This is a genomic window from Microlunatus kandeliicorticis (assembly GCF_014137855.1).
Taxonomy (GTDB): Bacteria; Actinomycetota; Actinomycetes; order Propionibacteriales; family Propionibacteriaceae; genus Microlunatus; species Microlunatus kandeliicorticis.
Map to the genome: position 1 here is coordinate 168290 of NZ_JACGWT010000001.1, position 230686 is coordinate 398975.

Genomic DNA, 230686 nt, shown 5'->3' on the forward strand with positions numbered 1-230686 from the left:
CGGCTCGACCCGGCGGCGGTCAAGGACGCGGTCCGTGCCGCGCAGCAGCAGGCCCGCGACGGTGCGATCGCCCCCGAGGCGGTCGCCGATCACGCGGTCGCCGCGCTGCCCCGGCCGTCGAGCACCCGCGCGGTGATCAACGCGACCGGCGTGGTGCTGCACACCAACCTGGGCCGAGCCCCGCTGTCGCCGGCGGCGGTCGAGGCGATGATCACCGCGTCCGGGTCGACCGACGTGGAGTTCGACCTGACCACCGGGCAACGCGCCCGTCGCGGTCGGGGAGCGCTCGCGGCCCTGGCCGCAGCGGTCCCGGCCGCCGAGGAGGTCGCGGTGGTCAACAACGGCGCTGCCGCGCTGCTGCTGGCCACCACCACGCTGGCCGCCGGACGCGAGGTGATCATCAGCCGGGGCGAGCTGGTGGAGATCGGTGACGGTTTCCGGCTCCCCGACCTGATCACCTCGGCCGGCGCGCGTTTGCGCGAGGTCGGCACCACCAACCGCACCACGTTCGCCGACTACGCCGACGCCATCGGTCCGGAGACCGCCGCGATGCTCAAGATCCACCCGAGCAACTTCGTGATCACCGGGTTCACCGCCGGGGTCGGGGTGGCCGACCTGGCCCGGCTCGGCCCGCCGGTGATCACCGACATCGGCAGCGGGCTGCTCGCTCCGGATCCGCTGCTGCCGGACGAACCCGACGCCGACACCGCGCTGCGGGCCGGGGCCGCGGTGATCACCGCGAGCGGGGACAAGCTGCTCGGTGGCCCGCAGGCCGGGCTGCTGCTCGGCCGGGCCGAGGTGGTCGACCGGCTGCGCCGGCACCCGATGGCCCGCGCGCTCCGGGTCGACAAGCTCACGCTGGCCGCGCTCGAGGCGACCCTGCGCGGCCCGCTCACCCCCACCTGGGCCGCGCTGCGGGCCGACGCCGCGCTGCTGCGCACCCGCGCCGAGGCGGTGGTGGCGGCGGTCGGGGCCGACGCCGTCGTGGTGCCCTCGGACGGCGTGGTCGGCGGCGGTGGCGCTCCGGGGCTCACGCTGCCCGGCTGGGCGGTCGCGCTGCCCGAGGACCACGCGGTCGCGCTGCGCACCGGTGAGCCGCCGGTGGTCGGCCGGGTCGAACGCGGTCGTTGCCTGCTCGACCTGCGCTGCGTGCCGCCGGAGCGGGACGCCGAGCTGATCGCCGCCGTCCGGGCGGCCGGCGTGGCCACCGGCACCGACCGGGACTGACCGTGCACGTCGTCGCCACCGCCGGCCACGTCGACCACGGCAAGTCGACGCTGGTCCGCGCCCTGACCGGGATGGAGCCCGACCGGTTCGCCGAGGAGCGCCGCCGCGGGATGACCATCGACCTCGGCTACGCCTGGACCCGGCTCCCGGACGGCGCCGCCGAGGACCCGGTGCTCGCCTTCGTCGACGTCCCCGGGCACGAGCGGTTCATCGGGACGATGCTCGCCGGGCTCGGGCCGGCCCCCGCGGTGCTGTTCGTGGTCGCCGCGGACGAGGGCTGGCGGCGGCAGTCGGCCGAGCACCTCGCCGCCGTCGACGCGCTCGGCCTCCGGCACGGGCTGCTGGTGGTCACCCGCGCCGACCTCGCCGACCCCGCGGCGGCGACCGGGCAGGCGCTGGCCGAGCTGGCCCGGTCGACTCTGGGGGCCGTGCCGACGGTCGCCGTCTCCGCGGCCACCGGCGACGGGCTCGACGCGCTCCGGCGCGCGCTGGGCGGACTGGTGGCCACGCTGCCCGCGGCGGACCCGACGGCGCCGGTCCGGCTGTGGGTCGACCGGTCGTTCAGCATCCGCGGCGCCGGCACGGTGGTCACCGGGACGCTGGGGGCGGGGACGCTGACCGTCGGCGACGAGCTCCGGCTCGGCGACCGGACCGTCCGGGTCCGCGGCCTGCAGACCCTCGGCTCCGACACCGACCGGGTCGCCGCGGTCGCCCGGGTCGCGGTCAACCTCCGCGGGGTCGAGGTGGCCGAGGTCGGACGCGGCGACGCGCTCCTCACCCCGGACGCCTGGTGGAACAGCGACGTCGTCGACGCGGTGCTCGGCACCGCTCCCGACGAGCTGCCGGCCGAGCTGACCGCCCATCTCGGGACGGCGTCGGTCCCGGTGCGGCTGCGGCCGCTCGGCGGCAGGGTCGTCCGGCTGGCGTTCGGACAGGACGACCGCCGCCCGCGGCTCCCGGTCCGGGCCGGCGACCGGCTGGTGCTGCGTGATCCGGGACGTCGGACGGTGGCCACCGGGGCCACGGTGCTCGACCCCGACCCGCCCGCGCTGACCCGCCGGGGGAGTGCGCGGGCCCGGGCGGCGGCGCTGGGGGTCGCTGACCAGACAGCGCAGGTCCTCGACCAGATCCGCCGTCGCGGCGCGGTGACCGGGGCGGCGCTGACCGTCCGCGGGTACACCGTCCCGGACCGGCTCGACGGCGTCCGCCGGGTGGGCGACTGGCTGGTCAGCGGCGAATGCTGGCAGGCCTGGGTGGAGGGTCTGCGGTCGGCGGTGGCCGAGGCCGCGGCGGCCGACCCGCTCGACCCGCGTGTCCCGGTCGAGGCGGCCCGTCGGCGGCTCGACGTCCCCGATGCCGGTCTGCTCGACGCGGTGATCACCGGCGCCGGGTTGACCGCCGTCGACGGCCGGGTCACCGATCCGTCGCGGACGACCGGTCTCGGCGCGGCCGAGCCCGGGCTCCGCGCGCTCGAGGCCGCGCTCGCGGAGGCCCCGTTCGTCGCGCCGGAGCACGATCAGCTGGCCGGCTGGGGGTTGGGTCCGCGGGAGCTCGCCGCCGCCGAGCGGCTCGGTCGGGTGGTCCGGCTGACCCCCGAGCTGGTGCTGCTGCCCACCGGCCCGGCGCTGGCCATGCGGACCCTGGCGACCCTGCCGCAGCCGTTCACCGCCAGTGAGGCGCGGCGCGCGCTCGACACCACCCGGCGGACGGTGATCCCCCTGCTCGAGCACCTCGACCGGCGCGGGTGGACCGTCCGGGTCGACGACCAGCGCCGCCGGGTGCGTGGCCGGTGAGACCGTCAGGCGTGAGGTCGGCGCTTCGACAGGCTCAGCGTGCTGGGTAGGGGTGGGCTCGGCGCTTCGACAGGCTCAGCGCGCTGGTGAGGGGTGGGCTCCGCGTGCGGGGTCCTCAGCGGGAGCGGTAACCGGCGGCGAGCTGCCGGACGGCCTGCTCGAGGATCGGGCGCGGGGTGGCGAAGATCATCCGGACGAATCCCGGGGAGCCGCAGGCGGCACCGTCGGTGAGCGCGACTCCGGCGCGCTCGCGGAAGAAGGTCGCGGGGTCGTCGAGGCCGAGCGCGCGGCAGTCGAGCCACCCAATGTAGGTGCCCTCGGGCGGGGTGTAGCCGACCTCGGGCAGGTGCTCGGCCAGCAGCGCGGCGAGGGCCGTCCGGTTCCCGTCCAGGTAGCTCAGCACCTCCTCCAGCCAGCCGCGGCCCTCGCGGTAGGCCACGGTGTTGGCGATCACGCCGAGGTTGGCCGCACCGTGCTCGGCCAGGAAGCCGACCTGCTCCCAGACCGCGGCGTCGGCGTCGTTGCTCAGCACCAGCTGCGCGCACTTGAGACCGGGCAGGTTCCAGGCTTTGGACGCCGAGGTCGCGGTGATCGTGTGCGCGGCGGTCACGTCGCTGAGCGAGGCGTACGGCACGTGCCGGTGCCCGGGGTGGACCAGCGGCGCGTGGATCTCGTCGGCGAACACCCGGCCGCCGTGCCGCTCGACCACCGCGGCGACGGCCTCGAGCTCGTCGGTCCGGAACACCCGGCCGGCCGGGTTGTACGGGTTGCACAGCACCAGCAGGTGACCGCCCTCGGTGAACGCGGCGTCGATCGCGTCGAGGTCGAACCGGTACTCGCCGTCCACCCGGGCCAGCGGCACCTCGAGGATCTCGCGGCCGAGCGATCCCGGTACCTGCAGGAACGGCATGTACGCGGGCACCGGCACGATCACCTTCGACCCGGGCCGCGAGTAGTGCTCGATCGCCACCTCGAGGCCCTTGATCACGTCGGGCAGCGGCCGGATCCGCTCCGCCGGCACCGACCAGCCGTAGGAGGTCGCGATCCAGTCGGCGCAGGCCGTCCCGAGCTCGTCGGCCAGCGCCGCCGGCAGGTAGCCGAACGCCCCGGCGTCGACCGCGGCGTGCAGCGCCTCGGTGATCACCGGCGCGGTGCCGAAGTCCATCTCGGCGATGAACGCCCCGATCGCGTCCGGATAGAGGCTCCACTTCACGCTGCCGTGGCCGCGGAGCTGGTCGAGGTCGATCGCGTCGAAGAGAACGGACACGCCAGGAGCCTAGACAGAACCGGCGCGACAGCACCCCGTCGGGGTTGAGAGTGTGTCCGGGTGGAGCCCAAGACACCCGCTGCCCCCGCGTCGACGCCGGGGCCGGTGCCTGCGCCCGTGCCGGGTCGTGGCCGGCGGGCACCCGGCCGGCTCGCCGTGCTGGTGGTCTCGCAGCTGCTGGCCGGGGTCGGCGTGGCCAGCGGGATCGCGGTCGGCGGAGTGCTGGCCGAGCGGCTGACCGGGACCACCGCGCTCGCCGGGTTCGCCCAGACCTGCTCGGTGCTCGGCGCGGGCCTCTGGGCCATCCCGCTGGCCCGGCTGGCCCAGCGCCGCGGCCGCCGCTGGGGGCTCGGCGCGGGCTACCTGCTCGCCTTCCTCGGCACCCTGCTGGTGCTGACCGCGGTGGCCGCCGACCTGGTCCCGCTGCTGTTCCTCGGGTTCGGCTGCTTCGGGGCCGCCACCGCCGCCGGGCTGCAGGCCCGGTTCGCCGCCACCGAGCTGGTCGACCCCGGCTACCGGGCACGGGCGATGTCGATCGTGCTCTGGGCGACCACCCTCGGCTCGGTCGCCGGGCCGAACCTCTCCGAGGTGGGCGCCGCGCTCGGGCGCCGGCTGGGCATCGAACCGCTCTCGGGGCCCTACCTGTTCAGCCTGGTCGCCTTCGCCGCGGCCGCCGTGGTGATCGGCATCGCCCTCCAGCCGGCGCCGGTGCGGGCCGGGACGCGGCCCGAGGCGGCCCGTCCGTCGCTGCTCGACAGCCTGCGGACCACCCGTCGCAACCGGGCCGCGGTGCTCGCCGTGGTGGCGATCACCTGCAGCCACACCGTGATGGTCGGGGTGATGGTGATGACCCCGGTGCACATGGTCAACGACGGTTTCGGGCTCGGGCTGGTCGGTCTGGTGATCAGCATCCACATCCTCGGGATGTACGGCGCCAGCCCGTTGTTCGGCGTGCTCACCGACCGGATCGGCGCCCGCGGGGTGCTACTGATCGCGGTGCTCGTCTTCGCCGCCGCGCTGCTGGTCGCCGGGCTTTCCGGGCACGCCCACTTCCCGACGATGTCGCTGGCCCTCGGGCTGCTCGGGCTCGGCTGGTCGGCGGGCATGATCGGCGGCTCGACGCTGCTGACCACCACGGTGGCCGACCGGGACCGCACCTCGGTGCAGGGCGCCACCGACGCGATCATGAACGTCGCCGCGGCCGCGTCGTCGGCCCTCTCCGGGCTGGTGATGGGGTGGGCCGGCTACCCCGCGCTGGCGCTGGTCGCCGCGGTGGTGGTGGTGCCGATGGCGGTGCTGGTGCTCCGGGCCCGGCCGCGGACGTTGGCCGCCTGAGCCGCCCTTCGACAGGCTCAGGGCACGGGCCCTTCGACTGGCTCAGGGCACAAGAGGCGGGCTCAGGGCGCGGAGGGTGGGCTCAGGGCACGGGCCCTTCGACGGGCTCGGGGCACGGGCCCTTCGACAGGCTCAGGGCGCGGGAGGGCGGGCGCAGGGCACGGGCCCTTCGCCAGGCTCAGGGTGCGTCGCGGGGTGGGGTGCTCTCCCGGACCATCACCGCACCCTCGATCGGCAGCCGGGCCGGGTCGGCGCCGTCCTCGTCGTCGCGAAGGGCCAGCTCGACGGCCGCGCGGCCGATCTGGGCCAGCGGCAGGGCCACCGTGGTCAGCGAGGGGGTGACGTCGCGCAGGCTGTCGATGTCGTCGAACCCGGCCACCGCGACGTCGCGCGGCACCGCGACCCCGACGTCGCGCAGATAGACCATCGCGCCGACCGCCATCACGTCGTTGACCGCGAAGACCAGGTCGACGTCGGACAGCCCGCGGCGCCGCAGCTGCTCGGCGGCCAGGAAGCCGCCGTTGCGGGTGAACTCGCCGGGGATGATCCGGTCCTCGGGCACCGGGTGACCGTGCGCGGCGAAGGTGTCGACGAACCCGGCAGTGCGTTCCCGGGCGGTGGCCAGCCCGGCCGGTCCGGAGAGCACCGCGGGGGAGCGGTAGCCGAGCTGGATCATCCGCTCGGCCAGCGCCGCCGCCCCGGCCCCGTTCTGGATGTCGACGGTGCGGAAGGGCAGCGACGGCTGCGAGATCAGCGCCACCCGGCCGCCGTTGCGGCCGAACGCGGCCAGCTCGGCGGCGAGCTCGTCGTCCTGCGCGGAGCCGGTTCGCGACCCGGCCACGATGATCACCTTGGGCCGCTGGCCGCGGAGCACCCGGACCAGCACGCTCTCGCGCTCGGGCTGCCGCTCGGTGATGGCCAGCGTGGTGATCAGCCCGAGCTCCTCGGCGGCGTGCAGCACGCCCGAGGTGATCGAGGAGAAGTACGGGTCGGTGATGTCGGCGACCACCAGCGCGACGGTCAGGCTGCCGCCCTTGGCCACCGCCTGGGCGGCCAGGTTGGGGGAGTAGTCGAGCCGGCGGGCGGCGGCCAGCACCCGTTCGCGGTACTCGGGCCGGACGTTGCGGGTGCTGCCGTTGAGCGCCCGGGACGCGGTGGCCAGCGACACCCCGGCCTCGCGCGCGACCTGCTCGAGGGTCGGTGAGCCTGCGGGACCGGAGGGCGGCGGGACGGACGCCTCGCCGTCGGCGGTCGCTCCGGCGTGGGTGGGATCGGCCGGTTCTCGTCGGCTCACCACGCGACCCCCTGGGACGTCGTCGGCGGCGCGACGCACCGCCCGGGGCTCGCATCCTGCCAGAGCCGGACGCACTGTGGCCGCACTCGAGACCGTCGTCCGATCATTGACCCGCCCGCTCCGGCGGGGCTACGCTGGGAAAGCCCTTTCCGATCACCGACCAGCGCCGGTCCGCCGGCGACGAACAGGGGAACCGTGACCGACGACCGTCGTCCGCAGGCGCGGACCGCACCGCGGGTGCTCAAGATCGCCATGAACGGCGTCACGGGACGGATGGGGCTGCGCCAGCACCTGCTGCGGTCGATCCTGCCGATCCGCGACGAGGGTGGGCTGCAGCTCGCCGACGGCAGTCGGGTGCAGCTCGAACCGGTGCTGGTCGGGCGCAACGAGGCCAAGCTGGCCGAGCTGGCCGAGCGGCACAAGATCTCCGCCTGGACCACCGACGTCGACGAGGTGCTCGCCGACCCCAGCGTCGACGTGTTCTTCGACGCGGCGCTGACCACGCTGCGGTACGACCTGCTGCGGCGGGCGATCGGCGCCGGCAAGCACGTGTTCACCGAGAAGCCGACCGCCGACACCCTCGACCAGGCGGTCGATCTGGCCCGGCTGGCCCGGGGGGCCGGGATCACCGCAGGGGTCGTGCACGACAAGGTCTACCTGCCCGGGCTGATCAAGCTCCGCCGACTGGTCGAGGAGGGCTTCTTCGGCCGGATGCTCTCGCTGCGCGGCGAGTTCGGCTACTGGGTCTTCGACGGCACCACCCAGCCGGCCCAGCGCCCGTCCTGGAACTACCGCGCCGAGGACGGCGGCGGCATCGTCACCGACATGTTCTGCCACTGGAACTACGTGCTGGAGAACGTCATCGGTCCGGTCCGGTCGGTTACCGCCAAGGCCGTCACCCACCTGCCCGAGCGCCGCGACGAGCAGGGCCGGCCCTACGCCGCCACCGCCGACGACGCGGCATACGCGATCTTCGAGTGCGAGACCCCCGACGGGGACCGGGTGATCGCGCAGATCAACTCCTCCTGGACCGTCCGGGTGCACCGCGACGAGCTGGTCGAGTTCCAGGTCGACGGCACCGCGGGCTCGGCGGTCGCCGGGCTGCACCGCTGCGTCGCGCAGCAGCGGTCGCAGACCCCGATGCCGGTCTGGAACCCCGACCTCGCGCCGGACGGCAGCAAGGACCAGGACTTCCGCGCCCAGTGGCTCGAGGTGCCGGCGAACGCCCGGCTCGACAACGGCTTCCGGGTGCAGTGGGAGGAGTTCCTCCGCGACCTGCTGGCCGGGCGGCCGCACCGCTACGACCTGCTCTCGGCCGCCCGCGGCGTCCAGCTGGCCCAGCTCGGACTGGCCTCCTCGGCGCAGCGGCGCACCCTCGACGTCCCGGAGCTCGCGCTGTGAGCACCACCCTGCGGCTGCCGGGCCCGGACGGCCGGCCCGAGACCCACAGCCTCGGCGCCCCGGGCGACTGGACCCGGCCGACCGCCCCGATCAGCTCCCGGGTGGTGTTCGCCGCCGCGCACGTGGTGCCGCAGCCGCTGGCCGCCAACGTCCCCGGTGCGCCGGCGGAGATCGACTGGGACACCACCCTCGGGCTCCGGCACGAGCTGTGGGGCTGGGGTCTCGGGGTGGCCGACGCGATGGACACCGCGCAGCGCGGGATGGGCCTCGACTGGGCCGCGACCACCGAGCTGATCAAGCGCTCGGCGGCCGAGGCCGCCTCGGTCGGCGGCCGGGTGGCCTGCGGCGCGGGCACCGACCACCTCGACCTCACCGGGCTCGCTCCCGGCCCGCGCGGCCTGCAGACGGTGATCGACGCCTACCGCGACCAGCTCGACGTGGTCGCCGGGTCCGGCGCGCAGGTGATCATGATGGCCTCGCGCGCGCTGGCCGCGGTGGCCACCGGTCCGGACGACTACGCGCACGTCTACGGCACCCTGCTCGACGAGGTCGACGCGCCGGTGATCCTGCACTGGCTCGGCCCGATGTTCGACCCGGCGCTGGCCGGCTACTGGGGCAGCGACGACCTCGCGACGGCCACCGACACGGTGCTGTCGATCATCGCCGACCACGCCGACAAGGTCGACGGGATCAAGATCAGCCTGCTCGACGCCGACCACGAGCGCGACGTCCGGGCCCGGCTGGCGGCCGTCCCCGGCGCCCCGCGGCTCTACACCGGCGACGACTTCAACTATCCCGAGCTGCTCGACGACGACGCCGACGGCCGGCACTCCGACGCCCTGCTCGGGGTGTTCGCGGCGATCTTCCCGGCCGCCTCGACCGCCCTGCAGGCCTGGGACGCCGGTGACGGCGCCCGCGCCCGGTCGATCATGGACGACACCCGCGAGCTCGGCCGGACCCTGTTCGAGGCGCCGACCTTCTACTACAAGACCGGGATCGCCTTCCTGTCCTGGCTCAACGGGCGCCAGCCGGGCTTCGCCATGGTCGGCGGGCTGCACGCCGGACGCTCGGTGCCGCACCTGGCCCGGGTGTTCCGGCTGGCCGACGCCGCCGGGCTGCTGCTCGACCCCGAGCTCGCGGCGGACCGGATGCGGCAGTACCTGCGCGTCCAGGGCGTTCCCGCGTGACCGGTCCCGACCGGCTGTCGCTCAACACCGCGACGATCAAGCACGCCGACCTGCCCACCGCGGTCGAGCTGGCCGCGGGCGCGGGGCTCGGCTGGGTCGGCCTGTGGCGCGACCGGGTGGCCGAGGTCGGGCTGGAGGTGGCGGCGAAGACGGTCGCCGAGGCCGGGCTGCGGGTCAGCTCGCTGTGCCGCGGCGGGTTCCTGACCGCGGCCGACGAGGACGGGCGACGGTCGGCGCTGGAGGACAACCGGCGGGCGATCGAGGAGGCCGCGGCCCTCGGCACCGGTGAGCTGATCATGGTCGTCGGCGGGTTGCCGACCGGCAGCCGCGACCTGGTCGGCGCCCGGCAGCGGGTGGCCGACCGGCTCGCCGAGCTCGCGCCGTACGCCGCCGAGCACCGGGTCCGGCTGGTGCTCGAGGCGCTGCACCCGATGTACGCCGCCGACCGGGCGGTGATCTCGACCCTCGGTCAGGCGCTCGACCTGGCCGCGCCGTTCGACCCGGCTGTGGTGGGCGTGGTGGTCGACACCTTCCACGTCTGGTGGGATCCCGAGCTGCCGCAGCAGGTCGCCCGGGCCGGTCGCGAGGGACGGGTCGCCTCCTACCAGGTCTGCGACTTCAACCTGCCGATCGCCGCCGACGCGTTGCTCTCGCGCGGGATGATGGGCGACGGCGTGATCGACTTCGCCGCGGTCAGCCGGATGGTCGCGGCCACCGGCTACGCCGGACCGGTCGAGGTCGAGATCTTCAATGCCGACGTCTGGGCGGCGCCTCCCGGCGAGGTCGTCCGGACGATGTGCGACCGTTGGGTCGACCTGGTGGCGCCCTGGATCTGAGGCGCTCCCGCCGCGTCGCCCGGGTGCCCCGGGCGAGAGGAGTCCCGTGTCCGACACCCCCGACCCGACCACCGGTGCGCGTCCGGCCCGTCGTGTGCTCGTCACCGGCGCGTCCGGTCGGATCGGCACCGGGGTGGTCCGGTCGCTGACCGATGCCGGTGACACCGTGGTCGCGCTCGACCGCGCCGGCACGCCCGATCCGTCCGGGCCGTCCGGCGGCGAGCGCCTCGACGGCGTCGAGCGCATCGAGGGCGACGCCACCGACCGCGCCGTGGTCGTCCGGGCCCTCGACGGGGTGGACGCGGTGGTGCACCTGGCGGCCATCCCGCACCCGTCGCTCGACACCCCGTTCGCGGTCTACGCCCAGAACGTCGTCGGCACCTGGGCGGTGCTGACCGCCGCCGTCGAGGCCGGGATCCGCCGGGTGGTCGCGGCCTCGAGCATCAACGCGCTGGGCATCCCGTTCAACCCGCACCGGCCGCTGCCGCCCTACTTCCCCCTCGACGAGGACGTCCCGCCCGATCTGGCCGACGCCTACTCGCTGTCCAAGCGGTCCGGCGAGCTCGCCGCCGAGACGGCCGCCCGCGCCTGGGGGCTGTCGGTGGTGTCGTTCCGGTTCCCGCTGACCGCCGACGCCGACGCGCTCCGGCACGCCTCGGCCCGCACCACCGAGGCCCCGGAGACCGCGGTCCGCGAGGGCTGGTCCTACCTCGACGTCCGCGACGCCGGGGCGGCCTGCCGGGCCGCGCTGGAGTCCACCCACCCCGACCTCGACGGCCGGGCGGTGGCGCTGCACCTCGGAGCCGAGGACACCCTGATCGACGCGCCCACCGCAGCGCTGCTCGACCGCTGGGCCCCGGACGTGCCGCGCCGCCGGCCGCTGCCCGGGCGCGCGGCGCTGGTCGACACCGGGCGGGCGCGGCGACTGATCGGCTTCCGCCCGGTGCACTCCGTGCACTCCGAGCACACCGCCGATTTGTGAGCCGACCCACCCGCTGAGTTGCCCACCGAAATCCTGGCCACTTCCGAGGAGGACACCGATGTCCCTGCCCGCTGACGAATCGGTCGGCGCCCCCGCCGACGCGCCCACGGCCGAGGCCCCGAGCCGGCCCGCGACCTTCGACGACCCCTGGGCGGTCGCCGCGGACGTCCGGATCACCGGTGTCCGGGCGATCGCCACCGCTCCCGAGGGGATCGCCCTGGTGGTGGTCCGGGTCGACACCGACGTCGACGGGCTCTACGGGCTCGGCTGCGCGACCTACACCCAGCGCTGGCGGGCGGTGATCCCGTTCGTCGAGGAGCACCTGGCCCGGCTGGTGGTCGGGCGCTACCCCGGCGACATCGAGGACCTGACCCGGCTGGTGCGCTTCTCCGGCTACTGGCGCGAGGGGCCGGTGGAGAACAACGCGCTGTCCGGGCTGGACATGGCGCTGTGGGACATCGCGGGGAAGCGCGCTGGGCTGCCGGTCCACGAGCTGCTCGGCGGCCGGGTCCGGGCCGCCGCCGACACCTACCTGCACGCCGGCGGCGCCACCGTCGAGGAGACTCTCGACCAGGCTGAGGCGCTGGTCGCCCGCGGCCAGCGGCACGTCCGGATCCAGACCGGGCAACCGGGCATCGGCGCCTACGGCGCGCCCGGGCTCGACGAGCCGCCGGACCGGCGGGTGCCCTATCCGGCCGGCTGGGACGTCGAGCGGTACCTCGGCGACGTCCCGCGGCTGTTCGCCGCCGCCCGGGAGCGGTTCGGCGAGCGGATCGAGCTGCTGCACGACGTCCACAACCGGCTGACGCCCAAGCAGGCGGTCTGGCTGGCCCGCGCGGTCGAGCCGTACCGGCCGTTCTTCCTCGAGGACGTGCTCGCGCCCGAGCACTGGGACCGGCTGCCCGAGGTGCGCGCCGCCTCGCCGGTGCCGATCGCGGTCGGCGAGCTGGCCACCAGCCAGACCGACGCGGCCCGGCTGATCCTGGGCGGCGGGGTCGACCTGATCCGCTGCCACATCTCGGCGATCGGCGGGCTGACCCCGGCCAAGAAGCTCAGCGTGCTGGCCGAGTACACCGGCGTCCGGACCGCCTGGCACGCCCCGGGCGACACCTCACCGATCGCGGCCGCGGCCAACGTGGCGGTCGACGTCACCACCGCCGCCTTCGGGATCCAGGAGGGCCACGTCTACCCCGAGGCCGTGCACGAGGTCTTCCCCGGCACCCTCGACATCGTCGACGGCTGGCTGACCCCGAACGAGGCGCCCGGCTGGGGCATCGACCTCGACGAGGCGGCGGCCGCGCGCTACCCGGCCGAGCTGTCCGGGCACGACGCCTGGGCGGCCGGGGTCCGCGGTCACGACGGCGGTCTGATCGCTCCCTGACCGACCAGCCCGGCCGGGCCGTCGATGTCCTCGACCCGGTAGAGCAGGCTCGAGGTCTCGCTGACCGCCCGGCAGGTCAGCCGGGCCTCCGGGGCGGCCGAGGCGCTCATCTGCACCTCGATCCCGTCGTCACCGACCGCGAAGCTCACCTGCCAGCCGTTGAACCGGTCGCCGACGGTGCCGAGGTAGCGCAGCGTGTGGGCGTCGCGGCCGAGCCGGTCCAGCAGCACGGTCATCGCCGCCTGGGCGGGCGGCGGGTAGCCGGCGTACCCGCGCAGGTGGTCGGTCCGGACCCGGCCGGCCAGGTGGTCGGCCACCACGCCGGGTGCGGTCTCCGGGTCGAGCCGTCCGTAGTAGACGCCGTCGGGCAGCAGCACCACGTTGGGGGCGAACCGGTCGCCGCCGACGTGGCTCACCTCCCAGGTCTCCTCGGGCCAGTGCCGGGCCAGCTCGGCAGCCACCGGACGCCCGCGCAGCGCGCAGCAGACGTCCCGCGCGCCCTGGGTGCAGACCAGGATCAGCGGGCTCCCGGTGGCGCGCTCCGACGTCGGCTGCTCGAGCTCGCGGACCGCCGCCTCGAGGTCGGCCGGTTCGCGCCAGTGGCCCTGGACGGTGGCGGCCCCGCGGCGGGCGACCATCCAGCGCTTCTCGGCGGGCACCAGCGAACCGCGCCGACCGGGTCGCCGGATGGTCAGCAGCCGGGCTTCGGCGTGGTTCGCCGCGGCCCGCAGGTGGCGCTGGGTGGCCTCGTCGAGGTCGGAGCCGGCCAGCTCGTCGAGGCCCCAGGCACCCGGGTGCTCGACCAGCAGCCAGCGGGTGGCCGGCGGGGCGGTGCCGCTCAGCTGGTCGCCGCGCTCGCGGGCCGCGTCGGAGCAGCGCGCCGTGGTGCCGCGGGCCAGCCGCTCGAGCTCCGGCGTCGACGGGCTCTCCGGACCACCCGCGGCGCGGGAGGGGTCGACACCGGTCGTCGGGGGCACCGCGCCGTCAGCCCGTCAGCCGCGGACCGCGACCGCGGCGCGCAACAGCGTGCGGGCGAGCTCGACCCCGAGCTCGGCGACCGGCGTGGGCTCACCGGCCAGCAGGGGTTTGACCGCCGCCACCTGGGCGGGCTCGAGGGTGAGCCGTCCGGCCCGGCTGACCAGCACGGTGCCGTCGGGCTCGTCGACCAGCTCGGCCCGCAGGTGCGGACGCAGCACCAGCCGGTCCTCGGGCTCGAGGCCCGCCGCCGCCCGGAGCTGGGCCAGCGGACCGACCGGCGCGGCGCGCTGGGCGTCGCGGGCCTGCCGGCCGAGCGCCCGGGCCACCACGTGGTCGGGCACCGCCCGGACCGCGGCGACGAGCTTCTCGCGGATCAGGTCTATCGCGGGCCCGAGGTCGTCGGTGGCCCCGGCGTCGACACCGAACGGAAGCGAGCCGCGCGCCTCGACGTCGGTGGTCAGCGCCTCGAGCGCCGCGGCGCCGAGCTGCTCGGCGAGGTGGTAGCGGGTCCAGGCGTGGACGCCGATGGTCAGGTGGGTGCTGACCCCGCCGAGCGCCTTGGCCGCGTGCAGGTAGCCCCGCGGCAGGTACAGGCAGTCGCCAGGCCGGAGCACGGTGTGGATCAGCGGCTCGCGGGCCGCCTCGGCGCGGACGTCGGACCGCCGGTCGGTCCACGGCTGGGTGCGCAGCGGTGCGTCGAGGACGGGAGCGTGGATGGTCCACTCCTTCTCGCCGTCGATCTGCAGCACGAACACGTCGTGCACGTCGTAGTGGTCGTCGAACCCCTGGTTCTGCGGCGGGGTGACGTAGGCGTTGGCCTGGACGGGGTGGCCGAGCTCGGCGGCCAGCTGCTGGCAGAAGTCGAGGATCGGCGGCCAGACCCGGTGCAGCCCCTGCAGCACCATCGTGGCGCCGGAGGCGAAGAGCTCGGTCAGCTTGTCGTCGCTGACCTGGTCACCCACGGTGGCGCCGATCCCGCCGCCGGCGGTGAACGAGGCCACCGGGAGGGTCGAGCCGTCCTTGGCCACCCGGAGGAACGGGCTGCGCAGCCCACGGTCGGAGACCAGCTCGTCGACCGCGGCGGCGTCGAGCAGGTCGGTGAAGTCGCCGCCCAGCTCGGCGGCGGTGGAGAGCAGCGGCGCCCGGCCCCAGTGGGCGCCGGCGAACGCCTCGGCGCCCAGGGTGATCAGCCGGTCGAGAGCGGGCGTCGCGCCGGCCGGGTGCCCGGCGACCGTGGGGTCGCCGGGCACACCTGCGTCGTTCGTCATGCGGTGGGTTCGGTCCGCGGCTCAGGCGCCGCCGTCGGCGCCGCCGTCAGCGCCGCCGTCCTGCTGACCGGGAACGCCGTCAGCGCCGCCGTCGGCCGGGCCCTCGGCCCCGCCGTCCGCACCGCCGTCAGCACCACCGTCAGCACCACCGTCGTGCTGGCCGGGGGTACCCGACGCACCACCGTCCGCGGGGCCCTCGGTGTGGGCGCCGCCGTCGGCACCGCCGTCCGCGCCGCCGTCGTGCTGTCCGGGAACGCCCTCGGCGCCGCCGTCGGCCGGACCCTCGGTCTCTTCGCTCATCGCACACCTCCGTGTCTCCCGCGGGTCGGGCCCGCGAGCTCGGAACGGAGCCGGACGGCACCGTCACCCCGAGGTATATCAACCCCGGGCAAGCACTCCGGTGCCGCCCTCGGCCCCCGACGACGGCCGCATCCGCGGCCGACCAGAGGCGCGAAGGAACGCGTTTGAGGCGGTGCCCGACGGGGTACACACACCCTCTGGCCGACGGCGCGGGCCACCGCCGGTCAGCTGCGGACGACCTCGGCGGCCAGCGCCTCCGCACGCGCGGCCAGCCGGTCCATCCCCAGCCGCTCCGCCTCCCGGCGGACCGCGGCGACCTCGTCCGGATCGGGGCCACCAGCTTCGCCCGGCCGGTCGTCGAGAGCGAGCTCGAGATCGAGCAGCCGGGCCCGGAGCAGATGTCGGGACGCGCGCTGCGCACGACACAGCTCGCGGGCTGCGGCGACCCGGGTCCGCGCCGTCGTCGGGTCGCCGACCAGCCGGCTGAGCCGGGCCAGCGCGAGGTCGACCGGGCCGACGTTGCCCACGTGGCCGATCGCCGCGACCTGCCCCGACCAGCGCGACAACCGCGTCCGCAGCGGCTCGGCCAGCTCGGCCAGCCCCAGGTCGGCGACGGTGTGGGCGAGCAGGGTCAGCCGTCCGTGGGTGGTCCAGATGACCGGCTCGGGGCGGGCGATCTCCGCGGTCAGCGCCTCCACCGACCCGGGACGCCGCTGCAGTGCGGCGACGATCACCCGCAGCCAGAACAGCGCCGGGCCGGCCAGCGGGATCTCCAACCCGTCGAGCCGGTCGCGGTCCCAGGCCACCGAGATCTTCGACAGCTCGAAGACGCCGTCGTTGTAGAGCTCGGTCTCCGCGTGCACCTGCCAGGCGCGCTCGAACTGCTCGGCCGCCCGGTCGAGGTCCTCGCCGTGCCACTGGGTGAGCTCGGCCTCGATCCAGCGCAGCTGCGCCCGGCTGACCGGGAGCCGTAGCTCGTCGGCGGCGGCGATCCCGTCGCGGACGTGGGCGGCGGCCTCGTCGACCCGGCCGAGCAGCAGCGAGGTCAGCGCCCCGAGGTTGTGGCAGAACACGGCGTCGAGCCGGGACTGGTCGTGCGGCAGCCCGGCCAGCCGGGTCAGCACCGCGTCCACCTCGGCGGCCCGGTCCGCGACGCCGGAGTAGGTGATGGCCCGGGCCAGCAGCGCGTCGGCCAGCGCGTCGGGGTCGTCGAGCCGCTCGGCCACCGCGATCGCCTCGCGCCCGAGCCGGTCGGGGACGTCCGGGTCCGGGTGGTAGCAGGAGCCGACCGCGAGGGTGGCCAGCACCCGCACCCGGTCGGCCGGGCTGTCCTCGAGCAGCCCGGTCAGCTGCTCGAGCCGCCGGATCAGCACGCTGTCCGGGGTGGTGCCGTAGACCGCCCACGGCCAGGCGCCGCTCGACCTCAGCAGCGAGACGGCGATCCGCCCGCAGGCCTCGAGCCGACCGGTGTCGATGGCCCGGGCCAGCTCCTCGTCGACGGTCTCGACCGCGGTGGTGCCGCGTCCGGACCGGGCGTAGGCGGTCACCTGCGCAGCGACCAGGTCGCCACGGTCCTGCTGGGCCGACGGCGGGAGCAGGTCGAGCGCCTGCAGCGCGCCGCCCCACCAGTAGGCGGCGTCGGCGGACTGCCAGCGCGCGGCCGCCTGTTCGGCGGCGGCCCGGCAGGCCGCGACGGTCTCGGCCGGGTCGCCGAGCGGGAGCGCGGCCAGCAGGTGCGCGGCCCGTTGGTGGACGGCCTCGGGACGTCCGCGGTCGGCCACCTCGTCCGCGATCCGCAGGTGCAGCCGCTGCCGACGGAGTCCGGTCAGCCCGTCGGCCACCTGTTCGCGCATCAGCGCGTGCACGAACGCGTACCCGCCGGGGGTGCCGTCGCCGCCGGCCACGATCAGGTGCTCGTCGGCGGCGTCATCGAGCAGGTCGGCGAGCTCGTCGCGGTCGAGCCGGAGGATCCGCTCGAGCAGGTCGACGTCGAGGGTCTGGCCGACCAGCGCGGCCACCCGGAGCACCCGCAGCACCTCGGCGTCGACGGTGGCGAGCCGTCGGTCGAGCACCGAGCGGACCGCGCCGGGGATCTCGCCCGCGCCCCGGCCCGACTCGGGCAGCCGGGCGTACTCGGCGACGAAGAACGGGTTGCCGCCGGTCCGCTCGGCCAGGGCGTCGGCCTCGGCCGGGGTGAGCGGGGTGGCGCTGACCCGGTCGGCGAGCCGGGCCACCTCGTCGGGCGACAGCGGCGGCACCACCACGTGCCGGGACCGGCTGGCCCGGACGACCGCGGCCAGCAGCCGGGCCTGCGGCAGGTCCCCGCCCGCCGGCACCGGACGGGTGGTCAGCAGCACGGCCAGCCCCGGCACCGGGGGTGACTGGGCGAGCACGGTCAGGAAGCCCAGCGTGGTGGGGTCGGCCCAGTGCACGTCGTCGAGATGGAGCAGCAGGCCGCCCGCCCCGGCGGCGTGCCGGGCCAGCACCGCGCGGACCCGTTCGATGGTGGCGAACCGGGCCGCGTCGACCTCCACCCCGGCGGGCGGGAGCAGCACGGCGTCCGGGTCCTCCCCGAGGTCGCGGAGCACCTGCCGGAGCGGCCACCAGGCCGGCTGGCCGGGCTCGTCCGGGCAGCGGCCGACGACGAGCGAGCCGCCGGCGTCGGCCCAGCGGGCCAGGCAGGCCTGGGCCAGCCGGCTCTTGCCGATCCCGGCGACGCCCTCGAGCACCGCCCAGCCGGTGCGCCCGGGCTCCAGCACCGCGGCCAGCGCGGCCAGCTCGGTGCTGCGGCCGATCAGGGTGTCGCTCTCCTCGCCGGCGCTGCTCGGGTCGCTCGGGTCTCCCGGGCCTCCCGGGGCGCGGTCTGCCGACGGGTCGCCCGGGTCCGCGGCCGGTCGGGTCGTCCTCGGGTGCGCCGCGTGGACCGGGGCCGGCTCGACCACCGGAGGGACCGACGAGACCGCGGCGGCGGGCGGGCGACCAGCCGTGAGACCCACGGTCGCGAGCGGGACGGCCGGCCCGGGCCAGCCGGCGAGCGCGGCGTCCTGGCGCAGGATGGCGCCCTGCAGGTCGCGGAGCGCGGGCCCGGGTTCGAGGCCGAGCTCTTCGTCGAGGCGGGTGGCGTGGGCGCGGTAGGTGTCCAGGGCCTCGGCGGTGCGACCGGCCCGGTGCAGCGCGACCAGGTGCAGCCAGCAGGCGCGCTCGTCGAGCGGGTGGTCGGCGTGCAGGGCGGCCGAGGTGTGCACGGCCTCGGTGACCCGGTCGAGCCCGAGCAGCCCGGCGACCAGCGTCTGTCGACAGGCGGTGCGCCGCTCCTCGGCGGCCGCGACCGCCGGGACGACCCAGTTTTCGTCGGCGAAGTCGGCGAGCAGCGGGCCCCGCCAGCGGTCGAGCGCGGCGGTGGCCGCGGTGACCGCGGTCGCCCAGTCCCGGTCGTCGGCGGCCCGGACGGCGCGGTCGGCGTCCTCGCGGAACCGGGCCAGGTCGAGCCCACCGGGGCCGACGGTGCAGCGGTAGCCCGGGGGCTGGCGGACGATCGGGGTGGTGGCGTCCTCGTCGCGGAGGACGCGGCGCAGGTTCGAGACGTAGGCCTGCAGGCTGGTGAGCACGCTGCCGGGCGGGTCGTCCCCCCAGACGTCGGCGACGATCCGGTCGGTCGAGACGGCGCGACCGGCCTCGAGCAGCAGCACGGCGAGCACCGCGCGCTGCTTGGGCGGGCCGAGCGGGAGCTGGACGCCGTCGCGCCGGACCTCGAGCGGGCCGAGGACGGCGAACTCCAGCACGGAGCCATTCTGTCGAGTCCCGGCCCGCGGCGTGGGCGGTTGGTCCAGCATCGGCCGGCTTTCTGTCGGGTCCGCACGATTTGGACCGGGGACCGGACGGGCGAGCGGCCGCCCCGGGTCGGACCCGGGACGGCCGCTCGCGTGCGGTGCGGACGAGGGCGTCAGCCGCGGAACGGCTCGGCGGCCACCAGCACCCGGTGCGGGTCGTAGCTGTCGGCCAGCGACCCGAGCCGGGCGAACGTCGCCGCGTCGTACATCCGGGCCACGCCGGCCGGGTCGGCGGTGGCGCTGAAGTTGGGCAGGTTGGTCGCGCTCGCCCCACCCAGGCTCCACGGCGCCAGTGCGTCGAGCAGCGCCGCGGCGTGCTGCTGGGCCGGCCCGACCACCGGCGGGACACCGAGCGAGATGGCCAGCAGGGTGAAGGCCGCCTCGCGGTGGCAGAGCGCGCTCGGCGTCGCCCCCGGCTCGGCCAGCGCCCCGCCGAGCAGCCGGAGCTCGACGATGATCTGCGGGCACGGCCGGTCCGGCTGGTCCGCGTCCGGCCCGGCCAGGGCCAGCAGCGTCTCGACCGCGGCCTCGGGCAGCTCGGCCAACAGGGTGGCCGTCTCGGTGCTCGGCATCGGGTCGACCGGGTCGGCGTGGATCATCCCGATCGCCGCGTACGGCATCGGCCCGACCCCACCGAACACCGGGGCGGCCACGCCGGTGACCGGCGCCAGCAGCGCCTGCGCCCGCTCGGGGTCGCCACCGACGTCGGCGAACCGGACGGCCAGCGTGGTCCGGCCGGCCAGCGGCTCGGGGACGCCGGGCATCGGCGGCAGCCGCAGCAGCGCGACCGAGGTGCTCACCTCGCGGGGCAGGGCCGGCGCCCAGGCGGCCCAGGCGCGGAGGACCTCGGCCGCGTGCTCGGCGGCGAAGAACAGGCAGCCGCCGACCAGCTCGGCGAGCTCGACCAGCTCGAACTCGACCGCGGTGACGATCCCCAGCGCGCCCTTGCCGCCGCGGAGCGCCCAGAACAGCGCCGGGTTCTCGGTGGCGGTGGCCCGACGGAGCTCGCCGTCGCCGGTCACCACGTCGAAGGCGACCACCCGGTCGGAGGCCCAGCCGTAGCTGCGGGCGACCGGGCCGAGCCCGCCGCCGGTCAGGTAACCAACCACGCCGACGTCGGGGGAGGAGCCGGCCAGCCCGGCCAGCCCGTGCGGGGCGGCGGCCTCGAGCACCTGCGCCCACTTCACGCCGGCGCCGACCCGGGCGATCCGGGTGGCCGGGTCGACGGTCAGCTCCTGCAGCGCCCCGGTGCGCAGCAGCACGCTCGGCCCGCCGACGGCGTACGCGCCGTGCCCGGTGGCCCGGACGGTGACGGTGAGCCCGTGGCCGGCGGCGTGCCGGACGGTGGCAGCGACGTCGGCGGCGTCCGCGGCCTCGACCACGGCCAGGTGCGCGGTGGCGTCGGCGGGGACGGCCACGTTCCACGGCATCGCCGCCCCGAGGAAGTCGGGGTGGTCGGGCAGCAGCAACCGGCCGCGGAGCGTGGCGGCGAGCAGGTCGAGCCCGGCGGTCGGGTCGGTGGTCGGGCTGGTGCTGATCGGGCTGGCGACGGTGGTCATGGCGACTCCTGCGGTGCGGTTCCGGTGGGCGATGACCGCAGCCTCACCGCAACCGCTTGGCGATCTCTTGGCCCCGCGGCCCGGGCTGCGTCGGGGCCCCGCCAAGCCGTCTCCAAGCCCGCTTGTCCCGACCGCCCTCCGCACCTTTGCGCCCCGCGCGTCATGGCTGCGCCCGGTCTACCGGGCGCCACCATGACCGCCGAGGCGCAAAGGTGGCGAGAGGGGGCGGGAGGAGGGGTGTCAGGCGGTGACCGTGTGCCGACCGGGGTCGAGGGTCTGTTCCTCGCGGCCGGGCAGCCGCAGGGTCGCGGTGGTGCCCGCCGGCACCGTCGCCTCGACGGTCAGCCGGTCGCCGTCGAGCTCCCAGTGGACGGCCGCCTCGCCGTGCGGGGTCTCCAGGCTGGTCTCGGCCCAGGTCAGCCCGCCGCCCGGCTGCGGGGCGATGAGCAGCGAGGCGTAGCCCGGCTCGGCCGGGGCGAGCCCGCCCACCACCCGGTGCATCCAGTCGGCCACCGCGCCGAGCGCGTAGTGGTTGAAGCTGGTCATCTGACCGGGGTTGATGGTGCCGTCGGGGAGCATCGAGTCCCAGCGCTCCCAGACCGTGGTGGCCCCCATGGTCACCGGGTAGAGCCACGACGGACAGCCCTCCTCGAGCAGCAGCCCGTACGCCTCGTCGAGGTGCCCGGTCAGGGTCAGCGCGTCGGTGACGAACGGGGTCCCGGCGAAGCCGGTGGAGATCCTGAACCCGCTCTCCACGGCGAGCGCGGCCAGCCGGTCGCCGGCCGCGCGCTGGTGGTCCTCGTCGAGCAACCCGAACACGATGGCCAGCGCGTAGACGGTCTGGCAGTCGCTGTGCACGACCTGACCGTCGCGGTCGACGTACTCGCGGGTGAACGCCGCCCGCAGGTCGGCGGCCTGGGTCTCGAACTCGCCGGCGTCCTCGTCGTGGCCGAGCAGCCGGGCCGCCGCCGCGGTGAGCACCGCCGTCCGGTAGGCGCAGGCGGTGGCCACCACGCCGATGTCGGCGCGTGCCTTGAACGGGTCGTCCGGCGGGGCCCCCGGGTCGAGCCAGTCGCCGAACTGGAAGCCGGTGTCCCAGACCCCGTTCGCGCTCAGCTGGGCGCGTTCGCGGCGGGTGTGTGCGGCCATCGTCGGGTAGGCCTCAGCCAGCGCGCCGAGGTCGCCGTAGGCCTGCCAGGCCGACCACGGCACCCACACCGCGGCGTCGCTCCACAGGCAGGTGGTCTCCTGCGGCTCGCCGGTGCCGTCGACGTGCCGCGGGCTGTACTTGAGCACGTCGGGGATGACGAAGGGGACCATGCCGTCGGCGTGCGCGGCCTCCTGGGCGACGTCGCGCAGCCAGTCGCGCAGGAACGCCGACGCGTCGTAGAGGTAGACCGCGCTCGGGGCGAACGCGGCGATGTCGCCGGTCCAGCCGAGCCGCTCGTCGCGCTGCGGGCAGTCGGTGGGGACGTCGACGAAGTTGCCGCGCATGCCCCAGACCACGTTGGCGTGGAACTGGTTGAGCAGGTCGTGGCTCGAGGCGAACCGGCCGGTGCGACGCAGGTCGGAGCCGATCACCACCGCGGTCAGCGCGTCCGGGTCGGCCTGCAGCGCGTCGATCCCGCCCGGCCAGCCGTCGACCTCGGCGTAGCGGAACCCGTGGAAGGTGAAGGTGGGTTCGAAGACGTCCTCGCCGCCGCTGAGGGTGACGTGGTCGGTGGCCCGGGCGGTCCGCAGCGGGCGGGTGCCGAGCTCGTCGTGCTCGAGCACCTCGGCGTGCCGCAGGGTGATCACCGCACCCGCGTCGCCCCGGGCCCTCACGCGCAGCCACCCGACCAGGTTCTGGCCGAAGTCGACCAGCACCTTGCCGGCCGGGGAGGTCCAGATGCGCTGCGGGGCGCGCTCCTCGGTGCGGACCACCGGCGGGCCGACGTACGGCTCGAGCATCACGGGATCGAGGTCGAGGGCGTGCACGCCGGTCCAGCCGTCCCCGGCGAAGCCGGGCGCCCGCCAGCCGTCGACCCGGCGCCGGGCGTCGATGTCCTCGCCGTCGTAGAGGTCGTTGGCGGTGACCGCGCTCGGCCCGGCGGTCCAGTGCTCGGTGTCGGTGGTGACCACCGCGGTGTGGCCGTCGGCGTAGGTCAGCTCGAGCTGCACCCAGCCACCGAGCTGCTCGCCGTAGATGTTCCGGCCGCCCGACCAGCCCAGCCGGCCGCGGTACCAGCCGTTGCCGAGCGCCAGCCCGATCACCAGCGGCCCGTCGCCCCCGGCGAGCACCTGCTCGGTGACGTCGTGGGTGCGGTAGCGGATCCGCCACTCGTAGCTCGTCCAGCCCGGGGTGAGCAGCTCGGCCGAGACCGGGCGGTCGTTGACCCAGGCCTCGACGACGCCCAGCGCGGACAGGTGCAGGGTGGCGCTGCTCACCTCCCCGTGCCCGGTCTCGAGGGTGAACTCGCCGCGGAGCAGCGGCGCGCCGTCGAACTCCTCGTCGGCGCTGATCATGGTGGCCTGCCAGTCGGGCATGGGGTTCCTTCGGTCTCGTCGGTGAGCGGTGGACGGAACGGGTGGAGGTGGTGTCCTCAGCGGACGATGATCACCTCGAGGGTGCGGGGGCCGTGGACGCCCTCGACCCGGTTGAGCTCGATGTCGCTGGTCGCGCTGGGTCCGCTGATCATGGTGATCGGCTCGGTCACCCCGTCGAGCCGGGCGACCGCCTGCGGGACGTCGGCGCAGACCTGGTCGAGACGCACCACGCAGAGGTGGTAGTCGGGCACCAGGGTGATCGCGCGGCGGCCCTGGTCGGCGGACCCGTCGAGGATCAGGGTGCCGGTCTCGGCCACCGCCACCGCGCACGCGGTGATCACCCCGTCGGCCCCGTCGAGCTCGGCGACGCTCAGCGGCTGGTCGCGGCTGTCGGCGAGCTGATCATGGGGGTAGCCGGCCAGCCAGGCCCCCTCGAGGCCGGAGGGCCGGACCAGCCGGTGGACGCCTCGGTCGGCCAGCGCCGCCGCGACGGTGTCGGCCAGCCCGTCGGCGTCGGTCCGCCGGACCAGTGCCTTGTAGTCGACCAGCCGGTCCACCAGCAGCTCGACCAGCTGATCATGGTCGCCGCGGCTGTCGTCGGCGGCCGACCGGTAGTCGCGGCTGATCGCCTCGTAGGGCAGGTCGGGCGGGGGTGCCGTCCGGTGCGCCGCCGCGATCCGGGCCAGGATCTCGCTCCGGGCGCTCACGGCTGCTGCCCTTCGACAGGCTCAGGGCGCGTGGGGGTGGGCTCAGGGCGCGTGGGTGCAGCGGACTGGTGGTGGGTGGCCCACCAGTCGCGGAAGGTCTGGCTCGGCGGCTGCGGCAGGTCGCGGGTGGCGCCCCACTGCCGGGCCACCGGGAGCGGGAGCTCGCCGATCACCCCGCGGCGGCGTCCGAGCACCCGGCCGAGCCGGCCGCCGCGGAGCGCCCGGGTCCACCGGCCCGGGTCGGCCATCACCCAGGACGCCGCCTTCATCGCGGCCGCCTCGGCGCCGGGCAGCCGCCGCTCGGCCGCGCGGGCCTCGGTGTGCTCGGCCCGCAGGTGCACCAGGATCGAGGGGATGTCGATCTTGACCGGGCAGGCGTCGTAGCAGGCGCCGCACAGCGACGACGCGTACGGCAGCGACGCGTTGTCCTCCACGCCGGTCAGCTGCGGGGAGAGGATCGCGCCGATCGGGCCGGGATAGACCGACCCGTAGGCGTGCCCGCCGGCCCGTTCGTAGACCGGGCAGACGTTGAGACAGGCGCTGCAGCGGATGCAGTTGAGCGCGTCGCGGCCCTGGTCGTCGGACAGCACCGCGGTCCGGCCGTTGTCCATCAGCACCAGGTGGAAGGCCTGTGGCCCGTCGCCCGGCGTCACCCCGGTCCACATCGACGTGTACGGGTTCATCCGCTCGCCGGTCGAGCTGCGCGGCAGCAGCTGGAGGAAGACCTCGAGGTCGCGCATCCGCGGGACCAGCTTTTCGATCCCCATCACGGTGATCAGAGTGTCGGGCAGGGTCAGGCACATCCGGCCGTTGCCCTCGGACTCGACCACGCCGAGGGTGCCGGTCTCGGCCACCGCGAAGTTCGCCCCGCTGATCGCCACCTTCGCCGAGAGGAACTTGCGCCGCAGGTGCAGCCGGGCCGCTCCGGCCAGCACCGCGGGCTCGTCGGTGAGGTCGGGGTCGACGTCGCCCATCTCGCGCAGGAAGATCTCCCGGATCTCCGCCCGGTTGCGGTGGATCGCCGGCACCAGGATGTGGCTCGGTTTGTCGTGCCCCAGCTGGACGATCAGCTCGGCCAGGTCGGTCTCGAAGGCGGCGATCCCGGCCGCCTCGAGCGCCTCGTTGAGCCCGGTCTCCTGGGTGGCCATCGACTTGATCTTGACCACCTCGTCGGACCCGGTGGCCCGGACCAGCTCGGTGACGATCGCGTTGGCCTCGGCGGCGTCGCGGGCCCAGTGCACCACGCCGCCGCGGGCGGTGACCTGCTGCTCGAGCTGGACGAGGTAGTCGGGCAGGTGCGCCATGGTGTGCACCTTGAGCTGGCGGCCGGCCTCGCGGAGCGCCTCCCAGTCGGGCAGCTCGGCGACCACCCGGGCCCGCTTGGCCCGGATGGTGCGGGTGGCGTTGCCAAGGTTGGCCCGCAGCTGGGTGTCGCTCAGCGCGTGCCGGGCGGCGTCGGGGAACGACTCCTCGCCGCGCAGGTGCCCGACCCCGGCGGGCGCGGTCGGCACCGCTCCGCGGCGCTGCGGCATGCCGAGCATGGTGGTGCTCATCGGGCCCGCTCCTCGACCACGGCGCCGACCGCGCGGACGGTGGACGACGGCCCGGCCGGCGCGGTCGGGGTGATGATCAACGGGTCCTCCCGGGTCGAGGCGAGGATCTGGGCCAGGTGGACGGTCCGGGTGCCGGCCCGCAGCCGGGACAGCCCGCCGCCGATGTGCATCAGGCAGGAGCTGTCGCCCGCGGTGCAGATCTCGGCACCGGTGTCGAGCACGTGGCGCATCTTGTCGGTCAGCATTGCCGCCGAGGTCTCGGCGTTCTTGATCGCGAAGGTGCCGCCGAACCCGCAGCACTGGTCGGCGTCGGGCAGCTCCCGCAGGTCGAGGCCCTCCACGGCCCCGAGCAGCTGCAGCGGCTTCTCCCCGACGCGGAGCATCCGCAGCGAGTGACAGGTCGGGTGGTAGGTGACCGTGTGCGGGAAGTACGCGCCGACGTCGGTCAGCCCGAGCACGTCGACCAGCAGCTCGGAGAGCTCGTAGGTCTTGGCCGCGGCCGCCGCCACCTGGGTCTCGAGCGCGGCGTCGCCGAACCGGCGCGCGACGATCGCGTGCTGGTGGCGGACCGAGCCCACGCACGAGCCCGACGGCACCACCACCGCGTCGCAGTCGGCGAACACCTCGCCGAAGCTGCGCACCATCGGCAGCGCGTCGGCCTGGTAGCCGGTGTTGACGTGCATCTGGCCGCAGCAGGTCTGGTCGACGGGGAAGACCACCTCGTGCCCGAGCCGTTCGAGCAGCCGGACGGTGGCCCGACCGACGTCGGGGAACAGCGCGTCGGCCAGGCAGGTGATGAACAAGCCGATTCTCACCGAGCGAGTCTCCCCTCCGGGCGGTGGCGGGCGGTCATCGGGGCTCGTAGCCGGTCGGCGGGTGGGCGTCGGCGACCAGCGTCCGGAGCTCGGCCAGCCCGCCGCTCACCGTCCCGGCGGCGCGGGACTGCACCAGCACGTTGCCGATCGCGGTGGCCTCGACCGGTCCGGCCAGCACCCGGCGGCCGGTCCGGTCGGCGGTCAGCTGGCAGAGCAGCGGGTTCTGGCTGCCGCCGCCGACGACGTGGATCACCTCGACCCGACGTCCGCTCAGTCGTTCGGCCGACTCCAGGGTGGCGGCGTAGGCGGCGGCCAGGCTCGCGCAGATGCTGCGGACCAGCAGCACCCGCGCGCGGTCGGTGTCCCCGGTCAGCCCGGCACCGCCGGACCCGCAGAGCGCGGCGATCCGCTCGGGCATGTCGTCACCGGCCCGGAGCAGGCTGTCGTCCTCGGCGTCGAAGACCGGCACCTCGGCCGGGTCGACGTCGGCGGCGTCCGCGAGCAGCGCGGGCAGGTCGACCTCGACGCCGTCGCGCTCCCAGCGGCGGACCGACTCGTTGAGCAGCCACAGCCCCATCACGTTGTGCAGGAACCGGATCCGGTCGTCGACCCCGCCCTCGTTGGTGAAGCCGGCGGCGCGGGCGTCCTCGGTGAGCACCGGCGCGTCGAGCTCGAGCCCGACCAGCGACCAGGTGCCCGAGGAGATGTAGGCGGCAGTCGTCGGGTCGGCCATCGGGACGGCCACCACCGCCGAGGCGGTGTCGTGCGAGCCGACGGCGACCAGGGCGGGACCGCCCGGGTGCCTCCCGGGGTCGAGCCCGAGCTCGTCGGCGGCCGCACCGGTGACCGCGCCGATCCGGGTGCCCGGCTCGACCAGGTCGGGCAGCAGCCCGCCGGGGAGCCCGAGCTTGTCGAGCAGCGTCGTGTTCCAGCCACCGGTGCGGACGTCGAGCAGCCCGGTGGTGGAGGCGTTGGTGCGCTCGGCGACCAGCGCGCCGGTCAGCCAGTGGCCGAACAGGTCGGGCAGCAGCAGCGCCCGGGTGCGGTCGTCGAGCTGCCCGTCGGCGGCGTCGACGGCCAGCTGGTAGAGCGTGTTGAACGGGAGGAACTGCAGTCCCGCGGACTGGTAAAGGACGTCGGGCTCGACCACGGCGTGCACCGCCTCGACCCCCCGGGCGGTGCGGTCGTCGCGGTAGTGGAACGGGCTGCCGACCAGCAGCGGCGGTGCGTCGTCGCGGACCCGGACCAGCCCGTAGTCGACCGCCCACGAGCAGATCCCGATGCTGACCAGCCCGGGACGCCGGCGGACCGCCTCGCGCAGCCCGGTGAGCACCTGCCGGTAGAGCTCGAGGACGTTCCAGCGCAGCCCGTCGGGGGTGCGGACCGGCTGGTTGGGGAACCGGTGCACCACGTCGATCTCGAGCGACCCGTCGTGCACCCGGCCGACCAATACCCGGCCGCTGGTCGCCCCGAGGTCGACCGCGGCCACCCAGCCCTCGGCGGGCGTCGGCGTCGGGGCGTCGGGCGTCATCGCAGGAACGCCGCCGCGACCCCGGCGTCGACCGGGATGTGCAGACCGGTGGTGTGGTCGAGGTCGCGGCTGCAGACCACGAAGACCGCGTTGGCCACGTGCTCGGGCAGCACCTCGCGCTTGAGGATGGTGCGGCCGGCGTAGTACTTGCCGAGGTCGTCCTCGGCCACGCCGTAGACGGCGGCCCGCTGCGCACCCCAGCCCCCGGCGAAGATCCCCGAGCCGCGGACCACGCCGTCGGGGTTGATCCCGTTGACCCGGATGCCGTGCTCGCCGAGCTCGGCGGCCAGCAGCCGCACCTGGTGGGCCTGGTCGGCCTTGGTGGCGGAGTAGGCGATGTTGTTGGGCCCGGCGAAGATCGAGTTCTTGCTCGAGATGTAGACGATGTCGCCGCCGAGCCGCTGCTCGATCATCGGGCCGGCCGCGGTCCGCGAGACCAGGAACGAGCCGCGGGCCATCACGTCGTGCTGCAGGTCCCAGTCGGCCACCGTGGTCTCGAGCAGCGGCTTGGAGAGCGACAGCCCGGCGTTGTTGACCACCAGGTCGAGCCCGCCGAAGGCGAGCAGCGCGTCGTCCACCGCCCGCTGCACCGCAGCCTCGTCGGTGACGTCGGCGACGATGCCCACCGCCACGTCGGCGGTGTTCTGCGCCGAGGCCCCGACGCCCCGGGCGATCTCGGCCGCCGCGGCCTCGGCCTTGGCCGCGTCGAGGTCGGCGATCACCACGCAGGCGCCTTCGGCGGCCAGCCGGGCGGCGGTCGCCTTGCCGATCCCGGACGCGGCCCCGGTGACCAGGGCGATCCGCCCGGCGAGCTCCTTCGGCTGCGGCATCCGGGCCAGCTTGGCCTCCTCGAGCGCCCAGTACTCGATCCGGAACTTCTCCGCCTCGTCGATCGGGGCGTAGGTCGAGACCGACTCGGCGCCGCGCATCACGTTGATCGCGTTGAGGTAGAACTCGCCGGCCACCCGGGCGGTCTGCTTGTCCTTGCCGAACGAGAACATCCCGACACCGGGCACCAGCACGATCGCGGGGTCGGTGCCGCGGATGGCGGGGGAGTCGGGCTCCGCGTGCGCGTCGTAGTAGGCCTGGTAGTCGGCGCGGTAGCTCTCGTGCAGCGCGCGGAGCCGCGCGGTCAGCTCCTCCACCGGCCGGTCCGGCGGCAGGTCCAGCAGCAGCGGCCGCACCTTGGTGCGGAGGAAGTGGTCGGGGCAGCTGGTGCCCAGCGCCGCCAGCCGCGGCGCCTCGCTGCCGGCCAGGAACTCGAGCACCCGCTCGTCGTCGGTGAAGTGGCCGACCATCCGGCGGCCCTGGGCGCCGCTGTCCTGCGAGGCGATCGAGCGGGCGGTCGGGGCCAGTGCGGCGGCGAGCGCGCGCCGGCGTTCGCGCGGCAGCGGTCCGAATCCGTCGCGCGGCGGACCGAACGGGTCCGGCCGTCCGTGCTCGGCCAGATAGCGGGCCGCGGTGTCGATGATGGTCAGCGAGTGCCGCTCGGTCTCGGCCGAGGTGTCGCCCCAGGCGGTGATCCCGTGCCCGCCGAGGACACAGCCGATCGCCTGCGGGTTCGCCTGCTTGATCGCGGCGATGTCCAGGCCGAGCTGGAACCCCGGACGCCGCCAGGGCACCCAGACCACGGTGTCGCCGAAGATCTCCCGGGTCAGCCGCTCGCCGTCGGCCGCCGTGGCCAGCGCGATGCCCGAGTCGGGGTGCAGGTGGTCGACGTGCGGGGCGTCGACCAGCCCGTGCATCGCGGTGTCGATGCTCGGCGCGGCACCGCCCTTGCCGAACAGGCAGTGGTCGAAGGCGGCCACCATCTCGTCCTCGCGCTCGACGCCGGGGTAGACGTCGACCAGCGCGCGGAGCCGGTCGAGCCGGAGCACCGAGAGCCCGGGCTCGGTCAGGGTGCCGAGGTCGCCGCCGGAACCCTTGACCCAGAGCAGCTCGACCGGTTGCGAGGTCACCGGGTCGGTCGCGGTGCCCTTGGCCGAGGTGTTGCCGCCTGCGTAGTTGGTGTTCTTCTTGTCCGCGCCGAGGCGGTGGGACCGTTCGATCAGCTCGGTCACGGCCTGGTTCGTCATGATCACTTTCCGGTGGGGCCCTTCGACAGGCTCAGGGCGCGGGTGGGGTGGCTCAGGGCGCGGGTGGTGACGGGATCACGCGCCCCAGCCGGCCTGGGTGCCGCCGACCCGCTCGGACTCGATCCGGGTCTGGTAACCGGAGGCGGCATAGGCGGCCATCGGGTCGGCCGGCAGTCCGCGGGACTCGCGCCAGGTGGCCAGGCCGGGCCGGACGTCGGTGTAGAAGGCGTCCATCAGGATCCCGTTGGCACCGAGCACGTCGCCGGACTCCTGGGCCTTGGCCAGCGCGTCGGTGTCGACCAGCAGCGCGCGCGCGGTCATCTCCTGGACGTTGAGCACCGAGCGGATCTGGCCGGGCACCTTGTCCTCGACGTTGTGGCACTGGTCGAGCATGAAGGCGACGGTCGAGTCCGGACCGAACCCGCCGCCCCGGATCACCTCGTAGAGGATCCGGAACAGCTGGAACGGGTCCGCCGCGCCGACGATCAGGTCGTCGTCGGCGTAGAACCGCGAGTTGAAGTCGAACGAGCCGAGCTTCCCCAGCCGGAGCAGCTGGGCGACGATGAACTCGATGTTGGTGCCCGGGGCGTGGTGGCCGGTGTCCAGGCAGACCACGGCACGCTCGCCGAGCGCGGCGGTCTGGGCGTACGCGGTTCCCCAGTCGGGGACGTCGGTGTGGTAGAAGGCGGGCTCGAAGAACTTGTACTCCAGCACCAGCCGCTGGTCGCCGGTCAGCCGGTCGTAGATCTGGGCCAGGCTGTCGGCCAGCCGGTCCTGCCGGCCGCGCAGGTCGCCCTGGCCGGGGTAGTTGGTGCCGTCGGCCAGCCAGATCTTGAGGTCCTGCGACCCGGTGGCGTCCATGATCGCGATGCACTCGAGGTGGTGGTCGATCGCCTTGCGGCGGACCGCTTCGTCGACGTGCGTCAGGCTGCCGAACTTGTAGACGTCGTCCTGGAAGGTGTTCGAGTTGATCGTCCCGAGCCGGACGCCGAGGGATTCGGCGTGCGACCGGAGCGCGGCGTAGTCGTCCACCTTGTCCCAGGGGATGTGCAGCGCAACCGACGGGGCCAGCCCGGTGAGCCGGTGGACCTCGGCGGCGTCGGCGATCTTCTCCTCGACGGTGCGCGGGGTGCCGGGAGTGCTGAACACCTTGAACCGGGTGCCCGAGTTGCCGAACGCCCACGAGGGCAGCTCGATCGCCTGGGTGGCGAGTTGGTCCAACACGTCGGACGGGATCACGACGTCGCTCCTGTCTGGTGGGGTGTGCTGCGGTTCCATGATCGTCCGACCGCTCGGCGGGCTCGCGGCCGGGTGCGGGTCAGCCCTTGACCGCGCCCGAGGTCATCCCGGCCACGATCTGCCGGTTGAAGAAGATGTACATGACCAGCGGCGGGATGGTGATCAGCAGGATGTCGGCGAACAACAGGTTCCACTGGTTCAGGGTCTGGCTCTGGAAGTTGTAGAGCGTGAGCTGCACCGTGACCCCGGCGTCGCCCGGCAGGAAGTAGAGCGGGCCGGTGAAGTCGTTGAACACCGCCACCGCCTGCACCACGATCACCGTGATCATCACCGGCCGCAGCAGCGGGACGATCACCGAGAAGAACAGCCGGAGCGGCCCCGCGCCGTCGACGATCGCGGCCTCGTCGAGCTCGCGCGGGATGGTGCCCACGAAGGCCCGGAAGAGCAGCACGCAGAACGACAGCCCGAAGGTGACCTCGATCAGGATCATCCCGATCATGGTCTTGAAGATCCCCAGGCCCTGCAGCACCCAGATGGTGGGCACCACGGCCGGCGGGACGATCAGCCCGGCCAGCACCAGGAAGTGCACCACCGTGTTGATCCGCGACCGGCGGCGCTGCAGCACGTAGCCGACCATCGCGGCCAGCACCACCATGACGGTCACGCTGCCCACGGTCAGGGTGATCGAGTTGATGAAGGCCCGCAGCACGACGTAGTCCTGGGTGTGCAGCACCTCCTTGATGTTCTCGATCAGCACCCACTGCTTCGGCAGGCTGAACGAGAGGTCGGAGGCGTCCGGGCCGGTCTTGCTCGCGGTCAGCAGGATGAACGCGAAGGGCACCAGGAACACGACGGCCGAGGCGGCGATGGCGACGATCCCGACCGGCCAACGGAGCTTCCAGGTCACCGGTTCACCTCCCGTCGGGTCAGCAGGTAGGAGATCGGGACGACGATCGCGGTGACCACCACGAACAGCACCACGTTGCCCGCAGTGGAGAGGCCGTAGAAGCCGGCTTGGTACTGCTTGTAGATCACCGAGGCGATCACGTCGCTGGTGAAGCCGGGCCCGCCGTTGGTCATCGCCCAGATCAGGTCGAAGCTGCGCAGGCCGCCGATCAGCGAGAGCAGGATGACCGTGTTGGTGGCCGGCTGGACCAGGGGGACGGTGATGTTCCAGAAGTTGCGCCACCCGCTGGCCCCGTCGACCCGGGCCGCCTCGAAGTACTCCTGCGGGATGGCCACCAGCCCGGCGATGTAGATCAGGGTGGCGATGCCGACGCCCTTCCAGATGTCCACCGCGGCCACCGAGTAGAGCGCCAGGCTCGGGTCGGTCAGCCAGCCCGGCCCGCTCACCCCGAACCAGCTCAGGGTGGTGTTGATCAGCCCGGTGTCCGGCTTCATCATGATCTTGAACGTGACGCCGACCCCGATGGTCGAGACCAGCACCGGGAAGAAGATCACCGCACGCAGGTAGCCGCGGCCGACGATCGAGCTGGTCAGCAGCAGCCCGAGCAGCAGCCCGAGCACCACCTTGGCGGCCGAGGTGAGGAAGCCGTAGATGAAGGCGTGCCCGAAGGCGCTGACCAGCATCGGTTCGCTGAAGAACTGGACGAAGTTGTCCAGCCCGATGAACTCGGTCTTGAACAGCGTCCAGCGGGTCAGGCTGAAGTAGAACGAGGCGAAGGTCGGGATCGCGAACAGCACGACGAAGAGCACCCCGGCCGGGAGGTAGAACCACAGCGGGTAGGGGCTCTTGCGGCGCCGGGCCCGCGGGGCGGAGGCGACGACGCCGGTCGTCTCGACCCCGCGGGCGACGGTGGTGGCCATCAGGCGGTCACGACCAGCCGGGCAGGCCGAGCTGCTGCGCCTGCTTCTTCACGTCCTCGTCGTAGAGCTTCGCGCCCTGCGCCGCGGTGCTGATCCCCGAGCCCACCTGCACGGTGATGTTCGGCAGGCTCGGGCCCTTGATCGGCGAGCTGAACTCGAGCGCGGAGACGAAGTCCTTGCTGTCGAAGTAGGGCTGGAGGTCCTTGACCAGGGTGGGGGCGTCGCTCGGCAGCTTGCAGCTGCTGATCACGTACGGCCCGCTGGGCGGCGACTTCTCGGACTGGACCGCACAGCCCTCGGTCCCGTTGACCCAGGCGACGAACTTCTTGGCGGCGTCGAGCTTGGCACCGGTGGTGGTCTTGGGGATGTAGAGCGCGTTCGGCTGCCAGACGGTCAGCTTGGTGTCACTGGCCTTCTGCGCCGGCAGCGGGAAGACGCCGATGTCGTTGACGTCGTCGGGGTAGTTGGCCTGCAGCGCCGAGACCGCGCCGGTCAGCATCGGGTACTGGGCGCCCATCCCGGTGGCCAGCATCTTGATGCCGTCGTCGTAGGTGGCCGAGGCGTAGTTCTTGTTGAACAGCCCGGCCTGGTGGGCGTTCTGCTGGTTGAGGAAGCCCTGCAGCGCCGGCTGGTCGCTGTAGTGCACCTTGTTCTCGGTGTAGAGGGTGGCGAAGTCCGGCTGCTGCGCGGCCACGTTGCCGTAGTCGCCGAGGACGAACAGCTGGGCCGTCCAGTCGGTGCCGTAGGTCTGGATGATCGCGGTCTTGCCGGCCGCCTTGATCTTCTCGCTGTTGCTCATCAGGGTCGCCCAGTCCTTGGGGACCGACAGGCCGAGCTGGCTGTAGACCTTCTTGTTGTAGAGCACGGCCCCGGCCTGCGAGCTGCCCAGCGGCGCGCCGTAGAGCCCCTTCGAGGTGCTGACGGTGGCCTTGAACTGGTCGGTCAGCTGAGACACCCACGGCTGGTCGCCGAGCGGGGTCAGCGTGTTGTCGGGGTTGAGCGCCTGGAAGAGCGAGCCGTCGTTGTAGTTGAAGACGTCGTCCATCTCGCCGGTGCTGAGCTTGGTCTTGGTGAGGTTGTCACCCTCGGTCCCGCCCGGCTGGGTCTCCAGGTTGATCTTGATGTCGGGGTTCGCCTTCATGAACCCGTCGATCAGCGCGGTCTGGAAGGCGACGTTGGTCTGGTCGTTGCCGGTCAGGTAGGTGATCGTGGTCGTCCCGGATCCGGACGAGTCGCTGCCGGACCCGATGGATCCGACCGAGCAGGCGGACGCGGTCAGGGCCGCGACGGCCAGGACGGCCCCGGCCCGCAGTGCGCGCCGCGCACGTGATGGAAACAACGCTGTTCCTCCTCAGGTCGCCGGGCGCTTCGTTGCCACCGGTCGATGGTGAGTGCGGTGGCCGGGCCACCTGGCCGGATTGAATCGGTTCATTCCGGTTGGCTGGAACAGTAGGGGCGCCGTCCGGTGGACGTCAAGGCACACCCGCCCAGGGTGGCGGAACCGTGATCTGGCGGGTCGGGCGCCGATAGGTAGCCGGGCTGTTGAATCGTTCGTACGGCCCGCACCGGTCGGGTCCGTCGTCCGCCGGACCGGTCGTGTCCGCCGGGACTGCGATCGCCGGGTTGCTTACGATGAGGGCGATGGGAACCCCCCGATCCCAGCCGCGGACGCACCCTGCCCCCCGTGCGCGACGCGGCTCCGGAACCGCCGCCGGCCCCGACGGGCCCGCCCGGTCCGACGCGCAGGCCGTCACCGATGCGGTGGACGGTTCGTCGGACCGCACCCTCGGCCCGCTGCTGAGCACGGCCGTGCTCGACATGGTCCACCGGCTGACGGGGTTCCCGACCGCCTACCTGGTGGCCGTGGACGCCGGCCAGGACCGGCGAGAGGTGCTCGTCGCGAGCACCCGGCACGCCGCCGACGCCCAGCCCGGTCCCCGGCCCGACCTCGAACCGGGGGACGCACGACGGTGGCAGGGGTCGCTCGAGCAGCAGGCGGTCGACGCCGGCATCTGGGCCACCGCCGACGTCGGGCGCGAGCTCGGCGGGTCCCGGACCCCGGTGCGCTCACTGGTCGCGGTCCCCGTGTACGGCCCGGACACCGGTCCGGACGCGGCCCCGGTGGCCGTGCTCTGTGCGGCCGACCCGGCCAGCCGTGAGGTCCCGGACGCGGTGCGGACCGCGCTGACCGCGTTGACCCAGCTGGTGGCCGACCAGTGGCGGGTCGACCGCGACCACGCCGACCAGCTCGAGCGGCTGGTGCAGGCGGAGAGCCGATCGACCGAGCAGTCGCTGCGGCTGTCCGAGGACGAGCACAAGCTCAAGACCCCGCTCGCGGTGGTCAACGGCTGGACCGAGCTGCTGGTCGGCGACTGGGACGACCTCACCCCGGAGCACCGCGACCGGGCGGTCCGGACCGTGCTCCGCGCGGTGGCGACCGCCCGCGACCAGGCGTCCCAGCTGCTCGCCGACGCCCGACGGGGGGACGCGGGGCCGCTGTCCGACCAGCTCGCCTCGGCGCCGCTCGACCTGTCCGCGCTCCTCGAGCGGCTGGCCGGCCAGCTCGACGGCGTCCGGACGTCCGGCCAGCGGCTCCGCACCGCGATCGAGCCGGGACTGTGGGTGCTCGGCGACCGCGACGCCGTCTGGCAGCTGGTCTGGCACCTCGCCGAGAACGCGGTCAAGTACTCACCCGGCGGCGGCACGATCACCCTGGCCGGCCGCCGGACCGACGTCGGGACCGGTCCGGGCGAGATCGAGGTCACCGTCGACGACGAGGGGATCGGCGTCCCGGTCGACGTCGACGTGTTCACCCCGTTCGTCCGCGGTGCCGGGGTCGGTGCGATCAAGGGCACCGGGCTGGGGCTGCACATCGTCCGCCGGCTCGTCACGGCCAGTGGCGGGACGGTGACGGCCGCCCGGCGCCCGACCGGTGGGTCCCGGTTCACCGTCCGGCTGCCGTCCATCGACCCATCCGACGACCAGGCCGAGCCCGCGTCCGAGTGGGAGTCCGAGTCCGAGTCGGGGGCCGAGTCCGGGTCCGAGGACGCCGGCAGCGCCCGGCACGTCCCCGACGGCGTCGTGCTGCCGTCGGCCGAGCCGCGCGTCGACGTCCCCCCGGCGCCGACGGCGTCCGCGCGGCCCGGGCAGCCGCGCGACTGGCGACGGGTCGACCCGGCGGTGCTCGACCTGGTGCACGAGCTGACCGGGCTCGACACCACCTACATCTCCGAGCTCGCCCCACCCGACGACCTGGTGATGGTGGAGGCCGAGGCGCGGGGGGCCATCGAGCTGACCGCCGGGGAGGTCGTCTCCTGGCCCGACTCGGTCTGCCGGAGTGCCCTCGACCGCGGGATCTGGGCGACCACCGACGCCCAGCACGACCTCCCGGACAGCCCGGTGGCGCGGTCGATGGACCTGCGGACCTACGTCGGGGTGCCGATCGTCGCCGCCGACCAGCAGGTGGTCGGGACGCTGTGCGGGATCGGCCGGGAGGCGGTCACCGTGCCGCCGACGGTGCGTCCGGTGCTGCTGGTGCTGGCCCAGCTGGTGGCCGAGCAGTGGGACCGCGGGCGGCTGCGCGACGGCGAGCTCGGGCAGGCCGCGGCGGCGGCGGTCCGGCTCCGCGAGCACGCCTGGCGGCTGGAGGGTGCGGCGCGCCGGCTGCTGGCCGCCCTCGACACCGTCGAACGCGAGCTGCAGCGGCTGCTCGTGCCGGTCGACCCGGACGAACGCCGACGCGTGCTCGGACTGGTCGCCGGGGCCGCCCGGGCGGCCGTGGTGCAGGTGGAGCGGCTGCTCGACGCCGGCCGGAGCGGGTCGCGCGCGCCGGCGCCGGTCGCCGCGCCGTTCGCGCTCGAGCCGCTGATCGCGACCGCGGCGGACGATCTGGCCGCGGTCTCCGGCCGTCCGGTCGACCGCGACCTCACCCCGGGTCTGGTGGTGACGGGCGATCCCGACGCCGTCCGGCAGGCGCTCTGGCACCTGACCGACAACGCGGTCCGCTACTCGCCGGAGGGCAGCGCGATCGAGCTGGTGCTGGCCGCCGACCCGGGCGGGCGCTGGGCCCGGATCGTGGTCGGGGACCGCGGGCCCGGGCTCGACCCGGCGATCGACGCCTTCGCCCCCGTGGTCCGCGCCTCGCAGGCGCAGACCAGCGGCGAGACGACCGTCGGAACCGCCGGGCCCGCCCGGAGCGCCGGGCTCGGGCTCCACATCGTCCGCACCCTGGTCGGCGCGCTCGGCGGCACGGTCGCGGTCCACCCCCGGCCCGGTGGCGGCTCGCGGTTCACCATCGCGCTGCCGCTCACCGCGTCCGACCCGGCGTCCGACCCCACGACGCCGGTGGCGTGACTTTCCGACATCCCCGGACAGCCGGTCGGCAGCGGCCTACCGTGGCCGCACCCCGTCCCGCTCGTCGCGGCCCGGGAGCCGGACACGATCGGACGCGCACCATGGCCAGACCCCCCGCGAACGTCACCACGCCCCCTCCCGTGCGACCCACCGGGACGACGACCCCGCTGACGTCGCGCGTCGGGGCCCGCCGGACCCGCGCCCTGCTGGTGGCGCTGCTGCTCGCCCTCGCCGGCACGGCCGTCGTCGGCGCGGCCGGGCCGGTCGCGCCGGCCCGGGCGGCCACCGGCACCGTGCCGCGACCGGACCACGTCGTGATCGTGGTGGAGGAGAACGAGTCGGCCGCCCAGATCCTCGGCAACCCGGATGCGCCCTACATCAACGCGCTCGCCCGGCAGGGCGCGAACTTCACCCAGTCCTACGCGCTGACCCACCCGAGCCAGCCGAACTACCTGGCGCTGTTCTCCGGGTCGACCCAGGGGGTCACCGACGACAGCTGCCCGCACAGCTTCGGCACCGGGAACCTCGGGGACCAGCTGCTGTCCGCCGGGCTCGGCTTCGTCGGCTACTCCGAGGACCTGCCGGCGGCCGGATCGACGGTCTGCGCCAGCGGGAAGTACGCCCGCAAGCACGCTCCCTGGACCGACTGGCCGTCGCTGCCCGCCGCCACCCAGCAGCCGATGAGCGCGTTCCCGACCGACTTCTCGACCCTGCCGGCGGTCTCGTTCGTGATCCCGAACCTCGATCACGACATGCACGACGGCACGGTCGCCCAGGCCGACGGCTGGCTGCACGACCACCTCGACGGCTACGTCCAGTGGGCCCGCACCCACAACAGCGTGCTGCTGTTCACCTTCGACGAGGACGACAGCCACAACGGCAACCGGATCCCCACCTTCCTGGTCGGCCAGCCGGTGGTGCCGGGCAGTTACGACGAGTACGTCGACCACTACGCGGTGCTGCGGACCCTCGAGGACGCCTACGGGCTGCCCCCGCTCGGGGCGGCGGCGAGCGCCACCCCGATCACCGACGTCTGGACCGGACAGACCACCCCGCCGCCGGCGAGCGGCACCCTGGCCACCGACGCCTTCGCCCGCACCGTCACCGGCGGGCTCGGGGCGGCCGACGTCGGTGGCGCCTGGTCGACCACCGGATCGACCGCCAACTACGCGGTCAGCCCCGGGTCGGCGACCCTGCGGATGGCGTCCGGCGGGAGCCAGGTGGAGGCCCGGCTCGGTGCGGTCCGCAGCACCGACACCGACCTGCTGACCACCGTCGGGCTCGACCGGGCCACCACCGGGAGCGGCGTCTACCTGTCGGTGCTGCCGCGGTCGGTCGCGCCCGGGGTGCAGTACCGGGCCCGGCTGCTGATGCAGGCGTCCGGGGCGGTCGCCCTCGGCCTGTGGGCCGCGGTGCCGGCGGAGACGACGATCGTCGCCCCGCGGATCGTCCCCGGGCTGACCTGGTCGCCGGGGAGCACCCTGTCGGTCCGGGCCGAGGCGGTCGGCACCAACCCGACCACCCTGCGTGCCCGGGTCTGGGCCACCGGGACCCCCGAGCCGACGGGCTGGTTCGCCTCGGCCACCGACACCACGGCCGCGCTGCAGGCCGCGGGCGGGGTCGGGCTGAACAGCTATCTGTCGAGCACGGCGACCAACGCCCCGGTGACGGCCCGGCTCACCTCGCTGAGCGCGACGCCGAGCGGCAGCGCCAACCCGCCGACCCCGCCGCCCCCGAACCAGCCGCCGCACGCCGTCTTCACCACCTCGTGCACCGCCCTGACCTGCACCGTCGACGCGTCGGGGTCGAGCGACCCCGACGGGACGCTCACGGGGTACGCCTGGACCTTCGGCGACGGCACCGGCGCCACCGGGCGGACCGCCACCCACACCTATCCGGCGGCCGGGAGCTACCCGGTCGGCCTGACCGTCACCGACGACGCCGGGGCGACCGACCGGGCCACCGCGACGGCCACCGCGGTCGCGCCGAGCCCGTCGGTGCTGGCCGCCGACACCTTCGCCCGCTCGGTCAGCGCCGGGTTCGGCAGCGCGGACGTCGGTGGACCGTGGACGACCACCGGCAGCGCCGGGGCCTATGCCGTCGGCGGCGGCGTCGGGACCGTCCGGCTCGACCGGCCGGGCACCCAGCTCGCCGGGGCACTCGGCCAGGTCTCGGCGGTCGACCAGGACGTCACCCTCGACCTCGCCACCGACAAGGCGGTGGCCGGCAACGGGCTCTACGTCACCCTGGGCGCCCGACGGACGGCGGCGACCACCGAGTACCGGGCCCGCGTCCGACTGCTCGCCTCGGGGGCGGTGGTGCTCAACCTCAGCCGGCTGGTCGCCGGCAACGAGACCGCGCTGACCGGCGAGACCGTCCAGTCCGGGGTCAGCGGGGCGCCGGGCACCGTCGTCCACCTGCGGCTGCGCGTCACCGGCACCGCCCCGGCGACCCTGCGGGCCCACGTCTGGAACGGCACGAACGAGCCGACCGGCTGGCTGACCGCCACCGACGGCACCGCCGCGCTGCAGACCGCCGGTGCGCTCGGCTTCTGGACCTATCTGTCCAGCCAGGCCACCGACGTCCCGGTCACGCTGCGGCTGACCGGCCTCCGGGCGGTGGTCCCGACCGCCTGAGCGGTCGCCGGGCCGGGTCGTCGGGATCGACCTCGCCGAACCCGGACCCGACGCCCGGGGAGGGGTCCGGGTCGGTCCGGGGATCGTGACCGGTGTGCCCCTGAACGTCTCCTGTGACCGGTGGTGTATCTCTTGTCCAGGCGATCCGACCGACCCGGTCCGGACGCCCTCCATCGAGAGGAGTTCGTCGTGATCGGTCTCATCATCAGCTTGATCGTCATCGGCCTGATCGCCGGTGCCGTCGCTCGCCTGGTCGTCCCCGGCAAGCAGAACCTGTCCATCCCGATGACGATCCTGCTGGGCGTCATCGGTTCGTTCGTGGGTGGCTTCCTCGGCTACCTGATCTTCCGGACGAACTCGCCGCTGTCGCCCTCGGGCATCATCGGTTCGATCATCGGCGCGATCATCGTGCTGCTGCTCTGGACCCGCTTCGGGAACCGCAGCCGCCGCGCCTGACGCGACTCCCGGACCCCCGGGACTCAGGAACGGGCTCGACCGCGTGCGGTCGGGCCCGTTCGTCGTTCGGGACCTCCGCGCCGGTGGGTCCCGACCGGGGCGGCGCTGGACCGGCGGACCACCAGCTCGGGACTGAACCGGACGTGCTCGTGCCGGTGCTCGCCCTCGTCGTCGGCGATCTCGCTGAACAGCAGCGCCGCCGCGCGTTCGCCGAGGGTCTCGCGCGGCTGCCGGACCGAGGACAGCGGGATCGCCGCCGCCTCGGCGAAGCTGATGTCGTCGTAGCCGACGATCGCCACGTCGTCGGGCACCCGCAGCCCGGAGGTGATCAACCCCTGCAGCAGGCCGAGGGCGAGCAGGTCGTTGGCCGCGAACACGGCGGTCGGGCGCTCGGCGACCGGCGTCGCGGCGATCTGCTCGGCGGCGGCCACCCCGGCCCCGACCTCGAGCCGGGTGGTGGGGACGACGACCAGCTCGGCGTCCGGGACGGCGCCGACGGCGAGCTCGGCGCCCAGCCGCCGGTCGCGGACCTGCTTGACCGAGCCCGGCCCGCCGACGAAGGCGATCCGCCGGTGCCCGGTCCCGACCAGGTGGTCGACGGCGAGCCGGCCGCCCTCGAGGTCGTCGACCGAGACCGAGCAGCAGTCGAGGTCGTCTCCGGCCCGGTCGACGATCACCACCGGGATCCCGCGCCGGTGCAGCTGGAGCAGGTAGTCGGCGACGCCCTCGATCGGGGCCAGCAGCACGCCGCGGACCCGCTGCTCCTCGAACAGCCGCAGCTGGGCGCGTTCGCGGTCGACCCGGCCGCCGCTGTTGCCGAGCTGGACCGACAGCCCGCGCTCCTCGACCGCCCGCTCGGCGCCGCTGATCACGTCGGTGAAGAACGGGTTGGCGATGTCCATCACCACCATCCCGATCGAGTGGCTGACGCCCGCGCGGAGCTGGCGGGCGGACTCGTTCCGCGACCAGCCGAGCTTGCGGATGGCGTCCTCGACCCGCAGCCGGGTCGGCTCGGAGACCTTGTCGGGAGAGTTGAGGACGTTGGAGACGGTGCCCATCGAGACGCCCGCGAGCGCGGCGACGTCCTTCACGCTCGCCTGCCTGCGGGCCATCCGGGCTCCCGTCGGTCGCGGGGCCGGTCGGCCCCCGGACGCTGTCGGGGCCGAGCCTAACGGCCGCGGGGCGCGGTGCGGGGTCATCGTCCACCTCCCGCTGAATCGTTTCGAGCGGCCGGACCGCACCGGGACGCACGGTCCGCGTGCGGAGCGGGGAGCGACGGTCGCCGGTGACGTGGCTGAAACGTATCAAACCGAGCGCCGGCTGACCGGTGGGCTCGCGGACGTCCGGATCGGGACGGCGGTCGACGGCCGGACGGCGCCGGGCGGGTGTGATGTGCTGGCGGGGTGGACGCACACCTGAGGGCCTGGCAGCCGGGCGACACCGAGGCGCTGGTGGCTGCCCTGCGGTCGAGCCCGGAGGTGGCCGACCAGCTCGGCGTCGGCGGCGTGGTCGGCTCGGCCGAGGCGCAGCGGCTGCTCCACCACCAGCTGATCAGCGACGGCCCGACGGCCTGGAACTTCGCCGTGGTGGTCGACGGCACGGCGGTCGGCAACGTCGGGGTCAGCCACGTCGAGCACCAGCACGACACCGGCTGGATGCACTACTGGGTGGCCACCCCGCACCGTGGCCGAGGGCTGGCCAGCGCCGGCCTGGTCGCCGTCTCCGAGTTCGCGGTCACCGATCTCGGGCTCTTCCGGCTCGAGCTCGGGCACCGGGTCAACAACCCCGGGTCCTGCCGGGTCGCCGTCGCGGCCGGCTACCCCGCCGAGGGGATCGAGCGGTCCAAGCTGCGGTACGGCGACCTGCGGTTCGACGTCGAGACCCACGCCCGGCTGGCCACCGACCCGCCGACCGGACGCGCCGCGCTGCCGTTCGGCTGAGCCGACCGCCACCACCGGGCGATATCCGGTTGCCCGGCTCCCGGGCGGTCGCTGATCGTGGACCATGCCCTCGGCAACCTTCCTGCACGGCGTCCGGACCCCGTGGTCGGCCGTCCCGGCGGCGCTCCGGGACCGGCTGCTGGCCCGGACCGGACCTCTGGTCGCCGAGCCGGAGGACCGCACCGGCGGGATGGCCACCGGGCTCGCCGTGGTCCTCCACGGCCGGCGCGGATCGTTCTTCGCTAAGGCGATCGACGCGGTCGAGAACCCGGTCGGCGCGCAGATGTACCGGCGCGAGTCCGAGGTCGCCGACGCACTGCCGGCGCACCCGACCGTGCCCGCCCTGGTCGGCGCCGAGCAGGTCGACCTGCCCGACGGCGGCCGCTGGTGGGTCAACCTGCTCGAGGCGCGCCCCGGCGAGCCCGTCACCCACCCCTGGTCGGGCCGCGACCTCGACCGGGTGCTGACCGCCTGGTGCGACCTGCGCACGCGTCTGCGCGCCACCCCGTGGTCGGGGTCGGCCGGTCTCTCGGAGCTGCTGACCGGGTGGCGCCGGATCGCCGAGGACCCGGACGACGACTGGCACCGGCTCGCGCTCCGGTGGAGGGACCGGGAGGCCGCGATGGCCGCGGTGGTCGACGGCGGCGCGGACGGCCGCAGCGGCGTGCTGAGTCACATCGACCTCCGTGCCGACAACATCCTGGTCACCGGTCCCGGTGACGATCCGCACACCGGTGATCATGGTGCGGTCGATCACGGCAGCGATGATCACCGCGGCGATGATCACGGCGCGGATGATCACCGCGGCGATGACCACGGCCGGGATGATCACCGCGGCGATGATCACGGTGGGGCGGGACGCGAGGGCGTGACCTTCGTCGACTGGGCCCACCCGGGGCTCGCCGCACCCTGGGCCGACGTCGCGATCCTGCTGGCCGACGTGGTCGGCTCGGGCGCGGCGGTCGAGTGCGGCGGGACGATCGACGTCGTGGACGCCTTCTGCCGTTGCGAGCCCGGGACCGATCCCGAGCTGGCCGTCGGTCTGATCACCGGGCTCGGCGCGTTCCTGCACCTGCGGGCCGTCCGCGAGCCGGTGAACCCGCTGATGCCGCACCGGCACACCTGGTCGGCGGCACAGTCCGAGCAGCTCGGCCGGTTCGCCGAGGTGCACACCCGCTAGGCGTGGGGCGGACCTCCACCAGGGCACGAAAAAGCCGGGATCGTCTCCCGGCATCTCCAAGGTATAGCTGAGGTGGGGGCTTGTGGCAAGGCCCCGGTAGGGGCGCAGAATCGCCGGCCGGACCCGTTCCCGACCACCCGGAGATGATCAGTGCCCGCTGCGGCCACCGTGTTCGACCTGCCCGCCCGTCTCGCCGCCAAGACCGACGACGCCCTGATCGGCGCCGACGAGGCCCACCTGAGCGCCGTCGCCGCCGCGCTCGACGCCCAGGTCGCCGACCTGGTCGACCGGCTCGGTGCGCTCCGTCGCGCCCCGGGCGGGACGGGGCGTGCGGCGATGGACCGCGACCTCGAGATCCACCGGTTGACCGCCGACCTGCGGGTGCTCCGCCGGTTCGGGCTCGACGTCTGCCTCGGCCGGATGATCACCGACGACCCTGCGGCCGGACCGCTCTACGTCGGTCGGATCGGGGTGACCGACCCGGACGGGGAGCGCCTGCTGATCGACTGGCGGACGCCCGCCGCCGAGCCGTTCTTCGCCGCCACACCGGCCGACCCGCAGGGGCTGGTCGCCCGCCGCCGCTACCGCTGGTCGGCCGGGCGGATCGTCGACTACTGGGACGAGGTGTTCACGCCCGAGGCGGCGGACGGGCCGTACGCGCTCGACGACGACTCCGCCTTCCTCCGCGGGCTCGCCGACAGCCGGTCGCCGCAGATGCGCGACGTGCTCGCCACCATCGCCGCCGACCAGGACGCGATCATCCGGGCCGACTCGCACGGTGCGCTGGTGGTCGACGGCGGACCCGGCACCGGGAAGACGGTGGTGGCCCTGCACCGCGCCGCCTACCTGCTCTACGCCGACCCGCGGCTGTCCGGCCGGCGCGGCGGGGTGCTCGTCGTCGGTCCGCACCGGCCCTATCTGGCCTACGTCGCCGACGTGCTGCCCAGCCTGGGTGAGGACGGCGTCCAGACCTGCACGCTCGCCGACCTGGTGCCGGAGGGGGCGACCGCGCTCGCCGAGTCCGATCCGGTGGTGGCGCGGCTCAAGGCCGGGGCGCGGATGGTCGAGGCGATCGAGCCGGCGGTCCGGCTGTACGAGGACCCGCCCCGGCAGCGGGTCGTGGTGGACACCGACTGGGGCGAGGTGAGCATCGGCCGGTCCGACTGGGCGGAGGCGTTCGCCGCGGTCGACCCCGGGACGCCGCACAACCTGGCCCACGACCAGATCTGGGACGCGCTCGCCGTCGGCGCGCTCGACCGGCTCGACCCCGGCCGTGGCCGCTGGCCGCGTGCCGACCCGGACGACGCCTTCGCCGACCCCGACGACGACTCTGACGACGACCCTGGCGAGGACCTCGACGACCTCGACGACGAGCTACCGACGGTCGCCGAGCTGGGCCGGGTGCTGCGGGCCGACGGCGAGCTGGCCGAGCTGCTCCGGCGGTCCTGGACGCTGGTCGACCCGGCCGACCTGGTCGGCGACCTCTGGTCGGTGCCGGCCTACCTGCGGCGCTGTGCTCCCTGGCTGAGCGACGACGAGGTCGCCCGGCTCCAGCGTCCGGAACCGCAGGCCTGGACCGCTGCGGACCTGCCGCTGCTCGACGCCGCCCGGCAGCGGCTGGGCGACCGCGACGCCGCGCTGCAGCGTCGCCGGCGGCAAGCCCTCGCCGACGCCGAGCGGGAACGGATGTACGAGGTGGTCGACGACCTGGTCCGCACCGACGACACCGGGCTGATGATCATGCTCCGGCAGGAGATCTTCGCCGACGCGCTGGTCGACGAGGCGTCGCTGCCGGGACTCGCCCCGGACCGGCTGGCCGGGCCGTTCGCCCACGTGGTGGTCGACGAGGCGCAGGAGCTCACCGACGCCGAGTGGCAGGTGCTGCTGCGCCGCTGCCCGTCGCGGAGCTTCACCGTGGTCGGGGACCGCGCGCAGGCCCGGGCCGGGTTCCTCGAGACCTGGGCGGAGCGGCTCGGTCGGGTCGGCTTCGGTGCGCTCCGGCAGGCCGAGCTGACGCTCAACTACCGGACGCCGGCCGAGATCATGGAGGCCGCGACCCCGGTGATCACCGCGGTGTTCCCGGAGGCCAACGTGCCGCGCTCGGTGCGGCGCAGCGGGCGGGGGGTGCTCCGCGACATGCTCGACCGGCTGCCCGCGCTGGTCGGGGAGTGGCTGGCCGGCCACGCCGAGGGGACCGTCTGTGTGATCACCGACCCCGGCCGACGTCCCGCGGTCGAGCAGGCGGTCGCGCAAGCGGTCGCGGGACTCCGCACCGGCACGGCCGACCGCGACGACGAGGCGAACGCCCGCGTGCGGGTGCTCCCGCCCGAGCAGGTCAAGGGGCTGGAGTTCGACCTGGTGGTGCTGGTCGACGAGCCGGCCCCGGCCGACGGCGTCCCGGTGCCGGTGATCACCGCCGCGGTGGACCGCTACGTGGCGATGACCCGGGCCACCCGCGAGCTGGTGGTGCTCAGCCCGGCGGGCTGAGCCCGCGCGGGCTCAGACTGCGGTGATCACGCCGGTGCCGATCAGCACCGCGACCACGATGGCGACCAGCACCCGGTAGGCCACGAAGACGGTGATCGGGTGCTTGGCCACGAACCGGAGCAGCCAGGCGATCGCGACGTAGGCGGTGATCAGGCTGACCACGGTGGCCACGATGGTCGGCAGCCAGCCCACCGAGGCCGAGATCTGGTCGGCGCTGGTCGCCGCCTCGTAGGCACCGGCCGCGATCAGCGCCGGAATGGCCAGGAAGAAGGAGACCCGGGTGGCGGCGACCCGGTCGAGGCCGCGGAGCAGGCCGGCGCTGATCGTCGCGCCGGAGCGGGAGACGCCCGGGACCAGGGCGATGCACTGGACCACGCCGATGACGATCGCGTCGACCAGCCGGAGCTCGCCCTCGCCGCGGTTCTGCTTGCCGAGCCGCTCGGCGACGATCATCACCACGCTCCAGACCACCAGTGCCCCGGCGACCACCCACAGGCTGCGGAGCGGCCCGGAGATCAGGTGTCGGCCGGCGAACCCGACGATGCCGATCGGGATCGAACCGACGATCACGTACCAGGCGAGCCGGTAGTCCGGGTCGGTGCGCGCCTCGGCCGACCGCAGACCGCGGAACCAGGCCAGCGCCAGCCGGACGATGTCGGACCGGAAGTAGATGATGCTGGCGATGATCGCGCCCACCTGGATGATCGCGGTGAACGCGGTCACCCCCGGATCGTCGACGCGGAGCCCGAGCAGCTTCTCGACGATGGTCAGGTGGCCGGTGCTCGACACGGGGAGGAACTCGGTGATCCCCTCCACGATGCCGAGCAGGATCGCTTGCAGCAGGTTCATGGTGTCTTTCGCTGGTCCGTCGGAGTCCGGAGGAGTCTTTCACGAGGTGGGCCGCCGGGCCGGGCGCTCTCAGCGGCCTGTGATCCGGTCCACACCGGCCGGGCCGGGGTTCAGGCGGGGGAGGCGAGCAGCAGCGCGCTGACCAGCAGCGCGATGATCACCGAGTTGAAGACGAAGGCGATCAAGGTCTGCCGGGTCACCTGGCGCCGCATCCGCCGGGTGGTCACGCTGACGTCCGAGCTGGAGTGGGTGGTGCTGATCTGCAGCGCCAGATAGAGGTAGTCGCCGAACACCGGCGGTTCGTCCCCGGGGAACTCCAGGCCGCCGAGGCTGACGTCGCTGCGCAGGTAGTGCACCGCGAAGCTGATCGCCACCACCGCCCAGCCGGTCACCACCAGCGCGACGCAGACCAGCAGCGTGGAGGTCGTGGTGCGGATCGCCGGGGTGAAGGCGACGTAGACCACGACCCCGAGCGCGAACAGCGCGGCGGTGGAGGACCAGCTGGTCGAGCCGCCGCCGCTGAGCACCAGCGAGACCCGGGCCCACCGGGCGCGCGGCGTGGTGGCCGGCACCAGGTGTTCCAGCTCGGCGCGGTCACGGCGGTGGAACACCCACCAGGTGAGCACGGCGTAGAGCAGGAAGAACAGCGCCATCAGGCCGAGGAAGAGGTCGAACTGCACCCGGTCCACCAGGTCGAGCCGGTCGGTGCGGGCCAGCACGAAGCCGATCACGAACCCGGCGACCAGCGAGGCCGGCACGGTGGCCAGCAGGGCCACCCAGGCCCGGCGCGCGTCCGGGGCCAGCCACGGCACCCGCGCCGCCGGTGGGGCCGGGCTCACCCGCCCTGGCCCGCGCCCGCGTCCGAGGTGACCGCGGCGGCCGGCTCGTCCGGCACCAGCCGGTAGCCCATGCCGCGGACGTTCTGCAGGGTGGCGACACCGAAGGGGGCGTCGATCTTGCGCCGCAGGTAGCCGACGTAGACCTCGACGACGTTCTCGCCGCCCTCGTAGGCCGGGTCCCAGACGTTGTCGAGGATCTCGGCCTTGCTGACCACGTCGCCGGGGTTGCGCATCAGGTAGTGCAGCAGCCCGAACTCGCGGGCGGTGAGGGTGATCTCGGCGTCCCCGCGCTTGACGCTGCGACGGGCCGGGTCGAGGGTCAGCGTCCCCACGGTCAGGGTGGCCGGCCGGCGCGGCGCGCCGCGCCGGACCAGGGCGCGCAGGTGCGCAGCCAGCACGATCAGGTGGAACGGCTTGATCAGGTAGTCGTCGGCGCCCAGCTCGAAGGCGTCGGTCTGGTCGTACTCGCCGTCCTTGGCGGTCAGCATCAGCACCGGCGTCCAGACCTCGCGCTCGCGGAGCGTCTCGAGCACCTTGTAGCCGTTGAGTCGCGGCAACATGATGTCGAGCACGATCACGTCGTAGGTGTTCTCGGTGGCCGACCAGAGACCGCTCAGGCCGTCCCGGACCCAGTCCACGACGAAGCCCTCGGCGGTCAACCCCGCCTTGATCGATGTGCCGAGCAGCTTCTCGTCCTCGACGACCAGCACCTTCACGCTCAGCACTCCTCACTGCCACGCTGCCGGGGCTCTCAGTATTCCCGATGGTGACGGTGCCCGCCTCCCCCGATCGCGGTCCTGGACCTGAATCCAAGCTGAGAAATGGCTGAAGCATAGGTCACCAAACGTTCACCTGCCGTTGCCCCGGCACCCGGTTCCACCAGTACGTCCGGCGGCCCAGACTGGCGGATCGTGACCATGAACCAGAGCTCCACCGCAGGCCGCAGCGGCCTGACACGCCCGTCGAACCACCCGATGACCGTCGACGAGTACGCCGACTGGAACGCCACCGGTCTGGCCCGTCAGCAGGTCACCCGCCGCTCCGTGCTCAGGGGCGTGATGGCCGGCGCCGGCGGGATCGCGGCGGCCCAGTTCGGGCTCGCGCAGACCGCCTTCGCCGCCGGCGGCGGGGTCGCCGGGACCGCGGGGGTGGTGATCGCGGGACGCCACCTCTCGTTCGTCCAGGACCGGCACGGCCGGCCCGAGAACGCGATGGCCGTCACCGCCCAGCTGGTGAGCCGGACCGGGACGCTGCCCCGGCGGCTCCGCGCGTTCCTCGAGATCGGCAGCGAGGTCGGGCGTTACGGCACCCGGATCGAGGCCGAGATCGTCCACCTGACCGGGATGTACACCATCCCCGGCGGGCCGGTGGGCAGCCAGTTCTACGTCAAGGCACGGGCCGAGGGCCTGCACGCCGACACCGTCTACCACTACCGGCTGCGGCTCTCCGACGGCACCCGCAGCGGCGACGCCTACTTCACCACCGCGCCGAAGCACCGCAACGGTCACGGGTCGGGGCACCGCCAGGTCGCGGCGCCGTTCACCTTCACCGCGTTCGCCGACGTCGGCACCAACAACGCGCCGACCGACCCGCGCTATGCCTGGGGCAACGACCCCGACACGGTGCGGACCGCGGGCGGGACCTGGACCCGGGGCACCTTCGACAACAACTACTACAAGGACTCCGACCCGGTGGCCGGCCCGACCGGCACCGACCAGCGGCCGGCCGCGACGCTGACCAACCTGATGGCCAGCCAGCGCCCGGTGTTCACCCTGCTGGCCGGCGACATCTGCTACGCCGACCCGAGCGGTAGCGGGCTGCCCGCCGACGACACCGGCGCCCTGACCGGCACCACCAAGCCGGGCACGAACCTCTACAACCCCTACGTCTGGGACGTCTTCCTCAACCAGATCGAGTCGCAGGCCGCCTTCAGCCCGTGGATGTTCGCCACCGGCAACCACGACATGGAGCCGCTCTACGGCAACACCCAGGCGCTCGGCGGCGACACCGCGACCCACGGGTACGGCGGCCACGCGGCCCGGCTCGACCTGCCGAAGAACGGCCCGCGGTCCTGCCCGTCGGTCTACCAGTTCGTCTACGGCAACGTCGCGGTGATCTCGGTCGACGCGAACGACCTGTCGAACGAGATCCAGACCAACAAGGGCTACTCCGACGGGGCGCAGCTGACCTGGCTGACCCGGACCCTGCACAGCTGGCGCACCGACCCCGACCTGGCACCCGGGATCGACTTCGTGGTGGCGTTCTTCCACCACTGCGCCTACTCGACCACCAACCAGCACGCCTCCGACGGCGGGCTGCGCGAGGCGCTCGACCCGCTGTTCAGCAAGTACCAGGTCGACCTCGTGGTGCAGGGCCACAACCACATCCTCGAGCGCACCGACCCGATCCGGTACGGCAAGAAGACCCGCTCGGCGCCGGACGGCTCGACCCTGCACCCGGCCAAGGACGGCGTCACCTACCTGACCGTGGGCAGCGGCGGCCGCCCGCGCTACCAGTTCCGGCCGGCGCCCGGCACCGCGGCGCCCGCGCCCGCCGGGGTCACCCCGTCCGGCCCGCAGCTGCTGCCCGAGGGCCAGCGCTACCGCGGCTACCAGCCGGCCGGGGGCAGGAACACCGCGGAGAACAACACCGAGAACGTCGTCAACAGCTACTACTGGGCCGCCGAGGTCTCCAGCACCGCCTCCGGGTACGCCCAGGGCACCCAGGTGCCGGAGCAGATCGACTGGTCGCAGGTGCGCTACGACGACTACGCGTTCATCGCGGTCGACGTGGTCCCGGCGGCCACCGGCAGGACCACGACCTTCACCATCCGGACGCTCGCCGACGCCCTGCCGGGCACCAACGAGCCCTACACCGAGATCGACGTGCTGACCCTGGAGCGGACCGCCGGCCACGGCCGGATCCGGCACCTGGCCTGATCGGCTCTCCCTCCACCGCGCACCCCGCAGGCTCCACCCTGCGGGGTGTTCGCGTCCCCGGGCGTCGGCGCCGGGTTCAGCGGGCCGACGCCACCCGTCCCGGCGCCCGGACGGTGGTGTCGCCGTGGGTGCTGTCGGCGTGCACGGCGAGCAGCGGCCAGGAGCGGATCCGGCGCAGGCTGGCCTCGGTGAAGGCGAGGTAGTCCGGGCCCTGCAGCCGGCTGAGCACCGTGGTGGCGCCCGAGCCGAGGTAGGCCAGGGCGGCGGTCTGGAACGCCGGGCTGTCGGCCCGCGGGACCTCGTGGCCGTGCACCCGCTCGTCGTAGATGAAGCCGCCGAGGTCGACCACCACCCGACAGCGGCGGGCGATGTTGCGGCCGACGACGTCGAGCTCGATGAGGTTGATCGGGTCGTCGCTGGTGACGCAACCCCGGGTCCGGGCGGCCACCGCGAGCGTCCGGTGCGGGAACCGGAGGCCGATCCGGGTGGTCAGGCTCGGGACGGCGACCGCGGCCAGGGCGGCCACGGTGACCAGCGCCAGCCCGGCGGTGCCGGCGCGCCGGAGCCGTGCCCGGTCCGCCGAGCGCCGGTGCCAGCGGTCGAGGACCACGGCGAAGGCCGAGCCGACGACCAGCGCCAGCGGTCCGGCGGCGAAGGCCGGGTAGTGCTGGTACCAGGTCGGGGTCAGCAGCAGGGCGCCGGCCTCGACCGCGAACAGGGCGACCAGCGGGCGGGCACCCCGGTCGGTCGCGGCCAGCACCACCACCAGCAGCAGCGCCAGGCCGGGCAGCACGGAGAGCAGCAGTCCGGGGTGGTCGATCCCGTAGTTCTGCAGCCCGACGATCGCCGCGACCCGGGTGGTCGGCGGGAGCGACGAGTGCTGCCGGCCCAGCTGGTCGAGCACCACCTCGCGCCACATCGGGCCCGGCGCGGCCAGCCAGAACGGCAGACAGACCGCCACCGCGGTGGCGGCGGCACCGGCCACGACGAGCAGCGCCCGGCGGGCGCCGCGGACGGCGAGCACCCAGCCGGCCAGCACCAGCACCGAGGCCGCGCCCCAGATCTTGAGACACGGGGAGGCGCCGACCAGCACGCCGGCCAGCAACCAGGGCACCCAGCGGTCGGTCGGCCGCGCTCCCGCCCCGCCTGTCGTCTCGTCCGTCGTCCTGTCCGCCGTCCCGTCCGCAGCCCGCGCGGCCGGATGCGTGCGTCCGAGCGCGCGCACCAGCACCAGCACCGCGAGCAGCTGGACCAGCGCCTGCGGGGTCTCGAGCAGGGTCAGGTGCTCGTCGAACACCGCGGGCCAGTAGCCGGCGTAGAACAGTCCGGCCACCCAGGCGGCCGGCCGGGACCGGCGCCGGAGGACGGCGACCACCAGGGCCGCGTTGACGCCGCCGAGTAGGCACCAGGCGATCCGCGCCACCGCGAACGCGGCGGGCTCCCTGACCCACCGGCTCAACGCGGCGAACGGGCTCAGCACCAACAGGATCCCCGGCGGGTGCAGCAGCAGGAAGTCGCGGTACGGCAACCGCCCGTCGACCAGGGCCAGCGCGGCCGCGAAGTGGACGCCGTCGTCGTAGTTGCCGTAGCCGTACAGCCCGGTGCCGCGGAGCAGCAGGGCGAGCCGGACCGCGGCGGCCAGCGCGCCGACCACCACCGGGGCCGGGTCCGGCCGCGGTCGACGGTCGCGCAGCCGTCGGCCGCCGACCTTGCCGGACAGCCCTGCCTGCCCTCCTGCCCGCACCCGCGCCCGCACCCCTGTCTCGGTGCTCACCACCCCGGTCGCCACGGCGGGCACCGTAGGTCGACCCGGTGGCCGGCCGGGAACGCGCGGGCGGACACCACAGGCGCGGCTCACCAGCCCTCAGCCGCTCCCCAGCCGCCCGTCGGACCATTCCGGACGGGGGTGGCCGGCTGAGAATCCGCCGCGGATCCCGGGCTCGGGACAATCCGCGGCCGGGTGGGCTGCGAATCGCCGGTGTCCAGTGACCAGCAGGACCGACCACCGGGTGACAGCCCGGCCACCACGCGAGGAGCCCACGTGACCGACCACCCGACGTGTCCGGTCCCGGCCTCCGCGACCAGGGCCGGCTGATGCCGTTGCACGCGGTCCCCGACGGCGCCGGTCGCGGCGCCGACCCGGGTCGCAGTGCGACGGACCCGGCCGTCGCGGCGTCCGCCGCCGGTGCGGCGACGTCGGGGCCGGAGCTCAACGTACGGCTCACCACGTTGCTCGCGGCCAGCGCCCGCGGCGACGAGCAGGCGTTCGCCGAGCTGTACGACGTCACCAACGCCCGCATGTACGGCGTGATCCTCCGCGTGCTCCGCGCGGTCGACCACGCCACCGAGGTCACCCAGGAGTTCTACGTGGAGGTCTGGCGCCAGGCCGGTCGGTACGACCGCAGCCGCGGCTCCGTGCTGGCCTGGATGACCACGATGGCGCACCGCCGGGCCGTCGACCGGGTGCGGACGGTGACCAGCGACACGGCGCGCGACGACCGGTACGCCCGCGAGACCGAACCGCGGGCCTTCGACCAGGTCTGGGGCGAGGTCGAGCAGAGCCTCGACCGGCAGCGGGTCCGCAGTGCGCTCGAAGGGCTGACCCCGGTGCAGCGCGAGGCCGTCACCCTTACCTACTTCGGCGGCTACACCCACGTCCAGGCCGCCGAGCTGCTCCAGGTGCCGCTCGGCACCGTCAAGACCAGGATCCGGGACGGACTGATCCGGCTCCGCGACACGCTCGGGATCGACCATGGCTAGCCGTCTCTTCGGGCCCCGTCCGCGCCGCTCGGTGCCCTCGCCCGGACCCGAGCCGGAGGAAGCGCACGTCGGTCTCGGCGCGCTGGCCACCGACGCGCTCGAGCCGTGGGAGCTCGCCGACCTCGACGCGCACCTCGCCGAGTGCCGCTGGTGCCGCCAGGAGGCCGTCGGGTTCACCGAGACCACCGCCGAGCTGGCGCGGCTGACCGCGAGCCCGGCACCGGCCGCGGTCCGGGTCGCGGTGCTCGAGGCCATCACCACCGTCCGGCAGCTGCCGCCGACGCCGCGGGCGATCGGCGGGCTGGGGGAGCGCCGTGAGGTCGAGGCCGCCGAGGCCATCGCCGTCGGCGCCGACCCGCGCGACCAGAGCCGCCGCCGGGCCGGTCGTCGACCCGGCCGACGGACGCTGCCGCTGCGGGCGGCGATCGGGCTGGCCGCCGCGGTCGCGGTGGTCGCCGGGTTCGGCGGGGTCGCGGTGCACGGCGAGCTGCAGCAGCGGGCCGACCAGCGGGCGGCGCAGGCGGTCCCGGGCGCGGACGCCTCGACGCGTGCGGCCGCGGACCGGCAGGAGTCGGAGATCCTCGCCGCCCCGGACGCCCGGGTGGTCAACCGGCGAATGCCGGACGGCAGCACCCTGACCTTCCTGGTCTCGCGGAGCCGGAACGCCGCGCTGGTGATCACCGCCCAGCTGGCCGACCCCGGTGCCGGGCGCACCTACCAGCTCTGGACCGGGCTCGGCTCGGGCCAGGACGCGACGTTCCTGCCCGACCGGACCTTCGGCGGCGGGTCGGGCCAGCGGATCCTGGTCAGCGGGGACGTCCGCGACGCCACCGCGCTCGCGGTCACCGTCGAGCACGCCGGCGGAGCGCTGACCCCTTCCGGGCCGCCCGTCGCGGTCGCGCCGATCTGAGCCCCGCCCGGCCGGCTCCTGCTGGTCAGGCGGTGAACCCGCGCCCGGGCGTCAGCGCGTCGGCCAGGTCGGCGGCCAGCCGCGGCACCGCACCGGGGTCGAGGTGGCTGACCGTGATCCGGATCCCGGGGGCGGCGCGGAGCCGGAACCGGGTGCCCGGGGCCACCGCCCACCCGGCGGTCAGCAGCCGGGCGGTCACCGCCGCCTCGTCGGGCACCCGGACCCAGACGTTGAGCCCGGTGCCGCCGACGGCGTCCAGACCGGCGCCGGTCAGCGCCTGGACCAGCGTGGAGCGCCGGAGGTCGTAGGCCGCGGCCGCCCGACCGACCTGGGCGGCGACGTCCGCCGACTGCCAGCAGCCGAGCAGCAGCCGCTGCAGCACGGTGCTGACCCAGCCCGGACCGACCCGGAGCCCGTCCTCGACCCGGGTCATCGTCTCCTCGTCGCCGGTGACCACCGCGGCCCGCAGGTCCGGCCCGTACGGCTTCGAGGCGGAACGAACGAAGGCCCACCACCGGGTGGCGCCGGCCAGCGCGTGCAGCGGGGTGCCGGCCAGCTCGGCGGCGTGGTCGTCCTCGACCAGCAGCGTGTCCGGGTGCCGGGTGAGCACGGCGCGCAGCTCGGCCGCGCGGTCGGCGTCGAGCCGGGCGCCGGTCGGGTTCTGCGCCCGGTCGGTGACCACCACCGCGGTGGCACCGCCGGCCAGCGCCCGGTCGAGCGCGTCGGGTCGCGGCCCGGCGTCGTCGACGGCCACCGGGACCGTCCGCAGCCCGAGCCCGGCGGCCAGTGCCAGCGCGTTGGGCCAGCCCGGGTCCTCGACCGCGACCGCGTCCCCGGGACGCAGCCGGGTCCGCAGCACCCGGCCGAGGCCGTCGAGCCCGCCGTGGGTCAACGCCACCGGCCCGGCGGGCACCCCGTCGCCGTCGAGCCGGCGCCGCGCCTCGGCGGCCACCTCGGGCAGCACGCCGCCGGTCGGGGCGGCCGCCACCAGCCCGGCGCCGAAGACGTCGCCGGCCAGGGCGGACAGATCAGGCAGCAGCTGCGGGTCGGGCTGTCCGCCGGCCAGGTCGACCGCACCGGGCGGTGCGTCGTCGAGCACCCGGGTGGCTCCGGCCGGGCGGTAGCGGACGAACGTCCCGGCCCGCCCGCGGGTCTCGAGCAGGCCGCGGTCGCGGAGGGTGGCGTAGGCGCCGGCCACCGTCCCCGGAGCGACCCCGAGGTCGTCGGCCAGCGCCCGGATCGGCGGCAACGGTGCCTCGGGCGGCAGCGTCCCGGCGGCGATCGCCTGCTCGAGGTCGGCCACCAGCTCTTTGACCGTGCCACCGCGCGGGCGATATCGTACTGCGTCCATAGACGCAATGTATCATTACAAAGTGAGGAGCTCCGGTGGACTACCAGGTCACCGCGGCGACCACCCCGACCCGGCTCCGCGAGCGGGTCGGCTACGACCGGGAGGCCGTGCACGCGGTGCTCGACGAGGCGCTGCTGTGTCACGTCGGGTTCGTGGTCGACGGCACGCCGGTGGTGCTGCCGCAGCTGCACGCCCGGGTGGGGGAGGAGCTGCTGCTCCACGGGTCGACCGGCGCCCGCGCGCTCCGCGCCGCCCGCACCGGCGGTCTCGACGTCTGCGTCACGGTGACCCTGGTCGACGGGCTGGTGCTGGCCCGGTCCGCGTTCCACCACTCGATCAACTACCGGTCGGTGGTGGTGATCGGCCGCGCCGTCGAGGTGGTTGGCGAGGGGGCCAAGCAGCAGGCACTCCGGGCGCTGGTCGACGCGGTGGTGCCGGGGCGTTCCGACCACGTCCGCGGCCCGTCCCGCCGCGAGCTCGCGGCGACCACCGTGCTCTCGGTGTCGCTGGCCCAGTCCTCGGTCAAGACCCGCTCCGGTCCGCCGGGCGACGACGCCGAGGACCTCGGGCTGCCGTTCTGGGCCGGCGTGCTGCCGGTCAGCGGACCGGCACCCGGCCGTCCCGAGCCCGCGCCCGACCTCGCCGCCGGCATCGAGGTGCCCGCCCACGTCCGCGGGTGGAGCCGGCCCGGTGGGGGCGTGTCGAGCCGCTGAGGTCGGCTCCGTCCGGCTGGCGTGCACCGCCCGAGCGCGTGCCGCAGGATGGACGACGACACGAGGAGCCGACATGCCCACCTACCTGATCGGGGTCACCTTCGCCGCCGGAGCGGAGGAGGTGCCGATGGACCAGTGGCGCCCGGAGGAGATCCAGGCGCACCTCGACTACTACGCCGCGCTCGACGCCGAGCTGCGCCGCACCGGCGAGCTGGTCGGCGGCTCGATCCTCACCGGACCCGACCTGGCCAAGATCGTCACCGTCGACCCCGACGACCCGGACCGGGCCCCGGTGGTCAGCGACGGTCCGTTCGCCGAGTTCAAGGAGTGGCTGGCCGGCTTCCAGCTGGTCGAGGTCGATAGCGAGGAACGCGCCGTCGAGATCGCCGCGCTCGTCTCGGCGGTGCCCGGCCGTGGCGGGCGCCCGACCGCGCAGCCGATCCAGCTGCGTCGGGTGATGGACGACACCCCCGGGGACGTCACCGGGATGGAGGCCTACCTGCGTACCGCCGACGGCCCGGCTCACGACTCTGCCGACGACTCTGCCGACGACTCTGCCGAGGGCTGAGGACGGGGCAGGGCCGGTGGAGCGGGCCGGGGCGGACCGGGAGGTCGAGGCGGTGCTGCGGGCCGAGGCTCCGCACGTGCTGGCTCGGCTGGCCCGCCGGGTCGGTGACTTCGCCTCCGCCGAGGATGCCGTCCAGGAGGCGATGATCGCGGCCGCCCGGCACTGGCCCGCCGAGGGCGTCCCGGACCGGCCGCGCGGCTGGCTGCTGCGCACCGCGGAGCGCCGGTTCGTCGACCAGGTGCGTTCGGAGCAGAGCCGCCGCGCTCGCGAGCAGGCGGTGGCCCGGGACCGGGAACGGCTGGCGCCGGCGACCGACGCGCAGGACGGCTCCGACGACGAGGACGACTCGCTCCAGCTGCTGTTCCTGTGCTGTCACCCGGTCCTCAGCCCCGGGTCGGCGGTCGCCCTGACCCTGCGCGCGGTCGGCGGGCTCGGCACCGCCGCGATCGCGGCCGCCTTCCTGGTCCCGGAGAACACCGTCGCCACCCGCATCAGCCGGGCCAAGCAGCAGATCCGCGCGGCCGGGGCCAGGTTCGTCCCGCCCGACCCGGCGGAGGAACGCCGCCGGCTGCGCAGCGTCCGGCAGGTGCTCTACCTGATGTTCAACGAGGGGTACGCGGCCACGGCCAGCGACCAGCTCCAGCGGCGCGCGCTGGCCGACGAGGCGGTCCGACTGACCCGGACGGTCCACGACCGTCGGCCCGCGGACGCCGAGACCGCCGGACTGCTGGCCCTGCTGCTGCTGGCCCACGCCCGGCGCGACGCCCGGACGACGGCCGACGGCACGCTGGTCCCGCTCGCCGACCAGGACCGGCGGCGCTGGGACGTGACCATGATCGCGGACGGGCTGCGGCTGCTGGACGCGGCGCTGGTGGAGGGCGCGGTGGGGGAGTACCAGCTGCAGGCCGCGATCGCCGCCGAGCACGCACGCGCCCCTCACGCCGACGCGGTGGACTGGACCCGGATCGCCACCCTCTACGGGCTGCTCGAGCAGGTGACCCGGAACCCGGTGGTCCGGCTCAACCGCGCGGTCGCGGTGGCCGAGGCGGACGGCCCCGAGGCCGGACTGATGATCATGGACGGGGCCGCCGACCATGATCATCCCGGGCAGCCCGACCATGATCGCGCCCGGGACGGCCGCGGTGATCAGGAGCGCGGGCGCGTCCACGACCAGCTGCGGCAGACCCACCGCTGGTGGGCGGTCCGGGCCCAGCTGCTGGAGCGGGCGGGACGGCTCGACGAGGCGAGGGCGCACTACCGCGAGGCCGCCGCGCGGGCCACCAACCGGGTCGAGCAGCGCTACTTGGTCGGCCGGGCCGCGGCGCTCGGCCCGGACGACGACAGCGAGCCGCGGTGACCCACGCGGCCGGCCCGGGATCGGCGCCGACCGAGCTCGGGGCGGCGGCGCGGGCCGCCCTCGCGCACGTCGCCGCGGCCGTCACGCCGGACGGACCACCGCTCGACCCGCGCTGGCGGGTCACCGTGCACTTCCACCCCGACCGCGCGGTGCCCGGCGGCGGGACGGTGATCGAGCGGCTGGTGCGCGACGGGATCTACCGCAGCCAGTTCGAGACCATGATCAGCAACGGCGGGCTGACCGCCCACCCCGGCGGCGACCGGTGGCGGTGGGAGCAGCGGATCTTCGGCGGCGCCTACGACCGGGCACCCGCCTCGGAGCGGCCCGTCTACGGCTCGCTCGACCACCGCGGGCGGGCCGAGGGCGGGTCGATCCGGTTCGGGTCGGCGCACCTGCGGCTGACCGCCGACGCGCTCGACCGCTGCACCTTCTGCTATCCGGACAGCACCTTCGCGCCGACCGCGTTCGGCACCCGGGCGCAGGCCGGGCTGGTCGGGCTGGCGGACGCCGACCGGCGCGACCGGCTCGACGACTACGTCGAGGCCCAGCTGCACGGCGGGCTCCGGATCGCCCGCGACGTCGAGGCGCTCGTGCTCGACCCGGCCCACCGGGGCACCCGGGTGGAGCAGCAGGCCCGAGCGCTCGGCGTCTCGCTCGCCTGGCACCAGGGCTTCCGGCTCCGCGTCGCGGTGCTCGCCGCCCACGCCGTCTACCGGGGGCCCGACGTCGTCGCGCTCGGGCGGGCGGTGGCCGTGGACGGGGTTATCGACGCCGACGTGCTCGGCCGGGCCGCCCGTGCCGGTCACGACCTGCAGACCGTCAAGCGGCTCTGGCACTGCGTCGCCCGGTTCGGCGACCCGGCGGACTGACGGTCCGACCGGGATCAGCCGTCGACGGCGGGCGCGTCCTGCTGGGTCCCACCGGGCCGGCCCTGGCTCGTCCCGCCCGGCTGCTGCGATCCGGTCGGTCGCTGCGTCGCCGAGGTGCCGGCCAGGATCCGGTCGGCGACCAGCCCGCTGGTGCCGGTGCCGCCGGCTCCACCGGCCGCACCGGGAGCGCCGGTCAGCACGACGACGGTCTCGCCGGTGGACAGGTCGGAGAGGGCAGCCGTGGCGCCGTCCTTCTGCACCGTGGTGTCGGCGGTGACCGTGTAGGTGGTCGTGCCGCTGGTCGTCCTCACGGTCAGCGTGCCGGCGGTGAGCGCGCTGATCGTGCCCTGCGCCGGGCGTCCGGCCCCGTCCCGCCCGCCGGAGCCGCCCTGCCCGCCGAACCCGCTCCCGACACCGCCCGGGCCGCCGCCGGTGACCGAGGCGGCCGCGGTGCCGTCCGCGTGCACCGCCGCGTAGGTGCCGCCGCCGGCCACCGCGGCGACCGCGAACAGCGTGCCGACGACCACCGCGCGCCGGCGGCCGGGCCGGGCGGTGCGGTCGCCGCCCGGCGGCGGGTCGCCCGCCCGGAGGTCTCTTCGGTCTGGTTCGGGCTGCGGCGTCGAGCCGGTCGGGCCGGTCGGGCCGGTCGGGTGGTCGGTCATCGTCGTTCCTGTCGTCGTGCTGATCGGTCCCCCGCCGGTCGCGGTGGGCGTCCCCAGCGTGCGGACGCTGCTTGTCCCCGGCATGTCCCCGGGCTGGGAGCCCGCTGTCGGTTCCGGATCCGGCCGGACGCGTCCGCCGGGCCTGCCGGGGAGGAACAAGTGGTGTCGGCGCAGAAGCCCGCTGCCGGTCCCCGGCGACGGCAGCGGGCCCGCGCCGAACCACGGACACCCACGCACAACGGGGGCGATCCGCACCGATCTCGGTGCGGATCGCCCCCGTTGTGGCATTCCGGGCTGGATGCGGCCGCTCAGCCCCGGGCCAGCGCCGCCTCGGCGAGCCGGCGACCCGAGACGAACGCTGCCTCGACGCTCGGCTTCGCCGCCCAGCCGTCGCCGCACGCGGCCAGGCCGGACGGAGTGAGCAGGTAGGGCTCGTCGCGGGGCGTGGCCGGGCGGGCGAAGCTCCACCGCTGGACGTGGGTGCTGGCCGGCGGCCCGGCCAGCCCGAGCCGGTCGACCAGCCGCTCGGCCATCGGGCCGGCCGCCGCGGCCGGGTCCTCGAGCCGTGGCCGGGCGAAGTCCGGGGTGGAGTGCGCCACCAGCACCGGGGCGCGGTCGCCGCGGCGGAGCCCGTCGTCGGCCACCCAGGCCAGCACGTCGTCGCCGTTCACGAAGACCCCGTCGCGATCGGGCCAGCTGCGCTCGGGCCAGGCCGCGGTCAGCGCCAGCACCGGCTCGAACTCCAGCCCGAACGCCTCGCGCTCCGGACCGTCGGCGAGCAGCCGCCGGGCCTGCGGGTCGGGCATGGCCAGCACCACCACGTCGGCCGGACCGGCGTCGCCGGTGCTGCGGCCGTCGTCGGTGCGGGTCTCGGTGCGGACCGTCCAGCCGTCGTCGCCGTGCTCGACCGCGGTGACCGTGACCGAGCTGCTGACGTCGAGCCCGGCGGCCAGGTCGTCGACCAGCGAGCGCAGCCCGCTCGGGGCCGCCCACCGGGTCGGGCCCTGCTTGGTCTGTTCGCCGTCGTCGTCGATCACCGCGAAGGTGTCGGTCCACGGCCGGGCCAGCCCCCGTGCCCGCCAGTCCTCGGCCACCGCGCCGAACCCGTCGTCGGAGACGGTGAAGTACGAGCCGCCGGTGTCGACGACCCGCTCACCGCCGTCGACCGTGAGCCGGCGCAGCCCGAGCCGCCCGCCGGGACGTCGTCCCCGGTCGAGCACCCGCACCGGCACGCCGGCCGCCGCCAGCGTCCGGGCGCAGCTCACCCCGGCGATCCCCGCGCCGACCACGATCACGCTCATGCCGCCCACCGTGTCACGAGGATGGTCTTCGGTCTCACTAGGGTGACCGGATGCCCGACGCGGAGACCCCGGCCGAGAACGTCCCCGAGAGCGGGCTGGTCGTGGTGGTCGACGAGGCCCGACCGCTGGTCGACGGGGTGCGCGCCGAGTTCGACGCCGGCGCCGCGCTCGGCGTCCCGCCGCACGTCACGGTGCTCTATCCGTTCCTGCCGCCCGAGCAAATAGACGCCACGGTCCTCGACCGGCTGACCGCGCTGCTGGCCGGCGACGCCGGGTTCGACACGGTGTTCCGCGGTCTCGGGTGGTTCGACGACCGGGTGCTCTGGCTGGCCCCCGAACCCGCCGACGCCTTCCGCGACCTCACCGGCCGGCTGGTCGAGGCCTACCCCGAGTGCCCGCCCTACGGCGGCCGGCACGACACGGTCGTCCCGCACCTGACCGTCGGCGCCCTGGGCGACCAGCCGGAACCGGACCGGCGGGAGCGGCTGGAGGCGGCGGCCGCGACGCTCACCGCCGGGCTGCCGCTGCACGCCCGGGTCCGCGAGGTGGCGCTGCTGGTCCAGGACGCCCCGGGTGGGAGCTTCCGCCGTCGGGCCACCTTCCCCCTCGGTCCAGCCGGCGGCTGACCCGACCGGCTCAGTCGAGCCTGATCACGGTGGCGCCGGCCCGGCCGGTCACCGGCGCGTCCATCGCGGTGAGGGCCTCGGCGGCCCCGTCGAGACCGATCACCGCCCCGACCAGCCGGTCCGGGCGGAGCCGGCCCTCCGCGATCAGCGCGAGCATCTCCGGGTAGTCGGCCGCGGCCATCCCGTGGCTGCCGTGCACCGACAGCTCACGGGCGACCAGGAGGTCCCAGGGCAGCGGGGCGGCGGCCTCCGGCCCGAGCATCAACCCGGCCTGGACGTGGTGACCGCGGCGGGCCAGCGACCGGACCGACGCCTCCGCGGTCGCGGCCGACCCGAAGCAGTCGATCGCCAGCACGGCCCCGTCCACGTCGTCCTCGCGGTCCGGGGACCGCAGGGCCGCGGCGACCTCTGCGGCGGTCGCGGCGGGTTCGCCGGCGGCCAGCGCGGCGACCGCGCCGAGCTCGCGGGCTCGCGTCCGCGCCGCCTCGGACGGGTCGACGGCGACCACCCGGGCGCCCAGGGCGGTGGCGATCATCACCGCGGACAGCCCGACGCCGCCGCAGCCGACCACCGCGACCGGGTCGCCGGGTGCGGGTCGGTGGTGCCCGGTGACCGCGCGGAACGCGGTGGCGAACCGGCAGCCGAGGGCGGCAGCGGCGACGAAGTCGACCTGGTCGGGCAGTCGGACCAGGTTGGTCCCGGCGGCCCGGACGACCACGCGTTCGGCGAACGACCCGGGGCCGGTGAAGCCCGGCTGGGTCTGGTCCGGGCAGACCTGGGCCTGCCCGGTCCGGCACCAGCGGCACCGGCCGCACCCGTTGACGAACGGCGCGGTGACCCGGTCACCGACGGCGAACCCCTCGACCGCCGAGCCGACCTCGGCCACCGTGCCGGCGAACTCGTGTCCGGGAACGTGCGGCAGCGGCACCGCCTCGTGGCCGCGCCAGGCGTGCCAGTCGGACCGGCAGACGCCGGTGGCCCGGACCGCGACCACTACCCCGTCCGCCGGGCAGACCGGATCGGCGGTCTCGGTCAGCCGGGGCGGTGCCCCGACCGCGGAGTAGACGACGGCCCGCATGCGCCCATTCTGCGACGTGCCGCGCGCCGGGTTCAGCCGCGAGCGGTCCGGCGGCGCCCCACCGAGACCCAGATCAGCAGGACGATGATCGCCCCGATGATCGAGCCGATGATCCCGGCCGGCTGGAAGAAGCCGCTACCGGCGTCCTTGCCGAAGAGCAGGTAGCCGAGGAAGCCACCCACGAACGAGCCGACGATCCCGAGCAGGATCGTCATCGGGATGGACAGGTTCTGCCGGCCCGGCACGACCAGGCGGGCGACCGCTCCGGCGATCAGGCCGATCACGATCAGGCTGACGATGAGTCCCAACATGGTGGGTCCTTCCGGTGGAGGTCGGGCCGCCGGACGGCGACCGCAGGCTCGACGTTTCCACCCCCACGGGGGCTGCGGTACACCCCAAAGGGGGTTAGCGTCGGCCGGGTGAGCGACCTGCGGACGTCCCCCGGCGACCCCCGGCCGATCAGCGTCGCGCTGGTCGACGACTACGACGTGGTCGTGATGGGCGTGGCCAACATGCTCGAGCGCTACCGCGACCGCGTGGTGATCGCCGAGATCGACACCAACCGGCCGCTGCACGACACCGTCGACATCGTGCTCTACGACTCGTTCGCCCAGCAGGAGGCCGACGGCGACCACGTCGCCGAGCTGGTGGCCAGCCCGCACGCCGGCCGGGTGGTGGTCTACACCTGGAACTTCGAACCGGACCTGGTGCAGACGGCCCTCCGGAAGGGAGCGGCGGGCTATCTGTCCAAGGCGCTGCCCGCCCGGGAGCTGGTCGAGGCGCTCGAGGCGGTGCACCGCGGCGAGCGGGTGGTCAGCGACCCGCCGCGCCGGACCCGGCCGGCCAGCGGGCTCGACTGGCCCGGGCGCGGCGAGGGGCTGACCGACCGCGAGGCCGAGATCCTCGCGCTGATCACCCAGGGCCGCAGCAACGCCGATGTGGCCCGGCTGACCTACCTCAGCCCGAACACCGTGAAGTCCTACATCCGCACCGTCTATCGCAAGATCGGCGCAGGCAGCAGGACCCAGGCGGTGCTCTGGGGGATCGACCACGGCTTCGCACCGGACCACCGGCGGATCGACCACTGGCGCGGCGGCCCCTGACCATCAGGCCCTGGTGATCAGGCCCCGGTGATTGGCCCCGGTGATCGGCCCCTGTGACCGGCCCCGGTGATCGGCCGGGCCCGTCCCGGATCGCGACACGCGTGTCTGCCGACTGAGACGTGCTCAGGATCGCGGCCGACTCCCGGCACGATTTACCCACTATCCCGTGTCCGACTGCCGGGATAGCTGGCTTACTCGGGAGACTTCTCATGCGCACCCTTTCTCGGCGGACCCTGCTGGCCGGTCTCGGCGGCCTCGGCGCGGCCGCGATCACCGCCGGCTGCAGCAGCGTCGGCCCGTCCTCGTCGGGCTCGGGCGCGGGTGCCGGCGGCTCCGGCGCGGGCGCGAAGCTCGCGCTGGTCGCGTTCTCGGTGCCCAAGCCCGCCTACGACGACCTGCAGAAGCAGTTCGCGGACACTCCCGACGGCAAGGGCGTCAGCTGGACCTCCTCCTACGGGGCCAGCGGCGACCAGGCCCGCGCGGTGATCTCCGGGCTGCCCGCCGACTACGTGGCGTTCTCGCTGAGCTCGGACATGACCAAGCTGGTCGACAAGGGGCTGGTCGCCGAGGACTGGGACTCCGGCGCGAACAAGGGGATCGTCAGCACCTCGGTGGTGGTGATGGCGGTCCGCAAGGGCAACCCGAAGAACATCCGCACCTGGGCCGACCTCACCCGCAGCGACGTCAAGATCGTCACCCCCAACCCGGGCTCGTCCGGCTCGGCGCGCTGGAACGTGCTGGCCGCCTGGACCCAGATCACTGCGAACGGTGGCAGCGAGGACGACGCCAAGGCCTACCTGACCAAGTTCTACGCCAACGTGGTGAGCCTGCCGTCGTCCGGACGGGAGGCGACCAGCGCCTTCACCAGCGGCACCGGTGACGTGCTGATCTCCTACGAGAACGAGGCGATCGCGGCCCGGCAGAAGGGCCAGGACCTCGAGTACCTCGTGCCCGACACCACCCTCAAGATCGAGAACCCCGGGGCGGTCACCGCCAAGGCACCCGCCGCGGCGAAGGCGTTCCTCGGCTACGTCGGGTCCGACACCGGGCAGAAGATCTTCGCCGCCCACGGCTTCCGGCCGCTGAACAACTCCGACGTCCCGTCGAGCGTCGAGGGCGCGACCGACCCGGCGAATCCGTTCCCGGCGGTGCAGAAGCTGGTGACCATCGATCAGCTCGGCGGCTGGAAGGCGGTGACGAGCAAGTTCTTCGACGAGAACACCGGCATCGTCACCAAGATCCAGGACGCCGCGAAGATCAGCTGATCCGATGGCCGCCACCACGACGACCCCGGTCCGTCCGACCCGTGCGCGGGCCGGACGCCGGCCGCTGCCGCCGGGGGTGCTGCCGCTCGGAGCCGGCTCCGGCCTGGGCCTCGGGCTGGTCACGCTCTACCTGAGCATCCTGGTGCTGCTGCCGTTGATCGCGGTGGTGATCACCTCGACCGAGGGCGGGGTCGCCGGCTTCGTCGACACCCTGACCAACCCCGCCGTCAGCTCCGCGATCGTGCTCACCGTGCTGTCCGCGCTGGCCGCCACCGCGGTCAACGTGGTGGCCGGGACGCTGGTGGCCTGGGTGCTGGTGCGGGACCGCTTCGTCGGCCGTCGGCTGCTCAGCCTGGTGATCGACATCCCGTTCGCGCTGCCGACGATCGTCGCTGGGCTGGTGCTGATCGCGCTCTACGGTATCGACAGCCCGATCGGCATCACCCTGGCCCAGACCCGGGCGGCGATCTTCGTCGCGCTGCTCTTCGTCACGCTGCCCTTCGTGGTGCGAGCGGTGCAGCCGGTGCTCGAGGAGCTCGACCCCGACGTCGAGCAGGCCGGGGCCTCGCTGGGGGCCGGCCGGCTGGCGATCTTCGTCCGGCTGGTGCTGCCCAACCTGGTGCCCGCCATCGCGGCCGGCGCGGCGCTGTCCTTCGCCCGCAGCCTGGGGGAGTACGGCTCGGTGACGCTGATCTCCGGGAGCCTGCCGCGACGGACCGAGGTCGCCTCGGCCCGGATGCTCTCGCAGATCGAGAACGACAACCTGACCGGGGCGTCCGTGGTCGCGGTGGTGCTGCTGGTGATCGCGCTGATCGTGATCGTCGGGCTCAACCTGGTGCAACGACGGGCGGCCCGCCGTGGCTGAGCGCACCCGCGAGGACGTCCTCGACGACCTCGACCGCGTCGACCGGATCGACGGCGCGGGATCGTCCGGTCCGGACCAGCCGGGGGAGCCGGACGGCAGCGTCGGAGGACCGACGCCGCGTCCCGGGCGGACCCGTCCGCCGCGACCGGCCGGCTCCGGCCCGGTGCGCTGGACGTTGCGGCTGGTGGCGATCGGTTACGTGGTGGTGCTGGTGCTGCTGCCGCTGGCGGTGATGCTGGTCCGGGTGTTCGGCGACGGGCTCGGGGCCTTCGTGGCCTCGGTCACCGCACCCGAGGCGGTCACCTCGATCATCCTGTCGGTCGAGGTGGCGGTGCAGTCGGTGGTGATCAACACCGTGTTCGGGCTGGCCGCCGCGTTGTTGATCACCCGCTACCGGTTCTGGGGGCGGTCGGCGCTGAACGCGCTGATCGACGTCCCGGTGTCCGTGTCGCCGGTGATCGCCGGTCTGGCCCTGATCCTGGTCTACGGGCAGAACGGCTGGTTCGGCGGCGCACTGGCCGCGGTCGGCGTCCAGGTGATCTACAACGCCCCCGGCATCGTGCTCGCGACGTCGTTCGTCACGTTGCCGCTGGTGGTGCGCGAGCTGGTGCCGGTGCTGGAGGAGATCGGGCTCGAGCAGGACCAGGCCGGCCGAGCGCTCGGGGCCAACGCCTGGCAGCGGCTGTGGCGGCTCACGCTGCCGAGCGTCCGCTGGGCGCTGGCCTACGGCGTGGTGCTGAGCCTGGCCCGCGCGCTCGGCGAGTACGGCGCGGTCCGGGTGGTGGCCGGCAACATCTTGGGCTACACCCAGACCATGCCGCTGCTGGCGGCGCAGCGCTACACCGACCTGGACGAGAACGGCGCCTTCGCCATCAGCTTCGTGATGGTGGCGATCGCCGTGCTGAGCATCGTGGTGGTCGCGATCCTGCGGCCCAAGGAGGAGTCGTAGGGATGGCGGACGCACAGCGCGCGGCGGGGATCCGCGCCGACGGGATCAGCAAGCGGTTCGGCGACTTCGTCGCACTCGACGACGTCGACCTGGCGGTGCCGAGCGGCCGGCTGACCGCACTGCTCGGGCCGAGCGGGGGCGGCAAGTCGACGCTGCTGCGGATCATCGCCGGGCTCGACACCGCCGACACCGGCACCGTGGTGATCGACGGCCAGGACGCCACCCGACTGCCGCCGCAGCGTCGTGAGGTCGGGTTCGTCTTCCAGCACTACGCCGCGTTCAAGCACCTCAGCGTGTTCCGCAACGTGGCCTTCGGGCTCGAGGTGCGGCGCCGGCCCAAGGCCGAGATCCGGGCCCGGGTGCACGAGCTGCTCGAGCTGGTGCACCTGACCCAGTTCGCCGACCGGTTGCCCGCGCAGCTCTCCGGCGGGCAGCGGCAGCGGATGGCGCTGGCCCGCGCGCTGGCCGCCGAACCCAAGGTGCTGCTGCTCGACGAGCCGTTCGGCGCGCTCGACGCCAAGGTGCGCAAGGAGCTCCGCGACTGGCTCCGCCGGCTGCACGACGAGGTGCACGTGACCACGGTCTTCGTCACCCACGACCAGGAGGAGGCGCTCGAGGTCTCCGACGAGATCGTGGTGATCAACCACGGTCGAGTCGAGCAGGTCGGCAGCCCCAACGACCTCTACGACCGCCCGGCCAACGAGTTCGTGATGGAGTTCCTCGGCCCGACCACCCGGCTCGACGGCCGGCTGCTCCGCCCGCACGACATCGACGTCTTCGCCGACGCGGCGCCGGGCACCGTGCCCGCGGTGGTCCAGCGGCTGCAGCGCGTCGGCTTCGAGGTGCGGGCCGATCTCAGGCGGACCGACGGCGACCAGCAGACCTTCTGGGTCCAGCTCACCCCCGGCCAGGTCGAGACCCTCGACCTCGCCGTCGACACCCCGGTCTGGGTCCGCCCGGCCCGACGCGCCGCGGTGATCGAACCCGCCCTGACCTGAGGCGCCGCGAGGAACGCCATCGACGTTCCCTGAGCCTGTCGAAGGGGCGGAGCGGCGCTTCGACAGGCTCAGCGCGCGTGCGACGGGCTCAGCGCGCGTGCGACGGGCTCAGCGCGCGGACGCCACGTTCCCTGAGCCTGTCGAAGGGAGAGCGGCGCTTCGACAGGCTCAGCGCGCGTGCGACGAGGTCGCCGCAGAAGGGCTCAGCGGGTGCCGGTGATGATCACCGTGGGGAGGGTGATGGTGGCGCCGGTGGCGGTGCAGGTGGCCGAACCGGTGGTGCCGGTGGGGACGATCCGGTCGGCGATCTGACGGGCGCTCGAGGTCCGGTCGACGCCGAAGCCCTTGAGCCGGGCGCTGCCGGTGGCGTCAGTAACCGTCATGGTGAGGTCGTCCGGGCTGCCGGAGTAGTCCCCGGTGATCGTCCCGTCGAAGGTCAGGTCGACGGTGCCGGGGCCGACGTCGAGCTTCATCGCCGAGGCGCCGTCGGAGTCGAGGGTCCAGCGTCCGTCGGTGAAGGCCAGGGTGAGGTCGCCGCCGGTCCCGGTGCCCAGTGCGGACGCCGATCCCTGCCCCTCCAGCCGGGTGATCGTGTACCGGCCGTCGGGGCAGCGGTCGCTCGCCGTCGGGCTCGCAGCGGCGCTGGTCGCGCTGCTGGCCGGGGCCGGCACCGGGCTGGGCGGGCTCGACGGCGACCCGGTGCACCCGGCGGTGAACGCCGTCAGCAGCACCGTCGCGGCCGCAGGCACCCCGCCGACCACACCCCACCGTCGTCCCGACACCATGGTGCGGATCTCCCCCCGATCGTCCGTCCGAGGTGATCACTCTAGGTGGGCGTTCCTGTGCGTGATCATCACCGGCGGCTCGGGACGCGGCGCCCGGCTCAGGCCCGGGCCTCGCGGGCCACCCGTTCGAGCCGGTCGCGGTAGCCGGCCCACCAGTCGGCGTCCCCGCCGGGGAGGTTGGCGTTGCCCTGCTGCATCCCCGCCGCACCGTCGACCAGCTCGCGCACCAGGTCGGCCTGGCCGGCGTGCCGGTGGGTCTCGGCGATCATGTGGGTGAGGATCTGCAGCAGGGTCACCGTGGACCGCTCCGGCGGCCACCACGGGACGGTGCCGGTGGCGTCCAGCGCGAGCGCCTCGATCGTCGCGTCGGCGTGTGCGGCGACCCGACGGTAGAGCCCGGTGACCTGCTCGGCGGTCTCGTCGGCGGTCGCCCACATGTCGGCGTTGTCCTCGGCGTCGTCGTCCATCCAGGGCATCGGCTCGGGGAACGGCCGGCCGAAGCAGTCGCCGAAGTAGCCGGCCTCGGTGCTCGCCGCGTGCTTGACCAGCCCGAGCAGGTTGGTCCCGGTCGGCACCAGCGGGCGGCGCTGGTCGTACGGCGACAGCCCCTCGACCTTCCACAACAGCGCGTCCCGCCCGCGCCGCAGGTAGCCGTGCAGGTGCTGCTTGGCCGCCGCGGCCGCCGCCTCGTCCAGACCGGTCATCGCCCCATGCTGGCAGACCCCGCCGAGGCCGACGAGCCCTCACCGGCCGGTCGCCCGTCCCGGTCGACCAGCGGCAGCCGGTAGTCGACGGTCTCGGGATAGATCAGCCCGCTGCCGGTGTTGAGCACCACCACGCGCTCGGAGCCGTCGAGCCAGCCGTCGGCGCGGAGCCGACGCACCGCGGCCAGGCAGGCGCCGCCCTCGGGACAGACGAACAGCCCCTCGGCCGCCGTCACCGCCCGTTCCTCGGCCAGCAGGTCGGCGTCGCCCACCGCCACCGCGGTGCCGCCGGTCTCGCGGACCGCGGTGAGCATCAGCCGGTCGCCCAGCGCGGTGGGCACGTTGATCCCGAACGCGACGCTCGGGGTGACCTCGACCGGCTCGGCGTGGTCGAGCCCCGCCTCGTACGCCGCGACGATCGGCGCGCAGCCCGCAGCCTGGACCGCAACCAGCCGGGGCAGCGGCCCCTCGACCCAGCCGAGCATGACCAGCTCCTGCAGCGCCTTGTGGATGCCGATCAGCCCGACGCCGCCGCCGGCCGGGTAGACGATCACCTCGGGCAGCCGCCAGCCGAGCTGCTCGGCGATCTCGTAGCCCATGGTCTTCTTGCCCTCGATCCGGTACGGCTCGCGCAGCGTCGAGACGTCCTGCCAGCCGGCGAACCGCTCGGGCTCGGCGGCCATCCGCTCGCGGACCAGCCGCCCGGCGTCGTTGATTAGGCCGTCGACCAGCACCACGTCGGCGCCGGCGGCCACCGCCTCGCGCCGGCAGACGTCCGGCGCACCCACCGGCATCATGATCATCGACGCCAGCCCGGCCCGCGCCGCGTAGAGCGCCCAGGCCGCGCCGGCGTTCCCGTTGCTGGGCATGGCGATGCCGCCGACGCCGAGCTCGCGGGCCCGGGACACCCCGACCGCCGCGCCCCGCGCCTTGAACGACGCCGTGGGCAGCGCGCCCTCGTCCTTGATCATCAGCCCGGGGACGCTGATCGCCGCGCCGTACCGAGCGGCCGGCAGCAACGGCGTCCAGCCCTCCCCGAGGGTGGTCACGTGCGCGGGGCCACGGACCGGGAGCACCTCGTGGTAGCGCCACAGGTCGGCCGGCCGGGCGGCCAGCGCGTCCCGGTCGACGGTGGCCCGGACGTGGTCGAGGTCGTAGCGGACCAGCAGCGGGGCACCCGTCGGGCTCAGCCCGGCGACGACGTCGGCGTCCTGGCGGGTGCCGGTGCGCGAGCACTCGAGGTGGCTGAGGGCGGAGAAGTCGTTCACCGGGTCAGTCAACCGTCCCGCTCCGACCCGGTCGCGGCCGGTCCGTCACCGACCGGACGCCACTCGCGGAGGAAGGCCAGCACCCGTTCCGCGGGCATCTCGCACGGACGGAGCAGGTCCCCGGCCCGGGTCCGGTAGACGTTGGTGGACACCAGACCGTCGCCGCCGAGCTCCTCGGCCACCACAGCGACCGCACCGCCGCCGGCGGCGTCGGTGCGGCGCATCCCGTACCGGCGTCCGCGCCAGACCACCGCTGTCCACCCCGTCGGCACCCGCGCGAGCAGCGCAGCCAGCCCGTCGTCGGCGTCCTCGCTCATCGGGTGATCACCCGAGCCAGTCTGCAGCGCGCGCATACATTGGCGGGCATGACCACCCGCCGCTGGCTGCTGACCGCGGGGGCCGCGGCCGCGCTGGTCGGCGGTCCGCTGGCCTTCGGTGCCCGGCCGGTGCGCGCGCCCGCCGTCTCGGCGCCCGAGCTGGCCCGACGGATCCGCGGCACCGCAGGACTCGGCTGGTCGGGTCTGGTCGAGACCACCGGCGGGCTCCGGGTCCCGGCCGCCGCCACCTTCGCCAACCTCGGTCCGCTGCTCGGCAGCGACCAGCGGTTGCGGGCCTGGTGGCGCGGGGCGACCGACTGGCGGATCGACCGGATCACCGGCAGCGGCGAGACCGACCTGGTCCGGCACCACGACCTCCAGCTGCGCTGGACGTTCGGTTCGCAGCGCGCGGTCTTCACCCCGGTCTCGGCGCTCCGGCTGCCCGACGTCTCCGACCTGCTCCCGCCGACGCTCGGACGGCGCCTGCTGGCCGGCGCCCGCGACGCCGAGCTGACCGCGCTACCCTCCGCCCGCGTCGCCGGAGTGGCCGCCGCCGGGCTCCGGCTGGTGCCCCAGCAGGAGGGCGGGACGATCCGCCGGGTCGACCTCTGGGCCGACCCGGCGACCGGGACGGTGCTGCGGCTCGCGGTGCACGCGACCGATCCGGACCGGCCGGTGCTGACCACCGGGTTCACCGAGGTCGACCTGGCCGTCCCACCAGCCGAGCGGACCCAGTTCGTCCCGGCCGAGGGCATGCGGGTCAGCGTCGACCAGTCCGTCGACGCGGCCGCCGAGGCCAACGCGCTCACCGGCGTCCGGCTGCCCGCCAGCCTGGCCGGGTTGCCGCTGCGGACCGCGGCCGACGGCCGGCTCGGGGTCTACGGCCGTGGACCGACGTCGATCTTCCTGCTCCCGCTGCGCGCCACGGTGGCCCGGCCGTTGCGGCTCCAGCTGCGCCGCACCGGTGCCCGCCGCGACCCGGCCGGGACGCTCGGCCGGACCGGCCCGATCGGGCTGCTGCTCACCGGCTGGCGGCGTCCGACCTCCGGCACCCCGGGGTCGAGCGCCGGCTACGGCGGGGTCCCGGGCGGCGGGTTCGGCTCGGGCTACCTGCTCACCGGGACGGTGACCGACCCGCTGCTCCGCCGGGCGGCCGGTGGGCTGGTGTTCGGCTCGTGATCCGCACCCGGGGGCTGACCAAGCAGTACGGCGCCGTCCGCGCGGTCGACGGCGTCGGTCTGGACGTCCGCGAGGGCGACGTCTACGGCTTCCTCGGCGCCAACGGCTCGGGCAAGACCACCACGGTCCGGATGCTGCTCGGGCTGGTGCTCCCCACCTCGGGGGCGATGGAGGTGCTGGGCTCGTCGATGCCCGCGGCCCGCGCCCAGGTGCTGCCCCGGGTGGGCGCTCTGGTCGAGGGGCCGGGGGCGCACGCGCACCTCTCGGGCCGGACCAATCTCGACCTGCTCGACCGGGCCGGTCGCGACCGGCTGGCCACCGGGGCCCGGGCCGAGCGGATCACCGAGGTGCTGGCCGAGGTCGGGCTCGACCCGGCCGACCGGCGTCCGGTCCGGACCTACTCGCTCGGGATGCGGCAGCGGCTCGGGCTGGCCGCCGCGCTGCTCCGGCGCCCGGCGCTGCTGGTGCTCGACGAGCCGACCAACGGGCTCGACCCGCAGGGCATCGGCGAGATCCGCGACCTGCTGCTCCGGCTCAACGCCGCGGGCACCACCGTCTTCCTGTCCAGCCACCTGCTCGCCGAGGTCGAGCAGCTGTGCACCCGGGTCGGGGTGATCGACCGCGGCCGACTGGTCCTGCAGGAGCCGCTCGAGGGCCTGCTGACCCCGCCGGGGGTGGTCGCGGTGAGCACCCCGGAGACCGGGCGGGCCGCGTCGCTGCTCGGGCGTCGGGTGCTCGGCGCCGAGCCCGGCCGGCTGCTGGTGGAGTCCTGGGACCCGGCGGCGCTCAACGCCGAGCTGGTCGGCGCCGGGGTGCCGGTCACCGCGTTCGGACCCTGGCGCCGCGAGCTCGAGCAGGTGGTGCGGGAGGCGACCGCGGTGCGCCGCGATCCCGTGCTGCCGGACCCGCCCGAGGACGCGGCCCCGGCCGGCACCCGCGAGTACCTGAGCACCCGACCATGATCACGTTGCTCCAGGTCGAGCTGATCAAGCTGTTCCGCCGGCCGCGGACCTGGGTGATCATCGCGATGCTGCTCGCGCTGCCCACCCTGGTCGCGGTGCTGCTGGCGATCACCGGGATCGCGCCCGGGCCGGGGGAGGGGCCGCCGTTCCTGTCCGCGGTGCTCAGCGACGGCACGCTGTTCCCGCTGGCCGCGCTCGGCGTGGTGCTGCCGCTGTTCCTGCCGATCGCGGTGGCGGTGCTCGGTGGCGACGCGATCGCCGGCGAGGCCCAGGCGGGCACCCTGCGCTATCTGCTGATCCGGCCGGTCGGCCGGGCCCAGCTGCTGGTCGCCAAGCTGGTCACGGTGGTGGTCTTCGTGGTCGTCGCGGTGGCGGTGGTGGCGGCGGTCACCGCGCTCGAGGGCCGGCTGCTGCTCGGCCAGGCCCCGCCGGGCGCCGGCGTGATCGGGCTCAGCGGCCAGTCGCTGGACCCGCAGGAGCTGGCCTGGCGGACGGCGCTGGCGCTCGCCTACGTGGTGGTGTGCATGCTCGGTGTCGCCGCCGTCGCGGTGTTCTTCTCCACCGTCACCGGCTCGTCGGTCGGGGCCGCGCTGGCCACCATCGGGGTGCTGATCGCCTCCACCGTGCTGCTCGGGCTGGACGCCGCCGCCGCGCTGCACCCCTATCTGCCGACCCGCTACTGGCTGGCCTTCGTCGACCTGTTCCGCGAGCCGATCCTGTGGCGCGACGTGGTCCGCGGCTTCCAGGTGCAGCTCGGCTACCTGGTTGTGTTCGGGCTGGCCGCCTGGGCCAGCTTCGGCACCAAGGACGTCGTCGACTGAGGCCGGCGCGGCCGTCCGGGCGAGCCGGACTCAGCCGGACTCAGCCGGACTCAGCAGCGGACGACGGTGGGGGCGCTCGGCGGCCCGACCCCGAGCGCGGACCGGACCAGCGCCCGGGTGACCGGGTCGTCCGGCAGCCCGGCGTGCGTCGTCCGGGCCGCCGGGCAGACCTGCTGGACGACCACGTTGAGCGCGCCGTCGAGCGCGGCGCTGTCCACCGGGGTCACCACCTGGTCGGCGGTCGAGCGCAGCGTCACCCAGACCGGCCCGGGCGGGGTCTCACCGTCGGCGGCCAGCCGCCGCAGGAGCGGGCTGTCGGGGACCAGCTGCTCACAGGCCGTCGGACAGCCGCCGCCGAGCTCGCCGGCGAGCTGGGCCTGGGTGGTGCCGTGCTGGGGCGCGCCGAGCGACACCACCCGGCGGGCCAGCCGGTGGCCGGTGCCGTCGGCGACCCAGAGCCGGGCGACCACGCCGCCGGCCGAGTAGCCGACCACGTCCACCGACGGAGCGCCGGTGCGGTCCAGCACCGACGCGGCGAACCGCCCGAGCGCGTCGGCCTGCGCGGACAGGTCACCCGTGCCGTCGCCGACCTCGGGGACCACCAGCGCGTCGCGTCCGGTGCCACGCAGCTCGGCGGCCAGCCCCTGCAGCGAGGCGCCGGTGCCGCCGTACCCGGGGACCAGCAGCACCGGACCGGGCCGGTCCTGCGGCGCCGTGCGGCTCTCGCGGACCGTTCGGACCACCACCGCCGTCCCCACCGCGAGCACCAGAGCGACTGCGAGTGCGAGCAGCCCGAGCCCCAGCCGGCGACGCGGCGGTGATAGCGCCTCGAACATCGGTCTCCTCGGACGGCGAGCGGGGTCTCCAGCCTGACCGGTCGCTCCAACCCGACCGCGTCGGGGATCCGACCGGGTCCACGCGGCCGGATCCCCGACGCGCCGACCGGAGGCGATGCGCAACCGTCACCCGCCGGGCCTGGTCGGGACCCGTCGCCGGTCCGTACGATCCGAAGCCTCACCCCCCGGAGGCCCGATGACGCCGCACGCTCGTCCGCCCGCTGCCCGTTCCCGCGTCCGCGCCGCGCTCGCGGTCGGAGCCCTGACGCTGCTGGTCGCGAGCGCGCTGGCGGTGCCGGCCGCACCACCGGCCGGCGCCGCGACCCCGCCGCCGATCGTGACGACGACCAACCCCACCGTGGTGGCCGGCCGGCCGATGGAGGTGTTCGTCGGCTTCTTCCCGACCGACCACCTGGTCCGCACCTACCTCGGGGTCACCCCGCTGGCCGAGCTGAGGACGGGGTCGAGCGGGAGCGCCGAGACCTACGTGCCGGTCCCGGTCGGGCTGATCGCGGGACCGACCCAGCTGGTGGCCACCGACGCGCTGACCGGACTCACCGTGACGACGCCGGTGACCGTCCGCACCGACTGGCAGCAGCAGGGCTCCGATCCGGGCCACGCCGGCTCGAACCCCGGCCAACAGCTGTTGACCCCCTCGACGGTCGGCCAGGCGGTCACCCGCTGGCAGGTCACCGATCCCGGTCCCGACGAGATCCCGAGTCAGCCGGTGGTCACCCTCGACTCCCGCGGAGCCAGCCGGGTGCTGGTGCTGCGCGGGGCGAGACTGACCGCCAGCCGCACCACCGACGGTGGCACGGTCTGGGAGCGGACCTTCACCGGATCCGGCTACGGCACGGACTTCGCGGCCGGCCCGGACGGCTTCGGCTACGTCGTCCGCGGCGGCTCGGTGTCCCGGATCGACCTGTTCGACGGCTCCACGGTGTGGACCAAGGACCTCGGTCTCGGTGCGTCGGTCTCCGCGCAGAGCCTCACCTGGGCGTCCCGCATCGAGGGCGCCGTCGTGGTGACCGCGAACACCGTGCCGGCCGACCCCGCCGTCGCCGGCACCGGGCTGGTCGCCTGCTACGACGCGGTCAGCGGCCGGCTGCTGTGGGCGTTCCGGACCGGCGTCCCGGTGACCGAGGCCGCGGTCCAGGACGGCAGCGGCCCCCCGGCCCGGGTCTTCGTCGGCACCACCACCGGCAAGGTGTTCGCGCTCTCGCTCACCGACTCCGCGTTGCTGTGGTCGGTGCAGACCGGCGCGCAGCGACTCGGCCGGCCGTCCTACGCCGACGGCACCGTGGTCTTCGCGGCGACCACCGTCTTCGGACCGAACCCGTCCGGACCGGTCGGTGCCTACGCGTTCACCGCCGACCGCGGTCGCGCGCTGTGGCATTACGACACCGGCTACGGCGTCGGCACGGCGACCCGGGCCGCGATCGCGGGCGGCACCGCCTACCTCGGCTTCACCGAGTCGGGCTATTACCCGGAGCGGGCGGAGATCCGTGCCGTCGACCTGGCCACCGGGAGCACCCGCTGGGTCACCCCGGCCCCGTTCCAGACCGCCTGGGAGCGGGGGATGAGCGATCCCGCGGTCGCCGGCGGCGTCGTCTACCTCGGGTCCTGCGGCCCCAACCACCTGTTCCTGGGGTACGCCGCCGCCTCCGGCACGAAGCTGCTCGACCTCGCGCAGAACTGCGGCAGCGGGGCGCCGGCCAACCAGCGGCTCTACCTGGCCGACCAGCTGCGGTCGACCGCCCTCGGGCTGCGCACCGAGGTCGCCCCGCTGGCCGTGCTCAACGACAGCGTGACCGGGACCGGGGCCGAGCAGATCGACTACTCGGGGGGCTGGCGGGTCGGGCACACCGCCGGCGAGTACCGCGGCGACGACCACTACAGCTACACCATGGACGCGACGGCGACCGTGCGGTTCACCGGCACCGGCGTCCGCTGGTGGTACACCGAGCAGCGCGACCACGGGATCGCCGCGGTGAGCATCGACGGCGGCCCGGAGACGTTGGTCAACCAGCAGACCGCCTCGGGTACCGTCCTCGCCGCCTGGACCAGCCCGGTGCTCAGCCGGGGGCCGCACGTGCTCCGGGTCCGGGTCACCGGGACCAAGAGCAACGGTTCGACGTCGTCGGTGGTGACGCTGGACCGGGTCGACGTCGTCCGCTGACCCGGGAGGCCGGTCAGTCCAGGTGCGGCTGCCCGGTGGAGGCGGTGGTGCCGCCGTCGACGGCCAGCGTCGTCCCGGTGATGTAGCGCGCGTCCTCGCTGGCCAGGAACAGCACCGCCGGCGCGACGTCCTCGGGACGGCCCGGACGGCCGAGCGCGACCCGGTTGGTGAAGCGGGCCAGCAGCTGCTCGTCCTCGGCGATCCCCTCGGTGATCGGGGTGACTGTGAAGGCCGGCGCCACCGAGTTGAGCCGGACCCCGCGCGGACCGTAGTCGAGGGCCAGCGACTGGACCAGGTTCATGATCAGCGCCTTGGTCGCGTTGTAGACCGACTGGCCCCAGTCGCCGCGGAGCCCGGACACCGAGCCGACCACCACCACGTTGCCGCCGGTCCGCTCGAGCTCGGGCAGCGCCCGCTGCAGCAGGTGGACGAAGGCGTCCGCGTTCGCGCTGCGGATCCCGGTCCACTCCTCCCGGGTCACCTCGGTGAACGGCTTGGCCACGAACTGGGCGGCGTTGTTGACCAGCACGTCGAGCCGGCCGAACCGCTCGACCACCCGGTCGATCACCCCGGCCGCCTGGTCGGGGTCGGCCAGGTCCGCCCCGATCGCCAGCGTGGTGTCCGGGTCGGCCCCAGCCAGGGTCTCGTCCAGCGGCGCGGTCCGGCGCCCGGTGACCGCCACGGTCGCCCCGTTGTTGAGGAACGCCCGGGCGATGGCGCGGCCGATCCCGCTGCCGCCGCCCGTCACCAGCACGACCTTGCCGCCGAAGGGGTAGGAGTTGCTCGTCATGCCCGGGCCAACCGCGGCGGTCCGGACGGCATTCCCCCGGGCCGGACCGGCCGCCGGATCAGCCGGCGAGCCGCAGGTCGGTCAGCTGGTCGCGCTCGGCCTCGACCGCCGGACGCAGGGTGCGCGGCCGCGAGGACGCCCGCGAGGCGTAGGTGATCTGGGCCAGCACCCGCTCCTGCGTGGTGGCGAAGCCACCCTTGTGGATCCCCCGGGTGTCGGCGAAGACCACGGTGCCGAGGTCGCCGCGACCGACGGTGATCCGGTCGGCGCCGAAGTGCGCGGCCACGTCGTCGTCGCTCAGCCGGTAACCGATCCCGTCGAACTCGGCCGGCAGCTTCTGCTTGCGTCCGGCGCGGGTGTTGCTGCCGGTCACGTAGGACAGCGGGCCGGCGCCGTCGGGGACGTCGGAGAGGTAGACGAAGCACTTGACGATGTCGTGGTCCTCCGGCAGGTCGCGGTGCCAGCGCTGCGACTGCGTCGGGCCGCCGTCGACCGGGGTGTTGACCCAGATGTTGACGTCCTGGATCTGCAGCTCCATCCCGCTGTAGGCCTCGGCGATGCCGCGGACCTGGCTGTGCCGGGCGAAGCGGAGCAGCGCGTCCGAGGGCCGGACCGCGGGGCGGTCGCCGAGCAGCTCGGTGAGGAACGGCTTGGCCGGGTCGCGGGGCAGATCGGGCCGGGCCCGCAGCTCGGCGGTCTCGGCCCGCAGGTCCTCGAACAGCGCGCTGTCCCCGAGCAGGTCGATCACGTTGGTGATCGCGATCCCGTCGTGGGCCAGCGTGCGGTGCACCCGTGCCGCCTCCGGCGTGAGCACGGCGGGGCGCCGGTTGTAGCGACGGACCGGACCGGCGTTGAACAGGTAGCGGGCCACGTGCCGCTGGCTGCGGACCGCCCGCAGGCCCACCCGGGCGCCGCGTCGGGCCGTGCCCACCGCCTGCTCGAGCCGGCCGGGCGTGGACACGGCGGGGCTCCCGCCGTTCGTGCTGTGCGTGGTGGTCATGCATCCCCCTGAGACGGTTTCCCCAAGAAACGTCCGGCCGCGGGACGGTGCGTTCGGCCGACGTCGCGGGTGGGATCCGTCGGGGTCGTGGCGGGCGACCGGGACCGGTGCGCCCGGGCGACCTGGCCGCTCTGCCCGCCCCACCCGGTGAGGTCAGCCTAAGCAGGGCCCGTCGTGGTGTCCATTCCCCGGTCCGGCGGCCCGGCCCCGGAGAACGACGCACGCCCGACCGGTCGGTCGGGCGTGCGTCGGTGGAGGTGGAGCAAGGGGTGCTCCGGTCGGGGAGGTCAGGCGCGCCGGTAGTGGGCCACCCAGTCGATCGAGATGGCCGCGGACTTCGGGGTCTTCTTCGACAGGCACTGCCCGGTGGAGACCCGGCAGTCCTTGACCCCGGCCTGGATGCCGAGCCACATCGGCACCTTGGGGGAGTTCTTGGTCTTGACGGTGGCCCAGACCTTGCCGTCGATCGTGTACTGGATCTTGTTGGTGGACAGGATCACGCCGTAGGTGTGCCACTTGGTCATGTCGACGTCGTGCCGGAACCGCTGAATCTGCTTGTGGTTCTTGGCGGTGCCGTAGTGGACGGTCGACATGATCCGCGGGCCGCCCATGACGCCCTCGGCGAAGTCGACCTCGGGCGGCCAGGCGCCGCCCTTGGGGTAGAGCAGGAAGACGTAGCCGACGCCGTAGGCCCGGTCGAACTTGGCCTTGACCTGCCACATGCCCTGCTTGGCGGCGAAGCCGCGGCCCGAGGACATCCCGGCCGAGGTCCACTTGCCGTTGCTGTAGCGGGTGCGCATCTGCAGGATGCCGTTGTTCGCCTTGAGCGGCGACGGGGTGACGGTCGCGTTGTCGAGCATGTAGGTGCTCTTGGTGCCCTGCGGGATGCCGCCCATGTAGCGGCCCCAGACGTTGGTGTTGAGCGGGCCGTTGAAGTTCTCGACGAAGTCGGCCTTCCAGCCCTTCTGCGTGCGGGGCGCACTGGGCATCCAGGTGCCGGCCTCGGTGAACAGCTTGGCGGTCGCGGCGCGGGCCTTGGCCTGCGCGGCCCGGTCCGCGGCGGTGGACGCGGCGGCGGCGCTCGAGCTGGTGGTGGTCGGGGTGACGCTGGCCTCGGCGGGAGCGGTGGCGAAGCCGGCGTAGGCGGCGGTCGGGAGGGCGGCGGCCAGAGCGAGGCCGGTGAGCCGACGGGCGGCGCGGGCGGAAGTCGCGTTGATCATGGCGGGGGGCTCCACGGAATCGGGGTGGTGTGCAGGAAGGTGGTCTTCGCCCCCGCGAATCGATGTCGCTCCCCTGAGCTGACACCGGAAATCCTCGCAGCGGCTCCGGCGGGGGCCAAGGGCGCGGTGTGCACGGCGATCGGCATTCCGTGCACAGCTCAGAGGGCTCCCGCCGCCGGGGGTCCCGGCGGACGACGGAGCCCGCGCCGCCGGCAGCTGGGCCGGTGGCGCGGGCTCCGGGTCGGGCTCGCTGGGTGTGCGTTCGGTTGTGGGGTTCTGTTGTGGGATGCGGTTGTGGGATGCGGTTGTGGGATGCGGTTGTGGCAGCGCGGTGGTGCAGGTGACCGGGGTCAGGACTGCTTGTAGTGGGCGATCCAGTCGATCGAGATGGCCGAGTCCTTGGGGGTGTCGGGGGAGAGGCACTCGCCGGTGGTGATGGCGCAGTCCTTGACGCCGGACTGGACGCCGAGCCACATCGGCACCTTCGGGACGTGCGGGGTGGTGACGGTGGCCCAGGTGCGGCCGTCGATCGTGTACTCGATGGTGTTGTCGCCGAGGATGACGCCGTAGGTGTGCCACTTGGTCATGTCGACGTTGTGCAGCCAGCGCTGGATCTGGTAGTTCTTCGGGTCGTAGTGGACGGTGGCCATGATCGACTTGCCGCCGGCGGTGCCCTCGGCAAAGTCGACCTCGGGCGGCCAGGCGCCACCCTTGGGGTAGAGCAGGAACGCGTAGCCGACGCCGTAGGCGCGGTCGAACTTGGCCTTGACGACCCACTTGCCGCCGGTGGCGGCGAAGCCGCGGCCCGAGGACATCCCGGCCGAGGTCCAGCGGCCGTTCTCGTACTTGGTGTGCAGCTGGAGGATGCCGCTGCCCGGGGCGCTGGGCGAGGGGGTGACGGTGGCGTTGTCGAGCATGTAGGTGGCGTGGCTGCCGTGCGGGGCGCCACCCATGTAGCGGCCCCAGGTCTTGACGTCGAGCGGGGCGTCGAAGTTGTCGACGAAGTCGGCGGTCCAGCCGCCGGTGCTCTTCGGCGCCTTGGGCATGTAGGACCCGGCGCTGGTGAACATCGCGGCGGTGCGGGCGGCCTGGGCGGCCTGGGCGGACTGGGCGCTCGAGCTGTTGGTGGTCGGGCCGGTGGCGGTCGGGCTGGTGCTGCCGCCGGCCGGGGCGTCGGCGCGGGCGGTGCCCGGGGTGAGGGTGCCGACGAGGGCCACCGGGATCAGGGTGGCGGCGGCGAGGCCGGCCAGCTTGCGGAGCCGGAACCGACGCTTCGGGTCGACGGCGGTGGGCGAGCTGGTGGTGGGGATCGAGGCGATCATGGGGGACTCCAGGCGAGAGACGTGCGGTCGGATGAGAGGTGGTCTTCGCCCCCGCGAATCTGGTCGCTCCCCAGAGCTGACGAGAAGAACTCTGCCAGCGCACCGGAGTCCGCGCGATGGCCTCAGGTGCACACCGCTCGGCAATCTGTGCACTCCCTGAGCCGGCCGGTCCCACGCCCGGAACGACGACGGCCCCGGCGCCGGGGCCGGGTCGGAGATGATCATGACGGGCGGCGCGGCCGCCCGGTGATCATGACGCGGGCGTGATGTTCTCGATCAGGAACATGTTGTCGTTGTAGTCGTAGTTGATCCCGTTGAGGTCCTCGGTGAAGAGGTAGCTGCCGGGGATCACGTTGCCGTCGGCGTCGCGCGCGACGAAGGCCCGGACGTGCTGGCCGCACTGGGCGGCGGTGCAGCCCGAGCTCCGGTCGATCGCGGAGTTGTTCAGCGTCGGGTCGGTGTACTCGCTGTCCAGCTTGAGCCCTGCCGTGCCCGACAGGGTGAAGGTGGCGGTGCCACGACCCCAGGCGGAGTTGCGCGGGAGCGCCGACTGGGCGTCCTGCGGCAGGCCGGCGAAGATCTTGTAGAGCGTGTTCGGGCTGCCCTTGGCGTACTTGCTCACGGTCAGCGTGGACGGGTAGCCCCGCCAGGCGCCGAGCTGGGTGATCCGGGCCGGCTGGCTCGGGTCGCGCTGCTTCCAGTAGGGCACCAGCACCTCGTCGCTGCTGAACGCCTGGTAGGCCCCGCGGCTGTACATGCTGGTCGGGGTCACCGTGGTGTAGCCGAAGTGGTGGATCAGGTCCGGGAAGGTCGGCTCGAGGTTGTGCTCGGAGTACTTCTGCCACCAGCCGGTCAGCCGCAGCGTGCTGGTCTGGGTGCTGCCGTTGCTCCAGCCGATGCTGGCGGTGCCGTCGTGCCAGGCGCCGCCGGTGGCGGTGAAGGCCACGGTGAAGCTGACCGACGCGCCGGTGGAGAGCGTGAACGGGAGCTTCCACGGCGAGGTGATCGCGAAGTCGGTGGTGGCGGTGGCCGAGCTCACGGTGAGCGGGGCGCTGCCGGTGTTCTTGAGGGTGATCGCGACCTGGTTGTGGAAGCGCTGGTAGCTGTCCGCGGGGGTCTGGATCTTGTTGAAGACGATCGCGTCGTTGCCCGGCAGCACGTCGGGGTTGGTGATGCTGAGCTGCCCGGTACCGGCCGCGGCGGCGGTCGGCGCGGTGACGGTGGCCCCGGCGACGGCCAGCGACGAGCCGAGCAGCGCGGCCGCGGCGAGGACGCCGGTCAGCCGCCGGCGGGCGGTGTGGAGGTGGGTCATGGTCTGCCTTTCGGGTGTCGCGCCACCGCCCACCCGGGAACGGGTCCCGGGTGGGCGGCGCACGTCGTGCTGGGGTGAGGGGGCTCGACGCGCCGCGGGGTGCGGTGCGGCCGGGATCAGGCCGGCTTGATGCCCTGGACGAGGAACACGGCGTCGTTGAAGTCGTAGTTCACGCCGGCGAGGTCCTCGGTGAAGAGGTAGGCGTTCTTGACGACCTTGCCGTTGGCGCCGCGGACCTGGAAGACCCGGACGTGCTGACCGCACTGCTTGGTGTCACAACCGACGGCCTTGTCCGCGCCGATGGTCTTCTGCAGCTTGGGGTCGGAGAACTCGGTCTTGAGCTTCCAGCCGAAGACGCCGGCCCGCTTGAACGAGAAGCTGCCCTTGCCCCACTTCTGGTTGCGCGGCATCGCCGACTGGGCGTCGAACCGGTTGCTGGTCTGGAGCAGCCGCAGCTTGCCCGGCTTGCCCTTGCTGTAGACGCTGATCGTCGACGTGTCGGGGTAGGTGTGCCAGGCGGCGAGCTGGGTGACCTTGACCGACTTCTTGCCGTCGGCCATCCGCCAGTACGGGCTGAGCACCTCGTCGGCGCTGAACTTCTTGTACTCGCCGCGGCTGTACATGCTCTTCGGGGTCTTCGTCTTGTAGCCGAAGTGGCTGACGAGGGCCTGGAAGGTCGGCTCCTGGTTGTGCTCGGAGTACTTCTGCCACCAGCCGGTCAGCTTGATGGTGTTGGTGTGGCTGGTGCCGTTGTTCCAGACGATCTTGGCGGCGTCGTTGTGCCAGGCACCCCCGTCGGCGGTGAAGTTCACCGTGAGGTTGACCGACTTGCCGGTGCCCAGGCTGAACGGCAGCTTCCAGGGTGAGGTGATCGAGAAGTCCGAGGTGCCGGTGGTCGCCGAGGTGACCCGGAGCGGCGACTTGCCGGTGTTCTTCAGGGTCACCGTGACCTTGTCCAGCGTCCGCTGGTTGGCGTCGGCGTGGTTCTGGATCTTGTTCATCACGATCAGGCTGTTGCTCGGGGCGCGGCCGTTGGTGATCGAGAGCTTGCCGGGCGTCGCGGCGGAGGCCGGGAGCAGCGAGGTCGTGGCGACCAGCGCGGTGCCGGCGAGGACGACGGCGCCGGCGCGGAGCGGTGTGGACATCAGGGGCCCTTTCGGTGGAGGTGGGTCGTTCCGCGTCCGGCTCCGGCCAGCAGGACGCTGGACGCGGTGGTACCGGTCAGGGACGGGGTGGAACGGGACGGGTGGAACAGGTGGAGGGAGGCGGGGCGGATCGCACGGATCCGGCCCGCGCCGTCGTGCGGCTCGAGGGACGGGGGACGCGACCGGGGAACCCGGTCAGTGCTCCTCGCCGGCAGCCCGGCGGGGCATCGGGCGGGACGGTCGGCGACCACCCCGCGTGCCGGGGTCGCGTCGTTGCGACCCGGTGCGCAGTTGCTTGAGCCGCAGCCACAGCCACGGCAGGCAGAGCAGCCCGGCAGCGAACCGGGCCACGTTCCAGGGGAGGGTCTGCGGCAGCAGCACGGTGGCACCGGCCACCAGGCAGACCACGAGGCAGGCCAGCACCGTGCGCCACCCGGGCCAGCGCGGCCCGAGGTCCCGGGGCAGCGCCCGGTACTGCACGGCGGCCTGAGCGGAGACCGCGACCAGGGTGGAGGCGGCGGCGCCGGCGATCCCGAACAGCGGGATCAGGGCCAGGTTGGCCCCGAGCTTGATCACCACGCCGACCGCCGCGCTCAGCCCGAGCGGGCGCCCGCGGCGGAGCGTGATCAACATGGTCGACGACGCGCCGAGGGTGGCCATCGGGAACGAGGCCAGGGCCACCAGGTAGGTGACCAGCAGCAGGCCCTCGGGCCGGAACGACGGCGGGGCCAGCACCCGGAGCGCCACCGGCGCGGCCAGGGTGATGCCGAGCACGCACGGCATGATCAACTTGAAGACGCCCTCGCGCGAGTCGCGGACGACCTCCCAGCGCTGGCCGAGGTCGGCGATCTTGGCCAGTCGCGGGACCCAGGCGCGGTTGGTGAAGGAGAGGATCAACATCACGACGTAGCCGAGGGTGTAGGCCACCTGGAAGCGGCCGACCTCGACGGTGCCGAGCAGCCGCTGGGTGACCAGCCGGTCGCTGACGTTGATCACGAACACGCTCAGCCCGGTGAGCATCAGCGGCAGCCCGAGCCGGAACGCGCGGCGCAGCACCTGCCGGTCGGCGATCCCGCGGAGACGCGGCCGGGCCATGGTCAGCCCGATGGCCAGGGCGGCGAACTGGCTGATCACGCCGCCGGCGGCGTAGACCACCGCGGTGGACGCGATCAGCGCCATCCCGGCCAGCCCGAGCACCTGGCCGCCGACCGAGGCGATCACGCTCACCGTGGCGAACCCGCGGAGCCGGTCCTCGCTCTGCAGCAGCGCGAGCACCATCAGCACCGCGCCGCCGGGGGCGGTCCAGAGCAGGGCGATCCAGACCAGGTGGGCGTCGGGGAAGCCGAGCGGGGCGATCCACAGCGGCGAGGTGGCGGCGGCGAGCACGGCGACCAGCGCGGCCAGCGCGATCCCGCTGGCCAGCAGCCCGCGCGCGGCCCGGTCGTCCTCGCCCGCGGCGCGCTCCACCTGGAGGGCCTGGTCGAGCCCGAAGACCGCGACGATGATCAGCAGCTGGTAGAGCGCGATGATCGAGGCCAGCGCGCCGAACTCGCCCGGGCCGAGGACGTGGGCGAGGACCGGGGAGACCACGGTGCTGACCACGGTCTGCATCGACCAGACGACGACGTAGAGCATCCCGCGGCCGAACAGGTCGCGGCCGTGCTGCTGCTGGGCCTTCTCCGACGCGGTCCCGGTGGGAGCGGTCCCGGCGGTGCCGGTGGCCGGGGCCTGGTCGCGGGTCGGCGTGCTCACCGGACCGCCTCGGGGACGGCGGTGCGGGCCGGGTCGCGCAGCTCGGCGTCGATCCGGTCCAGCAGCGGTCCGCTCACCGTGCTCGACACCTTGCGGGCGAACAGCGCGGGGACGGTGCGCGGACGTTCGGGGTCGACGCCGCGGGCGGCGGCCTCGAGCCGGTCGAAGTGACCGGCGGTCAGGGTCGGCGGGCTCTTCTGCCGGGTGCCGTCCCAGCCGATCCACCAGGCGGCTTCGTTGATGCTCTCGTTCTCCCAGTCGACGCCGCTGATCGGGCTGCGCAGCAGGGTGGGGACGAACGTCTCGTCGGCGCACCAGCTCCGCCGCCAGAACGCCACCAGGTCGGGCCGGGCGTCGACCAGGTCGACCACCGCCCGGGCGTGCGCCCGGCTGATGATCTTCCACACGCTGGCGCCGGACGGCGACACGTCTGCCGGGATCCGGCGTGGGACGGGCAGCCGGAGCATGTGCTTGCGCCAGGCCCAGTGCCGGTAGCGCAGCCGGGCGAGCCCGCCGCTGCGCCCCCAGGCGGGGAACGGCAGCGGCCACAGCTCGGCCACCGACCGTCCGCCGGTGCCGACGATCCAGTCGGCGACCGCGGCGGCCGGGTGCAGCGGGTAGTCGGCGCCCGACAGCACCACCAGGTGGCCGGCCTCGGTGGTCTCGAGGAACCGGCGGTAGCCGGCCAGCTCGGCCTCGACCAGCCCGAAGCCGGCCCACTCGCAGACCTGGCGCGGGGTGACCACGGCGCTCGGCTCGAGCCCCTCGGTCATCGCGGCGAAGACGGCCGGGTCGGTGCGGGCGTCGCAGTGCAGCAGCACCGGCATCGGGGCCAGCGCCGACCGCAGCCGTAGCACCTGCGGGGCGTCGCCGTGGGCGAGCACCAGGCAGGCGACCCGCCCGGTGCTTGCCCCGGGCGGCGACGGGTCGTCCCGGTCGTCGGCGGTCACCGGTCGGCCTGCAGGTCGCGCTTGAGCTCGTAGAGCCGGGCGGTGTCGGACCGACCGACCTCGACCCAGTAGGGCGAGTCGGCCACCGCGGCGCGGAGCCGCTGGTAGTCGTTCCAGGTCTGCAGCCCGTAGCGGTCGTCGTAGCCGCCGATCGAGTCGGAGACGTAGAGGTAGACGTCGCCGCGGATCGGGGTGCTCTGCAGGGTGTAGGTGACCTGGTTGAGGTCGGCCACCGGGTCGTAGGCGCTGCCGGTGGTGGTCGGGAAGCCGTCCACCCGCACCCGGCTGGAGTAGTCGACCTGGTCGTAGCGGTCGGTGATCCGGGCCGGGGTGGCGTTCTTGGTGCCGAGCGAGAACAGCATTGAGCCGAAGACCGCACGCTGCTCGTAGATGCTGGTCACCTGGGCGTCGCCCGGCCGCAGGATGCGGGCCCAGTCGAGCCCGGTCTGGCCGTAGACGTTGACTGCCATCATCGCGGCGAAGCCGAGCGCGATCACCGGGGCGAGCGCGGCGGCCCCGGTGCGGACGGCCCGACGGCCGAGGCCGGCGGCCCGCTCGGCCACCAGGGAGCCGAAGCCCGTCGGGAGCGCCGCGGCGACCAGCACGCCGAGCCACGGGGCGGCGAACAGGACGATCCGGAAGACGCCCTCCTGGCCGTAGTTGGTGCCGAAGGCGAGCCCGACCGGGCTGACGAAGGCGAAGGCCAGGCCCCAGTGCAGCCGGTCGCGGCGCTGGAGCACGGTGACCAGGGCGACGATCCCGAAGACGACCAGCGCGGCCGCGGGGACGTAGAAGGCGAGCCGGGTGACCGCCGCCACCGGGGCGGCGCTGACCGGGTGCTCGGGCGGCGCGATGTTGGCCAGCACGGCTCCGAGGTCGCCGATGTTGATGTAGCGGGCGATCAGCCGCCAGTTGAAGCCGGCCCAGCCGATCGCCGGGACGATGGCCAGCAGCGGGAGCCACCAGGGCTTGACCAGCCGGAAGGCCACCAGCGCGATCAGCGCGAAGGCGAGCATGAACGGCGAGATCTGGTGGGTGACGGTGACGGCGACCGACAGCCCCAGCGCCACCCCCCAGCGGGTCAGCCGGACCCGGCGGAGGGCCCGCTCGTCGAGGCCGTCGGTGGCGGGCGGCGCGACCAGCAGGGCGAGCACGGTGATCGCCAGCAGGAAGCCGTAGGCCTGCGGGGAGAAGTAGGTGCTGTTGACGGCGTCGCCAAGGGCGAACACCGCGGCGGCGATCCAGGCGCGCTGCGGGTCGAGGAACCGGCCGGCGAGCAGCCGGACCGCGGCGACGGTGATCGGGGTGATCACGACCGGCCACCAGGTGGCGATCCCGAGCAGACCGGACAGGCTGCCGAGCCCGGTGGAGGCGGCGATCCACGCGCCGCCGACGAAGAGCCCGGCCCAGCCCTGGTAGATGTCACCGGCCAGGTCCAGCCGGCCGAAGCCGAGGACGTACTGCTCGATCCCGATGTGCCGGGCGGCGGCCATCACCGTCGGCGCCTCGTAGAGCAGCGCCTGGGACAGGATCACCACGGTGCCGGCGGCCAGCACCGGGGCGGCGACCAGTACCCGGCGGAGCAGCGCGACCACGAACGAGACCGCGATCAGTGCGTATCCGACGTACCAGAGCGGGCCGACGGTGCCGAGCAGGCCGGACGGCTGCGGCAGGGTCGCGTGGGTGGCGGCGTCGACCGCGGCGAGCACGGTGCCGAGACCGGCCAGCGCTCCGACGACGGCGAGGTCGCGGGTCGCCCCGGCCGGCCGGTGGTGCGCGGTGCGGGGGCGGCCCGCGGAGACCCGGCGGGCCTCGACGACGACCGCGCGGACCAGCAGGGCGGCCGCGGCGACGGCGGCGACCGCGAAGGCGACCCGCGGGTACCAGAGACCGGTCAGCGCCATCGCGTAGCCGACCGCGCTGGTGACGGCCAGCCCGGACGCGGCGGCATAGACGACGAACCCGAGCCGGGTCAGCCGCGGCACCAGCGACACCACGGCGACGCCGAAGCCGACGGTCATGAAGACGGCGAGCAGCACACTGCCGAGCGTCCCGGCGCCGGTCGCCCGGGCCAGCAGACCGAGCGGCAGCGGCACCAGACTGAGCAGCGCCGCCAGCAGTCGGCTGGTCGGGTCCATCACGGCGTCGGTGGGGCCGTCGGCGGCGGTGCGCCGGGTCAGCGGCTCGAGCGCGCACCAGCGGTCGCGGAGCGTGCGCCGGCTGGGCAGCTGCTCGCGCACGGCCGGGCTGACCCGGGTCTCGGTCTCGCTCTCGAGGGTGTGCGGGGTCTGGTCGGAGGTGATCGTCATGAGTGCGTCCCTGATCGGTGGAGGTCGGCAGGTGCTCCCGGGCTGCGGACCAGCGGGCTGGCGGCAGACAAGGGGCCGGGAACACCGGACGGACGGGTGGCGCGGGCCGGGTGGTGGCGGTGCGCCGCGAGGGCGGACGGCCCGACCGGACGGGTGCGGCGGGCGCGGTCGACGTGGGCGGGGGGACCGGGGCGGGCGGCGTCGCGCGCGGACCGGGGGCCGGGGGGCGTCATCGCCAGGCCTCGGCTTCGAGCCAGTCGACCTCGATGGTGGCCTTGCTGTGCAGGGCCGGCTGCCGGAGGGCGTCGGTGCCGGTCTGGAGCACCCAGTGCATGGACCGGGTCGGGACCATCGTGGTCGACTGCCCGACGATCGAGCCGTCGAGCGTGAAGGTCACGAGGTCGGGGCTCCACTCGATGGTGGCGGTGTGCCAGCTGTTGAAACCCGCGTCGGTGTCGAACTCTTTGAACGTGCCCTTCTCGGTGGCGTAGTGCGCCACTGCCTTCATCTTGCCGTCCAACGGCCCTTCGGGAAAATCGATCTCGCCGTCGCGCGGCCACTTCTCTGAGTCCGGCCACAGCAGGAAGGCCAGTCCGTAGCCCGGGACGGCGTCGGCGCGGAACCGGACGGTGTAGCGGCCGTAGATCTGTCCGTAGGTCGGCAGGGTGGGCAGCACGGCCGCTCCGAGCGGGGTGCCGTCGGGGTTCTGCATGGTCCAGCGGAGCGACCCGTCGGCCACGCTGAGCACCTTCGACGGGGCGTAGCGGCCCTTGCCGCTGGTGTCGGACCAGCCGTCGGGATAGACGGTGAACCGCTTGGCGTAGGTGGTGCCGGGGAACTGGCCCGCGGGCACCGGGGTGTCGAAGTCCTCGCGGAAGACCTCCCGCCAGCCCTGGGCGTACACCGAGCGCATCACGACCACGGTGACCGTGCTGCTGATCGCCATGGCCAGCAGCAGCACGGCGACCGACAGCAGCGCGCGGCGCCAGCGTCGACGCGGCCGCGGTCCGGGCGTGCTGGGGGCGGCCGGCGGTTGCGGGGGCTGCGGGGCCCGGAAGTCCGGTCCCGGGGAGCCGAGCGCGCTGTAGCGCGGCGGGCCGTCGGGGCGGGAGATCAGACCGGTGTCGGGCACGCCAGCACCTCCTGGTCGCGGTCGCGCTCGCGGTCGCCCGGGGTCGGGGCCGCGGTCCGGCTCCCGGCGTGCGCGGCGCGCAGCGCCTGCTCGACCCGGTCGGTGGTGGCCTCGAGGCTGAAGTGCGCCTCGACGTGGGCCCGGCCCGCCGGGCCGAGGGCCGGGTCGGAACGCCGCCAGCCGAGCCGGCGGTCGATCGCGGCGGCCAGCGCGGGCACCAACGCGTCGGGGTCGGTGGCCGGGACCAGCTGGTCGGCGAACCGGCCGGTGAGGATCTCCGGGATGCCGCCGGTCGCGGTCGCCACCACCGGCACCTGGGCGGCCATCGCCTCGATGACCACCCGGCCGAACGGCTCGTGCCACACCGCGGGGAGCACCATCAGGTCGGCGGCGTGCAGCAGCGCGGTGACGTCGGACTGTCGCGGCAGGTGCCGGACCGGGCGCGGCGTCCCGGCGTGCGCGGCCACCCGCGCGGCCAGCACCGGGGCCACCTCCGGGGTGGGGTCGCCGACCAGCAGCAGGGTGGCCGGGCGGGTGGACGAGACCGGGTCGGCCGCCAGCCGGGCCCAGGCCTCGAGGAGCTGCGGGACGCCCTTGTCGGCGGCCAGCCGGCCGTAGTGCAGCACCACCGGGTGCTCGGGACCGCCCGCCCCCGAGCCGACGGGCGCGGCGGCGAGGTCGGGGAGCAGCCGGGCCCGGGCGGCGGCGCGTCCGGCGTCGTCGGTGGGGGTGTAGCGGGCGGGGTCGATGCCGTTGGGGACGACCTCGACGAGCGCCGGGTCGAGCCCGGCGGCCACCCACTCCCGGGCCAGCCAGGCCGAGACCGCGAGGTAGCGGTCCGCGCGACCGGTCAGCGCACCGACCAGCGCGCGGCCGGCGCGGCGAGGACCGAGCGGGCCGAGCCGGTAGGGGTGGTGACGCAGGTGGACGACCAGCGGCGCGTCGGTGGCGCGGGCGGCACCGAGGCCCCAGAGCAGCTGCTCGGACCGGTTGAGCCAGATCACGTCGGGTTGCAGCGCCCGGGTCGCGCGGACCGCGGGCGGCAGGTGGTGCAGGGTCCGCCAGGGCCGGGCGGCGGCGACCGTGAACCCGGGCACCCGGGTGATGCCGGCGGCGAAGGTCTCCCACTCCGGACGCAGCCCGGCGTCCGCGGCGCCCGCTCGGTGGGTGCGGTCGGCGTGCAGCAGGTCGATCCGGTGGCCGCGGGCGGCGAGCGCCCGGGACACCTGCAGCGTGCTGTGCTCCACCCCGCCGAGCGGGGAGAAGTCCTCGGTGTTGACCAGCACCCGGAGCCCGGGACCGGTCATGGGGCCGGTCATGGGGCCGGTCATCGGCGGACCAGCGCGCGGGCCGGGCGGTCGGCGGCCGGGCGGCGCGCCGGGTGACGGGCGGTGCGTCGCCCCCGCAGGTAGAGGAACGGCCCGCCGGCCAGCCCGAGCAGCTCGGCCCGGGTCAGCGACCGCGGGAACCCGGCCGCCTTGCGGGCGTTCTTGGGGGAGCGGGCGCTGAACAGGTGCTGCAGCCCGGGGAGCGTCCGGCGCAGGATCCGCGCCCGGCTGGTGCGGTCGGTGACCAGCTGCTTGGTGATCATCGCCGACAGCCCCGAGCCGTAGGAGCGGACCTGGCTGCGGAGGGTGGCCACGTCGATCCGGTGGCTGTGCAGGATCAGCGCGTCGGGCTCGTAGAGCAGCACCCGGCCGGCGAGGACCAGCCGGATGAACATGTCCAGGTCCTCGCCGCCGCCGGCGGGCGAATCCGGCGCCTAGTGCCTCGTCGAACGGCCCGAGCGCGGCGAGCGCGTCGGCGGTGAAGGCCATGTTGTTGCCCGAGCCGAAGACGCCCGCGTACGGGTAGATCCGCGGTGGGTCGATGGTCCCCGCCCAGGACGTCAGCGCCGGGTCGAGCTCGACGCCCGGAGCCGCTTCGGGGAACCACCACAGCAGCCGGTCCGGGCCGCGGTTGAACGAGCCGAAGTCCTCGAACAGCTGCTGCACCGGCGTCGGCTCGCCGTCGGGGACGGTCCGGCCGGTGACGGCGGAGAGCTGCGGGTGCAGGTCGAAGCCGCGCCGCAGCGCGGCCAGCCAGCCGGGGTCGACGACGCAGTCGTCGTCGGTGAAGGCGATCACGTCGCCGGCGGCGGCGCGGACGCCCCGGTTGCGGGCCGCGGACAGGCCGCGACGCGGCTCGGTGACCAGCCGGAGCGCGGGACCGGTGCCCGGGCCGCCGAGCCCGGCCCGGATCTCGCTGACGATCCCGGCGGCCCGGCCGACGCCGGGCGCGTTGTCGACCACGACGATCTCGAAGGCGGGGCCACGCTGGGCGAGCAGCGAGAGCAGCGTCTGCCGCAGGGTGTCGCGGCGGCCGTCGGTGCAGACGACCGCGGTGGTCAACGACGAGGCACCGGACCGTTGGTCCGGTGTCCCCACGTGGCCCGGGCGGGCCTGGTGCGCCTGAGTGGTGGCGGAGTCGGTGCGGGCGGTGGAGTGGTGCTCCCCGTGTGTCTCCCCCGAGACGAGCCCGGGCGTGGAGGACCGGGCAGGCGACACGGAAGCGTTCATAGGCCCACCGCGACGGGGTCGGGCCGCGTGGCCCCGGCCACCGGACGGTCGCCGACGTGCTCGTCGAGCACTGCCTCGATCCGTGCGGTCTGCGTATCGAAGTAGGCCCGGACCCGGTCGAGAATCTCCTCGCGGCGGGCCTGGAGCCCGGCCAGATGGGCTTCGAGCGCGGCCGGGGTGAGGCCGTCGAGCGGCACCAGCAGCTCGGGCAGCCCCATCTCGGTGACGATCCCGACGATCTTGCCGTGGGTGGCGGGGTCGGTGACCACGACGGCCAGCGCGCCCTCGCTGAGCGAGAACAGGAAGCTGTGCAGCCGGTTGGTCAGCACCAGGTCGGCGCTGCTGTAGGTGCGGAAGATCCGCTCGGCGCTGACCGCGTCGCGGTCGAAGCTGACCCGGGCCACCTCAGCGTTCCCGGCCAGCACGGTGTCGCCGAAGGCGGCGTCCCGGACCACCTGCGCGCACCAGGTCAGCTCCGGGTGGTCCTCGCGGGCCAGCATCGCGGCGACGTAGTCCTGCAGGAACGCCGACAGCTGCTGGGCGTAGGCGGGCTGGACGTGACCGTCGGTGCTGCCGGCGAAGCTCAGCACGACACCGCGGCGCTGGTCGGCGGGCAGCCCGCCGACGCCGAGGGTGTAGGCGAGATCGGCCGACCGGCCGGTGGTGCGGATGCCGACCCGGCGGGCGTAGGCGACGCTGACGTCGTCGCGCGGCGCGTAGACCTGCTGGGCCCGGGACTGCAGCCGCTCGAGGTGGAGCAGCGCGCCCTGGCAGTCGTTGACCGAGAACCCGAGCCGGACCGTGGTGATCCCGCAGAGCCGGCCGAGCAGGGTGAGGCCGAGCAGGCCGACCCGGCCGAGGCTGTAGCGGAAGCCGTACCGGCCGCCGATGTGACCCGGCTTGAGGAACAGGTAGACCGGGCGCTTGCTGCGGCCGAGCCGCCGGGCCAGCCCGGCGGCCAGCAGCCGGCGCGGGAAGCCGGGCCGGTCGTCGGCGGTGTCGACGTGGACGCCGATCACCTGCCGGGCCCACTCGGGCACCCGGCTGACGTCGACCCGGACGGTGCCGCGACGCTCGAGGAAGCGGAGCAGCTGACGCAGGATGATGTCGTCGCCCAGGTTCTCGATCTGGGTGGCGGCGTCGATGAAGATCAGCGGCGTGCGGTCAGCGGGCATGCTGGACCATCTCCCTGGGGGCGTCGGTGGAGTGCAGGGGGGTGGCGGGTCCGGTCGCGCTGTGCGGTGCCGGGGTGGTGGCGATCGGTGCGAGGGCGAGCGGACGCCGGCCGGAGGCGAGCGAGCCGCCGCGGCCGAGCAGCCGACCGAGGGTCAGCAGCCCGCCCTCGACCATCCCGCGCCACTCGGTCCGGCGCAGGGCGGCCGGGTAGTCCTCGGTCCGGGCCTCGTTCTTGTCCGAGTGCGGGTCGAGCAGGTGCCGGACGCCGGCGGGCACCCGGCGGGCGATCTGGACCGCCTGCTCCGGGCTGGACAGCGCCCAGCTGAGCATCACCGCGGTCAGCCCGCGGCCGTAGTCGCGCAGCTGCTTGCCGAGCAGCGCGACGCTGTCGCGGTGGTGGTGGAACACCCAGGCCCGCGGCTGGTAGTAGATCGTCGCGCCGTCGAACATCAGGGTCAGGAACAGGTCCAGGTCCTCGCCGGACTTGACCGGGGTGCCCGGGCCCAGGGTGCGGTTGTACCCGCCGAGCCGGGCGACCAGGTCGCGGCGGTAGGCCATGTTGTTGCCCGACCCGTAGACGCCCGGGGCGTAGGGGAACAGCGGGTGGTCGGGGTGGGCGTCGGCCAGCCGGTAGCGGGCCGGGCGGAAGCCCTTGCTGAACCCGCCGAACTCCTCGAACATCTCCTGCGCCGGTGAGGCGAACCCGGCCGGCAGCACGAGGCCGGTGACGCAGCCGACGCTCGCGTCGGCGAACGGGGCGACCAGCTCGCGCAGCCACTGCCGCGAGACCACCACGTCGTCGTCGGTCGCGGCGATGATCTCCCCGCGGGCGCCGGCGATGCCGCGGTTGCGGGCCGGGCTGACGCCGGCCACCGGCTCGTGCACCACGCTCAGTCGGGTGTCGCCGGCGTACGGCGCGAGCAGCGCGGCCACCGATCCGGCGGTGTCGTTGTTGTCGACCACGACGACGTCGAAGTCGGGGTAGTCGCTGGCCAGCACCGAGGCGACGGCGCGGCGCAGCTCGGCGGAGCGTCCGCGGGTCGGGATCACCACGGTGACCGACGGGGTGTGGCCGTCGGCCCCGGTGAACACGTCGGCCCCGACCTCGGGGACGGTCATCGCCGCGGCGGCGGCCGCGAGCTCGCGCAGCCGGGGCTCCGGCAGCGGGTGGCCGGGGGCCAGGTCGAGGGTGTCGACCGGGTTGCCGTCGCGGGTGACCAGCAGCCGGGTGCGCACCGGGTGCGCGGGCTGGTCGGGCCCGTCTCCGGACGGGGAGTCCGCCGGGGAGTCAGCCAGGGCGTCGGCCAGCGCGTCGGCGTAGCCGAGCTCCCCGACCGGACGGCCGTCGGCGTCGATCGCGAGCTCGGCGATCCGCAGCGGGGCCCAGCCACCTCCGCCGGTCTGCTCGGGAGCGCCGGCGGCGTGCGCGACGCGGGAGACCTTGGCGCCGACGTAGCCGGTGACGGTGGCCGAGAAGCCGGCCACGATGGCGGCCGAGCGCAGCGGGAGCCCGCGGAGCACGCCGGTGGTGAGCACCGAGGCGACGTAGCCGACCTCGCTGGACAGCCCGTCGCCGCTGCCCACCCGGTCGGTGAGCACGGCCTTGGAGCGGCCCTCGTGGTAGCAGCGGGAGAGGAAGTAGGAGAGCCGGCCGCGGTCGGCGGGGACCGCGTGCCGGACCGAGGCCTCGGTGGTGCGGATGATCACGGCCCGCGGGTCGGCCTGCCGGATCCGGATGCAGAGATCGGTCTCCTCGCAGCCGACCGGCAGCGTCCCGACCCGGCCGACCACGGCCGAGAAGCCGTCGACCAGGTCGAACGCCGAACGGCGGATCGCCATGTTGGCGCCGATCGGGTTGCGCACGACCGATCCGTCCGGCGGCAGCCCGCGGTAGTCGCAGCCGACCACCCAGCCGAACTCGTCGGGGAACCAGGACGGTGCCCGGCCCGCTTCCCAGTTCGGGGCGACGGCTCCGCTGACCACGGTCACCTCGGGCCGGGCGAAGCTGCGTCGGTAGGCGGCCAGCCAGCCGGGCTCGGGGCAGGCGTCGTCGTCGAGGAAGATCGTCACGTCACCGGTCGCGGCGGCGACGCCGGTGTTCCGGGCGCCGGACAGCCCCCGCTCCTCGGCGTTCTCGATCACCCGGGCGCGGGTGAAGGCCGAGACGGCGCGGGCCAGCAGGTCCGGGTTGTGGTCGATGACGACGATCACCTCGTCGCCCTCGCGGGCCTGGTCCGCGGACGTCCGGTAGGCCAGCTCGAGCTGGTCCCACCGACGCTCGGTGTAGGCGCAGATGATGACCGAGCAGCTGATCGAACCGTCGAGGACCGGAGCGGCCTCGGCGATCACGACGCTCTCTTGATCACGACGTCGTCGGCGAGGTCTGCCGGCTGACGCACGTGCGCCGTGGTCTCGCGGCGCACGGAATCCCTGCTAGCCAGGGGCTTCGTGGCCGGAGCCGCGGTCCGCCTGGTGCCGAACCGCTCGCTGAGGATGGTCCGCATCACCCGCAGGCCGTCGCTGACCGCGTTGAGGTTGCTCTCCCCGTGGATCCGCTCGGCCTCGATGCTGGCGACCTCGGCGATCTGCTTGCGGAAGGCGCGGGCGACCCGGATGTTGATCAAGGTCTCGATCTCGAAGCCGTCGCCCCACAGCTTGCTGCCGTCGGCCGGCTGCGCCAGGTCGGTGCTCGGCAGCTGGAGCACCGGCAGGACGTCGCGCCAGAAGGCGTTGTAGCCGTAGCAGAGATCGGAGAACCGGGTCCGGAACAGCACGTTCACCACGGTGTTGAGCATCAGGTTGCCCAACCGGCGGCGGAAGGTGATGTCGAGGCTGCGGCCGCCCTTGGCGAACCGGGTGCCCTTGGCGAACGCGGCCCCGCCGGTGAGCGCGGCGACGAAGTCCGGGATCTCCTTGGGGCTGGTCGATCCGTCGGCGTCGATCATGACGATGATGTCGCCGGTGCAGCGCTCGAAGCCGCAGGCCAGGGCGTTGCCCTTGCCCTTGCGGGTCTGCTGGACGACCTCGACCCGCGGGAAGAGCGAGCGGGCCACGTCGACGGTGCCGTCGACGGAACCGCCGTCGACCAAGATCAACTGGTGCACGTCCTGCGGGATGTCGCAGAGCACGTGCGGCAGGTTGGCCGCCTCGTTGAGCGTCGGCAGAACGATGCTGATCGTCGGATCGGGGGTGGGCGTGGTGGACGGGGAGAATGCCTGAAGGGTGGTCACGGGTTGCCTTCGCGTTGGGGTGGAGGGAGCGGCGCCCAAGGACTTGCTGAGCACCGGCTGACAAAACGCAACTTTGCGACCACAGCACCGTAGCCAGGCTCGCGTTAACGGCGAAAGCCAGAATGTGACAGCCAGGTTACAGTGCCGTTACATCGGGGCGACAGACTGAGCCCAGCGGGGTGTCTGGTCTGACCTGGGAGCCGGGTAAGCGCTGCAGACGTTTTGCTGCGGAGTGAGCGGATGGCCGGTTATCTTGCGCTCGTGCCTGTGGTCGACTCGACGCCGTGTGGCCGCTGCGGGCACCCGTGGCGGGCCCACGAGCACTTCCGTCGCGGCACCGAGTGCTCGCTCTGCGCGCCCGGTGACTGCCCGGCGTTCCGGGGTCCGCGACTGATCGACCGCATCCTGCGGCGTCCGTCCGGACGCTGATCCCCGGCGGGGTCAGAACAGGGTCGGCGCCTCGGGTGCCGTCGGGTCCGGCACCGGCGACCGGCGCGGCTGCAGGTGGCCCGACCGCGTCCAGCGCGCCTCCCGACCCTGCAGCCCGTAGCGGCGGAGCAGCGGTTCGGCGCGGCGGGCCAGGTCGTGGCGATAGGACGGCAGCACGGTCGACCCGCCGCGGTAGAGCTCGCGGTAGGCGCCGACGAGCTCCGGGTGCCGTTCGGCCAGGTAGCGACCGAACCACTCGCGCGCCCCGGGCCGCAGGTGCAGGGCGAACACCGTCGCCCCGGTGGCGCCTGCGTCGGCGACCGCGGCCAGGATCGTCTCGAGGTCCTCGTCGCGATCCGTGATCAACGGCAGCACCGGGGCCACCAGCACCTGGCAGGGCAGTCCGGTCGAGCGGATGGCCCGCACCAGGTCGAGCCGGGCCCGGGGGGTCGGCGCGCCCGGCTCGAGCGCGGCGTGCACCTCCTCGTCGGCCAGCGCGATCGAGACCGCCGTGCTGACCGGGACGTCCCCGGCCGCCGCGGCGAGCAGCCCGAGGTCGCGGCGCGCGGTGGTGCCCTTGGTCAGCACCGAGAACGGCGTCCGGCTGGCCGCCAGGGCGCCGATGATCCCCGGCATCAGCCGGTAGCGCCCCTCAGCCCGCTGGTAGGGGTCGGTGTTGGTCCCGAGGGCGACCGGCTCGCCGCGCCAGGACGCCCGGGCGAGCTCGCGCTCGAGCACCTCGACGACATTGACCTTGACCACGATCCGGCTGTCGAAGTCGTGCCCGGCGTCGAGGTCGAGGTAGGTGTGGGTCTGCCGGGCGAAGCAGTAGGTGCACCCGTGGCTGCACCCGCGGTAGGGGTTGATGGTCCAGTCGAACGGGACGCCGGAGGCCGGCGGCACCCGGTTGAGGGCCGACCGGGCCAGCACCTCGTGGAAGGTGATGCCGGCGAACTCCGGGGTCTGCACGGTCCGGACCAGACCGGCGATGCCCTCGAGACCCGGCAGTGCGCCCGGGTCGGTCGCGTCGACCTGCTGTCCCGACCACCGCACCCACCTATTCAAACACACGTTCGGATCCGCGGACAGCGGTCGTCAGCGGTCCGGACACCACCGGGCGGGCCTACAGTGCGGCCATGAACCCCGCACCCCACACGGTCCGACGCAGCGGGCTCGTGCCCGCCCCGGTCGAGGACGTCTTCGAGGTCGCGCTGTCGACCCCGCTGCCGGAGCTCTACCGACGGCGGTGGGGCCCGATGCCCCCGATCGTCTCCGTCCGCGACCAGCAGGGGGAGTGGACCACTCCCGGCCAGACCCGCATCTTCCGCACCGCCGACGGCGGGGAGTTCGAGGAGCGCTGCGGAGCCGTCGACCGGCCGCACGGCTTCGCCAACCGGTTGACCGTGCTGCGCGGCCCGTTCGCCCCGCTGGTCGGCGTGGTCGAGGAGTCCTGGTCGTTCCGCCCGCAGGGGACGGGGACCGAGGCGACCTGGGAGTGGAACCTCTACCCGAAGGCGGCGCCGGCTCGGCTGGCGCTGCCCGTGGTCGGACGGCTCTGGCGCGGGTACGCCGGCGCGGTGCTGGCGCAGCTGGTCGAGGAGGTGGCCCGGCGGCGCTGACCACGGGCCTCGAGCGGCGGGGGTGCCCGGGAGCCCTGGACGCGGCCCCGGGCGTCGGTTCTAAGGTTCCCTATGGACTTCTCCGACCTCCGCTCCCGGGCCGGCGCGCTGGCACCCGAGCTCGTCGACTTCCGCCGCCGGATGCACGCCGACCCCGAGGTCGGCCTGGAGCTGCCCCGCACCCAGCAGCGGGTGCTCGAGGCGATCGACGGGCTCGGGCTCGAGCTGACCACCGGGACCCGGACCACCTCGGTGGGCGCCGTGCTCCGCGGCGGCCCCGGTGCGGCCGGCTCCGATCGTCCGGTGGTGCTGCTCCGCGCCGACATGGACGCGCTGCCGGTGGCCGAGGAGGTCGACGTCGACTACCGCTCGACCAACGGCGCGATGCACGCCTGCGGGCACGACCTGCACACCGCGATGCTGGTCGGGGCGGCCCGGCTGCTGGCCGAGCAACGCGATCGGCTGCCCGGCGACGTCGTGCTGATGTTCCAGCCCGGCGAGGAGGGCATGGGCGGCGCCCGGATCATGATCGAGGAGGGGATCCTCGACCTGGCCGGCCCGCGGGCCTCGGCCGCGTTCGGGATGCACGTCTTCGCCGCGATGGCCCCGGGCGGGATCTTCCTCACCTGCCCCGGACCGATGCTCGCCGCCTCCGACGGGTTCCGGGTCGTGGTCCGCGGTCGCGGCGGGCACGGATCGGCCCCGCACCGCAGCGCCGACCCGGTGCCGGTGCTCGCCGAGATCATCACCGCCCTGCAGACCGTGGTCACCCGGCGGTTCGACGCGTTCGACCCGGCGGTCGTCACCGTCGGCTACGTCCGGGCCGGGACCAAGCGCAACGTCATCCCCGACACCGCCGAGTTCGACGCGACCGTGCGCACCTTCAGCAGCGCGCACGCCGAGCGGATGCGCGAGGTGCTGCCCCGGGTGGCCCGCGGGATCGCCGAGGCGCACGGGCTGACCGCCGAGGTGACTTACAGCACCGAGTACCCGGTCACGGTCACCGATGCGGACGAGACCGCCCGCGCCGAGCAGCTGATCACCGGGCTGGTCGGCTCCGACCGGCACAGCCGGATGGAGCACGCACTGACCGGCTCGGAGGACTTCTCGTTCGTGCTCGACGAGGTGCCGGGCACGTTCGTCGGACTGTCCGCGGTGCCACCGGGGGTCGACCCGGCGACGTCGGACTACAACCACTCACCGCGGGCGACCTTCGACGACGCCGTGCTCGCCGACGGCACCGCGCTGTACGCGGCCTGGGCGCTCGACCGGCTGGCCGCGCTGTCCGGCAGCGCCGAGCAGGAGGCCTCGTGAGCACCGCCGCCGGGACCCGGACGGCCCCGGTCTCGCAGCGTCGGACGTTCGTCGCCACCGGGATCGGCAACGCGCTCGAGTGGTACGACTGGGGCATCTACGCGAGCTACGCCAAGTTCATCGCCACCCATCACTTCAACCCCGACAACCCGACCTCGGCGGTGCTCAACACCCTCGCGGTGTTCGCGGTCGGCTTCGTCGCCCGCCCGTTCGGCGGGCTGTTGCTGGGCTGGGTGGCCGACCGCAAGGGCCGCAAGTTCTCACTGATGCTCTCGGTGCTGGTCGCCTCGTTCGGCGGACTGCTGATCGCGGTCACCCCCGGGTACGCCACCCTCGGGGTCGGAGCCTCGCTGATCCTCGTGGTGGCCCGGCTGCTCCAGGGGCTGGCGCACGGCGGCGAGCTGCCCGCGGCGCAGACCTACCTGACCGAGCAGGCGCCGCGCGAACGGCGCGGGCTGTGGTCGAGCTGGATCTACTTCTCCGGGACGATCGGCAACATGGCCGGCCTGGCGGTCGGCGCGCTGCTGGCGGTGGTGCTCAGCACCGCCCAGCTCGACGACTTCGGCTGGCGGATCCCGTTCCTGATCGGCGCACTGCTCGGGCTGTACGCGCTCTACCTGCGCCGGGGGCTCGACGAGAGCACGGTGTTCACCGCCGACGTCGCGCAGGAGAAGGCGGCCCGGCGTCCGATGGCCCGCGAGATCGGCCGGCACTGGAAGCGCGCGCTGCAGGTGATCGGGATGACCATGGGCGCGACGGTCATCTACTACACCTGGGCGATCAACGCGCCGTCCTACGCGCAGACGACGCTCAAGATCGACTCCGGGGCGGCGCTGACCGCCGGACTGGTCGGCAACCTCGTCTTCCTGGTGTTCCTGCCGCTGTGGGGACGGTTGTCCGACCGGATCGGTCGCAAGCCGTGCATGGCCATCGCCCTGTTCGGCAGCGCCGCGCTGGCTCTGCCGATGAACGCGCTGCTGCGGGACTCGGCCTGGCAGCTGGCCCTGACCATGTCGATCATGCTCGCCGTGGTGGCCGCGTTCAGCGCGGTCGGTCCGGCGGTGTTCGCGGAGATCTTCCCGACCCACATCCGGGCCGCCGGCTTCGGCATCCCCTACTCGATCGCCATCGCGCTCTTCGGTGGCACCGCGCCCTACCTGCAGGCCTACCTGGCCGACCGCTACCAGTCGACCACGGTCTTCCCGATCTACGCGGTGGTGCTGCTGGTGATCTCCGGCCTGGTCGTGCTCACGCTGCCCGAGACCCGAGCCGTCGACCTGCACGAGGAGCAGCCGGTCGCGGCCCGGCGGGCGTGATCACCGGCGGATGATCACCAGCGGATGATCACCAGCAGATGATCACGGGGCGGGGGCGTAGACCAGCTCGACGACACCGGTGTCGAGACTGCGGCTGCCGGTGAGCGCCAGCGGGACGCGGCCGTCCTCGAACAGCCGACGACCCTGTCCCACGGCCACCGGGAAGACCAGCAGCCGCAGCTCGTCGAGCAGTCTGTGGGTGGCCAGCCAGGCCACCGTGGTGCCGCTCCCCGAGACCCCGATCACGCCGTCGGTCCGCTCCTTGAGGGCCCGGACCTGCTGCTCGGCCTCGGCACCCGGGATGATCGTGGTCGCGTTCCAGTCGGCCGTGGTGAGGCTGTCGCTGATCACGTACTTGTCCACCTGGTTGATGAACCCGCCGAACGGGTCCTCGGCGGTCGGCCAGTAGGCCGACCACTCCGCGTAGAGCTGGCGGCCCATGATCATCGCCCGGCTCTGCTCGGTCGACGCCGACACCGCGGCACCGACCTCGTCGCTGAAGTAGGGGAAGACGAACAGGTTCGGGGACTCGACGACCCCGTCGAGGCTCATGAAGAAGTTGGCGCTGATGGTGCCCATGGTGGCGTCCTCCGGTAGCTCGCTGGTGCTGTGTGGTGATCGACCCCGCCCGTCCCGGGAACTCATCGGGTCGCACGCCACCGCTCCGAGATCATCGACGCGCACCGGGCCTGTCGACGTGCCCTGTCCTGCTCAGAGCAACCGGAGCTCGGGCATCCGCAGCTCGTAGCCCACGCCGAGCCCGGTCAGCTCGTGCAGCCAGCCGTTGCCGACGGCCCCGCTCCCGAGTCCGTTCCCGACGACACCGCCCCCGAGTCCGCCGAGCAGACCGAGGCCCGCCCGGGCGCGGGGGTCGTCGCTGTTCCGGGGCCGGCCCAATCGGGCGACCGGGGGCACTCGCAGCGCCGGACGCACCGGAGCCTCCTCGTCCAGCCCGCCCCGCAGTCGGGCGATCCGTGCGGCGTCGCGGAGCCCGCCCAGCTCGTCGACCAGCCCGGCCTCGAGGGCGTCGCGTCCGGTCCAGACCCGGCCACCGGCCACCGCGTCGATCTCGTCGACGGTGCGGCCACGGCCGACCGCCACCTTGGCCACGAAGTCGCGGTAGATGGCGTCGATCGCCGCGGCGATCCGGGCCTGCTCGGACTCGGTCCAGCGGCGCCGGGAGGAGTTGATCAGGGCCTGCTCGCCCTGGGTCACCGCGTCGGTGGTCACCCCGAACCGGTCGAGCAGCCGCGCGACGACCAGCTTCCCGCCGAAGACGCCGATCGAACCGGTCAGCGTGGCCGGGGCGGCGACGATCACGTCGGCCGGGCAGGAGACGTAGTAGCCGCCGGAGGCCGCCACCGATCCCATCGAGACCACCACCGGCTTGCCGGCCTCACGGACCCGGACCACCTCGCGCCAGATCGTCTCGGAGGCGACCGCCGAGCCGCCGGGGGAGTCGACCCGCAGCAGCAGCGCGGCGGCGCGGTCGTCCTCGGCTGCCGCCCGCAGCTGGGCGGCGACCGTGTCCGAGCCGACCTGCCGGCCCATCGGCCCGCGCCGGCTGCGGCCCGAGCCGATCCCGCCGCGGACCTCGACCAGCGCGACGTGCCGCCGGGCCGGGAGCCGCGGCAGCCGACGCGGCGACCAGCGGTCGGCGAACAGCAGCTCGGTGCCCTCCGGCAGGTCGTGCCGGGCGTGGGCGTGCACCTCGTCGCGGTAGCCGAGCCGGTCGGCCAACCCGGCCTGGACCGCCTCGGCGGCGGTCAGCGGTCCGCCGTCGGCCAGCTGTTGCACCCGGTCGCGCTCCAACCCGCGGCCCTCGGCGATCGCGGCGGCCGCGTCCTGCCAGAGGCTGGCGGTGAGCCGGGTCAGCGACTCCCGGTGCGCCTCCGTGTACGCGGTCTGGAGCAGCTGGTCGGGCGCGTTCTTGTACTCCCGGCGCCGCTCGACCTGCGGCTCGATCCCGGCCCGGTCGAGCGCGCCGCGCAGGAAGGTGGTCTCGGTGGCCACGCCGAGCGGTCCCAGCCCGCCGCCGGGTTGGAGCCAGAACGTGTCGAACCCGGCGGCCAACGCCACGGCGGCGGTCGTCCCGGGTCCCTCGAGGCTCTCCGCCCAGGCCCAGGTCGGCTTGCCCGAGGCCCGGAAGACGGCCAGGCCCGCGCGCAGCTCCTGCGCGGTCACCCAGTCCAGGCCCGGCCCGAGCCGGGCGAGCAGCCCGACCACCCGCGGGTCGTCCCCGGCCTCGTGCAGCGCGCGCAGGGTAGGTCGCAACAGCCGTCGGCCGCGGCTGCGGAACCGCTCGAGCGGGTCCTCGCCGGGTTCGGCGGGCGGCTCGGTGAGGTCGAGCTCGAGCAGCAGGCGGGTCGTCCCGGGACGGCGCAGCTCCATGACCGCCACGCTAGTTTCGCCGGCCAAAGGCCCGGCCTGGCCTCGCTGCCGAGAGGGGCGGAGGGGGACCGCAGACCGTCGGCGGCCGCGAGTAGCGTCGTGGACGTGTCAGAGAACGTCTCGCAGAACGATGACCAGCAGACCTACCCACTGGCCGGCCACCGGGTCCACCGGGTCGGCTTCGGCGCCATGCAGCTCCCCGGCCCGGGGGTGATGGGGCCGCCGCGCGACCACGACCAGGCGATCGCCGTGCTCCGCCGCGCCGTCGAGCTCGGCGTCGACCACATCGACACCGCGCAGTTCTACGGGCCGAACGTGGCCAACAAGCTGATCCACGAGGCGCTGCACCCCTATCCGGACGACCTGGTGCTGGTCTCGAAGGTCGGGGCGGTCCGCGACGACGCCGGCAACTGGCTCATGGCGCAGGCGCCCGACCAGCTGCGGCAGGGCGTCGAGGACAACCTGCGCACCCTCGAGGTGGAGCAGCTCGGGGCGGTCAACCTCCGGCTGCCGGACGCCGCCCACCGCGGTCCCGAGGACGCGGAGATCCCGCTCGAGGACAAGCTGGCCGCGATGGCCGCGCTGCGCGACGAGGGCAAGATCGCCGGGATCGGCATCTCCACCGCCAGCCTCGAGGAGGTCCGCACCGCGCACGAGAGCGTCGGGCTGGTCTGCGTGCAGAACGCGTTCAGCCTGGCCGACCGGAGCGACCGGCCGGTGCTCGACTACTGCCTCGAGCAGGGCATCGCCTACGTGCCGTACTTCCCGCTGGGATCGGCGTTCCCGGGGATGCCCAAGGTGAGCGAGCAGCCGCAGGCGATCGACGTGGCCCAGCGGCTCGGCCACAGCCCGGCGCAGGTCGGGCTGGCCTGGCTGCTGGCCCTCGCGCCGAACACGCTGTTGATCCCGGGCACGTCGAGCCCGGACCACCTCGAGGAGAACCTCGCCGTCGCCGGCATCCGGCTCAGCGCCGAGGACGTCGCCGAGCTCGAGCAGATCGGCGGCTGAGCCGGCCGCTGAACCAGGCCTAAGGACGTCAGTCGCGACCGGCCGGGTCCGTCTCCCACCAGGGGCGGGTCCGGCCGTCGCCGTCCGCAGTGGCCTGCTGGCCCTGCGCGGCGGCCGCCGCGGCCCGGGCCGCCTCTTCGGCGTCGAGCCGGGCGTCCAGCTCGGCGGTCCGGGCGCGCTCGTGCCGCCACCACTCGACGAACACCGCGACCAGGAACGGCAGGGCGACCAGCTCGGCCAGGCTGAACAGCACCCCGCCGGCGATCTGCTGGTCGAGCCGGACGCTCGGTCCCCAGTCGCGCGGCTGGCGGGCGTACCAGCCGCCGGCCAGCAGCGACGAGCTGACCATGATGAAGATGCCCGGCAGCGAGTCGAACAGTCCGTCGACGAACACCAGCGGCACCCGGACGCCCGGCGTGCACCAGGCCGGCAGCAGCTCGACCCCGCTGAGCATCGGCAGCACGAACAGCAGCCCGGTGACCAGCAGCTGCAGGTGCATCAGCTGCCAGACCGCGGGGTGGGTGAGCGCGGCCTCGAGGTAGGGCGTGAAGTAGATCGACAGCTCCGAGGCTAGTACCGCAGCCGAGCTGACCAGCGGGAACGTCCAGAACCGCAGCAGCGGCGAGGCCAGCACCGCCGCCAGCCGGGCCCGGCCCGGCGGGCCGGAGCCCTCGCGGACCAGGCCGATCGGGTCCCCGATCGCCAGCCCGAGCGGCGCGAGCAGGTCGAGCATGATGTTCGCGGTGGTCACCGGCCAGAGCAGCACCCGGGCGTAGACCGCCAGCACCGAGCAGGTCGCGATCACCACCGCGCCGAGCCCGAGCCCGTAGAACGCCGCGGTCCGGCCGGCCGACCAGCGGCCCCCGGCCCGCCGCACCCGGCGGATGCCGGCCGCGTACAGGGCCCCGGCCAGCACCACGAAGCCGAGGGCGAACGGGTCGAACCGCCAGCGTCCGAACACCGCACCGGCGGTCAGCCGGGGCAGTGCGGTCGGCACGGTGAGCGGCAGCGCCCCCAGCGGGACGGACAGGACCAGCGCGCTCACCCGGCCACCCTGCCACGCCCGCCCCGCTCACCCCTCGCCACCTCGCACCCCCAGCGACCACCTCGCACCCCCAGCGACCACCTCGCACCCCAGCGACCACCTCGCTCACCCCTCGCCACCTCGCACCCTCAGCGACCACCTCGCACCGTGTATTTGGGGTGCGACGTCGACGTAGGTGGTGCGACGTCGCGCGTGGGAGTCGACGTAGGTGGTGCGACGTCGCGCGTGCGACGTCGACGTAGGTGGTGCGACGTCGACACAGGCGGTGCGACGTCCCGCGGGAACGACGGCGCTGGGCCCGTGCCGGGGCCGTTTGGTTAGCTGGCCGGGTGAGTGACGCCTCCGAGCTGCCCGTGGGGATCGCCGACGTCGAGGCGGCGGCCGTGCGGATCCGCGACCAGGCCGTCCGGACGCCGTTGCTCGGCTCGGCCGCGCTCGACGCCCGGGCCGGCGGACGGGTGCTGCTCAAGGCCGAGACGCTGCAGCGGACCGGGTCGTTCAAGTTCCGCGGCGCCTACAACCTGATCTCCGCGCTCGACCCGGCCGAGCGCGACCGGGGTGTGGTGGCGTTCTCGTCCGGCAACCACGCGCAGGGGGTCGCGCACGCGGCCAGCCTGCTCGGGTGGGCGTCGACCGTGGTGATGCCGGCCGACGCCCCGCCGCTCAAGATCGAGCGCACCCGGGCCTTCGGGGCGACGGTGGTCACCTACGACCGCGCCACCGAGAGCCGCGAGGAGATCGCCGCCGCGCTGGCCGCACGGACCGGGGCGGTCACCGTGCCGCCCTACGACCACTCGATGATCATGGCCGGCCAGGGCACCGTCGGGCTCGAGCTGGCCGCGCAGGCCGCCGAGCGGGAGCTGGTGCCCGACCAGGTGCTGGTGCCGTGCGGCGGCGGGGGCCTGACCGCCGGCATCGCCACCGCGCTGGCCGACCGGCTCCCACGAGCCGTGGTCCGACCGGTCGAACCGGCCGGCTACGACGACACCACCCGTTCGCTGGCCGCCGGGGAGCGGGTGGCCAACGCGGCCGGGGCGAGCTCGATCTGCGACGCGCTGCTCGCCCCCACACCGGGCGAGCTCACCTTCGCGGTCAACGCGGCGCTGGCCGGTCCCGGTCTGGTGGTCGACGACGACCAGGTGCGCGCTGCGGTGCGGTGGGCGTTCGAGGAGCTCAAGCTCGCGGTCGAGCCCGGCGGCGCGGTCGCGCTGGCCGCCGTCCTCGCGGGGGTGGCGGACACCGCCGACCGGGTCAGCGTGGTGGTGCTGTCGGGCGGCAACACCGACGCCCGCTGGCTGACCTGATCCACCCGCACGACCGGACGGCGGGACCCGAACGGCAGGACGGTCAGTCGGGCAGCGCGTAGCTCCGGCTGAAGTGCAACGGGTGCTCCAGGCACCGGGTGCGGGCCGACAGCAGCGCGCCGTCGACCACCGCACCGCACGGTTCGCGGACGGTCCGGACGCTCAGCGGGGACTCGTCCTCGCGACGCGAGCCGCCGCCCACCGCGGCCGGCCAGCGCAGGCTGAGCCGTGGTTCGAGGTGCCGGCCGAGCGCGCCGAGGAAACCGCCGATCAGGACGCGCTCGGGGTCGAGCAGCGCCTGCAGGCCGTGCAGCACGGAGGTGAGTCCGTCGGCGCTCTCCTGGAGCGCGGCGTCCACGCCGGGGTCGCCCGCGTCGGCCGCGGCGTCCACCCGGGCGAGCGCGGCCCGACGGTCGGTGCGGACCAGCTCCTCGGCCTCGTCGGGGCCCATCCCGGTGCTGGTCAACAGGCCGCGCAGGTTGGCCACCGTGCACAGGCAGCCGCGGCGTCCGCACCAGCAGGGACGGCCGCGCGGGTCGACCACCCAGTGCGCGATCTCCCCGGCGCCGCCGGCGCCGCGGAGCAGGTTCGGGCCGACCAGGACGGTGCCACCGACCGCCTCCTCGCCGCCGACGTAGATCGTCACCGCGCGGTCGTCGGTGGGTCCGGCCTCGGCGACGGTGGCCAGCGCGGCGAAGTTGCAGTCGTTGTCGATCCCGACCGCGGCGTCGAAGCCGAGGCGGTCGAGGTGGTCGAGCAGCTCGTCCCCGAGCGGCCGGTCGTGCAGCCCCACCGCCTTGGCGTTGATGACCCGGCCGGTGGCGCGCCGGATCACGCCGCCCACCCCCACCTCGACGGCGAGCAGCGGCTGGTCGGGGGAGACCTCGACGAGCAGCCGACGGAGCAGGTCGGTGATCACCGTGCCGGCGTCGTCCTGGCCGGGTTCCCAGCGGCGCTCGGCCCGGCCGAGCTCGCGCCCGCCGAGGGTGGCCAGCCGGGCCTCGGACCGCGACGCGGCCAGGTGCACCGCGGCGACCAGGTAGCCGTCGCCGTCGAGCCGGAGCTGCCGGAGCGGACGGCCGACCGTCCGGGTCCGGACCGGCGCCGACTCGGTCACCAGCCGGCGGCCGCGGAGCTCGCCGACCAGCTCGCTCAGGGTGGAGGTGCCCAGGCCGCAGCGCTCGGCGATCGACGCCCGGCTGTCCGGCCCGTGTCGCTGCAGCTCACCGAGGATCGCCGCCAGGTGGCGCTCGCGCGGGTTCTCCGGACCGTGGCCGCCGACCTCCAGCGAGCCCAGGTGACGAACCCTCAGCACGCGCCGAGGGTAGTACGGCCGCTCAGCCACCCAGCTGCGCGCGGACGACCGCGTCGAGCTCGGCGGCGTAGCGGGCGGGGGAGAACCGCTCGGCGGTGGGCGCCGCCTCGCGCTCCGCCGCGGCCGCGAACCGCGTCCAGTCGTCGCGGATCCGCACCACCGCCGCGGCCAGCGCCTCCGGGTCGCCGGGCGGCACCCGGACGCACGCGGTCAGCCCCTCGACCGCCTCGGGCAGCCCACCGGTGTCGGTCACCACCTGCGGCCGGGCGGCCAGCGCCGCCTCGACCGCGACGTTGCCGAACGGCTCGTCCGCGACCGACGGCACGAGCACGACGTCGGCCTCGGCGGTGTCGGGCCAGCGGTCGGAGCGGAACCCGGCCAGCTGCACCCGATCGGCCAGCCCGGAGGTCGCGACGGTCTCGCGGAGCTGCTGCTCGAACCACTCGTACCCGGTGAACACCGAGCCCAGCAGCGTGAGCCGGGCGTCGAGGCCGCGGTCGCGGAGGACGCGCAGCGCGGCCACGGCGACGTCGGGCCCCTTCCGTGGTGAGAGCCGGCCGACGTAGAGCAGCCGCAGCGGCTCCGGGTGTGGGCGCGGCGGGGTCGGCGCGGGCGGTCCGGCCACCGCGTTGTAGACCACGGTCGACCTCCGGCGCAGCGCAGGAGCGGCCGCCGCGACCACGTCGAGGCTGAAGCGGCTGTTGACCACGAGGTGGTGGGCGAGGTGCAGGGGAAGGTGCAGCAGCACGGCCAGCGGTCGGGCCAGCCCGGTCTCGCCCTCGTGCACGTGGCAGACCACCCGGACGCCGCGGAGCCGACCGAGCGCCAGCCAGAGCGGGGCGACGATCGAGTTCACCACCAGCACGTCGGGGCGGACGTCGGCCAGCAGCCGCAGCCCCGGCCGGACCGAGCCGACGGCGTCCCGGACCAGGCCGAGCAGACCGCGCGGGCGCAGCGCGGACTTGCGGACGATCGCCGTGGGTGCGGTCCGGACCGGGATCCCGGCGTCGGTGAGCAGGTCGGCCAGCGGGCCCGGACCGGGCAGCACGACGGTGACGTCGTGGCCGGCGCCCCGCAGGCCGGTGGCGGTCTCCCACGCCATCCGGTCGGCGCCGTAGAGCTCGGCGCCGAGATTGGCGATCAGGACCTTCGCCACACTGGCTCCTCGTGGGTTTCCGGACCCGAATACATCTCGGGAAGATCACGCATTGTGACGATTCGACGTCGAAGTCCTGGCGTTCGCGGCGACGCCGACGCTGTAATCGCCAGCAATCCGAGAATTGGGTAAAGAGTTCACGTCCGTGCGTCCGGTCTTGCCCGCGAGCACCGATCGACGCACCGACCGGACGGTAAGGTACCGGTCGTTCGTTCCCTCCACGAACCGGAAAGCCAGCCGGGACCCTCTGTGGTGGGCAAGAACCTCGGCCGGGGGGCTTTCACGATGAATGGATATCTTTCAGCGCCGTTCGACCTGCTCAACGTCGAAGACCTCGACGTGCTCGAGCAGGCCCGCGCGCTGTCCGACCGACTGCTCGTCGGGGTCTGGTCCGACGAGCTCGTCGAGCGCGTCTACGGGCGTCCGCCGGTCGTCAGTCTGGACGAGCGGATGGCGCTGCTGCGCCGGCTGCGCGGGGTCGAGGACGTGCTGGTGCACGACGACGTCGACCCGGTCGCGCTGACCGACGCGGACGAGGGCCTCCGGATGTTCGTGGTGGCCGACCGTCCCGCCGACGACCTCGACGCGTGGGCGGACCACGACGTCGAGCTGCTGCCGGTCCGCCGGACGACCGCGAGCCTCGCCCTGCGGCGGGCCCTCGCCCTGCGGGTGCCCGCCGAGCTCGCCGACGCGGCCGTGGCATGACCACCGGGGTGCGCGGCCCGGACCTCGGGACGCGCGAGGAGACCGACGCCGAAGGGTTCGGCGCGGCGCTGCGCCGGCTGCGTCAGGCGCAGAAGAGTCCCAAGGGTGCGCCCTTCTACTCGCTCTGGGTGAACCGGCCGCTCGGCCGCGTGTTCGCCGCCCTGATGTACACCTGGGGCCGGACGCCGAACCAGGTGACCGCGATCAGCGCCTGCTTCACCTTCGCCGCGCTGGTCGCCGTCGCCCTGGTCCCGCCCGGCCCGCTGGCCGGGGTGCTGATCGGCCTCGGGCTGGTGGTCGGCTACGCGCTCGACTCGGCCGACGGCCAGGTGGCCCGGCTGCGCGGTGGCGGCAGCGTCACCGGCGAGTGGCTGGACCACGTGATCGACAGCGTGAAGAACGGGTCGCTGCACCTGGCGGTGGCCATCGGGTTCTACCGGTTCGTGCTGCCCGAGCACCCGGCCCTCGACCCGTGGTGGCTGCTGGTGCCGCTCGGGTTCTCGGTGGTCGCCGGGGTCCACTTCGCCGGCATGCTGCTGACCGAGCAGCTGTCCCGGGCGCGGCGGATCAGCCTCGGGATGACCGCGGTGGCACCGGGCACCACCCCGCGCTGGATGTCGCTGGCCAAGCTGCCGACCGACTACGGCGTGCTCTGCCTGAGCTTCGTGCTGCTCGGCGCGCCGCTGGTCTTCGCCACGGTCTACACGGTGCTGGCCGTGGCGAGCGCCGGCTACCTGGTGCTGGTGCTCGGCAAGTGGTACCGCGACCTGCGGGCGCTCGACCGGACCGCGGCCGCCGGGAGCGCGCCGTGACCGACCCCGGGGTGGACGGGCCGGTCGTCGGCTACGTGCCCGGCGCCTGGGACATGTTCCACGTCGGTCACCTCAACATCCTGCTGCGGTCGCGCGAGCAGTGCGACCGGCTGGTCGTCGGCGTGGTCACCGACGAGGTGCTGTTGGCGGCCAAGGGCAAGGCGCCGGTGGTGCCGCTGGCCGAGCGGATGGACGTCGTCGCCGCCTTCGACCTGGTCGACGAGGTGGTGGTCGACTACTCGAGCAACAAGATCGAGGCCTGGCAGCGGGTGGGTTTCGACGTGCTCTTCAAGGGCGACGACTGGCGCGGGACGCCGAAGGGTGACCGGCTCGAGCGCGAGATGGCCAGCGTCGGGGCCCGGTTGGCCTATTTCCCGTACACGGTGCACACCTCGAGCACGATCCTGCGCGAGATGATCTCGCACCGGGGCTGACCGCGCGCGAACCGGCGGCGGCGGGAAGGCGCCGACGGTGGTCGAACTCTTTCGACGAACTGGCGCGGTGTCGGACTTTCTTCCCTTAAGCTTCACCTGCGGTGTGGGCCGCGTCGGCGATGGGGATGTCGCCATCTTGGGGATTGTTTCTTTTTCGGGGGACTTCGGATGAATGCTCGGCCGTCCCGCCGTGCACGCGTACTCGCGCGTGCCCTGGCGGTCACCACTTCGGTTCTCGTCGCGTTGACGGCCCTGGGCAGCATCGCTCCCACCGCCTCCGCCGCCACCAGCTCGGCACCCCCGGTGATCAGCCGGCCGACCGGTGCGGTCACCGCCGACGCCTTGCCCACCGTGCAGATCGACGGCGTCGTGTGGGACCAGGCGATCGTGGGCAACACCGTCTACGCCGGTGGCCAGTTCACCACCGCCCGCCCGGCCGGTGCCGCGGCCGGCACGAACACCACCCCCCGCTCCAATCTGCTGGCCTACGACATCACCACCGGCAATCTGATCACCTCCTTCGCGCCGACGGTCAACGGACGAGTGCGGACCGTGGCCGTGTCCCCCGACGGCTCGAAGCTCTACATCGGCGGGTCGTTCACCTCGGTGAACGGGGTCAGCCGCTATCGGATCGCCGCCTTCAACACCGCGACCGGTGCGCTGATCAGCAGCTTCGCCCCCACCGTCGGCTCCGACGTCTTCTCGATCACCGTCACCAACAATGCCGTCTACCTCGGCGGCTGGTTCACCACGGTCAACGGGGTCGCGCGGACCCGGCTGGCGGCTGTCGACCCCACCAGCGGTGCCCTGCTCGGCTGGGCCCCGACCGCGGACAACACGGTCTACTCGCTGGCGGCCAGCGGTGACGGCTCCAAGGTGATCGTCGGCGGCAGCTTCGCCAACGTCAACGGCTCGTTCTCCCCGGGGATCGCCTCGCTCGACGGCACGACCGGCACCTCGCTGCCGTTCGCCGCGAACAGCCTGATCCAGAACTACGGCGACAGCGCGGGCTCCTACAGCGTGCGGGTGACCGGGAACGTGGTCACCGTGACCGGCTTCTGGTTCGGCGGCACCGGCAACTTCGAAGGGGTGTACGCCGCCGACCTGAACACCGGCACCATCCAGATGATGGCCGACTGCCACGGCGACACCTACGACTCGACCGTGATGAACAACGTCGTCTACCTGGTGAGCCACGAGCACGACTGCAGCAACGTCGGCGGCTTCCCGGACACGAACCCGCGCAACCGCTGGCAGCGCGCGAACGCCTGGACGCTCGCCGCGGCCGGCACCGTCCAGCCGAACACCGCGGGCGGGTACTACAACTTCGCGGGTCAGCCGGCCCCGTCGCTGATCAACTGGTTCCCCGACGTCGCGTCGGGCACCTACACCGGCCAGAGCCAGGGTGGCTGGACCACCGAGTCCAACGGGTCCTACGTGATCGAGGGCGGGGAGTTCCCGACCGTCAACGGCACGGCCCAGCAGGGACTGGTCCGCTTCGCCGTCCCGTCCATCGCCCCGAACAAGCAGGGCCCGCGCGCCACGAAGGTCGAGAGCACCCCGACGCTGCGCGCCGTGGGCGACACCTCGATGCGGATCAGCTGGCTGACCAACTACGACCGGGACGACCAGGTGCTCACCTACAAGGTCTACCGGTCCGGGACGGCGGCGCCGATCTACACCACGACCGCGACCTCGCAGTTCTGGAACCGGCCGACCCTGAACTTCACCGACACCGGCCTGACCAAGGGCAAGGCCTACACCTACTCGATCACCGCCTCGGACGCGAGCGGCAACACCTCGACCAGCAACCAGGCGACGGCGACCGCCGGCGTCAACGCGGTCGACCAGTCGCCGTACTCGCAGGCCGTGATCGCCGACGGTGCCAGCAACTACTGGCGGCTCGACGAGGCCACCGGCGTGACCACCTCGACCGACTGGGCCGGCGGCAACGACCTGACCCTGTCCAGCGGCGTGACCAACGGCAAGGCCGGCGCCATCTCCGGGTCGACCGACACCGCCGCCGGGTTCGACGGCACCGCGAACGGGGTGGCCGTCGGCCGCAACCCGCAGACGGCTCCCGACACCTTCAGCGCCGAGGCGTGGTTCAACACCACCACGACGAGCGGCGGCAAGATCCTCGGCTTCGGCAGCAGCAGCACCACGGCGAACAGCGGCTCGTACGACCGGCACGTCTACATGGACAACGCCGGCCACCTGGTCTTCGGGGTCTACCCGGGATCGGTCCAGGTGCTCACCACCTCGAAGACGTACAACGACGGCAGCTGGCACCACGTGGTGGCCGAGCTGTCGCCGGCCGGGATGCGGCTCTACGTCGACGGGCTGGCGGCCGGCGCCAAGTCCAACGTCACCAACGGCCAGGCCTACACCGGCTACTGGCGCGTGGGCGGCGACAACCTGGGCGGCTGGCCGAACCAGCCGAGCAGCGCGAACTTCGCGGGCACGATCGACGACGTCGCGATCTACCCGAGCGCCCTCAGCCTGACCCAGGTGCGCGACCACTACCTCAAGAGCGGTCGCAGCCTCGGTGGCACGGCGCCGACCGACGGCTACGGCAAGGCGGTCTACGCCGACAACCCGGACCTGTTCTGGCGGCTCGACGAGACCTCCGGCAGCACCGCGGCCGACGCCAGCCCGAACGGCAACAGCGGCGTCCTCTCCGGCGGCTTCACCCAGGGGGTCAGCAGCCCGGTGACCACCGCCGGCAAGGCCGTCACCTTCAACGGCAGCAACGGGACGATCGGCTCGAGCCAGCAGGTCAGCGATCCGAGCGTCTACTCCGAGGAGCTGTGGTTCAACACGACCACCACCCACGGGGGCAAGCTGATCGGTTTCGGTGACCGGCAGTCGGGCACCTCGGGCAACTACGACCGGCACGTCTACATGGAGAACAGCGGTCAGCTGACCTTCGGGGTCTGGACCGGTCAGACCAACCTGATCACCTCGCCGAAGAGCTACAACGACGGCTCGTGGCACTACCTGGTCGCCACCCAGGGCGCCGACGGGATGAAGCTCTACGTCGACGGCCAGCTGGTCGGCACCAACCCGCAGACCGACCAGCAGGCCTACGCCGGCTACTGGCGCGTCGGTGGCGACAGCGACTGGGGCGGCGACAGCCCGTTCTTCGCCGGCACCATCGACGAGGTCGCGGTCTACTCCGGGGTGCTCACCGCGGCGCAGATCAGCGCGCACTACGCCGCCTCGCCGGCCGGCCAGCCGGCGCCGAACCAGCCGCCGACGGCCGCTTTCAGCCAGACCTGCAGCCAGGGCGCGTGCAGCTTCGACGCCAGCGCGTCGACCGACCCCGACGGCACGGTGGCGAGCTACGCCTGGGACTTCGGGGACCAGTCGACCGGCACCGGGGCGAAGCCGAGCCACACCTACACCGCCTCCGGCACCTACACGGTCAAGCTCACGGTCACCGACGACCAGGGCGCGACCGACACCGAGACGGCGCAGGTCACCGTCACGGTGCCGGCGCCCAACCAGGCACCGACGGCGGCGTTCACCAGCAGCACGCAGAACCTGGCGGCGACCTTCGACGGCACCGGGTCGAGCGATCCCGACGGCACGGTGGCGAGCTACGCCTGGGACTTCGGTGACCAGTCGACCGGCACCGGGGCGAAGCCGAGCCACACCTACACGGCCGCGGGCACCTACACGGTCAAGCTGACGGTCACCGACGACCAGGGCGCGACCGACTCGGTGACCCACACCGTCACGGTGAGCGCCGCGAACCAGCCGCCGACGGCGTCGTTCACGGCCACGACCACCGGGCTGTCGGTGGCGGTCGACGCCTCGGCGTCGAGCGATCCGGACGGCACCGTGGCCGGGTACGCCTGGGACTTCGGTGACAACGGCACCGACACCGGGAAGACCACCAGCCACACCTATGCGGCGGCCGGCACCTACACGGTGAAGCTGACGGTGACCGACAACCAGGGCGCCACCACCACCGTGTCCAAGTCGGTCACGGTGGCCGCGGCCAGCCCGGTCATCGCCGCCGACACGTTCACCCGCACGCAGACGAAGTGGGGGACCGCCGACACGGGCGGCAGCTGGACGCTATCGGCCGGGACGCCGTTCAGCACCGACGGCGCCTCGGGCCTGATCAACCTCGCCAGTGCGGGCACCGGGCCGAGCGCATCTCTCGGGTCGGTCTCGGCCGCCGACGTCCGCTTCGACAGCCAGTTCTCGCTGAGCAAGGTGGCGACCGGGGGCGGCGTCTACTACTACGTCGACGCCCGCAAGACCAGCCAGGGCAACTACCGCGCCAGCGTGCAGGTCACCTCGAGCGGTGCGGCGGTGCTGAGCCTCCGCAAGGTGGTGAACGGGACGGAGACCACGCTGAAGTCGGCCACCGTCTCCGGGCTCACCGTCTCGGCGAACACCGTGCTGGACGTCCGGTTCGAGGTGAGCGGCAGCACCCTCGGCGCCCGGGTGTGGAAGGACGGCTCGACCATGCCCGCCAGTGCTCAGGTCACGGCCACCGACACCACCCTGACCTCGCCGGGGTCCGTCGGGCTCGCCACCTACCTCAGCGGCAGCGCCACCAACGCCCCGCTCGTCGTCAAGGTGGACAACGTCTCGGTCACCAAGCCGAACTGATCGAGCTCTCCCGACGCCGGCCATCCGCTCCGCGGGTGGCCGGCGTCGTCTTGGGGACTGACCCGAGGGATGTCATGATTCCCTTTCGGGTTGTTCTCGCGCATTCCCGTCATTCCCCAGATTCCCGCGCACCTCGGCGAATTCTTCGCCGGGTGGGTGCTGCTCACCATCGAGGAGGTCGGATGAACGTCGGTTCTGCCGAGCTCCCGCGCCGGGTGGCGGCCAGGCGGTGCCGGTGAGCAGCCTCGGTCTCACGTCGGCCCGGGTCGACCAGACGCCCGCGCAGCGAACGGACGGTCCAGCCGCGGGCGACCCGAACCTCGACCGTGAGGTCGGGCGGGACGAACCGCCGGCGCCTCGACCCGGACGGCGGCGCGCGCTGCTGGTCGCCGCCGTCGTCGCGGTGGTGCTCGCGCTGGTGGCCGGTCTGGTCGTCCTGCTGCTGCACCGCACCGAGCCGGCGTCGTCCGCGAGCTCCGCCGCGCCCACCGAACCGCAGATCCCGGCCAACGCGGCGGCCGCCCTCGACACCGACTACCCGGTGCCGGCCGATGCGGTGGTGGTGGCGCCGAGCGGCGAGGACGGCTGGCCCGGCAGCCTCCAGCAGCCCGTCCGCACGCTCCGACAGGCCATCGCGGTGGCTCGGCCCGGAGCGACGATCGTGATGCGGGCCGGGGTCTACCGGGAGGGCTCGACCGGCTGGGTCACGAAGTCCCTGACCGTCCAGGCCTATCCGCACGAACAGGTCTGGTTGGACGGGAGCGACGTGGTCGCGCAGTGGCGGCGGGACGGCGACGGACTCTGGAGCACGCCCTGGCGCACGCCCGGGCTCTGCGGCGGCGACTACGAGTCGACACTGCTCGGCCGGCAGACGGCCGACGGCCCCTGCAGTCATCCCGACATGGCCTCGGGCGTCGTGGGTGACCCGCAGCAGGCGTGGCTGGACGGTGCGGCCCTGACGCAGTACGCGACCCGCGCCGAGGCAGCCCGCCGTGGGGGGTTCTCCTACGACCACGCGGGTCACCGGCTCTATCTCGGGGTCGATCCGGCCGGGCACCGGGTCGAGCTGGCCCGGCGGCCCACCGGCCTCGCCGTCTTCGGCGGCGGCACCCGCTCCTTCACGGTGCGCGGGATCGGTTTCCGGCACTACGCGACCAACGAGTACACCAACCAGACGTCTGGCGCCCTGGTCCTCAACCGGACCCTCGGCGGCCGGATCGAGCGGGTCGCCGCGACGGCCAACTCGGGGGGCGGCGTCCTCACCTGGCAGGCGAGGAAGCTGGTGATCAGCGGCGCCTACCTCTCGGGGAACGGCTTCGACGGTCTGTGGGTCGACGGCTCGGCGCGGACCGGGGAGCGCGACGACTTCCGGCTCGAGAACTCCAGTGTCGACGGGAACAACACGGCCGGGTTCGGCGCCGACTGCGACGAGTCGTGCGGAGCGGCCGGGGCCAAGATGTCGTTCCTCCGCGGCGCGGTCATCCGCGACAACTCGTTCTCCCACAACCGCGGGCGTGCCTCCGGGTGGTGGTGTGACACCTGGTGCTCCGACGTCACCGTCAGCGGCAACCTCGTCGTCGGCAACGGCAACTTCGGCCTCGGCTACGAGTTGTCGGAGACGGGACTGCTCGCCGACAACCTGGTGCTGCACAACGGCTGGCAGAGCAAGGCCAGCGGGATCATGGTGGGGTCGACCCGGACCGGGGTCTACAACAACTCGATCGTCGACAACTACTCCGGCGCGCTGCTCTACGACGACCCGCGCTCCGGCACCTTCAAGGGCTACCGGCTCCCACCCGACACCCGCGAGCTGCGCTTCGTCGACAACCTGGTGAGCGGGGGAGCGGAACAGCGTCCCCAGGTCGACGTCCGAGCCGGAGGGCCGGGCGGGGCGGGGAACACCACGCCGTCGGAGTTCGTCCGACAGTCCGACGCGAACAGCTACTTCCGCCCGCCGGGGTCCTCCGCCTGGGTCTACTACTGGGAGGAGAAGATCGGCAGCCACGAGCTGTACACCGACCTCGCGGCGCTGACCGCCCGCCGCCGGGTCGAACAGCACTCCTCGCAGATCGAGGACGGCGACCGGGCACCCTTCTTCGTCGATCCCGCCACGGGTGACTACGACCTCGACCCCGGCTACCGGGCGGCCAACCCCGGCGTGCCGGTCCCGCCCCGGGTGGCGGCGGTTCTCGGTCTGCCGACCGGCGAGGCGGTGCCGCGTGGGGCTCCCGGCGTGACCGGGGTCGGCCGGCTCGACCTCGGCGGGATCCCGGGCAGTGCCGTGCCGGCGGAGCCGGTGGCCGTCCAGGCGAACGTGGTCGGCCCGCCGCCTGCGACCCTGGTCGCACGGCTCGACGGCTCCGAGCGCAGCCTGACGCTGCCGGTCGCGCTCAACGCCGGCGGGTGGGCGGTGGAGCTCGCACCGAAGGCCTTCACCGGTCTCGGACCGGCGACCGACGGCTACCGCCTGACCGTCAGCGCCTACGACGGCCGGGGACGGCTCCTCGCGGCCGCCGAACACCGTTTCGGCTGACCCCGCAACCCGATCGGTGACCCGTTCGAATTCCGGGCCGCACACTGAATAACTGCTGAAATTTCCCGGCATCCGGCGAGTGCACCGAAAAGCAGGGTGATCCCTTTTCGGTTATGATCAGGGAATTCGAGTCAGGCGCTGGGGGAGGCGCCGGTGGGCGGTGGTTCGCCCGCAGGCTCGCTGACGGGGGAACATCCATGACACCGGTTCGTCGTACCGCTGCGCGCGCTTCGTGGCGGAGCAGCATCGTGTTGGTCGCGCTCAGCCTGGTCGCGGCGACCCTGTCGGTTCTCGGCAGCGCCCGCCCGGCCGCCGCGGCGACGGTGCCGCCGATCCTGAGCCGCACGAGTTCGATGGTGACCGCCGACGCGCTCCCGACGGCACAGATCAACGGCGTCGTCTGGGACCAGGCGATCGTGGGCGACACCGTGTACGCGGGTGGCCAGTTCACCTCGGCACGGCCGGCCGGCTCGCCGGCCGGGACCAACGAGTCGCCGCGCAGCAACCTGATGGCCTACAGCCTCAGCACCGGCAAGATGACGAGCTTCGCTCCGACGGTCAACGGTCCGATCAAGGTGATGGCCCTCTCGCCGGACAAGAAGCGCCTCTACATCGGCGGCTCCTTCACCTCGGTGAACGGCAAGACCCGCAACCGGGTCGCCGCCTTCGACACCACGACCGGTGCGCTGGTCACCACGTTCGCCCCGAACGTCAGCTCGAACGTCTTCTCGATCGCCGTCTCGTCCTCGGCGGTCTACCTCGGCGGCTGGTTCAAGGCCGTCAACGGCGTGGCCCGCACCGACCTGGCGGCCGTGTCGCCGAGCACCGGAGCGACGCTCGGCTGGGCGCCGACGGCCGACAGCACGCCCTACTCGATGGCGCTGAGCACGGACGGCACCCGGCTGATCGTCGGCGGCATCTTCAGCACGCTCAACGGGGTCAGCGCACCCGGCATCGGGTCGCTGAGCACGAGCACGGGGGCGTCGCTGCCGTTCGCCGCGAACAAGGTCGTCAAGAACTACGGCAACAGCGCCGGCATCTACAGCGTGCACGTCTCCGGGTCGCTGGTGCTCGCCACCGCATTCTGGTTCGGCGGCACCGGGAACTTCGAAGGCATGTTCACCGCCGACGTGGCCACCGGCACCATCAAGTCGATGGAGGACTGCCACGGCGACACCTACGACGCCAACGTGTTCGGCGGCGCCGTCTACACCGTGAGCCACCACCACTACTGCGCCAACATCGGCTCCTTCCCCGACACCAGCCCGCGCAGCCGCTGGCAGCGGACCGACGCGGTGAGCCTCAGCCCGGTGGGCACCGTGCAGACCAACGGCCAGAACGGGTACGCGAACTTCGCCGGACAGCCGGCGGCGGCGATGTACAACTGGTTCCCCGACCTGACCATCGGCACCTTCACCGGCCAGAGCCAGGCAGCCTGGACCGTCGAGTCGAGCGGCAGCTACCTGGTCGAGGGCGGTGAGTTCCTCACCGTCAACGGGGTCAAGCAGCAGGGCCTGGTCCGGTTCACCGTCCCGTCCCTCGCGCCCGACAAGATGGGCCCGCAGGTGTCGTCCGCGGCCAGCACGCCGACCGCGATGGCCACCAGCGCCACCAGCGTCCAGCTGACCTGGCCGAGCACCTGGGACCGCGACGACCAGAACCTGACCTACACCGTCTACCGGTCGGACCTCAGCACCCCGCTGACCACGCTGACCGGCACCTCACAGTTCTGGAACCTGCCGACCCGGAGCTTCCAGGACACGACCGTGGCCCCGTCGACGACCTACAGCTACACGGTGAAGGCGACCGACCTCAACGGCAACTCCGTGACCAGCGGTGCGGCGACCGTCACCACGCCGGCCGACGACGGCTCGTCGCGGCAGGCCAGCCCGACCCCGACCCCGACGCCGACGCCGACGCCCACCCCGGCTCCGGCCCCCGCGCCGGCCAAGCCGGCTGCCGGCACCGTGCTGGCCCGCGACCAGTTCGGCTCCTCGGCCACCTCCGGCTGGCCGGCGGCGCAGCCGGGTGGCTCCTGGACGCTGAGCAGCTCGCGGGCGTTCTCGGTCACCCAGGGCTCCGGCCGGACCGCCGTCAAGGCGGGCAGCACGACGAGCGCCGCCCTGCGCAAGGTCACCGCGGCGAACAGCACGACCACCGTCGACGTCACCGCGCCGGCGGTGCCCAAGAGCGGTGCGGTGGTCTACGCGGTCCAGAGCCGCGGCACCAGCTCCGGCGACTACCGCCTCCAGCTCCGGCTGCAGGCCGGGGGCACGGTGAAGCTCGTCCTCGCGTCGGTGCGGTCCGGCAAGACGACCACCCTCGCGTCGACCACGCCCAAAGGACTCACCTACAAGGCCGGCACGGTCCTCCACCTCCAGCTGGCGACCACCACCCCGGGTTCCGGATCGGGGGCGGTCCTGGCCGGCCGGGTCTGGACCGGGTCGACGGTGCCGAGCAAGCCGCAGCTGACCAAGGGCGTCACCGGTGGCCCGGCCGCCGGCTGGTCCGGGGTGGTCGCGAGCATCGACCCGAAGTCCACGGTCAGCGTGAAGGGTCGCACCGTCGCGGCCGCGCTCACGCTGCGCTTCGACAACCTCGTCGTCAAGGCGCTCTGAACGCCCGGAGCGTCCCGGCCCGCCGGCCGTGGGCGCCCCACGATCGACTCACACCCCCTCACAATGGACACCGGTCGCGTCGAGGCGTCGGCCACCAGGCTCCGGACGCTCCGGAGCGGAGAAAGGATCCGCACGTGCCGGCGTGTTCCCCGTCCCCCCTGCCCCGCGGTGGTCACCGACCGGAGTTCCCGCGACGGCTGACCGCCTGGTCGGTCGGGCTGGTCGCCGTCGGCGTCCTGCTGGCGGGCTGCAGCGGCAACACCCCGGACGCCGGCGGCACCCCGACCCCGACGAGCCCCACCAGCGGGAGCGGATCGCCGACCTCGGCTCCGACGAGCGTCACCCCGCCACCGGCCACCGGGTCCTCGGGCAGCGGGGCCACCGGGACGCCCGCCAGCACCCCGGTCGCGCCGCCCACCCCGGGCAGCGTCACCAGCACGGTGTCACCCAGCGCCGTCCCGACGAAGTCGCCGGTGGCGATCGACAAGCCCGCCACCGTGAACGCGGTCCGGGTCCAGGTGACCGGACAGAAGTCGATCACCTCGAAGGCCCAGGGCCCGGGAGAGGTGGCGGGGCCGGCGGTCGCCCTCACCTTCACGGTGACGAACACCGGGAACCGACGGGTCGGGCTCTCCACGGTGGTGATCAACGTGTCCGATGCGGCCGGCGCCCCGGCGTCACAGATGACCGCGAGCCCGGCGCGCCCGTTCTCGGGCTCGCTCGCGCCCGGTGCCAAGGCGACCGGTGTGTACGTCTACAACATCGCCCAGAGCGCGCGCGGCAAGATCAGGATCGAGGTCTCGGTCGCGCCGACCCTGCCCACCGTCGTCTTCGTCGGCCGGGCGATCTGAGCCGTGGCCCACCCTGAGGGCCGGCTCGCGGTGGTGATCGTCAACTACGGGTCGCACGCCCTGCTCGAGGAGCTCCAGCTCCCGCAGGTCCCGTGGCTGGAGGTCGTCGTCGTCGACAACCTGCACACCCCCGCGTCGCGCGAAGCCGCTCTCGCGCTCTGTTCGGCGCGGGGCTGGACCTGTCTGCCCCAGCCGGCCAACCTCGGCTTCGGCGGTGGGGTGAACGCCGGCCTGCGGTACGCCCGCGAGCGCGGATTCGCCTGCTTCCTGCTGCTCAACCCGGACGCCCGCATGACCCCGGAGGCGTTGTCGGTGCTGCGTGACCGCTGCCTCCAGCGTCCCGACGCGCTGATCAGCCCGGTGATGGTCACCAGCACCGGGCGGCGCTACTTCCGCGGATCGCAGCTCGACCTGCGCAGCGGGCGGACGCGCGGCGGGTGGTCCGGGTCCTCGACGCCGGAAGGGTCGCGACCCGGTGGTGAGGGCGAGCCGACCGGCCGGTGGGTCGACTGGCTGACCGGTGCCTGCCTGGCCTTCCACCGCGACGTCCTCGACCACCTCGACGGGTTCGACGAGCCCTACTTCCTCTACTGGGAAGACGTCGACTTCAGCGTCCGGGCGGTGCGCGCCGGACTCTCGCTGGTACTGCTCGAGGACCTGACGGTCGTCCACGACGAGGGCGGGACCCACCGCGACGCGCACTCCGGCCGTGACCGCGACGACGTCAAGTCGGCCGTCTACTACCGCTACAACTGCCGGAACCGACTGCTGTTCGGGGCGCGCCACCTGGACCGCGGCGGGCTCGTGCGCTGGATCGTGCTGACCCCGCGCGAGAGCTGGCAGATCCTCTGCCGCGGTGGGCGCCGACACCTGCTGACCCACCCCGCGCACCTGCGAGCCGGTGTCCGGGGATCGCTCGAGGGCATGCTGGTCGCGCTGCGGGCCCTGCTCAGTCGTCGGCGGCCGGGGCCGTCGACGGGGTGAGCGCCTGCCGGCGCGCGGTGCGACGGACGTAGAGCGCGTTGGCCAGCACCTGGAACAGGCCGACCCCGATCGCCGACCCGATCACCGGACCCATCGCCCCCAGCGGCACCGCGAGAGCGATCGACAGCCCGAGGTTGACCGGCAGCATGGCCAGGATCATGTAGGCCTGGAAGCGGAGACCGGGCGGGTCGGTCAGGAACATCCCCAGCGGGTACTTCGCCGCCTGGAAGACCATCAGCACCGCGAACGCGACCAGCAGCCCGACGGGCAGCGTGATGGCGCCACCGCTGGCCAACCGCGCCAGCAGCCCCGAGCAGAGCGCGACGACGACCGCGACCAGCGCGGCGGTTCCCGCGAAGACCAGCGACATCCGGAATGCCGAACCGGCGTCGCGCCGGCCCCGCGCCCGGTCCTTGGCGAAGATCGGCCACAGTGCGACCCCGGCGGCGCTGGTGACGGCCCAGATGGGGGTGAACATCTGCGAGGCGAGGTTGTAGCGCGGCAGCTCGGCCAGGCGCCCGACGTGGCTGAGGACGAGGCGGTCGGTCTGCATCGCGATCGGCAGCGCGATCATCTGGATGAGCATGGGCCAGGCGGTCGAGAAGACCGGGGCCCCGCGGACCGTGCGCAGTCGGGGTGCGGCGCGCACAGCCCTGCCCAGCGTCGGCGTGATCATCCTGGCCGCCGCCAGCGTGGTGGCGATCGAGAGCACGAGGGTCGCCGCGAAGGCCACGACAGCCACGTACCCCCCGCCCGGCAGACCGAGCGTCACCATGGCGACCAGCACCAGCAGCACGATCGGGGTCTGCAACCCGACGGTCAGCACGGTGACGTGGTTCCTGCCGAGTCCGCTGAGGATCCGTTGTCCCACGCCGAGGGGCACCGTGATCCCGATCAGGGCCAGACACCACGCGGCCGCGGCCGGCCCGGAGACCGGATCGAGCCCGCCGCCCAGCAGCAGCGGCCAGATCCCGAGCAGCGTGATGATCACGCTGACCAGCACGATCACGGCCGCGGAGAGCGTCAGCAACCGCAGCGAGGTGATCAGGGTCCGACGCAGCCGGTCGTCGTCGCGCGGGTTCTCGGACTGGGCGACCACGTTCATGATCGCGGCCGAGATGCCGAGGTCGGCGAAGGGCAGCAGCGTGCCGATGCCGACCAGCAGCCCGTACTGCCCGAAGGCGGCCGTGCCGTAGTTCTCGATCACCAGGCGCGTCACCACGATCCCCAGCAGGGCGCTCACCGGCAGCACGAGGATGCGGGCACCCGCGCTCTTGCCGACGCTCCGCCAGACAGTCCGGGCTCCCCGCCGGCCCGTCGCCGGGGCGGCGGCCGGTTCGCTCGTCGGCGGTGCCAGGCTCTCGACGGCCTCGGTCGCCACCAGGTCCTGGTCGGCGTCCGCGGTCCCGTTCACCGTCTCCTGCCCGGTCTCGGGGATCCCGCCCGGCGGTTTCATGCGTCCGCCCGGTGCTCTGCCGGCTCGTCGGGCAGCAGCCACTCGTCCGCGGTCCGTCGGCCGTCGACCGCGGGCAGGTCGCCGAGGACGTCCCCGGCGCTGCGGCCCTCGGTGAGAGCAGCCACCACGGCCTGCGCCAGCAGCTCCGGTCCGCAGTCCGGGTCGAGCACGCGGTGGCCGTGTCCGGCCAGCCAGTCGGCCAGCCCGGTCTCGGTGGAGGCGACCACGGCGCACCCGTGCGCCAGGCCCTCGACCACCGGGAGGCCGACCTGCTCCCGCCAGCGCGGAGAACGCTGCGAGAGCAGCACGGCGACGGAGGCGCTCCGCTGCGCCGCGTGGATCTCGGCCCGCGGCGGGTCGACGACGACCTCGACGCTCCCGGCGACCGCGGGCCGCGCGGCCGCGTCCCGGACCTCCGGCAGGAGGTCTCCGGCACCCAGCACCAGGAGCCGGGCCGACGGCCGGGCCGCGAGCACTCCGGGCCAGGCCGCCAGCAGCTGGGTGATGCCCTTGCGCGAATGGAGCGCTCCGACGAACAGCACGCGATCGGCGTCGCGATCCCGGGGTGGGCAGGTGCACGGCGCGGGCAGCGCCGGCAGAGTCCGCTGGGCCACGCCGCGCAGCGCCGGACCCAGGCGGCGACGATAGAGCGACTCGGCGCCGGGGGTGCCGAAGGCGAGGCGATCCAGGCTTGCCGCGAGCAGTTGGGCACCGGCGAGCTGACCGGCCAGCTTCACCCGCCGCTTCGCGGCGGTGACCGCCCCGGCCCCCCGGACGAGCTGCGCACGGGCGGCCCGGTCGAACGGGTCGCGGTTCTCGATCGCGTAGCTGACCACCTGGAGCGGTCGACCGCGCAGTTTCCGCAGCCGGGCGGCCGCGACCACCGCCAGTGACCGGGGCAGCGCGTCGAGCTGGAGTGGTTCGTTCACCTCGACCGCGGTGACCCGCGGGTTGCGGAGCAGTGCCGTCAGCACGGCCGGCGGGCTCGTCGGGTGCAGATCGAGTCCCTCGGCCAGGCTCGGATCGAAGTCGTAACGGCGCCGTCCGTAGAGGATGCTGGCCGGACGGAAGTCGCGGGCGCGTTCCAGATGGGCGGTGCGGAGCACCGTGTAGCTGCGCGCGCGGGGGTGGCGGAGCGTGGCGGGGGGCATGGACCGGTGCTCAGCTCGTGGAGTGCGCCGGCGCGAAGGTCGTGTCCGCTCGGGACGGCGCGAACCGGGGCTGCTTCCGGGAGGTCGTCAGCACCACCCCCGACGCCGCGACCCCGGCCAGCCCGAGGACCTGGACCGCGCGGGACAGCTCGTCGCGCTGGGTGAGGTCCGCGTCGGCGACGACCAGCGTGGCGTCGCTGAAGGACCCGAGGACCACCGGATCGACGACGGTGAGCACGGCGCCGGCGTCGAGGATGACCACCTCGTAACGCCGGCCGAGGTCGTCCAGCACCGCTCGGAGCGCGGACCCCTCGACTGTGTGGCGAGCGCCGTGTCGCTCGCCCGGGGCGGCATCGGCCTCTGCGGTGTGCCCGGAGCCGAGCACGTCGTAGGCCGTCCCGGGCGCCCTGACCACGGCGTCGCCGACCGGGTGCTGCCCGCTGAGCACGTCGGCCAGACCGGCCTCGGCGCGAGCGGGGAGCGGTCGCTCGTTCGCGGGACGCCGCAGCTGGGTGTCGACGACCACCACGGGTCGGCCCTGGTCGGCCAGCACCCGCGCGATCTGGTGGGCGACCACCGAGCTCCCGCAGTCCGGGGTCGGCGCGGTGACCATCAGCCGCGTCGGGCCGTCGCCGCGGAGCAGCACCGACACCGACTCGGCCAGCCGGCTGTCGGCCGCCGAGGCGGTCGCCCGCGCGCCGGAGGCAGTCGGCGCGCTCCGACCGATCGTGGCGAGCAGCGGGACGCCGACCGTGCGGGCCACGACCCCGGGGGTCCGCACCCGGTCGTCCTGGCCGGTGAGCAGCAGCACCAGCGCCGCTCCGACGGCGAGCCCGACGACGGCGCCGAGCACCACGTCGCGGCTGGTCCGGGGCGCCGAGGGCCCGGACGGCGGCTGCGCGGTCTCGATGGTCTGGACCGAGAGCAGGCTCTGACCGGTCGTACCCCGAGGGCCGATCGCATCGATCAGGTCGACGAACTGGTCACCGACGGCGTTGGCGATCCGTGCCGCTCGTGCCGGGTCCGGGTCGGTGACCTCGAGCTGGAGCACGACGGTGCCGCGCGGAGTGGTGGCCACCACACGCTTCTGGAGCTGGCTCACGGTGTCGGTGAGGCCGAGCTGCTCGATCACCGGTCGCAACACCCGGGCCGAGGTGGCCAGCTCGCCGAAGGACTGCATCTGGTTGGTCGTGTAGGCCGCGCCCTGCTGCAGCTGGTTGGGTGAGTTGGCGCCGTTGAAGGTCACGTACTCCTGCCGCGTCGCCGTGTACTGCTTCTGCTGGGTCAGGGTCAGCCCGAGCACGGCGACCGCTCCCAGCACGGTGCAGACCAGCACCAGCAGGGCTCGGCGGCCCCGCGTCCGGAGCAGGGAGATCGGGGTCATCGGCGTGCTCCTGACACTCGGGGGAACGACGGGGGTGCGGTCAGCACCGGGGTGGCGGCGTCGCGTGCTCGGACCGGCACCGTGAACGGGATCGCCGGTCGGCGCCGCGGCGAGCGTCGTGCGCCGGTCTCGAGCTCGGTGGCCGCGAGCCCGACCACGAACCAGGCGACCAGCGCGTACTGGGTGATGAAGGCCACCGTGAAGAAGGCGGGCACCAGGGCGATCACCGCGATCGTCGCCGCGCCCGCACGCCGCTGCACGGCGCGCAGGACAGCACCGGCGAGCAGGACGAGCAGCACCAGCACCGGGACCCAGCCGTAGGTCAGGCCCGTCAGCAACGCCGCGTTGTCGATCGAGGCGAACCCGCCGTAGGACGGCGTGCCGGTCGACGACAGGGAGTACTGCGAGGTGAGGCCGAAGGGACTCATCGCCGTGACCAGGTCGAGCAGCCGACCGCGGTAGGCCGCGCTGTTCGTGGCCTCGGCACCGGACTCGACGAACACCGTGCGCAACAGCACCAGCAGGACGGCCCCACCGACGACGAGGCCACCGCCCAGGATCACCCGCAGACGTCGCCCGAGCCCGTGTCGCAGACAGACCACGCTGAGCAGGACGGCCAGGATGCAGCACACCATCCCGGTCCGCGAGAGGGTGACCGCTGCCGCCGCGGCCATCACCGCGACCAGCGCGAGGCGGACGGCCGGCCGGAACCGGCTGCTCAGGGCCAGCGCCACCCCGACGGCCATCGACGACCCCAACGCGAGCGAGTGGCCGAAGGCACCTTCCGCGCGGGGGAGTCCGGCCCGCGTCTGGATCGTGCCCCAGACCGACAGGAGGTCGGCGTCGCCGAAGCGGAGATAGGTGGTGAACGGGTTCAGACCCGTCACGAACTCGACCACGGCGAGTGCGCCGGCGAGACCGAAGACCACGGCCACCAGTCCGTTCAGCCATCCGGCGTCGACCGAACGCCCCACCAGCCGCCCGGCCAGGTAGGCGAAGCCGTAGACCGTGACCGCGGTGAAGGCGGGCGTCAGGCCGATCATCCCGAATCCGAGCTCGACCGCGACGACGAACAGCAGGGCCACCCCGACCAGGTCCGGCAGGCTCCAGACGTGCCGGGAGCGGCGGAGCAGCAGGGCGACCACCACGGCGCCGGCGGCGACGCTGGCCGGCTGCCAGTAGGCGATCACCGTCACACCGAGCCAGATCGGGACGAAGGCGAAGGTGACCACCAGGACCGCCGCAGCCAGTCGGGGCCACCGCCGCAGCGCCACCACTCCGAGCACGCCGAGCGCCGCCAGTGCGGCGTACGCCAGCAGGCGGTCGAGTTCGGTGGCCGACATCTGTCTGTTCCGTCCTGCACGCGAGATCGTCTCGGGCGATCTTAGACTCCGCGCCGTCGCTCGACCGCGCTCTGACGAGGCCACGGAGGAATTCCGGGAACGATCTCAGCTTTCCCGGCCGCGCCATTCCGCTGCACCGGCATTTCGATACCGGGACCGTTAGAATCCCCGATCGGACTCCGGCCTTTCGCGCGCCCCGTTTCAGCGTGGACCGGCAGTGGACGGCACCCGACAACCAGCTCCCCTGGTCCCGGAAGGATCGATCGCGATGGGTCTTCGCCCCTTTCTGCGGGCACTGCGGCGGCGCTGGGTCGCGCTGCTGATCGCGGTCGTGATCGGGCTGGCTGCCGGTGTGGCCGCTTTCGTCGTCGTCCCTCAGCGCTGGACCAGCACGGTGACCTTCTACGTGGCGACCACGGCCGCCAGCAGCGGCGCCGTCGACACCGGCCAGTTCGCGCAGAACCGGGTCGCTTCCTACGGCGCCATCCTCACCAGCGAACGCGTCGCCCAGCTGGTCAGCCGGCGCAGCGGTGTCCCCGTCGACTCGGTCCGCGGCCACCTGGCCTCCACCTACAACCAGAACACGGTGCTGGTCACCGGGATCGCCACCGCAGCCGACGCGGCGACCGCGCAGCGGATGGCCACCGCGCTGGTCGAGGTGTTCCCGGGCCTGGTCGAGGGCCTGGACAACCAGAACAAGAACGGGGTGGGGGTCGACGTCGCGCTCGTCTCCGGCCCGCAGTCGTCGACCGGGCCGGTGTTCCCGGTGCTCTGGCAGTTCGGCCTCGGCGGTCTGTTCCTCGGACTCGTCGTGGGCGTGGTGGTCGCACTGGTCCAGCAGGCCCGTCGCCCGACCATGGTCGGGGTGGCGGAGACCGAGACGAGCACCGGGCTGCCGGTGCTCGCGACGGTGCCCGAGGACCCCGTCGTCCAGAGCGGCACCTGGCAGCCGGCACCGGCGTCCGCGCGTGCCGAGGCCTACCGCCAGCTCCGGGCCCAGGTGCTCGCCCAGCGGGTCGGGTCGGCGGACGAGGCCGGACTGGTCGTCGCCGTGGTGTCGGCGACGGCCGCCGAGGGGCGCACCCAGGTCGCGCTCGGCCTGGCCGACGCCGTCGCCGAGACCGGGGCCCGGGTGGTCCTCGTCGACGCCGACCTCGATCGCGCGGCGCTGGCCCAGCTCACCGGTGCCCCGACCGAACCAGGTCTGGTCGAGCTGCTCGGCGCAGCCCGCACGCTCGAGCCGGTGGGCGCGCACGCCGTCGCCCACGACGAGGGCAGCCAGCCGCCCGTCCGCGATCTCGAGGGTTCACCGCTGAAACTGGTGACCGCCGGGGCACGCACCGAGCGAGCCGGTGACCTGCTCGCGGGCGAGGCATTCGGTGCCGTGCTCGCCGACCTCCGCCGGAGCTATCAGGTGATCGTGATCGACACCGCTCCGCTGACCACGGCCGACGGGCTCAGCGCCGCCGGCCGCGCCGACTTCGCCGTCGCCGTCGTGGCCGAGGACCGGACCCGGCGCGACGTCGCGCTCGCTGCGCTGCGCACCGCCGGCACCGCCGGCGTCCGGGTGCTCGGCGTGGTGGTCAACAGGCATCGCGCCGGCCGGACGGAGCTCCGCCGCTACGAGCGATCGGTGGCGGGCGCCGCCCGACGCTGACCACCCGCCCGCCGGGTTCGCCGCGCGCCGCGCCGCCGGCCGCCGGCGTCGGTGGTCGTCCTCGGACGCCTTCGTCGTCGTGCACGTTTTGCCGCGCGATCGTGCACACAGCGTCATTGTTGGGCCGGCGGGGCCGTTGCTAGCGTTCAGAACACCCGATCGGACGGTGTGGTGACACCACCGGCGGCGAGGAAGTCCTAGGGGAAACGGGACGGCTTCTCTCGCGATCGATGCGGGCACGGGGATTCAGGGGATCGGGGACCGACCACGTCCGTCGGCCGAAGCTCGGCCCAATCGCGAGGAACAACTCCCGTGACCACCTTCCGTTCCGTTGCCGCTCTGGCCGCCGTCAGCACCGTGCTGGCCGGCTTCGGCGCCACCGCTCTGCCCGTGCTGAGCACGGCCAGCGCTGCGTCCTCCTCCTCCACGTCCTCCACCGCCGGCTCCAAGCCGACCAAGGTCGTCAAGAAGGCCAAGAAGACCACCACGAAGAAGTCGACCGCCAAGAAGGCGACCACCAAGACCACCGCCAAGACGACGGCCAAGACGACCGCCAAGACGACCGCGAAGGCGCCCGCCCCGGTGAACTGCGCCGCCATGAAGCAGCCGGTCTACCAGCGGGTCAACCCGGCCATCGGGATGCAGCTGCTCACCACGAGCGCCACCGAGGCCGCGAACGCCGGATCCCGCTACGGCTACAGCACCGACCTGTCGGTCGCCTTCAAGGCTGCGACCTCGGGCACGGGCCTGGTCCAGGTGCACCGCCTCGTGCGGGCGAAGGCGTGGGACGCCTACTGGACCGCGGACGCGACCGAGATCAAGACGCTGGTCAAGGCCGGCTACACGGACAACGGCACCAACTTCCTCGCCAGCTCGGTCAGCGCCGCGTGCACCACGCCGGTGCTGACCTTCACCAAGGGCGGGCTGCACCGGCAGACCGCGAGCACCGCCACCGCCACCGCCCTGCAGAAGAGCGGATGGACCAAGAAGGGCATCGGCTTCTACGCCGTCCCCGCAACCAGCGCGTCGACCGTGACCGCTCCTTCGCCGGCTCCGGGCAGCAGCCCGAGCAAGGCCCCGACCAGCGCTCCGTCGAGTGCGGCTCCGGCGAGTGCGGCTCCGTCAAGTGCGGCTCCGTCGAGTGCGGCTCCGACGAGTGCGGCTCCGGCGAGTGCGGCTCCGACGAGCGCGGCTCCGACGAGCGCGGCTCCGTCGAGTGCGGCTCCGTCGAGTGCGGCTCCGACGAGCGCGGCCCCGACGAGCGCGGCTCCGACGAGCGCGGCCCCGACGAGCGCGGCTCCGACCAGTGCGGCCCCGACCAGCGCGCCGGTTCCGGACGCGCGTCGGCTGCCCACCGGCCCGACCGACCTCGACACCTCGGGACGGACGATCCCCGACACCAACTACGCCTTCCCCGCCAACGCGATCTTCCTGTCGACCACCGGCGACGACGCGAACAACGGTTCGCAGGGCAGCCCGGTCCGCACGCTCAACCGCGCCGTCGCCCTCGCGCCGGCCGGCGGCACCATCGTCATCCGCGGCGGCGTCTACCGGGACTGGTACCACGACGCATCCGGGAACTGGGGCTTCATCGGCAAGGCGCTGACCTTCCAGAACTTCCCGCACGAGCAGGTCTGGTTCGACGGCACCGACATCGTCCCCAGCTCCTCGTTCACCGCGGACAGCCTGGGTCGGTACTCCCTGGCCTGGAGCACCCCGCAGTTCTGCCAGGGGCAGTACTACAGCCGGGCCCTCACCGACCAGTCGGTCTCGCCGAACAACGGCCCCTGCGCGCACTACGACAACGCGAACAACCCGTCGAACCCGATGGCCATGGACCCGCAAATGGTCTTCGTCGACGGCGTCCAGCTCCGTCAGGTCGCCGACGTCTCCCAGCTGACCCCGAGCTCCTTCGTCTACGACTGGACGAACCGCAAGGTCGTGCTCGGGTTCAACCCGGCCGGTCACCAGATCGAGGTGACGAAGCGGCCCATCGCGATGATCCTGGCCAACAAGACCAGCTACACCATCCGCGGCATCGGCTTCCGCAAGTACGCCACCAACGAGTACAACAACCTGACCCAGGCGGCGGTCTACGTCGGCTCCTCGATGGCCGTCTTCGAGAACGACGTGTTCAGCCAGAACGCGGCGGGCGGGGTGATGCTGTACAACCCGGTCGAGGGCTCCGCCCTGCGGCACAACGTGTTCGCCGACAACGGCTACACCGGGCTCTGGCAGTACAGCAGCGCCTCCAGCCCGGTGAACAATTTGGTGATCGACTCGAACGTCTTCGAGCACAACAACGCCGAGGGCTTCGGTGAGAAGTGCGCGGCGTCCTGCGGGCAGGCCGCGCTCAAGCTGACCCAGATCAAGGGCGCCACCATCACCAACAACCTGGTCGAGAACTCGGGCGGCCCGGCCAACGGCATCTGGTGCGACCTGGCCTGTGTCGACGTCAACATCACCTACAACGTCGTCCGCAACCAGAACAACCGCGGCATCTTCTACGAGGTGTCCGACCGGGGCGTGATCGCGGCCAACCTCGTGGTCAACAACAACTACGGCATCGTGGTCGGGTCGGCCCACACCCGGGTCTACAACAACACGATGATCAACAACAACAACGGGATCTGGGTCTACGACGACACCCGCCAGTACGGGGTCGGTGGCTGGACCAACGTCGGTCCGGACACCACCGCCACCGAGCTCGTCGGCAACGTGCTCTGGGGGACCCAGAACTACAGCTTCAAGATCAGCACCCAGGTCAACGGGCAGCCGGCGTCGCCGGCCGTCGCCGCGGCCATGATCACCCGGATGGACCACAACGTGGTCTACGCCGGCGCTGCCGGCCAGACCCCGAACTACGTCTGGTGGCAGACCAGCGGGACGACGCTCTACAAGACCCTCGCCGGCTTCCAGCAGGCGACCGGCCTGGAGGGCGGGAGCGTCTGGGCGAACAACCCGGCGGCCAGCTTCGTCGACCCGAGTGCGGGTGACTACCGACTCGCCGCCGCGCCGACCGGACTCGCCGACTCGCTGCCCGGCGACATCGCCGGGCTGCTCGGTGGGATCGCCGGCCAGCTCCTCCCGGGCGCGTTCGGCCCGGGCCGCTGATCTCCGGACGCCGACCGGTCTGACCCGACCGGTCCGGCCCAGAGCGGCGACCGCAGGAAGGGCGGTCGCCCAGGGTCCGGGTGACAAGGGCGAGACCCGGACCCGGGGAGCACCGTGGGCCGCGACCTCTGGTCGCGGCCCACAGCGCTGTCCCCGGTCGACCCGGTGAGCGACCCGATCAGTAGGCCCCGCGGCGGGCGAGCACCGCGAAGACCGTCTTCCACAGGATCAACAGGTCCAGCGTGAGCGACCAGTTCTCGACGTAGCGGAGATCGAGACGGACCGTCTCCTCCCAGCTCAGCAGCGAGCGGCCGCTGACCTGCCAGAGCCCGGTGAGTCCCGGGGTCACCAGCAGCCGGCGCCGGGCGTCGCGGGCGTAGGCGTCCACCTCGGACTGCAGCGGCGGGCGGGGCCCGACCAGCGACATCGAGCCGGCCAGCACGTTGAAGAGCTGCGGCAGCTCGTCGAGGCTGAACTTGCGGAGGAAGCGACCGACCCGGGTCACCCGCGGGTCGTCGACCATCTTGAACAGCGGGCCGGCCCCCTCGTTCTGCTCCAGCAGAGCGGCCAGCCGCTGCTCGGCGTCGACGGCCATCGAGCGGAACTTGAGCATGGTGAACGTGCGGCCGTCGAGACCGACCCGGGTCTGGCGGAACAGCACCGGGCCGCCGTCCTCGAGCTTGACCGCCACCGCGATCGCCAGCAGCACCGGGGAGATCAGCAGCAGGCCGATCCCGGTCAGCACGATGTCGACCAGCCGCTTGAACACTCGGCGCCAGCCCGCGAAGTGCGGCTGGTCGATGTGCAGCAACGGCAGACCGACGTACGGGCGGATGTGCATGCGCGGGCCGGCCACCTCGACCAGGCCGGGGTGCACCAGCAGCTCGACCCGTTCGCCCTCGAGCGACCAGGCGAGCTCGCGCAGGTAGTTGTGCCGCGTGGCCTCACCACCCGTGACCGCGACCGCGTCGCAGCCGAACTCACGGATCACGGCGGGGACGTGGTCGAGGTCGCCGAGCACGGTGAGTCCGAGCTCGGCGGCTCGGGCCGCCTCCGCGGCGGGAACGCACACACCGACGACCTGCATGCCGTTGTGGGTGGCGTGGCCCAGCACACCGACCAGGTCGGCGGTCGACCAGAGGCTGCCGACCACGACGACACGTCGCACGCTGAGGCCGCTGCGCTGGCGGCGGTGCAGGATCTTGCGGCCGACGTAGCGGACGCCGATGCTCCCGAGCATCGCCGGCAGCGCGGTGAAGACCGCGAGCGCGAGAAACGAGCGGAGGTCGAACAGGCCGGCCGGCAGGGCCGTGAGCACCACGAGCACGATCGCCGCGCGGAGCACGGCCCGCATCTCGTCGCCACCGACGCCGACCTTGCGGCGCTCGTACCCGTGGGCCGAGGCGATGGCGACCGGCCAGGCGACGGCCCCCGCGAGCAGCGCGATCGAGACCGGCCAGAACGGACGGTCGAGCGCCTCGAGCACGTGGGTCGCGACGAGCACGGCGATCAGTCCGACGGCCACGTCGGCCAGCACGGTGGCCGCGACGTAGCGCCGGGTCCAGGTGGTGAAACGACTGGTGCGCCCGCTCGACGGAGCGGGGGCAGGCAGCAACGGCGCCGCGGTCCCGAGCATGTCCTCCCGGTCGAGCTCGGAGAGCTCGTCCAGGGCGTGGTCGGTCCGGGCAGTGATCGAGCGGTCCAGTGCGGAGGCGGTATCCCCAACCGTCTCCGGGCCTGAACGCGACTCACCGGCAAGGCTTCGCATTCGACTGTTTCCCCCGTTGTCCCCCAAGTCGAATATCGGAGCAGATATTCGACTCGTGCACGCGGAAACAGCCGCTTGAGCGGTGTCAAGAGTGTGGCCGGTGGTCCCATCCCACCGTCGAGGCCCCCAAGGCTTCGAACGTTCCCCCGTGAACGCCATGAATATTACCGGACAGGGGGACGACGTCCAGAGGTTGACGCGACGTTTCGTGATCGCCGCGTGTCGTTCACGGGCAGGACAGCTCGCGACAGCCGGCCCCCGGTGGTTCCGAGGTCGCAAGATCGCGCACCGGGTGGACCGGAATCGCTGTGTGCACAGAAATCCCGGCCCTCGCTGGGGTAGGGAACACGGAGCGCACCCGCGCACCGGCTCTTTCTCGGGGAACGTGGGCTGTGGCCGAGGACACACGCCCGGAGTGCCGCCGTCTGAGGAAAGGTAATTCCCGCATTCAGTGCTGCTTCAGCAAATATTCAGGAACTTTGCCCGATCGCTTTTTCGCGGCGAATGGACCGGCTCAGAGCCGGTCAGCCGAAGCGCAAGAAGATCAGCTGTCCCTGATCCAGGTGCGACCAAGCGTCCTCGACGGTGATCCGGGCCAGGGTCGCGGTGGGAAAACGCCTCTCGAGCTGCCCCAGCAGCTCCGCGTCCGACCCCGGTCCCGCCAGGTCGAGCGCGAGCTGCGGGACGCCTGGGGCGTGGCCGACCACCAGGGCGGTGCGGACGTCCGCGGGCAGAGCGCGGACGAGTTCGAGCAGCGTGTCGCTGCCCGCCTCGTAGACGGCGTCGGCGAGCTCGACCCGTTCGGAGGCCGGGTCGAGCCCGGGCAGCCCGAGGCCCTCGAGGGTCTGGCGGGTGCGCAGCGACGGGGAGCAGAGGACCCGGTCGGGGAGCAGCCCTGCGGCGCGGAGCACCTGGCCGACGGCCGCCGCCTGGCCGCGGCCGTGCGCGCTGAGCGGGCGGTCCCGGTCGCGTCCGCCACCGACCTCCTCGGCGTCGGCGTGCCGGAGCAGGAGGAGGGTGCGGGACGCGGTGGGTGCGGTCACCCGTCCATCCAACCCGACGGCACGGGTCCCCGTGACCCGCTTACCCTCGTGCCGTGGACGCACCGATCCGGGTCCTGGTGGCCGACGACGACCCGCTCGCCCGGATGTTGATGGTCGGCCGGCTCGGGTCGGAGCCCGGGCTCGAGGTGGTGGCGGAGGCCGACGACGGGGCCGCGGTCGTCGCCCGCGCCGCTGCGGCCCGCCCGGACGTCGTGCTGCTCGACTTCGCGATGCCCGACCTCGACCAGCACCGGGTGATCGGCGCGCTGAGTGGCGCTGCGGACGGCCCGGCCGTCATCCTGCTGACCCAGTTCGAGTCCGACGCGGTGGTGGACGCGGCGCTCCGGGCCGGTGCCCGCGCACAGCTGGTCAAGACCGCCCGCCAGGACGAGCTGGTCCGGCTGATCGCGACGGTGGCCGCCGAGCGCCGCTGACCCGGCTGCCCGCTGACCCGGCTGCCCTGGCCGGACCGGCGTCGTTAGGCTGCCGCGCGTGGCCCTGGTGGAACTGGATCTGGACGCCCTGCAGGAGTACCGGCCCGAGGTGGCCGAGCCCGCGGACTTCGACGCGTTCTGGGACGAGACGCTCGCGACCGTCGACCGGCTCGACCTCGATCCGACGTTCACCCCGATCGACAACCACCTGGCGCTGATCGACAGCTACGACGTCGTCTTCACCGGCTGGGGCGGGACCCGGGTGCGCGCCTGGCTGCACGTTCCCGCCGGCACCCAGCCCGGCGCCGGGCTGCCCTGCGTGGTCCAGTTCCAGGGCTACTCAGGCAGCCGCGGGCTGCCGTACGCCGACACCGTGTACGCCCAGGCCGGCTGGGCGCACCTGATCATGGACACCCGCGGCCAGGGCTGGAGCACCGGCGGCGTCGACCCGACCCCCGACGACGCGCCCGAGGCCGGCATCCACCACTCGCCGGGCTTCATGACCGCCGGCATCGCCGACCCGCACACCTACTACTACCGGCGGGTCTACGTCGACACCGTCCGCGCGCTGCAGACCGCGGCCACCAGCCCGCTGGTCGACCCCGGCCGGTTGCTGGTCACCGGCGCGAGCCAGGGCGGCGGCCTGTCGATCGCCGCGGCCGGCCTCGCGCCCCGGGTGGGCATCCGGCTGCTCGGCTCCGCACCGGACGTCCCGTTCCTGTGCCACTTCCGGCGCGCGGTCGCGCTGACCGACGCCCACCCCTACGGCGAGATCACCCAGTTCCTGGCGGGCTGGCGTGACCAGGTACCGGCCGCCGAACGGACGCTCTCGTACTTCGACGGCGTGAACCTGGCCCGCCGGGCGGACGCGCCGACGCTGTTCTCGGCCGCGCTGATGGACCCGGTCTGCCCGCCGTCGACGGTCTTCGCCGCCTACCACGCCTACGCCGAGCGCACCGGGCAGACCGACAAGCACATCGCGGTCTACAGCCACAACGGGCACGAGGGCGGTGGCCCCTACCAGCTCGGCGCGCGGCTGGCCTGGATCGCCGACCGCTTCGCCTGAGCCGGCTCAGGCCGGGCGCACCGCCACGAAGACGTCGCGGTGGATCGAGGCGTCCACCCGGTGGGCGAACTGCAGGTACGCGTCGTCGTCCCGGGGCTCGAGACCGGCGTCGACGGCCACCGCGCTCAGCGCCTCGCGGGTCATCCCGTAGGTGTTCCAGCTCAGCGCCAGCGCGCCGCCCTTCTTGAGCTGACCCGCCCACACCGGCAGCGCCTCGGTGAGCAGGTCGGCGGCCGACCGGCTCCGTCGCTTCCCGGTGGTGCTCCCGCTGGTGCTGCCGTGGGCGACGCCGTAGGGCGCGTCGGTGACCACCAGGTCGAACCGGCGCCGGCCGAACAGCGCGGCCGAGTCGCGGGCGTCGCCGGTGAACACCTCGAGGTCGAGCTTCCGGCCGTCGACCGGTGAGGTGACCTCGGCCTCGAGCCGCCGGCCGAGGCTCCGGCCCTCGCGGCGGACCGGGTGCAGCTCGCAGCGGTGCTTGAGCCGCTTGCGGCGCAGGTAGGTCTTGAGGAACGCGGCATAGGCCTCGACCGCCTTGCCGTCGGTCTCGACGCCGGCGACGTCGTACCCCTGCCGCAGCCCGGTGCTGAGCGTGGTGCCGCGGCCGCACAGCGGATCGAGCAGCACGGCGTCGTCGAGCGGGCGGGTGGCCGACGCCGCGGCGAGGCCGACCAGCAACCGGGTGAACTGCTCGTTGGTCTTGCCCGGGTACTTCGGGATGGTGACCAGGTCGTCCTCGAAGTGGTCGAGCACCGGCCGCTCGACCGGGCGCAGGAGGTCGCCCTCGCGGACGTAGACGGCGAAGCAGACGCTCGACCGGGCGGCCAGCTCGGCGGCCCGCGGTTCGTCGAGCCCGGTCTCGACCTCGAGGTAGTCGACTCCGGCGACGGTCACCGGCGTGGCGGAGCCGACGGCGGACCCGCCGAGCACGGTCAGCTCGGCGGCGGCCAGCGCAGGGGCCTGCTGGGCGTAGACACGGTTGGCCGAGGGCTCGACCAGGATCAGCAACCGCACCGGAGACCCCCGGTCAGCCGGTCGGCGAGGGCCGGATCAGTGATGACCGGCGGCCTTCGCCCGCTCGAAGCTGGCGCGCACCTCGGCCTCGGCCTCCTCGACCCCCGTCCAGGTGGCGCCCTCGACCGACTTGCCCGGCTCGAGGTCCTTGTAGACGGTGAAGAAGTGCTCGATCTCCAGCAGCAGGTACGGCCGGACGTCGCCGAGGTCGCTGACGTGGTCGCGCCGGCTGTCGTCGGCCGGGACGCAGAGCACCTTGTCGTCGCCCCCGGCCTCGTCGGTCATCCGGAACATCGCGACCGCCCGGCACTTGATCAGGCAGCCGGGGAAGGTGGGCTCGGAGACCAGCACGAGCGCGTCGAGCGGGTCGCCGTCCTGCCCGAGCGTGCCCTCGATGAAGCCGTAGTCGGCCGGGTAGGCGGTGGAGGTGAAGAGCGTGCGGTCGAGCCGGATCCGCCCGGTCTCGTGGTCGACCTCGTACTTGTTCTTGTTGCCCTTCGGGATCTCGACGGTGACATCGAAGGTCAGACCGCTCAGCGGCTTGCTCGGCTTGGACGGTGCACCGATGTTGTGACTGCTCACGGCTGACCTCTCTTATGATGTGCGAACCCGAGGTACCCCTCGGCTGACCTTATCGGCAGCCGCCCCCGGGAACCGAACCGAGACCGCGGCCGGCGGGACCACCTCCACAGGGAGCCGGGTCCGGTCCAGCAGCGACGGACGGAGACGAGTGGCCGGACCCCGGGTGCGCCGCCTCGGCATCGCCGCGGGCGTGCTGGTGGCCGTCGCCGCGCTCGTCGTCGCGGGCCTGCTGACCGGGATCGTCCCGACCGGGCGAGCGGGCGAGATCGCCGGCACCCGGCCGTCCGCGACGAGCACCGGCGCGACCGGCGGACCGTCGGCGGTCGCGTCCGGGACGCCGACCGGTGTGCCCAGCCCGGCGCTGCCGTCCGGGGGTCCGGACACGCCCGCCCCGGTGCTGGCCCCGGTCAGCGGCGACGCCGGGCTCGACGGCTCGGAGCTCGCGGACCGGATCCGGTCGGTCAGCACCAAGGGGCTCAAGGGGAAGGTCGGGATCGCGGTCGCCGACCTGGCCAGCGGCAAGGTCGCCTGGTCCCAGAACGGCCGCACCGGGTTCGCGCCCGCGTCGACCACCAAGCTGCTCACCACCACGGCGGCGCTCGACCTGCTCGGCCCCGACCACCGCTTCACCACCTCGGTCACGCTGAGCGGCAAGCGGGTGGTGCTGGTCGGCGGCGGCGACCCCTACCTGGCGGCGAAGACCGACAGCTCCAGCTATCCGGCCCGGCCGTCGCTCCAGCAGCTGGCTGCCAGCACCGCGACGGCGCTCAAGGCCCGCAAGCTGACCACGGTCAGCCTCGGCTACGACGACAGCCTGTTCAGCGGGCCGTCGTGGAACCCGAAGTGGCCGGCGACGTACAGCGACCAGGTCAGCCCGATCAGCGCATTGTGGGCCGACGAAGGACGGGTCACGGGGTACAGCCCGGGACCGCGGGTCTCCGACCCGCCGCTGGAGGCGGCCAAGGACTTCGCCGGCTATCTCGAGAAGCAGGGGATCGAGGTCACCGGCACGCCGTCGAGCGCGGACGCCCCGGGATCGGCGGCCGCGCCGACCGGGGTGATCGCCTCGATCCGGTCGCTGCCGCTGTCGATGATCGTCGAGCGGCTGTTGACCTTCAGCGACAACGACGCCGCCGAGGTGGTGTTCCGGCAGGCCGCGCTGGCCGCCGGCCAGCCCGGCAGCTTCACCGGCGGCCAGAAGGCGGTGCACGCCACCCTGGTCAAGCTCGGGGTCTGGGTGCCGGGCACGGTGATCTGGGACGGCAGCGGGCTGACCCGGCAGACCCGGGTCGCACCCGACACGATGGTCAAGGTGATCGGGATCGCCGCGGGGGAGGGGACGCTCGCCGATCCCGCGCTCCGCCCGGTGCTCACCGGGATGCCGGTGGCCGGTGCGGCCGGCAGCCTGCTGCAGAGCCACGGCCGGTACGTGGCCAGCGGCACCGGTGCCGCCCTCGGGCTGGTCCGGGCCAAGACCGGCACGCTGACCGGGGTGCACGCGCTCGCGGGCTACGTCCGCACCCGCAGCGGAGCCACCGCCGTGTTCGACCTGGTGATCAACGACACCACCACCGACTACGCGGCCGAGGTCTACCTGCAGCGGGTCACCGCCGCGATCACCGGCTGCGGCTGCTGAATCCGGTGCGGGTCGGTGCGGAGGCCCCACCCGTGAACGATCGTCTGCCGTCTGACGCGTGCCACCCGTTGTCCGGTCGGCGGCACTGCGCCTTCGGTACACTCGTGCTTCACTCGGCGGCCTTGCCGGAGTCGCCGGGTGGACCGTTCGATCCCTTTTCGACCTCCCGTCGAGGATCAAGGACGGCTCGCGAGCTTCTGTCCCCCCGCCGCGCACCGTGGCCAGCACGAGGACGTCGACGCACATGTCCGGCGCATTGGTGCGACGGTGCCACGGCACCCGCCCCGGCCCCGGGTCGGGATGCGGTGGCGTCACCGTCGGGCCGTGGAGCTGGCCAGGGGAGGACGTTCGTGCGCATCGCCATGATCGGGACGCGAGGAGTACCCGCTCGCTACGGCGGATTCGAGACATGTGTCGAGGAGGTCGGCTCACGGCTGGCCGAGGCAGGCCACCAGGTCGTGGTGTTCTGTCGGTCCGGTAACGGACACGCAGAGGACCCGGTTGGAGAGCAGCCCGCCCGCTACCGTGGGATGGAGCTCGTCTGGCTCCCGGCGGTTCACCGACGTGCTCTCGAGACTCTGAGCCACACAGCACGGTCAGTGCTCCACCCTGCTCTGTCAGGGAGTGATGTCGCCTTGGTCTTCAACGCGGCGAACGCCCCTCTCCTGCCTGTGCTCCGGGCGCGACGGATCCCGGTCGCCACACACGTCGACGGGCTGGAGTGGAAACGCGCCAAGTGGTCAGGCTTGGGTGCCCGCTATTACCGAGCGGCCGAGAGTCTTGCGGTGAGCTGGTCGAACGCGCTGATCGCCGACGCCGCCGGCATCGTCGAGTACTACAACTCGGAGTTCGGCGTCGAAACCCGCCTGATCGCCTACGGGGCGCCGATCACCGACCGGAGCGATCTCGGTAGGCTCGACGACCTCGATCTGCCGGCAGGCAAGTTCCATCTCCTGGTTGCCCGCTTCGAACCTGAGAACCACGTGCTCGAGATCGTGCAGGGTTATGTTCGTAGTCGGGCCGAGCTCCCGCTCGTGGTGGTAGGTTCCGCTCCCTACTCGGCGTCTTACACCCAGGCGGTCCGCGCGGCTGCGGATCGCCGCGTCCGCTTCCTCGGCGGGATCTGGGACCAGGAGCAGCTCGATCAGCTCTATGCCGGTGCACTCACCTATCTCCACGGGCACTCGGTCGGTGGCACCAACCCGTCGCTGCTTCGGGCAGCCGGGGCAGCTGCGTACACGATCGCCTACGACGTCGGGTTCAACCGGGAGGTGCTCGAGCAGTTCGGTGACTACTTCCGAACTCCTGACGACGTCGCCGCCCTCGTCGAAGCAGCGGAGGCCCAGCCGTCTCGAGTCACGGACCGCGGCCTTCTGCTGCAGTCAGCCGCGCGACGTTACGACTGGGACGAGGTTGCTTCCGCCTACGCGCTCCTCTGTGAGGACCTGGCCGGCCGTCGAGCGCGCCTCCGTGGCTGGACCCGCGGGGTGCGGAGGGGGGCCGCCGCCGGTGCGACTTCTGGCTCGAACGTCGTGGCCGGGCTCGCGGCCCGCGGCAGAAGCACGACTCGCGGAGCGTGAGAAAGCTGCGCAGCTGAGTTGTCCTAGGAGATTCTTCGTCATCCGCTTGCGCGGCGCGGATCGCTGGCACGATGTTGCCGTTACCGGACGTACTCGGGCTCCTGACGGATTCACCATCTGCCATCGAACCCCCTAGTCGTCCGGTTTCCTCCGGAATCTTCCGGAGGTCCGGGGGGACACAGGAGCGGGACAGATGGCGGAGAACGCCGAGGTGTTCGTGCACGCCTTGGGAGCGTGCGAGAGCGACACAGTCGGGAGCGGGACCCGGGTGTGGGCGTTCGCCCACGTGCTCAAGGGTGCCGTGGTGGGTCGCGACTGCAACGTCTGCGACGGGGCCTACGTCGAGACCGGGGCCGTGGTCGGGGACCGGGTCACGATCAAGAATCAGGTGATGATCTTCGACGGCGTCACCGTCGAGGACGACGTCTTCCTCGGCCCCGGGGTGACCTTCACCAACGACCTGAACCCGCGGGCGCGGATCAAGCGGCACGGCGACGCGTTGCTCCCGACGCTGGTGCGGTCCGGCGCCACCCTCGGCGCCCGGGTCACCGTGGTCTGCGGCACGACCATCGGGGCGGACGCGTTCGTCGGGGCCGGCGCGGTGGTCACCGCCGACGTGCCCGACCGGGCGTTCGTGGTCGGCAACCCGGCCCGGCGGATCGGCTGGGCCTGCGACTGCGGCCTCCGGCTGCCCGACGCGCCCGACGGCCGGCCGGCCTGCCGCTGCGGGCGCCGCTGGGCCACGGTCGGGGATCGGCTCGAGCCCGTCGGCTGATCATGTACATCACCCTGCGCGGCGTCCCGGAGACCGAGGACGCCGGTCCCGAGGCCGACGGCGCCGCGGTCGTCGACCGTCCGGGGCGTGTCGCCACCCCACGCGCCCGGCTGCGCCGCGGAGCCGTGCCCCGCACCGTGCTGGCCCTCGGGGTGGTCAGCCTGCTCACCGACGTCTCGTCGGAGTCGGTCTCGGCGGTGCTGCCGCTCTACATCACCGCGATCATGGGGATGGGGCCGCTCGCGTACGGCTTCATCGACGCGATCTACCAGGGCACCTCGGCCGCCGTGCGGCTGCTCGGCGGCTGGTGGGCCGACCGCACCCGGCGCCCGAAGTGGGTCGCCTTCGCCGGGTACCTGGTCTCGGCGGTCTCCAAGTTCGGCCTGCTGGCCTTCACCGGCTTCGGCTCGTTGACCGGGGTGATCGCGGTCGACCGGCTGGGCAAGGGGCTCCGCACCGGGCCGCGGGACGCGCTGATCGTGACCGCGTCGGAGCCGCACCGGCTGGGGCGCAACTTCGGCGTGCACCGTGCGCTCGACACCGCCGGCGCGCTGATCGGCCCGCTGATCGCCTTCGCCGTGCTGGCCGCGATCCCGCTCGGGCTCGGCGGCTACCACGCGGTCTTCGTGATCAGCACCGCGTTCGCGATCATCGGCGTGGTGGCGCTGGCGCTGATCGTCCCCGACCTCCGCAGCGAGCGCCGGGCGGAGCCGTCGCCGGGGCCGCGGATCGCCCTCCGCCGAGCCGACTTCCTGCGTCCCGGCCTGCGCCGGGTGCTCGTCGCCGCCGCCGTGCTCGGCGTCGCCACCATCGGCGACGGCTTCATCTACCTGGCCCTCGCCGACGGGGGATCGCTGGCCACGCAGTACTTCCCGCTGCTCTTCGTCGGCACCAACGCGGTCTACCTGCTCCTCGCCGTCCCGCTCGGCCGGCTCTCCGACCGGGTGGGGCGCGGCACGGTGTTCCTGGTCGGCCACCTGCTGCTGCTCGCGGCCTACCTGCTGATCGGTGCCCACCTGGTCGGGACGCCCGGCGCCATCCTGGACCTCGTCTTGCTCGGGGCCTTCTACGCCGCCACCGACGGTGTCCTGTCCGCGCTGACCGCCCGGGTGGTCGCCGAGCAGCACCGGGCCAGCGGGATCGCCGCGGCGCAGACGGTGGTCGCGCTCGCCCGCTTCGTCTGCTCGATCGGCTTCGGGCTGCTCTGGCAGCTCACCGCCCGCTCCGACGCGGTCACCGCGATGGCAGTGGTGCTCGGGGTCGCCGTGGTCGTCGCGGGCTGGGCGCTCCGACCGCTGCTCGGTCGCACCGCCGTCCCGGCGTCGGGTGGTGCGGAGTGAACCGGATCAAGATCATCGTGCTGACCGGCGTCACCGTGCTGTGCCTGGTGGTGGCGGGCGGGTACTTCCTGTACGCGCGGGGGCTCGACCGGGCCATGGCCGCCCCCTCGGTCACCGGGTCGGCCGCTCCGTCGCTCGACCTGGCGGCCGTGCTCCGCGGCCCGCACATCGTCTTCCGCAGCACCCTGCTCGGCACCGGCTACGACCAGCTCGCCGCGGTCCCGCTGGACGCCCCGGGTGGGCCGCGGGCGTTCTCCCCGCTCAGCTGCGAACGGGTCTACGCCACCCGGACCGCCGGCGTCTGCGTCAGCGCCGACCGCGGCGTCGTCCAGACCTACGCCCTGCTCGGTCTGGACGCCACGATGACGAAGATCACCAACACCCCGCTGGCCGGCCTGCCCAGCCGGGCCCGGATGTCGCCCGACGGCACCCTGGTGTCGACCACCACCTTCGTCACCGGGCACTCCTACGCGCAGGCCAGCTTCTCGACCTCGACGATCGTCCGTCGGGACGGCCGCAGCCTGGGAAATCTCGAGACGTTCACCACCACGTTGCCCGACGGCCAGCAGCTCGTCGCCGCGGACCGCAACTACTGGGGGGTCACGTTCGCACCGGACGACGACACCTTCTACGCGACGGCGGCGTCGAACGGCACCACCTGGCTGGTCCGGGGATCGCTGGCGAAGCGGACCATGCAGGCGCTCCGCACCGACGCCGAGTGTCCGTCGCTCTCACCCGACGGGAAGCACGTGGCCTACAAGAAGCGGCTCGGCAACCGGACGCCCGGCGTCTGGCGGCTGGCCGTGCTCGACCTGGCCACCGGCCAAGAGACCCTGCTCGACGAGACCCGCAGCGCGGACGACCAGATGGAGTGGCTCGACGACAGCCACGTCCTCTACGGGATGCCCCGCGGCGGCTCGCAGGCGACCACGTCCGACGTCTGGGTGGCCCCGATCGACGGCAGCCGGCCGCCCCGGGTGCTGATTCCGGGTGCCGACTCGCCGGCGGTGGTCCGGATGTGACACCGGCCGTGCCGGCAGCAGGAACGGCCGAGGTGGCCTCGGCTCCAACGCATTCGTGAATGCGGCAGTTGTCTGAATCGGGGGGATTCACATGACTATTGACTCGAGCAAGCACTCGAACAACTTTGAGGTGGACTGGGGGTCCATCCAGCCCGGCCGGGTTCAGCGCTTCGAGCGCGCGGTCGACACCCAGGGTGTCGCCGACCGTCTCGACCGGTTGGCGGCCGTCGCCGTCACCGGTCTCGGCCGGATGTACGAACGGGAGCGCCGGAGCTTTCCGCAGACGGTCCGGGGCTTCCGCTCGGACACCGGACCGGACATCCGGCCCGAGGGCGACAGCCTGCGGTACGCCGCCATCGCCGCTCTCGGGATCGGCCTGCTGCCGATCGCGCAGCAGCGGCAGATCCTGAACGGTGACGATGCCCGCGGTCTGACGGCGCTGGTCATCGAGCGGGCACTCCGGGTCGAGGATCTTGGCGCGGTGGCTCTGGCGGCCTGGGCGGCGGCGGAAGTGGGGCACCACTTCGCTGAGGACCTGTTCCTGCACATCGACCGTCGGATCTCGAGCTCGCACCCGATCGACGTCGTCGAGTGCTCCTGGGCGCTGACCGCGGCCGTCAGCGCGTCGCGGTTGGCCAAGCTCGACGATCTCACCCGCAAGATCGAGCGGCGGTTGTCGGCGGCGCAGGGTCCGGGCGGTCTGTTCCCGCACGTCCTGTCCCCGCTACCCCAGAAGGGCGTCCGCTCGCACGTCGGGTGCTTCGCCGACCAGGTCTACCCGATCCAGGCGCTGGCCCGGCTGCACCTGCTCACCGGCAACCCGGCCGCTCTGGAGCGGGCCGACGCCTGCGCCGAACGGATCGTCGCCCTGCAGGGCAAGCAGGGCCAGTGGTGGTGGCACTACGACGCCCGGAGCGATGCAGTCGTCGAGCGCTTCCCGGTCTACAGCGTGCACCAGCACGCGATGGCGCCGATGGCCCTGCTCGATCTGGCCGAGGCGGGTGGGGCCAACCACTCCGCGGCCATCGCCCGCGGCCTCGGCTGGATCGACAACCACCCGGAGGCGCTCGCGGACCTGGTGTCGGAGCGTTTAGGGGTGATCTGGCGCAAGGTCGGGCGACGCGAACCGCGCAAGCTGGCTCGCGGGCTCGCCGCGACCCTGACGTCGAGACGACCCGGATCGACGCTTCCACTGCTGGACCGGCTGCTCCCGCCGGGCCCGATCGACTACGAGTGCCGCCCCTACGAGCTGGGCTGGCTGCTGTACGCCTGGTCCGGCACCGGGGCGCTCTCGGCGATCAGCGGGGCGGACTCCCGTGCTTAAGCCGGCCGCCCCGGCCCGGCAGATGTTCGGCCTCAAGATCGACGCCCTGACGCTCGACGACGTGATCTGGTACTCCCGTCGCGCCATCGAGAACCGGCAGCGGCTGCTGATCGGTGTGGTCAACGCGGCTAAGGTGATCAACCTGCGCACCGACGCGTCGCTGCGCGAGTCGTTGATGGAGTGCGATCTGGTCCTCGCCGACGGTCAGTCGGTGGTCTGGGCCGGCGTCGTGCTCAAGCAGCGGTTGCCCGAGCGGGTGGCCGGGATCGACATCTTCCAGGAGCTTCTGGCTCTGGCCGACGCGGAGCACCGGTCGGTCTACCTGCTCGGCGCCAGAGCGGAGGTGCTGGAGAAGCTGGTGGCGGTGATCAACCAGCGCTACCCCGGTGCACGGGTGGTGGGCAGCCGGGACGGCTACTTCACCGAGGATGAGAGCGCCGGAGTCGCCGCCAAGATCCGCGAGGCCGGGGCCGACATGCTCTTCCTCGGTATCACCTCGCCGAAGAAGGAGATCTTTCTCGGCACCTACGGGTCGCAGCTCGACGTCCCCGTGCTGCACGGGGTCGGCGGCTCGTTCGACGTCCTCGCCGGGGTGACGCAGCGGGCGCCGCAGCTGTGGCAGCGGGTCGGGATGGAGTGGGCCTACCGGTTGAAGCAGGAGCCGAGCCGGCTCTGGCGCCGCTACTTGAACACCAACTCCCGTTTCGTCGGCTTGGTGGTGCAGGAATACAGGAACCGCGGCGGTATCGGCCGCAAGATCACGAAGGAACGTTCATGAGCGCGACATTCTCCGGCCGGGTCGCCGTCGTCGGCCTCGGCTACATCGGCCTTCCCACCGCGGTCGTGCTGGCCACCCGCGGCGTCGACGTCGTCGGCGTCGATGTGAACCCCGCCACGGTCGACGCGGTGGAGCACGGTCAGGTCCCCTTCGTGGAGCCCGACCTCGCCGTCGGTGTGACCGGCGCGGTGGCCATGGGCCGCCTGAAGGCGACCACCGAAGTCCCCAGTGCCGACGCCTACATCATCGCCGTCCCGACGCCGTTCAACCCCGACCACACCGCGGATCTGAGCTACGTGCGTTCGGCGGTCGAGTCGGTGGCGCCCAAGCTCCGCGGCGGTGAGGTGGTGGTGATCGAGTCGACGTCACCGCCGGGCACCACCGAGACCGTGAGCCGGTGGCTCGGTGAGCTGCGTCCCGACTTGCGGATGCCGCACGCCACGGAGGGGATCCCCGACGTGTTTCTGGCCCATTGTCCCGAACGCGTCCTGCCGGGCCGGATCATGGTCGAGATGATCACCAACGACCGGGTGGTCGGTGGCATCTCCCCGCGCTGCGCGGAGAAGGCGGCCGCGATCTACCGGGTGTTCTGCCAGGGCGAGATCCTGCTGACCGACGCGGCCAGCGCCGAGATGGCCAAGCTCGTCGAGAACTCCTACCGCGACGTCAACATCGCCTTCGCCAACGAGCTGTCGCTGATCTGCGACTCGCTGCAGCTGGACGTTTGGGAAGTCATCCGGATGGCGAACCGGCATCCCCGGGTCAACATCCTGACGCCGGGTCCCGGTGTGGGTGGTCACTGCATAGCCGTCGATCCGTGGTTCATCGTGGGCGCCGCGCCGGGCCTGTCTAAGCTGATCAAGGTCGCCCGTGAGGTGAACGACAGCAAGCCCCACCACGTCGCCGCCCAGGTGGCCCGTCGGGCGGCGCGGTTCCGCGACCCGGTGATCGCCTGCCTCGGGCTCACCTTCAAGGCGAACGTCGACGACGTCAGGGAGAGCCCGGCCCGCGAGGTCGTGTCGTTGATCGCCGAGTCGCTTCCCGACGCGGAGATCATGGTCTGCGACCCCTACGTCGAGGAGCTGCCGCGCGAGCTCGCCGACCGGTCGAACGTGAGGCTTCAGCGGGCGACCGCCGCGATCACTGGTGCGGACATCGTCGTGATGCTGGTCGAGCACGACCAGTTCCGGGCGCTCTCCCGCAACCTCCTGGAGGGCAAGGTCGTGTTCGACACGCAGGGTGTCCTCCGGCGCTGACCTCGGGCGTGCAACGCGCAGGGCGGGCAGTCATCGGCTGCCCGCTCTCGGCGTTCCCTGCGCTGCCTCTGCGGCGATGGTCAGGCGGTCGGGGGCGCCGGGTCGAAGTCGTCGATCCGGGGGCCGAGACCGAAGTAGTGCTCGATCGCCGCGACGGCACGAGCCGAGGCCTTGCCGTCACCGTAGGGATTCACGGCCTGGGCCATCCGCCGGTAGGCGTCGGGAGCGGTCAGCAGCTGGGTGACGCGAGCGACGATGGTCCGGGTGTCGGTGCCCACCAGCTCGACTGTGCCGGCCTCGACCGCCTCGGGCCGCTCGGTCGTCTCCCGCATCACCAGGACCGGCTTCCCGAGACTGGGAGCCTCCTCCTGCACACCACCGCTGTCGGTCAGCACCACGGTGCTGGCGGCCAGCGTCTGCGAGAAGTCGCTGTAGGCCAAGGGCTCTGTGACCACGACGTTGGTCAGGCCCTCGAGGGGCGGCAGGAGCACCTCCCGGACGACCGGGTTGAGGTGCGCCGGCAGCAGGATAGTCAGCTCGGGGAACGCGACGGCGATCTCGGCCAGCGCGGCCGCCGTTCGCGCCATCGGCTCGCCCCAGGACTCCCGCCGGTGGCTGGTGACGAGGAGCAACGGCCCCCCATCGAGTTCCTCCAGACAGCGGGCGAGGACTGGATCAGTGATCGGTCGTGGCTCCGCTACCACGCCGAGCAGGGCGTCGATCACCGTGTTTCCGGTGATCACGATCCGCCCCAGATCGACGTTGTCGCGCAGCAGGTTCGCCCGCGAGTTCGCGGTGGGCGCGAGGTGCAGCGCGCTCAGCTGGGTCGTCAGCCGCCGGTTCACCTCCTCCGGGAAGGGGTTGTAGACCTCGCCGGTGCGCAGACCCGCCTCCAGGTGGAACACCGGGACCTGTTGGTAGAAGGCCGCCAGCGCGGCGGCGAAACAGGTGGTGGTGTCACCCTGGACGAGGACCGCGTCGGGCCGCAGGTCGATGATCACCTCGCTGAGGCCCTGCAGCGCGCGGCTGGTGATCGATTCCAGGGTCTGCCTCGGCGCGATGATGTTCAGATCGCGGTCGGGGACGATCCCGAACAGCTGGTTCACCTGGTCGAGCATCTCGCGGTGCTGCCCGGTGACGGCCACGATGGGCCGGCAGTGCTCGCTGCGCTCCAGCTCGCGTACCAGCGGGGCCAGCTTGATGGCCTCGGGCCGGGTGCCGTAGATCATCAGCACGGTCTTCACGCGAGGGCTCCTGCGGTGGTCGGGACGGTTCGTCGACGGAGAGGGGAGAGGAGTGCGGCGACCGAGAGCGCGCCGCCGATCAGCAGGACGGTTCCGGCCGCCCGGCCGCGCGACCCGTCGCTGAAACGCACCTGGAGCTGTCGCGGGGAGATGCTGGTGGTGATCATCTGCGAGGCGTCGACCCCGAGCTGCTGCTGGTTGTCCCTGACCTTGGCCTCGATCTCGGCGAAGGTGCGGACCATCCGCTGCTGGACGATCTCGGGAGTCGGGCCGCTCGCCTCGACATCGAGGACCGGCTGGCTGAAGTTCGTGGCCCACTGACCTCCGAAGTTCGGCACGCGGACCGTGATGCCGTTCGTGATCCCGCGGTCGACGATCGTCACGTCCGGGCCGTTCGGGTTGTACTGCGTCGACCGACCGGACATCTGACGTTCGACGATGCCCGCCAGCGAGACGAGGCTGCCAGAGCCGTCCTGCAGATTGTTCGGACGGCTCTGCACCGCCGGTGCGATCAGGAGGACGCTGCTCCGAGCCCAGTAGACGCCGGGCCGGGTGATCACGACACCGCAGGTGGCCAGGGTGACGGCCAGCAGCGCCGCAGCGATCATCAGGTGACGCAACCGCGCGATCCGCTTCATGGCGAGGACTTCCTTAGTCGGTCAGGTCTCGACCGCGGTGCTCCGAGATCATCGACCTAACCCGGCGCGGGAGATACGAACTGCACTTAGACTAGTGCGCAGGCGGGCAGGTAGCCGCCGATTCGGGGGAATCACGGGCACATCGCCGAGAGCGCCGTCAAGGCGTCGATCCGGCTGCGTCCCGGCAACATGAAGTAGGCCGCATGGAACTGCGCGAGATCGTGGCGAGCGTCCGGAGACAGTGGGCGATCGCCCTCGTCGGAATCCTCGTCACCGTAGGACTCGGGGTAGGAGCGGTGGTGATCGTCCCACCGAGTTATCAGTACGAGGCCAACATCGTCCTGTTGCCACCGCGGACGAGCGTCGATACCGGGGGCAACCCGTATCTCCTGCTCAGCGGGCTCAGTCAGCCGTTGGACGTGTTGTCCGTCTCACTCCAGGACCAGTCGACTCTCGAGCTCGTCCACGGCATCGACCGGAACGCCGAGGTCACGGTCGCCCCGGACGCCAACTCCAGTGGCCCGATCCTCGTCATCACCGCGGAGGCCCCGACCGCCGCGAAGGCGCGTGAGGCGCGGGACGCGGTGGCGGCCCTCGTGCCTAGCCGGCTGCTGACGCTGCAGGACCAGCTGAACATCGTGCCCCGTGCGCAGATCACCTCGATGGTGCTGACGGCTGATCAGGTGCCCCAAGTGGTGAACAAGACACGTCTGCGCGCCGCCGTCGGCGTGGTCGGTCTCGGGCTCGTCGCTACCCTGCTGCTGATCGCGCTGCGCGACGGCCGGATCGGACGTCGGGGGCGCCGCCGGGCGACGGTGGACGACGATGCCTGGGCCGAGGCGGGCACTGGACCCGGGCCGGTGGACGAGATTCAGCCTGTCGGCGCGAGTCCGGCTTCCCGGTCGGCGCCGGGCCAAGGCAAACCCCGCCGTGAAGCGCAGGCGACGGCTGGTCGGCGCCAGGACCCTGACGAACCGGACCATGGTGGAGCGGAGCGGGCGACGCTTCGCGGGCGAGCTCGCGGCGATTCCGGTTCATCTCGGGTGCGGGAGCACCGGCCGGGTCGGCGGTCGGGTGGCGTCGAGCCCGCGCCGGCAACAGCGACGGCCGGGGTGGAGTGGTCCTGGGAGGCTGCCGAGAACGCGGACGAGCGTACCGGGATGGCGGCTGACGACCGGGAACACGTGACTTCGTGAGCAGTGGCGCTGAGCCGCGGGCTCGCTGGTGGCGCCATCGCTTCGACGCGACCTCGCTGCTGAGCATCTACGTCTTCCTGCTTTTCGCAATCCCCTCGCGACTGATCATCGCCCCGCTCGGAGGCGCCGGTTCTCCGGCGCTCCTGGTCGGCTTCGCGGCGCTGCTCTGGTGGGGCTGGAACGCGGTGCGCCAGCTCGCCCGACGCACGGGCACGACGTCGACCGGCACGCCGGCCTCGGGTATCAGTCCCGGTCCACGAGGGGCACGGGTGGAACGCGTGTCCTTGGCCGGCTTTGTCCTCCTGTGCGCGGTTCTGGCGTCCTACGTGATGGCGACGTTGCGTCCGATCAGTGCGGACGAGCTGAGCACCGCGACGCTCGGGGTCGTCTCCTGCCTCGGATGGCTCGGCTTGCTGCTGCTGGGCGCGACCATGATCGGCAGAGCCGACCGGCTGACGCAGCTCTTCGACCGGGTGGTCCTCGCCGGTGGCCTGCTGGCGCTGCTCGGGCTCGCCCAGTTCTTCTTCCACCAGACCTTCATCGACATCATCCAGATCCCCGGGCTCTCGGCCACCCAGCCGATCTACGGTGTGCAGTCCCGGGAGGGGTTCACCCGGCCCGCCGGGACCGCGATCCACCCCATCGAGTTCGGGGTGGTGCTCACGACGGTATTGCCGATGGCCATCGCCCGCGCGATCGACGGACGCGAGCTGCGGCCCGTGCGGCGGTACTTCCCTGCCTCCGCGATCCTGCTCGCGATCCTGCTGTCCGTGTCGCGGTCGGCGCTGGTGTGTGCCGCCGTCGGCATCATCGTCTGCATCCCGGGCTGGCCGCGGCGGGCCCGCGGTCCGATCATGGTGGCCTGCGGCGGGCTCGGCGTGCTGGTCTTCCTCACCGTCCCCGGCATGCTCGGGTCGATCCTCGGGCTGTTCTCCGGGATCGGCACGGACTCCAGCGCGCAGTCGCGGGTAGACAGCTGGGGATTCGCTCTGCACTACTTCGCCGAGTCCCCGATCCTCGGTCGCGGCTTCGCCACGTTCCTCCCGAAGTACCACATCCTCGACAACCAGTACCTGCTGCTGTTGGTGGAGATGGGTGTGGTCGGTCTCGTTGCCGTCCTGGCGCTGGTCGCCAGCGGTCTCCGGTCGGCGTTCGCCGCCGCCTCCTTCCTGCCGCCCGAGTCCAGGGTGCAGCCGATCGCCCTGGCGGGTGGCATCGCCGCGGCGGCCAGCAGCCTGGCGCTCTTCGATGCGTTCTCCTTCCCGATGGTTCCGGGGCTGCTGTTCCTGTTGCTGGGAATGGCCGGCGGGTGGCTGGGCTGCTCGGCAGCCCCGTCCGACACTGGCGTCCTTGCAGCGGTCGCCGGTCGGGGCGAGAGCTATCGGTGCTGACTGAGGATTGGGCAAATGTTCGGCGGCTCGCTTGCGTGACCCGCGGCCGCGGAGCTTGAATGCCGCTGTCTTCGGGGGATCGCATCGAGCGCCGGACCAGTGGGGGTACTGTCCGCGGAAAGCCCAGGGCCCCCCATGCACCCACGTCACGACCGCCGGCCAGGCGGTCGCACTCCGCACCTCACGACCCGGTCCGGCCGCGCCGGACTGCTCGGTGTCGCCGTCACGCTGACTGTCGTCGGGGCGATTAGCTCGTCGACCACCAGCGGCACGGCCGAGGCGACCCCGCGACATGCCACACCGGCCAGCGCCTACGGCTTCTTCGGTGGATCGGTCAAGCCGACCCGTCCGAACTATCCCGACCCGGCCGCCGTCACCGTGGGGTTCCGCTTCTTCTCACGAACGGCCGGCGCCGTGACGCAGATCCGCTTCTACAAGGGTGCCGGCAACACCGGCACCCACCGAGGCGCGGTGTGGGACGGCTCGGGCAGGAAGCTGGCCGAGGTCACCTTCACCAAGGAAACCGCGGCAGGTTGGCAGACCGCGACGTTCGCCAAGCCGGTGGCGGTCCGGGCGAACGCCGCCTACGTGGTTGGCTATCGCGCCCCGCACGGTCACTACGCGGCGAAGGCGGGCCAGTTCGCTGCGGGGAAGCCGCTCACGGTCCGGGATCTGACGGCGAGCACCGGCCTCTACAGCTACGGAACCGGGATGCCCGACCAAACCTGGCGCGGCACCGGCTACTACGTCGATCTGCGTTTCGTCCCGGCCAAGGTCGCGCCGAGCCCGATCCCGAGCCCGTCGCAGAGTCCGGTTCCCTCGCAGAGTCCGGCTCCCTCGCAGAGTCCGGCTCCCTCGCAGAGCCCGACGGCTCCGGCATCACCGACGACGGCACCCGATCCGTCGTCGGGACCCGGCGGCGCGGGGCGGACGCATTGCGCCGCGGATCCGGGAGCCTGCGGCTATCCGGATGCCTCGACCACGGGACCGGCGCCGGGAACGGTCTTCACGCGGAAGGTCGGCTCGGTCATCGTCGACAAGCCGGGAACGGTGATCGACGGTCTCGACGTCACCGGTGAGATCGTGGTTCAGGCCCCGGACGTCACGATCAGGAACACCCGTGTGGTCGGGGGTCGCGGAGCAGGGAGCTCGGACTGGGTGCTCCTGGTCCGACCCGGTGCCGACAACCTCATGATCGAGGACAGCGACCTGAGCACCCCGACCGGAAGCGCGCAGGACCTCGCTTGCGTCCTCAACATCGGGGACAGCGCGCCGACGGTGCTGCGATCGAACCTGCACGGTTGCACGATCGGCGTCTCCAGCGGTGGAGGTCTGGTGGCCGACAACTACATCCACAACCTGTCACAGGTGAGGGGGCTCTCCCACAACAACGGCGTCGCCTCGATGGGCGGAGGCGGTCTCACCGTCCGCCACAACACGATCCTCAACCAGTTCGAGCAGACCTCGGCCGTCGCGCTCTACCAGGACTTCGGCACGCAAAGGAACGACCTCGTGGTCGACAACATCCTGGCCGGTGGGGGCTACTGCGTGTACGGCGGGCAGGGGGAGAACGGCCCGACGGCCGACATCCGCATCACCGGCAACCGCTTCTCTGCGAAGTTCGCCCAGGGCTGCGGGGCGTTCGGGCCGCTGGCCCACTTCACCGAGAGCGATCCCGGGAACAGCTTCAGCGGCAACGTCTGGGACGAGACGCTGGACCCGGTGCGGTGACCCCGTTGCGAGAACGAGGATGCGGTACGGGGCGCGCGGCGCGCTGGGCGGACCGCGGGACGAAGTCTCTCGACGAAGGCGGGCCTGCCTAGTGCGACGTCATCCTCCGGGGAGCTGGCGCGGTGCCCGGGCACGGCGGTGTCCGCCGCGGGCCTGGTTTGCGTTCCGTCCCGATGATTGCGTTATGGTGACGACCGTCCGGCCGGGGTAAGAGCCGATCGCGTGCGAGCCAGGTGCGCAATCGGGAGAGTCGGTTCCTGTTCGGGACCGGCCCGATCTGGGAGGCCCCGTGTCCCAACGCATCCAGCAACGACTGAAGTCTGCCCGGAAACGCCCGCGGCCGCGGCCGCGGTATGCGGCGCCGGTGCCGCGGCGGTCTCGCCTGACACCGCTCGTCCTCATGATCACCGGCCTGCTGACGGTGGCCAGCCCGTTCGTGGTCGTGGAACGCGCAGCCGCCGAGACGGTGTCGCTCTGGTCGACCTCGGCCGTCCCTCAGACCCGAACCGACCCGGACACCCGCTCGGTGGAGGTGGGGACTCGATTCCGCACCGCCGTCGCCGGATCCCTGGTGGGGATCCGCTTCTACGCCTCGGCCGACAACGACGGGCCGCACCAGGTGCACCTCTGGGGCGACGACGGCGGCGTGCTCGCCCAGCAGGCGGTCGGCCAAGCGGACCCGGGCTGGCAGACCGTCCGTTTCGACCGCCCGATCCCGCTCAGGGCCGGTAGCGACTACGTCGCCTCTTACGTCGCGCCGCACGGTGGCTACTCCGATGATCAGAACAGCCTCTCGCCGCGCAGCCCGCGGGTGAGCGGTCCGCTGACCGCTTTGGCCGGGGTGTACAGCTACGGCGGCGACATGCCGTCCCAGACCTGGAACGACTCGAGCTACTACGTCGACGTGATCTTCGATCCGGCATCGGCCAGCACGGCGACCACGACCGCTCCCAGCCCCGAGCCTGGTGCGGGATCGATGGCGCCGACTGCGGCTCCCACCCGGTCGGTGACGAGCTCGCCGAGCGCCACCCCTACCAACAGTGCACCCGCCACCGGAGCGTCGTCGTCGAGCGCACCGGCCACGGCCCCGTCGTCGACACAGACCACGACGAAGCCGGCGACGAGCCCCACGGCGCCGTCCAGCCCGGCCACGAGCGCGAAGCCCACCAGTTCCGCGTCGACCCTGCCGACGTCCACCTCCGGCAGCAGCTCAGATGGACTAAGGCTCGGCTGTGCGCTGGTCCCGAGCGGCTGCGGGTATCCGGACGCGACCAACACCGGCGTGCCCTCCGGCACCAAGCTGGTCCGGATCCCCGCTGACGTCAGCTCGGGCAGCGGCTGGTCGTTCCACGACGGCTACCTCGACATCACCGGGTCGCGCACGACCCTCAGTGGCTACGCGATCACCGGTGACGTGAGCGTGTCGGCGGACGACGTGACCATCGAGAACTCCTCGATCACCGTCGGCGGTGAGTCGTTCGGCGTTGCCGTCCGGCACGCCGACGACCTGCGTCTGGACCATGTCGAGATCAAGCCGCCGAGCACGGCGGACCGGCTGCTGGTCGGGGTCAAGGACATCTACGGGGACTCGAACGGCACCACGATCGTCGACTCCGAGATCTCCGGTGTCTCGACGGGGATCCAGATCGGCGGAGGCACCATCGAGGACAACTACATCCACGGCCTGATCGCCAACGACGGTGATCATCTGAACGGCGTGACCAGCAATGGGTCGACCCAGCAGCTCACGATCCGTCATAACACGATCCTGAACCCGGTCAGCCAGACCGACGCCATCGGCCTGTTCCAGGACTTCGGTGTGGAGGCGAACCGGTCGATCGACGACAACCTTCTCGGCGGGGGCGGCTACACGCTCTACGCCGGCTCGGGCACCCATGGGACGACGAGCGGGATCAAGATCACCAACAACCGCTTCACCGCCTCGTTGTTCCCTCTCGGGGGCTACTGGGGTCCGGCGACCGCCTACGACCGGAACGGTTCGGGCAACACCTGGAGCGGAAACGTCTGGGATCTGACCGGGCTTCCCGTCGGTACCCCGTGATCAGCGAGCGGTCCGGGTCGTCGGACGGATGACTGACGGCCGGTCGCGCGAGCCGTGAGGGCTCAGTCCGGCAACAGCCGGAGGTTCTCACCCAGCTCGGGCGGCCGGAGCCGCGGTCTCCACAGGAGGTAGAGGGCGGTCCGTGACTGAGGATGACCGCGGACGACCCAGGTCAGTTCGCTGGCCGTTGCCAGCAGGAAATACAGGAGCCCGGCCGGTGCGCCGTGCCGCCGGCGGTAGAGCCGGACGCGGTTGATGATCTGCATGGCGTGGATCACCGGTGACGTCCCGGAGCCGCCGCCGTCGTGCGTCGCCTCTGCTGTCGGCTCGTAGACGGTGGCCCAGCCCAGATCCCGGGCGCGCAGGCAGAAGTCGGTCTCTTCCGAGTACAGGAAATACGACTCGTCCCAGCCCCGGAGGTCCTCGAAGACACGGCGCCGGAACATCAGCACGGCACCCAGGGCCCAGTCGACACGATGGCGGTGCTGGTAGGCCGTGCGATCGGTGACGTACTCGCTGAAGACGGGGAGGCCGGTGAACGACAGCCCGGTGGCGTTCGCCAGAGTCGGCGTCCGGCGCAGCGACCAGGTCAACTGCCCTGCGGCGTCGACGACCCTCGGCGCCACGATCCCCACGTCCGCGCCGTCGAAGGCGTCGAGCATCGCAGCGACGGCACCGGGGGCGAGCACGAGATCGGGATTGAGGGCCAGGGCGAACTCCGCCGGCCCGGCGCGACGGACACCGGCGTTGATGCCGGCCGAGTAGCCGAGGTTCTGCTGCTCGATTAGGAGGCAGTCGGAGCGCTTCCGCACCAGGGCGGCGGTGTCGTCGTCCGATCCGTTGTCCACCACGACGACCTCGTGCTCGATCATCGAGCCGTCGGGACGCTGCAGCCCGGCCGGCAGGGAGTCGAGCACGCGATCGATGGCCGCGGCGCTGTTGTAGGTGACGATCACCACCGTGACGTCGGCTGCGGACACGTTCGTCATGCTATCGGGCCGATCGGTCGGGAGCGTCCCCCACGAGCGATCCGCTCGCTACCCTTGGGGGCGTGATCAAGTTGTTGTTGATCGCCCCGACCTGCGACGGCGAGGACGTGGGCGAGGCCTGGGTCGCCTACCAGTGGGCCTCGCGACTGGCGCGAAGGACGGACCTGACGGTCCTCACCTACCACAAGCGCGGGCGCCGCCCGCTGTCCGACCAGCTGACCGGGGCCAGGGTCGTGGAGTGGAGCGAACCACCCCTCCTGGGCCGCGCGGAGCGACTCAATTCGATCATGAAGCCGGGGTACCTGCCGTTCTACGTGGAGTCTCGTCGATGGATCCGGGCTCGACTCGCGGCCGGCGAGCACTTCGACTGCGGGCACCAGCCGGTGCCGGTGGCGATGCGTTATCCGAGCCCGATGGCCGGACTGGGCATCCCGTGGGTGCTGGGTCCGGTCGGGGGTGGCCTGCAGTCACCGCCGGGCTTCGCGGGTGCGGAGCAGGGAGCCCCCTGGTTCATGAACCTCCGTCGCCTCGACCGGTTCCGGATGTCGTTGGACCGGACTCTGCGGTCCACCTACCAGGACGCCGACTGCGTGCTCGGAATCGCCGACTACGTGGCTGACCTGCTCGAACCGCTGACCCTCAAGAGGTTCGAGGTGCTCAGCGAGACCGCCCTGACCGAGCTCCCGGACGGGCCGGGGCCGGCCCCTGTCGCCGTGGGCACCGAGAGCGGCGGTCCGCTGTCGTTGCTGTTCGTCGGTCGGCTGGTGCGGACGAAGGGGCCGCACGAGGCGATCCGGTCGATGGCGCGGCTGCGGGACCTTGACGTGCGGCTCGATCTGGTAGGTGACGGTCCGTGTCGCTCGGAGCTTGAGCAGTTGGTCGAGGCTCTGGCGCTCGGTGACCGGGTCACTCTGCACGGAAGCCTGCCGCGCACCGAGGTGGAGCGGTTCTACCGGGCCGCCGATGTGTTCGTCTTCCCCAGTTATCGCGAGCCCGGGGGCAATGTTCCCTACGAGGCGATGGGCCACGGGCTCCCCCTGATCGTCACGGATCGCGGTGGCCCCGCATCCTCGACCGATGCGTCCTGCGCAATCCGATTGCCGGCGATCGATCCCGACCAGCTCACGACCGCGGTGGCGGAGGCGGTGAGACATCTGCACGACCGGCCCGAGCTGCGCCGGGAGATGTCGGCAGCCGCGCTGCGGCGGGTGCGAGGGTCGGGGCTCTGGTCGGCCAAGATCGACCGCATCGAGGACCTCTACCGTGAGGTGATTGGCCGCGGCGCATCGGCCTGAGCGACCGAGCCTGAGCGATCGAGCCCGAGCGACCGAGCCCTACCGACCGGATCCGACCGGCCGGTGGGACTGACGGATCGGCCGACTCGCAGGCCCCCGTGACCCGGCGCGAAGGGGTCACGGCTCGGGGACCAGACTTCCGTCCGAGTCCCAGATGTTGTTGGACCAGACGTTGCCCGGGCCGTCGGGGGCCCAGGCGGTCGCGTACCCGAACTGGCCGCTCTTGCGGTAGTAGGGCGTGGCGAAGCGGTTCCCGGTGACGACGATGTGCGAGGTCGTCGGGGCGCCGGTGTTCTGTCCGGCGTAGAGCGTGTAGCTGCCGCCGGCCAGCAGGTTGTCGGTGATCGTCCGGTTCGCCTCGATGCCGAAGTCCTGGAACAGACCGATCGCATCGGTCTGCGAGTGGCTGTTGAGCACGGTGTTGTGCTGGATCGTCAGCGGCGTCGAGGCACCGTTCGAGGTGATCCCGTTGACGTGGTCGGTGCTCTTCATCTTGAGGTCGTGGATGTAGTTGTCCTTGATCGTGCCGGCCACGATCTGGATCCCGGTCGAGGTCCCGGAGACGTCGCAGGCGGAGATCACGGTGCCCTGGCTGTCGCCGTAGATGTCCTTGATCCCGACCAGCAGTCGGCCACCGGTCGGCGCCGAGGCGATGGTCACGTGCTGGATCTTGACGCCGTTGGCGTGCCGCAGGGCGATGCCCCAGACCTCCCCGGAGACCGAGATCCGGACGTCGGTGATGCGCGCACCGTCGGCGGTCACGTCGATCGGCACGGCGAGCTCGAGACCGTCCAGCACGGCTCCCGGTTCCGTCACGGCGACATAGCCGCGGTCGTCGTAGTACCAGCCGCTCCCGCTCGTCTGCTGCTCAGGCACCTTAACCAGGTTCCGGCCGGGCGTCACCCCGGTGTTGGTGGCGTCCGGGTACCCACAGCGGCTCGGCACGTCGATGCACTGGTGCACCGTCCCCGGCGCACCGTCGGTCTCGACGGTCTGCTCGGGCACCGGGACGCCGTCCGCCTGCTGATCGTTGTGGTGGGGCAGCCGCAGGGCGAACACGCCGACGGCCAACATCATCAGCACGACGAGGCCGGCAGCAGGTATCGCGCGGCGCGGCGAACGGAGGGATCCGACGAACCGGCGGAGGCGAGTCATCAGCGGGCGCATCGACAGGGGTTCCGATCTGTTCGGGCGGCCGGGGGCGGCTCTGCCGGGTCGGTGCGAACCGACCGGCGAGCCGGCCGGCTTCTGGGACAATCGGCAGCATGCAGAGCGGATCGCCGGCGGCTCCCGACCGGGCGGGGGCAGGACCCCGGGCCGGGAGCGTGATCATCCCGGCGCACAACGAGGAACGCGGGATCGGACGGACACTGCGGACGGCCCTCGGGTCCGAGGAGCACCGGTCGGCAGCCGACGTCCGCTCCGGCCGCCGTCCCGGCCTGGAGTTCGTCGTCGTGTGCAACGGCTGCACCGACCGCACGGCCGACGCGGCGCGGGCCGTGGGGTCCGAGCTCGGGGCGGACATCCGCGTGATCGAGCTGGAGGAGCCGGGCAAGCAGAGTGCGCTGCGCGCCGGTGACGCGGCGGTCGGGAGCTTCCCGCGGATCTATCTGGACGCCGACGTCGAGATCGACGCGGAGAGCCTCCAGCAGCTCGTCGGGGCTCTCCGGACCGACGGCGTCGAGGCGGCGGCACCCGAGCGGGTGATCGACTTCGGTGGGGGCTCGGCGCTGGTCCGTGCCTACTACCGGGTCTGGCTGAGCCTGCCCTCTGTCCGCGCCGGACTGTTCGGGCGCGGCGTGATCGCCTTCACCGAGGAAGGTCATCGCAGGATCCTCGCCCAGCCCGCACTGATGTCGGACGACCTCGGCTTGTCCGAGGCCTTCACCCCCGCCGAGCGACGGGTGGTCGAGCAGGCGCAAGTGATCATCAGGGCACCGCGACGCGCCGAGGACCTGCTGAAGCGGAGGATCCGGGTGGTCACCGGGAACGCGCAGGCCGACGTGACCGGGGTCAGGACCGAGGAGGCCCGCACGTCGCCGGCGACGCTGATCGGGATCCTTCGCGAGCAGCCCACGGTGGTCCCGGCGATGGTGGTGTTCGTCGGCATCACGCTGGTGGCGCGGATGCGGGCCCGCCGCGCCATCCGCCAGAGCGACTTCAGCACCTGGCTGCGGGACGAGAGCTCGCGGGACTGAGCCGACGTCCGGTCGGTGTGACGGAGGAGATCCGGTCCTCGAGATCAGCCGCCCGGACGACCCAGCTGTGTCGGCCGGCGAACTCGCGTCGGCGGTCGGCGAGAGCGGGGTCCGGTGGCGTGGCCACGGCCGCTCGGACCGCGGCCGCGAACCTGGCCGGCGTCGAGGCGGTCGTGATCAGGTCCGTGGCCAGCCAACGGGTCGCCTCCAGGTCGGTGCTGACGACGGGCAGCCCGGCGGCGAGGTATTCCAGGGATTTCAATGGGAAGCTCGCGCGGTTGAAGGCGTTCACGGCGTAGGGCGTCAGCCCGACGCTCGCCGCGCGGAGATAGCGGTCGAGATCCTCCTGCGGTCGGCGACCGAGCCACCGGACGCGCGGCGCGGCGATCAGTGCGTCGAGAGCACGGGTGACGGCAGGGTCCCGTTCGGTCCGGGGCCCGAGGAGCACGAGGTCGGTGCCGTAGGCAGCCACCGCGGTGAGGAGCTCCAGATCGAGACGCTCGTTGAGCTGCCCGACGACGAGCGCGAACGGACCGTCCGGCAGGTCGGCGGGTCGGTGCTCGCCCGGGGCCGGCGAGATGGCGCGGGTGCCGTTCGGCAGCACCAGCGTCTGCCGCGGCCCGGGGGCCAGGTCGACGACCGTGTCGACGAGCGCGGGGGTGACCCCGCAGACGAGATCGGCCGCACGGACGTTGGCGCGCAGGACCGAGACGATCCGGTCGCGGTCGAGCCCCATCAGATCGGCGCCGGCCGGCCAGTCGTCGGTGACGTGCAGGACCCGCACTCCGGGCAGGGCGGGGAAGTGGTTCTCCGGTCCGGCGTTGACCACGGCGGCGACCCGACCCAGCCGTCGGCAGATCACCCGCAGGGCCAGCGCGACCCCGCCCGCCGTCACCGAGCGGACTCCGGGTCTGGTCACCCCAGGGAGCGCGGGCAGGCGCAGCCTGACGATGCCGGGGGCGATGGGTGTGAGCCCGGGCGCGGGTGGGCGTTGGGCGGGTGGGCGTCTGATCCAGGAGAGCACCGATTCCGGCGGGTCCACCCACAGGACTGGGCCGTGGGCGGCCAGTTCCCCCACCAGTTGTCGGTCCGTACCGGCCACGCCGTGCCAGGCCCCGCCGGCCAGGTAGACGATCCACGGCCGGTCGGGCACCCACCGGGGGGTCATCCCGACACCGCCGGCCGTTTCGGGCCCAGCGAGGCGACCGGTCTGGAGTTGAAGTCGTCGGTGCGGTGCCGACCGCGGAGCTTCTTCCACCGCCGCGCCGTCTTGTGGCCGACGTAGCGCACGCCCGAGAGCACGCCGTCTTGGAGCCGAGCGCCCGTGCCGGTGGAGCCCGCCAGGGCCGACCGATAGATCTGTTCCTGGAGCTGGGCGGCGACCTGCAGGCTGTAGTGCTGCTCCACCAGTGACCGACCGAGATCGCCGAGCCTGGCTCGGCCGGCGGGGTCGCGCAGCAGAGGGATCAGCTCGGCCGCGAGCCGGTCGGCACCGGTGGCCCGACCGGCACCGACTCCGTACCAGCCGGTCCAGCGGAACTCGAGTAGCGACTCGGGGGTCAGGGTGCGCCAGAAGCCGTGCTCGCCCTGGACGATCAGCGGCCGGTGGTGGGCCATGGCCCGCAGGGCCGAACCGCCCATGCCGAGGACGATGTCGGCCGCGGCGTAGGCCGGTCGGGGATCCTTGAGCTCACCGGTTACCACGACCGCGGCACGACCCGCGCGGCGGTTCGCGGTCTCGGCGGCCGTGCGCACCTCGGCCTCCGCCGACCCACCGCCGACCACGACGAGCTGGGCCCGCGGTTCGCCCGGACGCTGGGCGCCGACGACGTCGATGGCGGTCAGCAGACCCTCGAGCTTGAGCTCGGGGACCAGGCGAGCGACGATCACCACCGTCACCGCCGTGCCGTCGAGGTCGTGGGTCCGGTGGAAGGTGTCGACCTCGCGCGTCGTGCAGTCGTCGGCATGGCGCAGGTCGACGGGCGGCTCGATCACCGAGACCCGACGTCGTCCGCGTTCGCGTTCGCTCGCCGCGATCTGTTCGGTGCCCACGACGAGATCCAGCTGTTGCGGGATGAACGGAGCCACGGCCATCGACATCACCGTGCTCACCGCCCGGACCGACGGATGCCTGACCGCGGCGAGCCAGCACTCGAGCGACGGAGGCCACTCGTAGCCGTGCAGGATCTCGAAGCCCCGGTCCGTCACGAGGGCGGACAGGGCACGGACCACCGCCGGGGACGGCCGGCGACGCGGATTCGGAGCCTCGATGAACTCGAGCCCCAGCTCGTCGATCCGATCGAGCAGACGCCCCGGACGTCCGAAGATCGCGACCTCGTGCCCGGACGCGGCCATCTCGGCGGCGATCTCGACGGCGTTCAGCTGGCTACCGCCGATCTCGAGGTCATGCGGGTAGACGAGGATCCTCATGCGGGTTCGACCCCGGTCACCTGGACGGAACGCATCCGGCGGTAGGTCGCGAGGGTGTCCCGCCGCAGGACGAGGAGGATCGCCACCCCGGCGAGGGCGCCGAGACCGGCCAGCAGACAGGCGAGGAGCCTCCCCGGGACGGCTCCTGCGATCATCCAGGCGAGACCGGCGACCGCGAGGCCAACCGCGACAGGCAGCACCAGGACGCGCACCACGGCGCCGACCCGCACCCCGTTGCGATGCAGCAGCGCGCCATAGCACGGAAGCACGATCCAGGCCGCGACCAGCAGCTGTGCGACCGCGACACCACTAATGCCACCGAGCCGCGCTCCGAGCACCAGAGCCGGCACCAGCACAACCAGCCACAGGCCCTGGACGGCGAGGATGCTGCTGGTCCGACCGAGGACGACGAGGAAGTCGTAGCTCAGTTCGAACAGGATCCGGCACACGGCGAGGGCGCCGAGGGCCACCAGGGCCTCGGCAGCCGGCAGCCACCGACTTCCGTAGACGAAACCGACGACCGGACCGGCGGCTCCGACCAGGACCAGACACACCGGGAAGGTGACGGCGCTCAACACACCCAGCACGGCGCGGAACGTCGAGGCCATTCTCGGTCGGTCGTCCTGCAGCCGGGCGAAGGCAGCGGGCGCGACGCTGCGGAGCGGCTGGGAGAAGATGCTCACCGGCCAGCTGGAGAGGTTGAAGGCCAAGACGTAGAACCCGAGCGCGGTGGCGCCGAGCACCGAGCCCGCGACAAGCTGATCGGCATAGCCGACGGCGAAGACGATCATGCTCGATCCGGCGAGTGGCAGACCGAAGCCGAGCAGACGCCGGGCCACAGCCCGGTCGAACCCGAACCGGTAGGGCAGCGGCGACCAGATCAGGAACAGGACTGCCGACACCAGGGCGCCGGTGATCCGGCCGACGGCCAGGCTCATCGCACCGAACCCGAGCCAGGCCAGCAGCAACGAGACCCCCGCCCCGAGCCAGGCGTTGAGCTGGTCGACGATCAGCCGCCGCCGCTGCTGGAACTCCCGCTGCATAAGGGCCGCCGGGGTCGCGACGGCTCCGTTGATCAGGATCGCCACCGACATCAGCCGGACCACGTCGGTCGCTCCGGGGTCGCCCATCGCGGTGGCGAAGGCCGGAGCGGTGGCCAGTACGACCAGCAGCAACACCGTGCTCGACACGGTCGAGATCGTGTTGACCGTCGGGACGATCGTGGCCGGGTCGTCCCGCCAGCGCACCACGGCGAGGCTCACGCCGAGCTCGTTGAAGCTGAGCATCGCGAGCATCGCCACGGTGGCCACGGCAAATGTGCCGAACTCGGCCGGGCCGAGCAGGCGAGCCAGGGCGATCCCGATCGCCAGCGTGCCGAGCCGGGACCCTACGGTGTTGAGGAAGCTCCAGCCGAAGGCCTGGCCCGCGCGCTGCGCCAGTTCGGTCGGCGTCGCGGTGCTCATTGGGCCCTGATCACGGCCTTCCTCAGCGCGTCGATCACCCAGTCCTGCTGCTGCTCGGTTAGGTGCGGATAGATCGGCAGCGACAGGATCTCGCCGGCCGCGCGCTCGGCGACCGGGAAGGCGCCGGGCTTGTAGCCCAGGTAGCGGTAGGCCTCGGTCAGGTGGACCGGCACCGGGTAGTGGATCCCGGCCCCGATGCCCGCGCGGTGCAGCTCGTCGAGCACCCGGTCGCGCTCGGCGACCCGGACCACGTAGAGGTGCCAGACGTCCTCGTTGCCGGGCGCCGACACCGGGGTGCGGACGCCGTCGAGGTCGGCCAGCAGCTCGGTGTAGCGCGCGGCCAGCTCACGGCGGCGGGCGTTCCAGGCCGTCAGCCGCTTGAGCTTCGCCTGCAGCACGACCGCCTGCAGGGTGTCGAGCCGGGAGTTGATGCCGATCACGTCGTGGTGGTACTTCCGCGCCGAACCGTGGTTGGCGATCAGCCGGACCTGCTCGGCCACCTCGGCGGAGTTGGTGGTGACCGCGCCGGCGTCGCCGGCGGCCCCGAGGTTCTTGCCCGGGTAGAAGCTGGTCCCGGCGGCACGCCCGAGGCTGCCGGCGTACCGCCCGAACCGGGTGGCGCCCTGGGACTGGGCAGCGTCCTCGACGACCGCTGCGCCGGCGCTCTCGGCGAGGTCGAGCAACCGCTCGACCGGGGCGACCTGACCGAAGAGGTGCACCGGGACGATGGCCCGGGTCAGCCGGGAGGTCACGGCGGCCACCAGGTCCGGGTCGATCAGCAGGTGCTCCGGGTCGACGTCGACCAGCACCGGGGTGGCCCCGATCCGCGACACCGCCTCCGCGGTGGCGATGAAGGTGTTGGCCGGCAGCACCACCTCGGTGCCGGCCGTGACCCCGCTGCCCCGCAGGGCCAGCTCGAGCGCGTCGGTGCCGTTGGCGACGCCGACGCAGTAGGCCACGTCGGTGGCCTCGGCGTAGCGCTGCTCGAACTCGGTCACCGGCTTGCCGCCGATGAAGGCGGTGGTGGCGAAGACCTCGTCGAGGCCGGCCCGCACCTCGGCGTCCACCTCCTGCTGCTGTGCGGCCAGGTCGACCAGCGGAACGCTCATGAGACTCTCTCCTGGATGGCGGGGATCGCGGCCGCGCGGCCGTCCCCGAGGTCGTGGGCGGGAACGCCGGCCCAGGTGCGGCCGGCGGGAAGATCACCGAGCAGGACGGCGCCCATGCCGAGCACCGCGTGGTCGCCGATCCGGCTGTGCTCCCGGACCGACGAGGACATGCCCAGGTAGGCGCCCCGGCCGACCTGGACGTGACCGCCGAGGGTGACCCCGGCGCAGAGGGTGGCGAAGTCCTCGACGCGGTCGTCGTGGGTCAGCACGACGCGGGGCATGATCACCACGTGCCGCCCGACGCCGACGTCGGCGGTGAGCACCGTGCCGGACAGCACGATGCTGCCCGGACCGACCGTGCAGCCCGGCGACAGCGTGACGTCCGGTGCGACCACCGTGGCGAAGCGGTGCTCGTCCACGCCGAGCCCGGCCAGCCGTTCGGCCATGATCATCCGCAAGCGGCCCTTGCCCGCGCAGAGCACGAGCTCGGTGTCCGGGTGGTCCGTCACCGCGTCGAGCGGACCGAGCACCGGGACCTCGCCGACCCGGGTGCCGTGCAGCCCGGGTTCGTCGTCGAGGATCCCGGCGACCGGGCGACCCAGTCGGCGGAGGACGGCGAGCGTCTCGCGGGCCAGCCCGCTCGCCGCGAGCAGCAGGACCGGCGCGGTCACGACCGGGCCCCGTCGACGAGCACGTCGATCACCCGGGCCTGGTCGTCCTCTGTCATCTGGTGGAAGAGCGGCAGGATCAGCGTGTTCGCCGTCAGCCGCTCGGTGACGGGAAGGGTGGCGGGCACCGAAGCGTACGGTGGCTGAGAGTGGGTGGACATGATCCCGCGTCGCGCCGAGACATCGGCGGAAGCCAGGCGGGATAACACATCGTCCCTGGACAGGGGATAGGCCGGGGTGACCTCTGTCCAGAAGGACTGATAGTTGCACGTCCCCCATGTGGGATCAGCCACCGTACGCAGTCCGGTGACGTCCGAGATCTGCTTCTGGTACGCCGCCGCCAGCTCTCGGCGACGTCGAACGATCTCGGGCAGGCGGTTGAGCTGGACCAGTCCGACCGACGCCTGCAGATCGGTCATCCTGAAGTTGTACCCCACTTCGAGGTACGACTCGGCCGGAGCCAGCACGGCGCTGTGCCGGTCCGCAGCCGAGACACTCATGGCGTGCTCGCGGAGACGCCGGGCGCGGCTCGCCCAGTCCTCCCGAGACGTGGTGATCATCCCGCCCTCGCCGGTGGTGATGATCTTGCGAGGGTGGAACGACCAGGCCGTGATCTCCGCCCCGGCGCCCACCGGACGACCGTGGTAGGTCGAGCCGGCGCCGCACGCGGCGTCCTCGACCACGGTGATCCCTCGCGGGTCACAGAGAGAGCGGACGGAGTCGAGATCGACGGGGACGCCGCCCTGGTCGACCACGATCACCGCGCGGGTGCGCTTGGTGATCACGGCCGCCACCGTGTCCGCGGTGAGGTTGCCGGTCTGCTGATCGACATCCGCGAACACCGGGGTGGCGCCCACGTAGCGTACCGCGTTGGAGGTCGCGATGAAGGAGAAAGACGGAACCACGACCTCGTCGTCGACGCCGATCCCGGCGACGACCAGTGCGAGGTGCAGACCGGTCGTGCACGACGAGACCGCCAGCGCGTGGTCGGCCTCCATCGCCTGGGCGAACGCCTGCTCGAACGCCGCCACCCGCGGACCCTGGGCGACCCAGCCGGAGCTGATCACCTCGCTGACCGCCGCGATCTCCTCCTCGCCGAGGAAGGGCATCATCACGTTGAGCCGGCTCATCGCGCAGCTCCTGCGGTGACCGGGGCCTGGCTGGTCTCCTCGTCGCGGCCGCGCTCGGCCTGCCACCAGGCCACCAGCCGGCGGAGCCCGTCGGTCAGCCCGACCGTGGCCTCGAAGCCGAGGTCGCGTCGAGCGGCCTCGGTGCTGGCCAGCCGCCGGGTCACGCCGTTGACGGCTCGCGCGGGACCGAAGTCGACGCCGAGGTCGGAGTCCATCGCCTCGAGCATCGCCTCGGCCAGCCCGAGCAGCGAGGTCTCCACGCCGCTGGCGATGTTGTAGACCCGGCCGCTCACGTCCGCGGTGGCGGCGAGCAGGTTCGCGCGGGCGATGTCGGTGGTGTAGACGAAGTCCATCGTCTGCCGTCCGTCACCGAAGATCAGCGGGGGCAGACCCTGCGCGATCCGTTCCATCCACCGGATCAGCACCTCGGTGTAGACGCCGTGGATGTCCATCCGCGGGCCGTAAACGTTGAAGTAGCGCAGCGCCACCCAGTCCAGGCCGTACATCGCGGCGAAGCTGCGGAGCATCCCCTCGTTGAACGACTTGGCCGCGCCGTAGAACGTGTCGTTGTGGTACGGGTGGTGGTCCTCGGTGGTCGGGAAGCTGTCGGCCAGACCGTAGACCGAGGCCGACGAGGCCGCGACGACCCTGGACACCCGGTGCGCCGCCGCCGCCTCGAGCACCGTGAAGGTGCCGTCGACCAGCACCTCGAGGGCCAGCCGCGGGTCCTCCGCGCACTGGGTGATCCGGATCGCCGCCTGGTGGAAGACGACGTCGGTTCCCCGGGTCAGGTCGTGGACGAGATCACGGTCGCGGAGGTCGCCGACCACCAGGTTCAGTCGAGGATCCTCGGCGACCGCGCGCAGGTTGGCGCGGCGGCCGCGGACCAGGTTGTCGAGCACCCGCACCTCGGCGACCCGCTGGTCACCCTCGAGGGCGAGCAGCTGCTCGACGATGGTCGACCCGATGGTGCCGGCGCCCCCGGTCACCAGCACGGTGGCACCCTGCAGGCCGGTCACGCCAGCACCCCCGCCGCAACCGGGAGGGCCACCGGGCGGAGCGGCACCGGCGAGCCGCCGCGCCCGAGGCTGGCGTTGGCCGCCTCGAGGACGGAGAGCACCCGGAGCCCTGCGGTGCCGTCGGTGCGCGGCGCACGGCCCTCGTCGATCGCGGCGGCGAACTCGCCGGCCATCCCGGCCAGCGCCTCGCGCTCGGTCAGCGCCGGCACGACGACGTCGCCCATCCGGTAGGACACCGTCACCGCCTCGCGCTGCACCTGGGCGTCGAGCGCCTGCGTGGTGAGGTCGACCCCGCGGTCGTGGATCGAGACGCGTTGCTGCGGGTTGAGGTCGTCCCAGACCAGCGTCCGGCGACTCCCCCCGATGACCATCTGGCGGATCTTGGTCGGGCTGAGCCAGTTGACGTTGACGTGCGCGATCCCACCCGAGCTGAGCGGCATGGTCAGGTAGCCCACGCAGGACTTGCCTGCGCCGAGCGGGTCGGCACCGTGGGCCGAGACCGACTCCGGCACCAGGCCGCCCGGGAGGATGAAGTCGAGGATCGAGAGGTCGTGCGGGGCGAGGTCCCAGAACACGTCGACGTCGGGCTGCACCAGACCGAGGTTGATCCGGGTCGAGTCGACGTAGAGGATCTCGCCGAGCTCGCCGGACGCGATGACCTCGCGGATGTAGCCGACCGCGCTGGTGTAGCAGTAGGTGTGGTCGATCATCAGCACCCGGCCGGCCTCCTCGGCGGCCGCGACCATCGTGGCCGCCGCCTCGGCGCTGTCGGCCAGCGGCTTTTCGCAGACCACGTGCTTGCCCGCCTCCAGGGCGGCCAGCGCCAGGGCGGCGTGGGTCCGCGCCGGGGTGGCGATGGCCACCGCGTCGAGGTCGCGGCGGGACAGCAGCGCCGAGACCGAGGTCTCCACCTCGACGGTCGAGCGGTCCCCGATCACCCGGCGGGCGCGGTCGGCGTCGAGGTCGCAGACGGCGACCAGGTCCCAGTCTTTGCTCGCGCGGAAGTTCCGCACCAGGTTGGGCCCCCAGTAGCCCGCGCCGATCACGGCGATGCTTCTCATGTGCTGCTTCCCCCCGGATTGCAGTGTCTGTTCAGGTGTGTGGTCGAGCGTTGATCGTGTGCGGTGGTCAGGAAGGTGTCGGGTGGTCAGATGACGACCACCACGTCGACCCAGTAGTTGGTGTTCGAGGTGGCCGTCGGATAGCCGTTCGGGTACCGGTAGGTGGCCCCGTTCGGCGGCACCGACAGCGGACCTGCGGTGTAGCCGTTGGTGAACGCCCCCGAGGTCACCGAGTAGTGGCCGGTCGGTCCGTAGTAGCCGACGACGTAGGTGGTGTTCGCCTTGATCGCCACCGGCGTGCCGAGCGTCACCGTCCGCCACCCGACGCCGGATCCGCTCGCGGTGCCGGTGGCCAGCTGGTTGCCGCTGTTGTCCCACAGGTAGACGGTCTGGCCGCCGGTGTTCCCGCTGCCGGCGTAGAACTTGATCGCGGTGACCGAGCCGGCCTGGCTCGAGCTGAACCGGACCCCGGTCAGCACCGGGCCGTTGTCCCCGTAGGCCGGGACGTCCGGCGTGGCCGTGCTGGCGAACAGGCTGTACGGCGTGCCGGTCGGCGGCGGTCCGGTGGTGGTGAAGGTCCAGGTCTTCGGGCTGGCCATCGCCACCCCGGAAGCGCTGGTGGCGCTCACCGAGACCGTGTAGGCGGTCGACTGCGCCAGACTGGCCGCCGGCGCGAAGGTGACCGTGTTCGAGCCGCTGGCGTAGGTCGTGGTCCCGCTGACCAGGGTGCCGTTGGCGGCCGTGACCGTCATCGAGAGCGTCGTCGGGTCGATGGCGCGGTCGAACGTCGCGCTCGGGCTGACCCCCGGGTCGGCGGTCGACCCGTCGGTCGGGGTGACCGCGGTGACCGTCGGCGGAGCGGTGGCGCTGGTCGAGAACACCACGTCCACGTAGTAGTTGCTGTCCATGTAGCTGGCGGTCGGGAAGCCGGTGCCGTAGACGTAGGTGCTGTCGATCCCGGTGATCGGGGTGTTGACCACCGGTGAGGCGAAGTAGCTCTGGTCGGCCGAGTAGTGACCGTTCGGGGCGTAGTAGCTCGCCACATAGGTCGTCCCAGCGGTGATGCTCACCGGTGAGGAGAAGCTGGCGGTCTGCCACCCCGTCCCGCTGTCGGTGAAGGTCAGGCCGGCGAGCTTCGTCCCCCCGCTGGTCCACAGCGCCCCGGTGTGGGTGCCGGTGTTGGCGGCGTCCCGGTAATAGCGCAGCCCGGTGATCGTCCCGTTCACGCTCGAGGAGAACTTGAGGCCGAGCGTCACCGCGGCGGTGTCACCGGAGTCGGAGAGCGACGGCGTGGTGGTGCTGGCGAACAACGAGCACGGACAGGCGCCGGCTCCGGCGGTGGTGAACGAGACCGAGGTGCTGCCGCTCATGGCCGTCCCGGACAGGTTCTTCGCCCCGCTGATGGTCGCGGTGTACGTCGTGCCCGGGTCGAACGAGCTGCTCGGGGTGAAGGTGGCGACCGACCCCTGCGACTCGTTGGAGACCGTGCCGCTGATCACCGTGCCGTCGGACTTGCGCTTGACCGTGATCACCGCGGACCCGGCCTGGACCGGCGTGCTGAAGGTGGCCGACACCGTGCCGGACACCGAGACGCCCGTCGCACCGTCGCCGGGCGTCGTCGAGACGACGGTGGGTGCGGCGTTCGGTGACGGGACGTAGACGGGGTCCACGTAGTAGTTCGTGCTCGAGGTGCTGGTCAGCGCCCCGCTGCCGTAGCTGTAGCGCCCGCCGGTGGACACCGACGAGAGCGGGCCCTTGGTGATCGCGCTGCTGAGGCCGCCGGAGGTGTAGTCGTACCGTCCCTGCGGTGCGGTGTAGGAGATCACGTAGGTGGTGCCGGTGCTGACCGCGACGGGGTTGCTGAAGGTGACGCTCTGCCAACCGCTGCTGGTCTCGTTCGTCGCGGTTCCGGTGGCGAGCTGCGTGCTGCCCTTCCACAGGCTGACGGTGTGGGTGCCGCCGTTCTCGACGTTCTTGAAGAAGCGACCCCCGGTGATCTGACCGGACTGGCTGACCGTGAAGGCCATGCCGAGCTGCACGCTGACCGTGTCGGAGTCGGGTCCGGCCGACGGTTGATCGGAGTCGGCGAACAGCGAGCACGGGCAGCTGCCGTTCGGGTTGGCCGCCGACGCCGTGGTGAAGGTCCACTGATAGGGCGCGGCCATCCCGGTCGCGCTGACCGTCGCGGTGTAGGTGGTGCCGGCGGCCAGCGTCTGGGTCGGGTTGAAGGTCGCTGTCCTGGACGTCGAGCTGTAGCTCGTGGTCCCGCTCACCGCGTTGTTGGCAGCGTCCTGCACCGCCATGGTGACACCCGAGGAGCCGACGTCCTTGGAGAAGGTGGCGGTCACCGAGGTGCTCGACTGCACCGAGGTCGCCCCGGACGAGGGGGTGACGGCGGTCACCGTCGTCGGCGTGTTGTTGGTCTGGGTGTAGGTGACGTCGACGTAGTAGTTCGTCTGGGCGTAGCTCGACTGCGGGAAGGCGCTGCCGTTGGCGTAGACGCCGTTGGTCACGCTGCTGCCGCCCGGCGCGGTGAGGATGCCGGCGGCGTGGCCCCGGCCGCTGAAGAACGTGCTGTCGGCCGAGTAGTGGCCCTTCGGCGCGTAGTAGGCGGCGACGTAGGTGGTGTTCGCGGTGATCGCGACCGGGTTGGCGAAGGCGAGCGTCTGCCACCCGCTGGTCGTCTCGTTGGAGAAGGTGCCGGTGGCCAGCACGTTGCCGTTGCCGTCGTAGAGCGTGCCGGTGTGGGTGCCGGTGTTCGTGCTCGCCTTATAGAAGCGGATGCCGCTGATGAAACCGGCCTGCGAGGCGGTGAACTTCACCCCGAGGGTGACCGCCGATCCGTCCGCGCCGTCGACCACCGTCGGGGTGATGACGCCGAAGATCGAGCACGGGCAGGGCGAGGTGATGCTGACCGAGGTCGGGGCCGAGGTGTTGGCCGAGTCGTCGGTGGCCCGCACCTGGATGGCGTTCGCGCCGTTCCCGGTCAGGATGTCCTGGTAGCTCCAGCTCGTGGTCCCCGCGGCCGGGTGCCAGCTGGCTCCGCCGTCGACCGACACCTCGACTCCGGCGACCCGCCCGCCCACGTCGGTCGCGGTGCCGGAGACGGTCACCAGCGAGCCCTGGGCGATGGTCGAGCCTGAGGTGGGGCTGCTGACCGTGACGGTCGGCGGTGTGGTGTCCGTGCTCTTCGTGGTGGCCGTGAGGTCCGCTGTCAGAGTGGTCGCGGTCGCCCCCATGTCGGTCAGCACATTGAGGGTCGCCTGTCGGATCCGCGGATCCGCCGGCTGGATGTCGTCCCCGTCGTGGTTGGCGTCGAGTCCCCAGGCCCACTGGATGGTGCCCGCGCCGAAGACCAGCGCCCCGCTGGCCGCACGGTAGAGGGTGATGTGATGGGTGGTGGTTCCCGGGGCGACGGTCTTGCCGTAGTCCTGGAGGTACTCCGGCGTGCTCCCGGTCGTCGTCGACATGTCGATGAGGCCGGCGGGTCGGTAGCCGTTGTCGACGTCCTCGTCGGACTCGTACCCGACCAGGTGGTTGGCGAGGGTGGTCGAGGAGCCGGCCATCGAGTCGAGACCGGTGTTGCGCCACACCCGGTACTTGCCCTCGTTGGCCTGCACGGTCATCGGCAGGTCGTCGGAGTTGGCCATGAACATGGTGCCAGTGAGGTTGTTCTCGGCGGGGAAGCCCAGGTCGCCGTACCGGGGGTCGCGCCACGTCGGGGTCGGACCCGCCGGGTCGGTGTCGATCCGGACGATGGCGTTGGCGCTACTCTCCCAGGTGTCCTTGTAGCAGACCAGGGTGCGGTTGGCGGTGTTGGTGCCGTCCTGTGACGGCTCCAGCCGCGTCTTCCAGTAGACCTCGTTGCCCGAGAAGAACGCCAGGTTCACCCCGGCGTCGCGGGCCGCCGTGACGTTGGCCCGCTCGCTCTTCGACCAGTACTCGTCGTGTCCGACCGAGAGGAAGACCTTGTGCTTGGTCAACAGCGACGAGTCGGTGCTGACGTCGATGTCCGACACGTAGGAGACGTCGAAGCCGTTCTGCTCGAGGTAGCGGATCATCGGGTACTCGTTGCTGAACAGGTAGTCGCGCTTCTCGATCCCGGTCCGGTTGATGAACGGGCGGTTGTAACTCAGCTTGTAGGCGCGGCCGTTGGCGCCGCCGCTGTAGAAGTCGTTACCGCCGTACAGGTTGTAGGCCTGCCAGGTTGCGTCCGAGGTCTTCATGATCACCGTCGAGGTGTTCCCGTCGTTCCGCACCACGAACGGGATGTGCGACGCGTCGCCGTTCTGCAACGTGACCTTGGCCAGGTAGACGCCGGACACCGCAGTGGTGGGAACCGACCAGGTGGCACCGACCTTCCAGGTGCCGCAGTCGTAGATCTCGGTCGACGTGCTGCTGGCGCATGCGGGCTGGGTCTGCACCGTGGTGGTCAGCGAGGTGATCTTGCGTGCCCCGTTGCCCTGGTAGTAGCCGAGCCGGTAGATGTCGAGGGTGTAGGGCTTGCCGCCGCTGGTGACCTTGAACGAGACCGATCCGCCGGCGTTGACGCTCATCTGGGTCGCGAAGCCGAGGATGGTCGTGTCGTCGCCCTGGTCCCAGACGTTCGGACTCGTACCGGGGAGCTGGTTCTCACAAGCGATCGCGTTGCCGCTGCAGGCGGCCGCGGCCTTCGGTGCCGGAACCGCGACCAGCAGGCCGGCGACCAGCAGGATCGAGCCGAGCAGCCCGAGGAGGCGAGTGCGGTTGGGACGGAGCGCGGCCCGGATCCGAGGCCGTGAGGGGTGGGTCATGTCAGCGGGCTCCTCGCTTGCCGAGAACGGCGAAGGCGGTCTTCCACAGGATCAGCAGATCGAGGGTGAGGGACCAGTTCTCGACGTACCGCAGGTCCAGCCGGACCGAGGCGGCGGCGTCGAGGTCGGACCGGCCGCTGACCTGCCAGAGGCCGGTCAGTCCGGGCGTCACCAGCGAGCGGCGGACGGCATCAGCCGGCATCGCCGCGACCTCGCTGGCCAGGTGCGGGCGCGGGCCGACGAGCGACATCGACCCCGCGAGCACGTTGAACAGCTGCGGCAGCTCGTCGAGCGAGAAGTCCCGCAGGAGCTGGCCGATCCGCGTCACCCGGGGGTCACGCGCCAGCTTGAACAGCGCGCCGTGCCCCTCGTTCCGGTCCATCAGCTCGGCCTTGCGGGCCTCCGCGTCCACCACCATCGAACGGAACTTGAGCATGGTGAACGGCTTGCCGTCCCGACCGACGCGGGTCTGCCGGAACAGCACAGGGCCGCCGTCGTTCAGCTTGACCGCGATCGCGATCACCAGCAGGGCCGGCCAGATCACCGCGAGACCGGCCGAGGTGAGGACGACGTCGGTGATCCGCTTGATCACCCGCGGCCACCCGGTGAACCGGGGCTGGGCGACGTGGACGAGCGGCAGGCCGAGGATCGGACGGATGTGCATCCGGGGGCCGGCCACCTCGACCAGCCCGGGATCGACCAGCATCTCGACGCCGACACCCTCCAGCGACCAGGCGATCTTGCGCAGGTAGCTGTTCCGGGTGGCGTCGTCGCTGGTCACCGCGACGGCGTCGCAGCCGAACTCGCGGACCGCGCGGGTCACCGAGGACAGGTCGCCGAGGACCGGGACGTCGAGCTCGGCGTCTGCGTCGCCGACCGGGACGCAGGCGCCGACCACCGCCATCCCGTGGTGCGACTCGCTCGACAACCGCTCGTGCAGCGCGCGGACCGAGTCGACGCTGCCTGCCACGATCACCCGCCGCAGGTTCCGGCCCTGGCGCTGGGTGAAGTGCAGCGTCTTGCGGAGCACGAACCGGGCACCGAGGCTGAGCACCGCGGCCAGCGGGGCCGCCGTGAGCAGCAGGGCGAGCAACGTGTGCCCGTCCACAAGCTGGGCGGTGAAGGCGCCGACGACCACCACGGCCACCGCCGCCCGGAGCGGCCCGCGGAGCTCCTCGCCGCCGAACCCGACCTGGTTGTGGTGGTAGCCGCGGACCAGGGTGACCGCCAGCGGCCAGGCGAGCAGGCCGAGAAGGATGAGGCCAGCGGTGGTTGGGCTGTCGTGGCGGAGCGTGCTGCTGAAGAGCGTGGGGACGAGCGTCGCGATCGCGCCGAGGACCGCGTCGAGAGCGACGGTGAGGCCGATGTAGCGCCGGCTCCAGGACAGGAAGTTGCGGCCCGCGTGCGGCACGGGGTCGGCCGCGCGCCGCGCCCTGCCCGGGTTGGATGCGCGGAGCAGCGCCTCGGCTCCGGAGACGACGTCGGCCTGGGTGTTCTGCGCGAGCTCGGTCTCGATCCCGTCCGGTGCGAGGTCGACCGGGGAAAGCGTGAGGTTGCCGTGGTCGGCGCGGTCGGGAAGCGTCGGGATCTGCCCGGTCGGGCTCGTCGCGTGCAGCGCGCGGCGTGGCGTGTAGTCGCTGCCCGCCCGGTCGCTCGCCTGTGCCGAAGGGCTGTCATCCGCGCCGTTGCCGGTCTGCGCGCGCGCAGCACTCAGCACGGACCCGTCCGGTCCGACCATGTGTGTTTCCCCCGATGCGATTCATCGGTCCCCCGACCGAAAAACCAGGTCGGCCGCGATGCGTTCCTCGTCGTCGAGGCGTGCGACTCAGGGGTGGAAACTCGAGCTGACTGCCGTTGTGATCTCCCCCGAGAACGGCCGAGCGGTCGTAAACGTATCGCCCTGGTCAGGGGGCCGCTGGGGCGTTATCCAATCGTGACAATGATCCGGCGCTCGAACGGTCCGGCCGTGCCTGCAGCGCCCGAATTCCCTGCTCACATGGGAAAAGTCACCCGGGGCTTCGTCTGCCGGTTGCTTCCCCACCCGGTCCCAGGAGCTCAGTCCTCGGGGTCGAAGATCTGCTCGATCCGGAGACCGAAGGTGGCGGCGATCTTGAAGGCCAGCGGGAGGCTCGGGTCGTAGCGGCCCTTCTCCAGCGCGTTGACGGTCTGACGGGAGACGTCGAGCCGGGTGGCGAGGTCGGACTGGGTCCAGTCACGGTCGGCGCGGAGCTCGCGCAGGCGGTTCTTCACGGTCGGCCCGGGTCAGCGGTACCGGTAGCGGGCGATCGCGCTGCCGATCAGCCAGCAGACCGCGTAGACCGGCCAGACGTAGAGCCACGACAGGGTCGGCGCGCCGGCGCGCTCGAGCATGCCGTAGGCGAAGGTGATCACCGAGCCGGCCGCGAAGCCGACGGCCAGCGCCTCCAGCTGGATCCGCCGCTGCAGCTCGTCGGTCTCGATCAGCAGCCGGCGGACCGCCCAGCCCACCACGCCCAGAGGGATCACCGGGACCAGCACCAGCAGGTACCGGCCGACCCCGGTCGGTACACGCGGCAGCAGAGCCAGACAGATCGGCAGCAGGACCACGTAACAGGCCATAGCGACCGCGAACCGGATCAGGTAGCGACGACCGGCGCGGGCCGGGCTGGTCGAGGACGGCTTCGGCACGGTCACATCCTGCCGGTCGCCGCGAGGACCATCGGCACACCCAGGAACAGGGCGTCGATCAGCCAGTGCGCGATCACCAGCGGCCACAGGGTGCGGAACCGCCGGCGCAGCAGGCCGAAGACCAGCCCGGCGAGGAAGGTCGTGATCACCCGCGCCACCACGGCGTCGACCGACAGCGCGGACAGGCCGGCGTGCTGGAGCCCGAACCCGAGCGCCACCAGCACCAGCGCGGGCCAGCGCCCGATGCGCGCAGCGAACGCGGGCTGCAGGGTCCCGCGGTAGAGCAGCTCCTCGGCGAAGGCCACGGTCACCGGCATCACGGTCAGCGTCCAGAGCGCGAAGGGCAGCGAGGGAGTGGCCAGTCCGGTCGCGGTCGCCGGGGGAGCGCCGTGGTAGACGGCCAGGTTCCCCAGGTAGGTCGCGACCACGAACGCCGGCAGCACGATGACGAAGGCGAGCAGCCCGCGGGGCACCTCGCCGGCGCGGAACCGGCCCAGCACCCCGCGCAGGCTCCGACCGTCGCGCCTCAGCAGCAGGCCGAGCGTGAGCAGCGTGATCACGTCGATCGCGACGACGTGCAGGTCGGAGGCGGCGACCGCGGTCGGCCAGGCCGGCGACAGGTGCAGGGCCCGGGCGACGGCGTACGCCGCACCGTCCCCGACGAAGATCAGCGCGCAGCGCATCAGCAACAGCCCGAGCAGCACCACCGTCGGGACCGCGGCCAGGAGCGCGCTGTCCCCGGGGCCCGTTCCGGTCGCCGGCTCCGGACTCTGCTGGGTGGTCGGTTCCGCGACCGTGTGTGACATGGTTCCTCCTGAGGTCAAGGACGCTTGACACAAGGAAAGCACCCTTGACACCGCGTTGGCAAGCACCCTTTCCATTCGGTCCACCGGAACCCTGTCGGCCGGCGGTCGGTCGCGATACTGAACCGGTGACCACTGCCGGACCGCCTGCACCCGACGCCGTCCCGCCGATCGGCCCGCCGGACGCGTCCCGCAGCCCGCGCTACACCGGTCCGGCCACCTTCGCCCGGCTGCCGCGCACCGAGGACCTGCCCGCCGGCCGACCGGTCGACGTCGCCGTGCTCGGCATCCCGTTCGACACCGGGGTCAGCTACCGGCCGGGTGCCCGGTTCGGCCCGGCACACGTCCGGCAGAGCTCGCGACTGCTCCGTCCCTACAACCCCGAGCTCGACGTCTCGCCGTTCGGCGTCCTGCAGGTGGCCGACGCCGGAGACCTCGAGGTCAACCCGTTCCACATCGACGAGGCGATCGCCCAGATCGAGCAGGGGGCGGCCGCGGTCACCGCCGACGGTGCCCGGCTGCTCAGCCTCGGCGGCGACCACACCATCGCGCTGCCGCTGCTCCGGGTGGCGCACCGTCGGCACGGGCCGCTCGCCGTCCTGCACTTCGACGCCCACCTCGACACCTGGGACACCTACTTCGGCGAGCCCTACACCCACGGCACCCCCTTCCGACGGGCCTCGGAGGAGGGATTGCTCGACCGCGACCACTGCCTGCACGTCGGCACCCGCGCCTCGCTCTACGGCCCCGAGGACCTGCCCGCCTCGGCCGATCTCGGGTTCGCCACCCTCGGCTGCACCGAGCTGGAGCGGATAGGCGTCGACGCCGTCGTCGAGCGGATGCGCGCACGGCTCGGCGACCGTCCGGTCTACGTCTCGGTGGACATCGACGTGCTCGACCCAGGGTTCGCCCCCGGCACCGGGACCCCGGAGTCGGGCGGGATGAGCTCGCGCGAGCTGCTCGCCGCGATCCGCGGTCTGGCCGGGCTGGAGATCGTCGGGGCCGACGTGGTCGAGGTCGCTCCGGCCTACGACCACGCCGAGGTCACCGGGATCGCCGCCGCGCACGTCGCCTACGAGCTGCTCAGCGTGCTCGCCGCAGGACGGTAGGGCGACCTCCGCCCTCCGACGGTCTCACGGGCCTTCGCTGGGCTCGGACGACGGGCGTGGTGCTGGTCGGGACCGGCCCGGCGGGTCCAGAGTGTGCCCATGACCACCACCGATGGCGGCACGAGCAGCCGCGGGGCGCTCGAGGTCCGGTCGATCGACTACGTGCCGCTGCGCGAACGGCACGGCAAGACCTGGCACCTGGGTCCGCTCTGGTTCATGTCCAACGCCCAGATCGCCACCCTCGCGGTCGGACTGATCAGCATCACCGACGGCGCCTCGCTGTTCTGGTCGGTGCTGGCGATCATCGTCGGGGTGCTGGTCGGCACCCTGTTCATGGCCTTCCACTCCGCGCAGGGGCCGCAGCTCGGGCTGCCGCAGATGATCCAGTCGCGGCCCCAGTTCGGCTACCTCGGGGCCCTGCTGGTCTGGTTGTTCGCCTATCTCCAGTACGCCGGCTTCAACGTGTTCAACACCATCCTGGCTGGCAACGCGCTCAGCACCGCGACCGCCGGCTCGACCAAGCTCTGGGTGGTCGTGGTCACCGTGGTCGCGCTGGTGGTCGCGCTGGTCGGCTACGACCTGATCCACCGGGCCGAGCGGGTCCTGACCTACCTGATGCTGGTGATCTTCGGCCTGTTCACCGTCAGCCTGTTCCTGGTCGACTACCCGGCCGGGACGTTCGCCGTCGGCGAGTTCCACGCGGCCCCCTTCCTGGCCCAGTTCGGGGTGGTCGCCGGCTACCAGATCAGCTGGGCGATCTACGTCTCGGACTACTCGCGCTATCTCCGGCCCGACGTTCCGGTGCGCACGACCTTCTGGTGGACCTACCTCGGCTCCGCGCTCGGCGGCGGCTGGATGATGATCGTCGGCTCGGTGCTGGTCGCCTGGATCGGCGCGGACAAGTTCAGCGGCACCGGCATCCCGGAGATCGAGCAGATCGGTGACCGGCTGTTCACCGGGTTCGGGCCGATCGTGCTGATCCTCGCCGCGCTCGGACTGGTCTCGGTCACCGCGCTCAACATGTACGGCGGGTCCCTGACCCTGATCAGCGCGGTCGACTCGTTCCGCCGCGTCCGCCCGACGGTCGCGATCCGCGCGCTGATGATCGGCTTCACCGCCCTGCTCTCGCTGATCGGCGCGCTGGCCGCGAGCGACAGCTTCCTCAAGACCTTCAACGTCTTCCTGCTGCTGATCTTGTACCTGTTCATCCCCTGGACGGCGGTCAACCTGGTCGACTTCTACCTGGTCCGCCGCGGCCACTACGCCATCGCCGAGATCTTCAAGCCGCGGGGCCTGTACGGCCGCTGGGGCTGGCGGGGCATCGTCAGCTACGTCGTCGGCTTCGTGGTGATGGTGCCGTTCTTCGACCTGGGGGACCCCTACACCGGGCCGGTGGCCAAGGCGCTCGGTGGCGCCGACATCTCCTTCTTCGTCGGGCTGCCGGTGGCCGGCGTCCTCTACTACCTGCTGTCCCGTTCGATCGACGTGGCGGCCGAGCGGCGCGCGGCCGAGGCGGAGGCCGACGAGCTCGAACGGGCCGCCGAGCAGCACCAGACCGTCTGACCGCCGGCGGCGCCGGCGCATAGAGTGCCGACATGACCTCGCAGACCCAGCGCCCGCCCGAGGGGATGGTCGACTGGGAGGTGGCCCTGGCCACCGCACGCAGGCTGGTCAAGCCCGGTCCGCCGATCTCCCGCACCGGTGCCCAGCAGGCGGTCGCCGACCTGCGCCGGGCGGCCGGACGGGCCGAGAGCTACGTCGCCGAGGTCACCGGACTGGCCGCGCCGAGCGCCACCGCGCCGGTGCTGGTGGTCGACCGGCCCGGCTGGATCCAGGCCAACGTCGACGCCTTCGCCCAGATCCTCACCCCGCTCACCGCGCGGCTGGCCGACCGGGTCGGCAGTTCGGCGTTCGCCCCGATCGGCTCGCGGATCAGCGGCGCCGAGGTCGGAGCCCTGCTCAGCTACCTGGCACCCAAGGTGCTCGGTCAGTTCGATCCGTTCTTCCCGGGTGGACCGGGGGAGCCCGGCGGCCGGCTGCTGCTGGTCGCCCCCAACGTGGTGGCCGTCGAGCGCGAGCTCCGGCTCGACCCGGCCGACTTCCGGCTCTGGGTCTGCCTGCACGAGGAGACGCACCGGGTCCAGTTCACCGCCGTGCCGTGGCTGCGCGACCACCTCAACGCCCAGATCGCCGCCGTGGTCGACGGCACCGAGGTGGACGCCGCCGCGGTGCTCTCGATGATCAGGAACGCCGCCTCGGCGATCGGCGAGGCGCTGCGCGGGAACGAGGAGATCTCGATCACCGACCTGGTGCAGACGCCGGCCCAGCGCGGCGTGGTCGAGCACATCACCGCGTTGATGTCGCTGCTCGAGGGTCACGCCGACGTGGTGATGGACAGCGTCGGACCCGAGGTGGTGCCGAGCGTGGCCACCATCCGCAGCCGGTTCGACGTCCGTCGCGACGGGCGCGGGCCGGACAAGATCATCCGCCGGCTGCTCGGGCTCGACGCCAAGCTCCGGCAGTACCGCGACGGTGCCCGGTTCTGCCGGCAGGTCATCGAGCAGGTCGGGATGGACGGCTTCAACCGGGTCTGGACCTCACCGGAGACGCTCCCCACCAAGGACGAGATCGCCGACCCGGGGCTGTGGGTGGCCCGGGTGGGTCGTCCGGCGGTCGGCGACCCGCGGGACTGACCCGGGTGGCGCGGCGCGCGCTCGGTCCGGCGACCCTCCGGGCGGTCCAGGCCCTCGCGGCCGCCGCCCGCGACACCGCGGCGCCGCCGCGCTGGCTGCTCGGCTGCTCCGGCGGACCGGACTCGCTCGCGCTGGCCGCCGCGGCGGTCCGGGTGGCCGCCGGCCGGGACGACCTCCGGGTCGGGGCCGTCGTGGTCGACCACGGTCTCCAACCCGGCTCCGCCGACGCCGCTGCCCGCGCCGCGGACGCGGTGCGCGCGATCGGCCTGACCGACGTGGTCGTCCGCGCCGCCGGCCCCGGCCCGGCCGACGCGGGTCCCGAGGGGGCCGCCCGGACCGCCCGCTACGCCGTGCTCGAGGAGGAGGCCGCCGCGCGCGAGGCCGACCTGCTGCTCGGCCACACCCTCGACGACCAGGCCGAGACCGTGCTGCTCGGGCTGCTCCGCGGCTCGGGCCCGCGGTCGCTGGCCGCGATGGCGCCGCGCGCGGGCCGCCGGCTGCGGCCGTTCCTGGGGGGCGACGCTCCCGGGCTACGGCGCGCCGACACCGAGGCGGTCTGCGCCGAGCTCGGGCTTGACCCCTGGCGCGACCCGCACAACGCCGACCCCCGGTTCCGCCGGGTGGCCGTCCGCGAGCGGCTGCTCCCGGCGCTCGCCGCCCTGGCGGACGCCCCGCCGGACGCGCTGACCGACGCCCTGGTGCGGACCGCCGCCCTCGCCCGCGACGACGCCGACCTGCTCGACGAGCTGGCCGACGGGCTGGCCCGGGAGTGCCGGACCACCGAGCCGACCGGCCCCGCCGGTCTGCGCTGCGCCCCGCTCGGTCCGGCACCGCGTGCCCTCCGGACCCGGGTGCTCCGCCGCTGGCTGGTCGAGGCCGGCGCACCCGAGCCGGCTCTGGTCCACGTCCGGGCCGTCGAGGCGCTGGTCACCGACTGGCGCGGGCAGCGGTTCGTCGAGGTCCCCGGGCTCCGGGTCCGCCGGGCGGGCGACCGGCTGCTCGCGGTGCCCGCCGGCGCCGGGCCGAGCGGTGTGGGCGGTCCCGAACCCGTCTCGTAGGGTGTCGCCCGTGGACAGCGCGCACGTCGCCGACGATCTGACCCGGGTCCTCTACACCCCCGAGCAGGTGACCGAGCGGCTGCAGGCCGTGGCCGCCGAGATCGACCGGGACTACGCCGGTCAGGACCTGCTGCTGGTCGGAGTGCTCAACGGCGCGGTGATGGTGATGGCCGACCTGTCCCGCAGCCTCAGCATCCACTGCCGGATGGACTGGATGGCCATCTCCTCCTACGGATCGGGCACCCAGTCCAGCGGGGTGGTCCGGATCCTCAAGGACCTCAACACCGACATCTCGGGTCGGCACGTGCTGGTGGTCGAGGACATCATCGACACCGGGCTGACGCTGTCCTACCTGATCAGCAACCTGCGCTCCCGCGAGCCGGCCAGCCTCGAGATCATGACGATGTTCCGCAAGCCCGAGGCCCAGCGGAACGCGGTCGAGGTCAAGTACGTCGGCTTCGACATCCCGAACGAGTTCGTCGTGGGCTACGGCCTCGACTACGACGGCCGCTACCGGAACCTGACCGCGGTCGGCACGCTGGCTCCGCACGTCTACAGCTGAGCCGGTCGGCAGGGCCCGCGGGCCAGTCTCAACGAGCGGTACCGGGGCCCGGTTCCCGGCATCCGCGGAGCGGACCCGGGTTGGGTTCTGCCGCTAGCCTTGCCCCCATGTACGCTCGTCGGGCCGTCCCCGCCGGTCGGTGGACCGTGCGGCGTGACGTCGTGGCGCGGTTCCGGGTGTCAGCGCCCCGGCCGATCGCCCACCGCCCTCATCACTCGAACCGGGCCACTCCCGTAGGCAGGTCATGAACTTCAAGCGTGTGCTCCGCGGACCGTTGGTCTGGATCGCCCTGGTCCTGATCGCGATCGTCGTCGCCTTCCAGATCGTCAACAGCGCGGACGGCTACAAGGAGGTCCCGACCTCCCAGGTGATCTCGATCATCAACGGCAACGAGCAGTTGAAGAAGGTCACCCTCAAGGACGGCGAGCAGCTGATCCAGGTGGAGGTGGCCGACGCCAGCGACACCAAGCTGGAGGCCGACTGGGTCGGCAACCAGAGCGACACCATCGTCGAGCGGCTCAACCAGCGGGTGGCCGACAAGACGCTCGACAGCTGGGTCGGCATCAAGCAGACCCCGGGCTTCTTCACCACCATCCTGAGCACGCTGATCCCGTTCCTGATCCTCGGCGTCCTCTTCTTCTTCCTGATCAACTCCGTCCAGGGCGGCGGCGGCCGGGTCATGCAGTTCGGCAAGTCCAAGGCCAAGATCGCCAACAAGGACACCCCCAAGACCACCTTCGGTGACGTCGCAGGCGTCGAGGAGGCGATCGAGGAGCTCGAGGAGATCAAGGAGTTCCTGGCCGAGCCGGCGAAGTTCCAGGCCGTCGGGGCCAAGATCCCCAAGGGTGTGCTGCTCTATGGCCCGCCCGGCACCGGCAAGACGCTGCTGGCCCGCGCGGTCGCCGGCGAGGCCGGAGTCCCGTTCTACTCGATCTCCGGCTCGGACTTCGTCGAGATGTTCGTCGGCGTCGGCGCGTCCCGGGTCCGCGACCTGTTCGAGCAGGCCAAGGAGAACGCCCCGGCGATCGTCTTCATCGACGAGATCGACGCCGTCGGTCGGCACCGCGGCGCCGGTATGGGCGGCGGCCACGACGAGCGCGAGCAGACCCTGAACCAGCTGCTGGTCGAGATGGACGGCTTCGACGTCCGCGGCGGCGTGATCCTGATCGCGGCCACCAACCGGCCCGACGTGCTCGACCCGGCGCTGCTGCGTCCGGGGCGGTTCGACCGGCAGATCGCCGTCGAGGGCCCCGACCTCAAGGGCCGGCTGGCGATCCTCAAGGTGCACGCGCAGGGCAAGCCGATGGACCGCAGCGTCGACCTCGAGGCCGTGGCCCGCCGGACCCCGGGCTTCACCGGTGCCGACCTGGCCAACGTGCTCAACGAGGCCGCGCTGCTTACCGCGCGCAGCAACACCAACGTCATCACCGACGCGTTCCTCGACGAGGCCATCGACCGCGTGGTCGCCGGTCCGCAGAAGCGCAGCCGGCTGATGAACGACCGCGAGCGCCTGATCACCGCCTACCACGAGGGCGGCCACGCGCTGGTCGCCGCGGCGATGCCGGGCACCGACCCGGTGCAGAAGGTGACGATCCTGCCCCGCGGCCGCGCGCTGGGCTACACGATGGTGCTCCCGGAGAACGACAAGTACTCCAACACCCGCGGCGAGCTGCTCGACCAGCTGGCCTACATGATGGGCGGCCGGGCGGCCGAGGAGCTGGTCTTCCACGACCCGACCACCGGCGCCAGCAACGACATCGAGAAGGCCACCAGCCTGGCCCGCGCCATGGTCACCCAGTACGGGATGACCGAGCGGCTCGGCGCGATCAAGCTCGGCTCCGACAACTCCGAGCCGTTCCTGGGCCGCGACTACGGGCACGGGCGCGACTACTCCGAGGAGGTCGCGGCGATCGTCGACGAGGAGGTATCGGTGCTGATCGGCACCGCCCACCAGGAGGCGTTCGACGTGCTCACCGAGAACCGCGAGGTGCTCGACGACCTGGTGCGGGCGCTGTTCGAGAAGGAGACGCTCGACCGTGCCCAGGTGGCCGAGGTCTTCAAGCCGCTCAAGCTGCGGCCGAAGCGACCGGCCTGGACCGGCTCGGACAAGCGGAAGCCGTCGGACCTGCCGCCGGTCACCCCGCCGCCGCAGCTGAACGGGCAGAACGGGCGCTACCCGGGCTCGAACGGCTCCAACGGCTCGTCCAACGGGCACGCGCCCGGCGGTCAGCAGCTGCCGCCCGGACAGCCGCCGGCCCCGCCGCAGCTCCCGACCGGTGGCCCCGGCTACCCCGGCCAGCAGCCCGGTCAGGACATCCCCAACTACCCGCCGCAGGGCGCCGGCCAGCCCGGCGGCTACCCTCCCCAGGGCGCCGGGCAACCCGGCTACCCGCCGCACCCGGGTCCCGGGTACGACGGGGGCCCCGGCTACGGGGGTCAGCCGCAGGGCGGCCCGAACCAGGGCCCGCAGGGCGGCCAGGGCTGGCCCGGAGGTCAGTCCTAGGGAGAGCGGTGACCACGGGTCACCGGGTCGAGGAGAGGCACGTCGATGACAGGGATTGAGCAGCAGTCCCGGATCGACCCGATCACCAGCAACCACGAGACGCGCGGGTTCGACCACGACCGCGTGGTCGCCGCCGTGCGCGAGCTGTTGATCGGGATCGGTGAAGACCCCGAGCGCGACGGTCTGGTGGACACCCCGCAGCGGGTGGCCCGGGCCTACGCCGAGATGTTCCGCGGGCTCGAGCAGCGGCCCGAGGAGGTGCTGGCCACCACCTTCGACCTCGGGCACGACGAGCTCGTGCTGGTCAAGGACATCGAGGTGTGGAGCTGCTGCGAGCACCACCTGGTGCCGTTCACCGGGGTCGCGCACGTCGGGTACATCCCGGCGGCCAACGGCCGGATCACCGGGCTGAGCAAGCTCGCCCGGTTGGTCGACGTCTACGCCAAGCGGCCGCAGGTGCAGGAGCGGCTGACCAGTCAGGTCGCCGACGCGCTGGTCCGGCTGCTCGACCCCCGCGGGGTGATCGTGGTGCTCGAGTGCGAGCACCTGTGCATGACCATGCGCGGCGTCCGCAAGCCGGGTGCCAAGACGGTGACCAGTGCGGTCCGCGGCGGGATGCGCGAACCGGCCACCCGGGCCGAGGTGCTCAGCCTGATCAACGCTCAGCGTCGGTGACCCGCTCGCCTCTGAGCTGCTGACCCTCCCGGTTCTCGCAGGATCCTGACCCACCGGTCCGGCCCGGGTCGGCAGCGGTCCGGGTCGGCAGCGGTGCGGGTCGGGTCGTGGCTGGCAGGATGTCCCGGTGACCGTCTCAGCCGTGGTCGACGGGCTCCCCGACCCCGGCCGCACCCTGGTGATGGGTGTGGTCAACGTGACCCCGGACAGCTTCTCCGACGGCGGTGAGTGGCTCGAGCCCGAGGCGGCCGTCCGGCACGGTCTCGAGCTGGTCGCCGAGGGGGCGGACCTCGTCGACGTCGGCGGGGAGTCCACCCGTCCCGGGGCCGGGCGCCCGAGCCAGCACGAGGAGCTCCGTCGGGTGCTCCCGGTGGTCGGGGCGCTGGCCGCTGCCGGTGCGGTGGTCAGCGTGGACACGATGCGTGCCGAGGTGGCCCGTCAGGCTGTCGAGGCGGGCGCGCGGCTGGTCAACGACGTGTCGGGCGGTCAGGCCGACCCGGCGATGATGCCGCTGGTGGCCGAGCTCGGCGTCCCCTACGTGTGCATGCACTGGCGCGGACACGCGGCCGGGATGCAGCGCCGGGCCGTCTACGGCGACGTGGTCGCCGAGGTCGCGGCCGAGCTGCGTCGGCAGGCCGAACGGGCCGTCCGGGCCGGGATCGCGCCCGAGCGGCTGGTGCTCGACCCCGGTTTCGGGTTCGCCAAGACCGGTGAGCACAACTGGACCCTGCTCGCCAGGCTGCAGCGGCTGGACCTCGGCTTCCCCCTGCTCGCCGGCGTCTCGCGCAAGGCCTTCCTCGGTCACCTGCTGGCCGGGCCCGACGGCGCGCCCCGTCCGGCCCGCGAGCGCGACGACGCCTCGCTCGCCCTCACCACCGTGCTCGCCGGGCTCGGGATCTGGGGCGTCCGGACGCACACCGTCCGACCCCACCGCGACGCGGTGGCCGTCGTGCAGCGGTTGCTCGACGTCCGCTGACCGGACCCGGATCACCGATTCGGGGTCTGTCGGCCCATCCGGCTAGTCTGGCGATGCAATTCACAGCTGGAACTGTGCCCGGACACAGCCCTCCCGGGGCCGGCCCCACCAGCATCCCGAGCGAGCCGACCGTCGGTCGGTCCCGACCCGAGAGACGAGGTGACATGTCGGCTGCCGACCCCACCACACCGCCCGCGACCGGCGCCACGCCGGGCCGGATCGCCGTCTCCGGCATCGTCGGGACCGGGCACCACGGCGTCTTCGACTTCGAGCGCGAGCGCGGGCAGCGCTTCGTGGTCGACGTCGTCTGCCACCTCGACCTCGACGCCGCCGCGACCAGCGACGACGTGGCCGATACCGTGGACTACGGTTCGCTCGCCGCCGCGGTCAAGGCGGACATCGAGGGCGAGCCGCTCAACCTGATCGAGGCTCTCGCCGCCCGGATCGCCTCCACCTGCCTCTCCGACCCCCGGGTCGGGTCCGTCGACGTCACCGTGCACAAGCCCGGGGCGCCGATGCCGGTCGAGACGAGTGACGTCTCGGTGACTCTGACAAGGAGCCGACTGTGAGCACCAGCCCGAACCCCTACGCCATCGACGCGGACACCCTCAGCGGGATGAAGCCGCTGCGCAAGGTCGTCTACTCGGTCGGGTCCAACCTGGGCGACCGGCTGGCCAACCTCCAGGGTGCGGTGGACGCCATCCGCGACACCCCGGACGTGATCGTCGTCGAGGTCTCCAGCGTCTACGAGACCGAGCCGGTCGGCGGCCCAGCAGACAGCCCGAAGTTCCTCAACCTGGTGATCCTGGCCGAGACCACCCTCGAGCCGCGGACGCTGCTCGAGCGCGCGCTGGCCGTCGAGGACGCGTTCGGCCGCGAGCGGACCGAGCACTGGGGTCCGCGCACCCTCGACGTCGACCTGGTCGTCGTCGGGACCACCCAGACCGACCAGCCGGACCTCAAGCTGCCGCACCCGCAGGCCCACGCCCGCGCGTTCGTCCTCGCCCCGTGGGTCGAGGTCGACCCGGAGGCCGAGCTGCCCGGCCGCGGGCGGATCGCCGACCTGCTGGGCCAGGCCGACCTCTCGGGCATCGTCCGCCGTGACGACCTCGTCATCGACAACGACTGAGGCCCACCACCCGTCCGCACCCGGGGTGCGGTCGTGGTGAGCCGCGACGAGCGGGGGACCGCCCGGCGGTCCGGCGCGGGGCGCGGTTCCGGCGGCGGGTCCGGTCGACACCCGCGCGGTGGCGGGTCCGGGTCGGGTCGTCCCGACGGTCCGGACGACGGCCGGCTGCGCCGCACCCAACCGCGGGCGCTGCTCTTCGCGGCGGTGGTCGGCGCGGTGCTCGGCTGGCTCCTGGTCACCACCACCGACTACCTGGGCATGAGCGCGCCGCTCGTGCCCTGGCTGGCCCCGGCTGCGCTGTGGCTCGGCGCGATCGTGGTCGGCGGGCTGGCCTGGGCGCTGTACCGCCGGCTCCGGGTGCGACGGCTCCGGATCGACCCGAGCCAGGCCGTCACCTACCTCGCCCTGGCCAAGGCCTCCGCGCTGGCCGGTGCCCTGGTCGCCGGCGGCTACCTGGCCTTCGGGGCGCTCTTCGTCGGTCGCTGGGAGGCCGAGTCGCCGCGCGAGCGCGTGGTCCGCTCCGCGGTGGCCGCGGTCGCCGGGATCGCCCTGATGATCGCCGGGCTGCTGATGGAGCGCGCCTGTGAGGTGCCGCCCTCCGACGACGACGAGGACCCCGAACCGACCCGCTGACCCCGGACGCGACGGCGGGGACGTCCGCCGGCCGCGCCGGTCCCGCGGAGTGCCGTCGGCGACGTCCGGCCGGGCTTAGACTCCGCGCGTGACCGCGATCGCACCGTCCACGGCCGCCACCACCCGTGCCCGGGAGCGTGCGGCTCGAGCCCGCCGGCGCGCGGTGACCTCGGTCTGGCACCGCGCCGCACTGGTGGTCCTCCCGGCCGGCGCCCTGCTCTCGCTCGGTGCCGCGTTCGGTCCGGTCTGGGTGGTGCGCGCCGGCGTGCTGGCCGCACTGGTCACCGCCGCTGTCGTGCTCTGGCTCTGCCGGCAGGAGCTCGCCGAGGCCCGGGCCGACCACGCCGTCCGCTCCGACCGGGCCGCCGCCGACCACAGGTCGGCACGGGCCCGCACCGAGCGCGTCGCGGCGGCGGCGGCCCAGCAGGCCGAGCGGACCCTCGCCGAGCGGGAGACCAGCATCGCGACGCTCGAGCACCGGGTCGGTGAGCTCTACGCCGAGTCGGTGGCACTCAGCGGCCGCAACCACGACCTGACGATCCGGCTCCAGCTCTGCGAGGACGAGCTCGCCCGGCTGACCGCGCTCACCGCCGAGCGGCCGGACGGTCTGCGGGGGGAGGCCGGCGCTGCGGAGGCCGAGCCCACCGCCGAGGTCCGCCCGCTCCCGCGCCGGGTGCTCCGCGAGCCGGCGCAGCCCGACCCGGGCTGGGACAACCTCGAGGTCGACGTCAGCTGAGGTCCGGCCGGGGTCGCGGGGCGACCGGGACGGGCCGACCGGCCGTCACTTGTCGAGGTCGCCGACGACGTAACCGAGCGAGGCCAGCGCGGCCTCCAGGTCGACCACCCGGCACCCCGGCAGCACCGCCTCCCAGGCGGCCACGTTGTTGAAGCTGGCCGTCCGCAGCTTGAGCCGCCACGGCGTCCGCTCCCCGCGCGAGACCAGGTAGACCCCGGACCTGCCGAGCGGCGCCTCGGTGCACAGGTAGCCGTCGCCGTCGGGCAGCCGCAGGTTCTTGCCGGCGTCGACGCGGACCGGGCCCGGGAGGCCGCTGAGCCGCTCCGCACAGGCGGTGACCAGGGCTGCGCTGACCGCGAGCTCGGCAGCCAGCACCGCGAACCGTCGCCCCGCCCCGCCCGGGGGACCGGGCAGGGCCGCCGCCGGGAAGGTGCTCAGCACGTCGGCCAGCTCGGCGTAGGCCAGGTAGGGCGCCTCGATCCGCAGGTCGGCCACGCAGCCGGCCGCGCGGGCTGCAGGCCCGCTGACCCCGAAGGCGGCGACCAGGTCGGGCCCGAGTGCGGCGGTGGGGCCGTCGGACGGCGCCGACGACCCGGCCGGTCCCTCGCCGTCGAGCAGGGTGATCGCCGCGTCGGTGTCGAGCCGGTCCAGCAGCCGGGCGGCCAGGGCGGGCACCCCGTCCAGCCGGGCGGTCTCGGCCCGCAGCCACCCGGGGTCGGGATCGACGGCCAGGCCACCGACCTGGGTGACCATCGGGTGCACGCGGTTGCCGGTGAGCCCGGCCAAACCCACCCGCAGCCGCTCGCGGAGCCCGCGGACCTCGACAGCCAGGCCGGGGTCGAGCCGGTCGGTGAGCCAACCGAGGAAACCGAGGTGGCTGGCCACCCGGGTGTGCTCGGCCAGCAGGGTGCGGGCCCAGGTCGCCCGCGCCGGCACCTCGAGACCCAGCTGCTGCTCGCAGAGCAGCGCCACCGCGAGCTCGCCGGCGAACGGCGCGTGCCAGTCGTGCCGGTCGGCGAGCATGATCACCTGGCGGTAGTCGCGGACCTCGAACAGCTTCTCCGCGCCGCGGTGGAGGGCGCCGATCCGCACCTCGGCGCGCACCACCCGCTCGGCCGTCGGGTCGGTGGCGCCGTCGGTCCAGACCCGCAGCTCGAGCAGTCCGGCCCGACTCGGGTGGTCCTCGCCGAGGTCGAGCAGGATCGTGCCGTCGGGGACGGGGGCGGACGCGTCCGGGAGCAGCCCGGCGGCCGGCGACCCGACCAGCACCCGGAGCTCGCGGCCGGTGCCGCCGGCCGGGCTCACACGCCCACCCGATCCCGCGCCTGCAGCAGCCACCGGTACCGGCCGAACCCGGTGGGGGCGGTCAGCGCCGCGGCGGCGCTCCGGGCGGCGAGCCGCGCCAACGGTCGCTGCGGCAGCGCGTCCGGTCCGGCCCAGCGGTGCAGCGCCTCGCGCTGGCTGAGGTCGGCCAGCGTGGTCGCCCCGGCCGCTTCGCCCGCGGCCCGGACCGCGTCGACCGCCACGTCGCAGGTGAGGTTGCGGCGACCGTCCGGCACCGCGGCGACCCGGTGGCCGCCGGCGTAGGCCCGCAGGCTGCCGTCGGCCGGTCGGGTGTCGCGGGTGTGTCCGTAGTCGACGGCCAGCGCCACCCCGCCGCACCGGGACAGCAGCCGGATCGCGTCCGCCCAGGCCCGGTCCCGGCTCGTTCCGACCTCGACCCGCCGCGAGCCGGCGGCCGAGCGGTCCGGGGCCGGCCACCAGCGCTCGGCCCAGGCGAGCTCGTCGGGCGCGGCCGGCTCGAGCAGCAGCTCGGTGCCGGTCGGCCCGACCCCGACCCGCCGCCAGCCGTCCGGGTCGAGCACGGTGACCGGCAGCTCGTCGAGCCACTCGTGGGCGATCAGCAGTGTCGGCGGGGCGGCGGGACCGAACAACGCCGGCACCCGACCCTGTTCCCAGCCCGAACCAGGCGACCCGGTGCCGGCGTCGCGCCAGCGGTCGACCACCCAGCCGATCCCCGGACCGTCGACCCCGGCCCCGGCGACCCGCGTCGGTGCGAGCCGGAGGTCGACCCCGAGGCACGACAGCCCCGGGGACGACCGGGCCAGGGCGGTCAGCAGCTCGCCGTCGCCGGCGCCGAGCTCGACCACCCGGGCGATGCGTGGGTGTTCGTCGAGCAGGGCGGCGACCGCCGCGGCGACCTGCGGCCCGGTGGCCGGCGCGGTCCGGAACCCCTCGGCGACGCCGTGAGCCCGCCAGTAGCCGGCGGGTCCGGTGGCGGCGCGCTCCCACATCTCGGCCCACGGCCCCGCGACCGGCGTCGAGCAGGCGTGGGAGAGCATGGCTCCTATGCTGCCTCGCCGAGCCCGTGCGGCGCGCCCCGGTCGTCCGGTGGGTCGCCCGTGCTGAACGGCTCGACCGACGTGACCCCTGCGAGGACGGGCGACGCGCCCGCACCGGCCGAGCCGCCAGTGGCCCCGACCCTGCCCGAGCTGCCCGAGCTCCCGGACGTCCCGGCCCGGCTCGCCTCGGACGGACCCGGCTGGCACCGCGAGGTGGACGTCGTGGTGGTCGGTTCCGGGGTGGCCGGCCTCACCGTGGCCCTCGAGTCGGCCGACCTGGGACGGGTGCTCGTGGTGACCAAGGACGTCCTGGCCACCGGGTCGACGCCGTGGGCACAGGGAGGCATCGCCTTCGTCCACGACCGCGGCGACAGCGTCGCCCAGCACGTCCGCGACACCCTGATCGCCGGGGCGGGCCTGTGCGAGCCGGCGGCCGTCGAGGTGCTGGTCTCCGAGGGCCCGGACGCCGTCGCCGAGCTGATCGAGCGCGGGGCCCGGTTCGATCGCGACCTCGCCGGCGACCTGCTGCTGACCCGTGAGGGCGGCCACCGGCACAACCGGATCGCGCACGCGGGCGGCGACGCCACCGGCGCGGAGATCGAACGGGCGCTGGTCGCCGCGGTCCGCGCCGATCCGCGGATCGAGGTGATCGAGCACGCGCTGGTGCTCGACCTGCTGCCGGCCGCCGGCGGGTTCGCCGCCGGGGTGGGCGGGGTGGTGCTGCACGTCATGGGCGCGGGCAGCCGGGCCGGCACCGGAGCGGTGTCCGCGGGCGCGGTGGTGCTGGCCACCGGCGGGATCGGCCAGATCTACGCCGCCAGCACCAACCCGCCGGTCTCCACCGGTGACGGGGTCGCCGCCGCGCTGCGCGCCGGCGCCGCCGTCCGCGACGTCGAGTTCATCCAGTTCCACCCGACCGTGCTCTACCTCGGTCCGGACGCCCGCGGTCAGCTGCCCCTGGTCAGCGAGGCGGTCCGCGGCGAGGGCGCGCGCCTGCTCAACGCGGCGGGCGAGGCGTTCATGGCCGACCGGCACGAGCTGGCCGACCTCGCGCCGCGCGACGTCGTGGCCCGTGCCGTGATGGCCGAGATGACCGCGGCCGGCACCGACCACGTCTTCCTCGACGGCCGGATGCTCGGCGAGGAGACCTGGCGGGTGCGGTTCCCGACGATCTGGCAGAGCTGTCGGCGGCAGGGGATCAACCCGGCCACCGACCCGATCCCGGTCGCCCCGGCCAGCCACTACTTCTGCGGCGGCATCGCGGTCGACCTCGACGGCGCCACCGGGCTGGCCAACCTCTACGCCTGCGGGGAGGTGGCCGGGACCGGCGTCCACGGGGCCAACCGGCTGGCCTCGAACTCGCTGCTCGAGGGGCTCGTCTTCGCCCGGCGGATCGCCGCCGCGCTCCGCCGGGCCGGGGCCGCGCCCGCCCCCACCGCGGAGGACGGTCGGGCGCCCGGGCTGGTCGACCGCTCGCTGGTCGCCCCGCTGCAGCAGGCGATGAGCCGGTGGGCGGGCCCGCTCCGCGACGCCGACGGCCTGACCGCCTGCGTCGTCGCGCTGCGCACGGCCGCCGCGCAGCACCACGCCGGGCCGGGGGCCGTTCCCGGGCTCGAAGCCTGGGAAGCCGGCAACCTGCTCACCGTGGCCACCGCGATCCTGACCGCGGCGCACGCCCGGCTGGAGTCGCGCGGTGCGCACGGTCGACGCGACCACCCGGCGACCGACGAGCGCTGGCGGCAGCACCTGCTGGTCGACCGGACGGCCGAGGGCTGGCGGCGTACCCCGCAGCCGTTGCTGCCCGGCCCCGTCCGCTGACCGCCCGACCCGATCCAGTCCCGATCCAGTCCCGACGAGAGAGCGCCCGGGCACGCCCGGCGGAGGAGTGACGTGAGCGAACAGGCCGTGCCCGCGACCGGCAGCACCTGGACCGGTGTCGACGACGTCCGCGCGCAGCTGACGGCGGACGGACTCGACGTCGCCGCCTGCGAGCTGATCGTCCAGGAGGCGCTCGACGAGGACCTCGGCGGCCGCGGCGTCGTCCCCGACCTGACCGGCGAGCGGGTCGACGTCACCTCGGTGGCCACGGTCCCGGCCGAGGACACCGCCGTCGGTGACCTGGTCGCCCGGCAGCCCGGGACCGTGGCGGGACTGGCGGTGGCTGGACTGGTGTTCGCGGTCTGCGCCGGCGACCGCCCGGTCCGGATCACCGCCCACGTGGTCGACGGCACCCGGGTGGAGACCGGCACCGTGCTGATGACCGTGGAGGGCAACACTCGGGCCCTGCTGACTGCCGAGCGGACCGCGCTCAACCTGGTCAGCCTGGTCTCCGGGGTGGCCACCGCGACCCGCGCCTGGGTGGACGCCCTCGACGGCACCGGGGCCCGGGTGCGCGACTCGCGCAAGACCACGCCGGGCCTGCGGATGCTGCAGAAGTACGCCGTCCGGGCGGCCGGCGGGCTGAATCACCGGATGGCCCTGTCCGATGCCGCGTTGATCAAGGACAACCACGTGATCGCCGCCGGCGGCGTGGTGCCGGCCTACCGCGCGGTGCGGGAACGCTTTCCGGACCTGCCGGTGCAGGTGGAGGCGACCACCGCCGAGCAGGTCGACGCGCTGGTCGCCGCCGGGGCCCGGGAGATCCTGCTCGACAACATGTCGGTCGAGCAGATGACCGCGATCGTGTCCGCTCATCGCGAACAGGTCGTTTTCGAAGCCAGTGGCGGACTGGGACTCGCTAATGCGATCGAGGTCGCGTCGAGTGGCGTTCAGCTGATTGCCGTCGGCGCCATTACCCATTCTGCGAAGATCATGGATATCGCTTTGGATCTGCGCTCACTCACAGCGTGAATCGGATAGGGTGAGCGCGTCTCGCTCATCCGTGCCAATCGGTACGGACTTTCCAGCAGGAGGAAGCCCGATGGCTCAACGCGTCCAGATCATCCTGGAAGACGATTACGACGGCGGCGAAGCCGACGAGACCGTGACTTTCGGTCTCGACGGCGCCGACTACGAGATCGACCTCTCGGAGAAGAACGCCAACCAGCTCCGCGACGCCCTGGCGCCGTGGCTGGCGAACGCACGCAAGGTCGGCGGCCGCCGCCGACGCACGAACGGCGTCGCGGCCCCCGCGGCCAAGACCGCCACCAACGGGGCCGGCTCGGCGGAGATCCGCGCCTGGGCTCAGGAGAACGGCATGCAGGTCTCGGCTCGCGGCCGGGTCCCCGCGGAGGTCCGCGAGGCCTACGCCCGGGCGAACGGCTGAATCCGGCCGCTCGCCGGTGACACCGGGAAACACCGAGGACGCATGACCATCCACCACCAGCCCCCCGGCGACCGCAGAGCGCGGGTATTCACCCCGCGCTGACACGGACGACCACCGGGTGAGGTGTCGGATTCTGGGCCGAGACTTCTGCACCCGCCGTCGATGGGTACCGATCCAGGTGATCGGTACCCATCGTCGCGTTCGGGGTCCGATGACGCGAATACGTCTTTTACAACGCCGGTATTCCTGCCGAATGCCCTGCGGTCGCCGGGCGAGTGGATTTCGAGGGCGAGCAAAACACCGCTTCACCATTCTCGGGCTGACCTCAGGATTCGCCTCGTCGGTAAGCGCGGTAATTTCCGGTCGGAACTATTGAGGCTTCATCCGTCTGCCCCGCGACCGGCGGGAATGAACGACCGCCGCGCGGCGCTGAACCCGGTGCCGGCAGGGAAGGGCTCACCGCCGGGATCGCCGAGCGGTCCCGCTGCGTGGTTCCGGTCGCCCGGTCGTCCGCGGGTGGGCGACTAGAGTTGAGCCCGAGGTACGCAGCCCCTCCGGGGCCGTGTCCCTGACATCGCACGCGAGGGAGATCACCACCATGTTCGAGCGTTTCACCGATCGCGCCCGTCGAGTCGTCGTGCTGGCCCAGGAAGAGGCCCGCATGCTCAACCACAACTACATCGGGACCGAGCACATCCTGCTCGGGCTCATCCACGAGGGCGAGGGTGTCGCCGCCAAGGCGCTCGAGTCGCTCGGGATCTCGCTGGAGGCCGTCCGCGAGAAGGTCGAGGAGATCATCGGCCACGGCCAGCAGAGCCCGTCCGGCCACATCCCCTTCACGCCGCGCGCCAAGAAGGTGCTCGAGCTGAGCCTCCGCGAGGCTCTCCAGATCAACCACAGCTACATCGGGACCGAGCACATCCTGCTCGGCCTGATCCGCGAGGGCGAGGGTGTCGCCGCCCAGGTGCTGGTCAAGCTGGGCGCCGACCTCAACCGGGTCCGCAACCAGGTCCTCCAGCTGCTCAGCGGCTTCCAGGGCAAGGAGCAGGCCACCTCGGGTGCGCCCGAGCAGGGCAACGCCCCGTCGAGCTCGATGGTGCTCGACCAGTTCGGCCGCAACCTCACCCAGGCCGCGCGGGAGAACAAGCTCGACCCGGTCATCGGGCGCGAGACCGAGATCGAGCGCGTGATGACCGTGCTCAGCCGACGCACCAAGAACAACCCGGTGCTGATCGGTGACCCGGGCGTCGGCAAGACCGCGGTGGTCGAGGGCCTGGCCCAGGCGATCGTCCGCGGCGACGTCCCCGAGACGCTGCGCGACAAGCAGATCTACACTCTCGACCTCGGCGCGTTGGTCGCCGGCAGCCGCTACCGCGGCGACTTCGAGGAGCGGCTCCGCAAGGTGCTCAAGGAGATCAAGACCCGCGGCGACGTGGTGCTCTTCATCGACGAGATCCACACCCTGGTCGGTGCGGGGGCCGCCGAGGGCGCCATCGACGCCGCCAGCATCCTCAAGCCGATGCTGGCCCGCGGCGAGCTGCAGACCATCGGCGCGACCACCCTCGACGAGTACCGCAAGTACGTCGAGAAGGACGCCGCGCTCGAGCGCCGGTTCCAGCCGATCCAGGTGGCCGAGCCGTCGATCGCGCTGACCATCGACATCCTGCGCGGTCTCCGTGACCGCTACGAGGCCCACCACCGGGTGACCATCACCGACGAGGCGCTGGTCGGGGCGGCCACCATGGCCGACCGCTACATCTCCGACCGGTTCCTGCCCGACAAGGCTATCGACCTGATCGACGAGGCCGGCGCCCGGCTCCGGATCCGCCGGATGACCGCGCCGCCGGACCTGCGCGAGTTCGACGAGAAGGTGGCCAGCGTCCGGCTGGAGAAGGAAGCGGCCATCGACGCCCAGGACTTCGAGCGCGCCGCGGGGCTCCGCGACGACGAGAAGAAGCTGCTGGCCAAGCGCGCCGAGCGCGAGGCGCAGTGGAAGTCCGGCGACCTCGACGCGGTGGCCGAGGTGGACGAGGAGATCATCGCCGAGGTGCTCTCCACCGCCACCGGCATCCCGGTGTTCAAGCTCACCGAGGAGGAGTCGGCGCGACTGCTCCGGATGGAGGAGGAGCTGGGCAAGCGCTACATCGGCCAGCACGACGCCGTCCGGGCGCTGTCCCGGTCGATCCGCCGCACCCGTGCGGGTCTGAAGGACCCGAAGCGGCCGAGCGGCTCGTTCATCTTCGCCGGCCCGTCCGGCGTCGGGAAGACCGAGCTGACCAAGGCGCTGACCGAGTTCCTGTTCGGGGACGAGGACGCCATGATCAGCCTGGACATGAGCGAGTACTCCGAGAAGCACACCGCGTCCCGGCTGTTCGGTTCGCCTCCCGGCTACGTGGGCTACGAGGAGGGCGGCCAGCTCACCGAGAAGGTGCGGCGCAAGCCGTTCAGCGTGGTCCTCTTCGACGAGGTCGAGAAGGCGCACCCGGACATCTTCAACTCGCTGCTGCAGATCCTGGACGAGGGTCGTCTGACCGACGCCCAGGGCCGGGTGGTCGACTTCAAGAACACCGTGATCGTCATGACCACCAACCTCGGTACCCGCGACATCGCCAAGAGCGTCAGCCTCGGCTTCAGCCAGCAGGGTGACTCCGAGGGCAGCTACGACCGGATGAAGGCCAAGGTCGCCGACGAGCTCAAGCAGCACTTCCGTCCCGAGTTCCTGAACCGGGTGGACGAGATCGTCGTCTTCCGCCAGCTGACCCAGGCCGACATCGAGCGGATCGTCGACCTGATGGTGGCCGAGATCGAGAGCCGGCTGAAGGACAAGGACATGGGGATCGAGCTGACCCAGGCGGCCAAGAGCCTGGTCGCCCAGCGTGGCTTCGACCCGGTGCTCGGCGCCCGTCCGCTCCGTCGTGCCCTGCAGCGCGACATCGAGGACACGCTCGCCGAGAAGATCCTCTTCTCCGAGCTGCACCCGGGCGAGATCGTGCTGGTCGACGTGGCTCCGGAGGGTTCAGAGCTCCCGTTCACCTTCACCGGCAACAAGCGCTCGGAGCTTCCGGACGCGCCGCCGGTCGAGTTCGAAGGAATCGTCGACGGGATCGGCGACGGCGAGGGCGACAGCGGCGAAGGCCGGTCCGCCCAGGCCTGACCCCGGTCGCCCACGACCGCAGGCAAGACCCCGTCCGGCTCGCCGGGCGGGGTCTTCCGCCGTCCGGGGCCGGAGGCTGCGGAGTGTCGGCGGGAGTCGCTAGCGTGCCCCGCGTGAGCGACATCACCCCGCCGGGTCCCGAGGACTACCTCGCGCACCTCGCCTCCGACTCGGCCCGCTTCGTCGAGGTGCTCCGGGACACCGCTCCGGACGCGCCCGTGCCGAGCTGCCCGGGCTGGACGACCGACGACCTGCTCTTCCACCTGGCCGAGGTGCAGCGGTTCTGGGCGACGGTGGTGGGCGAGCGGTTGCAGACCGGCGAGCAGGCCGAGGCGGTCACCACCGAGCGCCCGGAGGGTCGCGACACCCTGCTCGCGTTGTTCGAGACGTCCACGCACCAGCTGCAGTCGGCGCTCCGCACGACGCCACCGGAGACCCCGGTGTGGAGCTGGGCGGACGAGCAGACCGCCGCGTTCAGTTACCGCCGGCAGGCGCACGAGGCCCTCGTGCACCGCATCGACGCCGAGCTGACCGCCGGGGTCGACCGCCGGCCGGTCGACCGCCGATTCGCGGCGGACGGGGTGGTCGAGGCGATCGACGTGATGTACGGCGAACCGCAGGCCTGGCTCGAGTTCCGGCCCGAGCCCGGTGGCGTCGTCGGGTTCGTGGCCGACGACGTCGGCGGGCGGTGGGTGCGGGCCGTCGGTCGGGCCGTCGGGACCAGCGCGAGCGGACGGGCGATCGACTGGCGCTGCTTCGACCACGCCGCGGCCGACGCCGTCCCCACCGTGGTGGTCCGCGGCACGGCCGCCGACCTCGACTGCTGGCTGTGGAACCGGCCGACGGTCGGACCGGTCACCACCGAGGGCGATCCGTCGGTGCTGGCCGCCGTCCGCGCGGTGGTCGAGGACGGCATCCAGTGACCGGAACCCGCACCGGGTCCGCGACCGGGCTCGCGTAGCGTCGGGGTCGTGCCGGCTCCGACCCCTCCGTCCGACGCGACCTCGGCGGGACGGGCCCTCGACCACCTGCCGCTGCTCGACCGCGAGTGCCGGGCCTTCGCCGAGGCGCTCGGGCAGGCCGACCCGGACGCACCGGTTCCCGGCTGCCCGGGTTGGACCGCGCGGGACCTCGGCACCCACGTCCTCGGCGTGCAACGCTTCTGGACCGGCGTGGTCCGCGACCGCACCCCCGGTCGCGCCGAACGCAGCCAGCTGGTCGCCGACCCGCCGCCGGTCTGGTCCGAGCTGGTGGCCGCGGTCACCGCAGCCAGCGACGAGCTGGTCGACGCCCTCGCCGCGACCCCGCCCGAGACCCCGGTCTGGACCTTCGCCGCCGAGAAGACCGCGGGCTTCGTCCGACGACGCCAGTCGCACGAGATCCTCATCCACCGGATCGACGCCGAGCAGACGGCGGGTCTGCGCACGCCGGTCGACCCCGCGCTGGCCGCCGACGGCGTCGACGAGATGATCCGGGTGCTCTACGGCGACCTCCCCGAGGGCTGGACGTTCATGCCGGTTCCGGGGCTGGTCATGGAGCTCCGGGCCACCGACACCGGCGACCGCTGGACGGTCGCGATGGGCGACGGTCTGGCGATCGGGCCGCAGGGCAGCTTCCAGCGACGCCCACGGTTGGCGGCACTCGAGATCGAGGGCGAGCCCGAGCCCTGGCAGCAGCCGACGGCGTCGCTGACGGGCACCGCCGAGGCACTCGACCGCTGGTTCTGGCACCGGGCCGAGCCGGCCTCGGGGGCGGGTCGCGAGGGTGCTGTCGCGGGTGCGGTCGAGGGTGCAGTCGACCCGGCGCGGGACGCGGTGGTCGCCGAGGGCGACCCGGACGTCCACGCTGCGCTGGCGCGGCTGCTCGCCGACGGCATCCGGCAGTGACCGGCTCCGCGATCGCGTCGTGAGGTCGCGCTCCGGGGTGCCGGGCGAGGGGACGTCATGACCTGGCGCGACCGGGTCCGGGCGGTGCCCGCGCCGTGGCTGGTGACCGGCGGCATCGTCAGCGTCCAGCTGGGCGCCGCCATCGCCAAGCACCTGTTCGAGCTGGTGCCGCCGACCGCGATGGTCTGGCTGCGGTTGCTGACCTCGGCGGTGATCTTCCTGGTCGTGGTGCGCCCGGACCCGCGGGGGCACAGCCGCCGCGACTGGCTGGTCGTGCTCGGCTTCGGCGTCGCGCTCACCACCATGAACTGGTCGATCTACCAGGCCTTCGCGCGGATCCCGCTCGGGGTCGCGGTGACGCTGGAGTTCCTGGGCCCGCTGGTGCTCGCGGTCGTCGCCTCGCGCCGGGCCCGCGACCTGGTGTGGGTGGCGCTGGCCGGGGGTGGGGTGCTGCTGCTCGGCTTCACCCCGCAGGGCCTGACGGTGGCCGGCGTCGCGCTGGCGCTGCTCGCCGGGCTGGCGTGGGCCGGCTACATCCTGCTCAGTGCGCAGACCGGGCGGCGCTGGCCGGGGATCTCCGGGCTTGCGGTGGCCAGCCTGCTCGGGGCGGTGGTGCTCGCGCCGCCCGCCGTGCTCGACGCGGGCAGCCGGCTGCTGGACCCGACCGTGCTGCTGCTCGGGGCCGCGGTCGGGGTGCTCAGCTCGGTGATCCCGTACAGCCTCGAGCTGGTCGCGCTGCGGCGGATCCGGGCCGGGACCTTCGCCATCCTGATGAGCCTCGAACCGGCCGCCGCGGCGTTGGCGGCGTTGGTGGTCCTCGGCGAGCTGCTCCGGCCGACGCAGTGGCTGGCGGTCGCCTGCGTGGTGGCCGCGAGCATCGGGGCCAGCCGCAGCTCCCGGCAGCACCCGCCGACCAGCGAGCCGCTGCCCGGCTGACCGTGGTGCCGCATCCCGGCCGTGCCCGGTGTGGCAGCCGGGACTCAGGTGTCGGCTGTGTCAGCATCGGGACATCCCGACGCACGTCGGTGACCATTCCGTATCGCCGAACGGCGGGAAGGACTTCCTCATGGCCACCACCATCGACCAGGCCACCGGCAAGGCCGTGGCCCGGCGCACCGCGCTGCTCGACCTCGGTCTGCTCGTCCTGCGGGTGACCGTCGGCGTCGTCTTCATCCTGCACGGCTGGCAGAAGTTCAACGACCAGGGCGTCGCCGCCGTGACCCAGATGCTCACCGGCTTCGCGATCCCGTACCCCGAGGTCGCCGCCTACCTGCTGATCGCGCTGGAGATGGTCGGCGGGCTGTTCCTGATGATCGGCCTGCTGGTCCGGGTGCTCGGGCTGCTGTTCCTGGTCGACATGGCCGGCGCGTTCTGGTTCGTCCACTACAGCAAGGGTTTCTTCGCCGCCGGGGGCGGCTACGAGCTCGTCCTCGTGCTCGGTGCGGTCGCGCTGATGCTGGTCTGCACCGGCGGTGGCCGCTTCGGCATCGACGGTGCCTACGCCGGACGTCGCCGGGCCCGTGTCCAGGACCGGGTCGACGCCCCGGAGCTCGAGCCGGCCTACTGACCGAGGTGCCCGTCGTCGCCGATGGGCAGCACGGCCTCCTGAGGACCGCGGAACGGACCCCCGTTCCGCGGTCCTTCTGCGTGGTCCGCGCGCGCTGACCCGATCGCACGGAGCAACGGGGCGGATCCGCCGCGACTACGCGGTCGGATCCGCCCCGTTCGTACGTCCGGGCGGGGTCAGCGGGGGAGGGACCAGAGGGCGTCGCCGGCGGGGACGACCAGGCCGTCGGCGACCAGCGAGGCCAGACAGCGGTCACGCTGGGACGCCTCCGGCCAGGCGGCCTCGAGATCGGCGTCGGTGACCGGTTCGTCGCTCGACCGGAGCACGGCGAGCAGGGCACCGCGGCACTGGCGGTCGGTGCCGTCGTAGCCCTGCCCGCGTCGTGGCGGTCCGTCCCACGCGGGCCGGCCCTCGGCGTACCAGACGCAGGCCGAGGTCACCGGGCAGGCCTCGCACCGGGGCGAGCGGGCCGTGCAGACCAGCGCGCCGAGCTCCATCGAGGCGACCGCCCAGCGCGCCGCCCGCTCCGGCCGGGTCGGCAGGAACTCGACGGCCAGGTCGCGCTCGGCCCGGGTCGGCGTCGGGTCCGGGTGCGCCCGCCCCTGCGCCACCCGGCTCAGCACCCGCCGGACGTTGGTGTCGAGCACCAGGTGGCGTTGGCGGAAGGCGAAGCTGGCGATCGCCGCCGCGGTGTAGCTGCCGACGCCGGGCAGCGCCAGGAGGTCGTCGATTCCACGGGGGACCTGGCCGTCGTGGTGGTCACGGATGGCGGTGGCGGCCTGGTGCAGCCGGAGCGCCCGGCGCGGATAGCCCAGGCGACCCCACGCCCGCACCGCCTCGCCCGCCGGGGCGTCGGCCAGGGCGGTGGGGGTCGGCCAGCGCTCGACCCAGCTCGCCCACGGCCCGCGGACCCGCTCGACCGGCGTCTGCTGGAGCATGAACTCGCTGACCATGATCATCCACGGGGTGGCGTCGCGGTGCCGCCACGGCAGGTCGCGCGCCTCCTGGTCGTACCAGCGCACGACCCTGCGCACCACGGTCGATCGGTCCACCCCGGAAGCCTAGGCAGGGCGCGGTTTTGAACGCCGGCTGAGCCCGTGCTGGGGACGGCGTGGCACCGCTCAGCGAGCGGACAGCGTGCTTAACCTCACGTCATGAGCGGTGTGATGCACCCGGTCGGTCCGGAGCCGCAGGAGACCTACTGGGTCCGGCGCGCGGTGGTGATCGGCAGCGCCCTGGTGTTGATGATCATCCTGTTGCTGGTGCTGTTCAACCTCAACGGGAGCCAGCAACCGGCACCGGCCGCGCCGCCCAACCCGCTGCCCTCGCTCACGCCGATGACCCCGAGCGCGTCACCGTCGAGCGCGTCGCCCTCGCCCAGCGGGTCGGCGAGCGCGTCGGCCTCGGCCAGCGGCAAGGCCACCCCGAGCGCGTCGGCCAGCGGCAAGGCGAGCAGCTCCGCGAGCGCCTCCGCCTCGGCCAGCGGCTCGCCGAAGGCCGCCGGCAAGGCGTCCAGCAGCCCGAGCACCAAGAGCACCAGCACCGCAGTGACCCAGCAGACGCTGACGGTCTGCGACCCGTCGGACCTCGACCTGTCGGTCGACAGCCCCCGGACGGCGGGGGTCTCCTCGTCGGTCGGCTTCAAGCTCAGCCTGACCAACACCGGCAGCAACACCTGCGTGGTGACGGTGAACCCGAACGACTTCAGCCTCAAGCTCGTGTCCGGCAGCGACCGGATCTGGAGCACCGCCGACTGCAGCACCCTGGTCGGCCAGCGGCTCGCCCAGCTGACGCCGAAGCAGAGCCTGAACTGGACCGTCGAATGGAACGGCAAGCGGTCCGCGTCCGGCTGCAAGACCCGACCCGGGACGCCGGGCGCCGGTTACTACTGGGCCACCGCCAGCTTCACCGGGGTCGCCTCCGACCGGGCGAGGCTCATCCTCACCTGACGGCTCGTCACGCGCGCTGAGTTCGTCGAAGCGCCGACCGTCTGCCCTTCGACAGGCTCAGGGCACAGCTTTCACGCACGCTGAGCCTGTCGAAGCGTTGAGCCTGTCGAAGCGCCGACCGCTCGCCCTTCGACAGGCTCAGGGCACGGGTCTCCACGCTCAGGCCACCACTTCACGCACGCTGAGCCTGTCGAAGCGCCGACCGCTCGCCCTTCGACAGGCTCAGGGCACGGTCCCCGCGCGCTCAGGGCACGGTCCACGGGCTCAGGGCGCTGCGAGGCGGCGCCGAGCAGCCGGTGGGTCGGTCAGCTGTAGGCGGACTCGGCCAGCCGGGTCAGGCCCTCGCGGATGATCCGGGCCCGGCTCTCGCCGACGCCCTCGACCTCTTGGAGCTCGGCGCTGCTGGCGCCGAGGACCGCCTGCAGGCTGCCGAAGTGGTCGATCAGCCGGGCGCTGTAGGCGCCGGGCAGCCGGTTGATCTGGGCCAGCTGGCGGTAACCGCGCGCGGCGATCCGGGTGTCGAGGTGCTCCCCGGCGCCGTAGCCGAGCGCCCGGGAGACCGCGTGCGGGTCGAGCAGCTCGGTGGTGCTCAGGGCCTCCAGCCCGCTCAGGCTGAACACGCTGTCCGGATCGGCGGGCCGGTAGTCGAGTTCGAGCTGCTGGCGCAGCTCGTCGGTGCCGGCCGACAGCTCGTGCAGCTGCAGGCTGAGCAGCCGTCCGTCGGTGCCGAGCTCGACCACGTACCCGGACAGCTCGAGATCGAGCCGACGGACCATCTCCAGCCGCTGGGCCACGATCGCCAGGTCGCGGATGGTGACCTGATCCTCGACCTCGAGCACCGAGAGCCGCCGGGTCACCTCCTGCAGCCGGCTGCGGTAGCGCTCGAGCGTCTGCAGTGCCTGGTCGGCGCGCGACAGGATCTGCTCGGAGTTCTCCACCAGCCGGCGCTCGCTGTCCAGGAACAGCGCGATGGTCGACATCGACGCCGACACGCTCACCACCGGCACCCCGGTCTGTCGCGAGGTCCGGTCGGCGGTCCGGTGCCGGGTGCCGGTCTCGACGGTCGGCAGGGCCGCGTCCGGCATCAGCTGGACCCCGGCCGCCACGATCCGCGCGATGTCGTCGCTGAGCAGGATCGCGCCGTCCATCTTGGCCAGCTCACGCAGCGCGGTCGGGGTGTAGGCGACGTCGAGGGCGAACCCGCCGGTGGAGATCTCCTGCACCGCGCGGTTGTTGCCGAGGACGACCAGCGCCCCGGTACGGCCGCGGAGGATCCGTTCGAAGCCCTCGCGCAGCGGGGTCCCGGGAGCCATCAGCGCCAGGGTGTCCAGCAGTCTCGAGCCCCGCACCTGATCCAACGCCAACTCATCCCCCGATCGTCACGCGCGTTCACGTATCGCGCTGCTGGAGCCCTGCCGCGGACCCCGCTCGAGGTGTCGATCCAGGTCGACGGCGGCAGTCCGGGGAGGTGGCCGGACCCCCAAGTTCGGCCACCGGACGGCGTCAGCCTAGACGAGCAGGGCGTCCAGAACCGTGCCAGCGAGCGCGCTGGTCTCCCGGGACGCTGTCACTGCTGGGGCCGATGGGACGCGTCAGCACGCATGGGACCGTCCGTGCCGTCCCGCAGGTGACCGCCATCACGTTGAGGCTGGGGTCGAGGATCGGCGCCGTCCGGGGCCGGCCCCGGACGGCGCCGCGGCGGCCGGCGCGGTCCGACCCAGCCGATGCCTGGTGCCGGACGGCGGCTCAGTCGGGGACGGCGGCCAACCGGTCGGCACGTGCCTCGCCGCGACCGCCGCGCTGGACGCCGAGCACGGCGAGCGCCTCGGCCAGCGTGTCCGCGCTGTGGACCCGGAGACCACCGATCGAGCGGACCTCGCGGCGACCGTCGCGGGTCGGCCGCGGCTCGCGGTCGGAGCCGACGCCCTGGGCCGGCACCACCGCCTCGGTGAAGCCCAGCCGCGCCGCCTCGGCCAGCCGGCGGTCCGTCCCCGGCACCCGCCGGAGCTCGCCGGCCAGGCCGATCTCACCGATGGCGATCACCCCGCCGCGGAGTCCGGTGTCGGTGACCGCCGAGGCGACCGCGACGGCCGCCGCCAGGTCGGCGCCCGGGTCGATCACCCGCGCGCCGCCGACCGTGGAGACGTAGACGTCACGGTCGTAGAGCCGGTGCCGGGCCCGGCGCTCGAGCACGGCGAGCACCATGGCCATCCGGCCCGCCTCGACGCCGTGCATGGTCCGCCGGGGCACCTGGAGCGCCGACGGCGCGACCAGCGCCTGGAGCTCGGCCAGCAGCGGTCGCCGGCCCTCCATGGTCACGGTCACACAGGTGCCCGGCTCCGGGGTCTCCCGGTGGCTGGTGAACAGCCCCGACGGGTCGGGGACCTCGACGATCCCGTTCTCGGCCATCTCGAAGCAGCCGACCTCGTCGGCCGGGCCGAACCGGTTCTTGGTCGCGCGCACCATCCGGAAGCCCGAGTGCCGGTCGCCCTCGAAGGCGAGCACCACGTCGACCAGGTGCTCGAGCAGCCGCGGACCCGCGATCGAGCCCTCCTTGGTCACGTGTCCGACGATCATCACCGCCATCCCGCGCCGCTTGGCCACCCGGACCAGGGCGGCGGTGACCTCGCGGACCTGGCTGACCCCGCCGGGGGAGCCGTCGGCCTCGGCCGCACCGATGGTCTGCACCGAGTCGACCACCAGCAGCGACGGCCCGACCTCCTCGATGTGCCCGAGTACGGTGCCGAGGTCGGTCTCGGCGGCCAGGTAGAGGTCGTCGGCCAGTGCGTCCGTGCGGCCGGCGCGCAGCCGGACCTGGGCCGCGGACTCCTCACCGGTCACGTACAGCGTGGTCCGGCCGGCCTTGGCCCAGCGGGCGGCGACCTCGAGCAACAGGGTCGACTTCCCGACGCCCGGCTCGCCGGCCAGCAGCACCACCGCCCCGGGCACCAGGCCGTCGCCGAGCACCCGGTCGAGCTCGCCGATCCCGGTGGCGGCCCGGGCGGCGTCCTGCGCGTTCACCTGGGCGATCGGGACCGCGCGCGAGGTGGGCGCGGACGTGCGGACCTCGCGGAGCTTGGGGGCGCCGACGTCGGCGATGCTGCCCCAGGTCTGGCACTCGCCGCAGCGGCCGACCCAGCGCATCGTGGTCCAGCCGCACTCGGTGCACGCGTACGAGCTCCGGGGACGTCCGGTGGTGGTCTTCGCCATGACCGACACGCTAGGGGTGGGCACCGACAGTCCGGTGGCGACAGGCGCGGGGGCCGCGCTTCGACGGGCTCAGCGCGCGTGGGAGACGGGCTCGGTGGTCGTGGGGGCCGCGTTTCGACGGGCTCAGCGGGCGCGGTCCGGTTCAGCGGGCGTGGGGGCCGCGTTTCGACGGGCTCAGCGCGCGGGTCACCGCGGGTGTGCCGCGGCGACCTCGAGGACGCGGTCGTTGGCCTCGGTCTCGCCGACGGTGATCCGCAGGCCGTCCCAGCGGCCCCCGTCGGCGAACGGACGGACGGTCAGCCCGGCGGCGGCGAAGCGGTCGTTCCAGGTGGCGGTCCCGGCGGCCGTCGGCAGCCAGAAGAAGTTGCCCTGCGCCTCCGGGACGTCCCAGCCGAGCCCGCGGAGCCCGTCGACCACCCGGGTCCGCTCCGCCACCAGCGCGGCCACCCGGTCGAGCAGCTCGGTCTCGTGCGCCAGCGAGGCGACCACCGCGGCCTGCGCCGGGATCGAGACCCCGAAGGGCAGCGAGACCGCCCGGACCGCCCGGATCAGCTCCGGGTCGCCGAGGCAGTAGCCGACCCGGAACCCGGCCAGCCCGTAGGCCTTGGACAGCGTCCGCAGCACCACCACGTTCGGCCGGTCGAGCAGCTCCGGGCCGCGGCAGACCCCGGGCCGGTCGCTGAACTCGACGTAGGCCTCGTCGACCACGACCAGGACGTCCTCGGGCACCTGCGCCACGAACGCAGCCACGGCGTCGTGGTCCAGCGCCGGCCCGGTCGGGTTGTTCGGCGTGCACAGCAGCACCGCGCGGGTGCGGTCGGTGATCGCGGCGGCCATCGCGTCGAGGTCGTGCCGGGCCCCGTCGGTCAGCGGCACCCGGACGCCGGTGGCGCCGGTCAGCTGGACGGCGATCGGGTAGGCCTCGAAGCTCCGCCAGGCGTGGACGACCTCGTCCCCGGGCCCGGAGACGGCCTGCAGCAGGTGATAGAGCACCGCCACCGACCCGGTGCCCAGGGCGACCCGGTCGGTGCCGAGCCCCAGCCGGCCGGCCAACGCCTCGGTGGCCTCGGTGTTGGCCAGGTCGGGATAGCGGTTCATCCGCGCGCACGCCGCGGTCACCGCCTCGAGCACTCCGGGCAGCGGCGGGTAGGGGTTCTCGTTGCTCGACAGCTTGTACGCCGGGCCGCCCGCACCACCGCCCGCACCGCCGGCCGGGCGGCCGGGGACGTAGGCGGGCAGCGAGGCGACCTCGGGTCGGATCGGGAGCGGCACGGTGCGAGAGGTGGGGCCGGATCAGATCCGGACGGTCCCGTCGGGGGTGTCGAAGTGGGCCGCGACGATGCCGGGCTCGGTCCCGTCGGTGTCGATCCAGTCGATCCGGACGTCGCTGAGCACCGGGTCGGTGCGCCCGCCCAGCCAGTCGTCGATGCGGTCGGGGTCGCCGGCCACCTCGAGTCCGAGCAGCTGGACCTTGGGTCCGGTGCCGTTCTCGCCGGCGCCTCCGGCCCGCGACGGGTGCAGCGCTGGCTCGCTCAGCCACTGGATGAAGAAGGGCAGCTGCGGGTCGGACCGCAGGTCGTTGACCCCGATCTGCAGCCACTCGAGCCGGGTGCCGTCGGGCAGCTGCCGGTTGCCGGCGCGGGCCGGCCGTTCGAGCCGCCGCTCGATCGGGGCGATGTCGTCGACCGCGACCACCCAGCCGAGCCAGCCGCCACCCTTGAGCGAGCGCTCGCGGACCGCCTGGCCGAAGGCCATCTTGTCCGCGGCCGGGTGGTCGAGCACCTCGACCACCTCGAGGTAGTGACCGCCGGTCAGCGGCAGCACCCGGTTCCGGGTGCCGAACCGCGGGTGGAAACCGCCGTCGACGAACGGGGCACCGAGCTGCGCACTCAGTCGCTCCGCCGTCGCGGCCAGCCCGTCCGGGCCGGCCGCGTAGGAGAGGTGGTCGAAGCGCATGGGAGCATCGTGCCCGAGCGGTCCGCCGCTCACGGAATCGGGGTCCGCGGGCTGGAACCCGCCGTCCGGACGGACGCCGCCCGCCTCAGGAGGGGTCGGCCGGGTGCCGCAGCAGGCTCCCCGTGCGGCTCTCGAACTCGCGGCAGAGCTTGCGCACCGTCTTGTAGGCCCGCTCACCCATCAGCGCGACCAGCTCGGCCCGGTTGGCCAGGTAGACCGGCTCGCGGCCCTGGTGCGCCTCGGTGTTCGACGTGCAGTACCAGTCCAGGTCGTGCCCGCCGGGGCCCCAGCCCTCGCGGGTGTACTCGCCGATCGACACCTCGGTGTAGGTGGTCTGGTCGGTCCGGGTGACCTCGCGGAACTGACGCCGGATCGGCAGCTGCCAGCAGACGTCGGGCTTGGTCTCGACGAAGTCGCGGCCCTGGCTCAGCGCGAGCGTGTGCAGCGCGCAGCCCTCGCCGGCCGCGAACCCCGGCCGGTTGAGGAAGATGCAGGCCCCGTCGACCACCCGGGTCTTGCGGGCCGGCTCCTCGCCCGGCGTGACGGTCTCCTCGTCCTCGAGCTCGACCCAGCCGTTCCGGCGGCCCTCGGCCCGGTACTGCCACAGCGAGGCGGGCAGCTGCTTGACCGCCTGCGCCACCCGGCGCTCGTCGTCCGCGTCGGCGAAGTGCGCGCCGAGGGTGCAGCAGCCGTCGTCGGGGCGGTCGGCGTAGATGCCGCGGCAGCCGGAGCCGAAGATGCACGACCAGCGCGAGGTGAGCCAGGTCAGGTCGATGCGGAACACCTCGTCGGCGTCATCGGGGTTGACGAACTCGGCGAAGGCGCGGGGGAAGGGGAGCAGCACCTCGGGCACGGGTGCACCCTACGCAGCCGGCGTCGCGGCACCGGCCGACCGGGCCGACGGCGGGATACGCTGGCGAGGTGCCGATGCCGCCTGCCCAGGACCCCGGGGCCTCCGCCGGGGACGCCGAGGAGCCCGAGGCCGAGCACCCGCCGGTGATCAAGGTGTCGCCGGCCCGGATCGGGCTGTCGACCTCCTCGGTCTATCCCGAGACCACCTCGAGCGCGTTCGAGCTGTCCCGCCGGCTCGGCTACGACGGCATCGAGCTGATGGTCGGGATCGACCCGGTGGCCGCCGACATCGACGCCGTCGAGAAGCTGCGCGACTACCACGGCGTGCCGGTGCTGTCGGTGCACGCACCCTGCCTGCTGATCACCCAGCGGGTCTGGGGGACCGACCACTGGGAGAAGCTCCGGCGGTCGGCCGAGGCGGCCAAGCGGCTCGACGCCGACGTCGTGGTCGTGCACCCGCCGTTCCGCTGGCAGCGCGAGTACGCCCGCGGCTTCGTCGAGGGCGTCCGCCGGCTCACCGAGGAGACCGGGATCCTCATCAGCGTCGAGAACATGTACCCCTGGCGCACCCCGGGCGGGGAGTTCAAGGCCTACCTGCCCGGCTGGGACCCGACCGAGCGCGACTACGACCACCTGACGCTCGACCTGTCGCACGCCTCGACGGCCAACCAGCAGAGTCTCGAGCTGGCCCGGTCCTGGGGGTCGCGGCTGCGGCACCTGCACCTGACCGACGGCACCGGGTCGATCAAGGACGAGCACCTCAACCCGGGCGAGGGCGACCAGAAGGCCGGCGAAGTGCTCGAGTTCCTGGCCGGCAGCGACTTCGCCGGACACGTCGTGCTCGAGGTGAACTCGCGCAAGGCCGAGTCGCGGGCCCGCCGCGAGGAGCAGCTGGCCGAGGCGCTGGCCTTCACCCGGCTGCACCTGGCCAGCCCGGTGCACAGCGATTACGCGGTCGATTCCACCGGCACGGCGAGCGCGGTCGGCACCGGCTGAGGCCGGCCGCACGCCCGCGGTGCCGCTCCGGACCGGGGGTAGCGTGAGGAACGTGATGCGCGGTGCCCTGCTCGGCATGTCCCGGAGCTCGACGATCAAGAACGTGGTGACCCGGGCGCCGGTGACCCGCGGCGTGGTGACCCGGTTCGTGGCCGGCGACAGCACCGCCGACGCCGTCGAGGCCACCCGGGCGCTGGCCGCCGACGACCTGCGGGTGACCATCGACCACCTCGGCGAGGACACCACCGACCGCGGCCAGGCCGCCCGGGTCGCCGTCGCCTACGTCGAGCTGCTCGGCGCCCTGCACACCGCCGGGCTGTCGGACCGGGCCGAGGTCTCGGTCAAGCTGTCCGCGCTCGGCCAGTACCTGCCGCAGGGCGGCGAGGACCTCGCGCTGGAGAACGCGCGGACCATCTGCCAGGCGGCCGCCAACGCGGGCACCACCGTCACCCTCGACGCCGAGGACCACACCACCACCGACTCGACCCTCGGCGTGCTCGCCGAGCTCCGGCGCGACTTCCCCGACACCGGCGCGGTGCTCCAGGCCTACCTGCGGCGCACCGAGGAGGACTGCGCGGCGCTCGCGGTCGCCGGGTCGCGGGTCCGGCTCTGCAAGGGCGCCTACCAGGAGCACGAATCGGTCGCCTTCAGCGATCCGCACGCCGTCGACCTGTCCTACGTCCGGTGCCTGCGGGTGCTGATCGACGGCCCCGGCTACCCGATGGTGGCCAGCCACGACCCGCGGTTGATCGCCATCGCCGCGGACCTGGTGACCCGGGCCGGTCGGAGCCGGGACAGCTACGAGTTCCAGATGCTCTACGGCGTCCGTCCGGCCGAGCAGGTGCGGCTGGCCCGGCTCGGCCACACCGTCCGGATCTACCTGCCCTACGGCGACGACTGGTACGGCTACCTGGTCCGCCGCCTGGCCGAGCGGCCCGCCAACCTGGCCTTCTTCGCCCGCAGCCTGGTCGGACGTCGCTGAGCAGGCCCAGTGCGGCTCGACCGGCTCAGGCGAGGGCGAGCAGCACGATCCCGACCAGCACCACCGCGGCCCCGACCAGCCGCGGTCGCGGGTTCGGTTCGCGCAACCACAGCCAGCCGGCCAGCGCGACCAGCACCACGCTGACCTCGCGGCCCGGGGCGACCAGCGCGACCGGGGCCAGCCGGGTGGCGTAGAGGATCAGCACGTAGGCCAGCGGCGACCCGACGCCGACCAGCAGCACCGCCCGGCGGTGCGTCGTCCAGATCGCCGGGACCCGGTCGGCGCTCGAGCGCCGCGCCTGCCGGAGCGCGAACGGGGTCAGCACCAGGGTGAGCGCCAGGCACGAGCCCCACATCTGCACCACCGGGTCGAGCCCGAGGCCGCCGACCGCACCGGACCCGACTGCGCGGGTCGGCGCCACCGCGTGCGAGTCCCACAGCGTGTAGGCGGCGATGGCCACCCCGGTGCCGAGCCCGAACCCGACGGCGGCGGGGGACACCGAGGCGCCGCGGCTGCCGGCCAGCGAGATCACCAGCACGCCGCCGATCAGCACCGCGGCCCCCACCAGCCCGAGCCAGCCGGGCCGCTCGCCGAGCCCCACCACGGCCACCACCACGGTGAGCAGCGGGCCGCTCCCGCGGGCCAGCGGGTAGACGATCGAGACGTCGCCGGCCCGGTAGCCGGCCTGCAGCACCGTGAAGTAGGTCGCGTGACACAGCCCGCTCACCACCCCGGCCAGCACGAACACCGCCGGGGAGACCGGGTCCCGGGCCAGCAGCACCACCGCGAACGGGGTCAGCGCCAGCACCGAGACCACCGCGGTGAGCCAGACGAACACCGGGCCGCCGTGCGCGCCGCCCTTGGCGGCCAGGTTCCAGATCGCGTGCGTGCAGGCGCCGGCCAGCACCAGCACGATCGCCAGCGCCGGCACTCAGCCGCCCCGGTTCCAGACCGTCGCCCGCACCCTCGTCCGGGCGGGAGGGCGCGGCCTCACAACCACGAGACGTACGGCGCGACCAGGGCGTACCCGACGAACGCGGTCACGTCGAGCAGCGTGTGGGTGACCACCATCGGCATCACCCGGCGGAACCGGGTGTAGAGGAAGCCGAAGATCACGCCCATGATCAGGTTGCCGACGAAGCCGCCGAAGCCCTGGTAGAGGTGGTAGCTGCCGCGGATGGTCGCGCTGACCGCGATGATCACGCCGATCCGCCAGCCCAGCTGGCGGAACCGGGTGAAGAGGAAGCCGAGCATGATCGTCTCCTCGAGCACCGCGTTCTCGGCGGCGGCCAGGACCAGCACCGGCACCGTCCACCAGTGGTCGGTCAGCGCCGAGGCCGCCACGGTGGTGTTGAGCCCGAGAGCGCGGGCGCCCAGGTAGAGCCCGAGCCCGGGGATGCCGATCCCGACCGCGATGAGCAGACCGGCCACCAGGTCGGGCAGCGGCCGGCGCAGGTCGAAGCCGATCAGCCGCCACGGCCGGCTCGTCCGCGGCAGGAAGCCGGTGCCGAGCCCGGACGCCGGTCCCGACCGGGCGGACCCGACGGACCGGTCGAGGCTCAGCAGATAGAAGGCCAGTACCACGGGCACCAGCGGGAAGGCGATGTTGACCAGCTGGTAGCTGAGGTCGAGCCACGGCCGGTCGGGGGTGACCGACGAGTTCATCGTCGTGGTCTGCGCCGACAACGCCTGCCGCTGGGTGAGCTTGTCGATCAGCGCGAGCAGCGAGTAGACCGCCGACTGGCCGAGCGAGACGCCGAGCACGATCAGCACCTCGGCCCGGAGCTGTCCGGGGGTGCGGGCCGTCCTCACGGCCTCAGTCTGCCCGACCCGGCCGGTGGAACGGGCTCGGTCCGGCTCCGCGCCGGGCCTAGGCTCGGGTCCATGCGCGTAGGAGTCTTCGGGGCGACCGGGCAGGTCGGCGGCGTGATGCGCACGCTGCTCGCCGAGCGGTCGTTCCCCGTCACCGAGATCCGCTACTTCGCCTCCGCCCGGTCCGCGGGCAGCACCCTGCCGTGGCAGGACGGCGAGGTGACCGTCGAGGACACCGAGACCGCCGACTTCGCCGGGCTCGACCTGGCGCTGTTCTCGAACGGCAAGTACGCCTCGAAGGCGACCGCGCCGCGGGTCGCCGCGGCCGGCGCGGTGGTGATCGACAACTCCTCCGCCTGGCGGATGGACCCGGACGTCCCGCTGGTGGTCAGTGAGGTCAACCCCGAGGACACCGTCGACCCGCCGAAGGGGATCATCGCCAACCCCAACTGCACCACGATGGCCGCGATGCCGGTGCTCGCGCCGCTGCACGCCGAGTCCGGCCTGGTCCGGCTGCAGGTCGCGACCTACCAGGCGGTCTCCGGGTCCGGCGGCGCCGGGGTCGCCGAGCTGCAGCGGCAGGCCGCGGTCGGCGACGCCAGCGGGCTCGCCTTCGACGGTCGCGCGGTGGGCTTCCCCGACCCCCAGCAGTACGCCAAGACCATCGCCTACAACGTGCTCCCGCTAGCCGGCTCGATCGTCGAGGACGGTTGGGCCGAGACCGACGAGGAGCAGAAGCTCCGCAACGAGTCGCGCAAGATCCTGCACCTGCCCGACCTGCGGGTGGCCGGGACCTGCGTCCGGGTGCCGGTCTACACCGGGCACTCGCTGGCCATCCACGCCGAGTTCGACCGCGACCTCAGCCCGGAGCGGGCCACCGAGCTGCTCGGCCGGGCGCCGGGGGTCGAGCTGCTCGACGTCCCCACCCCGCTCGACGCCGCCGGCCGCGACCCGTCCTACGTCGGCCGGATCCGCGCCGACCGCTCCGCGCCCGAGGGCAAGGGGCTGATCCTCTTCGTCTCCAACGACAACCTGCGCAAGGGTGCCGCGCTCAACGCGGTGCAGATCGCCGAACTGGTCGCCGACCGGCTCACCGGCCGGGTCGGCGCCGACCGGTGACCGCCCGGCAGGAGGACGCGACCGGCACCGAGCGCCCGACCCGGCTGGCCGTCCTGGGGGCCGGGGTGATGGGGGAGACCGTGCTGTCCGGGCTGATCCGGGCGGGCTGGGACCCGGGCCGGATCGTGGCCACCGACCGCCGTCCCGAGCGGTGCACCGAGCTCACCGAGCGCTACGGCATCGCCACCACCGGCAACACCGAGGCCGCCGCCGGCGCCGACACCGTCGTCGTGGTGGTCAAGCCGCAGGACATGACCGCGCTGCTCGACGAGATCGCCCCGGCGCTCCGGCCGGGCACCCTGGTCGCCTCGCTGGCGGCCGGCGTGGCCACCGACGTCATCGAGGCCCATCTGCCCGCCGGCACCCCGGTGGTCCGGGTGATGCCGAACACCCCGGCCCAGGTCGACGAGGGCATGGCGGCGATCTCGCCGGGCGCGCACGCCGACGCCGACCACGTCGAGCGGGTCGCCTCGATCCTGGCCGGGACCGGTCGGGTGCTGAGCCTGCCCGAGCGCTACCTCGACGCGGTCACCGCGATCTCCGGCACCGGGCCGGCGTACCTGTTCTTCGTGGTCGAGGCGATGATCGAGGCCGGTGTCCACCTCGGGCTGCCGCGCGACGTCGCCACCCAGCTGGTCGGCCAGACCATGTACGGCTCGGCCAAGCTGCTGCTCGAGACCGGCGAGCACCCGACGGTGCTCCGCGAGCAGGTCACCTCACCGGGCGGCACCACCGCGGCCGCGATCCGGACCCTCGAGGACCACAAGGTGCGCGCCGCCTTCCTCGGGGCGATCGAGGACGCCCGCGACCGCAGCCGGGCGCTCGCCCAGGCGGCCCGCGAGGCCGGTACGGGGAGCGTCCGGTGACCCCGGCACCGGCCGGGCGGACGCGGCTGCTGCACTCCGACGAGCTGACCCGCTACGACTTCGGAGAGGACCACCCGATGGCGCCCGGCCGGGTCCGGCACGCGGTCGAGCTGGCCCGCAGCCTCGGGGTGCTCGACGCGATGGAGGTGGTCGAGCCCCCGCCCGCCGACCTCGAGCTGGTCCGCAGCGTCCACACCGACGACTACATCGATGCGGTCCGGCTCGCGGTCAGCGACCCGCGCCACGGCCTCGGCACCACCGACAACCCGGTCCGTCCGGGGATGCACGAGGTGAGCGCGCGGGTGCTCACGGCGACGGTGGCCGCGGCCCGCGCGGTCTGGACCGGCGAGGTCGACCGGGCGGTCAACATCAGCGGCGGGCTGCACCACGCCATGCCCGACCGGGCCAGCGGCTTCTGCATCTACAACGACGGGGCCGCGGCGATCCGCTGGCTGCTCGACCAGGGCTGCGAGCGGGTGGCCTACGTCGACGTCGACGTCCACCACGGCGACGGCGTCCAGGCGATCTTCTACGACGACCCGCGGGTGCTGACCGTCAGCCTGCACGAGACCCCGCAGGTGCTGTTCCCGGGCACCGGTTTCCCGACCGAGACCGGCGGCCCGAACGCGCCGGGGTCGGCGGTCAACCTCGCGCTGCCGCCGCACACCAACGACGCGGGCTGGCTGCGTGCGTTCGAGGCGGTGGTGCCCGAGGCGCTGGCGGCGTTCGCGCCGCAGGTGCTGATCACCCAGCACGGCTGCGACAGCCACCGGCACGACCCGCTGGCCGACCTCGAGCTGACCGTGGACGGGCAGCGCGCCTCCTACCTGCGGCTGTCGGAGCTGGCCGACGAGCTGTGCGAGGGCCGCTGGGTGGCCACCGGGGGCGGCGGGTACGCCGTGGTCGACGTGGTGCCGCGGGCCTGGGCGCACCTGATGGCGATCGCCGCGCGGCAGCCGGTCGAGGTGTCCACCCCGATCCCGCAGAGCTGGCGCGACGCGGTGGGGGAGCGGGCGCCACGGGCGATGGGCGACGGCGTCGACGTCGGTTACACCCCGATCACCGCGGGCTTCGACCCGGCCAGCCGGCTCGACCAGGCGATCCTCGCCACCCGGCGGGCGGTGTTCCCGGAGCTGGGGCTCGACCCGGGCCTCTGAGCCGGTCCGGTGCTGCCGCCACGCCCGCCGGCTCGTCCCGGTGAGTGCAGTCGACGGTCGGTTGTCCAGCACCGACGGGGTGTGTCTGAGTGATTCCTTTCCCAAACGCCACTGTTACCACTACGCTCACTCCAGACGCGCGCCCGACCGGTGGGGAAGCCGGTGCGGAGCGCGCGGGAAACGGTGCGCAGAGATGGCAGAGAAGTCCGAGCCGGGCGACGTCACCCCGTTCTCGGGGTCCCTGTCCGGCGTCAAGTTCCTGACCGTGGCCGAGGTGGCCTCGATCATGCGCGTCTCCAAGATGAGCGTCTACCGGATGATCCACGCCGGCGAGCTCGAGGCGGCCCGGTTCGGCCGCAGCTTCCGGGTGCCCGAGAAGGCGGTCCACGACTACCTCCGCGGCTCCTACTACGAGACCGGCTAGACCCCGCCCGGCCGGTCGTCCCGGCTGCGGGCCGGGCTGGCAGGATCGGGGGATGGACCGGTTGCCGATCCCCCGCACCGTCGCCGCCGCCGGCGAGGCCGCGCCCGACGAGGTGTGGCGCCGCTACGTCGAACTCTCCCGCTGGCCGTCGTGGGCGCCGCCGATCCAGACGGTCGAGGCCGACGGCGGACGGCTCCGGCCCGGGCTGACCGGGCTGGTGCACGGACCGGCGGGCCTGCGGGTGCCGTTCGAGGTGCTCTCCTTCGACGCCGTCGCCCGGACCTGGCGCTGGCGGGTGCGGTTCGGCCCGACCTCGGTGGTGATGGCGCACGAGGTGCTGCCCCGGCCCGGTGGCGGGACGGTGGCCACGTTGGCGCTCGAGGGGGCGCCGTGGTGGAGCGCCTACCTGCCGGCGGCCCGGGTGGCGCTCGGTCGTCTCGTCGCTCCCTGACGCCCACCGACTCCTGAGGACCGGCCGGGATTGGCCGGGTGTGGGGAGGGCCGGGTAGCATCGGCAAGTCCGGCGGACGGGCGCGACCCGCGCTCGCGCCGACACCTGTTCCGAGAAGTTTCGTCGAGATCGTCGCGAGGGGTTCGTCACTGTGGGTTCGGTCATCAAGAAGCGTCGCAAGCGGATGGCGAAGAAGAAGCACCGCAAGCTGCTGAAGCGCACGCGCATCCAGCGTCGCCGCGCCGGCAAGTAAGCCGCGCGCAGGACCGGACCGAGGGGCACCGGCCCGCCGGTGCGTCCTGTCCGTGACGGGGTCGAACAGGGTCGAGAGGGGGCGCGCGTGACCGCAACCGGCCGCGTGGTCCTGGTCACCGGGGTCTCCCGGGACCTGGCTGCCCGGTTCGCCCGCACGCTCGCCGCCGGTTCGCCCGAGCACCCGCCGACCACGGTCGTCGGCGTCGACGTCACCCCGCCGAGACACGATCTCGGCGGGGCGACGTTCGTCCGGGCCGACATCCGCAACCCGGTCATCGGCAAGGTGATCGAGTCCCGCGGCGTCGACACCGTCGTCCACATGGCGATGGTGGCGACCCCGAGCGGGGTCGGTGGCCGGTCGTCGATGAAGGAGATCAACGTCATCGGCACCATGCAACTGCTGGCCGCCTGTCAGCGCGCGGAGGGCTTCCGGACGCTGGTGGTGCAGTCCTCGGCCGGGGTCTACGGGTCCTCGCCGCGGGATCCGGCGCAGTTCACCGAGGACCTGTCGCCGCGGGTCCAGCCGCGCACCGGGTTCGGCAAGGACTCCGTGGAGATCGAGACGTTCGTCCGGGGTCTGGCCCGGCGCCGGCCCGACGTCACCGTGACCACGCTCCGGCTGGCCAGCCTGATGGGCGCCGGGGTGGACAGCCAGATCACCCGCTATCTCGGCCTGCCGGTGGTGCCGAAGGTGATGGGCTTCGACGCCCGGCTGCAGTTCCTGCACCCGAGCGACGCGGTCTCCGCGCTGGTCGCGGCCACCCGGCAGGACCTGCCCGGCACCTACAACGTCGCCGCGCCCGACGTGGTCGTGCTCAGTCAGGCGCTGCGGATGCTCGGCCGGCCGGTGGTCGGCGTGCCGCAGCAGGCCGCCGCTCCGTTGGCCTCGGCCCTCCGCTCGCTGCGGCTCACCGACCTCTCCGCCGACCAGCTCGAGGTGCTCACCTACGGCCGTGGGCTCGACGTCACCCGGTTCGTGCGGGCAGCCGGCTGGCAGCCGGCCTACAGCTCGCGGGCCGCGCTGGCCGAGTTCGTGGCCACCGCCCGGCCCGGCGTGCTCGCCCCGCAGCGCTTGCAGCGGTTGGTCGGGACGGTCGCCGACCGGATCAGCGCCGGCACCGGTCCGGCCCGGGGAGGCGTGGATGGCTGACGCCGAGGTGATCCAGCTCGGCAGCCGCGGCCCCGCCGGCCGCGGCAGCCGGAGCACCCCGTCCGCCGCGGCCCGCGGGCTGGCCGGGGCCTCGGGGGCGAGCCGGCCCCGTCCGGGCCGCCCGGCGGATCCGGGCCGCGCCCGCGCCGGGCGGGCGTCCGCTCGCGCCGACACCCCGGACCTCACCGCCGTTCCCGACCAGCCGTCCACCGAGCCGTCCACCGAGCCGTCGAGCGAGCCGCCGGTTGGCGAATCCGCACCCGCCGGGCGGTCGTCCGGGCGGTCGTCCGGGCGTCGGCGCGCGGCCCGGACCCGCGGGCGTCGTCCCGACGCGGGCGAGGTGCCCCCCTGCCCGGCCGCCGGTGCGGGCCAGGAGGAGGCAGCCGGCGCGCACCGACATCCGGGCGGGGCCGACAGCCACCGGCGTCCGGAACCCTCGTCGCTGGTCTCCGGGGTCGCCGAGCTGCTCGGCGGGATGCTCGACCTGCTCCGGCAGGCCCCGGTCGAGCTGGTCCGCGACGCCGCGGCCGACCCGCTCCGCACGCTGGCCGCGGTCGCCGAGGCCGCCGGGGTCGACTGGCAGGCCGGGGTCGAGGAGATCGCCGACTTCGCCCGGTCGCGGTTCAGCGGCGACTACGCCGTCGACGCATTCGGCTTCGACCCGGAGTTCACCGAGCGGGTGTTCCTGCCGCTGCTCCGACCGCTGGTCCACAGCTGGTTCCGGGTCGAGGTGCAGGGCATCGAGAACCTGCCGACCACCGGCCCCGCGCTGCTGGTCTCCAACCACGCCGGCACGCTCCCGCTCGACGGGATGGTGCTGCACGCGGTGATCCACGACGAGATCGGCCGGCACGTCCGGATGCTCGGCGCGGACCTGATCTTCTCCACCCCCTACAGCCACGACCTGGCCCGCCGGATTGGCTGCACGCTGGCCTGCCAGGAGGACGCCGAGCGGCTGCTGGCCGGCGGCGAGCTGGTCTCGGTGTTCCCCGAGGGGTTCAAGGGCCTGGGCAAGCCGTTCTCCGACCGGTACAAGCTGCAGCGCTTCGGCCGCGGCGGCTTCGTCTCGGCGGCCGTCCGCGCGCAGGTGCCGATCGTGCCGATCTCGATCGTCGGGTCCGAGGAGATCTACCCGCTGGTGGCCACCGCGCCGTCCCTGGCCCGGGCGCTGGGCTGGCCCTACGTCCCGATCACCCCGCTGTTCCCCTGGTTCGGTCTGCTCGGCGCGATCCCGCTGCCCAGCAAGTGGATCATCCGGATCGGCGAGCAGATCGCCACCGACGAGCTGCCGGCCGGTGCCGCCGACGACCCGATGATCACCTTCAACGTCACCGACCAGGTCCGCGAGACCATCCAGCAGACCCTCTATGCGCTGCTGATGCAGCGCCCGCACCCCTTCCGCTGAACGGGGCCGGAGCACCCACCTCCCCGCGCCCTGAGCACTGACCTCCAGGCGCCCTGAGCACTGACCTCCACGTGCCCTGAGCTCTGACCCCCACGTGCCCTGAGCACTGACCTCCCTGCGCCCTGAGCCTGTCGAAGGGCCTGCCCTCAGCGGCGGATCCGGTTGCGGACGGCGAGCGCGGTGGCCACCGCTCCGACGGCCGCGCCGGCCACCCCGGTGCCGAGCAGCCCGGCCTTGGCCGCCCGCCGGTGGGTCCGGAAGTCGCGGATCTGCCAGCCCTCGCGGGCCGCGTGCCGGGCCAGCCGGAAGTCCGGGTTGATCGCCGAGGGCCGGCCGACCGCGGTGAGCATCGGTAGGTCGTTCGAGGAGTCGGAGTAGGCGAAGCACCGCTCGAGGTCGAGCCCGCGCTCGGCGGCCAGCCGGCGGACCGCCTCACCCTTGGCCGGGCCGTGCAGCAGCTCGCCACGCAACCGGCCGGTGTAGACGCCCTCGACGTGCTCGGCGGTGGTGCCGAGCGCGCCGGTCATCCCGAGCCGGGTGGCGATGATGGTGGCCATCTCCACCGGTGCCGCGGTGACCAGCCAGACCTCCTGGCCGACGTCGAGGTGCATCTGGGCGATGGCCCGGGTGCCCGGCCAGATCCGCGCGGCGATCGACTCCTCGTAGATCTCCTCGCCGATCTCCTGGATCTCGGCCACGGTGTGCCCGGCGATGAACCCGAGGGTGGCCTGCCGGGCCTGCTCGATGTGCCCGGCGTTCTCGCGGCCGGCCAGCCGGAACCAGACCTGCAGCCACAGCCCCTTGACGATCAGCCGCATCGGGAAGAAGTCGCGGCGGTAGAGCCCCTTGGCCAGGTGGAACATCGACGCGCCCTGGACCACCGTGTTGTCGACGTCGAAGAACGCCGCGGCCCGCGGGTCCGGCTCGATCGGCGCCGGGGTGGCGGCCGGGACGACGGTGGGTGCTGCCTGCTCGGCCTCGCGGATGGTGTCCGGACGGGGTGCGCTGAGCACGGCCTCGGCCCGGCGGCGCTCCGCCTTAGCCACCCGGCGTTCGGCCCGGGCCAGCCGGCGCTCGGCGCGGGCGACCTGTCGCCGGCCGTGCCCGCCGAAGCTGTGTCGCCGGGGCTTGCGGGGCCGGGCCGGACGGGTCCCGTCCGTCGGGCTCCGGCGTCCGGGAGACGGGGCCGGGTCGGCTTGCGCGGCCTCCGGGACGGGACCGTCGCCGGGCGTGGCGGACGGCTCCGGACGACTCACGCGCTCACCCTAGTCTCCGCTCCGGACGGGGCGGCCGAACCGGCCCGCGCGACCCGTCCGAACGGCTCCCCGGGACCCCCGGCTGTGGAAGGATCCGACCCGTGACCTCCTCCGCCGCCGACGTGCCGGCCCGCGTGCTGGTGCTGACCCGCGTGGGCTGCCACCTGTGCGACGAGGCGCTCCGGGTGGTCGCCGAGGTGTGCGCGGAGACCGGCGACACCTGGGTCGCCCGCGACATCGACGAGGACCCGGACCTGCGGGCCCGGTTCACCGACGAGGTGCCGGTCACCTTCGTCGACGGACGCCAGCACGACTTCTGGCGGGTGGACGCCGCCCGCCTCCGCCAGGCGTTGACCGAGCCGGGGCTGCGCCCGGCCTGATCCGCGGACCCGTGCGGGAGCCGTGACGCGCGCCGAGCCCGTCGAAGCGCTCCGATCACGCGCGCTGACACCGTCGGAGCACCGGTCGTAGGCTGGTCCGATGCTGTTCGACGCCCGCACCCTGAGCGGGATCGCGGACGGCAGCATCACGACCACCTACCGCCGCTGGGCCGCGCCGCGGGTCCGCGCCGGGGGCAGCCAGCTGACCAAGGTGGGCCGGGTCTCGTTCACCAGCGTCGAGCAGGTCGACCCGGCCCGGCTGACCGCACGCGACCTCCGCGGCACCGGCTTCGACAGCGTGGCCGCCCTGCTCGCCCGGGCCGACGGCCGCGACCGCGGCGACCTGCCGCTGTGGCGGATCCGGCTGGTGCTGGCCGGGGAGGACCCCCGGGTCGCGCTCCGCGCCGACGCCCACCTGGACGACCGGACGCTGGCCTCGCTCGACGCCTCGCTCGACCGGATGGACGCCGCCGCCGACCACCCGTGGACCCGCGACGTCCTGGCCCTGATCGGGCGCCGCCCCGGAGTGGTCTCCACCGAGCTGGCCGCCGAGCGCGGCGAGGAGCGCTACTTCTTCAAGAACCGGGTCCGGCGGCTCAAGACCCTGGGCCTCACCGAGAGCCTGGAGGTCGGCTACCGGCTGTCCCCGCGCGGGGAGGCGTTCCTGAGGCTGCACGGGTCCGATGCGGCCCGCCGGCCCGGCACCACCTAGACTCGTCCCAGCAGTCCGTCGAGCGTCTCGCCCCGGACTGCCGGCGACTCGGGCACACGGCCTGATTCCGCCCCGCACTCTCCGCGCCGACGACGGCGCGTCGAGAGTTCCGTTCGGCGAGACACCGAAAGCGTGTGTCCACAGTTGTCCAGTTCCTCCTTCGCCTCGTTCGGCGTGCCCGCAGACCTCGTCCGGGTGCTCGCCGAGCGTGACATCACCCAGCCCACCCCCATCCAGGCCGCGACCCTGGCCGACGCGATCGGCGGCCGCGACGTGCTCGGCCGCGGCCGCACCGGCTCCGGCAAGACCTACGCCTTCCTGCTGCCGCTGGTCACCCGGCTGGCCGCAGGGCGCGATCGCCGCCGCCCGCGCCAGCCGCGGGCGCTGATCCTGGCTCCGACCCGTGAGCTCGTCACCCAGATCGACGAGTCCCTGCAGCCGCTGGCCGCGGCCACCGGGCTGCGCACCCGTACCGTCTTCGGCGGCGTCGGCCAGGGCCCGCAGGCGCAGGCGCTGGCCGCCGGCGTCGACGTCCTGGTCGCCTGCCCGGGCCGGCTCGAGGACCTCATCAAGCAGGGCCTGTGCCGGCTCGACCAGGTGCAGGTCACCGTGCTCGACGAGGCCGACCACATGGCCGACCTCGGCTTCCTGCCCGCCGTCACCCGGCTGCTCGCGCAGACCGCGCCGACCGGCCAGCGGCTGTTCTTCTCCGCCACCCTCGACCGCGGGGTGGACGGGCTGGTCAAGCGGTTCCTCCGCAAGCCCGCGGTCCACCACGCCGACTCCGTCGAGGCCCCGGTGACCGCGATGGAGCACCACGTGCTCCAGGTCTCGGCGGCCGACCGGATCGACGTCGCCGTCGACCTGGCCGCCGCCCCCGGCCGGACGGTGATCTTCACCCGCACCAAGTCGCGGGCCAAGGCGCTCACCCGGCAGCTCAACGCCCGCGGCGTCCCGGCGGTCGAGCTGCACGGCAACCTCGGCCAGTCGGCGCGGACCCGCAACATGGAGGCCTTCCACTCCGGTCGGGCCGAGACACTGGTCGCCACCGACATCGCGGCCCGCGGCATCCACGTCGACGACGTCGCGCTGGTGCTGCACGCCGACCCGCCCGCCGAGTCCAAGGCCTACCTGCACCGCTCGGGTCGCACCGCACGCGCCGGCAAGGCGGGCACCGTGGTCACGCTGATGACCCCGGACCAGATCGGCGACGTCCGGGCGCTGACCCGGGCCGCCGGGATCCGGCCCACCACCACCGTGCTCTCCGGGCCGTCGGACCCGGTGCTGCGGACCATCGCCGAGGGTGAGCGCCGGTTCCAGACCGTCGTGGCCCCGGTGGCCGAGCCGGTCGAGGCCGGCCGGGGTCGGGGCACCGGCGGCCAGCGCGGCCGCGGGCGGCGACCCGCGGGCTCGGCGCCCCGCGGCACCGGCTCCACCACCGGCTCGACCACCGGCTCCAGCAAGGGCTCGGGCCAGGGCCGCCGCCGGTCACGGGGTCGCTCGGGCGCCGCGGCCACGCCGACCGCCGCGAGCAGCACCGGCGCGCGGACCGGTTCCCGCTCCGGGGGCCAGGCCGCCGCGCGCGGTGCCGCGACGACCGCGGCGCGCAGCCACTCGGCCAGCAACTTCAGCCGCCGGGTCCGGAGCCGCTGAGGCCCACCCGCCCCCACCTGCGCCCCGACCAGACGCTCGTCGGGGCAGGATGGGGCGGATGAGCCCACGCGACCTCCCCGACGGCACCGAGCCGCTGCGGGGGACCGGTCCACGGATCCGCGACGTCGAGGTGGTCCCGGTGGCCGGTCGCGACAGCATGCTGCTCAACCTGAGCGGTGCGCACGGCCCGTTCTTCACCCGGACGGTCTGCCTGGTCACCGACGAGGACGGCCGGGTCGGTCTCGGCGAGGTGCCCGGCGGAGACGCGATCGTCCGCACGCTCCGCGACGCGGCGCCGCTGCTGATCGGCCGGCCGGTCGCGCAGTACCGACGGCTGCTCGCCGCCGTGGCCGCCCGCTTCGCGGACCGCGACGCCGGCGGTCGCGGGCGGCAGACCTTCGACCAGCGGGTCGCCGTCCACGCGGTCACCGCGCTGGAGTCGTGCCTGCTCGACCTCTTCGGGCAGGTGCTCGGTCTCGGGGTCGCCGACCTGCTGGGCGACGGACGGCAGCGCGAGGTCGTCCCGGTGCTCGGCTATCTGTTCTACGTCGGCGATGCCGCCCGGACGGACCTGTCCTACGAGCAGCCCGACCCAGCCGCCGCTCCCGGCAGCTGGGCCGACCTGCGGCGGCGTCCGGTCCTGACCCCCGAGGCGGTGGTCGCGCTGGCCGAGGCCGCGGTCGCCCGCTACGGGTTCGCCGACCTCAAGCTCAAGGGCGGTGTGTTCGCCCCCGACGCCGAGGCCGAGGCGGTGACCGCGCTGCACCGCCGGTTCCCGGCCGCGCGGATCACCCTCGACCCGAACGGCTGCTGGTCGCTCGCCGAGGCCGTCCGGCTGGTCGACGGCCTCGAACCCGGCACCCTCGCCTACGCCGAGGACCCGGTGGGCGCCGAGGGCGGCTACAGCGGCCGCGAGGTGATGGCCGAGTTCCGCCGGGCCACCGGGCTGCCCACCGCGACCAACATGATCGCCACCGACTGGCGTCAGCTCGGGCACGCCGTCCGCGCCCAGGCCGTCGACATTCCGCTCGCCGACCCCCATTTCTGGACCCTGCGCGGTGCCGTCCGGGTCGCGCAGCTGTGCGCCGACTGGGGCCTGACCTGGGGCTCGCACTCGAACAACCACTTCGACGTCTCGCTGGCCGTGATCGCCCACGTCGGCGCCGCCGCCCCGGACCCGGTCACCGCGCTCGACACGCACTGGATCTGGCAGGACGGCCAGCGGCTGACCCTCGACCCGCCGGTGATCCGCGACGGCGGCCTGCGGGTGCCCGACGGGCCCGGGCTCGGCGTCCGGATCGACCGGGAGGCGCTCGCCGCCGCCCACGAGCTCCACCAGCAGCACGGCCTCGGCGCCCGCGACGACGCCGCGGCGATGCAGTTCCTGGCCCCGGGCTGGACCTTCGACCCGAAGCGGCCCGCGCTGGCCAGGACCGGCCCGGCGGAGCGGTCGTGAAGGCGGTGGTGCTCGGCGTCTCCGGGCTGACCGGGCGGGCGGTCGCGGCCGAGCTCGCCGTGCACGGCTGGCAGGTCGTCGGCACCGGACGCGACGCCGGCCGGTTCCCGGCCGCGCTGGCCGAGCGCGGGGTCGGCTTCGTCCGGTCCGACCGGACCTCGCGCGCCGAGCTGGCGGCGGTGCTCGGGCCCGGTGCCGACCTGGTCGTCGACTGCGTCTGCTACACCGGCGCCCAGGCCCGCGACCTGGTCGAGCACGCCCCGGGCATCGGCTCGGCGGTGGTGCTGTCGAGCAAGGCCGTCTACGTGGACGACCACGGCCGCGGCAGCAACACCGACGAACCGCCCGACTTCGGTGGCCCGGTGACCGAGACCCGGGCGACGCTGCCGCCGGACTGGTCGGGCGACTACGACAGCCGCGAGGGCTACGGCGGCAACAAGGTGGCGGCCGAGCAGGTGCTGCTCGACAGCGGCTGGCCGGTGTCGGTGCTCCGGCCGTCCCGGATCCACGGGGTCGGCGGGGCCCGGCCGCGCGAGTGGTTCGTGGTCCGCCGGGTGCTCGACGGCCGGACCCGGGTGCCGCTCGCCCACGGCGGACGCACCGCCAACCACCCGAACGCCGCCGTCAACCTGGCCCGGCTGGTGCGCACCTGCGCCGAGCACCCCGGCACCCGGGTGCTCAACGCCGCCGACCCGGACACCCCCACCGCCGCCGAGGTGGTCACCGCGGTCGCCGCGGCGTGCGGCGCGGCGCTGGAACCGGTCGGTCTGCCCGACGAGGTGCCGGGCGGGGGCAACCCGTGGTCGACCTGGCCGCCCTACCTGCTCGACACCGCCGCGGCGCGGGCTCTCGGCTGGCAGCCGGTGGGGACCTACGCCGAGGTGGTCCGGCTCGAGACGGACTGGCTGACCGGGCTCGAACCGGTCGCGCGCGATGCGCTCGACGCCGACCCCTACTTCGCCGGGTCGTTCGACTACGCCGCCGAGGACGCGCTGCTCGCCGACCTGGGTCGGCGCTGAGAAATCCCTGTCCCAGCAGCGATCCGGGCCGTCACGGACCGACCGTGACGACGCCGTGACCTGCCCCGGACGCGGTCGTGACCGGCCGGTCCTAACGTCCCTTCCATGATCATCAACCACCTGTCCGGCCGCCGCGTCGCCGCCGTGCTCGCCGCCGCCGCCGTCAGCACCGGTCTCGCCGCCACCCTGTCGCCCGCGGCGCAGGCCGCCACCACCAGCCCGGCCCCGGCCGTCGCCGCCTACCGCGCGCCCGCGGCCACCGCCGCCGACCTGAAGATCACCGTCAAGCCGATCCACGACAACTCGGCCGGTGCCTCCTACGTCGACCTCGTCTACACCAACGTCAGCCGGCACGCCGTCTCGATCAAGGGCTACGCCGGGCTGTCGTTCGTCGCCCACCGCACCGCGCACCACGCCGGCACCCAGGTCGGCAAGCCCGCCGTCTGGCTGACCAACCGTCGGGCCGTGCTGGTCACCCTGAAGCCGGGGCAGAGCACCACCCAGATCGTCACCGTCGAGGACGCGCTCAACTTCGGCTCCCCGAAGCACCACACGGTGATGACCAGCGGCTTCCGGGTCTACGTCCCGGGGTCGAGGACGTCGGTGTTCGTGAAGTACCGCGTGCTGGCCAGCACCCGCCACGTGGCCCAGCTCCGCGAGGACCCGATCGGCGCCCGGATCTGATCCGGTCTCAGCCGATCAGCAGGCCCGCGGCGAGACCGACCGCGCCGATCAGCATGGCCAGCGAGGTGTCCTTGAGCACCGGGATCAGCTCCCGGCCGAGCGCCCCGCGCAGCACCAGCCTGATCGCGCGGCCGGCCGCCAGCGGGCCGGCCAGCCCGAGCAGAGCCCACCAGGCCCCGCTCAGCGCGGCGATCAGCACCACCAGCACCGCCGCGCCGAGCTGCAGCCCCACGTAGAACGTCCGGGTGCCGCGGTCGCCGAGCCGGGTGGCCAGCGTCCGCTTCCCGGCCACCTGGTCGCCGGGGATGTCGCGCAGGTTGTTGGCCACCAGTGCCGCGGTGGCCAACAACCCGGCCTGCACCGCGCCGAGCACGGTCACCCCGGTGATCCGGCCGGTCTGGATCAGCACCGTGCCGCAGACCGCGACCAGCCCGAAGAACACGAAGACGAAGACCTCGCCGAGGCCGAGGTAGCCGTAGGGCCGCCGGCCGCCGGTGTAGTACCAGGCGGCGAGCACCGAAGCGGCCCCGACCAGCAGCAGCCACCACAGTCCGGACAGCACCACCGCGGCCAGCCCGGCCACCGCGGCCACCCCGAAGGCGAGGAACGCGGCCCGCTTGACCGCCGCGGGCCGGGCGATCCCGCTGCCCACCAGCCGCATCGGGCCGACCCGGTCGGCGTCGGTGCCGCGGATGCCGTCGGAGTAGTCGTTGGCGTAGTTGACGCCGATGTCGAGGGCCAGCGACACCACCAGCGCGAGCACCGCCAGCAGCGGGCGGAGACCGCCCTCGAGCCCGGCCAACCCGGTGCCGACCACCACCGGGGCGATCGCGATCGGCCAGATCCGCGGCCGGGCTCCGGCCAGCCACTGCGCGGCCGTCGGCGTCCCCGTCGTGCTCACGGGCGTCCCGCCGGGCTCGTGGCCGCCGGCTCTGCGGCGAGCTCGGTGACCAGCCTCGTGCGGTCCGGTTTGCCGCTGCTGGTCCGCGGCACCGGGCGGCGGACCACCTGACGCGGCAGCGCGGCGGCCGGCAGCCGATCGGCGAGCACGCCGCGGACGGCCGTCAGATCGAGGTCGCGGCTGCTGACCAGCACGACCCGGGTGCCCCACTCGGTGTCGGCAACACCGACCGCGACCGCCTCGGGGTCGGCCAGCACCTGCTGGGCCGCTCGTTCGACCGCGGCCAAGTCGACGTTCACGCCGCCGCTGATCACCACGTCGTCGGTGCGCCCGAGGATCTCCAGGGTCCCCTCGGCGGACAGCCGACCGCGGTCGGAGGTGGCGAACCGACGCCGGCCGCCGGCGGTGTCGAGCACCTCCGCGGTCAGGTCCGGGCGCAGCCGGTAGCCGGCGAACACCGGCGCGCCGGTGATCCGGACCCGGCCCACCCCGTCGCCGACTCGCTCCGCGTCGAGGTCGTCGAGGTCGATCCCGACGCCGTCGAGCGGCACCCCGTCGTAGACGCAGCCGCCGCAGGTCTCGCTCATCCCGTAGGTGGTGCGGACCCGCACCCCGGCCGAGCGGGCCCGGTCGAGCAGCTCGGCCGGAGTGGCGGCGCCGCCGAGCAGGACGCCGTCCAGCGCCGCCAGCCGCCGGGTCAGCCGCGGGTCGGCGAGGGCGCGGACCAGCTGGGTCGGCACCACCGACAGATAGCGCGGGCGCTCGGCC

192 protein-coding genes and 2 pseudogenes (2 of these 194 cut by a window edge) are annotated in these 230686 nt (G+C 73.4%); 101 read left to right on the forward strand and 93 right to left on the reverse strand.

The annotated features are described in order from the left end of the window. Nucleotides 1-1227 carry the 3' portion of an L-seryl-tRNA(Sec) selenium transferase gene (selA, locus tag FHX74_RS00855; protein ID WP_328823549.1) on the forward strand. 78 nt of this gene lie to the left of the window's left edge, so only the last 1227 of its 1305 coding nucleotides appear in the window; the start codon falls outside the window, past its left edge; its stop codon occupies nt 1225-1227. A 2-nt stretch (nt 1228-1229) separates the two neighbouring features. After that, complete coding sequence (gene selB / locus FHX74_RS00860) at nt 1230-3020, forward strand: selenocysteine-specific translation elongation factor (protein ID WP_182558207.1); 1791 nt, start codon at nt 1230-1232, stop codon at nt 3018-3020. A gap of 115 nt (nt 3021-3135) precedes the next feature. On the opposite strand, the gene FHX74_RS00865 is transcribed toward selB, so the two are convergent. Then, nucleotides 3136-4287 (reverse strand): MalY/PatB family protein, encoded by a 1152-nt coding sequence (locus tag FHX74_RS00865; protein WP_182558208.1) that lies wholly within the window; start codon nt 4285-4287, stop codon nt 3136-3138. A gap of 105 nt (nt 4288-4392) precedes the next feature. Here FHX74_RS00865 and FHX74_RS00870 point away from each other — a divergent pair, with 105 nt between their 5' ends. Further along, nucleotides 4393-5622 carry an MFS transporter gene (locus FHX74_RS00870; protein ID WP_182558209.1) on the forward strand — a complete coding sequence of 410 codons (1230 nt, stop codon included), beginning with the start codon at nt 4393-4395 and terminating at the stop codon, nt 5620-5622. A gap of 178 nt (nt 5623-5800) precedes the next feature. Here the strand turns inward: FHX74_RS00870 and FHX74_RS00875 are convergent, their stop codons facing one another. After that, nucleotides 5801-6916, reverse strand: coding sequence for a LacI family DNA-binding transcriptional regulator (locus FHX74_RS00875; protein ID WP_182558210.1), 1116 nt, complete (start codon nt 6914-6916; stop codon nt 5801-5803). 195 nt (nt 6917-7111) lie between these two features. Between FHX74_RS00875 and FHX74_RS00880 the strand changes: the two genes are divergently transcribed. The 5 genes from FHX74_RS00880 to FHX74_RS00900 are packed head-to-tail and all read left to right on the forward strand — an operon-like array spanning nt 7112 to nt 12703. Next, nucleotides 7112-8317, forward strand: coding sequence for a Gfo/Idh/MocA family protein (locus tag FHX74_RS00880; RefSeq protein ID WP_328823550.1), 1206 nt, complete (start codon nt 7112-7114; stop codon nt 8315-8317). After that, nucleotides 8314-9504: a dihydrodipicolinate synthase family protein gene (locus FHX74_RS00885; protein WP_328823551.1), complete on the forward strand. Its 1191-nt coding sequence runs from the start codon at nt 8314-8316 to the stop codon at nt 9502-9504. Before FHX74_RS00880 ends, FHX74_RS00885 begins: the two co-directional genes overlap by 4 nt. After that, the gene (locus tag FHX74_RS00890) at nt 9501-10340 is read left to right on the forward strand and encodes a sugar phosphate isomerase/epimerase family protein (protein WP_182558211.1); all 840 of its coding nucleotides are present in this window, start codon (nt 9501-9503) and stop codon (nt 10338-10340) included. The genes FHX74_RS00885 and FHX74_RS00890 overlap by 4 nt, the downstream gene beginning before the upstream one ends. 46 nt (nt 10341-10386) lie before the next feature. Then, nucleotides 10387-11322, forward strand: a complete 936-nt coding sequence (locus FHX74_RS00895) for an NAD-dependent epimerase/dehydratase family protein (RefSeq protein ID WP_220483361.1) — start codon at nt 10387-10389, stop codon at nt 11320-11322. 58 nt (nt 11323-11380) lie between these two features. After that, on the forward strand, nt 11381-12703 hold the full coding sequence (locus FHX74_RS00900) for an enolase C-terminal domain-like protein (protein WP_182558213.1): 1323 nt from the start codon (nt 11381-11383) through the stop codon (nt 12701-12703). Here the strand turns inward: FHX74_RS00900 and FHX74_RS00905 are convergent. The 15 genes from FHX74_RS00905 to FHX74_RS00975 all read right to left on the reverse strand — a co-directional run bounded on the left by FHX74_RS00905 (nt 12676) and on the right by FHX74_RS00975 (nt 34250). After that, entirely contained in the window at nt 12676-13680 is a 1005-nt protein-coding gene (locus tag FHX74_RS00905; protein ID WP_182558214.1) for a sucrase ferredoxin, read from the reverse strand. The two genes, FHX74_RS00900 and FHX74_RS00905, sit on opposite strands and share 28 nt — an antisense overlap. 15 nt (nt 13681-13695) lie before the next feature. Beyond that, entirely contained in the window at nt 13696-14949 is a 1254-nt protein-coding gene (locus FHX74_RS00910; protein WP_182558215.1) for a cupin domain-containing protein, read from the reverse strand. Nucleotides 14950-14970: 21 nt separating this feature from the next. After that, nucleotides 14971-15249, reverse strand: a complete 279-nt coding sequence (locus FHX74_RS00915) for a BatC protein (RefSeq protein ID WP_182558216.1) — start codon at nt 15247-15249, stop codon at nt 14971-14973. Between the two features lie 224 nt (nt 15250-15473). Further along, entirely contained in the window at nt 15474-19031 is a 3558-nt protein-coding gene (locus tag FHX74_RS00920; RefSeq protein ID WP_220483362.1) for a BTAD domain-containing putative transcriptional regulator, read from the reverse strand. A gap of 161 nt (nt 19032-19192) precedes the next feature. After that, nucleotides 19193-20638, reverse strand: coding sequence for an FAD-binding oxidoreductase (locus tag FHX74_RS00925; RefSeq protein WP_182558218.1), 1446 nt, complete (start codon nt 20636-20638; stop codon nt 19193-19195). 240 nt (nt 20639-20878) lie between these two features. Beyond that, nucleotides 20879-23164 (reverse strand): alpha-L-rhamnosidase, encoded by a 2286-nt coding sequence (locus FHX74_RS00930; protein ID WP_182558219.1) that lies wholly within the window; start codon nt 23162-23164, stop codon nt 20879-20881. A gap of 56 nt (nt 23165-23220) precedes the next feature. Beyond that, nucleotides 23221-23871: a LutC/YkgG family protein gene (locus tag FHX74_RS00935; RefSeq protein WP_182558220.1), complete on the reverse strand. Its 651-nt coding sequence runs from the start codon at nt 23869-23871 to the stop codon at nt 23221-23223. Further along, on the reverse strand, nt 23868-25424 hold the full coding sequence (locus FHX74_RS00940; protein WP_182558221.1) for a LutB/LldF family L-lactate oxidation iron-sulfur protein: 1557 nt from the start codon (nt 25422-25424) through the stop codon (nt 23868-23870). Before FHX74_RS00940 ends, FHX74_RS00935 begins: the two co-directional genes overlap by 4 nt. Further along, nucleotides 25421-26239 carry a (Fe-S)-binding protein gene (locus FHX74_RS00945; RefSeq protein WP_182558222.1) on the reverse strand — a complete coding sequence of 273 codons (819 nt, stop codon included), beginning with the start codon at nt 26237-26239 and terminating at the stop codon, nt 25421-25423. The genes FHX74_RS00940 and FHX74_RS00945 overlap by 4 nt, the downstream gene beginning before the upstream one ends. A gap of 34 nt (nt 26240-26273) precedes the next feature. Beyond that, entirely contained in the window at nt 26274-27770 is a 1497-nt protein-coding gene (locus FHX74_RS00950) for a rhamnulokinase (RefSeq protein ID WP_182558223.1), read from the reverse strand. Further along, on the reverse strand, nt 27767-29845 hold the full coding sequence (locus FHX74_RS00955) for a bifunctional aldolase/short-chain dehydrogenase (protein WP_182558224.1): 2079 nt from the start codon (nt 29843-29845) through the stop codon (nt 27767-27769). Before FHX74_RS00955 ends, FHX74_RS00950 begins: the two co-directional genes overlap by 4 nt. Before the next feature lie 75 nt (nt 29846-29920). After that, nucleotides 29921-31084, reverse strand: coding sequence for an L-rhamnose isomerase (rhaI, locus tag FHX74_RS00960; protein WP_328823552.1), 1164 nt, complete (start codon nt 31082-31084; stop codon nt 29921-29923). Nucleotides 31085-31163: 79 nt separating this feature from the next. Further along, complete coding sequence (locus tag FHX74_RS00965) at nt 31164-31991, reverse strand: carbohydrate ABC transporter permease (protein WP_182558226.1); 828 nt, start codon at nt 31989-31991, stop codon at nt 31164-31166. Then, nucleotides 31988-32911 carry a carbohydrate ABC transporter permease gene (locus FHX74_RS00970; RefSeq protein WP_182558227.1) on the reverse strand — a complete coding sequence of 308 codons (924 nt, stop codon included), beginning with the start codon at nt 32909-32911 and terminating at the stop codon, nt 31988-31990. Before FHX74_RS00970 ends, FHX74_RS00965 begins: the two co-directional genes overlap by 4 nt. A gap of 7 nt (nt 32912-32918) precedes the next feature. Continuing rightward, nucleotides 32919-34250, reverse strand: coding sequence for an ABC transporter substrate-binding protein (locus FHX74_RS00975; RefSeq protein WP_182558228.1), 1332 nt, complete (start codon nt 34248-34250; stop codon nt 32919-32921). A 422-nt stretch (nt 34251-34672) separates the two neighbouring features. Here FHX74_RS00975 and FHX74_RS00980 point away from each other — a divergent pair, with 422 nt between their 5' ends. The 3 genes from FHX74_RS00980 to FHX74_RS00990 all read left to right on the forward strand — a co-directional run bounded on the left by FHX74_RS00980 (nt 34673) and on the right by FHX74_RS00990 (nt 40356). Further along, on the forward strand, nt 34673-37264 hold the full coding sequence (locus FHX74_RS00980; RefSeq protein ID WP_182558229.1) for an ATP-binding protein: 2592 nt from the start codon (nt 34673-34675) through the stop codon (nt 37262-37264). Between the two features lie 101 nt (nt 37265-37365). Next, a complete protein-coding gene (locus FHX74_RS00985) occupies nt 37366-39900 on the forward strand; it encodes an alkaline phosphatase family protein (protein ID WP_182558230.1) in 2535 nt (844 codons plus the stop codon). 189 nt (nt 39901-40089) lie between these two features. After that, a complete protein-coding gene (locus FHX74_RS00990) occupies nt 40090-40356 on the forward strand; it encodes a GlsB/YeaQ/YmgE family stress response membrane protein (RefSeq protein ID WP_182558231.1) in 267 nt (88 codons plus the stop codon). 23 nt (nt 40357-40379) lie between these two features. Here the strand turns inward: FHX74_RS00990 and FHX74_RS00995 are convergent, their stop codons facing one another. Beyond that, on the reverse strand, nt 40380-41468 hold the full coding sequence (locus FHX74_RS00995) for a LacI family DNA-binding transcriptional regulator (protein ID WP_182558232.1): 1089 nt from the start codon (nt 41466-41468) through the stop codon (nt 40380-40382). 291 nt (nt 41469-41759) lie between these two features. On the opposite strand from FHX74_RS00995, the gene FHX74_RS01000 reads away from it, so the two are divergent. The 3 genes from FHX74_RS01000 to helR all read left to right on the forward strand — a co-directional run bounded on the left by FHX74_RS01000 (nt 41760) and on the right by helR (nt 45963). Further along, nucleotides 41760-42296: a GNAT family N-acetyltransferase gene (locus tag FHX74_RS01000; protein ID WP_182558233.1), complete on the forward strand. Its 537-nt coding sequence runs from the start codon at nt 41760-41762 to the stop codon at nt 42294-42296. Nucleotides 42297-42360: 64 nt separating this feature from the next. Further along, on the forward strand, nt 42361-43476 hold the full coding sequence (locus FHX74_RS01005; protein WP_182558234.1) for a phosphotransferase: 1116 nt from the start codon (nt 42361-42363) through the stop codon (nt 43474-43476). 150 nt (nt 43477-43626) lie between these two features. Further along, entirely contained in the window at nt 43627-45963 is a 2337-nt protein-coding gene (gene helR, locus FHX74_RS01010) for an RNA polymerase recycling motor ATPase HelR (RefSeq protein WP_328823553.1), read from the forward strand. 12 nt (nt 45964-45975) lie between these two features. Here helR and FHX74_RS01015 read toward each other — a convergent pair whose 3' ends face one another. From FHX74_RS01015 to FHX74_RS01025, 3 genes are all read right to left on the reverse strand, one after another. After that, entirely contained in the window at nt 45976-46812 is an 837-nt protein-coding gene (locus tag FHX74_RS01015) for an undecaprenyl-diphosphate phosphatase (RefSeq protein ID WP_182558235.1), read from the reverse strand. Nucleotides 46813-46922: 110 nt separating this feature from the next. Then, entirely contained in the window at nt 46923-47651 is a 729-nt protein-coding gene (locus FHX74_RS01020) for a DUF1345 domain-containing protein (RefSeq protein WP_182558236.1), read from the reverse strand. Then, the gene (locus FHX74_RS01025) at nt 47648-48367 is read right to left on the reverse strand and encodes a response regulator transcription factor (RefSeq protein ID WP_182558237.1); all 720 of its coding nucleotides are present in this window, start codon (nt 48365-48367) and stop codon (nt 47648-47650) included. The genes FHX74_RS01020 and FHX74_RS01025 overlap by 4 nt, the downstream gene beginning before the upstream one ends. Before the next feature lie 201 nt (nt 48368-48568). Here FHX74_RS01025 and FHX74_RS01030 point away from each other — a divergent pair, with 201 nt between their 5' ends. Beyond that, nucleotides 48569-50590, forward strand: a complete 2022-nt coding sequence (locus FHX74_RS01030; RefSeq protein WP_182558238.1) for a metallophosphoesterase — start codon at nt 48569-48571, stop codon at nt 50588-50590. A 76-nt stretch (nt 50591-50666) separates the two neighbouring features. Here FHX74_RS01030 and FHX74_RS01035 read toward each other — a convergent pair whose 3' ends face one another. Further along, nucleotides 50667-52379, reverse strand: a complete 1713-nt coding sequence (locus FHX74_RS01035) for a hypothetical protein (RefSeq protein ID WP_182558239.1) — start codon at nt 52377-52379, stop codon at nt 50667-50669. Nucleotides 52380-52648: 269 nt separating this feature from the next. Between FHX74_RS01035 and sigK the strand changes: the two genes are divergently transcribed. Continuing rightward, on the forward strand, nt 52649-53350 hold the full coding sequence (gene sigK / locus FHX74_RS01040; RefSeq protein ID WP_328823554.1) for an ECF RNA polymerase sigma factor SigK: 702 nt from the start codon (nt 52649-52651) through the stop codon (nt 53348-53350). Next, nucleotides 53343-54260 carry an anti-sigma factor gene (locus tag FHX74_RS01045; protein WP_182558240.1) on the forward strand — a complete coding sequence of 306 codons (918 nt, stop codon included), beginning with the start codon at nt 53343-53345 and terminating at the stop codon, nt 54258-54260. Before sigK ends, FHX74_RS01045 begins: the two co-directional genes overlap by 8 nt. A 25-nt stretch (nt 54261-54285) precedes the next feature. On the opposite strand, the gene FHX74_RS01050 is transcribed toward FHX74_RS01045, so the two are convergent. After that, nucleotides 54286-55611, reverse strand: a complete 1326-nt coding sequence (locus tag FHX74_RS01050) for an aminotransferase class I/II-fold pyridoxal phosphate-dependent enzyme (RefSeq protein ID WP_182558241.1) — start codon at nt 55609-55611, stop codon at nt 54286-54288. Nucleotides 55612-55646: 35 nt separating this feature from the next. On the opposite strand from FHX74_RS01050, the gene FHX74_RS01055 reads away from it, so the two are divergent. The 4 genes from FHX74_RS01055 (at nt 55647) to FHX74_RS01070 (ending at nt 59118) form a co-directional block, all read left to right on the forward strand. Further along, entirely contained in the window at nt 55647-56324 is a 678-nt protein-coding gene (locus tag FHX74_RS01055) for a pyridoxamine 5'-phosphate oxidase family protein (protein ID WP_182558242.1), read from the forward strand. Between the two features lie 73 nt (nt 56325-56397). After that, entirely contained in the window at nt 56398-56892 is a 495-nt protein-coding gene (locus tag FHX74_RS01060) for a YciI family protein (RefSeq protein ID WP_182558243.1), read from the forward strand. 16 nt (nt 56893-56908) lie between these two features. After that, on the forward strand, nt 56909-58249 hold the full coding sequence (locus FHX74_RS01065) for an RNA polymerase sigma factor (RefSeq protein WP_182558244.1): 1341 nt from the start codon (nt 56909-56911) through the stop codon (nt 58247-58249). Continuing rightward, a complete protein-coding gene (locus FHX74_RS01070) occupies nt 58246-59118 on the forward strand; it encodes a DUF3626 domain-containing protein (protein WP_182558245.1) in 873 nt (290 codons plus the stop codon). Before FHX74_RS01065 ends, FHX74_RS01070 begins: the two co-directional genes overlap by 4 nt. 14 nt (nt 59119-59132) lie before the next feature. Here the strand turns inward: FHX74_RS01070 and FHX74_RS01075 are convergent, their stop codons facing one another. Then, nucleotides 59133-59780, reverse strand: a complete 648-nt coding sequence (locus tag FHX74_RS01075; protein ID WP_182558246.1) for a hypothetical protein — start codon at nt 59778-59780, stop codon at nt 59133-59135. A 308-nt stretch (nt 59781-60088) separates the two neighbouring features. Further along, nucleotides 60089-61081 (reverse strand): NAD(P)/FAD-dependent oxidoreductase, encoded by a 993-nt coding sequence (locus FHX74_RS01080; RefSeq protein ID WP_182558247.1) that lies wholly within the window; start codon nt 61079-61081, stop codon nt 60089-60091. A gap of 50 nt (nt 61082-61131) precedes the next feature. Here FHX74_RS01080 and FHX74_RS01085 point away from each other — a divergent pair, with 50 nt between their 5' ends. After that, nucleotides 61132-61707, forward strand: a complete 576-nt coding sequence (locus FHX74_RS01085; RefSeq protein ID WP_182558248.1) for a 2'-5' RNA ligase family protein — start codon at nt 61132-61134, stop codon at nt 61705-61707. A 10-nt stretch (nt 61708-61717) separates the two neighbouring features. Here the strand turns inward: FHX74_RS01085 and FHX74_RS01090 are convergent, their stop codons facing one another. Further along, the gene (locus FHX74_RS01090) at nt 61718-62785 is read right to left on the reverse strand and encodes an alcohol dehydrogenase catalytic domain-containing protein (RefSeq protein ID WP_182558249.1); all 1068 of its coding nucleotides are present in this window, start codon (nt 62783-62785) and stop codon (nt 61718-61720) included. Between the two features lie 32 nt (nt 62786-62817). After that, on the reverse strand, nt 62818-63096 hold the full coding sequence (locus FHX74_RS01095; protein WP_182558250.1) for a GlsB/YeaQ/YmgE family stress response membrane protein: 279 nt from the start codon (nt 63094-63096) through the stop codon (nt 62818-62820). Nucleotides 63097-63204: 108 nt separating this feature from the next. On the opposite strand from FHX74_RS01095, the gene FHX74_RS01100 reads away from it, so the two are divergent. From FHX74_RS01100 to FHX74_RS01120, 5 genes are all read left to right on the forward strand, one after another. Further along, on the forward strand, nt 63205-63888 hold the full coding sequence (locus FHX74_RS01100) for a response regulator transcription factor (RefSeq protein ID WP_328823555.1): 684 nt from the start codon (nt 63205-63207) through the stop codon (nt 63886-63888). A 209-nt stretch (nt 63889-64097) separates the two neighbouring features. After that, entirely contained in the window at nt 64098-65153 is a 1056-nt protein-coding gene (locus FHX74_RS01105) for a sulfate ABC transporter substrate-binding protein (protein WP_182558251.1), read from the forward strand. A gap of 4 nt (nt 65154-65157) precedes the next feature. After that, the gene (gene cysT, locus FHX74_RS01110; protein WP_182558252.1) at nt 65158-66018 is read left to right on the forward strand and encodes a sulfate ABC transporter permease subunit CysT; all 861 of its coding nucleotides are present in this window, start codon (nt 65158-65160) and stop codon (nt 66016-66018) included. Further along, nucleotides 66011-66967, forward strand: coding sequence for a sulfate ABC transporter permease (locus FHX74_RS01115; RefSeq protein WP_328823556.1), 957 nt, complete (start codon nt 66011-66013; stop codon nt 66965-66967). Before cysT ends, FHX74_RS01115 begins: the two co-directional genes overlap by 8 nt. Before the next feature lie 2 nt (nt 66968-66969). Further along, nucleotides 66970-67965: a sulfate/molybdate ABC transporter ATP-binding protein gene (locus FHX74_RS01120; protein WP_182558253.1), complete on the forward strand. Its 996-nt coding sequence runs from the start codon at nt 66970-66972 to the stop codon at nt 67963-67965. 203 nt (nt 67966-68168) lie between these two features. Here FHX74_RS01120 and FHX74_RS01125 read toward each other — a convergent pair whose 3' ends face one another. The 4 genes from FHX74_RS01125 to FHX74_RS01140 all read right to left on the reverse strand — a co-directional run bounded on the left by FHX74_RS01125 (nt 68169) and on the right by FHX74_RS01140 (nt 71039). Then, nucleotides 68169-68750 (reverse strand): hypothetical protein, encoded by a 582-nt coding sequence (locus tag FHX74_RS01125; RefSeq protein ID WP_182558254.1) that lies wholly within the window; start codon nt 68748-68750, stop codon nt 68169-68171. Between the two features lie 98 nt (nt 68751-68848). Beyond that, on the reverse strand, nt 68849-69454 hold the full coding sequence (locus FHX74_RS01130) for a DinB family protein (RefSeq protein ID WP_182558255.1): 606 nt from the start codon (nt 69452-69454) through the stop codon (nt 68849-68851). Then, a complete protein-coding gene (locus FHX74_RS01135; protein WP_182558256.1) occupies nt 69451-70722 on the reverse strand; it encodes a threonine synthase in 1272 nt (423 codons plus the stop codon). Before FHX74_RS01135 ends, FHX74_RS01130 begins: the two co-directional genes overlap by 4 nt. 8 nt (nt 70723-70730) lie before the next feature. After that, nucleotides 70731-71039, reverse strand: coding sequence for a peptide methionine sulfoxide reductase (locus tag FHX74_RS01140; protein WP_182558257.1), 309 nt, complete (start codon nt 71037-71039; stop codon nt 70731-70733). A 48-nt stretch (nt 71040-71087) separates the two neighbouring features. Between FHX74_RS01140 and FHX74_RS01145 the strand changes: the two genes are divergently transcribed. From FHX74_RS01145 to FHX74_RS01155, 3 genes are read left to right on the forward strand one after another with little or no spacing between them, the layout of a single operon-like run. Beyond that, nucleotides 71088-72218 carry a hypothetical protein gene (locus FHX74_RS01145; protein WP_182558258.1) on the forward strand — a complete coding sequence of 377 codons (1131 nt, stop codon included), beginning with the start codon at nt 71088-71090 and terminating at the stop codon, nt 72216-72218. Continuing rightward, complete coding sequence (locus FHX74_RS01150) at nt 72215-73180, forward strand: ABC transporter ATP-binding protein (protein WP_182558259.1); 966 nt, start codon at nt 72215-72217, stop codon at nt 73178-73180. Before FHX74_RS01145 ends, FHX74_RS01150 begins: the two co-directional genes overlap by 4 nt. Next, on the forward strand, nt 73177-74001 hold the full coding sequence (locus tag FHX74_RS01155; protein WP_220483364.1) for an ABC transporter permease: 825 nt from the start codon (nt 73177-73179) through the stop codon (nt 73999-74001). Before FHX74_RS01150 ends, FHX74_RS01155 begins: the two co-directional genes overlap by 4 nt. Before the next feature lie 50 nt (nt 74002-74051). Here the strand turns inward: FHX74_RS01155 and FHX74_RS01160 are convergent, their stop codons facing one another. Further along, nucleotides 74052-74837: an esterase/lipase family protein gene (locus tag FHX74_RS01160; RefSeq protein WP_182558260.1), complete on the reverse strand. Its 786-nt coding sequence runs from the start codon at nt 74835-74837 to the stop codon at nt 74052-74054. Nucleotides 74838-75033: 196 nt separating this feature from the next. On the opposite strand from FHX74_RS01160, the gene FHX74_RS01165 reads away from it, so the two are divergent. Beyond that, on the forward strand, nt 75034-77016 hold the full coding sequence (locus FHX74_RS01165) for an outer membrane protein assembly factor BamB family protein (RefSeq protein ID WP_182558261.1): 1983 nt from the start codon (nt 75034-75036) through the stop codon (nt 77014-77016). A 13-nt stretch (nt 77017-77029) separates the two neighbouring features. Here the strand turns inward: FHX74_RS01165 and FHX74_RS01170 are convergent, their stop codons facing one another. The 13 genes and pseudogenes from FHX74_RS01170 to FHX74_RS21270 all read right to left on the reverse strand — a co-directional run. Further along, nucleotides 77030-77806, reverse strand: coding sequence for an SDR family NAD(P)-dependent oxidoreductase (locus tag FHX74_RS01170; RefSeq protein ID WP_182558262.1), 777 nt, complete (start codon nt 77804-77806; stop codon nt 77030-77032). Nucleotides 77807-77864: 58 nt separating this feature from the next. Then, complete coding sequence (locus FHX74_RS01175) at nt 77865-78806, reverse strand: phytanoyl-CoA dioxygenase family protein (RefSeq protein ID WP_182558263.1); 942 nt, start codon at nt 78804-78806, stop codon at nt 77865-77867. A 287-nt stretch (nt 78807-79093) separates the two neighbouring features. Further along, nucleotides 79094-80026 (reverse strand): glycoside hydrolase family 16 protein, encoded by a 933-nt coding sequence (locus FHX74_RS01180; RefSeq protein ID WP_182558264.1) that lies wholly within the window; start codon nt 80024-80026, stop codon nt 79094-79096. 350 nt (nt 80027-80376) lie between these two features. Further along, complete coding sequence (locus FHX74_RS01185) at nt 80377-81348, reverse strand: glycoside hydrolase family 16 protein (RefSeq protein WP_182558265.1); 972 nt, start codon at nt 81346-81348, stop codon at nt 80377-80379. 250 nt (nt 81349-81598) lie between these two features. Continuing rightward, nucleotides 81599-82660 carry a hypothetical protein gene (locus tag FHX74_RS01190; protein ID WP_182558266.1) on the reverse strand — a complete coding sequence of 354 codons (1062 nt, stop codon included), beginning with the start codon at nt 82658-82660 and terminating at the stop codon, nt 81599-81601. Nucleotides 82661-82776: 116 nt separating this feature from the next. Then, complete coding sequence (locus FHX74_RS01195; protein ID WP_182558267.1) at nt 82777-83805, reverse strand: Ig-like domain-containing protein; 1029 nt, start codon at nt 83803-83805, stop codon at nt 82777-82779. A 195-nt stretch (nt 83806-84000) separates the two neighbouring features. Then, nucleotides 84001-85557: an oligosaccharide flippase family protein gene (locus FHX74_RS01200; protein WP_182558268.1), complete on the reverse strand. Its 1557-nt coding sequence runs from the start codon at nt 85555-85557 to the stop codon at nt 84001-84003. Continuing rightward, entirely contained in the window at nt 85554-86507 is a 954-nt protein-coding gene (locus tag FHX74_RS01205) for a beta-1,6-N-acetylglucosaminyltransferase (RefSeq protein ID WP_182558269.1), read from the reverse strand. Before FHX74_RS01205 ends, FHX74_RS01200 begins: the two co-directional genes overlap by 4 nt. After that, entirely contained in the window at nt 86504-88816 is a 2313-nt protein-coding gene (locus FHX74_RS01210) for a hypothetical protein (RefSeq protein ID WP_182558270.1), read from the reverse strand. The genes FHX74_RS01205 and FHX74_RS01210 overlap by 4 nt, the downstream gene beginning before the upstream one ends. Before the next feature lie 229 nt (nt 88817-89045). Continuing rightward, a complete protein-coding gene (locus FHX74_RS20860) occupies nt 89046-89948 on the reverse strand; it encodes a glycoside hydrolase family 16 protein (RefSeq protein ID WP_182558271.1) in 903 nt (300 codons plus the stop codon). Further along, nucleotides 89930-91267 carry a glycosyltransferase family 4 protein gene (locus FHX74_RS19925; protein WP_235970075.1) on the reverse strand — a complete coding sequence of 446 codons (1338 nt, stop codon included), beginning with the start codon at nt 91265-91267 and terminating at the stop codon, nt 89930-89932. The genes FHX74_RS20860 and FHX74_RS19925 overlap by 19 nt, the downstream gene beginning before the upstream one ends. Nucleotides 91268-91275: 8 nt before the next feature. Beyond that, nucleotides 91276-91671 carry a hypothetical protein gene (locus tag FHX74_RS19930; RefSeq protein WP_235970076.1) on the reverse strand — a complete coding sequence of 132 codons (396 nt, stop codon included), beginning with the start codon at nt 91669-91671 and terminating at the stop codon, nt 91276-91278. Nucleotides 91672-91993: 322 nt separating this feature from the next. Beyond that, nucleotides 91994-92275, reverse strand: a pseudogene (locus FHX74_RS21270) (glycosyltransferase family A protein); the annotation flags it as partial. Between FHX74_RS21270 and FHX74_RS19935 the strand changes: the two are divergent. Then, entirely contained in the window at nt 92160-92402 is a 243-nt protein-coding gene (locus tag FHX74_RS19935; RefSeq protein WP_235970077.1) for a hypothetical protein, read from the forward strand. The pseudogene FHX74_RS21270 and the gene FHX74_RS19935 overlap by 116 nt on opposite strands. A 100-nt stretch (nt 92403-92502) precedes the next feature. Here FHX74_RS19935 and FHX74_RS01225 read toward each other — a convergent pair whose 3' ends face one another. The 4 genes from FHX74_RS01225 to FHX74_RS01245 all read right to left on the reverse strand — a co-directional run bounded on the left by FHX74_RS01225 (nt 92503) and on the right by FHX74_RS01245 (nt 98394). Continuing rightward, nucleotides 92503-93681: a polysaccharide pyruvyl transferase family protein gene (locus FHX74_RS01225; RefSeq protein ID WP_182558273.1), complete on the reverse strand. Its 1179-nt coding sequence runs from the start codon at nt 93679-93681 to the stop codon at nt 92503-92505. Then, the gene (locus tag FHX74_RS20865) at nt 93671-96031 is read right to left on the reverse strand and encodes a glycosyltransferase (protein WP_220483365.1); all 2361 of its coding nucleotides are present in this window, start codon (nt 96029-96031) and stop codon (nt 93671-93673) included. Before FHX74_RS20865 ends, FHX74_RS01225 begins: the two co-directional genes overlap by 11 nt. Next, nucleotides 96028-96912: a glycosyltransferase family 2 protein gene (locus FHX74_RS01240; protein ID WP_220483366.1), complete on the reverse strand. Its 885-nt coding sequence runs from the start codon at nt 96910-96912 to the stop codon at nt 96028-96030. Before FHX74_RS01240 ends, FHX74_RS20865 begins: the two co-directional genes overlap by 4 nt. 441 nt (nt 96913-97353) lie before the next feature. Continuing rightward, nucleotides 97354-98394 (reverse strand): Rv2578c family radical SAM protein, encoded by a 1041-nt coding sequence (locus tag FHX74_RS01245; protein ID WP_182558274.1) that lies wholly within the window; start codon nt 98392-98394, stop codon nt 97354-97356. Between the two features lie 83 nt (nt 98395-98477). Between FHX74_RS01245 and FHX74_RS01250 the strand changes: the two genes are divergently transcribed. The 3 genes from FHX74_RS01250 to FHX74_RS01260 all read left to right on the forward strand — a co-directional run bounded on the left by FHX74_RS01250 (nt 98478) and on the right by FHX74_RS01260 (nt 101590). Continuing rightward, nucleotides 98478-98960, forward strand: a complete 483-nt coding sequence (locus FHX74_RS01250; RefSeq protein ID WP_182558275.1) for an SRPBCC family protein — start codon at nt 98478-98480, stop codon at nt 98958-98960. A gap of 72 nt (nt 98961-99032) precedes the next feature. Next, complete coding sequence (locus FHX74_RS01255; protein WP_182558276.1) at nt 99033-100274, forward strand: M20 metallopeptidase family protein; 1242 nt, start codon at nt 99033-99035, stop codon at nt 100272-100274. Then, a complete protein-coding gene (locus tag FHX74_RS01260; RefSeq protein WP_182558277.1) occupies nt 100271-101590 on the forward strand; it encodes an MFS transporter in 1320 nt (439 codons plus the stop codon). The genes FHX74_RS01255 and FHX74_RS01260 overlap by 4 nt, the downstream gene beginning before the upstream one ends. A 42-nt stretch (nt 101591-101632) precedes the next feature. Here the strand turns inward: FHX74_RS01260 and FHX74_RS01265 are convergent, their stop codons facing one another. Both FHX74_RS01265 and sppA read right to left on the reverse strand, forming a co-directional pair. Then, nucleotides 101633-102169, reverse strand: coding sequence for a dihydrofolate reductase family protein (locus tag FHX74_RS01265; protein ID WP_182558278.1), 537 nt, complete (start codon nt 102167-102169; stop codon nt 101633-101635). A gap of 132 nt (nt 102170-102301) precedes the next feature. Then, on the reverse strand, nt 102302-103981 hold the full coding sequence (gene sppA, locus FHX74_RS01270; protein WP_182558279.1) for a signal peptide peptidase SppA: 1680 nt from the start codon (nt 103979-103981) through the stop codon (nt 102302-102304). Nucleotides 103982-104086: 105 nt separating this feature from the next. On the opposite strand from sppA, the gene FHX74_RS01275 reads away from it, so the two are divergent. Next, entirely contained in the window at nt 104087-104989 is a 903-nt protein-coding gene (locus FHX74_RS01275) for an oxidoreductase (RefSeq protein ID WP_182558280.1), read from the forward strand. Nucleotides 104990-105017: 28 nt separating this feature from the next. Here FHX74_RS01275 and FHX74_RS01280 read toward each other — a convergent pair whose 3' ends face one another. Continuing rightward, nucleotides 105018-106034 (reverse strand): cytochrome c oxidase assembly protein, encoded by a 1017-nt coding sequence (locus FHX74_RS01280; RefSeq protein WP_220483367.1) that lies wholly within the window; start codon nt 106032-106034, stop codon nt 105018-105020. A gap of 329 nt (nt 106035-106363) precedes the next feature. On the opposite strand from FHX74_RS01280, the gene FHX74_RS01285 reads away from it, so the two are divergent. Beyond that, nucleotides 106364-107338 (forward strand): threonine ammonia-lyase, encoded by a 975-nt coding sequence (locus FHX74_RS01285; protein WP_182558281.1) that lies wholly within the window; start codon nt 106364-106366, stop codon nt 107336-107338. Between the two features lie 43 nt (nt 107339-107381). Here the strand turns inward: FHX74_RS01285 and FHX74_RS01290 are convergent, their stop codons facing one another. Together FHX74_RS01290 and FHX74_RS01295 are read right to left on the reverse strand one after the other, a co-directional pair. After that, nucleotides 107382-108653, reverse strand: a complete 1272-nt coding sequence (locus FHX74_RS01290; RefSeq protein ID WP_182558282.1) for an ROK family protein — start codon at nt 108651-108653, stop codon at nt 107382-107384. Between the two features lie 22 nt (nt 108654-108675). Further along, nucleotides 108676-109809, reverse strand: coding sequence for a glycosyltransferase family 4 protein (locus tag FHX74_RS01295; RefSeq protein ID WP_220483368.1), 1134 nt, complete (start codon nt 109807-109809; stop codon nt 108676-108678). Between the two features lie 285 nt (nt 109810-110094). Between FHX74_RS01295 and FHX74_RS01300 the strand changes: the two genes are divergently transcribed. From FHX74_RS01300 to FHX74_RS01325, 6 genes are all read left to right on the forward strand, one after another. Then, nucleotides 110095-110514, forward strand: a complete 420-nt coding sequence (locus tag FHX74_RS01300) for a cytidyltransferase (protein ID WP_182558283.1) — start codon at nt 110095-110097, stop codon at nt 110512-110514. Continuing rightward, the gene (locus FHX74_RS01305; RefSeq protein WP_182558284.1) at nt 110511-111326 is read left to right on the forward strand and encodes a CDP-alcohol phosphatidyltransferase family protein; all 816 of its coding nucleotides are present in this window, start codon (nt 110511-110513) and stop codon (nt 111324-111326) included. The genes FHX74_RS01300 and FHX74_RS01305 overlap by 4 nt, the downstream gene beginning before the upstream one ends. Continuing rightward, nucleotides 111323-111760, forward strand: coding sequence for an adenylyltransferase/cytidyltransferase family protein (locus FHX74_RS01310; RefSeq protein ID WP_182558285.1), 438 nt, complete (start codon nt 111323-111325; stop codon nt 111758-111760). Before FHX74_RS01305 ends, FHX74_RS01310 begins: the two co-directional genes overlap by 4 nt. Nucleotides 111761-112063: 303 nt before the next feature. Then, on the forward strand, nt 112064-116389 hold the full coding sequence (locus FHX74_RS01315; RefSeq protein WP_220483369.1) for a PKD domain-containing protein: 4326 nt from the start codon (nt 112064-112066) through the stop codon (nt 116387-116389). A 235-nt stretch (nt 116390-116624) separates the two neighbouring features. Beyond that, nucleotides 116625-118922: a right-handed parallel beta-helix repeat-containing protein gene (locus FHX74_RS01320; protein ID WP_182558287.1), complete on the forward strand. Its 2298-nt coding sequence runs from the start codon at nt 116625-116627 to the stop codon at nt 118920-118922. 248 nt (nt 118923-119170) lie between these two features. Continuing rightward, on the forward strand, nt 119171-121540 hold the full coding sequence (locus FHX74_RS01325; RefSeq protein WP_182558288.1) for a fibronectin type III domain-containing protein: 2370 nt from the start codon (nt 119171-119173) through the stop codon (nt 121538-121540). Nucleotides 121541-121712: 172 nt separating this feature from the next. On the opposite strand, the gene FHX74_RS01330 is transcribed toward FHX74_RS01325, so the two are convergent. Beyond that, nucleotides 121713-122027: a hypothetical protein gene (locus tag FHX74_RS01330; protein WP_182558289.1), complete on the reverse strand. Its 315-nt coding sequence runs from the start codon at nt 122025-122027 to the stop codon at nt 121713-121715. On the opposite strand from FHX74_RS01330, the gene FHX74_RS01335 reads away from it, so the two are divergent. Then, nucleotides 122014-122391, forward strand: a complete 378-nt coding sequence (locus tag FHX74_RS01335; protein ID WP_182558290.1) for a DUF7507 domain-containing protein — start codon at nt 122014-122016, stop codon at nt 122389-122391. The genes FHX74_RS01330 and FHX74_RS01335 overlap by 14 nt on opposite strands. A 3-nt stretch (nt 122392-122394) precedes the next feature. Beyond that, a complete protein-coding gene (locus tag FHX74_RS01340; RefSeq protein ID WP_182558291.1) occupies nt 122395-123375 on the forward strand; it encodes a glycosyltransferase family 2 protein in 981 nt (326 codons plus the stop codon). Here the strand turns inward: FHX74_RS01340 and FHX74_RS01345 are convergent. The 4 genes from FHX74_RS01345 to FHX74_RS01360 are packed head-to-tail and all read right to left on the reverse strand — an operon-like array spanning nt 123341 to nt 128709. Further along, a complete protein-coding gene (locus FHX74_RS01345; RefSeq protein ID WP_182558292.1) occupies nt 123341-124789 on the reverse strand; it encodes an MATE family efflux transporter in 1449 nt (482 codons plus the stop codon). The genes FHX74_RS01340 and FHX74_RS01345 overlap by 35 nt on opposite strands. A gap of 38 nt (nt 124790-124827) precedes the next feature. Beyond that, the gene (locus tag FHX74_RS01350) at nt 124828-125982 is read right to left on the reverse strand and encodes a glycosyltransferase (protein ID WP_182558293.1); all 1155 of its coding nucleotides are present in this window, start codon (nt 125980-125982) and stop codon (nt 124828-124830) included. Nucleotides 125983-125992: 10 nt separating this feature from the next. Continuing rightward, nucleotides 125993-127366 carry a polysaccharide biosynthesis tyrosine autokinase gene (locus tag FHX74_RS01355; RefSeq protein WP_182558294.1) on the reverse strand — a complete coding sequence of 458 codons (1374 nt, stop codon included), beginning with the start codon at nt 127364-127366 and terminating at the stop codon, nt 125993-125995. After that, the gene (locus tag FHX74_RS01360; protein ID WP_182558295.1) at nt 127363-128709 is read right to left on the reverse strand and encodes a hypothetical protein; all 1347 of its coding nucleotides are present in this window, start codon (nt 128707-128709) and stop codon (nt 127363-127365) included. Before FHX74_RS01360 ends, FHX74_RS01355 begins: the two co-directional genes overlap by 4 nt. Nucleotides 128710-128977: 268 nt before the next feature. Here FHX74_RS01360 and FHX74_RS01365 point away from each other — a divergent pair, with 268 nt between their 5' ends. The 3 genes and pseudogenes from FHX74_RS01365 to FHX74_RS21280 all read left to right on the forward strand — a co-directional run bounded on the left by FHX74_RS01365 (nt 128978) and on the right by FHX74_RS21280 (nt 133480). Beyond that, nucleotides 128978-130366, forward strand: coding sequence for a polysaccharide biosynthesis tyrosine autokinase (locus FHX74_RS01365; protein WP_182558296.1), 1389 nt, complete (start codon nt 128978-128980; stop codon nt 130364-130366). 597 nt (nt 130367-130963) lie between these two features. Further along, nucleotides 130964-131362 (forward strand): annotated as a pseudogene (locus tag FHX74_RS21325) (hypothetical protein); the annotation flags it as partial. 435 nt (nt 131363-131797) lie between these two features. Continuing rightward, nucleotides 131798-133480 (forward strand): right-handed parallel beta-helix repeat-containing protein, encoded by a 1683-nt coding sequence (locus tag FHX74_RS21280; RefSeq protein ID WP_407941459.1) that lies wholly within the window; start codon nt 131798-131800, stop codon nt 133478-133480. 178 nt (nt 133481-133658) lie between these two features. On the opposite strand, the gene FHX74_RS01375 is transcribed toward FHX74_RS21280, so the two are convergent. Both FHX74_RS01375 and FHX74_RS01380 read right to left on the reverse strand, forming a co-directional pair. After that, a complete protein-coding gene (locus FHX74_RS01375) occupies nt 133659-135116 on the reverse strand; it encodes a sugar transferase (RefSeq protein WP_182558298.1) in 1458 nt (485 codons plus the stop codon). 656 nt (nt 135117-135772) lie between these two features. After that, nucleotides 135773-136291, reverse strand: a complete 519-nt coding sequence (locus FHX74_RS01380) for a SixA phosphatase family protein (protein ID WP_220483370.1) — start codon at nt 136289-136291, stop codon at nt 135773-135775. A 53-nt stretch (nt 136292-136344) separates the two neighbouring features. Between FHX74_RS01380 and FHX74_RS01385 the strand changes: the two genes are divergently transcribed. Then, nucleotides 136345-136725: a response regulator gene (locus tag FHX74_RS01385; RefSeq protein ID WP_182558299.1), complete on the forward strand. Its 381-nt coding sequence runs from the start codon at nt 136345-136347 to the stop codon at nt 136723-136725. 58 nt (nt 136726-136783) lie between these two features. Next, on the forward strand, nt 136784-137791 hold the full coding sequence (locus FHX74_RS01390) for an acetylxylan esterase (RefSeq protein WP_182558300.1): 1008 nt from the start codon (nt 136784-136786) through the stop codon (nt 137789-137791). A 6-nt stretch (nt 137792-137797) separates the two neighbouring features. Here the strand turns inward: FHX74_RS01390 and FHX74_RS01395 are convergent, their stop codons facing one another. Together FHX74_RS01395 and FHX74_RS01400 are read right to left on the reverse strand one after the other, a co-directional pair. Continuing rightward, nucleotides 137798-138805, reverse strand: coding sequence for a TRM11 family SAM-dependent methyltransferase (locus FHX74_RS01395; RefSeq protein WP_182558301.1), 1008 nt, complete (start codon nt 138803-138805; stop codon nt 137798-137800). A 36-nt stretch (nt 138806-138841) separates the two neighbouring features. Further along, nucleotides 138842-139387, reverse strand: a complete 546-nt coding sequence (locus tag FHX74_RS01400) for an inorganic diphosphatase (RefSeq protein ID WP_407941454.1) — start codon at nt 139385-139387, stop codon at nt 138842-138844. Nucleotides 139388-139535: 148 nt separating this feature from the next. On the opposite strand from FHX74_RS01400, the gene dacB reads away from it, so the two are divergent. From dacB to wecC, 8 genes are all read left to right on the forward strand, one after another. Beyond that, nucleotides 139536-141023: a D-alanyl-D-alanine carboxypeptidase/D-alanyl-D-alanine endopeptidase gene (gene dacB / locus FHX74_RS01405; RefSeq protein WP_182558302.1), complete on the forward strand. Its 1488-nt coding sequence runs from the start codon at nt 139536-139538 to the stop codon at nt 141021-141023. Nucleotides 141024-141385: 362 nt separating this feature from the next. Next, nucleotides 141386-142603 (forward strand): DUF1972 domain-containing protein, encoded by a 1218-nt coding sequence (locus tag FHX74_RS01410; protein WP_182558904.1) that lies wholly within the window; start codon nt 141386-141388, stop codon nt 142601-142603. A gap of 193 nt (nt 142604-142796) precedes the next feature. Beyond that, nucleotides 142797-143378: an acyltransferase gene (locus FHX74_RS01415; RefSeq protein ID WP_182558303.1), complete on the forward strand. Its 582-nt coding sequence runs from the start codon at nt 142797-142799 to the stop codon at nt 143376-143378. 2 nt (nt 143379-143380) lie between these two features. Next, nucleotides 143381-144718: an MFS transporter gene (locus FHX74_RS01420; protein ID WP_182558304.1), complete on the forward strand. Its 1338-nt coding sequence runs from the start codon at nt 143381-143383 to the stop codon at nt 144716-144718. After that, complete coding sequence (locus FHX74_RS01425; RefSeq protein WP_182558305.1) at nt 144715-145740, forward strand: TolB family protein; 1026 nt, start codon at nt 144715-144717, stop codon at nt 145738-145740. The genes FHX74_RS01420 and FHX74_RS01425 overlap by 4 nt, the downstream gene beginning before the upstream one ends. A 130-nt stretch (nt 145741-145870) precedes the next feature. Next, nucleotides 145871-147064, forward strand: coding sequence for a hypothetical protein (locus tag FHX74_RS01430; protein WP_182558306.1), 1194 nt, complete (start codon nt 145871-145873; stop codon nt 147062-147064). Continuing rightward, on the forward strand, nt 147057-147842 hold the full coding sequence (locus tag FHX74_RS01435) for a WecB/TagA/CpsF family glycosyltransferase (protein WP_220483371.1): 786 nt from the start codon (nt 147057-147059) through the stop codon (nt 147840-147842). The genes FHX74_RS01430 and FHX74_RS01435 overlap by 8 nt, the downstream gene beginning before the upstream one ends. Continuing rightward, on the forward strand, nt 147839-149098 hold the full coding sequence (gene wecC / locus FHX74_RS01440) for a UDP-N-acetyl-D-mannosamine dehydrogenase (protein ID WP_182558307.1): 1260 nt from the start codon (nt 147839-147841) through the stop codon (nt 149096-149098). The genes FHX74_RS01435 and wecC overlap by 4 nt, the downstream gene beginning before the upstream one ends. 80 nt (nt 149099-149178) lie before the next feature. Here the strand turns inward: wecC and wecB are convergent, their stop codons facing one another. Then, nucleotides 149179-150342: a non-hydrolyzing UDP-N-acetylglucosamine 2-epimerase gene (gene wecB / locus FHX74_RS01445; protein ID WP_328823557.1), complete on the reverse strand. Its 1164-nt coding sequence runs from the start codon at nt 150340-150342 to the stop codon at nt 149179-149181. Beyond that, nucleotides 150339-150980 (reverse strand): hypothetical protein, encoded by a 642-nt coding sequence (locus FHX74_RS01450; protein ID WP_182558308.1) that lies wholly within the window; start codon nt 150978-150980, stop codon nt 150339-150341. The genes wecB and FHX74_RS01450 overlap by 4 nt, the downstream gene beginning before the upstream one ends. A gap of 203 nt (nt 150981-151183) precedes the next feature. On the opposite strand from FHX74_RS01450, the gene FHX74_RS01455 reads away from it, so the two are divergent. The 4 genes from FHX74_RS01455 (at nt 151184) to FHX74_RS01470 (ending at nt 157360) form a co-directional block, all read left to right on the forward strand. Further along, nucleotides 151184-152176: a YveK family protein gene (locus FHX74_RS01455; protein ID WP_182558309.1), complete on the forward strand. Its 993-nt coding sequence runs from the start codon at nt 151184-151186 to the stop codon at nt 152174-152176. Between the two features lie 269 nt (nt 152177-152445). Continuing rightward, on the forward strand, nt 152446-153567 hold the full coding sequence (locus FHX74_RS20870) for an O-antigen ligase family protein (RefSeq protein WP_182558310.1): 1122 nt from the start codon (nt 152446-152448) through the stop codon (nt 153565-153567). Nucleotides 153568-153702: 135 nt separating this feature from the next. Then, nucleotides 153703-155298, forward strand: a complete 1596-nt coding sequence (locus tag FHX74_RS01465; RefSeq protein ID WP_182558311.1) for a DUF4082 domain-containing protein — start codon at nt 153703-153705, stop codon at nt 155296-155298. A gap of 400 nt (nt 155299-155698) precedes the next feature. Next, nucleotides 155699-157360, forward strand: coding sequence for a DUF4082 domain-containing protein (locus FHX74_RS01470; protein ID WP_182558312.1), 1662 nt, complete (start codon nt 155699-155701; stop codon nt 157358-157360). A 62-nt stretch (nt 157361-157422) separates the two neighbouring features. Here FHX74_RS01470 and FHX74_RS01475 read toward each other — a convergent pair whose 3' ends face one another. Then, nucleotides 157423-158340 (reverse strand): glycosyltransferase family 2 protein, encoded by a 918-nt coding sequence (locus FHX74_RS01475; RefSeq protein WP_182558313.1) that lies wholly within the window; start codon nt 158338-158340, stop codon nt 157423-157425. A 71-nt stretch (nt 158341-158411) separates the two neighbouring features. Between FHX74_RS01475 and FHX74_RS01480 the strand changes: the two genes are divergently transcribed. Then, nucleotides 158412-159644, forward strand: coding sequence for a glycosyltransferase family 4 protein (locus FHX74_RS01480; protein WP_182558314.1), 1233 nt, complete (start codon nt 158412-158414; stop codon nt 159642-159644). 117 nt (nt 159645-159761) lie between these two features. Here FHX74_RS01480 and FHX74_RS01485 read toward each other — a convergent pair whose 3' ends face one another. After that, nucleotides 159762-160721 (reverse strand): right-handed parallel beta-helix repeat-containing protein, encoded by a 960-nt coding sequence (locus FHX74_RS01485; RefSeq protein ID WP_182558315.1) that lies wholly within the window; start codon nt 160719-160721, stop codon nt 159762-159764. Between the two features lie 188 nt (nt 160722-160909). On the opposite strand from FHX74_RS01485, the gene FHX74_RS01490 reads away from it, so the two are divergent. Further along, nucleotides 160910-161842, forward strand: a complete 933-nt coding sequence (locus FHX74_RS01490; RefSeq protein WP_182558316.1) for a glycosyltransferase — start codon at nt 160910-160912, stop codon at nt 161840-161842. On the opposite strand, the gene FHX74_RS01495 is transcribed toward FHX74_RS01490, so the two are convergent. The 13 genes from FHX74_RS01495 to FHX74_RS01555 all read right to left on the reverse strand — a co-directional run bounded on the left by FHX74_RS01495 (nt 161805) and on the right by FHX74_RS01555 (nt 178988). Then, the gene (locus FHX74_RS01495) at nt 161805-162761 is read right to left on the reverse strand and encodes a glycosyltransferase (RefSeq protein WP_182558317.1); all 957 of its coding nucleotides are present in this window, start codon (nt 162759-162761) and stop codon (nt 161805-161807) included. The genes FHX74_RS01490 and FHX74_RS01495 overlap by 38 nt on opposite strands. Nucleotides 162762-163006: 245 nt before the next feature. Then, complete coding sequence (locus FHX74_RS01500; protein WP_182558318.1) at nt 163007-164272, reverse strand: glycosyltransferase family 4 protein; 1266 nt, start codon at nt 164270-164272, stop codon at nt 163007-163009. Beyond that, nucleotides 164269-165735, reverse strand: a complete 1467-nt coding sequence (locus tag FHX74_RS01505) for a lipopolysaccharide biosynthesis protein (protein ID WP_182558319.1) — start codon at nt 165733-165735, stop codon at nt 164269-164271. Before FHX74_RS01505 ends, FHX74_RS01500 begins: the two co-directional genes overlap by 4 nt. Then, nucleotides 165732-166844: a DegT/DnrJ/EryC1/StrS family aminotransferase gene (locus tag FHX74_RS01510; RefSeq protein WP_182558320.1), complete on the reverse strand. Its 1113-nt coding sequence runs from the start codon at nt 166842-166844 to the stop codon at nt 165732-165734. The genes FHX74_RS01505 and FHX74_RS01510 overlap by 4 nt, the downstream gene beginning before the upstream one ends. Beyond that, entirely contained in the window at nt 166841-167515 is a 675-nt protein-coding gene (locus FHX74_RS01515) for an acetyltransferase (RefSeq protein WP_182558321.1), read from the reverse strand. The genes FHX74_RS01510 and FHX74_RS01515 overlap by 4 nt, the downstream gene beginning before the upstream one ends. Continuing rightward, complete coding sequence (locus tag FHX74_RS01520) at nt 167512-168642, reverse strand: DegT/DnrJ/EryC1/StrS family aminotransferase (RefSeq protein WP_182558322.1); 1131 nt, start codon at nt 168640-168642, stop codon at nt 167512-167514. Before FHX74_RS01520 ends, FHX74_RS01515 begins: the two co-directional genes overlap by 4 nt. Next, complete coding sequence (locus FHX74_RS01525; RefSeq protein WP_182558323.1) at nt 168639-169661, reverse strand: NAD-dependent epimerase/dehydratase family protein; 1023 nt, start codon at nt 169659-169661, stop codon at nt 168639-168641. Before FHX74_RS01525 ends, FHX74_RS01520 begins: the two co-directional genes overlap by 4 nt. Further along, on the reverse strand, nt 169658-170722 hold the full coding sequence (locus FHX74_RS01530; protein WP_182558324.1) for a Gfo/Idh/MocA family protein: 1065 nt from the start codon (nt 170720-170722) through the stop codon (nt 169658-169660). The genes FHX74_RS01525 and FHX74_RS01530 overlap by 4 nt, the downstream gene beginning before the upstream one ends. Before the next feature lie 86 nt (nt 170723-170808). Beyond that, the gene (locus FHX74_RS01535) at nt 170809-175515 is read right to left on the reverse strand and encodes a DUF4082 domain-containing protein (protein WP_182558325.1); all 4707 of its coding nucleotides are present in this window, start codon (nt 175513-175515) and stop codon (nt 170809-170811) included. Nucleotide 175516: 1 nt separating this feature from the next. Beyond that, on the reverse strand, nt 175517-177253 hold the full coding sequence (locus tag FHX74_RS01540) for a sugar transferase (protein ID WP_182558326.1): 1737 nt from the start codon (nt 177251-177253) through the stop codon (nt 175517-175519). Between the two features lie 317 nt (nt 177254-177570). Further along, nucleotides 177571-177765 carry a helix-turn-helix transcriptional regulator gene (locus FHX74_RS01545; protein WP_182558327.1) on the reverse strand — a complete coding sequence of 65 codons (195 nt, stop codon included), beginning with the start codon at nt 177763-177765 and terminating at the stop codon, nt 177571-177573. Between the two features lie 12 nt (nt 177766-177777). Continuing rightward, on the reverse strand, nt 177778-178182 hold the full coding sequence (locus FHX74_RS01550) for a hypothetical protein (RefSeq protein WP_182558328.1): 405 nt from the start codon (nt 178180-178182) through the stop codon (nt 177778-177780). A 2-nt stretch (nt 178183-178184) separates the two neighbouring features. Then, nucleotides 178185-178988 carry a CPBP family intramembrane glutamic endopeptidase gene (locus FHX74_RS01555; RefSeq protein WP_182558329.1) on the reverse strand — a complete coding sequence of 268 codons (804 nt, stop codon included), beginning with the start codon at nt 178986-178988 and terminating at the stop codon, nt 178185-178187. 125 nt (nt 178989-179113) lie between these two features. On the opposite strand from FHX74_RS01555, the gene speB reads away from it, so the two are divergent. From speB to FHX74_RS01615, 12 genes are all read left to right on the forward strand, one after another. Next, entirely contained in the window at nt 179114-180094 is a 981-nt protein-coding gene (speB, locus tag FHX74_RS01560) for an agmatinase (RefSeq protein ID WP_182558330.1), read from the forward strand. A 99-nt stretch (nt 180095-180193) separates the two neighbouring features. Beyond that, nucleotides 180194-181657, forward strand: a complete 1464-nt coding sequence (locus FHX74_RS01565) for a purine-cytosine permease family protein (protein WP_182558331.1) — start codon at nt 180194-180196, stop codon at nt 181655-181657. Nucleotides 181658-181689: 32 nt separating this feature from the next. Then, entirely contained in the window at nt 181690-182787 is a 1098-nt protein-coding gene (locus FHX74_RS01570; RefSeq protein ID WP_235970080.1) for a zinc-dependent metalloprotease, read from the forward strand. Between the two features lie 5 nt (nt 182788-182792). Further along, a complete protein-coding gene (gene tilS / locus FHX74_RS01575) occupies nt 182793-183845 on the forward strand; it encodes a tRNA lysidine(34) synthetase TilS (protein ID WP_182558332.1) in 1053 nt (350 codons plus the stop codon). Between the two features lie 10 nt (nt 183846-183855). Further along, nucleotides 183856-184407, forward strand: a complete 552-nt coding sequence (hpt, locus tag FHX74_RS01580; RefSeq protein ID WP_182558333.1) for a hypoxanthine phosphoribosyltransferase — start codon at nt 183856-183858, stop codon at nt 184405-184407. Nucleotides 184408-184651: 244 nt separating this feature from the next. Continuing rightward, a complete protein-coding gene (gene ftsH, locus FHX74_RS01585) occupies nt 184652-186910 on the forward strand; it encodes an ATP-dependent zinc metalloprotease FtsH (RefSeq protein ID WP_182558334.1) in 2259 nt (752 codons plus the stop codon). A gap of 45 nt (nt 186911-186955) precedes the next feature. Further along, nucleotides 186956-187585 carry a GTP cyclohydrolase I FolE gene (gene folE / locus FHX74_RS01590; protein ID WP_182558335.1) on the forward strand — a complete coding sequence of 210 codons (630 nt, stop codon included), beginning with the start codon at nt 186956-186958 and terminating at the stop codon, nt 187583-187585. Between the two features lie 181 nt (nt 187586-187766). After that, the gene (folP, locus tag FHX74_RS01595) at nt 187767-188561 is read left to right on the forward strand and encodes a dihydropteroate synthase (protein ID WP_182558908.1); all 795 of its coding nucleotides are present in this window, start codon (nt 187767-187769) and stop codon (nt 188559-188561) included. Between the two features lie 164 nt (nt 188562-188725). Then, nucleotides 188726-189130 (forward strand): dihydroneopterin aldolase, encoded by a 405-nt coding sequence (gene folB, locus FHX74_RS01600; protein WP_182558336.1) that lies wholly within the window; start codon nt 188726-188728, stop codon nt 189128-189130. Beyond that, the gene (gene folK, locus FHX74_RS01605) at nt 189127-189690 is read left to right on the forward strand and encodes a 2-amino-4-hydroxy-6-hydroxymethyldihydropteridine diphosphokinase (RefSeq protein WP_328823558.1); all 564 of its coding nucleotides are present in this window, start codon (nt 189127-189129) and stop codon (nt 189688-189690) included. Before folB ends, folK begins: the two co-directional genes overlap by 4 nt. Before the next feature lie 33 nt (nt 189691-189723). Continuing rightward, a complete protein-coding gene (locus FHX74_RS01610; RefSeq protein ID WP_182558337.1) occupies nt 189724-190323 on the forward strand; it encodes a DUF3180 domain-containing protein in 600 nt (199 codons plus the stop codon). Nucleotides 190324-190411: 88 nt separating this feature from the next. Next, entirely contained in the window at nt 190412-191059 is a 648-nt protein-coding gene (locus FHX74_RS01615) for a hypothetical protein (RefSeq protein ID WP_182558338.1), read from the forward strand. Between the two features lie 45 nt (nt 191060-191104). On the opposite strand, the gene FHX74_RS19945 is transcribed toward FHX74_RS01615, so the two are convergent. Together FHX74_RS19945 and FHX74_RS01625 are read right to left on the reverse strand one after the other, a co-directional pair. After that, complete coding sequence (locus FHX74_RS19945) at nt 191105-192364, reverse strand: NADH-quinone oxidoreductase subunit D-related protein (protein WP_220483373.1); 1260 nt, start codon at nt 192362-192364, stop codon at nt 191105-191107. Next, nucleotides 192361-193401: an SAM-dependent methyltransferase gene (locus FHX74_RS01625; protein WP_182558339.1), complete on the reverse strand. Its 1041-nt coding sequence runs from the start codon at nt 193399-193401 to the stop codon at nt 192361-192363. The genes FHX74_RS19945 and FHX74_RS01625 overlap by 4 nt, the downstream gene beginning before the upstream one ends. Nucleotides 193402-193530: 129 nt before the next feature. Between FHX74_RS01625 and FHX74_RS01630 the strand changes: the two genes are divergently transcribed. From FHX74_RS01630 to FHX74_RS01665, 8 genes are all read left to right on the forward strand, one after another. Then, a complete protein-coding gene (locus FHX74_RS01630; protein ID WP_328823559.1) occupies nt 193531-195219 on the forward strand; it encodes an L-aspartate oxidase in 1689 nt (562 codons plus the stop codon). A 72-nt stretch (nt 195220-195291) separates the two neighbouring features. Further along, nucleotides 195292-196251, forward strand: coding sequence for a carboxylating nicotinate-nucleotide diphosphorylase (gene nadC / locus FHX74_RS01635; protein WP_182558340.1), 960 nt, complete (start codon nt 195292-195294; stop codon nt 196249-196251). Nucleotides 196252-196321: 70 nt separating this feature from the next. Then, complete coding sequence (locus FHX74_RS01640) at nt 196322-196666, forward strand: histone-like nucleoid-structuring protein Lsr2 (protein ID WP_182558341.1); 345 nt, start codon at nt 196322-196324, stop codon at nt 196664-196666. A gap of 598 nt (nt 196667-197264) precedes the next feature. Continuing rightward, nucleotides 197265-199820, forward strand: a complete 2556-nt coding sequence (locus tag FHX74_RS01645; RefSeq protein WP_182558342.1) for an ATP-dependent Clp protease ATP-binding subunit — start codon at nt 197265-197267, stop codon at nt 199818-199820. Nucleotides 199821-199933: 113 nt separating this feature from the next. After that, nucleotides 199934-200743, forward strand: a complete 810-nt coding sequence (locus FHX74_RS01650; RefSeq protein WP_182558343.1) for a maleylpyruvate isomerase N-terminal domain-containing protein — start codon at nt 199934-199936, stop codon at nt 200741-200743. A gap of 48 nt (nt 200744-200791) precedes the next feature. Continuing rightward, nucleotides 200792-201706 carry a maleylpyruvate isomerase family mycothiol-dependent enzyme gene (locus FHX74_RS01655; RefSeq protein WP_182558344.1) on the forward strand — a complete coding sequence of 305 codons (915 nt, stop codon included), beginning with the start codon at nt 200792-200794 and terminating at the stop codon, nt 201704-201706. 57 nt (nt 201707-201763) lie between these two features. After that, nucleotides 201764-202642 carry an EamA family transporter gene (locus FHX74_RS01660; RefSeq protein WP_182558345.1) on the forward strand — a complete coding sequence of 293 codons (879 nt, stop codon included), beginning with the start codon at nt 201764-201766 and terminating at the stop codon, nt 202640-202642. Between the two features lie 130 nt (nt 202643-202772). Continuing rightward, complete coding sequence (locus tag FHX74_RS01665) at nt 202773-203273, forward strand: DoxX family protein (RefSeq protein WP_182558346.1); 501 nt, start codon at nt 202773-202775, stop codon at nt 203271-203273. 176 nt (nt 203274-203449) lie between these two features. On the opposite strand, the gene FHX74_RS01670 is transcribed toward FHX74_RS01665, so the two are convergent. Next, entirely contained in the window at nt 203450-204325 is an 876-nt protein-coding gene (locus FHX74_RS01670; protein WP_328823560.1) for an HhH-GPD family protein, read from the reverse strand. A gap of 102 nt (nt 204326-204427) precedes the next feature. Here FHX74_RS01670 and FHX74_RS01675 point away from each other — a divergent pair, with 102 nt between their 5' ends. Continuing rightward, a complete protein-coding gene (locus FHX74_RS01675) occupies nt 204428-205222 on the forward strand; it encodes a hypothetical protein (protein ID WP_182558347.1) in 795 nt (264 codons plus the stop codon). Between the two features lie 305 nt (nt 205223-205527). Here the strand turns inward: FHX74_RS01675 and disA are convergent, their stop codons facing one another. The 5 genes from disA to FHX74_RS01700 all read right to left on the reverse strand — a co-directional run bounded on the left by disA (nt 205528) and on the right by FHX74_RS01700 (nt 211241). Next, nucleotides 205528-206586, reverse strand: a complete 1059-nt coding sequence (gene disA, locus FHX74_RS01680) for a DNA integrity scanning diadenylate cyclase DisA (protein WP_182558348.1) — start codon at nt 206584-206586, stop codon at nt 205528-205530. 382 nt (nt 206587-206968) lie between these two features. Then, complete coding sequence (gene radA / locus FHX74_RS01685; RefSeq protein WP_182558349.1) at nt 206969-208432, reverse strand: DNA repair protein RadA; 1464 nt, start codon at nt 208430-208432, stop codon at nt 206969-206971. Between the two features lie 186 nt (nt 208433-208618). Next, nucleotides 208619-209704 carry a histidinol-phosphate transaminase gene (locus FHX74_RS01690; RefSeq protein ID WP_182558350.1) on the reverse strand — a complete coding sequence of 362 codons (1086 nt, stop codon included), beginning with the start codon at nt 209702-209704 and terminating at the stop codon, nt 208619-208621. Between the two features lie 21 nt (nt 209705-209725). Continuing rightward, nucleotides 209726-210388 carry a VOC family protein gene (locus FHX74_RS01695; protein ID WP_182558351.1) on the reverse strand — a complete coding sequence of 221 codons (663 nt, stop codon included), beginning with the start codon at nt 210386-210388 and terminating at the stop codon, nt 209726-209728. Nucleotides 210389-210473: 85 nt separating this feature from the next. Beyond that, nucleotides 210474-211241, reverse strand: coding sequence for a hypothetical protein (locus FHX74_RS01700; RefSeq protein WP_182558352.1), 768 nt, complete (start codon nt 211239-211241; stop codon nt 210474-210476). Nucleotides 211242-211309: 68 nt separating this feature from the next. Between FHX74_RS01700 and FHX74_RS01705 the strand changes: the two genes are divergently transcribed. Together FHX74_RS01705 and FHX74_RS01710 are read left to right on the forward strand one after the other, a co-directional pair. Next, nucleotides 211310-212236: a sugar phosphate isomerase/epimerase family protein gene (locus tag FHX74_RS01705; RefSeq protein ID WP_328823561.1), complete on the forward strand. Its 927-nt coding sequence runs from the start codon at nt 211310-211312 to the stop codon at nt 212234-212236. A 55-nt stretch (nt 212237-212291) separates the two neighbouring features. Next, a complete protein-coding gene (locus FHX74_RS01710; protein ID WP_220483471.1) occupies nt 212292-213218 on the forward strand; it encodes a proline dehydrogenase family protein in 927 nt (308 codons plus the stop codon). Nucleotides 213219-213243: 25 nt separating this feature from the next. Here the strand turns inward: FHX74_RS01710 and FHX74_RS01715 are convergent, their stop codons facing one another. Further along, nucleotides 213244-214149: a DMT family transporter gene (locus FHX74_RS01715; RefSeq protein WP_182558354.1), complete on the reverse strand. Its 906-nt coding sequence runs from the start codon at nt 214147-214149 to the stop codon at nt 213244-213246. A gap of 59 nt (nt 214150-214208) precedes the next feature. After that, on the reverse strand, nt 214209-215030 hold the full coding sequence (locus FHX74_RS01720) for a CPBP family intramembrane glutamic endopeptidase (protein WP_182558355.1): 822 nt from the start codon (nt 215028-215030) through the stop codon (nt 214209-214211). Nucleotides 215031-215102: 72 nt separating this feature from the next. Here FHX74_RS01720 and FHX74_RS01725 point away from each other — a divergent pair, with 72 nt between their 5' ends. From FHX74_RS01725 to FHX74_RS01760, 8 genes are all read left to right on the forward strand, one after another. Then, nucleotides 215103-216149 (forward strand): aspartate-semialdehyde dehydrogenase, encoded by a 1047-nt coding sequence (locus FHX74_RS01725; protein WP_182558356.1) that lies wholly within the window; start codon nt 215103-215105, stop codon nt 216147-216149. Next, nucleotides 216146-217015 carry a pyrroline-5-carboxylate reductase gene (gene proC / locus FHX74_RS01730; RefSeq protein ID WP_328823562.1) on the forward strand — a complete coding sequence of 290 codons (870 nt, stop codon included), beginning with the start codon at nt 216146-216148 and terminating at the stop codon, nt 217013-217015. The genes FHX74_RS01725 and proC overlap by 4 nt, the downstream gene beginning before the upstream one ends. Beyond that, nucleotides 217012-218172: an acetoin utilization protein AcuC gene (locus tag FHX74_RS01735; RefSeq protein WP_328823563.1), complete on the forward strand. Its 1161-nt coding sequence runs from the start codon at nt 217012-217014 to the stop codon at nt 218170-218172. The genes proC and FHX74_RS01735 overlap by 4 nt, the downstream gene beginning before the upstream one ends. Before the next feature lie 193 nt (nt 218173-218365). Further along, on the forward strand, nt 218366-218596 hold the full coding sequence (locus FHX74_RS01740; protein WP_182558357.1) for a helix-turn-helix domain-containing protein: 231 nt from the start codon (nt 218366-218368) through the stop codon (nt 218594-218596). Between the two features lie 52 nt (nt 218597-218648). Continuing rightward, nucleotides 218649-219047 carry an SRPBCC family protein gene (locus tag FHX74_RS01745; protein ID WP_182558358.1) on the forward strand — a complete coding sequence of 133 codons (399 nt, stop codon included), beginning with the start codon at nt 218649-218651 and terminating at the stop codon, nt 219045-219047. Between the two features lie 151 nt (nt 219048-219198). Continuing rightward, nucleotides 219199-219300 (forward strand): 30S ribosomal protein bS22, encoded by a 102-nt coding sequence (locus FHX74_RS01750; protein WP_042842924.1) that lies wholly within the window; start codon nt 219199-219201, stop codon nt 219298-219300. A gap of 87 nt (nt 219301-219387) precedes the next feature. Then, entirely contained in the window at nt 219388-220452 is a 1065-nt protein-coding gene (locus FHX74_RS01755) for an NAD-dependent epimerase/dehydratase family protein (protein WP_328823564.1), read from the forward strand. After that, complete coding sequence (locus FHX74_RS01760; protein ID WP_182558359.1) at nt 220445-221857, forward strand: lysophospholipid acyltransferase family protein; 1413 nt, start codon at nt 220445-220447, stop codon at nt 221855-221857. Before FHX74_RS01755 ends, FHX74_RS01760 begins: the two co-directional genes overlap by 8 nt. Nucleotides 221858-222003: 146 nt before the next feature. Here FHX74_RS01760 and FHX74_RS01765 read toward each other — a convergent pair whose 3' ends face one another. Continuing rightward, nucleotides 222004-223113 carry an HAD family hydrolase gene (locus FHX74_RS01765; RefSeq protein WP_328823565.1) on the reverse strand — a complete coding sequence of 370 codons (1110 nt, stop codon included), beginning with the start codon at nt 223111-223113 and terminating at the stop codon, nt 222004-222006. 101 nt (nt 223114-223214) lie between these two features. On the opposite strand from FHX74_RS01765, the gene FHX74_RS01770 reads away from it, so the two are divergent. The 6 genes from FHX74_RS01770 (at nt 223215) to FHX74_RS01795 (ending at nt 229017) form a co-directional block, all read left to right on the forward strand. Beyond that, nucleotides 223215-223493 (forward strand): glutaredoxin family protein, encoded by a 279-nt coding sequence (locus FHX74_RS01770; protein ID WP_328823566.1) that lies wholly within the window; start codon nt 223215-223217, stop codon nt 223491-223493. A gap of 100 nt (nt 223494-223593) precedes the next feature. Then, nucleotides 223594-224205, forward strand: coding sequence for an ASCH domain-containing protein (locus FHX74_RS01775; RefSeq protein ID WP_182558360.1), 612 nt, complete (start codon nt 223594-223596; stop codon nt 224203-224205). A 144-nt stretch (nt 224206-224349) separates the two neighbouring features. Continuing rightward, a complete protein-coding gene (locus tag FHX74_RS01780) occupies nt 224350-225858 on the forward strand; it encodes a DEAD/DEAH box helicase (protein WP_220483374.1) in 1509 nt (502 codons plus the stop codon). 58 nt (nt 225859-225916) lie between these two features. After that, entirely contained in the window at nt 225917-227314 is a 1398-nt protein-coding gene (locus tag FHX74_RS01785) for an enolase C-terminal domain-like protein (RefSeq protein ID WP_182558362.1), read from the forward strand. Continuing rightward, nucleotides 227311-228333, forward strand: coding sequence for an NAD-dependent epimerase/dehydratase family protein (locus tag FHX74_RS01790; protein ID WP_220483375.1), 1023 nt, complete (start codon nt 227311-227313; stop codon nt 228331-228333). Before FHX74_RS01785 ends, FHX74_RS01790 begins: the two co-directional genes overlap by 4 nt. Before the next feature lie 105 nt (nt 228334-228438). Beyond that, nucleotides 228439-229017, forward strand: coding sequence for a DUF4232 domain-containing protein (locus FHX74_RS01795; protein ID WP_182558363.1), 579 nt, complete (start codon nt 228439-228441; stop codon nt 229015-229017). 7 nt (nt 229018-229024) lie between these two features. Here FHX74_RS01795 and FHX74_RS01800 read toward each other — a convergent pair whose 3' ends face one another. Next, nucleotides 229025-229918 (reverse strand): 1,4-dihydroxy-2-naphthoate polyprenyltransferase, encoded by an 894-nt coding sequence (locus FHX74_RS01800; RefSeq protein ID WP_182558364.1) that lies wholly within the window; start codon nt 229916-229918, stop codon nt 229025-229027. Continuing rightward, a protein-coding gene (locus FHX74_RS01805; protein WP_182558365.1) for an AMP-binding protein crosses the window boundary here: on the reverse strand, nt 229915-230686 show its 3' portion. It continues 419 nt past the right edge of the window; 772 of the gene's 1191 nt are visible here — the last part of the coding sequence; its start codon lies off the right edge, out of view — the gene reads right to left on this strand; its stop codon occupies nt 229915-229917. The genes FHX74_RS01800 and FHX74_RS01805 overlap by 4 nt, the downstream gene beginning before the upstream one ends.

Bases quoted from the DNA above. Each gene is read 5' to 3' on its own strand.
- FHX74_RS01785 (WP_182558362.1), top strand. From the start codon at position 225,917: ATGAGCCCACGCGACCTCCCCGACGGCACCGAGCCGCTGCGGGGGACC.
- FHX74_RS01675 (WP_182558347.1), top strand. From the start codon at position 204,428: ATGAGCGGTGTGATGCACCCGGTCGGTCCGGAGCCGCAGGAGACCTAC.
- FHX74_RS01265 (WP_182558278.1), bottom strand. From the start codon at position 102,169: ATGGGCACCATCAGCGCCAACTTCTTCATGAGCCTCGACGGGGTCGTC.
- FHX74_RS01015 (WP_182558235.1), bottom strand. From the start codon at position 46,812: ATGAACCTGCTGCAAGCGATCCTGCTCGGCATCGTGGAGGGGATCACC.
- FHX74_RS19925 (WP_235970075.1), bottom strand. From the start codon at position 91,267: ATGACCGGCCCCATGACCGGTCCCGGGCTCCGGGTGCTGGTCAACACC.
- FHX74_RS01535 (WP_182558325.1), bottom strand. From the start codon at position 175,515: ATGACCCACCCCTCACGGCCTCGGATCCGGGCCGCGCTCCGTCCCAAC.
- folP (WP_182558908.1), top strand. From the start codon at position 187,767: ATGGGTGTGGTCAACGTGACCCCGGACAGCTTCTCCGACGGCGGTGAG.
- FHX74_RS01130 (WP_182558255.1), bottom strand. From the start codon at position 69,454: ATGACCGGTCTGGACGAGGCGGCGGCCGCGGCGGCCAAGCAGCACCTG.
- FHX74_RS01145 (WP_182558258.1), top strand. From the start codon at position 71,088: ATGACCACCCGCCGCTGGCTGCTGACCGCGGGGGCCGCGGCCGCGCTG.
- FHX74_RS01760 (WP_182558359.1), top strand. From the start codon at position 220,445: ATGGCTGACGCCGAGGTGATCCAGCTCGGCAGCCGCGGCCCCGCCGGC.
- FHX74_RS01520 (WP_182558322.1), bottom strand. From the start codon at position 168,642: ATGAGCCGGCTCAACGTGATGATGCCCTTCCTCGGCGAGGAGGAGATC.
- FHX74_RS01125 (WP_182558254.1), bottom strand. From the start codon at position 68,750: ATGGTGTCGGGACGACGGTGGGGTGTGGTCGGCGGGGTGCCTGCGGCC.
- FHX74_RS01365 (WP_182558296.1), top strand. From the start codon at position 128,978: ATGGGTCTTCGCCCCTTTCTGCGGGCACTGCGGCGGCGCTGGGTCGCG.
- FHX74_RS01155 (WP_220483364.1), top strand. From the start codon at position 73,177: ATGATCACGTTGCTCCAGGTCGAGCTGATCAAGCTGTTCCGCCGGCCG.
- FHX74_RS19930 (WP_235970076.1), bottom strand. From the start codon at position 91,671: ATGTTCATCCGGCTGGTCCTCGCCGGCCGGGTGCTGCTCTACGAGCCC.
- FHX74_RS01355 (WP_182558294.1), bottom strand. From the start codon at position 127,366: ATGACCCCGATCTCCCTGCTCCGGACGCGGGGCCGCCGAGCCCTGCTG.
- FHX74_RS00985 (WP_182558230.1), top strand. From the start codon at position 37,366: ATGGCCAGACCCCCCGCGAACGTCACCACGCCCCCTCCCGTGCGACCC.
- FHX74_RS01090 (WP_182558249.1), bottom strand. From the start codon at position 62,785: ATGCGGGCCGTCGTCTACTCCGCGGTCGGGGCACCGCCCCGGCTGACC.
- wecC (WP_182558307.1), top strand. From the start codon at position 147,839: ATGAGCGCGACATTCTCCGGCCGGGTCGCCGTCGTCGGCCTCGGCTAC.
- FHX74_RS01030 (WP_182558238.1), top strand. From the start codon at position 48,569: ATGAACCAGAGCTCCACCGCAGGCCGCAGCGGCCTGACACGCCCGTCG.
- radA (WP_182558349.1), bottom strand. From the start codon at position 208,432: ATGGCGAAGACCACCACCGGACGTCCCCGGAGCTCGTACGCGTGCACC.
- FHX74_RS00910 (WP_182558215.1), bottom strand. From the start codon at position 14,949: ATGACGAACGACGCAGGTGTGCCCGGCGACCCCACGGTCGCCGGGCAC.
- FHX74_RS01005 (WP_182558234.1), top strand. From the start codon at position 42,361: ATGCCCTCGGCAACCTTCCTGCACGGCGTCCGGACCCCGTGGTCGGCC.
- FHX74_RS01050 (WP_182558241.1), bottom strand. From the start codon at position 55,611: ATGGACGCAGTACGATATCGCCCGCGCGGTGGCACGGTCAAAGAGCTG.
- FHX74_RS01415 (WP_182558303.1), top strand. From the start codon at position 142,797: ATGGCGGAGAACGCCGAGGTGTTCGTGCACGCCTTGGGAGCGTGCGAG.
- FHX74_RS01185 (WP_182558265.1), bottom strand. From the start codon at position 81,348: ATGATCGCCTCGATCCCCACCACCAGCTCGCCCACCGCCGTCGACCCG.
- FHX74_RS01570 (WP_235970080.1), top strand. From the start codon at position 181,690: ATGACCTCGCAGACCCAGCGCCCGCCCGAGGGGATGGTCGACTGGGAG.
- FHX74_RS01485 (WP_182558315.1), bottom strand. From the start codon at position 160,721: ATGATGTTGGCCGTCGGCGTGTTCGCCCTGCGGCTGCCCCACCACAAC.
- FHX74_RS01305 (WP_182558284.1), top strand. From the start codon at position 110,511: ATGACCACCGGGGTGCGCGGCCCGGACCTCGGGACGCGCGAGGAGACC.
- FHX74_RS00915 (WP_182558216.1), bottom strand. From the start codon at position 15,249: ATGAGCGAAGAGACCGAGGGTCCGGCCGACGGCGGCGCCGAGGGCGTT.
- folE (WP_182558335.1), top strand. From the start codon at position 186,956: ATGACAGGGATTGAGCAGCAGTCCCGGATCGACCCGATCACCAGCAAC.
- FHX74_RS00955 (WP_182558224.1), bottom strand. From the start codon at position 29,845: ATGACGAACCAGGCCGTGACCGAGCTGATCGAACGGTCCCACCGCCTC.
- ftsH (WP_182558334.1), top strand. From the start codon at position 184,652: ATGAACTTCAAGCGTGTGCTCCGCGGACCGTTGGTCTGGATCGCCCTG.
- FHX74_RS01175 (WP_182558263.1), bottom strand. From the start codon at position 78,806: ATGACCACCACGCACAGCACGAACGGCGGGAGCCCCGCCGTGTCCACG.
- FHX74_RS01080 (WP_182558247.1), bottom strand. From the start codon at position 61,081: ATGAGCGTGATCGTGGTCGGCGCGGGGATCGCCGGGGTGAGCTGCGCC.
- FHX74_RS01725 (WP_182558356.1), top strand. From the start codon at position 215,103: ATGCGCGTAGGAGTCTTCGGGGCGACCGGGCAGGTCGGCGGCGTGATG.
- FHX74_RS01450 (WP_182558308.1), bottom strand. From the start codon at position 150,980: ATGAAGCGGATCGCGCGGTTGCGTCACCTGATGATCGCTGCGGCGCTG.
- cysT (WP_182558252.1), top strand. From the start codon at position 65,158: ATGGCCGCCACCACGACGACCCCGGTCCGTCCGACCCGTGCGCGGGCC.
- FHX74_RS01095 (WP_182558250.1), bottom strand. From the start codon at position 63,096: ATGTTGGGACTCATCGTCAGCCTGATCGTGATCGGCCTGATCGCCGGA.
- FHX74_RS01490 (WP_182558316.1), top strand. From the start codon at position 160,910: ATGCAGAGCGGATCGCCGGCGGCTCCCGACCGGGCGGGGGCAGGACCC.
- FHX74_RS01165 (WP_182558261.1), top strand. From the start codon at position 75,034: ATGACGCCGCACGCTCGTCCGCCCGCTGCCCGTTCCCGCGTCCGCGCC.
- FHX74_RS01075 (WP_182558246.1), bottom strand. From the start codon at position 59,780: ATGACCGACCACCCGACCGGCCCGACCGGCCCGACCGGCTCGACGCCG.
- FHX74_RS01195 (WP_182558267.1), bottom strand. From the start codon at position 83,805: ATGTCCACACCGCTCCGCGCCGGCGCCGTCGTCCTCGCCGGCACCGCG.
- FHX74_RS01465 (WP_182558311.1), top strand. From the start codon at position 153,703: ATGCACCCACGTCACGACCGCCGGCCAGGCGGTCGCACTCCGCACCTC.
- FHX74_RS01530 (WP_182558324.1), bottom strand. From the start codon at position 170,722: ATGAGAAGCATCGCCGTGATCGGCGCGGGCTACTGGGGGCCCAACCTG.
- FHX74_RS01105 (WP_182558251.1), top strand. From the start codon at position 64,098: ATGCGCACCCTTTCTCGGCGGACCCTGCTGGCCGGTCTCGGCGGCCTC.
- FHX74_RS01160 (WP_182558260.1), bottom strand. From the start codon at position 74,837: ATGTTCGAGGCGCTATCACCGCCGCGTCGCCGGCTGGGGCTCGGGCTG.
- FHX74_RS00930 (WP_182558219.1), bottom strand. From the start codon at position 23,164: ATGCCCGACTGGCAGGCCACCATGATCAGCGCCGACGAGGAGTTCGAC.
- FHX74_RS00900 (WP_182558213.1), top strand. From the start codon at position 11,381: ATGTCCCTGCCCGCTGACGAATCGGTCGGCGCCCCCGCCGACGCGCCC.
- FHX74_RS00940 (WP_182558221.1), bottom strand. From the start codon at position 25,424: ATGAGCACCACCATGCTCGGCATGCCGCAGCGCCGCGGAGCGGTGCCG.
- FHX74_RS01555 (WP_182558329.1), bottom strand. From the start codon at position 178,988: ATGTCACACACGGTCGCGGAACCGACCACCCAGCAGAGTCCGGAGCCG.
- FHX74_RS01120 (WP_182558253.1), top strand. From the start codon at position 66,970: ATGGCGGACGCACAGCGCGCGGCGGGGATCCGCGCCGACGGGATCAGC.
- FHX74_RS01665 (WP_182558346.1), top strand. From the start codon at position 202,773: ATGGCCACCACCATCGACCAGGCCACCGGCAAGGCCGTGGCCCGGCGC.
- FHX74_RS01710 (WP_220483471.1), top strand. From the start codon at position 212,292: ATGCGCGGTGCCCTGCTCGGCATGTCCCGGAGCTCGACGATCAAGAAC.
- FHX74_RS01500 (WP_182558318.1), bottom strand. From the start codon at position 164,272: ATGAGGATCCTCGTCTACCCGCATGACCTCGAGATCGGCGGTAGCCAG.
- FHX74_RS01060 (WP_182558243.1), top strand. From the start codon at position 56,398: ATGCCCACCTACCTGATCGGGGTCACCTTCGCCGCCGGAGCGGAGGAG.
- FHX74_RS01540 (WP_182558326.1), bottom strand. From the start codon at position 177,253: ATGGTCGGACCGGACGGGTCCGTGCTGAGTGCTGCGCGCGCGCAGACC.
- FHX74_RS01190 (WP_182558266.1), bottom strand. From the start codon at position 82,660: ATGACCCACCTCCACACCGCCCGCCGGCGGCTGACCGGCGTCCTCGCC.
- FHX74_RS01510 (WP_182558320.1), bottom strand. From the start codon at position 166,844: ATGAGCGTTCCGCTGGTCGACCTGGCCGCACAGCAGCAGGAGGTGGAC.
- FHX74_RS01455 (WP_182558309.1), top strand. From the start codon at position 151,184: ATGGAACTGCGCGAGATCGTGGCGAGCGTCCGGAGACAGTGGGCGATC.
- FHX74_RS01420 (WP_182558304.1), top strand. From the start codon at position 143,381: ATGTACATCACCCTGCGCGGCGTCCCGGAGACCGAGGACGCCGGTCCC.
- FHX74_RS01795 (WP_182558363.1), top strand. From the start codon at position 228,439: ATGATCATCAACCACCTGTCCGGCCGCCGCGTCGCCGCCGTGCTCGCC.
- FHX74_RS01775 (WP_182558360.1), top strand. From the start codon at position 223,594: ATGCTGTTCGACGCCCGCACCCTGAGCGGGATCGCGGACGGCAGCATC.
- FHX74_RS01375 (WP_182558298.1), bottom strand. From the start codon at position 135,116: ATGCTCGGGACCGCGGCGCCGTTGCTGCCTGCCCCCGCTCCGTCGAGC.
- FHX74_RS01410 (WP_182558904.1), top strand. From the start codon at position 141,386: ATGATCGGGACGCGAGGAGTACCCGCTCGCTACGGCGGATTCGAGACA.
- FHX74_RS01360 (WP_182558295.1), bottom strand. From the start codon at position 128,709: ATGTCGGCCACCGAACTCGACCGCCTGCTGGCGTACGCCGCACTGGCG.
- FHX74_RS01660 (WP_182558345.1), top strand. From the start codon at position 201,764: ATGACCTGGCGCGACCGGGTCCGGGCGGTGCCCGCGCCGTGGCTGGTG.
- FHX74_RS00925 (WP_182558218.1), bottom strand. From the start codon at position 20,638: ATGACCACCGTCGCCAGCCCGATCAGCACCAGCCCGACCACCGACCCG.
- FHX74_RS00970 (WP_182558227.1), bottom strand. From the start codon at position 32,911: ATGGCCACCACCGTCGCCCGCGGGGTCGAGACGACCGGCGTCGTCGCC.
- FHX74_RS01170 (WP_182558262.1), bottom strand. From the start codon at position 77,806: ATGACGAGCAACTCCTACCCCTTCGGCGGCAAGGTCGTGCTGGTGACG.
- sppA (WP_182558279.1), bottom strand. From the start codon at position 103,981: ATGGAGCTGCGCCGTCCCGGGACGACCCGCCTGCTGCTCGAGCTCGAC.
- FHX74_RS00950 (WP_182558223.1), bottom strand. From the start codon at position 27,770: ATGACGCCCGACGCCCCGACGCCGACGCCCGCCGAGGGCTGGGTGGCC.
- FHX74_RS01225 (WP_182558273.1), bottom strand. From the start codon at position 93,681: ATGCCCGCTGACCGCACGCCGCTGATCTTCATCGACGCCGCCACCCAG.
- FHX74_RS01255 (WP_182558276.1), top strand. From the start codon at position 99,033: ATGGACTTCTCCGACCTCCGCTCCCGGGCCGGCGCGCTGGCACCCGAG.
- FHX74_RS01695 (WP_182558351.1), bottom strand. From the start codon at position 210,388: ATGCGCTTCGACCACCTCTCCTACGCGGCCGGCCCGGACGGGCTGGCC.
- FHX74_RS01505 (WP_182558319.1), bottom strand. From the start codon at position 165,735: ATGAGCACCGCGACGCCGACCGAACTGGCGCAGCGCGCGGGCCAGGCC.
- FHX74_RS01350 (WP_182558293.1), bottom strand. From the start codon at position 125,982: ATGCCCCCCGCCACGCTCCGCCACCCCCGCGCGCGCAGCTACACGGTG.
- FHX74_RS01180 (WP_182558264.1), bottom strand. From the start codon at position 80,026: ATGATCAACGCGACTTCCGCCCGCGCCGCCCGTCGGCTCACCGGCCTC.
- FHX74_RS01300 (WP_182558283.1), top strand. From the start codon at position 110,095: ATGAATGGATATCTTTCAGCGCCGTTCGACCTGCTCAACGTCGAAGAC.
- FHX74_RS00995 (WP_182558232.1), bottom strand. From the start codon at position 41,468: ATGGCCCGCAGGCAGGCGAGCGTGAAGGACGTCGCCGCGCTCGCGGGC.
- FHX74_RS01140 (WP_182558257.1), bottom strand. From the start codon at position 71,039: ATGAGCGAGGACGCCGACGACGGGCTGGCTGCGCTGCTCGCGCGGGTG.
- FHX74_RS01625 (WP_182558339.1), bottom strand. From the start codon at position 193,401: ATGCTCTCCCACGCCTGCTCGACGCCGGTCGCGGGGCCGTGGGCCGAG.
- FHX74_RS01740 (WP_182558357.1), top strand. From the start codon at position 218,366: ATGGCAGAGAAGTCCGAGCCGGGCGACGTCACCCCGTTCTCGGGGTCC.
- FHX74_RS01210 (WP_182558270.1), bottom strand. From the start codon at position 88,816: ATGACGATCACCTCCGACCAGACCCCGCACACCCTCGAGAGCGAGACC.
- FHX74_RS01565 (WP_182558331.1), top strand. From the start codon at position 180,194: ATGACCACCACCGATGGCGGCACGAGCAGCCGCGGGGCGCTCGAGGTC.
- FHX74_RS01470 (WP_182558312.1), top strand. From the start codon at position 155,699: ATGATCACCGGCCTGCTGACGGTGGCCAGCCCGTTCGTGGTCGTGGAA.
- FHX74_RS01745 (WP_182558358.1), top strand. From the start codon at position 218,649: ATGGACCGGTTGCCGATCCCCCGCACCGTCGCCGCCGCCGGCGAGGCC.
- folB (WP_182558336.1), top strand. From the start codon at position 188,726: ATGTCGGCTGCCGACCCCACCACACCGCCCGCGACCGGCGCCACGCCG.
- FHX74_RS01250 (WP_182558275.1), top strand. From the start codon at position 98,478: ATGAACCCCGCACCCCACACGGTCCGACGCAGCGGGCTCGTGCCCGCC.
- FHX74_RS01645 (WP_182558342.1), top strand. From the start codon at position 197,265: ATGTTCGAGCGTTTCACCGATCGCGCCCGTCGAGTCGTCGTGCTGGCC.
- FHX74_RS01640 (WP_182558341.1), top strand. From the start codon at position 196,322: ATGGCTCAACGCGTCCAGATCATCCTGGAAGACGATTACGACGGCGGC.
- FHX74_RS01045 (WP_182558240.1), top strand. From the start codon at position 53,343: ATGGCTAGCCGTCTCTTCGGGCCCCGTCCGCGCCGCTCGGTGCCCTCG.
- FHX74_RS01085 (WP_182558248.1), top strand. From the start codon at position 61,132: ATGCCCGACGCGGAGACCCCGGCCGAGAACGTCCCCGAGAGCGGGCTG.